The organism is Rothia nasimurium (assembly GCF_035916755.1).
Classification (GTDB): domain Bacteria; phylum Actinomycetota; class Actinomycetes; order Actinomycetales; family Micrococcaceae; genus Rothia.
Genome location: NZ_JAYWIX010000002.1, coordinates 200312 through 392076 on the forward strand (window position 1 = coordinate 200312; position 191765 = coordinate 392076).

A 191765-nucleotide genomic window follows, 5' to 3' on the forward strand; every position below is an offset into this window, starting at 1 on the left:
CCAGCAGGCCCGGCTACCTGACGAAAGAGGGGGTCGAAGGCTCCGCGCTGTAGGGGAGCAAAGGTCTGGCCCAGGTGTACCCGATGGGTTGGTTCCAGAACAAAACGCGCGCGCAACATGCTCACCATCGTCTCACACCCGCTCTACCTGACCCACAGAACCACTTTGCTGTCTATACTCGTACAAGACGCCGCACCCGTGGCGCCCACCCCAACCTCAGACGAAGAAGGCGCATGAGCTCCTCCCTACTGCCAGCAGAAGCCCACCCCATCAGGGCGCGTATCAGCGCTGCAGCCCTGGCCCTAGCTGTCTTTGCCCTCTACAGCGTCTACTCCTGGCTGCAGTGGCGGCACTACGTGGTGCCCTCCTGGGATCTGGGTATCTTCTCGCAGCTGGCTAAGGCCTACGCCTCGGGCCAGGCCCCGATTGTGCCGATTAAGGGGGAAGGCTTCAACCTGCTGGGGGATCACTTCCACCCCGTCACCGTGCTGCTGACTCCCTTCTACTGGCTCTGGCCTACGCCCGCCACCCTGCTCTATGTGCAAAACGGGCTGGTTGCCCTGTCTGTCTACCTGCTAGTGCGTTTTGCCCAGCGGATTCTGGCCCCCTGGGCAGCCCTGGCCCTGGGAGCTGCCTACGCCCTGAGCTTCGGCATCCAGCAGGCTGTAGCCGTTCAATTCCACGAGGTTGCCTTCGCCCTGCCCCTGCTCGTCATGAGCCTGGGCTACCTGGCCATGACCCGCCTGACGGACGCCCCCGCCCCCCTGCTGCGCCGCGCCATCTACTGGGCGGCCCCCCTGGTCTTCGTCAAAGAGGACGTCGGCATCACGGTTTTCGTGATCGGGCTCGTCGCCCTGGCCCGCACCGGCTGGCTCTCAACCGCCAGCAGCATAGCCTTCCCGTCGGCGTCCGCCCCGGTACGCCCCCGCCGCGAACGCTACCGCACCCTGCTGCGCTCCTGGGTCAACACCCCCGCAGTCGCCGAAGCCAGCCTGCTCATGCTCTGGGGCATAGTCTGGCCCCTGCTGGCCATCGGCCTTATCCTGCCCCACTTCAACACCGCAGGAGTCTTCGACTACTCCGACAAACTCGACATCGCAGCAGCTATCGGCGACCCCCTCGGCGCCTTCGCCCAGCTCTTCTACCCCTGGCAAAAAACCGCCACCCTCGGCCTGCTCCTGCTCACCGGCGTCCTGGCCTGGACCACCAGCCCCCTCGCCCTCATCGCCGCCCCCACCCTCATCTGGCGCTTCCTCTCCCCCCAAGAGGGCTACTGGGAACCTACCTGGCACTACAACCTGCTGCTCATGCCCATCGTCTTCACCGCCCTGCTCGCCCGTGCCACCGCCCGCACACACGTCCCCGCCTACCGGCTCGGGGCAACACCCGCCGGGCGCACCGTCCGCACCATCTTCGCAACCCTGCGCCACCGCGCCCCGGTAGCCCTGCCCGCGCTCGCCCTCATTGTCAGCCTAGGATTCCTGCCCAACCAGCCCCTGGCCCAGCTGACTGACCCAGACTTTGCCACCACTGAGCTTTCCACCGCTGACCAGATGAAGGCCGAAGCCGTCGCCGCTATCCCAGAAGGTGCCACCGTAGCTGCCGACCTCTCCGTCCTCACCTACCTGGTGCCCAACCACACCGCCTACTGGATCGGCCACTCCGGGGAACCCGGCCCCGACTACGTGCTCGTCGACAAACTCGGCAGCGCCTGGGGCGGCAACCCGCCCACCAGCGCCGTCGCCTACGCCACCGACCGCTACGGTACCGCTACCTACGTTCACTACCGCACCATCGGCACCATCGACATCGCCGTCCGCACCCGCTAGCTGTACCCTCTATCACCACCCGGGCCCAAAACGCCCAAACTAGGGTAGAGTTGAAAACGTAAGACTCGGGAACCCCCGACCATTTCTCTTCAGCGCCCACGCCCGCTACTGGCACACAACCACAGGGCCACGCGCGTTCAACGAACATACTTAGGCTAAGCAGACCGTTGAACCTTCGACTAGAGAACCTGATGTGTAATCAGCTCGCCCAAGCGCGCACCCCTGATAGCCAGCGCCCACGAACCGAAGACCTCTGATCTTTGAGGCCCCTCGCGAGCATTCCACGGGGACACCCCGTACAGCACCTCCACCTCAGTGAGAGTGCTGAAACCCCACTCGATGAGGACAACATTGACTGAAAATACTGCCGTTAACGCAGAAACCGCAACCGACGCCATCTTCCAGGAACCGGTTGTAGACACCCCCACCCAGCAGGTAGAAAAGGACGAGGACGGCGGCACCCGCTTCACCGACCTGGGCCTGGACGCCCGCGTCCTGGCAGCCCTCGAAAAGGTCGGCTACGAAAAGCCCTCACCCATCCAGGCTGAAACCATCCCCCTGCTGCTTGAAGGCCGCGACGTCGTCGGCCTAGCCCAGACCGGCACCGGTAAAACCGCAGCTTTCGCCCTACCTGCCCTCTCAACCCTGGCAGAACTGGCCGATATCAACGGCGTTTCCAAAGACACCCAGGTGCTCGTCCTAGCCCCCACCCGCGAACTGGCCCTGCAGGTTGCCGAAGCCTTCTCGTCCTACGCAACCGAAATGCCCGACTTCACCGTGCTGCCCGTCTACGGCGGCTCACCCTACGGCCCCCAGCTGGCAGGCCTCAAGCGTGGCGCCCAGGTCGTTGTCGGTACCCCTGGCCGCGTCATCGACCACCTGAAAAAGGGCTCCCTGGATCTCTCCAATCTGCAGTACCTGGTACTGGACGAAGCTGACGAAATGCTCCGCATGGGCTTCGCCGAAGACGTAGAACAGATCCTGGCAGACACCCCCGACTCCAAGCAGGTTGCCCTCTTCTCAGCAACCATGCCCAAGACCATCCGCAAGATTGCTGAGCAGTACCTCAACGATCCCGCAGAAGTTCGCGTCAAGTCAAAGACCACCACCAGCGCCAACATCCGCCAGCGCTACATGCAGGTCATGCACTCCCACAAGCTCGAAGCCATGACCCGCGTGCTTGAAGTCGAAGACTATGACGGCATCATCGCCTTCGTCCGCACCAAGAAGGAAACCGAAGAAGTCGCCGACAAGCTCAAGGCCCGCGGCTACCAGGCTGCCGCCATCAACGGCGATATTCCCCAGAACCAGCGCGAACGCACCGTTGAAGCCCTGCGCGATGGCCGCATCGACATCCTGGTCGCCACCGACGTTGCCGCCCGCGGCCTCGACGTCGAGCGTATCTCCCTGGTCGTCAACTTCGACATCCCCCACGACACCGAATCCTACGTGCACCGCATCGGCCGTACCGGCCGCGCAGGCCGTGCCGGCGAAGCCATCCTCTTCATGACCCCGCGTGAAAAGTACATGCTGCGTCAGATCGAAAAGGCAACCCGCCAGCAGGTCGAACAGATGCACATGCCCACCGTTGAAGACGTCAACACCAACCGCAAGCAGAAGTTCGCCCAGCAGATCACCGACACCATCGAAACCGAAGATCTCAGCTTCTTCCGCGAACTCATCGACGCCTACGCCAACGAACACGACGTTGAAGGCGAAGAAATCGCAGCAGCCCTGGCCGTCATCGCCCAGCAGGGCCGCCCCTTCCTGGCCGAAGAAATGCCCGAACCCAAGAGCAAGAAGCGCGACCGTGACCGCGACTTCGACCGCGACGACAAGCCCCGCGGCGGCCGCCGCCACTCCGAAGAAGGCATGGTCGACTTCAAGCTCAACGTAGGTCGCTCCTCCCATGTCTCACCCGCAGCTATCGTCGGTGCCCTCACCAACGAAGGCGGCCTCAAGGGTAAGCAGGTCGGCGCAATCGACATCCGCCAGCACTTCACCATCGTCTCCCTGCCCGAAGCAGAACTGCCCGGTGACTTCTTCGACCGCCTGCGCGACACCCAGGTAGCCGGCGAATTCATCAACATCAAGCGCGACCGCGGCCCCAAGGGCGGTGGAGGCGGACGCAAGTTCGACCGCGACGACCGCGGCTTCGGTAAGAAGGACTTCGGCGGCAAGAAAAAGTTCGACGGCAAGAAATTTGACCGTGACGACCGCGGATTCGGCGGCAAGAAAAAGTTCGACCGCGACGACCGTTTCGGCAAGAAGGACTTCGGCGGCAAGAAGAAGGGCCGCAAGAAGTTCTAAGGGTTGTGCCCTAGAACACCCAAAAAAACAGGTTCTAGATTTGCGTCTTCCAAAGGTTGTACCGTAAGCTAGTATCTGTTGCCCCGATAGCTCAGTGGTAGAGCGCCATCTTGGTAAGATGGAGGTCCCGGGATCGATTCCCGGTCGGGGCTCTGTATGAGCCCAAAAGTTCATACGTGGCGGTGTAGCTCAGCTGGTTAGAGCGCACGACTCATAATCGTGAGGTCGACGGATCGAGCCCGTCCACCGCTACGCCCCGATAGCTCAGTGGTAGAGCGCCATCTTGGTAAGATGGAGGTCCCGGGATCGATTCCCGGTCGGGGCTCAGATAACCTGTCAAGCATTAGCTTGGCAGGTTTTTTGTTTGTAGAGTGGTTTCTATGGCTATTAACCAAGAGATCGTAGGCCGCACCTACCCGGCCACAGAGCCCTATGCGGTCGGGCGAGAAAAAATCCGTGAATTCGCTACAGCCGTGAAGGCCACCAGCCCCCTACACTTTGACGTGCAGGCCGCCCAGAGCGCAGGCTACAGCGACCTGATCGCCCCGCCCACCTTCGCCATTATTCTGGCCCAGAAGGCAGACGCCGCCCTGATTAGCGACCCCGAAGCCGGTATCGACTTCTCCCGCGTGGTCCACGCTGACCAGCGCTTCACCCACCACCGCCCAATCGTGGCAGGGGACGAGCTGCTCACCGAGGTGCATGTCGATAGCGTGCGCGTCATGGGAGCCGGCGCTATGCTGACCACCCGCGAAGAAATCACCACTGTAGAGGGCGAAAAGGTCGCCACCTGCATCTCATCACTGCTGGTTCGGGCGGAGGACTAACCCATGGATATCTCTTTTGACTCCCTTGAAAAGGGTACCGAGATCGGTGCCCGTCAGATTCCCGTCACCCGCGCTGACCTGGTGGCCTACGCGGGCGCGTCCGGCGACTTCAATCCCATCCACTGGAACGAGCGCTTCGCAACCGCTGTGGGCCTGCCCGGCGTCATTGCCCACGGCATGTTCACCATGGGCGCTGCCGTGCAGCTGGTGACCGACTGGGTAGGCGACGCCGGTGCCGTTGTGGACTACCAGACCCGCTTCTCCAAGCCGGTTCCGGTACCCGATGCTGATGACGCGGCCTCCCCGGCTACCGGCGGAAACGTCATCTCGGTTGCCGGTAAGGTCGGTGCCCTGGACGCGGACGCCCGCACCGCCCGTATCGACCTAACTGTCACCGCCCCCGACACCGAGGGTAAAGAGCAGAAGGTGCTGATGAAGGCCCAGGCACTCGTGAAGCTTGCCTAGTGTAGCCCCCACCTTGCGCACTAAAGGCGCCCGTTCAGAGATTGAGCGGGCGCCTTGTTGTGCACGACCACTAGAATAGACAGCAGGACACAAACACACTGACGCGCCCTCTTAGCTTTACTACGAGAGAATCGACCTTACCCACCATGGCACATAACCCCCGCACCCAGCTTTCCGACCGGCAGATTAAGACCTGGTACAGGGCTGTGCTGGGGCTTTTCTTTGCTAGCGGTTTAGTGGTTTCTGCCCTGCTGACCCGCCTGCCCGATGTGGCTAACGGGCTGGGGCTGAGCTCCGGGCCCATGGGCTTGCTGCTGCTGGGGATGACCATCGGTTCCTTCTGCGCCGTGAGCTTCTCAGGTGCCCTCGTCGCCCGCCACGGCGCTATCCGCTGTATCGCGGCAGCCTACACCACCACCGTCACCGGCATGCTCCTAATCGGCCTGGGCGTGCACCTCGCCAGCGTGCCCGTGACCCTGCTCGGCCTCATGCTCCAGGGCCTGGGCAGCGCCGTCTCCAACGTCGCCTCCAACGTGCAGGGCGTAGCCAACGAGCGGGCACTGGGGCGCTACGTTACCCCCATCATGCATGGCTTCTTCTCCATCGGCACCGTAGCAGGTGCCGCTATCGGCACACTCGACACCCGCTTGGGCGTTCCCTTCGTCGTTCACATGGCCTATTTCGCGTTAGCGGTTGCTGCCCTCGTCCTCATCTCCCTCAAGTTCTGCCACAGCGAAAACTACGGCCAGGACGACACCCAGGCCATCGCCGCCGTCGGCTCCTACCGGGTGCGCGACGCCTGGCGCGATAAACACACCATCCTCATTGGCCTCTTCGTCCTCGGCATGGCACTGGCCGAAGGCTCAGCCAACGACTGGGTCGCGCTCGCCCTCACCCACGACTACGGCACCAGCAACACCATCGGGTCGCTGGGCTACTTCACCTTTGTGGTAGCCATGATGGTGGGGCGTTTTGGCGGCACCGCCCTGCTCAACCGCTTTGGCCGGGTGCCGGTGCTCCGCACCACCTGCTCGCTCGCCATTATCGGCCTGGCCCTCTTCATCTTCGCCCCTACCGTGCCCCTGGGCTTTGTCGGCCTGCTGGTCTGGGGTCTGGGCGCCTCCCTCGGCTTCCCGACCGGCATGTCAGCTGCCTCGGACGACCCGCTCAAGGCAGCCGTCCGCGTCTCCGTTGTCTCAACCATCGGCTATGCGGCCTTCCTGGGCGGCCCGCCCCTGCTGGGTCTGCTGGGGGAGCACTTTGGCATCCGCAACGGCCTGCTAGCCGTACTGGTTTTTGTGGTTGTGTCCCTACTGCTCACCAGCCAGCTGGAACCCAAGAAGCCGGGCAACACCGTCCACAGCGAAAAGCTCTAGGGGCGTTAGCTGCCAGGACGCCCGCGCCCAGCTCCCAGTGCCCGGTGAGCACGCTCGCAGGCGGCGCCCGGGCTAAGCCGGTAGAATGAGCACCGTGACTGACAAGCTTTTAAGTGAACTGACCACTGCCGCTGTGGGTGGCCCCGCCCGTCTCTTCGTTGAGGCAACCAGCGAGCAGGAGATTATTGATGCCGTAACCGCCGCCGACCGCGCAGGCGAAGACCTGCTGGTGGTGGGCGGGGGTTCTAACCTGCTGGTAGCCGATGAGGGCTTCGACGGGGCAGTGGTGCACATCGCTTCAACGGGTATTGAAATCGTGAGCGACTACGCCTGCGGCGGTACCACCCTGCGCGTGCAGGCAGGCCACACCTGGGACGACCTGGTGGCCTACGCTGTCGAGCATGAACTCTCCGGTATTGAGGCCCTCTCGGGTATTCCCGGCACCGTGGGCGCCACCCCCGTGCAGAACGTGGGAGCCTACGGCTCTGAGGTCGCCCACACCATCGCCTCGGTTCGCACCTGGGATCGCGAAACCGGCGGCTACAAGACCTTCGCTAACGCCGACCTCAAGTTCGCCTACCGCGACTCGATCCTTAAGCAATCCACCGTCAATGGCTCCCCCCGCTATGTGGTGCTGACCGTTGATTTCCAGCTGCCGCATGGCTCCCAGTCTGCCCCCGTCCGCTACGCGGAGCTGGCCCGCCAGCTGGGTGTTGAGGCGGGGGAGCGCGCCGACTCCCGCCTGGTGCGCGAAACCGTGCTGCGCCTGCGTGCAGGCAAGGGCATGGTGCTGGACGCCGCCGACCGCGACACCTACTCCACCGGCTCCTTCTTCACCAACCCGATTGTGGGTGAGGACGTCGCTGCCCAGCTGCCCGAGGACGCCCCCCGCTACCCGGCAACCACCCCCGCCGGTGAGCCTCTGGACGGCATGGTCAAGCTCTCTGCCGCCTGGCTGATTCAGCATGCCGGGTTCGATAAGGGCTTCGGCCTTGAGGGTGAAGCAGCGGAGCTCACCGGTGGTCGGGCTTCGCTTTCTACCAAGCACACCCTGGCTATCACCAACCGCGGTGGCGCCTCGACCGCCGATGTCGTTGCTATTGCCCGCGCTGTGCGAGCCGGCGTTGAGGAAAGCTTCGGGGTGCACCTGGTGCCTGAGCCTGTTGTCGTTGGGTTTACTCTCTAACGCAGGGGCGTCATGAGCCTAGAGAAAGAAATCGACAGCGGGCAGGGCGGACGCCTACACCGGCGTATGGAGCGTTTCCGCGCCTTTATGGGGCGCCACGCCGCCCTGCTGTTGCTCTACCGTCTGCTCATCATCGGGCTAGGTTTTTTGTGCATCGTCGCCGGTATTATCATGCTGGTGACGCCCGGCCCCGGCTGGCTTTTTATCTTCATGGGCATGAGCCTGTGGGGCACCGAATTCCACTGGGCCCACCGCCTGAACGTGTGGGCGAAAGCTAAGGTGCTGAATATCTGGCGGCAGTTAGAGGCTAAGCGGCATCGGGCCCACCGCCGTCGCACTGCCGCCCGCTGGGCCAGCCGCAGCAACCGTAGCCACTACTGCCCAACGGGTTGCCACTACAAGAGAAGGTAGAAGTTCTAGCTCTCGAACCCCAGCATGTGATCCAGAGTCTCGTGAATCTGCCGATCTTCAAAGCCCAGCTTGCGCATAGCGGTTATGTATTTCTCGGTCAGGGTCTGCGCCTTGTGCGCGGTTGAGTCGAGGGCCGTAATAAAGGACCCTGCCCGGCCGTGTGTTTCAATGGCACCAGCAGCCTCTAGCTCCTTGTAGGCCTTCGCCACCGTGTTTACTGCAAGACCTGTTTCGGCAGCCAGAGCCCGCATAGGCGGTAGCCGGTCACCGGCAGCCAGAGCGCCGGAAGCCCGTGCCGCAATAATAGCCCGCCGCAGCTGGGAGTAGGGCGGGACGTCCGAGCCCTTATCAACCCTAAAATTTAAAGCACGGATGCCCCCGCACAGCTCCTCGTGGGAGTCGTGAATCGGGGGCATCTCGTTCTTGGTCATAGCACCAGTCTAAAGGGTGCCGGTCGCAATCTTCAGCATGCGGCGCACGGGTTCCGCGGCGCCCCACAGCAGCTGGTCACCCACGGTGAAAGCAGAGATGTACTGGGGGCCCATGTTGAGCTTGCGGATGCGGCCCACCGGGATATCCAGGGTGCCGGACGCCGCAACGGGAGTCAGCCCCTCGACGGTGGCGTCCTTGGTGTTGGGGATAACCTTTGACCACTCGTTGTCCTCATCGATAATCTTCTCGATTTCCTCAACGGTCAGGTCTTCCTTGAGCTTCAGGGTCAGAGCCTGGGAGTGGGAGCGCATGGTTGCGATACGCACACACAGGCCGTCAAGAACCACGCGGTCATCACCCTCAAGGCCCAGAATCTTATTGGACTCAGCCTCGGCCTTCCACTCTTCGCGGGACTGGCCGTTGCCCAGGTCAGAGTCAATCCAGGGAATCAGCGAACCGGCCAGGGGAACGCCGAACTGGGTGGTGTCGAGGTCGCCGGAGCGCTGGAGTTCCAGCACCTTGCGGTCGATCTCAAGGATGGCGGACGCGGGGTCGTCCAGCTCGGTTGCTACATAGCCGTTGATATCGCCGAACTGCTTGAGCACCTCGCGCATGTGGCGGGCTCCGCCACCGGAGGCTGCCTGGTAGGTCATGGAGGTGCCCCATTCAACCAGGCCCTGCTTCCACAGGCCGCCCAGGCCCATGAGCAGGCAGGAGACGGTGCAGTTACCGCCGATGAAGTCCTTAACCCCTGACTCCAGGCCGCGGTCGATGACGTCGCGGTTGATGGGGTCAAGCACGATAACGGCATCATCGTTCATGCGCAGGGTTGAGGCGGCGTCAATCCAGATACCGCTCCAGCCGCGCTCGCGCAGCTGGGTATGGACTGCCTTGGTGTAGTCGCCACCCTGGGCGGTCACGATGACGGGCAGCTTGGCGAGCTCGTCGATATCGTGGGCGTCCTTGAGAGTGGACTCTTCGAGGGTACCGCCGAAGGTGGGGGCTGCTGAACCGGCCTGGGAGGTGGAGAAGAAGACCGGGTTGATACCCTCGAAGTCACCTTCTTCGAGCATGCGCTTCATGAGCACGGACCCGACCATGCCACGGTAACCAACAAAGCCTACGGAATCACCAGATGTAAAAGTCATGGTTTCAGTCTAGCTTTTACGGGCTCCCGGCGCAGGGTCTGGAACCGCATGGTGAGAGGGAGCTTCTCACCGGTGGCGGTCAGCGCATAGCCTTTTTCAGAGCGGACGGGTGCGCCATCAGCAACTAGCGCCCAGTCGGCACCCAGCTCAGGGGCGTAGGTATCACCGGGAATCTCAGCCTCAAAAAGGGTGCGCTCCACCCGGGCCACCTGCCCACTAGCTACTCCGGGCAGGTCGGTGCGGTGTAGGGCCTCGGTGTAGAGGGAGCCGCCGCCAATGATCCAGTAGGTGGGGGCGTCCGGAGCTAAACTCTGCACCGCCCCCAAAGCCGCATTGAGGGAAGGCGCCCAGACGGCGCCGTCCTTTTCTTCAACCTGCGAGACAGAACGTGTAATCACAAGATTGAGCCGCCCCGGCAGGGGGCGGAAGCGGGGAGGAAAGGACTCCCAGGTCACCCGGCCCATAATGACCGGGGCGCCCAGCGTCAAGGCCTTGAAATGGGCTAGGTCCTCGGGCGCATACCAGGGCATATCGCCGTTACGGCCAATCACTCCGTTGCCCGCCTGCGCCCAGATAGCCGCTAGCTCGGGCAGGGTACCCGAGTCGCTTACCCGCTCACCATTCATGCTCAACTCCTTGGTCCTAGACTGCAATCGGAGCCTTAATGAGGGGGTGGTGGCGGTAATCTACCAGCTCAAAGTCTTCAAACTCGTAGTCAAAAATTGAGGGCTTCTTATTCTTAATGCGCAGGCGCGGGTAGGGGTAGGGCTCGCGCGACAGCTGCTCGGTGACCTGCTCGTAGTGGTTGGAGTAGATGTGGCAGTCACCGCCGGTCCAGACAAACTCACCGGGCACCATACCCACCTCCTCAGCAATCAGCTGGGTCAGCAGGGCATAGGAAGCAATGTTGAAGGGCACGCCCAGGAACATGTCGGCAGACCGCTGGTAGAGCTGGCAGGAGAGCTCCTTCTGGCCGTCCTCCCGGGTCTTCACATAGAACTGGAAGAGGGCATGGCAGGGCGGCAGCGCCATATCGTCCACCTCAGCCGGGTTCCAGGCAGAGACAATATGGCGGCGGGAATCGGGGTTGTTCTTGAGCGAGTCAAGCACCTTGGCAATCTGGTCGATGGTCTGCCCGTCACCGGCCGGCCAGGAGCGCCACTGCACCCCGTAGACCGGGCCCAGTTCGCCGTCCTCGTCCGCCCACTCATCCCAGATAGTTACGCCGCGCTCCTGCAGCCAGCGCACGTTGGACTCCCCGCGCAAGAACCAGAGAAGCTCAATAACCACCGACTTGAAGTGCACCTTCTTGGTGGTAATCAGCGGAAAGCTCTCAGATAGGTCAAAGCGCATCTGACGGCCAAAGACGCTTCTGGTGCCGGTGCCGGTGCGGTCGGCTTTCTCGTCACCGGTCGCCATAATCTCGCGCAGCAGGTCTTCGTAGGGGGTAGGAATAACAGTCATATCTTCTTTAATCGTCAAAAGGCTTAATTTGTTCCAGCGACACCACGGTCTTGGGGTGGGCCACAGACACCTGCAAGACCCACATCTCCCCGGGCTTGAGATAGGGGTCATGCACGGGCAGGTGGGGGCGTAGCTGCTTATTCAGGTGCTCACCCAGAACCTCAAGGACGGTAGGCAGCACCGGGCGGTGGGTGCAGAGCATGACCGACTTATCCCGCTTCTCAAAGAGGGACTCGACCACCTTACGGGCGTGCTTTGGTGCCCGGGCATGGTGGGCTTCGGTCAGGGCCCGCTTCTCCTTGATGGAAATACCAGAGGCCTTCGAATAGGGGTAGACCGTCTGCATGCAGCGCACCCAGGGGGAGGAAAGGACGCGTTCGGGCTGCCAGGCCTCCAGCAGGCGTCCTACCGCCAGGGCCTGGCGCTTGCCGGTAGCCGCAAGTGAGCGCTCGCCTTCGGCCCCGGCCCAGCTGGCGCGCGGTTTGGCCTTGGCATGGCGGACGATAATCACCGGGCGGGTGCGCAGGTTCTGGGTGTGCTCTAGGGCCAGGAGGGCGTCGAGGGGCTCTTTGTCGGTCGCATTGGTGAGCATGGTGCGGGCCTGTTTGGGGGTGACCCAGCGTAGCTCGTCCACTTCGCCCTCGTCGGCAACGGCTTTTTGACCGGCGGGTGCTTCGGCAGCCCAGTAGTAGACCTCCTTGGGCTTGCTCTTGACCTCGTAGGCGGTCACCGCCAGAGGGGCACCGAGGGTTACGTGCAGCCCCACCTCTTCACGGATTTCCCGGACGGCGGTTTCCGGCAGGGTTTCGCCGGGGTCCTGCTTGCCCTTGGGCCAGGACCAATCATCGTAGCGGGGGCGATGAATAATCAGGACCTGCACCTGGTCGTGGTGCCAGCGCCAGATGATGGCGCCTGCTGCGTTGATAGCTGCCCGGTTGTGGGGGCCCCGGCTGAGCGAGAGCGCTCCGTCGTGGGTGTGGGCTGCGTAGAAGGTCTCGGTGTGCGGCATGTGGGAAGCTCCGTGGGGGTGGGGCGGGCATTCAGAATGTCCTTGAGTTAACCGAATGTTAACCCAAGGACATTCTAAGCCCCTTAGCTGTGAGCGGTGGATAAGGCGCGGACGCCTGTGCCCGACTTAGGCTCGCTTGTTGCGCTTTTGGTCGCGGCTGGCCAGGTAGTATGCCTGCACGTCGCGCAGGGGTGAGCCGTCGACTGCCAGGTGGTGGCGCTCCCAGGTGCCGTCAGACCCCAGGTGCCAGTTGCTGGTTTTTTCTGAGAGGTAGTTGTCGAACATCTCCAGCAGGTACTTGATATGGGCTTCTGCCTTCACATGTACCAGAGCCTCAACGCGGCGGTCGAGGTTGCGGTGCATCATGTCTGCTGAACCGATGTAGACCTTGGGGTTGCCGGCGTTTTCGAAGGTGAAGACGCGGGAATGTTCGAGGAAGCGGCCCAGGATTGAGCGCACCTTGATGTTCTCCGATAGGCCGGGCACGCCGGGGCGCAGGGCACAGATACCGCGAACGACCACGTTGACCTCAACTCCTGCCTGGGAGGCCCGGTAGAGGGAGTCGATGATGGCCTCATCGACCATGGAGTTGCACTTAATCTGAATCTTGGCGGCGTGGCCAGCGCGCTTGTGCTCGATTTCCTTGTTGATGTTGTCAATCAGGCCTGAGCGCAGGGAGCGGGGGGCAACCAGTAGCTGCTTGTAGGTGGTCTTGGGGGCGTAGCCGGAGAGCTGGTTGAAGAGACGGGAGACGTCCTCACCGATTTGCGGGTCGCAGGTAATCAGGCCCAGATCCTCGTAGAAGCGGGCGGTGGAGGGGTGGTAGTTACCGGTGCCGATGTGGCAGTAGCGGCGCAGCCCGTCCGCCTCTTTACGCACGACTAGGGAGAGCTTGCAGTGGGTTTTCAGGCCCACAATGCCGTAGACCACGTGCACGCCGGCACGTTCGAGCTTACGGGCCCAGTTGATGTTGGCGGCCTCGTCGAAACGGGCCTTAATCTCAACCAGGGCCAGCACCTGCTTACCGGCTTCTGCTGCCTCGATGAGGGCATCCACGATGGGGGAGTCGCCCGAGGTGCGGTAGAGGGTCTGCTTAATAGCCAGGACGGCGGGGTCGGCAGCTGCCTGCTCCAGGAAGGCCTGCACGCTGGTGGCGAAGGAGTCGTAGGGATGGTGCAGGAGTACGTCGTGGTCGCGGGTGGCGGTGAAGACGTCGGCCGCCTTGGAGGTCTCGTTGGCGTTGAGCCAGCGGGAGGTGTGGGCGATGTGCTTGGGGTAGTGCAGGGCCGGACGGTTGGTCTTGGCGATATCGGACAGACCGCGCAGGTCTAGGGGTGCGGGGAGCTTGTAGACCTCGTGCTCGTCGATGCGCAGCTCTGAAACGAGCAGGTCAAGGATGGTGGGGTTGATGGTGTCTTCAACTTCCAGGCGTACCGGGGGGCCGAAACGGCGGCGCAGTAGCTCGGTTTCGAGGGCCTTGAGCAGGTTCTCGGCGTCGTCCTCTTCAACTTCTAGGTCTTCGTTGCGGGTGACACGGAAGGCGTGGTGTTCAACGACCTCCATGCCGGGGAAGAGCATATCGAGGTGCTCGGCAATGATGACCTCAAGGGGGATGAAGCGGACCTCGCCGGAGGACGATTTAACCGAGCGGGCCCCGTCCACGGCAACCATGCGTTCGATGGTCTCAGGCATCTTCAGGCGGGCAAAGAGCTCCTTGCCTGTCTGGGGGTTGCGGACGATGACGGCCAGGTTCAGCGACAGGCCCGAAATGTAGGGGAAGGGGTGGGCAGGGTCCACCGCTAGCGGGGTAAGCACGGGGAAGAGCTCGGCGCGGAAGAAGCGGGAGAGGCGCTCTTGCTCGGTCTCTGAAAGGTCAGCCCAGCCCACGATACGGATGTTCTCTTTTTCAAGCTCGGGGTAGACCTGCTCGTGGAAGACTTTCGCCTGGCGCTCCTGCAGGGCGTGGGCTGCCTCAGAAATTTCTTCCATCTGCTCTTCGGGTGAGAGACCCGCGGCGGAGGGCACGGCGATGCCGGTAGCGATACGGCGCTTGAGGCCAGCTACACGCACCATGAAGAACTCGTCCAGGTTGCTGGTGACGATGGAGAGGAAGTTGAGGCGCTCTAACAGGTAGAGGTTGGGGTCTTCGGCTAGTTCGAGCACGCGGGTGTTGAACTCGAGCCAGCTGATTTCTCGGTCAAGGAAGCGGTCGCTACCGAAGTCGCCTTCGAGGTTGGGCTGCTTAATTTTTTCACCCACGTCGATGCGGTCTACGCGGGTTTCGGCGCGTTCGAGCTTGCTGATATCGCCGTTGATATGGGGGTGGGCCGGGGCTTCTACCGGTGTGGTGGTCATGGGGTGCCTTTCAGTGCGGTGGGCGGGGTAAAGCTTAGGGGTGGGCGGGTGCGTACTGTCGGTCGACGGTGAGGGGGGTAAAGCCGAGGGAGCGGTAGAGAGCTACAGCGGCGGTGTTATCAGCATCAACATAGAGGACGATGCGGTCAAGGGGAGCACCGGACTCGTCGGTAGCCTCGGCCAGGTAGGCCATACCGGCTAGGGTGAGGGCCTTGCCCAGCCCTCGGCCCTGCCAGGTGGGGGCGATGCCTACCGCATAGACTTCCCCTTCGGGTTGCTCGCCCTGGCCGGTGGGAATCTTGGTCCAGTGGAAGCCCGCTAGGTGGCCGTCCTTTTCTAGCGCGAGGAAGAAGCCCTCGGGGCGGAACCAGTCAGCATCGGTGCGGGCTGCCAAATCTTCTAGGGTGAGCCGGCCCTGCTCGGGGTGGTGGGCAAAGGCCTGCGCATTGACCTGCACCCAGGCCTCAGCCTGCTCTGGGGCGTAGGTAGTCAGGGAAAGGTCGGCGGGGAGAGGACGAGCCTGGGCAGCGGCGCGGACGCCCGCCCGCCCCTCGTCGGTCAGGGCCAGACCCAGCTTGTAGAGTTCACGGGTAGGGCGCCAGCCCAGCTTATTGGCCAGGTGGGTTGCAGCCTGCAGGGCAGGGCTAGACGTATCAGAACCACCGTGGACCCAGGCCCTAAGAGGCGCATCGCCGGCAGCCTCAACAGCGGTGTTAAGCAGGGCTGAACCTATACCCCGATTGCGGGCATCAGGGGCAACCGCAGCCTCTAAAACCCAGGTACTACCCTCGCGCACCAGCGCGGCATAACCTACCGCCTGGCCACCCTGCTGGGCCTCAAAAAGCCGCACACCGGCGTCTGCCCCCGCGGCTGCCTTGCGCAGCTCAACAAAGGTCTGTTCAGAAAAGGGGGCCGCGCCGTCCTGCCGCCGGGCCATCTCAGCTAACCGCTCAAAATCAGCTAGCACCGCACCCGAAACTTTGGGTGAAACAATTTCATAGACCACACGCGCCTCCTGCATAAACTTTAGTTCCTCCAAGCCTACCGAGAATCTGACCGCGCAGAGCTGAAGCTGTAGCCCACGTTGCGGACGGTCGTAATCAACTGCTCATGGTCGGGGCCCAGCTTTGAGCGCAGGCGGCGAATATGCACATCAACCGTGCGCGTACCACCGTAGTAGTCATAACCCCACACCTCAGAGAGAAGCTGGGCACGCGTAAAAACCCGGCCCGGGTGCTGCACCAAAAACTTCAGCAACTCAAACTCTTTATAGGTCAGGTTCAGAGGTGACCCCTGCAAACGGGCCGAATACGAGGCCTCATCGACCGTAACGCCCCCGACCCGAATAATCGTGCTCTCAGGCTCAGACCCCTCAGCAGTATGCGAGGTCAAAAGACGCAGACGAGCCTCGATCTCGGCCGGGCCCACCGACTCCAGCACAATATCGTCCACCATCCAGCGGGGGGCCACCGCAGCCATACCGCCCTCGGTGAGCACCATCAACAGCGGTGTAGCAAAACCAGACCCCTTCAAGAGCTGGGCACAGTTACGGGCCGCAACCAACTGCTCACGGGCATCCACCAAGACTACATCGGGCCCAGCAGCCTGAACCATGGACGGCGCAGCACCCAGAGGAAGAATAGATATCTGATGAGCCAATAAACCCAGCGACTGAGTGACGTCGGCGCCGTCAGTCGCAGAATCACTCAATACGACAATATGCAGCACGCTCATACACTCCCTTGAACAGGTCAACTCACGCACCAGTATAAAACGCAGGCTACAGACGTTGATAAACAGGTTCGTAATACGGGAAGATAAGAAGGACGCCGGCACCCACACCCGGTACACCACACAGTAAGATGAAACGCCCCCCGTGACTACTAAAGAGCCTACCCATACCCGCGCCATTCGCACCTTCGTACCCGAACTCACCAAACTACGGCGAGCCCGCCAAAAAACCGTCTACGAGGGGCCCATCGGCCGCATTGGGGCAACCCGCCGCTCCCGCTACACCCTGGTCGCTATATCAGCCCTCGTCATGCTGGCTGTCCTGGTCGTTGCGGCAGCGGTATCTCCTGACCTCGCAGCACTCACCGGGCTGGGCGCCGTCCTTCTCATCGCAGGCGGCTGGCCCGCCGCAACAGGTATTGCTGAGCTTCGCGGGCGCCGCCGCATCACCTCCCACTCCGTCATCGTTCTGCTCTCCGGCGTTGCCTCCCTGCTCTATTCCTGGCTCAACCCTGGCGACTCACCCCTGGCCTTCCTGCCCGCTATCGCTGCGGTGGGTGTGGTTGCTAGTTTTATGGCAGAACTAGCCCGCGGTGAAGGCGCTGTTGGGCGACTTGAATCGGTCATCAGCTGTGTCTCGGGTGTGCTGGCTTCGGTTTCGGTTGCAGGCTGGGTGGGTCTAGCCATCTTGGTCAGGGACGTTGAAACCGCCTACCCCGTCCTCACTATCGGCCTGGGCGTGGGGCTGCTCCTGGGGCTCATCGGTATTCGCGTCGTCTCAGCCGGCCCCAAAGAAGGCCCCCGCCGCGGCGCCGTCACCCTGGGCGTAACACCCGTAGCATTTATCGGCGTCATCGCCTACGTGTGTGCGACTTTCCTCACGCGCGTGGTAGGGTAGCGGTATGAGTATTCTTGCACTTGAAATTTTCTTCCTCGTCCTTTTGGGCCTGGCAGGTCTGGCTATCTTCACCTGCATCGGTTTCGTACTCACCGGCCTCTTCCGCGGTCAGAAGTAAGCAACCCACAGGCTTATCAACACCGGCCCCGCGCACTGTTGCGTGAGGGCCGGTTTTCTTTATGCCCTAAGACCCATCAACAAGAGGTGAAAAGAAAGCGGGCCGCAGGGGCGCCCCTCTGACGACTAACCTTCTTGCTGATTCGCTGACGCGAATGAGCAATTCATGCCAGCCCCAGCCAGTCGTCTGCCGGGGCGCCCCTGCCGCCCGCACATCTCCCGCACTACACTGGTGTGTATGGCTATTGAAATTCCCACCAACCTTACCCCCGAACTCGTGCCCTTCTCCTGGCTGCTGGGCACCTGGGAGGGCACTGGCTCCCTCTGGTACGAGGGCTCAGAATCAACTCCCTTCGGGCAGATTATTACCTTTAGCCAGGACGGTCTGCCCTTTATCGAATACCGCGCCGAGAGCTTCCTGCTCGATGACCAGGGCCAGAAGCTGCGCACCATTACCGTTGAGGCCGGCTTTTGGCAGATTGACCGCCCCCAGGTAGACGGCGACGTCGGCCCCGGCCTGGTGCCTGCCGATGTGGTCCCCGTGCACCAGGACGCTGAGTCCGTTGAGTCCCTGCGCAACGAGGACGGCGGCTTCAACCTGCTCGCCACCATCGCCCACCCCGGCGGCCTGACCGAAAACTATGTGGGCATGATTAAGGGCCCGGTTGTACGTATGCAGACCGGCAACATGCTCAAGGACGACATCACCAAGGACTACGCCGGTTCTGTACGCCTCTGGGGCCTGGTTAACGGCAACCTCATGTGGGACTGGGAAACCGCGAACCCCGAAACCCGCAAGCTTGAGAAGCACGCTTCGGCTGAGCTGCGTAAGACCTCGTCCATGACCGGCGAAGACTTGGGCGCCACCATGTTCGGCGGCGAAAACCTTGCAGGTGACCAGTAGTGACTGCCTACCGTAGCCCCCTGCTGTCTCGCCCGGGTGCTTTTGCGGCGTCGGGGGCGGACGCCGGGGTCGCTGCCCACTACGGCGACCCGGTTGCTGAGCAGCGATCCCTGGCCCGCCGTACCCGGCTCACCCTGGTTGACCACTCCAACCTGGGCGTGGTGACGGTTGCGGGCGAGGACCGCCTGAGTTGGCTGACCACCCTCTCAAGCCAGGTCCTAGCCGGGCTGGGGGAGGGCGGTTCCACCGAGCTTCTTCTACTGACCCCGCAGGGCCGTATCGAGTTTTCCGCCTTTGCTGTTGAGAAGGACGGCACGGTCTGGCTGATCACCGAACGGGATCAGGCTGCGCCCCTGACCGACTATCTGAACCGCATGAAGTTCATGTTGCGCGTTGAGATTACCGACCGCACCGAAACCCACGCGGTGCTGGGTTCCACCCTTGACCCGCGCGAGGTCGAGGGGGCGGACGCCGTGCTGGCAGGCGGTATCGTCTGGGCTGACCCCTGGGGCGCCGGTATTGCCCCCGGGGGCTACACCTACGCGTCCGCCGGGGAAGACGAACACCCGGCGTCCACCTACCGCCGCTACCTGACCATCGTGCCCGCCCACCGCCTGCTCGATGCGGTAGAGGGGGCTCAGCTGGCCGGGGTTTGGGCTGCTGAGGCCCTGCGCGTTGAGGCCTGGCGGCCGCGCGTGGGCGTGGACTCTGATGAGAAGACTATCCCCCACGAGCTCGATCTGCTCCGCACCGCCGTGCACCTGGAGAAGGGCTGCTACAAGGGCCAGGAGACCGTGGCCCGTGTGCACAACCTGGGGCACCCGCCCCGCCGCCTGACTTTCCTTGATTTGGACGGCTCCGAGCACACCCTGCCCGCTGCCGGTTCTGCCGTGATGAACGGCGAGAAGAAGGTGGGCACCGTGACCTCGGTGGCCCTGCACCATGAGGCTGGGCCTATCGCCCTGGCCGTCCTGAAGCGCTCGGTTGACCCCACCATCACCCTGCGCGTGGTGGACGGGGGAGATACGGACGCCGACGGTAACCCCGCAACCAGCCAGTATGCTGCCGCCCAGACCGTCATTGTCGTTCCGGACGCCGGCCAGGTGGCAGGACGCCGCAGTATGGGAGACTTCTTCCGTGGCTAAGGTTGTAAATTGCCGCCGCTTCTCTGCCTCAATCTCTAAAATAATCCCCGGCAAAATATATGGGAAAGATAACTAGTAGAGATTTTCTGTAGTTTCGGAGTCTCCACCTCACGCGCCTCTTATGGATAACCTTCTGAATTTTCCTATCAAAGCATTGGGCTTTGTGGAGAAAGAAAATATGTCAAAAAAACAATTGCTATATCTTCTGCGATCTTAATTATTGGAATATCCACGTCGTTATATTTAGCGAATGAAGAGGGGGGGGGGTGGTCTGGCCATTGCTGTGCGAGGTGTGGTGGGTGCTGTTTTTGTTTCTGTTTTGATAGCCTATGTTAGAAGCAAGGGTGAAAATAAATAGATGAAAAAATTAAACCCTTAATACTATGTAATCTTCCACCTATAAATGACTGCCTGTTTGAAGTGTGGAGACTGATTTTCTTGATTTGCTTATCATTCCTGTGCTCCAAAGTGAAAATTGAAGTAAGGACTTTTAAATCGATGCATGGACGTTTCATCCTGTGGGGGTTATTATCTGGTGCAATATTACTTTCAATAATATCTATAATATATATTGGTGAAGATATGAGAATTTCATTTATTTCTGCTGGTATTTCCCTTTTTCTTTTTGTGATTTATTTAGGGGTTTTTGGAGTGTTAAAAAATAAACGGTAGAACTTCATCTGTGTAAAAATAGAATATTTTAGGTCAATTCTATATAGGGCTATGTACTCGAATGGGTAAAATCGAGCATTGCGAAAAGCTGCCCGATAGCTGGCTCTCTCTGACTTAGATTGTTGGCACTCACAGAGGCTTATTCAAAAGGTCGGCGCAGCAGGCTCGCAGCGAGTGCGAGCCTGCAAGACCTTTTGAGTAAGCCTCACAAAGTGATTCATGCCCAGCTTCGCACACTCGGTCGATACCGTTGCCCTTGATTGCTTACGAGCTTGCATTCGTTACGTTCCATAGAGTCAGTCGGTTGGGGCTGCACCCCTGCTAGGCTCAGTGTTGCGTCAAACCTTTTGAATAAGCTCATTGTCTGGTCTGTGGGTTTATCCCCCGACGAAACAGCCTTAAAATTGCTAAAACCCAAAAGCCGCCTACCCTTGAGTTAGGGTAAGCGGCTTTTCTACTCGATAGCTCTAAGGTTCTAGCGGCCGAAGAGAACCTTTGCTTCTTCGTAGCGGTGCAGGGGCACGGTCTTGAGGCCGTTGAGGGCTTCAGCAAAGTCAACACGCTTGATTTCGGTGCCCTGCAGGGCAACCATCTTGCCCCACTCCTTATCGTGAATCATGTCGACAACCTGGATGCCCAGGCGGGTGGAAAGCACGCGGTCAAAGCCGGTGGGGGCACCACCGCGCTGGATATGACCCAGGGTAGTGTTACGGGTTTCAATGCCGGTGATGCGCTCAATCTCCTGGGCAACCCAGTCGCCGATACCGCCCAGGCGGGGGCGGCCGTCCTTCTCCTGACCCTTACCAGCCATCACATCGTCGAAGCCCTCGGGAATGAAGCCCTCAGCAACAACAATCAGGGGGGAGCGGCCGCGGTCGTGAACTTCCTTGACCCAGCCAGAAACCTCTTCCATCGAGACCTTGACCTCGGGAATCAGAATAGCGTGAGCGCCACCGGACATACCGGAGTGCAGGGCAATCCAACCAACGTGACGGCCCATAACCTCAGCGACCATGGCACGGTGGTGGGACTCGCCGGTGGTGCGCAGACGGTCCAGGGCGTCGGTTGCGATAGAAACTGCGGTATCGAAACCGAAGGTGTAATCGGTTGCCTGCAGATCGTTATCAATGGTCTTGGGAACGCCAACCACAGGCAGGCCCGCGTCAGCCAGGCGCTTAGCGCCCGCCAGGGTGCCCTCGCCACCGATAGCGACAATAGCGTCGATACCGTTGCGCTCCATCATGATCTCGATGTTCTCGGGGCCACCCTTGGGGCCATCGAAGGGGTTGGTGCGGGAGGTGCCCAGAATGGTGCCACCGGTACGAGCCAGACCGCGAACCTTAGTACGGGGCAGATCCATGAAGTCGCCTTCAACAACGCCGCGCCAACCGTCGCGGAAGCCAACGAACTCATCGCCGTAGGTCTTGACGCCATTGAGCACAGCGCCACGGATAACAGCGTTCAGGCCGGGGCAGTCGCCGCCGGAGGTGAGCAGACCGATCTTCATGGAGAAACTCCTTGTGTTATTCCTGGTGGGGAATGATGGTGGTGACCCTGTTGGGTTTTTGCCCGTTTAGGCAGCCCAAAGTGTGGGTCTTTGTTGGTTTCTATTGTAGTAAAGAGGGGTTGCCTTGGGTAGCTGTGGGGTAGGTTGCGCTGTATGTTTTCAACCTCGCTATTAGAGTCAGTGATGACTTTATGTCGGGTGAGGTAGTAGGTTCGGGCGCTCAGAGTAGTACAGATAGCGCGGAATATGAACCTTCGCAAGCGACCCTCTCGCAGCTTCGCTTCGCTCAGATGCGATTCACGCCAGCCGCCGAGCCAGCTTGCTTGCGGTTCATATGCCGCGCTTACTTGGTGCCTCCATGGGGTGCGTAGGACGCCCCTGGCGCCGACTGGCTGGGGCTGGCATGAATTGCTTGTGAGCGCCAGCGAACCAGCAAGAAGGTTAGTCGGCAAAGGGGCGTCCTACGTACCTGAATCAGGTAAATTACTGCGCGGTTACCAGCAGCTTCTGCATGCGGGCCAGGCCTTCGGCGAGGTCTTCATCGCCCAGAGCGTAAGACAGGCGCAGGTAGCCGGAGGGGCCAAAAGCCTCACCGGGAACAACCGCTACTTCAGCCTCTTCCAGGATGATCTCGGCAAGCTCAGCGGAGGTCTGCGGGGTCTTACCCGCGATGGTCTTGCCCAGCAGGCCGGTGACGTCGGCGTAGGCGTAGAAGGCGCCCTTGGGGGTGGGGCAGTGGACGCCCTCGATCGCGTTCAGCCCCTCAACGATGGTCTTGCGGCGGCGGTCGAAGGCCTTATGCATCTCGTTGACGGCGTCGAGGGAGCCCGAGACAGCTTCAAGTGCTGCCAGCTGGGCGATGTTGTTGACGTTAGAAGTCATGTGCGACTGCAGGTTGGTTGCCGCCTTGGTGATGTCGGCGGGGGCAATCATCCAGCCCACGCGCCAGCCGGTCATAGCGTAGGTCTTGGCAACACCGTTGAGAATGACGGTGTTCTCAGTCAGGGCGGGCACGGCCTTGACGATGGAGGTGAAGGGCACACCATCGTAGGTGAGGTGCTCGTAGATTTCATCGGTGAGCACGATGATGCCCTTCTCCAATGCCCACTCGCCAATAGCCTTGGTCTCTTCGGGGGTGTAGACCGCACCGGTGGGGTTAGAGGGGGATACGAAGATCAGGGCCTTGGTGGCGGGGGTGTAGGCTGCCTCCAGCATGTCGGGGGTGACCTTGTATTCCTTGTCGGCTCCCGCGAAGACCTCGATGGGGTTGCCACCAGCCAGGCGGATGGCCTCGGGGTAGGTGGTCCAGTAGGGAGCGGGCAGCAGCACGTCGTCGCCCTCGTCAATAACGGTGGCAAAGGCCTGGTAGACAGCCTGCTTGCCGCCGTTGGTCACGATAACCTGGGAGGCATCAATATCGATGCCGGAGTCACGCTTGGTCTTCTCAACGATTGCCTGCTTGAGGGCGGGCAGGCCTGCGGCCTGGGTGTAGCGGAAGTTGGCGGGGTCCTCAAGAGCCTTACGAGCGGCGTCCACAATGTAGTCGGGGGTGGGGAAGTCGGGCTCGCCCGCACCAAAGCCGATCACCGGGCGTCCTTGCGCCTTGAGGGCCTTAGCTTTAGCGTCAACGACGAGGGTGGCCGAGGGGGCGATAGCGCCAATGCGGCGTGATACGCGGGCAGTCATGGGGAGGTTCTCGCTTCCGTCCTGCGGGCAGGACCGTTGGGTTATGGCAAAAGGGGTGCGGACGCCAGCGCGGCAGCTGGCACCCACCCCTTAAATCATAGGGTGGGCGGGAGCCTGAAGAGGGGCTGGCACGCACCAAATTGCCAAAGCAAAAAATATGTTCTACAGTAGATAACGTTGTTCGCAACCGAACAGCTTTAGGTTTGTGCCCGTAAGGGTTTTGAACCTCCTTGAAGGGGTAACCTTCAAAGGGCGGTGGCTCAATTGGTAGAGCAGCGGTCTCCAAAACCGCAGGTTGCAGGTTCGAGTCCTGTCCGCCCTGCTTCAAGCCTCACAGGTTTATTTGTCAATCGAACAGTTCATGTTCATGATGAGTCTAGAAAGGGGCGGGCCTACCATGGCTAAATCAATCGCCGCCAGGACCGCCGATTCTGAAGAACCAGGCGCAGAGAAGAAGCTGGGCTTCTTCGGCCGTATTTTCCAGTTCCTGCGCGAAGTCATCGCAGAACTCAAGAAAGTCACCACCCCCACCGGTAAAGAGCTGGTGCAGTACGTGATTATTGTTCTTTTCTTCGTTGCTTTTATGATGCTCTTAATCTCGGGCCTAGATTACGTTTTCGGTCAGGGAGCCTTCTGGATTTTTGGCAACGGTATCAACTAGAAGCATGAAGCTAGGCCGACGGCGGCCTAACCCGTAGAATCTTTTGTGAATGTAAGGGCGCGTGTGCCCTCAAGTAAACCCCAATGACGAAAGCAGGAAAGCGTGTCCGAGCAGGAAGTTGCACCTGAAACCGAAGAGGTCGTAGGACCTGCAGAGCAGGCAACCGACGAGGGCCACGAGGCTGTTGAAGTAGCAGCCGCTGAGGTCGTCGAAGAAGTCACCGAAGCTGAAGAAGCTGGCGAGCCCGCCGTTGACCCGCTCGAAGAGTTCAAGGCTAAGCTGCGCCGCCAGGAAGGTGAATGGTTCGTCATTCACACCTATGCCGGCTACGAGAACAAGGTTAAGGCCAACCTCGAATCCCGTGCCCAGACCATGAACGCCGAAGATGACATCTTCGAGGTTCAGGTCCCCATGGAAGAGGTCATGGAAGTCAAGAACACCACCAAGAAGCTGGTTCGCCGCGTGCGCGTACCCGGCTACGCTCTGGTGCGTATGAACCTGACCGATGAGAGCTGGGGCGTTGTGCGCCACACCCCCGGCGTGACCGGCTTCGTTGGGCAGGACGCCTACAACCCGGTTCCTCTGCGCCTCGATGAGGTTGTCGACATGCTGGCTCCCGTCTTTGAAGCCGAGCAGGCAGAAGCAGGCGCCGCCCCCAAGGCTGCCCCCGCTGTTGAAACCGGCTTTGAAATCGGCGAAGCTGTCACCGTTAAGGAAGGCCCCTTCGAGGGCATGCCCGCAACCATCTCAGAGATCAACGCCGCAGCCTCATCCATGGTTGTGCTGATTTCCGTCTTCGAACGCGAGACCCCCGTGACCCTGAACTTCTCACAGGTCACCAAGATGTAAAACCAGCGTGCCTGGTCGAGGGCCGCCCCGCTTGATGTGGGGCGGCCCTTTTGTTTTGTTCAACAGTGGGGAGGGCTACTAGAGTTTTCCGCATTTATTCTGATTTACCCGCAACTAGTTGCGGGTAAATCAGAATAAATGCGGGGTCTAGGGGGTGTTTGCTCACGAGGGTCTAGTGCGAGGACGCGCGTGAACGTGACCCAACCCCGTGCCCGCCAACCTGTGAGCAAGCACCCAGGGGCAGGCGTCCGCCCCGCAATAGCTTTAAAGCCCAGACCGTACTAAAATAGAAAACTGTATGTGCGCACCCACGCCGGTGTGCCCCTACAGGGTGCCGCCGCCGCCATGGCCGCACCACCGCCCGGTGCATACTCCTGTGCGCCGGTCCACCAGCTAAGAAAAGGACCAAACACAAATGGCTCCCAAGAAGAAGGTCGCAGGCCTCATCAAGCTGCAGATCCAGGCAGGCGCCGCTAACCCCGCGCCCCCCGTTGGCCCCGCACTCGGTGCACACGGCGTCAACATCATGGAATTCTGCAAGGCTTACAACGCAGCCACCGAATCCCAGCGCGGCAACATTATCCCCGTAGAAATCACCGTCTACGAGGACCGCTCCTTCACCTTCATCACCAAGACCCCTCCCGCAGCACAGCTCATCAAGAAGGCAGCTGGCGTTGCTAAGGGCTCCGGCGTTCCCCACACCCAGAAGGTCGGCTCACTGACCATGGATCAGGTCAAGGAAATCGCCCAGACCAAGATGGAAGACCTGAACGCTAACGACATCGACGCCGCAGCGAAGATCATCGCCGGTACCGCCCGCTCCATGGGCATCACCGTCGAAGGCTAAAACCCTTCCACCCCGCCCACCGCGGGGAACCGAGGTTCGCGCCTCACCCAAAGACAATTGTTAGAGTCTCCCACCCGGGAGGCATGTGGCAGAGCCGAGCGCGGCTCACCAAAGACCACACCTGCAAAGGAGAAAAGCAGATGGCAAAGCGCAGCAAGGCGTACCAGGCAGCTGTAGCCAAGATTGAAGCGGACAAGCTCTACGCACCCGCCGAGGCTATTGCAGTAGCAAAGGACATCGCGGCAGACAAGCCCAACTCAACCGTTGAGGTCGCACTGCGACTCGGCGTTGACCCCCGTAAGGCAGACCAGATGGTACGCGGTACCGTCAACCTGCCCCACGGCACCGGTAAGACCGCCCGCGTTGTAGTTATCGCAGCCGGTGAAAAGGCTGAAGCAGCAGAAGCAGCTGGCGCTGACTTCGTTGGCTCAGACGACCTGATCGCAAAGATCGCTGGCGGCTGGACCGACTTCGACGCAGCGGTTGCAACCCCCGACATGATGGGCAAGGTTGGCCGTCTGGGTAAGGTTCTGGGTCCCCGTAACCTCATGCCCAACCCCAAGACCGGCACCGTCACCATGGACGTTGCTAAGGCAGTTGCAGACATCAAGGGCGGTAAGATCGACTTCCGCGTTGACCGCAACTCAAACCTGCACTTCATCATCGGTAAGGCTTCCTTCACCGCTGAGCAGCTGACCGAGAACTTCGAAGCAGCTCTCGAAGAGGTTAACCGCCTCAAGCCCTCATCAGCTAAGGGCCGCTACATCTCAAAGGCAACCATCGCCACCACCTTCGGCCCCGGCGTCCCCGTTGACCCCTCAACCGTAGCCTAAGTTTCTTAGACCCTCACGGTTATTTAAGGCAGGCTCCCCGCGCATAGGTGCGGGGAGCCTGCCTTTTTTGTTGCGTTGGGGAGGCGGGGCGCGGACGCCCGGGTCTAGCTTTCGCCGGCACAGCCAGCTATTCTTATGGTCAAGAGCACACCCCTTTCAATGATGTCTGGAGGCCCAACTCTCGTGTACCGCGTTGCCTACTTCCCTTACCCGCGTCCGTCCGACCTGCCCGCCTACCGCGACCAAAAGTCGCTCTACCCCGGCCTGCTGGCCCTGCAAGAACCGGTGAGCCAAACCGTCTTTCTCTACCGCCTAGAAAACCAGTGCGAGGGGGACTTCCCCACCGACTACACCATCTACAACTACGCCGGTGGCCCCTTCGAGAGCGAAATGCGCATCAATGTATTCGCCCTGTACTCTGCAGACGAACGCGGCGACGGCGAACCCATGTATCGGTTTGAAGCGCACTCCCGCTTCGAAGACCGCGCTGGCAAACTCATTTCGCAGGGGCTTCTGACCCGCACCGGAGAAATCCGCTGGGACGAACAAGACCCCGGCCACTGGCTACACCCGCATGTGAAAACCCTGATTAAGTACCTGGCGCAGGCCCCGGCCAAAGCCCCTGAGACCATCGAAGAAGGGCAGGTTATTACCTGGGATCTTCCACAGCTTCTGAGCGAGGAGCTGACCATCAACGAACATAACTTTGAGCGCCACCTGCCCCACTGGTTTACGCTCCAAGACACTAACGAATACGGTTGGTTTGCCTACGCCCCCGCTACAGGCGAGACGTATCCGCCTGAAAAACCTCCCTACTCACTGGTGCATATCATGCGGCCTCGCCAGGTTGTTGACCGCTATGAGGAAGACGGTACGCCCCACATACTCGGCTACGTCGCCCACGTTGAGGGTGGGGTACACGGCGTCCTGAAATGGGGAAAGAACCTTGAGCCAACTCTGTGGCCCCGGTCAGATGAAGTAGGTTTAGCACCGGGACTCACTGGCACAACACTCCCGGCCTCCTGCCGTGTTCTCATAGAGGCAGGCCAATTGCGCTACCCCGACTCCCGAATTGATTGACCTGCCCTAACGAGCGTGCGCCTTATCGTCGAGCGTGCCGCAGATAGATGCACGCTCAGCGATAAGACGCACGCTCGGTCGAATCAGGGTTGTGCTGTGGTGGGAAGGCTACTAGGGCTTGCCGCGCAACCGTCGGGCATAATAGAGGTCATGACCAGCCCCGCCCTTACCATCACCGGCCTGACCAAGCGGTTTGGTGCGTCCGCCGTGCTTAGCGGAATTGACCTGACTGTGCCCGGCGGCAGCCTGCTCTCCCTGGTGGGGGAGTCGGGGTCGGGCAAGTCCACCCTGCTGCGCATTATTGCCGGGCTGGAACAGGCGGACGCCGGTTGTGTGCTTTTCGGCCACCGGCCGGTGGGCGTTGGGGGAGGCTCCCGCATCAAGGGCTCGACCAAAGCCCGGCAGGCAGGGGCCGTGCCGGTGGGGTTCGTCTTTCAAAAGCCCGTGCTCTACCCCCACCTGAGCCTGGAAGAGAACATCCTCTTCGCCCAGCGCCTGCGCGCCCAGGAGCAGTTGGACCGCGACCACTATCTTTCCCTCGTCGACACCCTGGGCCTGGGGGAGCACCTGCGCAAGAGGCCGGCGCAACTATCGGGTGGCCAGGCCCAGCGGGCCGGTATCGCCCGGGCCCTGGTGCGTAAACCCACGCTGGCTCTCTTCGACGAGCCGCTCTCCAGCGTCGATGAGCACCTGAGCGAAGCTATCCGTGCTGACCTGCTGACCCTGCACCGCCAGCTGGAGTTCACGGGCATCTACGTGACCCACACCCCCGACGAAGCCCTCGCGATGGGCCAGCAGCTCGCGGTGCTAGCTGGTGGACGCCTGGCCCAGGTCGCCGCTCCGGGGCAGGTGCTGGCCGCCCCGGCGTCCGCGCAGGTTGCCCGCCTGCTGCACCCGCTCTACAACGAGCTAGAGGTGGAACGGGGTGGGCAAGCAGTGCCGGCTGGTATCTCCGCCCACGGTTTTGAGAGGGCGGACGCCGCTAGCCCGGGGGTTCTGCCGGTGCGGGTGCTGGGGGTGCTCGCCCACACCGCTGGCAATCGCTATAGCCTTGAAACCACCCAGGCGGTAGAGGTGCCGCACCCGGACGGTGCCGTGACCTTGCCCGTCGGTAGCCTGCTCACCGCTGTGCTGCCAGCAGTTTCCCATGATGAAGGGCAGAGATTATTCCTGGCTCTTCGCGAAGGTGCTTTGCACTGTTTCTCAGGGCAGAGCTAGTTTGTACCATGTGCTGACCAAAAAACCTGCCTCATCTGGTCCGCATACGGTACAAAGGTGGATAGAAGCGGGGGTTTAAGTGATTAAGCACCCTTAAACCCGGTTTTAACTTGCCAGGGCCCTGCAAACAGTGGTTAGATGAAGTAACCAAAGACCGCCGGTCTGTGCCTTTTACAGGTACGATAAGGGCTAACCAGCCCACCTGCGTAGGTGCCGATAACAGAATACAAACCAGTTTTAGCTGGGCTTGTATTATGCCTCGATGCCTGCGCGTCGGGGCATTTTTTGTTGGCCTGGCGGGATAAGAACTGGAAGGAAAACCATGGCAACACAGGATAAGATTGCTGCCGTCGCTGAGATCAAGGAACTCCTTGAATCCTCAAACGGCGTAATTCTCACCGAGTACCGTGGTCTCACCGTTGCACAGATGAAGGAACTTCGTCGTGCACTGGGTGCTGAGACCGAGTACGCCGTGGTAAAGAACACTCTGACCGCTATCGCGGCTAAGGAAGTTGGCATCGACGCATTCGATGGTCAGCTCCACGGCCCCAGCGCAATCGCATTCATCAAGGGCGACTTCATTGATGCTGCGAAGGGTCTGCGTGACTTTGCCAAGGCTAACCCCCAGCTGATCGTTAAGAGCGGTTACTTCGAGGGCGAAGCTCTCGACGAAGCTGGCATCAACAAGTTTGCAAGCCTCGAATCACGCGAGGTACTTCTTGCAAAGGTCGCAGGCGGCGCAAAGGGCGCAATCGCAAAGGTTGCTCGCACCGTTGACGCTCTGCGTATCAAGCTCGAAGAGCAGGAAGGCGCAGCATCCGAGGCCGAGTAATCGCCCCGTCGCTGCCCACCGCACAGACTTCGGCCCACTTACCCGGGCCACCCCACAATTTTCAAGCTCGCAGGCTGAAATACTGAGGCTTGCAACTGAATCAAAGAAGGAGCCAATCTCATGGCTAAGCTTTCAATCGAAGAACTCATTGAAGCATTCAAGGAACTGTCACTCGTTGAGGTTTCCGAATTCGTTAAGGCATTCGAAGAAGAATTCGACGTAACCGCAGCTGCTCCCGTTGCTGTTGCTGGTGCTGCCGGTGGCGACGCTGGTGCTGCTGAAGAGCAGTCAGAATTCGACGTTATCCTCGAATCAGCTGGCGACAAGAAGATCGGCGTCATTAAGGAAGTTCGCGCCCTCACCTCACTGGGTCTGAAGGAAGCTAAGGACCTCGTTGACGGCGCTCCCAAGCCCGTTCTCGAAGGCGTTTCCAAGGAAGACGCAGAGAAGGCTAAGGAAGCTCTCGAAGGCGCTGGCGCAACCGTCACCCTCAAGTAAGTTTCTTACTTTTCTTATCTTTGGCGCAGGGGCGGCACCCGTTACGGGTTGCCGCCCCTGCGGCTTTTTGTTTAAGGACGGACGCCGCCCCACCTCTTCCCCTGCTTGCTGGTTTTAGTTAGGCTGGGGCCATGGGTAAGACTCTGATTCGTGCTTTCTGGTGCCTTTTGCTGGCCGGGGCCCTGACCTGGCTGGCTATCCTGATGTGGCCGGGGCGCCCAGTTACCGCCTGGCTGACCACGCGCTTGGTCATAGCCCAGGCCGTTGCCTTCCCCGCCCTGCTTGCGGTAGCCGGGGTGGGCGTCCTTATTGTGGCCCTGCTGGTGACGCTACGCCGCGCAACCAGCGGAGCTACCCGCATCCTTGCCGGGCTAACTGCGGTAGCCTGCGCCGCTTCTAGTCTGCTGGCTGTCGCCGACCCCTATGGATCTGTGCGATATCGAGCAAGTGGGGTACCCGCCATCGGGTGCGTTGATATGCAGACCTACCGGGTTACTACCTACAACGCCCTGGATACCCTGACCGACCAGTCTCTGGCTCGGCTGCTGGCCGATGAGCCGGATTTCCTGGTGCTCCCTGAAGTCTCACCCGATACACCGGCTCTTGCTGGCGGCGTTTCGGGCTACCAGGTGTTCGCCTCAACCAGCGGCAAGGCCCATATCGCTCCGACCCTGACCCTGGTCAGCGACCGGCTGGGCACCTACACGGCGCAGGAAGTGCCCATGACCTTCGGCGCCCTCATTCTGGCTCCTGAAAATGACGATACCGGCCACCCCTCGCTGCTGGCGGTGCACACGGCCCCGCCCGTTCCCACCTACATGCAACAGTGGCGCGACGACCTCGCTACGATTAACCGGTTGGCTCGCGACGAGAACCGCCCCGACCTGATTGCCGGCGACTTCAACGCAACCCTGCTCCACGGCGGCCTGGCCAGCTACGCGGGGGCAGGCTCACACCTGGGTGCGGATGCCGCCTTGGCCACCCACCGAATCGAGGGCACCTGGCCAGTAGGCGGAGTACTAGGAATGAGAGCCCCCATTGACCACATTGTGGTGATGCAGGGCCCACCTGCTGGTGGTGAAGAAGTGACCTACCAGCAGGTGGGTGAATCTGACCATCTGGCAGTGAGCGCCCTCGTGGATCTCTGTAGGTAGAGGCGTGGGCTAGCTCATATCATAATCTGGAAGATTTGCCGGTCTGCCCCGCAACCCGCTGACCTCAAACCTGGGGAGAGGGCAGGGGGTAAGCTGGATATGACAAACGATTGACAGACCCCTCCATCGCACCTACCCAAGGAGCCCCGCGTGACTAAGCCCGGACGTCCGGACGCCGCCGAACTACTCGCCGCTGCCGAGCAAGCCTATGCCACCTACCACGAGCAGGTGCGCACCGACCCCGACTACCCGGCCCTGCACCTGGCACCGCCGGTGGGCCGTCTCAACGACCCCAACGGGCTGATCTACCATGAGGGCACCTACCACGCCTTCTACCAGTATTCTCCGGTGCACCCCACCCGCGCCGTCTTCTGGCGCTACGCAACCAGCGACGACCTCACCCACTGGCAGGACCGCGGTACCGCCATCGCCCCCACCGACTGGTTCGATAAGAACGGCTGCTACTCGGGCTCGGGCTTCGTGGGCGAGGACGGCACCTTTGAGTTCTTCTACACCGGCAACGTCAAGGACGCCGACGGCAATAGGGAAACCTACCAGGTACTCTTTACCTCACCCGACCAGGGCAAGACCTTCACCAAGCAAGAGGTCTTGATCAACGGCCCTGAAGAGGGCTACACCGCCCACTATCGTGACCCCCACGTGATTGAACGCGGGGGCACCTTCTACGCCGTCATCGGCGCCCAGCGCGAGGACGAAACCGGGGCTGTGGTGCTCTACTCCTCACCTGACCGCCGCACCTGGACCTTCGATGGGGAGCTCACCTTCTCAGACCCCTCCCTGACCAACCTGGGCTACATGTACGAGTGCCCCGGCCTGATTCAGCTGCGCGACGAAGAAACCGGCGAGCTTAGGGACGTGCTGATTTTCAGCCCCCAGGGCATGGAGGCCGACGGGGAGAAGTACAACAACATCTTCCAGACCGGCTACGTGGTCGGCACCCTCACCGGCACCCAGTTTGAGGTGACTACCCCCTTCACCGAGCTGGATGCTGGCACCGAGTTCTACGCCCCCCAGTGCTTCCACGGAGTGGGGCAGGACGGCTCCCACGCTGTGCTCCAGGGCTGGTTCGGCAATGCCGACCAGGATGACCACCCCTCCTGGGAGAACCACTGGGTTCACATGCAGACCTACCCCCGCCGCCTGACCCTGCGTGCGGGTCGCATCTACCAGAACCCCGTAGAACAGCTTGATAGCGCCCTGGCGCCCGCCCCTGTTGTGCCCGCGGTGCACGGCGAGATTGCGGAACTGGCGGACGCCCGTGTCTGGCGCCTGCGCGGTGAGGTAGCGGTAGGCAGTCCCGTGCAGATTATTGTGGAGGACGCCGCGGGGCAGGCCCTGGCGCTGACCCTGAGCGAGGACGGTGCCCACCTGGACCGTACCGGTAGCCGCTACACCGTGGGCGGGGCAGAACGCCACCGCACCCTAGAGCCGCGCGCTACCCGCACCTTCGACCTACTGGTCGATGCCTCCGGAACCGAACTCTTCCTCGACGGGGGAGCTGCCGTCTTTTCATCCCGAACCTACTTCACCGGCACCGAGCGCACCGTCCGCCTGGTAGCAGACGAGGCGGCCGTGCTGAGCCTTGAAGCTGCCCGGCTTGTAGAAGACTAGGGGAGAGGAGCCGGTGCCTTAGTGCAGGGGGGCGAAAAATTTTCCGTGACCTGGCACCGGCCGGGCTCAGCAAGACCTGTCTCACAGGTTACCGGCGGTGGTAGGCTGGTGGAGACGCCGCACACAGCGGCCCCACCACTCCCAACCACTATGAGGTGACAACCATGGCAGGCTTCTTCAAAAAGCTCTTCGGCGGTAGCGACGACACCGCAGCGCAGACCCTCGCTCCCGCAGCTACCCCTGCTGCAGCACCGTCCGCCGCTGGTGCGTCCGCTCTGACCGCCCACATGAACGGTACCGTTGTTGAGCTTGCCGACGTGAGCGACCAGATGTTCGCCTCCGGCGCCCTGGGCCCCGGTGCCGCCATTGAGCCGACCGCAGGCGTGGTTGTAGCTCCCGCAGACGGCGAAGTAACCGTCGCCTTCCCCACCGGCCACGCCTTCGGTATTCGTACCGCAGACGGTCTGGAAATCCTGATTCACGTGGGCTTCGATACCGTGGAGCTGGACGGCAAGTTCTTCGAACCCAAGGTCAAGAAGGGTGATACCGTCACCCGCGGCCAGGTACTGGTGGAGTTCGACCTGGAGCAGGTCAAGGCAGCAGGCTACCCTGTGACTACCCCGCTGGTTATCACCAACGCCAAGAGCTCCGTTGCTGATCTGACGGTCGCTAACGCGGGTAGTGACGTAGCAGCCGGTGCTGACTTCATTACCGCTTCCCGCAAGGGCTAAGAAACTTTAGCTTAAATGACAGGCACCTACTCCCAGGGCGGGAGTAGGTGCCTGTCTATTTTTGTCCGCGGAGAAGCCAGATGGGGACGCTTCCCAGCAACCTTGGTTTTGTGCCTACTTTGCGTGCGTTTGGGTGGGAAAATATGGCCCGGAAACCCGCTTATATGTTGGCTTCTGGCAAGTTTGCCAGACTGCGGTGAATCGCTGTTGCGGGGGCTAATTTTGGTGTTAGTATGTCAAACGATTGGCATGTTTGTTTTCGGGCAAACATACACACTCGCGCCGAGGCTGAACCAAGCACATAGGGGAGCCAGGCCCATACACCAAGGAGAAGACATGGATCATAAATCCGTGGCTGAGCGAGTCCTCACCGCCGTTGGCGGCACGGACAACATCGCAGCAGGCGCCCACTGCGCCACCCGTCTGCGACTGGTGCTCAAAGACATGAACGTCATCAACCAGGACGCCCTGGATAACGACGAAGACCTCAAGGGTACCTTCAACAACTCCGGCCAGTTCCAGATTATCGTGGGCCCCGGCGATGTTGACGAGGTTTACAAGCACATGGCCGCAGCAGGCATGAAGCAGGTCTCAAAGGACGAGCTCAAGAACGTCGCAGCGAGCCAGGGCAACCTCTTCACCCGCTTCATCAAGGTCGTCTCAGAGATCTTCCTGCCGATCATCCCCGTGCTGGTCGGATCCGGTCTGCTCATGGCGCTCAACAACGTGCTGACCGCAACCGGTATCTTCGACCCCGAAAAGTCACTGATTGAGCTTTACCCCGCCTGGACCGGCTTCGCTGAAATCGTCAACCTGCTCTCAGCAGCGGCCTTCGCCTTCCTGCCCGTACTGGTCGGCTTCACCGCCACTAAGGTTTTTGGTGGTAATCCCTACCTGGGTCTGACCATGGGTGCCGCCATGGTCTTCCCCTCCCTGGTCAACGGCTACAACGTAGCTGCCGCCCTGCAAGATGGCACCATGACCTACTGGGATGTCTTCGGTATTCAGGTACAGCAGGCTGGCTACCAGGGCACCGTGCTACCTATCATCCTGGTCGCCTTTGTGCTGGCTAACATTGAGAAGTTCTTCCACAAGATTCTCAAGGGCGTGATCGACTTTATGTTCACCCCCACCCTGACCCTGTTGATTACCGGTTTTGCCACCTTCATGCTGGTTGGCCCGCCCATGTTCAAGCTCGGCACCATGTTTGGTGACGGTATCAACTGGCTCTATACCACAGCTGGCCCTGTGGGTGGTTTCCTCTTCGGTCTGGTCTACTCACCGATCGTCATTACCGGCCTGCACCAGTCCTTCCCGCCCATCGAACTGCAGCTCTTCACCCAGGGCGGCTCCTTTATCTTTGCTATCGCCTCTATGGCAAACGTGGCTCAGGGTGGCGCTGCTCTTGGCGTCTACCTGACCACCAAGGACAAGAAGATGAAGGGCCTGGCCGGTGCCACCGCTCCCTCGGCCTTCCTGGGTATTACCGAACCCGCCATCTTCGGTGTGAACCTGCGCCTGCGCTGGCCCTTCTACATTGCCATGGGCGCCTCAGCTATCGCATCAGCTCTGATTGCCCTTTTCGGTGTTAAGGCTAAGGTCCCCGGTGCAGCTGGCTTCCTGGGCTTCCCCTCTATCAGCACCGAAGCAGGTAGCGGTTGGGCTGGCTTCGCCATCGCCATCATTACCTCAGCAGTTCTCTCAACCGTAGCCTCCTTCATCTACGGTAAGAAGGCCTTTGCCGGTCAGGTTGCCGAAGAAGAAGTTGAAGCCGCTACCGCTGCGTCTGTAGCTACCCCCGCCGCGTCCGCTGCAACCGCCACCGAAGGCTACGAACTGACCGCCCACCTCAACGGCACCGCCGTCGAACTCTCAGCGGTATCAGACCCCACCTTCGCCTCCGGCGCCCTGGGCCCCGGTGCAGCCGTAGAACCCACCGAAGGTAAGCTCTACGCACCCGCCGACGGCAAGGTCACCGTAGCCTTCCCCACCGGCCACGCCGTCGGCATGCGTACCGACAAGGGCGTAGAAGTCCTCATGCACATCGGCTTCGACACCGTTGAGCTGGACGGCAAGCACTTCACCCCCAAGGTCGAAAAGGGCCAGGACGTCAAGCGCGGCGACGTGCTCGTCGAATTCGACATGGCCGCCATCAAAGCCGCGGGCTACCCGCTGACCACCCCGCTGGTCATCACCAACGCCAAGAAGACCGTTGACTCAACCGCTCTTGCCGTTGCTGCAGGCTCAACCGTGGCTGCAGGCCGCGACGAGCTGGTCAGCGTAGCCGCTAAGACCGCAACCGTCTAAAACCTTCCCAGGGAAGAAAACCCGCCCCGTGCCCGTCCTGATAGTAAGGACGCGCGCGGGGCGGGTTGCTTTGTGCGAGGAGCAAGAAGGGCACGAGCCAAGACGCAGATTCCTCCGCTCACCTCAGCTACAGAGTAATCTTGAAAGGTAACACCGTACCCAGGAGGATTCCATGCCCGAGCAAACCTACGACTTTACCGTGCGTGAAGCGACCGAAGCTGACTATCCCGGCGTAATTGAGGCGCTGACCAACGCCTTTGAGCACGACCCGGTCATGAATAAGGCCATGGGCGGGGACGGCCGCACCGAGACCGTCCGCGGGCTTTTTGAGTTCCAGCTGCGCACCACCTACGCCCCCAAGGGCACAATCGACATTGCCGTCACGGAAGACGGCAAGGTGCTAGGCGCTGCTCTGTGGCTCTCGCCGGAGGCCCAGAAAGGTAATCTGCTGGCCGATATTAAGGCCCTGCCCGATTATTACCGGGTGCTGGGGAAGAGGCTGGCCCGTGCCACCGTCACCGAGCTGCGCCTGCTGGCAGCCCGCCCCAAATTCGACCACTGGTACCTCTACACCATCGGTGTGCACGAGGAAGCCCGCGGCCACGGTATTGGCTCCCACCTGCTGGATTACCGCCGCGGGCGCCTGGGGGAGGTACCCGCCTACCTGGAGGCCTCTACCTACCGGTCAGCCTCCCTCTATGCCCGTCACGGGTTTGTTGAGCTTTTCCGCTTTAAGGGCGGCAAGCCCGCCCTGGGCATGCTGCACCCGGCTCCGGTGACTCAGGTGTCCCTACATCAGGCTTGATGCAGGGACGGGAGATTCTTGGGTTTCCCAACCTAGGGAACGGGTGCTTGACCCCTCATGAAGGCTTACCGGGAGCACATCGCTTCCGGTGAGCTCTTTTTCTTCCCCGTTCATGGCGTGCATGAGCTGGGCGATAGCCCGCTGGGCCATCGCGTCGATGGGCTGTACCACGGTGGTGAGTTCAGGCAAAAGGGCCCGACTGGTTTCGGTGCCGTCAAAGCCGATGACTTGTAGGTCCTCAGGTACCTGCCGCCCGGTCGTCCGGGCGTAGCCCAGCACCATGGCTGCGTACACGTCGTTGGAGGCAAAAACCGCATCAACCTGCGGGTGCTCGGTGAGGTAAGTGATGATGCGCTCGCGTTTGGTGGCCTGTGGGGTGGTGAAGCCCAGTTCGAAAATGTGGGGGGCATAACCTGCCTCGGTGACAGCGAGCTGGTAGCCGCGCTGGCGGGCGTTATCGGGGGAGATGGTTGAGGTGATGTGCAGGATATTGCTGGCCCCGCCGTCCAGGAGCAGGCGGGTGGCCCGGTAAGCTCCGTCGAAGTTATCGCAACTGATGTTGGGGCCGCGGCCGGTGTGCTGCCGGTCGATGGTAATCAGGGGAGCCCCTAGGTGGGGAAAGTTAGCGACGACCTGGGAGTGGGCGCCGGTGATGACGCCATCGACCTGGTTGGCTATGAGCATATCGAGGTAGCGCTGCTCTGATTCGGGGTGGTCGTTGCTGTTGCAGAGAATGGTCTTGTAGCCGATGTCGGCCAGGTGGGATTCGATGCGGTAGGCCATCTCCCCGTAGAAGGGGTTGGCAACCGAGGGGAAGACCAGGCCGATAAGTTGGCTTTTTTGCCCCTGAAGGGAGCGGGCGATGGCGTTGGGCCGGTAGCCGAGCTGTTGCATGGCGTCGAAGACTTTGACGCGGGTGGCTTCGGAGAGGTAACCCCGGTTGTTGAGCACACGGGAGACGGTGGTGGGGGAGACGCCTGCGAGCGCAGCAACATCGCCGAGTTTTGGTTTGGGCACGCGGGGCTCCGGTCTGTTGAGGAGGGCTCAGATTGCTCTCAATTATAGGTCTTGTCTAACAGGCATGATGAACTTTTGAGCTGTGTGACGGAGCGGTTTGTGGGTTGTGGTACTGGTGGTGTAGGCAGGCGGGAGGGGGCGTTAGCTGGGGAGGGGTAGATACTTTAGGGTCTGCCCTTTGCCTGCTCCCTGAGGCTGAACGAGCGCGAGGGCGTCTGCGGTGGCGAAGGACGTGAGCATGTGGGACTGGGTCTTGGGCAGGGGGGTCAGCGATTTTCCCTCGGCTGTGGGGGTAAGGCGTGCGGGGATGAGTCTTAGGTCTTCTTTGCGGTAGCCGGGTACCGGGTGGGTCAGGAGGCCGGTGGGTAGTTCGGTGAGGGGCTCGCCGGTGATGCCTGTGAGCCAGGGGAGTAGGTAGGAGTAGAGGGCGGTGTAGGCCGCCAGGGGGTTGCCGGGCAGGCCCAGGACGAGCGGCGCGGCCGGGTTGATGCGGGCCGGTAGGTAGGCGGCTAGGGCCGGGTGGCCGGGGCGGATGGCGACGGATTCGAAGAGGTAGCTGGCCTGGAGGTCGGCTAGGGCACTGCGTACCCAGTCAGCGGTGGAGGTTGAGGAGCCACCGGTAATCAGGAGCATGTTGGCGCGGGTTGCGGTGAGCCAGTCGGTGAGCTTGGCTTTGCTATCGGGTAGTCGGCAGGTGCTGGTGACTGCCGCCCCGAGATCTTCGATGATGCGGGGGAAGGCCAGGGAATATGCATCGCGCACCTGGCCGGGGCCGGGGAGACCCGCGGTAATAATTTCGTTGCCGGTGTAGGCGATAGCTACGGTGGGGCGGGCGGTTACGGACAGGATGTCGAGACCGAGGGTGGCGAGGGCACCGAGGTGCCGGGCGGTAATGGGCGTTCCTGCGGGGAGTACGCGGCTACCGGCAGCCAGTTCTTCCCCAGAGCGTCGTATATCGGCACCTGCCACCGGGTATCCCCGGTCAAAAATACGGGGATCGGGCATGAGGGCGCTGCCGTCGAGAAGGGCATGTTCTTGACGGATGACGGCCTCGGTGCCCGCAGGTATGAGCCCGCCGGTCAGAATGGGGGTGGCCTGGCCGGGGGCGAGGGGGAGGGTTTTGCGGTGGACGTTCTCGCCGTCGGCAGCTGGCGGGTGGGTCAGTACCTGCCAGGGCGGGGCACCGGCGGTGGCATAGCCGTCCATAGCTGAGGAGTCGTAGTGGGGAACGGGTAGCAGGGCGCGGGCGTCCTTGCCCAGGGTCCTACCGATAGCCTGTGCCAGGGACACCTCTTCTTCGGGGAGGGGCAGGGCTGCCCCTGCCTGGTGCAGGAGCTGCCTGGCCTGGTGCCAGCTGGTGTGGTGCACGGTGGTCTCCTTAGGGCTGGGGCGGTGCCTGGGTATAGCCTGCGGCGCGGGCAGCCTCCCAGGTATCGATATCGGCGGTCAGGTCGGCAGGTAGTTCTAATTCTGCAGGTTCAAGGGGGCTGAGAAAACGGCGGACGGAGGCGTTGGTGGTATCCCCTGCAAAGGCAGGAGCCAGGGCCGCGGCTCGGTAGATGCCCAGCAGGGGTTGGGTGATGCCCTCAGAGACAGCCCAGTAGCCGGTGGTCTCTTCCGGCGCGGACGCTGCCGCCTGCACAAGTAGGGGCACAGCGGCCTGGGCGCGGGGTAAGTCGCAGGAAAGAACCAGTACCCAGCGGTGAGTGAGCGCCGAAACGTCAGGTTGGGCTGCTGCCAGGGCTGCAAGCCCGGCAGAAATACCGGCTGCTGGCCCGCTAAAGACCGGTTCTTCCCGGGTCTGTAGGACGCCTGCGGGCAGGGTGAGCTCTGCCGGGCCGACGACCACGCGGTGCTCTGCCTCCGTGCAGGCGGCGAGAACTCCGTCGAGCAGGGTGTGCTCACCGTTGGAGAGCAGGGCCTTGGGCACCCCGCCCAGGCGGGAGGAGCGTCCGCCTGCCAGAATCAGGGCCGAGTAGCTGGGGGTCTTCACCGGGTATTCCTCCTAGCCACCAGCAAAGGGTGGAAGGACATCTAGGCGTTCAGCCTGCGTCAGGAGCATCGGGTCATCGAGTTGCTCGTCGGTGGCGGCAACCCCGTCGACGAGGAAGGTGCAGCGCGGCAGAATATCGGCCAGGGTCTGGCCCGAGGGAGTGCTGCCGGTGAATTCTTCTGCCAGGTAGGTACGAACCTGGGCAAGAGTAGGGGCAGGTAGCTGGGCTGGGTCGAGGGTGAGGCTGGGGCGGCCCGCTGCCGCCCGGGCTGCGGCGAAAAAGTTAATCTGCATGGAAAGTCCTTGAATCTTAGCCGCCGATGGCGCTCATTGATCGAGTAGGTTGGGTGAAATCGGGGGTATCGAAGCCGACGGTGTCCTTGCCGTGGGCCTTGGGCTTGGCCCACATGGCTCCGCGCCAAATCTGGGCCAGTTCAGCATCGCTGGCCCCGCCGCGCAGGGCACCCATAAGGTCGGTCTCGGTCAGGGAGAAGAGGCAGGATCGCACCTTGCCGTCGGCGGTAATGCGGGTCCGGGTGCAGGCTGAGCAGAAGGGCTCGGTGACCGAGGCGATAATGCCCACCTGCCCCAGGGGCTCTGCTGTGCCGGCGTGACCCAGTGGATAGACGTCCCAGAGGGCTGCGGGGGAGGCCCCGCGCGGACGCCCGTGGGGCAACAGATCGTAGTGGTCGGCCAGGCGCTGACGAATCTGCTCGGCGGTGATGGTGCCTTCGCGCGTCCAGTTGTGGTCGGCGTCCAGGGGCATCTGCTCGATAAAACGGAGCTGATAGCCCCCTTCCAGCGCCCAGGCAAGGAGCTCGTGGCCCTGGGTGTCGTTGACCCCGGCCATAAGGACGGCATTAATTTTGAGGGGGGTGAGCCCGGCTGCTGCGGCCGCCTCAATCCCGGTGAGCACGGAGGCCAGCTTGTCTCTGCGGGTGAGCTGAGCAAAGGTTTCGGGGCAGATGGTATCGAGGGAGACATTGACCCGGTTGAGCCCGGCCTGAACCAGGGCATCTACCTTTTTATCGAGTCCGATGCCGTTGGTCGTCAGGGAGATGGGCAGGTGGGGGTGTTCGGCGCGGACGGCAGCAATAATATCGGTGAGGTCAGCTCGTACTAGGGGCTCGCCACCGGTAAAACGTACTTCTTCGATTCCTAGATCTCGCACACCTACCCTTACCAGGCGGGTGACCTCATTGAGGGTTAGAAGCTGTGTTCCGGGAAGCCAGTTGAGGCCTTCAGTGGGCATGCAGTAGACACAGCGCAGGTTGCACTTGTCCATCAGAGAGATGCGCAGATCGGTGGCGGTGCGTCCCCAGCGGTCGGCAAGGGGGCCTGATGAGGGCACGCCCGGGTGTGCAGCTGCGCTGGCACCGCCGGTCACAACCGGGATAGAAGAACCCAGGGGCACCGGGGGGTTGAGGGCTGAGGACTGGGGCATACCCGCACTTTCACAAATCTTAATCGGCATTTCAGATGTAATATTTAGCCTAGCTAAACCGGGTGAAGAACACCACCTGGCTCTACACTAATCTATAGAAACAAACCAGCCCAGGCTACTGTTACCCGCGCCAGGAGGACTCGTGCGCCGCCCCATCCTAGCTATCCTGCCCCTCGTACTTGCCCTTGCGGCCTGCGCCCCCGGCTCACCGGCGTCCGCCCCCGAGAGCAGTCAGGGCAGCACCGGTGCGGACGCCCCCGTGCAGGTCTTTGCGGCGGCCTCCCTGGGAGCCGTGGGCGATGAACTCATCGCAGCCTACCGCCAAGAAAACCCGCAGGCCGACATCACCGCCACCTACGCGGGGTCATCCCAGCTAATAACCCAGATGACCGAAGGGGCCACCCCCGACCTGCTGATTACCGCCGATAGCACCACCATGACCCAGGCTATCGACACGGTTGAAGAACTGGCTGACTCCACCCCCGAAACCATCGCTACCAACGCCCTGGTGCTGGCCACCGCCCCCGGCAATCCCGCTGCCATCGATAGCGTGGATGACCTGGCTGCAAGCAGCGTCATGACCGCAATCTGCGCCCAGGAAGTACCCTGCGGACGCCTGGCCCACCAGGAACTTACCCGCCAGGGTGTAGAGCTAACCACCTCCACCGAAGAAGCTAACGTCTCGGCAGTTTCCACCAAGGTAGCCACCGGCCAGGTGGATGCCGGCTTCATCTACTCCACCGACGCCACCGCTATATCAGCCACCGACGATATCACCGTCATCACCCTGCCCCAGGTCGAACGCAACGCCTACCCCCTAGCCCTCACCGGCAGCGGTCAAGGTAAGGAAAGCGCCCAAAACTTTGCGAACTGGCTGGTCACTTCTGAGGTAGCAGCCCAGATTCTTGCCGACTACGGCTTCGAACCTGCCTAAACTAGAACCATGAGCACACCCGGCCCCGCACCCACCCCGCCGCCACGAGGGCGGGCCAGCTCCTTCGCATCCGTCCCCGTGCACGCTGTGCTGCCCACCCTGCTCACCCTGGCACTCATTGCGGGTCCCCTGCTGTCCCTTCTGGTTCGTACGCCCTGGGGGAGTCTGCCCCAGCTGCTGGCAGAACCAGCTGCCCTGGCTGCCGTTCGCCTCTCGGTGCTCACCGCTCTAGCTGCTACCGCTGTATCAGCCCTGCTAGGCACCCCTACAGCCCTAGTGCTGGCCACGGTACTCGAGCAGTCTCGCGCTCGCCGCCTGAGCTGGGCACTCTACGGGTTGATCTACACCCCCATCATTTTCTCCCCGGTAGTCTCTGGTCTGGCTCTGCTTTTCTTCTGGGGCAGGCGAGGGCTGCTCGGCTCCTGGCTTGAAACGGCAGGCCTCTCGGTGGCCTACACCCCGCTGGCTGTGGTTCTGGCCCAAACCTTTGTGGCCCTGCCCTTCTTTGTAGCCACCCTAGTCACCACCCTGCGAGCGCTGCCTCCTGAATTCGCCGAGGTTGCCCGGCTTGAGGGGGCGAGCCCCACCGAGGTTACTACCCGTGTGCTCTTGCCCCTGGCTGCTCCCGGCCTGCTGACGGCAGCCGTCCTGACCTTTGCTCGTGCTCTGGGGGAGTACGGTGCCACCGTCACCTTTGCCGGGAATATTGAGGGTGTGACCCGCACTCTTCCGTTGGCTATTGACCTGGCTTTAAGCTCTAACCGCATGGACGCTGCCCTGGGGGCGGCGCTCATGCTGATCGCTCTCTACCTGGGTCTGCTGGCCGCCGGAGCCTTTGCCCTCTGGTTGGGCCGACTGAAAGGAAACCGCCGAGCATGACACAAGCCCAAGAGACCCTTGACCGGCTGCTCCCCGAGGGGGAGAGTATCGCGCCGGGCGCCTATGCTGCCTGTGTACGTGAACTGGTCGCTGCTACCGTCACCCCCACCAGTCAGCGGTTACCCCTCCAGCAGGCCGCCGGGTGCCAACTCGCCGAACCCCTCTACGCCTTGATTCCGCAGCCCTCCTTCGCCAACTCCCAGATGGACGGCTATGCGCTGACCAGTGCAGCGGCGCAAGATGACTGCCGTGTCTTTCAGGTAGGGCCCGATATTCCCGCCGGGTCGCCTGTGACCGGGCTGCCGGTGGCTGATGATATGGTCTACCCCGTTATGACCGGTGCGCCTGTGCCCGCAGGCTACACCACCGTGGTACCGGTTGAGCACAGCCGCCCGCTGGTAGGGCAGCCGGACGCCGCCGGGTTTGTGGGTGAGGGCGGGCAGGTTGAGCTGCCGCCGCTTGCCCCCGGAACCTTTGTGCGTACCGAGGGGGAGGACGTTGCAGCCGGTCAGCTTCTGGCAGAAGGCGGCAGTCGCCTGACCCCCGCCCTGCTCGGTGCTCTAGCCGCCCAGGGGATAGGCGACGTTGAGGTCTACCGCCCCCTGCACCTGCTGATTGTAACCGGGGGCGATGAGGTGGCTTCTGCTGGTGCAGCCCCTGCCCCGGGGCAGATTTTTGACGCCAACGGGCCGGTACTTACTGCCCTTGCAGAGCAGGACGGCTGCACTGCCGACCACCTACCCATCGGCGACTCCGTGGAAAACTTTATTGCGGCCCTGGCTGGTGCGCTTGCAGAGCGGACGCCCGATGTGATCGTCACCAGCGGCGGTATCAGTCACGGTAAGTACGAGGTGGTTCGTCTGGGTCTGGCGGCCCTGGCTGCCGACCCTGTTGCTCGGGGCACTGCTGCTGGAGGCACGGTTCGGGTGCTTGCGCACTGGTTTGGTCACGCCACCCAGCAGCCCGGCGGCCCCCAGGGCCTGGCCCTGCTGGGTCTTCCTACTGGCAGGGTACTCCCGGTGGTCTGCCTGCCGGGTAACCCGGTCAGCACTCTCATCAGCTACCACTTGCTGCTGCGGCCAGCCCTGGCTCATCTGATGGGCGAAGAACGGGAGGACGCCCGTGGCCAGCTAGTGCTCGAAGCCCCCCTTGCTGCCCCGGAAGGTAAAACCCAGTACCGGCGGGCTCAGCTGACCCGGCAGGTCCAGCCGGGCGGGAGCATCCTGACCCTGCTGGCTCCGAGCGCTGCCACCGGTTCCCACCTGCTACTACAGGCAGCCCGCGCCGATGCCCTGGTGGAACTGGAACCCGGGCGTGCCTATCGCGGCGGCGAGCTGGTGCGGTATATTCCCCTGTAGCTGTACCAAAAGTTACCCCGCCTGCAAATCACGTATAGTAAATACTGATTAATTTTGTGTTGAGAGGCTAGCCAAGAATCATGACCGCCCCCACCCCAGCAGACCAGCTCACCCACGTGCGCGCCGACGGCAGCGCCCACATGGTCGATGTCACCGAGAAAAACGAAACCACCCGCACCGCCGTGGCTGAGGGCTATATCGTCACCCGGGCAGACGTCATTGAAAAAATCTTTGACGCCGACCTACCCAAGGGCGACGCCCTGCCCGTGGCCCGCGTCGCTGGTATTATGGCAGCCAAGAAAACCCCCGAGATTATCCCCCTCTGCCACCCCCTGCCCCTGGGCAAAATCACCATCGACTTTGAGCGGCACCCCGACCGTATCCGCATCGAGGCTCTGGTTAAAACCCGTGGCGTCACCGGGGTGGAAATGGAAGCCCTCACCGCTGTCTCCGGGGCGGCGCTGACGGTCTACGACATGATTAAGGCCGTTGATAAGCAGGCCGTACTGACCGGGATCAGGGTACTGGAAAAAACCGGCGGTAAATCCGGTGACTGGAAGGTAGAGCAGTGAGCAGCAGCTACACCCTGCCCAAGAACCGTACCGGCCTCGTCATCGTAGCCTCCACCCGGGCCGCCCGCGGTATCTACGAAGATAAATCCGGCCCCCTAGCGGTCACCTGGCTGCGCGACCAGGGCTTTGAAACCCCCGACGCCGTCGTGGTGGCGGACGCCGACATACCCGCCTATATCGACCGGCTAGTAGCATCAGGGCAGCTACCCACCTTCATCCTGACCAGCGGCGGAACCGGCCTCAACTCAGACGATACAACCGTCGAGGCGGTGCGCCCCCACCTGACCAAAGAAGTTCCTGGCATCATGCACGCCTTCTGGAATCAGGGTCTCAAAAACACCCCCGCCGCTGTGCTCTCCCGCGGAATCGCAGGCGTCATCGGCACCAGCTTCATCATGACCCTGCCCGGCTCCACCGGGGGAGTCAAAGACGGTTGTGCCGTGCTCGAACCCCTCGTGACCCACATCTGCCGCCAGCTAGAGGACTACCATGACCACTAACCACCCAGACCCCACAGGAGCCAACCCCTACGCCGGGCGTCCGCTCGAACCGGTTGACTCCACAGTCGTTCACGCCTCCATTACCGAAGACCCCCTCGAACCGCTCCTAGCAGGAGCTAAAGAAGCGACCATGACCCGAGCTATGGGCGCCCTGGTCGTCTTCGACGGCATCGTGCGCGACCACGACCACGGGGAGCCCGTAGCGGCCCTGGCCTATACCGCCCACCCGCAGGCAACCGACTACCTGGAGCGCGTCCTGCACTCGGTGGCAGAAGAAATCCCCGGCGTGCGCCTGTGGGCAGCCCACCGCGTTGGCCCCATCCCCATCGGCGAATCCGCCCTCACTGTCCTTGCGGCAGCAGCCCACCGCGGCACAGCCTTCACCGCCTGCTCCCTGGCAGCTGACCGCATCAAAGCAGAAGTGCCCATCTGGAAAGAACAAGAACTCACCGACGGCAGTGTGCAGTGGGTGGGAATCGATACGCCTACCGGCTAGAAGCATAGAAGATGCAGATGCTGCTGGGGTAGGTCTTGCGTTCCGAGCCCGCTGGCTCGGGGCTGGCGTGAATTGGGGCGAGCGCCCCAGCGCGAGCCCCAAGAGGGTCTGCGGGCGAGAATGCGAGACCTGCCCAGCGGGAAGAGCCCGCTTCACTCTAGAGAAAGACCTACCATGACCTCTGAACTAACGTCGCTGGCCTACCAGCTCTACGGGCGGCAGATGATTCTGCCGGAGATGGGGCAGGCTGGTCAGGAAAAGCTGAACACGGCAACGGTCGCGGTGATTGGGGCAGGCGGCCTGGGTTCCCCGGCCCTGCTCTACCTGGCCGGGGCAGGTGTCGGTCGTATTCTCATCATCGACGATGATGCGGTAGAAACCTCTAACCTGCACCGTCAGGTCATCCACTCCTATGCCCGGGTGGGGGCATCCAAGGCTGACTCAGCCGCCCAAACCCTGCGCGAACTCAACCCCCTGATTAGGGTCGAAGCTGTCAAGGAGCGTCTGACCGACGCTAATGCGGCAGAGCTACTAGCCGGGGTGGACGTGCTGGTTGATGGTTCCGATAATTTCCCCACCCGCTACACCGCCTCCCGCGCTGCTGCCGCCCTGGGTATTCCCCATGTGTGGGGTGCCATTCTCGGGTTTGACGCCCAGATGAGCGTCTTCTGGGCGGGTCATGGGCCGGTCTACGAGGACCTGTACCCGCTCGAACCAGCCCCCGGTTCGGTACCTAACTGCGCTACCGCAGGGGTGATCGGTGCCCTGGCTGGGGTCGTTGGAACCGCGATGGCCCTGGAAGTTATTAAGCTGCTGACCGGTATTGGGCAGCCGCTGATGGGCGAGGTGGGCTACTATACCGGTCTGACCGGCCGCTGGGAGTACATCCCCCTGATTGCTTCTACCTCCCGCGCCGCTTCTGGTTCGGGTGCCGACTCGAGTGCCCGCACGGCGGGTTCCGGTGCGGACGCCGGTGGGCAGGTAGCGGGGAAGGGGCAGGCCCCTGCACCCCTGCGTCCGCCTGCTGCCGACTGGGAACCCGCTACCGCCGAACCTGACCAGTACGGTATGGAAGTTACCTGGGCTGATATTGCTGGCTCACCCTACTTTGAGGGGGTTCCCCTCATTGATGTGCGAGAGCCCCACGAGCACGCAGCGCTGGCTGTTCCGGGTAGCTTCAACCTACCCCTGTCGCTGATTGAAGCCGCTTCCACCGATCCGGCTCTAGGGTCGGCCATTGACACGATCCTGCCCAGCCACCAGGGGCGCTATGCTCTCTACTGTGCGGCGGGGGTGCGCTCGCTCAAGGCTCTGAAGCTGCTCACCGATGCTGGTTTCAGTGATCTCTACAGCGTGGAAGGTGGCATTGACTCCTGGCTGACAAGCCAGGGGTAGGGCATCTGAGCGGGTGGTGTAAAGCTCTGACACCACTGAATATGTGCATACCTGATGCTTAATTAGCGAAGATTTTTATTCGGTATTTATTGTACGAATTATTGGGTAGACTGGTGCCCATGACACAGCAGGCATCACACACACCTGGGCCCGACGGGCCTCTCACTGACAAGCTCATCAAATTCGGCAAATTCTTCACCAAGTGGGACGAAACCGACGACGGCCGCGCAGCCTTCCTCAAGGGTGGTCGCGCAGGCGATGTTTTCTACCGCAACCGCTGGAGCCATGACAAGGTCGTCCGCTCCACCCACGGCGTTAACTGCACCGGCTCATGCTCCTGGCAGGTCTTCGTCAAAGACGGTGTGATCACTTGGGAGGCTCAGGCCACCGACTATCCCACCGTCGGCCCCGACCGCCCCGAATACGAACCCCGCGGCTGCCCCCGCGGCGCAGCCTTCTCCTGGTATACCTACTCACCCACCCGCGTGAAGTACCCCTACATCCGCGGTGTGCTGCTTGAAATGTACCGCGAAGCCCGCGCCCGCCTGGGCGACCCCGTCGAAGCTTGGGCCTCGATCGTCTCTGACCCCGAAAAGCGTTCCCGCTACCTGAGCGCCCGCGGTAAGGGCGGTCTGGTGCGCGGCTCCTGGGCAGAAGCCCTCGAAATGGTGGTCGCAGCCCAGATTCATACCATCAAAACCTACGGGCCCGACCGCAACATCGGTTTCTCACCCATTCCTGCCAAGTCCATGGTCTCCCACGCTTCGGGTGCTCGCTACATCGAGCTCATCGGCGGCGTGATGACCTCCTTCTACGACTGGTACGCTGACCTGCCGGTAGCCTCACCCCAGGTCTTCGGCGACCAGACCGACGTGCGTGAATCCGGTGACTGGTGGGACGCCACCTACCTGATGATGTGGGGCTCCAACATCCCGGTCACCCGCACCCCCGACGCCCACTGGATGGCCGAGGTACGCTACCGCGGCACCAAGGTTGTCTCCGTCTCGCCCGACTACGCCGATAACACCAAGTTCGCCGACGAATGGCTGCCCGCCCAGGCCGGCACCGACGCCGCCCTTGCTATGGCTATGGGGCACGTAATCCTCAAGGAGAACTTCGTCGACCGCCGCGTTGAGTTCTTCGAGAACTACGTGAGCACCTACACCGACTTCCCCTTCCTGGTCACCCTAGAGACCCGCGAGGACGGGGTGACGGTTCCGGCTAAGTTCCTCACCGCCGCCAACCTTGCCGAGCACGCCCAGGTGCCCGATGCGTCCTTCAAGACCGCCCTGCTCAACCGCGAAACCGGCGAGGTCGTGGTGCCCAACGGCTCCCTGGGTCACCGCTACAACGCTGAGGACGAAGGCAAATGGAACCTGGACCTACAGGGCGTCAAGCCTGCCCTGTCCATCCTTGATCTGCCGACCGGTGCCGAGCGCGCCGTCGAGATCCAGATGCCCGCCTTCGACGAGCCCTCGGGCCGCGGCAAGATTATTACCCGCGGCGTACCCACCATCACCGTTGAGGGTAAGACTGTCACCACCGTCTTTGACCTCATGCTGGCCCAGTACGGTATCGGCCGCCCCGGCCTGCCCGGTCACTGGGCTACCAGCTTCGACGACGCGGACACCCAGTACACCCCGGCCTGGCAGGAAGCCATTACCTCTGTACCCGCCGAGGCCGTGATTCGCACCGCCCGCGAGTTCGCCCAGAACTCCATCGATTCGGGTGGCCGCACCATGATTATCATGGGTGCCGGTATCTGCCAGTGGTACCACGGCGACACCACCTACCGCGCGATTCTAGCCCTGCTCATGATGTGCGGCGCCGAAGGCCGCAACGGCGGCGGCTGGGCCCACTACGTCGGTCAGGAAAAGGCCCGCCCCATCACGGGCTGGTCCCACATGGCCAACGCCCTGGACTGGATTCGCCCGCCGCGTACCCAGGCCGGTACCGCCTTCTGGTACATGCACACCGACCAGTTCCGCTCCGACGGCCGTACCACCGACTCTCTGCAATCGCCCCTGGCCAAGGGGGATTTGCGCGGGGTGCACACCGCCGACGTGCTGGCCCGCTCCGTGCGCATGGGCTGGATGCCCTTCTACCCCCAGTTCCCCGAAAACTCCCTGGATTTGGCGGACGCCGGTGCCGCAGCGGTTGCCGCTGGCACCGCCGAGTCCCCGGCAGACTACGTTGCCCAGCGCCTGAACTCGGGCGACCTGGACTTCTCGGTAGAGGACGTAGATAACCCGGTCAACTGGCCCCGCACCCTGGTGCTGTGGCGCAACAACCTGCTGGGCTCGTCCGCCAAGGGCGAGGAATACTTCCTCAAGCACCTGCTGGGCACCCACAACTCGGTCATGGGTAAGGACGCCGAAGACTTCAAGCCCGCCGAGGTCAAGTGGGCCCAGAATGCGCCCGAAGGCAAGCTGGACCTGCTGGTGACCACCGACTATCGCATGACGTCCTCAACCCTGCTGTCGGACATCGTCTTCCCCGCCGCCACCTGGTACGAGAAGCACGATATCTCTTCCACCGATATGCACCCCTACATTCACGCCTTCTCCCCGGCCATTAACCCGCCCTGGGAGACCAAGACCGACCACCAGGTCTTCAAGGAACTGGCCTACCTCTTCTCCAAGTGGGCAGCCAAGCACCTGGGCAAGCGCAGCGACCTGGTATCCGTGCCCCTGCAGCACGATACCCCCGGTCAGCTGGCCCAGCCCGGCGGCCACGCCCCGGACTGGAAGAACCAGGGCATCGCCGGTATCCCGGGCAAGAATATGCCCATCTTCACCGTGGTGGAGCGCGACTACCCGGCTATCTACGACATGTACACCTCGGTTGGCCCCCTGCTCTCCAAGCTGGGCACCACCACCAAGTTTGTGACCGTGGACGTCAACGAGCAGCTGGCCCAGCTGGCTGAGGAACACGGCGTCATGGGTAGCGGTAAGGGCGCTGGTCTGCCGGCCCTTGATACCGACATTAAGCTGGCCGACACCATCCTGGCTCTTTCGGGTACCTCCAACGGTCCCGTTGCTCTCAAGGGCTTCAAGGCCCTGGAGAAGCGCGTGGGCAAGACAATGCACCACCTTGCCGAGGGCAACGAAGAAAAGCGTATTAAGTTCCGCGATACCCAGGACCGGCCCTGCCCCGTCTTTACCTCACCCGAATGGTCAGGCTCAGAGACCGGCGGACGCCGCTACGCCCCCTTCACCCTCAACATCGAACAGCTCAAGCCCTTCCACACCCTCACCGGTCGTATGCACTTCTTCCTCGACCACGACTGGATGAGCGAGATGGGCGAGCAGCTGCCGGTCTACCGTCCGCCGCTCGATATGCACAACCTCTTCGGTGAACCCGAAATCGGTGAAACCGGGGACCTGTCGGTTGCCGTGCGCTACGTGACGGTACACAACAAGTGGGCTATCCACTCCTCCTACCACGACAACCTCTACATGCAGACCCTCTCCCGCGGTGGTACCCACGCCTGGATGAGTCCTCAGGATGCCGCCAAAATCGGGGTCAAGGACCACGACTGGATTGAGTGCGAGAACGCCAACGGCGTCTTCGTGGGCCGCGCGGTGGTCTCCCACCGTATGCCCGAAGGTGTGGTCTACGTGCACCACGCTCAGGAGCGCCTGGTCAACATCCCCAAGTCAGAGGTGTCGGGCAAGCGAGGCGGCATTCATAACTCCGTCACCCGCATCATGGTCAAACCCACCCACCTGATCGGTGGCTACGCCCACCAGGCCTACGCCTTCAACTACCTGGGACCCACCGGTAACCAGCGAGATATCGTTTCAAGAATTCGCCGCCGCAAGCAGGAGGTAACCTACTAATGCGCGTCATGGCACAAGTTTCAATGATCATGGCCCTCGACAAGTGCCTGGGCTGCCACACCTGCTCCGTCACCTGTAAGCAGGCCTGGACCAACCGAGCCGGAACCGAATACGTCTGGTTCAACAACGTCGAAACCCGCCCCGGCCAGGGCTACCCCCGCCGTTACGAGGACCAGGAAAAGTGGAAGGGCGGCTGGGTGCTGAACAAGCGCGGACGCCTAGAGCTCAAGAGCGGTAACCGCTTCAAGAAGCTCTTTACCCTCTTTGCCTCCCCGGTTCAGCCCGAGCTCTCGGACTACTACGAACCATGGACCTACGACTACGAGAACCTCACCAGCGCGCCCCTGGGCGATGACTTTCCCACCGCGCGTCCCAAATCCCTGATTACCGGTGAAGATACCTCCATCGAGTGGGGCCCCAACTGGGACGATAACCTGGGCGGCGCCCACGAATCCGGCCACCTCGACCCCCTGGTTGAAAAAGTGCGCCAGCAGTCAGAAGAGAAGATTAAGTTCGAGTTCGAACGCACCTTCATGTTCTACCTGCCCCGCATCTGCGAGCACTGCCTCAACCCCTCCTGCATGGCGTCCTGCCCCTCCGGCGCTATCTACAAGCGCGAAGAGGACGGCATCGTGCTGGTCGACCAGAACCAGTGCCGCGGCTGGCGCCAGTGCATTACCGGCTGCCCCTACAAGAAGATCTACTTCAACCACAAGAGCGGCAAAGCCGAAAAATGTACCTTCTGCTACCCCCGCATCGAACATGGTATTCCCACCGTCTGCGCCGAAACCTGCGTGGGCCGTATGCGCTACATCGGCATCTTCCTCTACGACGCCGACCGCGTCACCGAAGCCGCCTCTGTGCCCGATGAAAAGCAGCTCTACCAGGCCCAGCTCGACATCATGCTCGATCCTTTCGACCCCGAGGTGATTCGCGAGGCAACCAAGCAGGGTATTCCTGACTCCTGGATTACCGCAGCCCAGAAGTCCCCGGTCTACAAGCTGGCCAAGGAATGGAAGATCGCTCTTCCCCTGCACCCCGAATACCGCACCATGCCCATGGTCTGGTACGTCCCGCCGCTCTCACCCATCATCGACCTGCTCAAGGAACAAGGCCACGACGCAGAGTCCCAGGCCAACCTCTTCGGAGCCATCGACTCCCTGCGCATCCCCGTTGAATACCTGGCAGAACTCTTTACCGCCGGCGACACCACCATCGTGGTCAACGTCCTCAAAAAGCTGGCCGCTATGCGCGCCTACATGCGAGACATCACCCTCGGTGGTGTCGGCAACGAAGACATCGCCCGCGAAGTCGGTATGACCGGTGCTGAAATGTACGAGATGTACCGCCTCATGGCCATCTCCAAGTACGAAGAACGCTACGTCATTCCACCCGCCCACCTCGAAGACGCCCACAATCTCGAAGAAATCGGCTGCTCCCTCGACACCGACGGCGGCCCCGGCATGCTCTACGACGGTGCCTTCACCGACCCCGGTGACCGCCCCGTCCCCGTCTCAGCAGGATCCTACGCCAACGCCGCCCGCGCCGACGGCAAGGTCGACATCTTCATGTGGGACGGTAAAACCCGCCCCGACTCCCTCTTCCCCGACACCTCCGGAAGCAAGAAGGTCTAGCCGTGGCAGGATTCTTCTCCAAACTCCTCAAACGCAACGAGAACGAGGTAGAACCGGCCACCCCGCCCTCGGGCGACCCTTTCGATATGGACTGGGGAAGCGGCCAACCCGCCGACGCCGTGGTCTACCAGCTCACCAGCGTCCTCATGCGCTACCCCAGCGAAGAAACCCGCGCCCTGCTGCCCGAACTCACCGCGCTTGCCCAAGAAACCGGTAATGACTACTTAATGCGCGGTGTAGCCCGCATCAAGACCTGGTACGAGGCAACCGAGCTTGACACCATGCAGGCTGAATATGTGCAGGAATACGACCTGTCGCGTCGCCACGCTTTCCACCTGTCCTACTGGACCGAGGGCGACACCCGCCGCCGCGGCGAGGCCCTGGCCCGTTTCAAGCAGATGTACCGCGACTCCGGCATGGTCACCACCCTGCACGGGGAACTGCCGGACTACCTGCCCATGGTTCTCGAGTTCACCGCCCTGGTGGACGCCCGGGCCGGGCGGGCAGCGCTTCAGGCCTACCGGCCCTCCCTGGAACTTCTTCGCCTGGCCCTGCGCGATGACAACCTGCCCTACTATGAGCTGATTGAGGCGGTCTGCCAGACCCTGCCCGGAGTTTCCCCAGAAACTCAGGCGGACGTGCAAAAACTGGTCACCGCAGGCCCGCCCGCAGAAGCCGTCGGCCTGGCCTTGGCCCCCGGCGACCCCCGCCTGCTACCCCTTTTGCTGCCCCACGAACAGACACCCGGCGCCACCATCGGTGCCGACCACAAGAACGGAGCCCACCTGTGACCACCACAGTCAACGCCCTCGACTTCTTCCTCTGGGGCATCTTCCCCTACATCACCCTCGCCATCGTCATCGGCGGTACCATCTGGCGCTACAAAACCGACCAGTTCGGCTGGACCACCCGCTCCTCCCAGATGTACGAATCCCGCCTGCTACGCATCGCCTCGCCCATGTTCCACTACGGCATCCTAGTCGTGCTCGTAGGCCACATCGTTGGCCTCGTCATCCCCAAATCCTGGACCGACGCCGTTGGCATCTCGGAGCACTTCTACCACATCAACGCCCTGGTACTGGGCTCCATCGCAGCGGTCGCCACCCTCATCGGCCTCTTCGCCATGATCTACCGTCGCCGCACCTCCGCCACCGTCTTCCGCGCCACCACCTGGAACGACAAGATGATGTACGTGGCCCTCACCAGCGCCATCGTCCTCGGCTCAGTAGCAACCCTCTTCAACGCTATGGAAATTGAAGGGCACCACAACTACCGCGAAACCGTCTCGGTCTGGTTCCGTTCCCTCTTCTACTTCCAGCCCAACGTCGAGGCCATGGCGAGCGCCACCACCTCCTTCCATATCCACGTCATCGTGGCCATGATCCTCTTCTGTCTCTGGCCCTTCACCCGCCTGGTGCACGCCTTCACCGCGCCCCTGCACTACATCTTCCGGCCCTACATCGTCTACCGCTCACGGGGCAAGCGTAACCACGCCCGCGGCTGGTCGCCGGTAGGCACCGCAGACTCCGTGAATAAGGACGCCCGCACGGTCGAGCGCCAGCACCACCACCACTAAGGAAAACACCATGTCTACTACGGCTGTTGCTGCGAAAGATCCGCAGCTTGCTGGCCAGTTCAAGTACGTCATTATGGCGGCCCTGGCCTCCATGATTGGCTTCTGGGGCTGGACCATGATTGGCCCCCTGGCCAAGTACTACACCGAAACCTACGGTCTGACCGAGGGGCAGCGCTCCCTGCTCATTGCCACCCCGGTGATCGTTGGGTCCCTGGCCCGTATTCCGGTGGGTGCTCTGACCGACCGCTTCGGTGGGCGCATTATGTTCACCATCATGCTGACTCTGACCGGATTCATGGTGCTCGTTACCGGCCTGGTGGGGCAGATGGGTAACTTCTCCCTGCTGCTGGTGGCAGCCTTCTTCCTGGGTATTGGCGGTTCTATCTTCGCGGTGGGCATCCCCTTCGCTGCGGCCTGGTTTGAACCCCACCGCAAGGGCCTAGCCACCGGTATTTTCGGCATGGGTATGGTCGGTACCGCCTGCGCTGCCTTCTTTAACCCCCGTATGCTGGCTGCCTTCGGCTACTTTCCCACCCACGTCATTATGAGCTGCGTCGCCCTGACCTACGCCGTCATCGTCTGGCTCTTTATCCGTGACTCACCCGTTATGAAGGCCCGCACCCCCGAGCCAGTTCTACCCAAGATTCTGGCTGTGTCTAAGAAGCTGGTCACCTGGCAGCTCTGCTTCATCTACGCTGTGGTCTTCGGTGCCTTCGTAGCTTTCTCGAACTTCCTCTCTACCTACATGCAGAACATCTACGGCTACGAGGCCGTTGCCGGCGGTACTTTTGCGGCAATGTTCGCGGCCTGCGCCGTGCTGGCCCGCCCCTTCGGCGGGGTCGCAGCCGATAAGTTCGGCGGCAAGCTCACCACCCTCATCGTTTTCGTTGCTATGACCGTGCTGGCCATCTGCATCGCCTTTGAGCCTGAGAGCACCACCGTGAACACCCTGATTCACGTGGTCATGGCTCTCTTTGTGGGCTTCGGTACCGGCACCATCTACGGCTGGCTGGGCAAGGTCGTTCGCCCGCAGGACACCGGCACCGTATCGGGCCTGGTCTCGGCAGCCGGTGGCCTGGGCGGCTACTTCCCGCCCCTAATCATGGGCGCTGCCTACACCGCCTTCGGCAACTATTTCTGGGGCGTGCTGGCTCTGGCTTCTACCTGCGTGATTTCTATTCTGGTTTCCCTCTGGATGGCCTCAGACAAGAAGCCTGCCCGCGCCGCCTAAGCTCGGCTTGGCACTCCCCGTTCAGGGAGATTTCCGGACGCCCGCGCCCCGCTTTCCTGCCCTTGGGCAGGGGCGGGGCGCGGTTGCGTCCGCCCCGTAAAATCGACTTTTCCACCCCAAAAGTCTCTCGTGTGGTGCTTTGGGTGTAAGGTATGGCACAATAAGGGTTGTTACAACTAAAACGCCGTTACAACTGGTGCGGGAGAGACCGTACATGCTCGAGGTTGAGGGACCACGGGCACCGGCGCCGAAGGAGCAAACCCTCCCCGGGAAACTCTCAGGCACATGTACCGCTCAGTTAGGCAACTCTGGAGAGGGGCGTTAAACCCCCACCGAAGGGGCAAAATTCGCGCCCGCTACCAAGCGTGATGGGTAGCTGCGAACCAAAACTCTCAGGTTTTAACAGAGCGGGGAGGGCACCACCACAGGGCACCCCTGTGGGCAGGTTTACCCTCTACCCCTGGAGAGTTTCATGTCATTCATCGACCGCCACCTTGGCCCCCGTTCAAACGACCAAGAAACCATGCTCTCGGTGCTGGGCTACGACAGCCTCGGCGCCCTCATCAACGAGGTCATCCCTTCCAATATTCGCCTAGAGGGCGACCTCAACCTGCCCGCCCCCCTGTCCGAGCTTGAGGCCCAGAACAAGATTGCCTCCTACGCCGCCCAGAACCAGGTCAAGCACCAGATGATCGGTGCAGGCTACTACGACGCCATCACCCCGGCTGTGATTCGCCGCAATATTCTTGAAAACCCGGGCTGGTACACCTCCTACACCCCCTATCAGCCCGAAATCTCCCAGGGTCGTCTCGAAGCACTACTAAACTTCCAGAACACCGTGATGGAACTGACCGGCCTGCCCATCGCTAACGCCTCCCTGCTCGATGAGGCAACCGCCGTTGCTGAGGCCGCCGTCATGATGCACCGGGCCAACCGCAAGGTCAAGAACGGCTTCTTCGCTATTGACTCCCGTGCCCTGCCCCAGACCCTCTCGGTTGTCCGCGGCCGCGCTGAAGCCCTGGGCATTCCTTTTGTGATTACCGACTTTGCCGATGGCCTGCCCGAGGGCGACCTTTACGGCGTCATTATCTCCAACCCCGGCCACGACGGCGAAGTGCGCGACATTGAGCCGGTCATCAAGGCCGCCAAGGACCGCGGCGCCCTGGTCACCGTCATCGCCGACCTGCTAGCCCAGACCCTGCTGACCGCCCCCGGCCACCAGGGCGCTGACATCGCTGTTGGCTCCTCCCAGCGCTTTGGCCTGCCCTTCTGGTACGGCGGCCCGCATGCAGCTTTCATGGCTGTCTCTAAGGGCATGGAACGTAACCTGCCCGGCCGTCTGGTGGGTGTTTCCCAGGACGCCTTCGGCAAGCCCGCCTACCGCCTGGCCCTGCAGACCCGCGAGCAGCACATCCGCCGCGAAAAGGCTACCTCAAACATTTGTACCGCCCAGGCCCTGCTGGCTATCGCCGCCGGTGCCTACGCCGTCTACCACGGCCCTGAAGGCCTTCGTGCTATCGCGGGTCGCCTGCACGATAATGCCGCCCGCATCGCCGCCGCTGGTACCGCAGCCGGCCTGAAGCTGGTCCACGAGACCTTCTTCGACACCGTTGCCTTTGAGGCCGAAGGACGCGCCGACGAGCTGGTTGCCAAGGCCCTGGACGCCGGTATCAACGTCCGTAAAATCTCAGCAGACCGTATCTCCATCTCCGTGGGCGAGTCCCACACCGATGAGGTGCTGGAAGCCCTGGCAGCTGCCCTGGGCGGTGAACTGGGGGAGACCGACGCCTACGAGCTGCCCGAGACCCTCCTGCGCACCGACGATTACATGACCCACCCGGTCTTCCACCTCTACCGCTCTGAGACCTCCATGATGCGCTACCTGCGCTCCCTCTCAGACAAGGACCTGGCCCTGGACCGCACCATGATTCCCCTGGGCTCCTGCACCATGAAGCTGAACGCAGCAGCCGAGATGGAACCCATCTCCTGGCCCGAGTTCGCCTCCATCCACCCCAACGTGCCTGCCGACCAGGCTGCCGGCTGGAAGGCCCTGATTGATGAGCTCTCAGCCTGGCTGGTGGAAATTACCGGCTACGACGCTATCTCCCTGCAACCCAACTCCGGTGCGTCCGGCGAGTACGCTGGCCTGCGTGCTATCCGCGCCTACCACGAGGCTAACGGCGATACCCAGCGCACCGTCGTCCTGATTCCCATGAGCGCCCACGGCACCAACGCCGCCTCCGCCGCCCTGGCAGGTTTGTCCGTCGCCGGTGTAGCAACCGCCCCCGACGGCTCCATCGACGTTGAAGACCTCAAGGCCAAGATTGAAAAGTACGGTGACACCATCGCCGGCATCATGATTACCTACCCCTCCACCCACGGTGTCTTTGAGGAGCAGGTTGTTGAGGTCTGCCAGCTGGTGCATGACGCCGGTGGCCAGGTTTACGTAGACGGCGCCAACCTCAACGCCCAGATGGGTCTGGCCCAGCCCGGCAAGTTTGGTGGCGACGTCTCCCACCTGAACCTGCACAAAACCTTCGCCATCCCCCACGGCGGTGGTGGCCCCGGCGTCGGCCCCGTTGCTGTCGGCGCCCACCTCGAGAAGTACCTGCCCGGTAACGGCTTCGAGGCGGACGCCGAAGGCAAGCTGGCAGATGCACCCCTGCCCATCTCCCAGGCTATGTTTGGTTCTGCCGGTGTGCTCCCCATCTCCTGGATGTACATCGCTATGACCGGTGCTGAGGGCCTGCGCGCTTCCTCGGAGACCGCCATCCTCTCGGCCAACTACATCGCCAAGAAACTGGGCTCCCTCTATCCCGTGCTCTACGCGGGTGAAACCGGCCTGGTGGCCCACGAGTGCATCCTGGATCTGCGCGAGCTGACCGCGGCGTCCGGAATCACCGCCGAGGACGTCTGCAAGCGCCTCATGGACTACGGCTTCCACGCCCCCACCCTGGCCTTCCCCGTGCCCGGCACCCTCATGGTTGAGCCCACCGAGTCAGAGTCCCTGGCAGAGCTGGACCGCTTCATCGAGGCAATGACCAACATCCACGCTGAAATTCAGGAAGTCATCGACGGCAAGGTCAGCGCCGAGGAATCCGTGCTCCGCAACGCCCCGCACACCGCCGAGGTCGTCACCGCCGACGAGTGGACTCGCCCCTACCCCCGCTCCCAGGCAGCCTACCCCGTCCACGAGCTGCGCCTGAACAAGTACTTCACCCCCGTGGGCCGTATCGACGGAGCAGGCGGCGACCGCAACTTTGTCTGCGAATGTCCGCCCATGGAAGCCTTCGACCTCGAAGTCCACAGCGCCTAAGGCGAGAAAGGTCTAACCCCTATGTCACCCCAGAAAACTGCCCTCTACCAGGTCCACGCAGACCTGGGCGCCGCCTTCACCGACTTCGGCGGCTGGGACATGCCCCTCAAGTACACTAACGACGTTGAAGAGCACAAGGCTGTGCGCTCAGCTGCCGGTCTCTTCGACCTCTCCCACATGGGCGAATTCCGCGTCACCGGCCCCGACGCCGGTGCCTTCCTGGACTACGCCCTGCTCTCCAACATGTCGATTCTCAAGGTGGGCAAGGCCAAGTACTCCCTGCTTCTGGCTGAGGACGGCGGCGTCATCGACGACCTGATTACCTACCGCCTGGGCGAAGAAGAGTTCCTGGTCATTCCCAACGCCGCTAACGTGGCAGCCGACTACGAGGCCATGAGCGCCCGTACCTCAGGCTTCGACGTGCAGCTGGTGAACGAGACCGACCAGACCTCCCTGGTTGCGGTTCAGGGCCCTACCTCAGAGGCCATCCTGCTCGACATGGACCCCTCCGACGCCGAGACCATCACCTCCATGGGCTACTACGCAGCTGCCCCCATCCGCTTCGGCGATATTGAGGCCCTGCTGGCTCGCACCGGCTACACCGGTGAGGACGGCTTCGAAATCTATGTCGCTAACGAGGACGCCGCCAAGCTCTGGGCTCTGGCCGCCGAGCGCGGCGAGAAGCACGGGGCTATTCCCGCAGGCCTCGCAGCCCGTGACTCCCTGCGCCTTGAAGCCGGTATGCCCCTCTACGGCCACGAACTGGGGCGCGACATTACCCCCTTCGAGTCGGGCATGGGCAAGCTGGTTGAGATCGCCCTGACCAAGAAGTCCGCCAACTTCGTGGGTAAGGACGCCCTGGTCCAGCTCTCTGAGCAGACCCCGGCTCGTTCCCTGGTCGGCCTCAAGGCCCAGGGCAAGCGCCCCGGCCGGGCGGGCTCCAAGCTGGTAGACGAGAATGGCACCGAGATCGGTGAGATTACTTCGGGTATTCCTTCACCCACCCTGGGCTACCCCGTTGCTATGGCTCTACTGGCCACCGAGCACGCTACCGCAGGTGCGACCGTCAACGTCGATATCCGTGGTAAGGTTGCTCCCTTCGACATCGTCGAGCTGCCTTTCTACAAGCGCGAGAAATAAGCCGCTTAGCGCGCCCCTTTTTAGAACCCTGTGCTACCGTTACCCCGCCACGATCGGTCGGAAGCCGGTTGGTAGCACAGGGTTCTTTCTGACCTAGGACCCCTTGACACCCCGAAGGAATATCACCTATGGACCTCAACGACGCCCCCGACTACCTTTCTGATCCGCCCCATTCAGAAGCGCAGACCAAAGCAGAAGCCCTGGACTATGACATCTCTGTCTTCGAGATGTTCTCCATCGGTATTGGCCCCTCCAGCTCCCATACCGTGGGCCCGATGCGAGCCACCAATCGGTTCATCGCCGAACTGATTGACGTAGGCACACTCAAGGACGTCACCCGGGTCCATATCGACCTCTACGGCTCTCTAGCAGCCACCGGCGCCGGGCACGGTACCATGAGCGCAGCCATTAAGGGGCTGGCAGGCTTCGTGCCCGAAACCATCGATATCGCCGCGGCCGAGGCCCTCATGGACCGCAACCAGGTAGACGGCACCCTGCCCCTGGCAGGCTACCCCTCAGCTGCCTTTGAGTCCGGCGCCCCCGGCCCCGAGGCAACCAAAGTGAGCGGGCCCGTCCTTTCCTACAAGGAAGCCGATATCACCCTGCGTCCGCTCACGGTGCTGCCCCGCCACACCAACGGTATTAAGGTCACCGCCTACGCGGGGGAGAGCGTGCTGCTGGAGCGCACCTACTTCTCTATCGGTGGCGGTTTCATCGTTGAAGAACACGAAGAATCTTCAGGCTCCACCGGGCTCTCCAGGGCTCCCTACCCCTTTGGGTCGGGCGAAGAGCTGCTGGACATGGCCAACAGCGCGGGGCTTTCCATCGCCCAGCTCAAGATGGAAAACGAAAAGACCGAACGCAGCGAGAGCGAAGTGCGCGCCGGAATCCTGCATATTCGGCAGGTCATGAAGGAATGTATTGGCTCCTCCCTGGAACGCATGGGCTACCTGCCCGGCCCCCTCAAGGTACGCTGCCGCGCTGGCCAGTGGCACCGCGACCTGCTGGCAGAAGACCCCAAGAAGTCCCCCGAGTTTGCTATCGACTGGGTTAACCTGATCGCCCTAGCCGTTAACGAAGAAAACGCCTTTGGCGGGCGTATCGTCACCGCCCCGACCAATGGGGCATCCGGCATTATCCCGGCCGTGCTGCACTACGCCCTCAACTACGTGCCCTCAGTGCGCCACCGCGGCCAAAAGGTCATTGATGACGCCGTGGTTGACTTCTTCCTAGCTGCCGCCTCCATCGGAGCCCTCTACAAGAAGCGGGCCTCCATCTCTGGTGCTGAGGTGGGCTGCCAGGGTGAGGTGGGCACCGCCTCGTCCATGGCGGCAGCCGGTCTTGCCCAGGTTATGGGCGGTACCAACGAGCAGGTAGAAAACGCCGCCGAAATCGCCATGGAGCACAACCTTGGCCTAACCTGCGACCCCGTCGGTGGGCTGGTACAAATTCCCTGCATTGAGCGCAACGCTATGGCAGCTTCCAACGCCGTTACCGCCGCCAAGATGGCCCTGCGCGGGGACGGCCAACACCGCGTTTCTCTGGATCAGGTCATCGAAACCATGCGCCAGACCGGCGAAGATATGTCGCACCGCTACAAGGAAACCTCTATGGGTGGTCTGGCCGTCAACGTGGTGGAGTGCTAGCCGGAGTTTGCAAAAGTCGCAGGGATTGGGTATAGACAGCGCAAATGTTTTGCTGTAGCATGATTATTTGCGCTTCCCTAATCTTCTGTGCCTTCATATAGCGGTGGGCAGGTTGTAACAGGTTTTAAGTACGCCCCAGTACCCCGAACATCAATCTAGCCACTATCCCAGCACGGCACAGGTGCTATGACAGGCTAGTTTGCCTTTTCAACGGGTCCTTGAGTGTACCGCCCCTGGTGGGGGAGCGGGTACGAACAGACATGTCTGTGGAAGGATCCAATCTTGGTCGCCTCGAGCACCTCTCATACTGAAGCCGCTAACGGCGTAGGTTCGCAGCGCCGAATCTCATTCGCAAAAATTGCTGAGCCCCTGCAGGTTCCCAACCTGCTCGCGCTCCAGCTCGACAGCTTTGATCAGCTCGTCGGTAACGAACGCTGGGCAGCTAAAGCAGCTGTAGCAGCAGAAACCGGCGATACCTCCGTCAGCCAGACCTCAGGTCTTGCCGACATCTTCGAAGAAATCTCCCCGATCGAAGATTTCCAGGGCACCATGTCCCTGTCCTTCTCCGATCCCGAATTCGCCGACCCCAAGTACACCATGGAAGAGTGCAAGGATCGCGACGCGACCTACGCAGCTCCCCTGTACGTCAAGGCCGAATTCATGAACAACAACACGGGCGAAATCAAGCAGCAGACCGTGTTCATGGGTGACTTCCCCCTGATGACCGAATCCGGCACCTTCGTCATCAACGGCTCCGAGCGCGTCGTTGTTTCCCAGCTGGTTCGTTCACCCGGCGCCTACTTCGAAAAGACCGCCGACCGCACCTCCGATAAGGACATCTACACCGCGAAGATCATCCCTTCCCGCGGTGCCTGGTTCGAACTCGAAATCGACAAGCGCGACCAGGTCGGCGTCCGTCTGGACCGCCGCCGCAAGCAGTCTGTCACCACCCTGCTCAAGGCCCTGGGCTGGAGCGAAGCCAAGATTCTGGCTGAATTCGGTGAATTCGACTCCATCCGCGCCACCCTCGAGAAGGACACCGTCCAGACTCGTGAAGAGGCCCTGCTTGACATCTACCGCAAGCTACGCCCGGGCGAACCCCCCACGGTTGACGCTGCCCAGAACCTGCTGGACAACATGTACTTCACCCCCCGCCGCTACGACCTGGCAAAGGTCGGCCGCTATAAGGTGAACCGTAAGCTGGGTATCGACACCCCCGTCAACGACCCCTCAGCTTCTGTACTGTCCCAGGACGACATCGCAGCGATGATCCGTTACCTGGTTACCCTGCACGCAGGTGGCACCAGCATCAAGGGCGTCCGTGACGGCCAGGAAGTTGACATCCGCGTTGACGTTGACGACATCGACCACTTCGGCAACCGCCGCATCCGCGCCGTGGGCGAACTGATCGAAAACCAGATTCGCACCGGTCTGTCCCGTATGGAGCGCGTTGTCCGCGAGCGTATGACCACCCAGGACGTCGAGGCTATCACCCCTCAGACCCTGATCAACATCCGCCCGGTCGTTGCCTCCATCAAGGAATTCTTCGGCACCTCCCAGCTCTCCCAGTTCATGGACCAGAACAACCCGCTGGCTGGTCTGACCCACAAGCGTCGTCTCAACGCGCTGGGCCCCGGCGGTCTCTCCCGTGACCGCGCAGGCATGGAAGTGCGAGACGTGCACCCCTCCCACTACGGCCGTATGTGCCCCATCGAAACCCCTGAAGGCCCCAACATCGGTCTGATCGGCTCGCTGGCAACCTACGCCCGCATCAACCCCTTCGGTTTCATCGAGACCCCCTACCGTATCGTCAAGAACGGCAAGGTCACCGACGAGGTCAAGTACCTCACCGCCGATGACGAAAAAGGCAACACCATCGCTCAGGCCAACGCGCCCCTGAACGCAGACATGACCTTCGCTGAAGAGCAGGTTCTCTGCCGTGCAGGCGACGGCTCAGGCGAAGCAGTGCTGGTAGACGCCGGTGAAATTGAGTTCATGGACGTCTCCCCCCGCCAGATGGTGTCTGTGGCAACCGCCCTGATTCCCTACCTGGAACACGACGACGCTAACCGAGCACTGATGGGTGCTAACATGCAGCGTCAGGCTGTGCCCCTGCTCGAATCAGAGGCACCCGTCGTTGGTACCGGTATGGAACGCTACGCGGCTCTTGACTCCGGTGACTCCGTTGTCGCTAAGAAGGCCGGTGTGGTCTCCGAGGTCTCCGCTGACCTGGTTGTCGTCCGCAACGACGATGGCACCGCTACCTCCTACCCCATCCTCAAGTTCCAGCGCTCCAACCCCGGTAACTGCTACAACCACCGCGTTGTTGTTAAGGTGGGCGACCGCGTTGAAGAGCGCAGCCTGATTGCTGACGGCCCCTCAACCGACAAGGGCGAACTGGCACTCGGTAAGAACCTGCTCGTGGCCTACATGTCATGGGAAGGCTTCAACTTCGAGGACGGCATCATCCTGTCCCAGCGCATGATCTCCGACGACGTGCTCACCTCAATCCACATTGAAGAGCACGAAATCGACGCCCGCGACACCAAGCTGGGCGCCGAAGAGATCACCCGCGACATCCCCAACGTCTCCGAAGAGGTGCTCTCAGCCCTCGACGAGCGCGGCATCATCCACATCGGTGCCGAGGTTGAGGCCGGCGACATCCTGGTCGGTAAGGTCACCCCCAAGGGCGAAACCGAACTGACCCCCGAAGAGCGCCTGCTGCGCGCCATCTTCGGTGAGAAGTCCCGCGAAGTCCGTGACACCTCACTCAAGGTTCCCCACGGCGAGTCCGGTACCGTTATCGGCGTCCGCATCTTCGACCGCGAAAACGACGACGAAGACCTGCCCAGCGGCGTCAACCAGCTGGTCCGCGTCTACGTTGCCCAGAAGCGCAAGATCACCGTCGGCGATAAGCTGGCAGGCCGCCACGGTAACAAGGGTGTTATTACCAAGATCCTCCCCATCGAGGACATGCCCTTCATGGAAGACGGCACACCCGTCGACATCATCCTCAACCCGCTGGGCGTTCCCGGTCGTATGAACATCGGTCAGGTACTCGAAGTTCACACCGGCTGGCTGGCCAAGCAGGGCTGGAAGATCGAGGGCAACCCCGCCTGGCTCGACAAGCTCCACAACTTCCCCAAGGAAACCGGCCCCACCAACGTCGCAACCCCCGTGTTCGACGGTGCCGGTGAAGAGGAACTGTTCGAGCTGCTGGACCACGCTAACCCCAACCGCGACGGCGACCGCCTGATCAACCGCTCAGGTAAGGCCCGCCTGCTCGATGGCCGCTCCGGCGAGCCCTTCCCCGAGCCGGTATCCGTTGGCTACCAGTACATCCTGAAGCTGCACCACCTTGTCGACGACAAGATCCACGCACGCTCCACCGGCCCCTACTCCATGATCACCCAGCAGCCCCTGGGCGGTAAGGCCCAGTTCGGTGGCCAGCGCTTCGGTGAAATGGAAGTGTGGGCACTGGAAGCATACGGTGCCGCCTACACCCTGCAGGAAATCCTAACCGTCAAGTCTGACGACGTTCACGGCCGCGTGAAGGTCTACGAAGCCATCGTTAAGGGCGAGAACATCCCCGAACCCGGTGTGCCCGAGTCCTTCAAGGTCTTGATCAAGGAAATGCAGTCCCTCTGCCTGAACGTTGAGGTCCTCTCAACCGACGGTAAGACCATCGAAATGCGCGATGTAGAAGACGAAGGCTTCCGAGCAGCAGATGACCTGGGCATTGACCTGTCCCACGCAGAGCCCAGCTCTGTCGAAGAGGTCTAAACCCTCCCATCTGTTCGAACAAGACTTCAAAACACTAGGAAAGAGATAAGGACCAAATGTCCAACGAATCTTCACTTGGTTTGATGCGTATTGGCCTGGCGACCTCCCAGAACATCCTGGACTGGTCGTACGGCGAGGTTAAGAAGCCCGAAACCATCAACTACCGAACCCTGAAGCCCGAGAAGGAAGGCCTCTTCGACGAGCGCATCTTCGGCCCTACCCGCGACTGGGAATGCTACTGCGGTAAGTACAAGCGCGTACGCTTCAAGGGCATCATCTGTGAGCGCTGTGGCGTAGAGGTAACCCGTGCCAAGGTGCGCCGCGAGCGCATGGGCCACATCGAGCTGGCAGCTCCCGTGACCCACATCTGGTACTTCAAGGGCGTGCCCTCACGTCTGGGCTACCTGCTTGACCTGGCTCCCAAGGACCTGGAAAAGATCATCTACTTCGCCGCCTACATGATTACCCATGTGGACGAAGAAGCCCGCCACGAGGACCTGCCCAACCTGCAGGCCGCCCACGACCGCGACAAGAAGGTCCTGCAAGACCAGCTCGCAGCCGACATCAACCTGATCGCCCGCGAAACCGAAGAGGAACTCGCCAAGATCGAGGCTGACGGTGGCAAGGCTGCCGAAAAGCGCAAGCTGCGTGACGCAGCCGAGCGCCAGATGGCGTCCGTCCGCAAGAACGCAGAACGCGAAATCGAGCAGCTCGACCGCATCTGGGACCGCTTCAAGAACCTCAAGGTCGCTGACCTTGAAGGCGACGAAGCCCTCTACCGCGGCATGGTCGACAAGTACGGCATGTACTTCGAAGGCTCCATGGGTGCAGAAGCTATCAAGAAGCGTCTTGAGAACTTCGACATGGAAGCTGAAGCAGAGGCCCTCAAGGACATCATCCAGACCGGCAAGGGCCAGAAGAAGACCCGCGCCCTCAAGCGTCTGAAGGTTGTCAACGCCTTCCTGACCACCGACAACTCACCGCTCGGTATGGTACTGGACTACGTTCCCGTCATCCCGCCGGAACTGCGCCCCATGGTGCAGCTCGACGGTGGCCGCTTCGCGACCTCCGACCTGAACGACCTCTACCGTCGCGTCATCAACCGCAACAACCGCCTCAAGCGTCTGCTGGAACTCGGTGCCCCCGAGATCATCGTGAACAACGAAAAGCGCATGCTGCAGGAAGCTGTTGACTCCCTCTTCGACAACGGCCGTCGCGGCCGCCCCGTCACCGGCCCCGGTAACCGCCCCCTGAAGTCACTCTCTGACATGCTCAAGGGTAAGCAGGGCCGCTTCCGCCAGAACCTGCTCGGTAAGCGCGTTGACTACTCGGGTCGTTCCGTTATCGTCGGTGGCCCCACCCTGCAGATGCACCAGTGTGGTCTGCCCAAGCAGATGGCTCTGGAGCTCTTCAAGCCCTTCGTCATGAAGCGACTGGTTGACCTCAACCACGCCCAGAACATCAAGTCTGCAAAGCGCATGGTCGAGCGTTTCCGCCCCCAGGTGTGGGACGTTCTCGAAGAGATCATCACCGAGCACCCCGTGCTGCTGAACCGCGCACCCACCCTGCACCGCCTGGGTATTCAGGCCTTCGAACCCCAGCTGGTCGAAGGTAAGGCTATCCAGCTGCACCCCCTGGTCTGTTCAGCATTCAACGCTGACTTCGACGGCGACCAGATGGCAGTCCACCTGCCCCTGTCACCCGAGGCTCAGGCCGAGGCCCGCATCCTCATGCTGTCCTCCAACAACATCCTGAAGCCCTCAGACGGCCGCCCCGTTGCGGTCCCTGACCAGGACATGATCATCGGTCTCTTCCACCTGACCACCGCCCGTGACGGTGAGAAGAACGAAGGCCGCCTGTTCTCGTCCTACGCAGAAGCCATTATGGCTATGGACCGCCACGAGATTGAGCTCTACACCAAGGTCAAGATCGTGCTGGACGACTTCGTACCCTACGAGGGCTGGGAAGCCCCCGAAGGCTACGAGCCCGGTCAGCCCGTCCTGGTAGAAACCACCGTCGGTCAGGTTATCTTCAACGAGACCCTGCCCGCCGACTACCCCTGGTACACCGGCGTTGCCGACAAGAAGTCCCTGGGTGCCCTCATCAATGACCTTGCTGAGAAGTACCCCATGCACGTGGTAGCCAAGACCCTTGACGCGCTCAAGAACACCGGCTTCTACTACGCTTCACGCTCAGGTGTGACCGTTGCGGTTTCCGATATCGCAGCGCCCCCCACCAAGCCCGCCATTATGGAAGGCTACGAGGAGCAGGCAGCCAACATCGAATCCCAGTTCGCCATGGGTCTGATCGACGACGTCGAACGCCGTACCGAACTGATCGATATTTGGACCAAGGCAACCGACGAGGTCGCCGAGGCCATGAAGGAAAACCTGGCTGAGAAGAATACCACCATTAACCGCATGGTCACCTCGGGTGCACGCGGTAACTGGATGCAGGTTCGTCAGATTGCAGGTATCCGTGGTCTGGTGTCTAACACCAAGGGTGAGATTATGCCCCGCCCGATTAAGTCTTCCTACCGTGAAGGCCTGTCGGTTCTGGAGTACTTCATCGCAACCCACGGTGCTCGTAAGGGTCTGGCAGATACCGCGCTGCGTACCGCAAACTCCGGTTACCTGACCCGTCGTCTGGTCGACGTTTCTCAGGACGTCATCGTGCGCGAGCACGACTGTGGCACCCGCCGCGGCCTGACCCTGCCCCTGATCGAGAAGGACGCCGCTGGCAACGTCTCCCTGCACGAGAACGTCGAGTCTTCAATCCACGGCCGCGCCCTGGCTGTTGATGTTGTGGCTGAAGACGGCACCGTACTGGCTGCTGCTGGCGCTGACGTCTCAGATATCGTCATTGACGACCTGTTCAAGGCCGGTATCGAAGAGGTTCGCGTCCGCTCCGTCCTGACCTGTGAGTCAGCAGTTGGTGTTTGTGCCCTCTGCTACGGCCGTTCCATGGCCTCTGGCAACCTGGTCGACATCGGTGAGGCCGTCGGTATTATCGCGGCTCAGTCCATTGGTGAGCCCGGTACCCAGCTGACCATGCGTACCTTCCACACCGGTGGTGTCGCATCGGCTGACGATATTACCCAGGGTCTGCCCCGTATTCAGGAGCTCTTCGAGGCCCGCACCCCCAAGGGTGTTGCCCCGATTTCTGAGGTCACCGGTCGCGTCACCATCGAGGACACCGACAAGTCCCTCAAGGTTGTTGTCACCCCCGATAACGGCGATGACCCGGTTGCTTACCCCGTGCTGCGTCGTGCCCGCCTGGAAGTTGCCGAAGGTGACCACATCACCGTCGGTACCCAGCTGGTTGCCGGTGCTGTTGACCCCAAGGAGATCCTGCGTATTCGTGGTCCCCGTGAGGCTCAGAAGCACCTGGTGGACGAGGTCCAGGGCGTCTACCGCTCCCAGGGTGTAGGCATCCACGACAAGCACGTTGAGGTTATCGTCCGCCAGATGCTGCGCCGTATCACCGTCATCGACTCCGGTGAGACCAACCTGCTCCCCGGTGAGCTGGTTGAGAACATCGCCTTCCAGAACGCCAACCGTGCGGCTCTGGCTGAGGGGAAGCGCCCTGCCTCAGGTCGCCCCGAGATGATGGGTATTACCAAGGCGTCACTGGCTACCGAGTCCTGGCTGTCTGCTGCGTCCTTCCAGGAAACCACTCGCGTCCTTACCCAGGCTGCGATGGAAGGTAAGGAAGACCCGCTGGTCGGCCTCAAGGAAAACGTCATCATCGGTAAGCTCATCCCCGCCGGTACTGGCCTTGCCATGTACAACGACATCGAGGTTGAGCCCACCGACGAGGCTCGCGAGGCTCTGTTTGCTCAGACCGCAACTCCCTACAATGATTTCAGCTACGCCGAGACCAACGAGGGTGCTATCAGCCCCGAGTTCCAGGCTATTCCGCTGGATGACTACGAGTTCGGTAAGTAAACCGGCTGCCATTTCCCTGGCATAGGTAAGGCCCTTCCCCGCGTATCTGCGGGGGAGGGCCTTCCTCGTATGTGGGTTCCGGGCCTGTGCCGTGTTGCCTAGGTGAGCTGGTTGCCCTGGGCTTTGAGAAGCTGTTCGAAGTGGGTTAGGAGTTCTGCTCGGTTGGGGCTGAGGCCGGTGATGAGCTCGAAGGCGTCGGCTGCCTGGCCGACCGCCATGAGCCCGCCGGGGAGTACTCGGCAGCCTATAGAACGAGCCTTCTGTATGAGCGGGGTGTTTTGGGGCAGGTAGATGACGTCAAAGACCCAGAGGCCCGAGTGGAGGTAGTCCAGGGGTAGGGGAGTGCCGGGGTGGTGGTGCATACCGATGGGCGTGGCGTTGACTAGGCCGGTTGAGGTGGCAAGGGCTTTGGCAAGCTCGGCTTCGGCGACGGCGCGGACGGTTGCGCCCGGGTAGAGTGTGGCCAGCTGCTGGGCTTTAGCGGAGGACCTTTCAATATCGACATCAAATAGATTGAGCGTTCTAGTTCCTAAACTGAGCAGGGCATCTGCGGTGGCAGAGCCCGCCCCGCCGATACCCAGCTGGGTGACGGTTGCCAAATCCTCAGGAGCCGGGGCCAGCCCCTGGGTTAGGGCAGAAGCAAAGCCACTCACGTCGGTATTGTGCCCGATGAGCTTACCTTCCCGCGCTACCACCGTATTGACAGCCCCTAGCCGGGCTGCGGCGTCCGACACCTCATCCAGGTGCTCCAGAACGGCCTGCTTATAGGGGAAGGTGATATTGAAAGCGTTAAAACCAAAATCAAAGCCCCATCGCAGCAGATCTCCCACGGGCAGCACACCGGCTGCTCGCGCCCCAGGCCCCAGAGCATCAAGATCAACGGGGCGGTAGAGATAGCGTACACCTGCCCGGTCTGCTGCGAACTCGTGCAGGGGCGGAGTAAGAGAGGCCGTGATACCGCTACCTAGCAGGCCGACCAGGTAAGACTCGTTGGGGGTGCTCACTCGTGCTGTCCTTTGTGTGGGGTTAAAGTTCTTCCGTTGTACCACGAATGAAGGGACAAAACACAGCTAGCTAGAAGAGCCTCCGGTCGATAGGCTTATGTGAGCACACACGGGCGGGTATAAACCCGCCTATCTTTTCGCACATCTTGAGGGTTGAATGAAACTATCACGACATGTAGGGGTCAAGCTCGGCGTCTTTGGGGCTGCCCTATCGTTAGCGGCTGGAGCCTATCTGATCCCGTCCCAGGCCGACGTTGAGCTGACACCGGCGGGCGTCAACGCCCAGAATCTGGCCCAGCTGGTGAACTCCACCCAGCCCACCGCTGCTAACCCCTACCTGGTAGGGGCGGGCGTTGCCGATATCACCGGTGAGGTCGCCGAGGTAGCCTTCGTGGGCTACGGTACCGATGCCCAGAAGGGCTCGGGTATTCATACCCGCCAGTACGCCCGCGCCTTCGTGGTCATTGACCCTGCTAGCGGCTCCCGCAACCTGATTGTGGTACTCGATGCTCTGAGCGCCTGGAATAGCATTCGCGCTGAACTGGTGAACCGTATTCAGGCCGAACTCGGCCCCGAGTTCACCGAAGCGAACATTATGATTACAGCCTCCCACAGCCACGCTACCCCCGGCGGCGTGAGCAAGGACGTGCTCTACAACCTGGCAACCCTGGGCTTCAACGAACCCACCTTCAACAACCAGGTCAATGGGTCTATGCAGGCTATCCGCGAGGCCCTGGCCGACCTGGCCCCCGGCAACGTGACGGTCTCCAGCAGCCAGCTCACCGGTGTGGGCGTCAACCGCTCGGCGGTAGCCCTGGAGCAAGACCCGGCCAACCTCACCGACGAACTCATCAACGGGGTAGACCCCACCAGCACCACCTTCCGTTTTGAGCACGACGGGGTGACCCGCGCCGTCCTGAACTGGTTCGCTATTCACCCCACTTCTCTGACCAACCAGAACACCCTGGTCTCCTCAGACAACAAGGGTTATGCCCAGTACCTGCTCGAAACCGTAGACCACGGGGTCAACCTGAACGCGGGCGCTGAAGATGACGCTTTCATCGCGGCCTTTGCTAACAGCAACACCGGTGACGTCTCGCCCAACACCATGCTGCAGCCGGGTATGGGCCCCACCAACGACATGTTCACCAACCTTGAGATTCAGGGAACCAAGCAGGCGGACGCCGTCCGCACCCAGCTAGCAAGCGCAGGTACTCCAGTGGGGCAGGGCCTGGACTCCCGCATCACCTACGTGGACTTCTCCAAGGTGCAGGTGGACGCCCGGTGGACGGGCACCGGCTACGCGGGCTCTACCTGTAATGCCTCGCTGGGTGCCCCCTTTGCCGCCGGTAGCGTGGAGGATGGCCCCGGTGCAGCCGGCTTCAATGAGGGAGTTAACGCCAATAAGGTCTGGAGCGACTTCAACTGGCTGGCCTACAGCTCGTCCGCTGATCTAACCGCCTGCCAGTACCCCAAGGCCAACCTGCTAGCCGTCCACGAGAAAGTGCAGCAGAAGCTACCCGTGCAGGTGATGCGCTTTGGCAACTACTACCTACTGGGTATGCCCGGTGAACACAACGGGGCCGTGGGCGTACAGTACCGCCAGGATATGGCAGCCCTGCTGGGCGTTGACGAGTCGCAGATTATCGTGCAGGGCTACACCAACGCCTACAGCCACTATGTGACGACTCCGCAGGAATACGTTTCGCAGCAGTACGAGGGTGGGGCCACCGTATTCGGTATCAATACCATGGGGGCCTTCCGCCAGACCCTCAATACCGTTGCGACCTCTCTGCGAGACGGCACCGAGCTGCCCCTGGGTGATAAGCCGACTGTACGCACCCCCATGAAGAGCGCTGTGGGCAAGGTCTGGTACGACCTGCCCGGCGCTGGCCACTACTACGGTAAGGTGCTCACCCAGCCCGCCAACACGGCCCGGGGTGCAACCGTCAGCGCCCTCTTTGTGGGAGCCCACCCCAACAATGACCAGCAGCTGAACTCCAGCTACCTTGAAGTTCAGCGTCTAGAGGGTAACCAGTGGGTGACCGTCGCCGGTGATAACGACCCGGCCACCCGCTTCCGCTGGAAGCGGCACCTGGCAGCCCAGTCCCGCGTAACCATCGAATGGCAGATCCCTGCCGATGCGGTTCCCGGTACCTACCGAATCCTTTACCACGGGGATTCCAAGAACGGGGTCGGCACCATCACCCCCTTCACCGGAGCAACCCAGAACTTCACCGTCAGCTAAGCGCGTAGGTTCTTTCAGGATGCGGACGCAGCCCCCTCCCCGGGTAGGGGAGGGGCCTGCGTCCTTGCTCTTTAAAAGCCTTAAGTGCCTGACATCACTCCGATTAAAGGGCTTAAAGCTGCCCCCAGAGCATACAGGGGGTAGATTAAGCCTTTCTAACCAGCTAGAGTAGTGCCTGGAGTACTTAGCAGTAGTATCTACTGCCCGCACAGACACGTTCTGAGCAGTACATAAGAACCAATGGCAGAATGGACACCGTCCTTTGGCCTTGTTCGCCCGGGCCCCGGCCCGAACAGCGATCTTGAGGCCTAAATGCCATTTTTTGTTGTGTCTGGGCTCCTGCTAAGTCATAAAGATTTTCTTTTGCGCTTATCCCAAGTGACAGAAGGCAAGTAAACCGGTAGCCCCTAACGGGGCCGCCGATACCAAACGGAGAACAAGTGCCTACAATTCAGCAGTTGGTCCGTAAGGGCCGTGCACCCAAGGTCGTAAAGACCAAGGCGCCCGCACTTAAGGGCAACCCCATGAAGCGTGGCGTATGCACCCGTGTATACACCACCACCCCGAAGAAGCCGAACTCAGCACTGCGTAAGGTCGCACGTGTTAAGCTCAACGGCGGCGTCGAGGTTACCGCATACATCCCCGGTGAGGGCCACAACCTTCAGGAACACTCCATCGTGCTCGTTCGCGGTGGTCGTGTGAAGGACCTCCCCGGTGTTCGTTACAAGATTGTACGTGGCGCACTGGATACCCAGGGCGTTAAGGGCCGCGGTCAGGCTCGTTCACGCTACGGCGCAAAGAAGGAGAAGAAGTAATGCCTCGTAAGGGTCCCGCTCCTAAGCGTCCCCTCGTAAACGATCCTGTTTACGGCTCACCGCTGGTTACCCAGCTCATCAACAAGGTTCTGCTGGACGGCAAGAAGTCAACCGCTGAGCGCATCGTCTACGGTGCACTCGAAGGCGTTGCTCAGAAGACCGGTGCAGACCCCGTAGTAACCCTCAAGAAGGCAATGGACAACGTCAAGCCTTCACTCGAGGTCCGCTCACGCCGCGTCGGCGGCGCGACCTACCAGGTCCCCGTCGAGGTTCGTGCAGGCCGCGCAACCGCTCTGGCTCTGCGCTGGCTCGTTGGCTTCTCAAAGCTCCGCCGCGAGAAGACCATGACCGAGCGTCTCATGAACGAGATCCTGGATGCGTCCAACGGTCTCGGTGCCGCTGTGAAGCGTCGCGAAGACACTCACAAGATGGCCGAGTCCAACAAGGCCTTCGCACACTACCGCTGGTAATTTCTTCGTAGCCTGCCGTTATTACACAAGTACATAGCGGCAGGCTTTCGGAGTTTCTCACAAGGGAGAACAAAGTGGCACTAGACGTGCTTACCGACCTGAATAAGGTCCGCAACATCGGTATTATGGCGCACATCGACGCCGGTAAGACCACCACCACCGAACGCATCCTCTTCTACACCGGTATCAACCACAAGATCGGTGAGACCCACGACGGTGCTTCAACCATGGACTGGATGGCTCAGGAACAGGAACGCGGTATCACCATTACCTCCGCGGCAACCACCTGCTTCTGGAAGAACAACCAGATCAACATCATCGACACCCCCGGCCACGTTGACTTCACCGTTGAAGTTGAGCGTTCACTGCGCGTCCTCGACGGCGCTGTTGCAGTGTTCGACGGCAAGGAAGGCGTTGAGCCCCAGTCTGAAACCGTTTGGCGCCAGGCTGACAAGTACGAAGTTCCCCGTATCTGCTTCGTCAACAAGATGGACAAGCTGGGTGCAGACTTCTACTTCACCGTAGACACCATCGTCAAGCGTCTCGGCGCTAAGCCCCTCGTTATGCAGCTGCCCATCGGCGCTGAAAACGACTTCATCGGCGTCGTTGACCTGCTCACCATGCAGGCCTACGTCTGGCCCGGCGATGCCAAGGGTGACGTTACCATGGGTGCTTCCTACGAAATCCAGGAAATCCCCGCTGACCTGCAGGAAAAGGCAGAGCAGTACCGTGCCGAGCTCGTTGAAAACGTTGCTGAAGCTTCCGAAGAACTCATGGAAAAGTACCTCGAAGAGGGCGAACTGACCATCGAGGAAATTAAGGCAGGCGTCCGCGCCCTGACCGTTGCTAACGAAGCCTACCCCGTCTTCTGTGGCTCAGCATTCAAGAACCGTGGCGTACAGCCCATGCTCGACGCAGTTCTCGACTACCTGCCCTCACCGCTGGACGTCCCCGCGATGATCGGCCACCTGCCCTCAGACGAAGAGGTCGAAGTAACCCGCAACCCCTCAGCTGACGAGCCCTTCGCAGCTCTGGCCTTCAAGGTTGCAGCTCACCCCTTCTACGGCCAGCTGACCTACATCCGCGTTTACTCCGGTAAGGCAGAACAGGGCCAGCAGGTTCTGAACGCCACCAAGGGTAAGAAGGAACGTATCGGCAAGCTCTTCCAGATGCACTCCAACAAGGAGAACCCTGTTGAAGAGATCCAGGCAGGTCACATCTACGCAGCAATCGGTCTGAAGGACACCACCACCGGTGACACCCTCTGCGACGTTGCTAACCCCGTAGTTCTGGAATCCATGACCTTCCCCGCTCCCGTGATCTTCGTGGCTATCGAGCCCAAGACCAAGGGTGACCAGGAGAAGATGTCAACCGCTATCCAGAAGCTGTCTGCTGAAGACCCCACCTTCACCGTTTCACTCAACGAAGAAACCGGCCAGACCGAAATCGGCGGCATGGGCGAGCTCCACCTCGACATCATCGTTGACCGTATGAAGCGCGAATTCAAGGTTGAGGCTAACGTTGGTAAGCCCCAGGTTGCTTACCGCGAAACCATCACCAAGAAGGTCGAGAAGGTCGACTACACCCACAAGAAGCAGACCGGTGGTTCCGGTCAGTTCGCGAAGGTTCAGGTCTCCTTCGAACCCATCGCCCTCGATGCTGAAGAGCTCTACGAGTTCGACAACGTCGTTACCGGTGGTCGTGTTCCCCGCGAATACATCCCCTCCGTTGACGCCGGTATCCAGGACGCAATGCAGCTCGGTATCCTCGCTGGCTACCCCGTTGTTGGTGTCAAGGCAACCCTGATCGACGGTGCTTACCACGATGTTGACTCGTCAGAAATGGCGTTCAAGATTGCTGGCTCAATGGTATTCAAGGAAGGTGCCCGCCGCGCCGCTCCCGTCCTGCTGGAGCCCCTGATGGCTGTTGAAGTACGTACCCCCGAGGACTACATGGGCGACGTTATCGGCGACCTGAACTCACGTCGTGGTCAGATCCAGTCCATGGAAGATGCAGCAGGCGTCAAGATCGTTCACGCTCTTGTTCCGCTGTCAGAAATGTTCGGTTACATCGGTGACCTCCGTTCAAAGACCCAGGGTCGTGCAGTCTTCTCCATGGAGTTCGACAGCTACGCCGAGGTTCCCAAGAACGTTGCTGATGAAATCATTCAGAAGAGCCGCGGCGAGTAATACTTGCCCGGGTGTGGCTCACCCCCGTGTGAGCCGCACCGCTTTTCAAAAAAACCTAGTAAATGAACCCGCATTCGGGTTTCGCCCCACCGGCCTTATCCGCTATTGTGGTAGCTAGACCGCCTTTTACGGCGGAGTGCGCCGGTGTGAAACCCGAGTGCAGGTTCTCAAATCTTCTCTATAGGAGGAATACTCTTGGCTAAGGCTAAGTTCGAGCGCTCCAAGCCTCACGTAAACGTCGGTACCATCGGTCACGTTGACCACGGTAAGACCACCCTGACCGCTGCAATCTCCAAGGTTCTGGCTGACAAGTTCCCCGACCTGAACGAGCAGCGCGACTTCGGTATGATCGACTCCGCTCCTGAAGAGCGCCAGCGCGGTATTACCATCAACATTGCTCACATCGAGTACCAGACCGAGAAGCGTCACTACGCACACGTTGACGCCCCCGGTCACGCTGACTACGTCAAGAACATGATCACCGGTGCTGCTCAGATGGACGGCGCAATCCTCGTTGTTGCTGCCACCGACGGCCCCATGGCTCAGACCCGCGAGCACGTTCTGCTGGCTCGCCAGGTTGGCGTTCCCACCCTGCTCGTTGCTCTGAACAAGTCAGACATGGTTGAGGACGAGGAACTGCTCGACCTCGTTGAAATGGAAGTTCGCGAACTGCTCTCCTCACAGGAGTTCGACGGTGACAACGCTCCCGTTGTTCGCGTTTCCGCTCTGAAGGCTCTCGAAGGCGATCCTGAGTGGGTTGCTAAGGTTGAAGAGCTCATGGACGAGGTTGACAACTACATTCCCGACCCCGTTCGTGAGAAGGACAAGCCCTTCCTCATGCCCATCGAAGACGTCTTCACCATCACCGGTCGCGGTACCGTTGTTACTGGTCGCGCCGAGCGCGGTACCCTGAAGATCAACTCCGAAGTTGAGATCGTTGGTATCCGCCCCATCCAGAAGACCACCGTTACCGGTATCGAGATGTTCCACAAGCAGCTCGACGAAGCATGGGCAGGCGAGAACTGTGGTCTGCTGCTTCGCGGTCTGAAGCGCGACGACGTAGAGCGTGGTCAGGTTGTTGTTGAGCCCGGCTCAATCACCCCCCACACCCAGTTCGAGGCTAACGTCTACATCCTCTCCAAGGATGAAGGCGGCCGCCACAACCCCTTCTACTCGAACTACCGCCCCCAGTTCTACTTCCGCACCACCGACGTTACCGGTGTTATCACCCTTCCCGAGGGCACCGAAATGGTTATGCCCGGCGACAACACTGAGATGACCGTTGAGCTCATCCAGGAAATCGCAATGGAAGAGGGCCTCGGCTTCGCAATCCGCGAAGGTGGCCGCACCGTTGGTTCAGGTCGCGTTACCAAGATCATCAAGTAAGTTTCTTACTTCCCGATCTGAACTCCTGCTAGCGCCCAGCTAGTGGAGGGCGATAGAGGGCTGGCCCCCGCAGAGCAATCTGCGGGGGCCAGCCCCTTTTTGTTTCTTGATGAGCCCCCTGATGAGCAGCGTGTCTATTGATGCTTAGCCCAGGGGATAAGCGGGGTCTCACGATTACCCTGGCTTTGAGGCTGGACGTGGTTCTGAGGCTGGCTCTGGACTTGAGGCTGTATTGCAGCTTCTGCTGCCCGAGCAAGGAGCCGTCCCAGGATAGTAATTACTAGAATATTTGCCGTAATCCAAATGAAAACAGCGACGTTGCTGAGGCTAGTGCCCCCCCACAGCAGGGGGGGGGGGGGCAGTAAGGACGCCAGCCGCAGCTTGGGAACCCAACGAAAGGTACCCAGCCCCGCTGTATAGAAGAGTGTGGAAAGAGCAGACAGTAAAAAGGCCTGTTGCGGCGCTGTGGCTAGAGAGGTGGTCAGCAGCCCGGCAGCACTGATAATTAGAAGACTGCCTAGGTATAGACCGATATTGAGCAGGATATTCTCAGTAGAGCGTCGGTGAGGTAGGGGGTCGGAAATCTGGGTGTGTGCTCATAGTTTTATCCTAGTGAGGGCGCGCACTATTGCTCGGTATATGACAGGCTTCTTCCCTCTTCTATGCAGTGCGCGGACGCCTGTGATTGAGTAGAAGAGGAAAGGAAATGCGGGCTGAATGTGGGACTGGGCACTTCATACAGAAAAACCTTGCGGGGAAGTCTGGACTCTGGCAAGATAGATAACGTTGTTCAAGCGCTTACCACATGAAAGTAGCTCTGATTCCTTCTCGAATCGGGTGAAGGTAAGCCCAAATATGACCCAATCGATCAGTTCGAGGGAAAAGTGCGCTCCTTTTTGCCCTGGCAAAAAAGCGACACGCCCGAGTTCGGGGGTCGGTGCCTCGGTAGGGTGAGGAACCCGGCAGATGTCGGATTCAGCCTACGCAGAGGTGGCGCGAAAGAGACGAAGAATCATCTCTTTACCTCAAGCGCCAGATAAAGGAGCAACCGCTCCGTTACAGGGAAGTAGACAAGAAAGAGAGTCCGACAGATGGCGGGACAGAAAATCCGCATCCGTCTGAAGTCATACGACCACGAGGTCATTGATTCTTCAGCTCGGAAAATCGTTGAGACAGTTACGCGTGCAGGCGCGACGGTAGTAGGCCCCGTGCCGCTGCCCACCGAAAAGAACGTTTACTGTGTTATCCGTTCGCCTCACAAGTACAAGGACAGCCGCGAGCACTTCGAAATGCGCACGCACAAGCGTCTGATCGACGTCGTTGATCCGACCCCCAAGGCTGTTGATGCCCTCATGCGTCTTGACCTTCCGGCAGACGTAAACATCGAAATCAAGCTGTAGAGGATCGCATCTAAATGACTAACAAGTTCGAGCGCCAGGTTAAGGGCCTGCTGGGCACCAAGCTTGGCATGACCCAGGTCTGGGACGAAAACGGCAAGTTCGTGCCCGTTACTGTCGTCAAGGCCGATTCCAACGTTATTACCCAGCTGCGCAACACTGAGACCGATGGCTACGAAGCTATCCAGATCGGTTTCGGTGCAATCGAAGCTCGCAAGGTAACCAAGCCCCTCGCTGGTCACTTCGAGAAGGCAGGCGTAACTCCTCGCCGTCACCTCGTTGAACTGCGTACCTCAGACGCCGCTGAATACTCACTCGGTCAGGAACTGACCGTTGAGCTCTTCGAAGCAGGCCAGAAGGTCGACGTAGTTGGCAAGACCAAGGGTAAGGGCTTCGCCGGTGTTATGAAGCGTCACGGCTTCGCAGGTGTAGGTGCATCACACGGTGCTCACAAGAACCACCGTAAGCCCGGCTCAATCGGTGGCGCATCATACCCCGCACGCGTTTTCAAGGGTATGCGCATGGCAGGCCGTATGGGCGCTGCACGCCACACCACCATGAACCTCACTATTCAGGGTGTAGACGCCGAAAACAACGTTCTTCTGATCAAGGGTGCTATCCCCGGTCCTAAGGGCGGCGTTGTTCTGGTTCGCACCGCTGTGAAGGGAGCCTAACAAACCATGGCTGTCAAGACCGTAAAGGTAGACCTGCCCGCTGACATCTTCGACGCTCAGGCCTCTATTCCCCTGCTTCACCAGGTAGTAGTAGCCCAGCTCGCAGCAGCACGCCAGGGTACCCACAAGACCAAGAACCGCGGCGAAGTTTCCGGCGCAGGTCGCAAGCCTTTCAAGCAGAAGGGCACCGGCCGCGCACGTCAGGGCTCAATCCGTGCGCCCCACATGACCGGTGGTGGCATCGTACACGGCCCGACCCCGCGTAGCTACGCACAGCGTACCCCCAAGAAGATGATTGCAGCTGCACTGCGCGGCGCTCTCTCAGATCGCGCTCGTCACGACCGCGTTCACGTTGTCGAAACCCTGGTAGAAGGCACCAAGCCCTCCACCAAGGCAGCTAAGGCAGCAATCGCAGAGATCACCAGCCGCAAGAACGCACTGGTTGTCATCGACCGCAAGGACAACCTGGTAGCACTGTCAGCACGCAACCTTGAGAACGTTCACGTTATCTACGCAGATCAGCTGAACACCTACGATGTTCTGATCTCAGACGACGTCATCTTCACCAAGGATGCCTACGACGTATTCGTCGCAGTTGCTTCCAAGGCTAAGAAAGAGGCTGCTAAGTAATGTCTGTTACCACCTCAACTTTCAAGGATCCCCGCGACGTGATTATCGCTCCCGTCGTGTCGGAAAAGAGCTACGGTCAGCTCGACGAAGGTAAGTACACCTTCCTCGTAGACCCCCGCTCCAACAAGCTGGAAATCAAGCAGGCCATCGAGACCATCTTCGATGTCAAGGTTGCTTCCATCAACACCGCTAACCGTCAGGGCAAGCGCAAGCGCACCCGTTTCGGTTGGGGTGCTCGTAAGAACACCAAGCGTGCGATTGTAACCCTCAAGGAAGGTTCAATCGACCTCTTCGGCGGTCCGGCTGCATAAGCACCGGAGACCACTTTAGCGAAGGAAAGAAATATCTAAATGGGTATTCGTAAGCACAAGCCGACGACCCCGGGTCGCCGTGGCTCGAGCGTCTCAGATTTCGCAGAAATCACCCGCTCAACCCCGGAAAAGTCCCTGGTTCGTCCGCTCCCCAAGAAGGGCGGCCGTAACAACACCGGTCGCATCACTACCCGTCACAAGGGTGGTGGCCACAAGCGCCAGTACCGTCTGATCGACTTCCGTCGTCACGACAAGGACGGCGTCGACGCACGCGTTGCACACATCGAGTACGATCCCAACCGTACCGCCCGCATCGCTCTGCTCCACTACGTTGATGGCACCAAGCGTTACATCATCGCTCCCAACAAGCTTGCTCAGGGCGACATCGTAGAGTCAGGCCCCTCTGCCGACATCAAGCCCGGCAACAACCTGCCCCTGCGCAACATCCCCGTTGGTACCGTGATCCATGCTGTTGAGCTCCGCCCCGGTGGCGGCGCCAAGATGGGCCGCTCCGCTGGCGCATCTATCCAGCTGGTCGCTAAGGAAGGCAAGTACGCCCAGCTGCGTCTGCCCTCCGGCGAAATCCGCAACGTGGACGTCCGCTGCCGCGCAACCGTCGGTTCCGTCGGTAACGCTGAGCAGTCCAACATCAACTGGGGTAAGGCCGGCCGTAACCGCTGGAAGGGCATCCGCCCGACCGTCCGCGGTGTCGTCATGAACCCCGTTGACCACCCCCACGGTGGTGGTGAAGGTAAGACCTCAGGTGGCCGTCACCCTGTTAACCCCAACGGTAAGCCCGAGGGTCGTACCCGTCGCCCCAACAAGGAAAGCGACAAGCTCATTGTTCGTCGCCGTCGTACTGGCAAGAAGCGCTAAGGAGCCTGAAACATGCCTCGTAGTTTGAAGAAGGGCCCTTTCGTTGATCAGCACCTTTTCGTAAAGGTTGCAGCTCAGAACGAGAAGGGCACCAAGAACGTTATCAAGACTTGGTCCCGCCGCTCGATGATTATCCCCGACATGCTCGGTCACACCATCGCAGTACACGACGGACGCAAGCACGTACCCGTGTTCATCACTGAGTCCATGGTTGGTCACAAGCTCGGCGAGTTTGCGCCCACCCGTACTTTCCGTGGCCACGTTAAGGACGACCGCAAGGGTAAGCGTCGCTAAGCTACGGTTCACCCCGTACCTTAGAAACGTTTTCCTTTCGGCAATAGACGAAAGAGAGATAGGCAATGGAAGCCAAGGCAACTGCGTCTTACGTACGCGTTACGCCTATGAAGGCACGCCGCGTCATCAACCTTATCCGTGGTAAGCAGGCGGAAGAGGCTCTGGCGATTCTGAAGTTCGCTCCTCAGGGCGCTTCAGAACCGGTATACAAGATCGTTGCATCAGCTGTTGCAAACGCTCGCCAGAAGGCTGCCCAGCAGGGCGTCCCCTTCAAGGAAGAAGAGCTGTTTATCAGCGAAGCATACGCGAACGAAGGTCCCACCATGAAGCGATTCCAGCCTCGTGCCCAGGGCCGTGCGTTCCGCATCAACAAGCGCACCAGCCACATCACCGTGGTAGTCGCTACCCCGGAGAAGGAGGAGGGCCGCTAAATGGGTCAGAAAATTAACCCCAACGGTTTCCGACTTGGCATCACCACCAACCACGTCTCAAAGTGGTTCGCTGACTCCAACAAGGAAGGCGAACGCTACGCAGACTTCGTTCGTGAAGATGTAAAGATCCGTGAACTCCTGTCCAAGGGCATGGAGCGCGCAGGCATCGCCAAGGTCGAAATCGAGCGTACCCGTGACCGCGTCCGTGTGGACATCCACACCGCACGTCCCGGTATCGTTATCGGCCGCCGCGGCACCGAAGCTGACCGCATCCGCGGTGAGCTCGAGAAGCTGACCGGCAAGCAGATTCAGCTGAACATCCTCGAGGTTGCTAACCCCGATCTGTCAGCTCAGCTGGTTGCCCAGGGCATCGCAGAACAGCTCGCTTCACGCGTTGCTTTCCGCCGCGCCATGAAGAAGGCAATCCAGTCCGCACAGCGTGCAGGCGCAAAGGGTATCCGTATCCAGTGCTCCGGCCGTCTGGGTGGCGCTGAAATGTCACGTTCCGAGTTCTACCGCGAAGGCCGTGTGCCCCTGCACACCCTGCGCGCGAACATCGACTACGGTTTCTTCGAAGCAAAGACCACCTTCGGCCGCATCGGCGTAAAGGTTTGGATCTACAAGGGTGACCTCACCGACAACGAGCTTGCTGCACAGCAGGCCGCTGGTAACCGTCGTGGCAACGGCCGCGGTGGCGACCGTCGTCGCGCAGGTGGCCGTGGTCCCCGCCGTGAACGTCGTTCCGACAACGCTTCAGCACCCGCTGAGGCTAAGACTGCAGAAAACGGTGAGGCATAAATGCTAATTCCCCGTCGAGTAAAGTACCGCAAGCAGCATCACCCCAAGCGTTCAGGTATGGCTAAGGGTGGCACCGAGGTAGCGTTCGGCGAGTGGGGCATCCAGGCCCTGACTCCCGCATACGTCACCAACCGCCAGATTGAAGCTGCACGTATTGCAATGACCCGTCACATCAAGCGTGGCGGTAAGGTTTGGATCAACATTTATCCCGACCGTCCGCTGACCAAGAAGCCTGCTGAAACCCGTATGGGTTCCGGTAAGGGTTCACCCGAATGGTGGGTCGCAAACGTCAAGCCCGGTCGAGTCATGTTTGAACTCTCCGGCGTATCCGAAGAAGTGGCTCGTGAAGCTATGCGCCTCGCAATCCACAAGCTCCCGATGAAGGCACGCGTTGTGCGTCGCGAAGGTGGTGAATAGAAATGGCAGTTGGATCAAAGGATCTGAGCATCGACAAGCTGGCAGAGCTCTCCAATGAGAATCTGGTAGAGAAGCTGCGTGAGTCGAAGGAGGAGCTGTTCAACCTCCGTTTCCAGGCAGCCACCGGTCAGCTTGAAAATCCCGGTCGTATCCGCTCGGTCAAGCGCGACATTGCACGTATTTACACCGTGCTGCGTGAACGCGAGCTCGGTATTCGTCCCGCAACCGAAGGTTAAATCACATGAGTGAAGTAAAGACTGAAGAGCGCGGCTACCGCAAGACTCGCCGCGGCTACGTAGTGTCCGACAAGATGGACAAGACTGTAGTCGTTGAGGTCGAGGACCGCGTAAAGCACGCCCTGTACGGCAAGGTTATGCGCCGTAGCTCCAAGATCAAGGCACACGACGAGCAGAACACTGCTGGTGTCGGCGACCTCGTTCTCCTGGCAGAGACCCGTCCGCTCTCCGCTTCCAAGCGTTGGCGTATCGTCGAGATCATCGAAAAGGCTAAGTAAACCTTAGCTCTGATGGTTTCGCTCTGCTGAGCTAAGAAGAATCCCTCCCCGCAATTAGCGGGGAGGGATTCTTTGTTTTAAGGCCGAAGGTGGGGGAGAGTGGGGGGCACCTGATTGATAGCTTCCAATAGATTAAAGAAGTGTGACGTATTTGGGGCCCATTTGTTTGAAGTAAGGGCATTAAGAACGTAGGGTTAGGTATTGTTTACTTTTTACAAAGGACAGTCTGCATGCACACCTCACCTCGCCTCACTCAGCACGTGCCCCTGGTGCTCGGGCGCCGTGCCGCCCTCCTGCTGCCTTTCACTGTGGGTCTGACGTTGACAGCCTGCGGTGGGGGAGAGACAACCGAATCCGCTACTCCTAGCGGTGAGACCCGCGTCGTCACCGATGTGGAAGACAAAGAGGTGACGGTACCCGTTAGCCCCCAACGGGTGATTACACTGTCTGAGCCCACCCTGGATGCTGCCCTTGCCCTAGGTGTTACCCCAGTGGGAACTGTTGCAGGCCGCGGGCAGTCCAGGGTTCCCAACTACCTGGCTGAGAAGGTCGGCGATGTGCCCCTGCTGGGCACTGTCTCCCAGCTTGACTATGAGGCGATTGGTGCAACAGAACCTGACCTGATTCTGGTTGACGGCACCAGTGTCAATAATCGCCCCGACGTGCTGGAAATCCTCAACCAGATTGCACCCGTTGTCTTTACGGGTTACGCCGGAGGTCCCTGGGAACTGAACTTCGACAATGTTGCCGAAGCGCTCAATCGGGCAGAGGAAGGCGCCAAGGTTAAGTCTGACTATGAGGCGCTGATAACAGAAACCGCTGCAGCCCTAGCCGAGAACTACTCCGATAAAACTTTCTCTATCGTGCGCTGGCAGGGCAGCGGTCCCTCACTGATTCTCAAGGAGCTACCTGCCGGGCAGGTGCTGGAAGACCTGGGGCTTGCCCGTCCTGCCAGCCAGGACCGGTTAGGGCGCGGCCACTCCGAACCCGTTTCCCTGGAAAACCTGGCAACCATCGACGCCGATTACATGTTCCTCGGAACCCTGGGAGGCGCCAGCCAGGAGAACCCCAACTCGGACTCCACAGCAGACCTCGCCGGTGCCGCCGAAGCCCTCAAACGGGCCGAACAGACCTCCGGCTTCACTGACCTGCAAGCCTATAAAGACGACCACATCATCCTGGTTGACGGCTCCCAATGGACCTCAACAGGTGGCCCCCTGCTCCTGCAGGGCATCGTCACCGACGTGAAAAAAGCTCTTCTCGACTCAGCCCAGTAAGGACGCCACCACCATGACACACACCGGCACCCAAACCTCTACCTCCAAGACCTCGCCTGCCCGCTACGCAGCTGTGGTAGCTCTTGCCGCCGCCTTGCTGGCAGCACCTGCCCTGCCCGCCTACGACCTGCCCGCCCTGCACGCCGCTGAGGCAAGCGCAGAAACAGCCTCTGCCAAGAAAACCGTGGAGGTTTCCTCCTTCCTTAACGAAGATGGGACTGTCACCATCACCGGTAGCGGTTGGACCTCCTCCGCCGAGGGACGCGGCGCTGTGGTTGCCTTCAAATGGGACGGGGGAGCGGTCATCAACAAGGAGCTACCCGCTGACCCGCTCACCGGTGAACCCCGCACCGATGAACGTTTTCGGAACGTTAACTTCTACACCATTGCCAACCCTGATGGCACTTTTGAGATCACAGCTGAGCTGCCCTCTGAAGCCAATAGCAATGCCAGTGATGCAGACTGGGCAGCCGGTAGTGAGCACAAGCTCACCGCCCTTGCCGGTTCCCTAGCTGAGGGAGACTCGGCGGGTAACTCGACCGCGAGCTTCACCGTCCCCAACGGCACTGCCGATGATATAGAAACCTGGCCCCTGCTGGAGGCTGAGGGCGCAACCGTGCGGATTCAGCCCTTTGAGACGGGGGAGGACGCCAAACTTCGCCTCATCGGTGAAGGCTGGACCCACAGCAAACAGGGTGGCTCCACTGTCTCCATCAAGCTCGAATACCTGGACGGCGACACCGTACGCCAGTACGAACGCACCGACTCCGCTATTAGCGACTACCTGACCTCCAAGGGCCGGGCAGCAGATTCCACTAGCTGGGTGCTCCTTATGCCCGAGGCAGACCGTGTCCAGGAGAATCAGGGACTCTACACCATCGGCGAGGACGGTAGCTTCGACATCACTGTGGATGCCCCCGAGGGACTTAAAAATGCTGCTACCGGCGACTACCTGGCTGTCTTTGCCCAGTCCGGCCGCAACGCGGATGGGGATACCTCCCGCAGCGCTCGCTCAACCCCCGTACCCATCAACGGCGTGGCAGGCAGCCTTCCCGAAAAAGAGGATGATGGTACCGTCTGCACCACCGATGTCAGTACCCCCACCATGCGCATCGCCAATCCCACTGTTGCAAGGGGCGAAAAACTGCACCTGATCGGCAGCGGCTGGTGCAATACCGATAACACTCGTGCTACCACCATCGCCGTCAAAATTGATGAGGGCAAAATTTCGCATCTGGCAGCCAACGCCGTGCACTCCAATCGCACCATCTGGGCGATTATCAAACCTGACCCCGCTACCGGCGAGGTTGACTACTACCTGGACCTACCAGATGGTACCGACGGCACCAGTGCACCTGCCCTGGGGGAGGGCGCCCACTCATTGCGCCTACTCTCCGGCTCTCTCAACGCCGGGGACCGCTCCGTTACCTACGGCGGTGTAGGTGTTCTTGACTTCACCATTGGTCAGTATTCACCCAATGCGTTGCCTGATACCGTCAGCGACTCTGACCTTTCCGACTCAGCTCGTAACGGGGTAGAGGTAACTCGTGTAGGGCAGGAGGTTACTGTACGCGTCCCGGGCGGTCAGCCCGGCCAGTGGGTTATCGCCACCCCCTACCTGAGTGGCTCTGTACGCTCCGCCTACGGTTCAGGCTGGAAACAGCTAGATAGTAACCGCTCTCTCAGCTACACTCTGCCGGATACCATGGCAGGCGGTAGCTACAAACTCGTTGTCCAGAACGGCGAACAGGGCGCTGTGAGCGACCTATTGGGCTGGGCGCCCCTCACTGTTGAAACTGTGAGTTCGCTTCAGAACATAGCTGCTGGCGTTACACAGAACGCTTTGCCAGCTCCTTATAGGCAAGATGCACAGACAAATCCTTCTACCAGCCAAACTGTGCAGGTCCCCTACACCGCGCCCGCTACTGTCACTAACACAGTTCGTCGTATAGCCGGGCAAGCACCTGTGACCGCCCTTTCCCAGGCGACAGCTGCTCAGATAGATTCAGGTCATAAGACAACCCCTAGTGCAGAAGAGCCTACTGCCTCAGCCAACACAACCTCTAATGCCGCTTCAAATGAACCCTCCCCAACAGGGGACACAGCAAGTTCTAACCCCCTGACTACCGCTAGAGAAGCGGAAGAAAGTGCAAGCAGCTGGGTATCGCAGACCCTCACCCCCAATAACCTGCTTCTGGTAGGAGCCGCAGGAATTGTCCTAGCCCTTGCTCTCACCTCCAAAAAATCTGCCGCCAAACCCAAAAAACACTCAGCCTAAAACCAGGAGAATACAGTGCACACCCTCACCCTCCGCGCCTGGATACTTAGCTTCACAGGTATCTTTACCCTACTTCTGTTTACTCTCGCACCAGCCCTGGCACTGCCACCAGGAGGCGCCGCCACCTCCAACACCCCGGGCACACACTCCAGCGTCTCACCAACGAGTCTTAAAGCCGGTGATACCCTCAGCTTCACCCTTACAGGATTCCCCGCCAATGAGCAGGTTTACATCAAAATCGATGACGGGAACGCCTGCCCCTCTGACGCTGCCCAGGGTGCCTGCGTTGTCCACCAGCAGAAAAGTGATGCTAACGGCAACGTCAACGGATCCTTTGTACTACCTACCGACCTTGCCGAGGGGGAGCACACTCTACGCTTTCTGGCAACAGAAATCAAAAGAGACTCATCCGGCAACCAAATTGGTACATCAGGCTACTCTAACCAGAGCCCCGTCTTCACCATCACCGGCGTAAATGCCGACTCCCAGGGGGCTAGCTACACCAACGTAGATTCAGCAATCATCAACCAAATCGAGCAGGACGTGGCCAATAACTCTGCCGGTGATTCCGCCGATGAGCCCGGAGCGACCGTCGTTGTCGAAAATGAGAGAGAAGTCTACCTGGATGCTTCAGGCAATGAGATCAGCAAAGAAGAATACGATGCTCTAGTAGCAGCCGCCCACACCAACCAGACTTCCACCGGGGCCAAGAACGGTACCGAGAACGCGGCAGAAAGCACCGCCTCAGCCAGCGCCAGCCAGCAGACCAAGAACAGTGCCTCTGCTACTGCCACAGCCAGCACACAAGCTTCAGCTACTGCGTCCGCCAGCCAGGAAGACGGCGTTACCACCGAAGCAGCCTCCGGCGACAGGCAAAGCAACGTTCCCTGGGTCGGAATCGTAGCCTTTGCCGCTGCCCTGGTAGCTGCCGGAATTATCGTCTGGCGCCGCCGCTCCGCCTAGCCCCACCACTCTATCCGGCGGGCAGCCTATTATAGGCACCCGCCGGATACCCACGCCCACATCCCCTACACACCCACCAGCGACCCCGGAGTAGACCGTGCCCAACCCGCCCGTCAGAGACAGCGCCCGCACCCGGCGCCGCCTACTCTGGCTTGTCCTCTTCGCGCTCCTGGCAGTTACTGCCCTGGTGCTCTCCATTCGCTTCGGCTCCAACCCCATCCCCGGACACCAGGTCTGGGCGGCACTCGCCGGTGGGGCAGATTCCGGCGTGAACACCATCATCTGGGACCAGCGCCTACCCCGCACCACCCTGGGCGCCCTCTGTGGTGCGTCCCTTGCCGTAGCCGGCTCCCTGATGCAGTCTCTTACCCGCAACCCTCTGGCAGAACCCGGGCTACTCGGCATCAATGCCGGAGCCTCCGTTGCCGTGGTCTTCTCGGTCATCCTTTTTGGGGTTATCGGTATAGCGGGCTACATGGCAGCGGCCTCCATCGGTGCAGCGATCACTTGTATTGCCGTCTACCTACTCGGACGCGGAAAAAGCGGTTCCATGGTCAAACTCGCGCTCGCAGGTGTTGCTATCTCCGCTGCTCTCTCATCGGTCAACCAGGCACTGATTCTCGCTAACGCTGATGCCTACAACGAGTTCCGCTTCTGGGCAGCAGGCTCCCTCGAAGCCCGAACCTTTGACACCGTACTCGCCGTCTTCCCCATCATGCTTCTGGGTCTGGCGCTCGCCGCCTGGGTCTGCCCCGCTATCAACGCCCTGGGCGCCGGTGAAGAAGCTGCCATAGCCCTGGGTATTAACCTTAAACGTACCCAGTTGCTCACCCTGCTCGCTGTCACCCTACTCGCCGGTACTACTACCGCAGCTATAGGACCCATCTCCTTCGTCGGCCTCGCCGTTCCTTTCATCGTGCGGGCCCTACTCGGTAATGACGTTCGCTGGGTTACCACCGGCTCCTTCATCCTAGGGCCTGCCTGGCTCCTGGGAGCAGACGTCTTCGCTCGCACCATCATCGCCCCCGAAGAAACCCACGTTGGTATCATCGCAACCCTGGTCGGTGCGCCCCTCTTTGTTGCCCTCATGGCCCGCAGGAAGGTAGTAGCTCTCTCATGACAACCTACCGTAGCCTCCCGCCCCTCAGCATTACCCGTGACCTCGCTGGTCGCCGCTGCCTCACCCTTTGGGCAGGAATCCGTGCCCAAGTTCCCCTGCGACTCACCGCCTACAATCTCACCATCATCGCCCTCATCGTCACGCTTGGAATCTGGGCTATGACTCGGGGCGACTACCCCCTTACACCCACCCAGGTCGTGCAGGCTATCTTTGGCGAAGGCACCAAACTCGGCATCTACTTCGTTACCGAAGTGCGTGCCCCGCGCATCATAGCCGCCCTGCTCGTCGGCGCAGCCCTTGGGCTTTCCGGCTCCATCTTCCAAACCATCTCCGGAAATGCCCTCGGATCTCCAGATATCATCGGCTTCACCTACGGGGCAGCCACCGGAGCCCTCATCAGCATTATTGCCTTCAACGCAGGCCCCACCGGCATAGCTGTCGGCGCGGTTACCGGTGGACTTGCTATCTCCCTTCTGGTCTATCTCCTCACCCGCCACACCGGTCTCCAAGGCTTCCGCCTCGTCCTCATCGGCATTGGGGTGGGCTCCACTCTCTCCGCCGTCAACTCCCTACTGGTCGTCCGTGCCTCCCTCACCCAGGCACAAACCGCTGCCAGCTGGCTGGCAGGCTCCCTCAACACCATGAACTGGGCTAAAACCGGCAGCCTCGCCCTTGCGCTCCTCATTCTCTTACCCCTCCTGCTTGCCATAGCACGCCCCCTCACCTCTCTCCGCTTCGGTGACGCCGTCTCCGCAGGTCTGGGCGTTCGAGTCAGTTCTCTGCGTATCGGCTCCCTCTTTATCGGTGTCCTCCTTGTCTCCCTCGCCACCGCCACCACAGGCCCTCTCGCCTTCGTTGCGCTCGCCGCCCCCCACATTGCCAAAACCATCACCCGAGCCAGCGGCACAGCCCTTGGCTCTTCCGCCCTCACAGGTGCCCTCCTGGTACTCAGCTCAGACCTCATCGGCCAGTATGCCCTACCCACCACCCTGCAGGTCGGCGTCGTCACCGGTGCCCTCGGCGGCATTTACCTCATCTACCTCATCGCCACAGAACGGAAAAACTAGCCATGAAATCTACGACGAGACTCACCGCCCACGGTATTACCGTCGGCTATGGTGACCGTAAGGTGCTAGACACCATAGACTTCTCCCTGCTCGAAGGCGAACTTACCGTTATCCTCGGCCCTAACGCCTGTGGAAAATCCACCCTGCTCAAGGCGCTTGCCCGCGTCAATCCTGTACGCACCGGAGAAATCAGGCTCGATGGCAGGCCTCTACCCGGCATGAAGTCCAAGGACATCGCCAAAATCCTTGCCATGCTCCCACAAACTCCCGATGCACCCTCCGGCGTCACCGTCGCGGACGTTGTCGCCCGCGGCCGCTACCCCCACCAGTCCCTACTGCGTTCTTGGAGCCCCGAGGACGATGCCGCCTGCACCGAGGCAATGACCGCCGCCAACGTCCTAGAACTTGCCGACCGCCCCATCGAGGCCCTCTCCGGCGGCCAGCGCCAGCGCGTCTGGATCGCCATGACCCTTGCCCAGCAGACCCCGCTGATTCTGCTGGATGAACCCACCACCTACCTGGATATTACCCACCAGCTAGAGGTACTCAACCTCACCCGAAAGCTCCACCGTGCCGGGCACACCGTTGCCGTGGTGCTGCACGACCTCAACCTCGCCTTCCGCTACGCCACCCATGTGGTGCTCATGAAAGATGGTGAGATTCTTGCCCAGGGGCGCCCGGCGGACATCGTGACCGAGGAGATTATCCGGCAGGTCTTTGACGTGGATTCCAAGATTATTGCCGACCCCTGCTCCGGCACACCCCTGGTGATTCCCCGCGTTGAAGAGGACGCGCTCTAATGGCTACCGAACACCTGCAAGCCCAGCTACTGCGCACCCCACCCAAGATCTCGCGCCCCACGCCCGCCCCGCGCACCTGCTCCTATGGGCTAAGTCAGCTACGGGCGCGCTACCGGGGACAGGAACTAGAAGGGGCTATCAAAGCCTGGGCAGAAAAAGGAACGCCCGTTCTTGAAACGGTGGACGGCGATGGAAACCTCCTGTCTGCCAACCAGCGCACCGTCACCTTCCTCTGGCACGACGCTGGTGCCGAAGAGGTGCTTATCTTCGTCAACCGCCTCACCGACGAAAAGAACCTCGCCAGCTCCCTGCTAGAGAACATCGACGGAACCGACTACTGGGCCATCAGCTACCGCATGGCAACAACCTGGCGTGCTTCCTACTGCTTTATACCCGCCTACCCTGGACGCCCCCGCCCTTGGATGGACGCTGATAACCAGGTGCAGCTGCGCGCCGCCCTGGACGCAGGCTTTGGTGACCCCGCCAACCCCGCCACCTGTCTCAACCGGGCGGGCACCGTCATGGGGCTGGTTGCTTTACCCGACGCCCCACCCCAGCCCTACAGCCTGGACGCTACCACCTGCCAAAGCCAGGAGCCAGCGCGCTGGCTTACCCACGGTGAACGCACCTACACCGTGCATGCCCTGGGGCAGAGCAAAAGCCCCCTGCCCACCGTCATTTTCTTTGACGGCGAGGTCTGGGAGGCTATGGGGCTACCCGCCTCCCTGACAGCGGCCCACCGGGACGGCATACTTCCCGACCTTCAAGCAGTTTTCCTGTACTCCGGTGGGCGTCTAACCCGCTGGGCGGAGCTGGACGGCAGCGCCCCGGTTGCCGACTACCTGGCAGATGACCTGCTCCCAGCACTGCGCACCCGGGGGGAACTGGCAGAAACCACCGGGGTTACCCTGGTGGGGCAGTCGCTGGGCGGGCTCTCTGCCCTGCTTGCCAGTGTCCACCGCCCGGAGGTCTTTACCTCCGTCATCTCGTCCTCCGCCTCGCTCTGGCAACCGGTCCTTGCCAATGCCCTCACCGCGCTGGCTAAGACAGGCGACCAGCAACGACTTGCCCACCTGCACTGGCAGATTGAGGTGGGCGAACAGGAATGGGTGCTTCTCCCCCCGCACGAAGAACTGCGAGCGCAACTGGCAGACTTCCCCCTCAAACTGACCTACAGCATCTACAACGGCGGCCATGATTACGCCTGCTGGCGCGGCTCCATCATTGACGCCCTAGCCCGTCTTCGTACCCGCTAGAAAGGAGAAACCGTGCTCACCTACAGTTCCCAACGCACACCTCTTGAATCAACCCCGCTCATTCCTGAAGCCTTTGCTGCTCGCTACCGTGAACTCGGCTACTGGGTGGAGGAAACTATCCCGGACTTCTTACTTTCTGCCTGCCGTAGTCATGCAGACAGGCAGGGACTAGTAGCACTTGCACACTCTCTGCCGGGGAAGGACGGTAAACCCGGGCAAGTGCGCTGGACCTATGGTGAACTAGCCCGCTATGCTACCGCCGCTGCTCGCAGGCTCAGTGAGGCCGGTGTGGGTCCTGGCGACCGGGTGTTGCTCCAGCTCCCCAATACCGCTGAGTACCTGGTCTACCTGCTGGGTATTTTTTGGGCGGGTGCCCTGCCGGTCTTCTGCCTACCGCAGCACCGGCAGAAGGAACTGGCGCATTTTGCACGGCGGACCGACGCGGCAGCCCACGTTTTCTCGACGGCTACCGGTGGCGCTGATTTTGCTGCTCTCTATGAAACCTATGCCGGTGAGCTGGTGGGGGAGGGGCTGGCACCTCCGGTGGCGGTGGACGCTGCCGAACCCCTGGAACCGGTAGAGCAGCCCCTGGGGGCTCCCGCTGCCGTCGTACGCACCGGGGAGTCTGACCGACCCAGCGAACAGGTTGCCTTCCTGCAGCTCTCCGGTGGCACCACCGGGGTGTCCAAGCTGATTCCCCGCACCCACGCCGCCTACCTCTACTCGGTGCGGGAGTCCGCCCGTATCTGCGGGCTGACCGAAGATACCCGCATGCTGGTGGTGCTCCCCGCCGCCCACAACTTCACCATGAGCTCGCCGGGTATTTTGGGTGCCTTCCATGCGGGTGCCTCCCTGGTCTTTGCCGCTGATCCTAGCCCGCAGACCGCCTTTAGCCTCATTGAAGCGGAGCAGGTCACCTTTGCCGCCCTGGTGCCCCCGCTTGCCCAGGCATGGATAGCCTCCGCCGAGCGTCGAGCCCCCAACCTTGCCAGCCTTACCACCGTGCAGGTGGGCGGCGCTAAACTCCTGCCCGCCGTCGCTGCCCGTATCAAACCGGTCCTGGGCGCCCACCTCCAACAGGTTTTCGGTATGGCAGAGGGGCTGGTGAACTACACCCGCGCCGGTGACCCCCAAAAAATCGTGCTGACCACCCAGGGAACCCCCATCAGCCCCGACGATGAGATCCGCGTGGTGGACGACTACGACCGCGATGTACCTGAGGGTCAGAGCGGGCACTTACTCACCCGCGGCCCCTACACGATTCGGGGCTACTACCGGGAGGACCGCGCCAACCGGGACGGATTCACCGAGGACGGCTTCTACCGCACCGGAGACATTGTGAAGGTACACCCCGGCGGGCACATCGAAGTGACCGGCAGAGCAAAGGACCAAATTAACCGCAACGGCGAAAAAATAGCCGTGGATGAGATTGAAGACCTGGCGCTAACCCACCCCGGTATTCACGACGCTGTTGCCCTGGGTATTCCTGATGAGACGGTGGGGGAGCGCGTCGCCCTGGTGGTTGTTCCAGCCCCCGGCACTAGCTTTACCAACCCCCGCAGAGAACTGCACGACTTCTTCACCGCCGCCGGTCTTGCCGCCTACAAGATACCTGAGCGGGTGGAGGTTTACTCGAGCCTGCCGGTCACCAACATCGGCAAAATATCGCGCCGGGAACTGCGCGAGCAGCTACTCACCCACCTAAAAAAACAGCCCTAACCCAAGGAGAAACCCATGATTGCAGAAGCAACCCTGCGCCCCATTCTTGCCCGCTACATCAGCGAGGCGGACTCCCTGCAGGAGGCATTTGCCAACCCCGAGACTGACCTCTTTACCCTGGGGCTGGACTCCATGGCTGCCTTTGCCCTGCTCGATGATCTCGCCGCCGAAGGCTACAGCGTCGAGTTCACCGACCTCATCGCCAACCCCACCGTCAGCTTCCTCACCGGCTCAGCCCGCTAACGGAAAGGCTCCACCGTGCCCCTGCCCCTCACTTCTAGTGCCCGCGGTATCTTCTTCGCCCAGCAGCTTGACCCCGCCAACTCCTGCTACAACACGGCAGAGATTCTAGAGGCCGGGGCGGACGTTGACCCTGTGCTCATGCGTAAGGCACTGGAACAGGTCTACGCTGAGAACGAGGGGCTGCGGGTGCGTAGCTATGCAGATGGTGCACAGCCCGTGTGGGAGGTACTGGACCCGGAGGATTTTAGGAACCTGAACCCTGCCTTCCCGGAGGCTGTGCTGACGGGGCAGGGAAACCAGGAGCCTGCAGGGCAGGGACTACCTACCATCGTGCGTGCCTGGGCTGAGGAACTCACCGCCCTGCCCCTGGACCTGTCTACCGGGCAGACCGTACGCTCAGCCTATGTGCGCTGGGGCGGGCGGCTCTGGTTCTACCACGGGGTGCACCACCTGGTGGCAGACGGCTTTGCCGCCTTCAATGCCCTGGGCAGGGTAGCTGCGCTCTACCGCCAGCTGGCGGCGGGGCAGGAGGTAAGCACCCAGCCCCGTGCCACCCTGGCAGAGCTGGTGGAGGCGGACGCCCAGAACACCGAGCTAGCCCAGGGGCAGGAAGCCAGCTGGCAGGAGCAGACCCTGCCGCCCCAGGTGCTGGCAACCCTCATCGCTGAGGAAGCAGATAGTACCTCCCCGCTGGTGCTTTCCCAGCCGGATACCTCCCTGGCGGGCAGAACAGCCCAGCCCTCCCCGCGCGCCCACCGCCGTTCCCTGCCGATTAGCCCCGACCTTCAAACCCGCCTACTGGCCGCCGCCCAAGCCTACGGCGTGCACTGGCCCCACCTTTTTACCGCCGCCACCGGCTCCTACCTCGCGCGAATGAGCGGCAAACCCTACGCCCAGTGCGGTCTGCCCCAGATGAACCGGCTCCTGCCCGGTAGCCAGCGCCCCTACGGCGCGGTTGCCGCCCGCACCGCTTGCACCGCCGTCAACGTCCTACCGGTAGCTGTGCCGGGCACCGGGCTCATTGCCGATGCACTCAGTGCGGTCTCTAGCCAGTTCACCCGCAACCAGAACCTCGCCCTCACCCGCCACGAAACCCTAGAGCGCCACGCCGAGCAGGCCGGCGGCAGACTCTTTGGCGCCCACATCAATGTGGTGCCCTTCGACGCGGTGCTCCCCCTGGGGGAGAGCACCGCTACCATTCACAACATCTCCGCCGGGCCCGTGGCAGACATGACCTTTTGCGCTCGCGGAATCCCAGGGCGCGGCAACCCCATCAGCCTGGAAGTGGACGGCAACCCCGCCCTCTACACCGGGCAGGAGGTCGCTGACCACTGCCTGCGCCTGCTCACCTGGCTCGAAAAATGGGCGCAGGAGGCAGCTTGTGGGCAGGACGCTACCCTGGACGCCCTGGGTACCGCTACTGACGCAGAGCTAGCAGCCCTGGAAAGGCTCAACCGCACCGAACACCCGGTAGAGTACGCCACCCTGCTGAGTCGCTTTAGGGAGCAGGTAGAAAAAACCCCGGACGCTCTTGCCCTGCTGGCGCCGGCTGAATCAAACGGCGCTATAGACAGGGAGCAGGAAGCGGCACCGGACTTCTCTGTGCACCTGACCTACCGCCAGCTCGATGAACGCGCCCGCCAGCTGGCAGGCACTCTACTGACAGAGGGGCTGGAACCCGGTGCCAGGGTGGGTCTGCGGGCTGAACGGGGTAGCGCCCAGTTTGAGCTACTCTACGCCCTGCTCTATGCCGGGGCGGTCTATGTGCCGCTCTCCCCGGAGCTCCCCGATACCCGAATCGGATCAATGGTGCAGGATGCAAACATCAGCCTGATTCTCAACGGCCCCGGCATTGAATCGCTTGCCGAAGAAACCGGTGCCCGTCAGCTGGCCTGGGAGGAGCTAAGCACCCGCCCCGCCAGCCTGCAAGAAGCGGGTGCCTACCCCGGTGCCAGCACTGCGCTGGATGATACCGCCTACGTTCTCTTCACCTCCGGCTCTACCGGTAGACCCAAGGGTGTTGCCGTCAGCCACCGTGCCCTGGATAACCGCCTACGCTGGCAGCAGTCGCAGATACCGGTGGGTGAGGGTGACCGGGTACTCCACAAGACCGCTATCTCCTTTGATGTGCATGTCTGGGAACTTTATTGGCCCCTGCAGGAGGGCGCGGCGGTGGTGGTTGCCGCCCCCGGAGGGCACCGAGACCCCGCCTACCTAGCCCGGGTCCTTGTCGAGCAAGCCATTACCTGCCTGCATTTTGTACCCACCATGCTCTCTGCCTTCCTCACCAGCCCTGCCGCCCGCCGTCAGCTCAGCGGGCAGAACCTGGCACTGCGCTACCTGGTCTGTAGTGGCGAAGCCCTGCACAGTGAGCAGGTGTCAGGCTGCCACCGCCTCACCGGCGTCTACCCGCTTAACCTCTATGGCCCCACCGAGGCAGCCATCGACGTCACCTACTGGGACACCGCCCACCAGCCCGACCGTAGCCCGGTCCCCATCGGCTACCCAGTCTGGAACACCACCCTGCATATCCTAGACCGTGCCGGGCACCCCCTACCCGCCGGAACACCCGGTGAACTTTATTTAGGCGGGGTACAACTTGCCCAGGGCTATGAGAACAATCCCGAGGCTAATGCCCGTGCCTTCCACACCATTCGGTGCCAGCGGCTCTACCGCACCGGCGACATCGCCAGCCTGAACCCGGACGGCACCCTCGCCTACCGGGGGCGTACCGACCACCAGGTCAAGATCCGCGGCCAACGTCTAGAACTGGGTGATATCGATACCGTCCTCGCCGCCCTTCCTGGGGTAAGTTCGGCTGTTACTCTAGCCCTACCGGCTCCCGGCGGAGAGCTACGTCTTGCTGGATTCCTCGAAACAGCCCAGCCCGAAGAGGACGCCGTGAAGCTTGCCCGTGAAGCCTGCGCTTCCTCGCTACCAGATTACATGGTGCCCACCCTCTGGGCGGTCTACCCCGCCTTTCCCCTGGGCACCAGTGGCAAGGCAGATAGGAAAGTACTCGCCAGCCACCCCTTTACTGCTGAACCAGGTGAGCAGGACGCCCCCACCAGCCTACGCGTCCAGGAACTCTGCCAGGTTTTTGCCGAAGCCCTCAACCTCGCAGAGTACGGGGCAGACCTCAACTTCTTTGACGCCGGTGGCAACTCCCTTGCAGCCCTCCGCCTGGTTGCCCTGCTCGATACCAGGCTGGGTCTAGAGTGCAGCCTGGCTAAAGTCTTTACCGCCCCCGCCCCCAGTCTGCTTGCCCATCAGCTCACAGACGACACCCGGAGTGAGACAGCGCCCCTGCTCACCCTGCGTGAGCACCGGGCACCGGACGCCCCCGCCTACCTCTTCCTCCCACCCGCCGGCGGCCTGGGCTGGTGCTATGCCCCCTACCTCGCCCACCTGCCAGAGACCAGCGGTGTCTATACCCTCCAAGCAGAACAGTTCGACAGCCCAGATACCCCCTGGCCCGGTACCCTCAATGAACTGGCACGCACCTACGCCGATCATTGTGAGCACCTACCCACCCGCACCCTTGTTCTCCTGGGCTGGTCCGTGGGTGGTACCGCTGCACCCCTGCTCACCGCAGAACTCACCAGCCGGGGCTTCACCGTCCTCCAAACCGTACTGCTCGACGCCTACCCACCCGTCCAATGGCAGGGGTTACCGGAACCCAGCGAGGCAGAGACCTACCGCGCCCTGGTGCGCATGGCGGGGATAGAACCCGAAACAGACCCGGATCTACCCGGTGCCCTTACTCTCCTGCGCGGTAGCGGTTCGGCGCTCGCCGCCCTGGATGAGCGGCACCTTGCCACCCTCATTGCCTCCATGCGGGCTTCTGCCACCATGATGAGGAACGCCGAGATCAGCCCTGTTTCAAGTCCTCTGCTCTCTGTGAGCGTGCCCCACCCGGAGCAACCGACGCTGGACGTCGCTGCCTGGGAGCCCCTTGCGTCAGCAGGATTTACAAGCGTCGAGATAGCCGGGGCTCACCCGGATCTGGTGCGGGCTGAAAGGCTCGGAGAGTTTATACGAAACATCGTCAGTAAATAAGATAAGAAAAAGTTTCGTAATAGGCGGTGTTTTCTTGATATTAAGGGTTACTTAACTGGATAATCAGTGATGGCACACAAAAAGGTTAAAGGCCTCCCACGCTGAGGTCTGGAGCCGTGACACACCTAATTCTCTAAGGAAGTAGTTCCATGACTATCCCCGCCTCCCCGAAGACCAAGCGTTTCGCCGCTGTAGCAGGCACCGCCGCCATCCTCGCCAGTGGCTTCACCGCAGTCCCCGCGGCTTTCGCCGCCGAAACCGCAGACTCCACCGGTGACGCCTGCATGTACCGCCCCGTCTCTGTCACCGCCACCCAGACCCAGGGCCTACCCGGCCAGTACATGGGTGGCTACTCCGCCAAGAACAACGTCCTGTGGGCAACCAGCTCCAGCGGTCGTCCGCCCATCATGACCTCCACCCTTGCCAAGATCGACCCCGCCACCATGCAGGTGCTCAACACCGTTGGTCTTAACACCGCAGACTACTCACCCCGCGGCTGGGACCAGGAAACCCCCGCAGGTAAGCAGGTCGCAGGTGCCTACGGCGTGGGCGTGGATGACGTCAACAACCTGGTCTGGGTGACCAACACCCGCACCAACTCTGTTACCGCCTTCGATCAGACCACCATGAAGAAGGTCTTCTCCACCCTGGATCAGCCCGAGGGTGAGCGCGTGGAAATCCCCCACCCCCGCGAGGTGCGCATTGCTAACGGCAAGGTGTTCGTTGGTGTGCAGGGTGGCCTGGTGGTCTTTGACGCTGCCACCCAGGACTACATCACCACCGTTGCCTTCTCTGAGGCAGACGGCCGTAAGACCTCTGTCATGAACTTCGCGCTGGATGAGGCTAATGGCCTGGGTTACTTCCCCACCTTTGGCACCAACCAGCTCACCGTGGTTGACCTCAACACACTGCAGATCAAAACCGACATCACCGTAACTCTTCAGGGTAATGATGACACCGTGGGCCTGGTACCCTCAGACGTCACCTTCGATAACTCCCTCAACGAGCTCTACGTTTCTAGCCAGGGTACCGACGGCAAGAACGCTGGTGTAGGTATCTACGACAAGACCACCGGCGCCTTCAAGAAGTTCATTGACTTCGGCACCCAGGGCCTGGCAATCACCTCGGATGAAGACCAGGATCTGGTCTACGCCACCGACTACAAGACTGGCGCCTACTACGTCATCGATGGGCGCACCCACAACATCGCAGCAACCGTCAACCGTACCCAGGGCGACGGCATGGGCGGTAATGACGTGATTGTCACCCCGCACGGCGTCTTTGGTCTGGGACGTTCCTCTGTGTATGAGAACGTAGAGGTTCCCTTCACCCTTGACTACAAGACCGGCCAGTACAAGACCAGTTCCACCGAGATTAAGGGTCTGGTTAACAAAGCAGAACAGGGTCAGCCCGCCAACTGGGTCGAGGCGGATCCCACCCCCATCAACGCCAACGTCATCACCAAGTTCACTGCTGTGGCGGGTGAGGCAGTAGCCGTGGCTCCGACCGTAGGTGATGAGGTCATCAACTCCTTCGAGGGGGAGGCGAAGGACGGCGCCAAGCTGGTTATCACCAATGTCACCGAGGGTGGCACCATGACGCTCACCGGCACCGGCTTCAAGCACCCCGACGGCACCGGTTCTGTACTGGGCGTCCTGCTCGACGACCGCGGCACCTCCTACAAGGACCAGGAGGGTGGCGTATCTGCCACCATTGAGGCAGACGCAGACGGTAACTTCTCTGTTACCCTGCCCGTACCCACCGCTGAGAACGCAAACCAGGCATGGGTAGAGGGCTCAGCTCACCGCGTCCGCGTGCTCTCCGGTTCCCTCAAGGACGGCGATACCGCCCGCACCCTGCCCATCGAGGTGACTGTTGCGGCTGCACCGGCAGGCTCCTGCGAAGCTCCCACTTCCGTCTCTGTAGACCCCACTCTGGTTGCTTTCCAGGGCTACGGCACCTTTGTTGACTCGGCAACCGGTCTGGATATTGTGGAGCCCACCCCTGCTCCCACCGAGCCTGTAGTTCCTGCTCCCACCGAGCCTATAGTTCCCGCTCCCACCGCTGAGCCGACTTCCTCTGCCGCCCCCACTGCTGCACCTAGCTCAGCTCCCTCAGCTGACGCCAGCGAGAGTGCTGCTCCCAGCGCCTCAGCAGATGACAAGGGCTCTAAGGACGCCGCCCCCAGCGCTTCTGCCTCATCTAGCGATGCTGCAGTAGCTAACAACGGTGGAAGCACCGGCTCCAGCAACGCAACCTCCGGCAAGAAGAGCCTTGCCCACACCGGCGCTAGTGTAGCTGCCCTCCTTGGTGTTGGCGCTGCTGCCCTTGCCATCGGTGGCGTGATGGTAGCCCGCCGCCGCCAGGCATAGGCAGGTTCTATCGCCGCACCACCACCACCGGAACTGATGCCGGGATAGGGGAGCGGGGGGTATACAAACAAATGGGTGGTTTTAGACCCCGATTATTGTTTGTGGGGCCACCTTCGGGGGTTTTGGGGGCGGGGTTTTAACCAACCTTTGGCTTTGTTACCCCCCCGCTTTTCTGCTTGCTGGCACCGGGGTGTCTGTGCCCCGAAACACCTGCTATTCCGCAGAAGAGAGTGACTAAGCACTCTGTTTTTGATCAAATCCCTATGGTAGAGTTATAGGTCTGTGCGAGATATCTTCCCGCACAACCACGGATTTTTTCGTGCCACAACATAATGCCGCTATACCGCGGGGTTCGCCCGCTCCATGCGGGTCTAGATGTTCGGGGCATGACCAAATCCCAGGCGTGTCCGCCAACTCTCCTCGAAATCATCGGTGGTAGAGACCGGCGCGTCAACATCCCGTAGAAATGTTCCGCAAGGCTGGCTCACAAAATACCGTGTGTCGGAACCGGCGAGACGACAGGAGAAATATGATTCAGCAGGAGTCACGACTCAAGGTTGCTGACAACACCGGTGCGAAGGAAATCCTGACCATCCGTGTTCTCGGTGGCTCAAAGCGTCGTTACGCAGGCATTGGCGACATCATCGTCGCAACCGTCAAGGATGCAATCCCCGGCGGTACCGTAAAGAAGGGCGACGTTGTTAAGGCAGTAGTCGTCCGCACCAAGAAGGAAGTTCGTCGTCCCGACGGCTCCTACATCAAGTTCGACGAGAACTCAGCAGTAATTCTCAAGAACACCGATGGTGACCCCCGTGGCACCCGTATCTTCGGACCTGTTGGCCGCGAACTGCGCGACAAGAAGTTCATGAAGATCATTTCACTTGCTCCGGAGGTGCTCTAACTCATGGCTAAAATCAAGTCTGGCGACCTGGTACAGGTTATTTCAGGTGCAGATAAGGGTAAGCAGGGCAAGGTTCTGAAGGTATTCCCCAAGACCGAGCGCGTGCTGGTTGAAGGCGTTAAGATCGTCACCAAGCACAACAAGGCTAACCCCATGACCGGCGAAGCTGGCGGCATCGAAAAGGTTGAGGCACCGATTCACGTTTCAAACGTTGCAATCGTTGATCCCGAGACCAAGAAGCCGACCCGCGTTGGTTACCGCCTCGAGACCGTAGAGCGCAATGGCAAGGAACGCACCGTTCGCGTTCGCGTTGCCAAGAGCTCGGGTAAGGACATCTAATGACCGAAGCAAAGATTACCCCTCGTTTCAAGACTAAGTTCAACGAAGTAGTCACCCCCGCCCTGCAGGAAGAGTTCAAGTACGAGAACGTCATGCAGGCACCGAAGATCGTTAAGGTCGTCGTTAACATGGGTGTTGGTGAAGCTGCTAAGGACGCGAAGCTCATGGATGGTGCTATCCGCGACCTCACCGCTATCACCGGTCAGAAGCCGCTCGTTACCCGCGCAAAGAAGTCCATCGCACAGTTCAAGCTGCGTGAAGGTCAGCCTATCGGCGCACACGTCACCCTCCGTGGCGATCGCATGTGGGAATTCCTCGACCGCCTCGTCACCCTGGCACTTCCCCGTATCCGCGATTTCCGCGGCCTCTCGGACCGCCAGTTCGACGGTAACGGTAACTACACCTTCGGTCTGACCGAACAGTCCATGTTCCACGAAATCGATCAGGACTCAATCGATCGCGTACGTGGTATGGACATTACCGTAGTAACCACCGCAAAGACCGACGATGAAGGCCGTGCGCTTCTGAAGGCACTCGGCTTCCCGTTCAAGACCCAGTAACGACTACGTTATAGGTCCGCACCGAGATCACGGTGAGGAAACCATAACGAGGAAGGGCTCAGCCCACCATGACTATGACAGATCCTGTCGCAGATATGCTGACCCGTTTGCGCAACGCAAACTCAGCACATCACGACACCGTGTCAATGCCTTACTCCAAGCTCAAGGCTCGCATCGCCGAGATCCTCAAGGCTGAAGGCTACATCGCTGACTTCAAGGAAGAGGAAGCAAAGGTCGGTAAGACCCTCACCCTCGAACTGAAGTTCGGCCCCTCACGTGAGCGCTCCATTGTAGGCGTTCGCCGCATTTCCAAGCCGGGTCTGCGTGTATACGCAAAGTCCACCAACCTGCCCCAGGTACACGGTGGCCTCGGCATCGCAATCCTGTCAACCTCTTCAGGTCTGCTCACTGACAAGCAGGCTGCGAAGAAGGGTGTTGGCGGCGAAGTCGTCGCTTACATCTGGTAGTCGGTAGAAGAGAAAGGAAGAAGAATGTCACGTATTGGACGTCTCCCCATCTCGGTTCCTGCCGGCGTTGAGGTAAAGATTGACGGCAACGTAGTTGCTGTTAAGGGTTCAAAGGGCGAGCTGACCCACGAGGTTGCTGCTCCCATCACCGTTGCACTCGAAGACGGTGTTGTCACCGTTTCCCGCCCGAACGATGAGCGTGCATCACGTTCACTGCACGGCCTGACCCGCACCCTGATTCAGAACATGATCATCGGTGTTACCGAGGGCTACTCCAAGAAGCTCGAAATCGTTGGTACCGGTTACCGCGTAACCGCTAAGGGTTCCGACCTCGAGTTCGCACTTGGCTACTCACACCCCATCACCATCGAAGCACCCGAGGGTATCACCTTCGCTGTTGAGGGCGCTAACAAGCTGACCGTTTCCGGTATCAACAAGCAGCAGGTAGGCCAGGTAGCCGCTAACATCCGCGGTCTGCGCAAGCCCGATCCCTACAAGGGTAAGGGTGTTCGCTACGAAGGCGAGCAGATCCGTCGCAAGGTCGGAAAGGCTGGTAAGTAACAATGGCTGTAAAGACTAAGTCAGCACAGCGCGCACGCCGTCACGCACGCGTCCGCAAGTACGTTTCAGGCACCGCAGCACGCCCCCGCCTGTCCGTCACCCGCTCAGCTCGTCACATGTTTGTTCAGGTCATCGATGACACCAAGGGTCTGACCCTGGCATCAGCTTCCACCATGGAAGCAGACCTGCGCGCAGCAGAGCTGGACAAGACCGCTAAGGCAAAGCGCGTTGGCGAACTCGTTGCCGAGCGTGCCAAGGCAGCAGGCATCGAAGCAGTTGTCTTCGACCGCGGTGGTAACAAGTACCACGGCCGTGTCGCAGCAGTTGCAGAAGGCGCACGCGAAGGAGGTCTGGCACTCTAATGAGCGAGCAGACTGTAAACGAAAAGGAAACTCAGGTGACTGAAGCAACCGCAGAAGCTACCGCTGAAACCTCCGAGAAGCGCGAAGCCCGCCGTAACGAGCGCGGCGAACGCCGCGACAACCGCGGTGAGCGCCGCAACAACCGCGGTGAGCGCCGCAACAACCGCGGCCGCGAAGAAGAGAAGGACAAGTTCATCGAGCGCGTTGTCACCATCAACCGCGTCTCCAAGGTCGTCAAGGGTGGTCGTCGCTTCAGCTTCACCGCACTCGTCGTCGTTGGTGACGGTAACGGTATGGTTGGCGTTGGCTACGGCAAGGCGAAGGAAGTTCCCGCAGCTATCTCCAAGGGTGTTGAAGAAGCAAAGAAGAACTTCTTCCGCGTACCCCGCGTTGACGGCCGCACCATTCCTCACCGCGTTCAGGGCGAAGCAGCCGCAGGCGTAGTTATGCTCCGCCCCGCTACCGCTGGTACCGGTGTTATCGCTGGTGGTCCCGTCCGTGCCGTACTTGAGGCAGCAGGCATCCACGATGTTCTGTCCAAGTCACTCGGTTCATCGAACCAGATTAACATTGTCCACGCGACCATCGAAGCACTGCGTCAGCTCGAAGAGCCCGTAGCAGTTGCTGCACGCCGTGGTCTTCCCCAGGACGAGGTTATCCCCGGCTTCCTGCGTGTCGCTCAGTCTGAAAAGGCAGGTGCGTAATGACCGGTAAGCGTATTCAGCCCAGCGATGCAAAGCTGGAAATCACCCAGATCAAGTCCTACGTCGGTGAAAAGCAGAATATGCGCGACACCCTCCGTTCCCTGGGCCTCAAGCGCCCCGGCAACAAGGTTGTTCGCGTTGCTGACCCCGTCACCTGCGGCATGATCAACACCGTAGCTCACCTGGTTCAGGTTGAGGAGGTCAAGTAAAGATGGCAAACAACGACGCTATCAAGATTCACGATCTGCGCCCGGCTCCGGGTGCCCACAAGGCTAAGACCCGCGTAGGCCGCGGTGAAGGCTCAAAGGGTAAGACCGCAGGTCGCGGTACCAAGGGTACCAAGGCACGTTACCAGGTTCGCGCCGGCTTTGAAGGTGGTCAGCTTCCGCTGCACATGCGCCTTCCCAAGCTGCGCGGCTTCAAGAACCCCTTCCGCACCGAGTACCAGGTTGTTAACCTGGACCGCATCGCGGAACTGTTCCCCGAGGGCGGCGACATCACTGTTGACGCTCTGGTAGCAGCTGGCGCAGTTCGCAAGAACGAACTGGTCAAGGTTCTCGGTACCGGCGAAATCTCAGCAGCCTACAACGTAACCGTTGACAAGGTTTCTGAGTCAGCTAAGGCCAAGATTGAGGCTGCTGGCGGTTCTGTAACCGTCAAGTAGTTCCATGACGCACCGGGCAACCGGTTGCGCCATACTCTTGCGGGTGCCCCGCTCACTTCGGTGAGCGGGGCACCTTTCTTTAAGCTCAGAGGGGCTGCGCTACACACAAAAGACTTTTAAGCGATAGACTGGACAAGATTGTGTACTCGCCCCGTCCACCTGCCAGTTGCAGGTTGCCCGGGGCAACCTAATTTTTTTGTCTCACAGGAGGACATGTGCTGACCGCTTTCGGACGGGCTTTCAAGACGCCCGACCTGCGTAACAAGCTGCTGTTCACCCTGGGTATTATCGTGATCTACCGCGTGGGCGTCTTTATTCCCGCTCCCGGTGTCTCCTACGGAAACGTGCAGCAGTGCCTGTCGACCGCCACCGCAACCGGTGGCGTCTACGACATGATTAACCTCTTTAGCGGTGGCGCGCTGCTCCAGCTGTCGATTTTTGCCCTGGGCGTTATGCCTTACATTACCGCGAGCATTATTGTTCAGCTGCTTCGCGTCGTCATTCCCCGCTTCCAGCAGCTGCACGAGGAAGGTGCCCAGGGGCAGACCAAGCTGACCCAGTACACCCGCTACCTCACCATTCTGCTGGCCCTACTGAACGCCACCACCATTGTGTCGCTGGCTCGCTCGGGTATGCTCCTACAGGGCTGCACCCTGCCGATTATCCCCGATGACGGCATCTGGAACATCCTGCTGATTATCACCGCTTTGACCGCCGGTACCGGTGTGGTCATGTGGCTGGGTGAACAGATCACCGAAAAGGGTGTGGGCAACGGTATGTCCCTGCTGATTTTCACCTCGATCGCAGCGTCTTTCCCTTCCGCTTTTGGTTCCATTCTGCAGACCCAGGGCTGGGGCATCTTCTCCGCAGTTGTCGCGGTCGGCCTGCTAGTTATCGTTGCGGTTGTCTTCGTTGAGCAGTCTCAGCGTCGCATCCCCGTGCAGTACGCCAAGCGAATGATTGGCCGCCGGACTATCGGCGGTACCACCACCTACATTCCTCTCAAGGTCAACATGGCCGGCGTTATCCCCATCATCTTCGCATCCTCCATGCTGATGGTTCCCGGCCTCATCGCCCAGTTCAACACCCCCTCAGACGGCTCAGCCCCGCCCGAGTGGGTCAACTGGATCAATACCTACCTGGTCATGGGTGACCATCCGCTCTATATGACCCTCTACTCCCTGCTGATTCTGGGTTTTGCCTACTTCTATGTCTCCATCACCTTCAACACCGAAGAAGTTGCGGGCAACATGAAGAAGTACGGTGGTTTTATCCCCGGCATCCGTGCAGGACGCCCCACCCAGGAATACCTGAGCTACGTGCTCAACCGTATTACCCTTCCCGGCGCCATTTACGTAGCAGTACTAGCGCTTCTACCGCTGGTAGCCTTCGTCCTCTTCGGTGCCAACCAGAATTTCCCGCTCGGCGGTGCCTCACTGCTGATCGTTATCGGCGTTGGCCTTGACACTGTCAAGCAAATCGACGCCCAGCTCCAACAACGCAACTACGAAGGACTGCTCCGATGAACCGTCTGCTGATCATTGGCCCTCCCGGTGCTGGTAAAGGCACCCAGGCCGTCAAAATCGCTGAAAAGCTGAACATCCCCGCTATCTCTACCGGCGACATCTTCCGCAAGAACATCAAGGAAGAAACCAAGCTGGGCAAGGAAGCCAAGAGCTACATCGACTCAGGCAACCTGGTCCCCGACTCCGTGACCAACCGTATGGTCCGCGCCCGCCTAGCTGAAGACGATACCGCTAACGGCTTCCTGCTCGATGGCTACCCCCGCAATACCGCCCAGGTTGGTGAGCTCGACACCATCCTCGCAGACATGGGCCAGGAAATCGGTCAGGTGCTGCTACTCGTCGCCGACAACGACGAACTGGTTGAACGCCTGCTGGGGCGCGCCGCTAAGGAAGGCCGCTCAGATGACAACGAAGAGGTCATCCGCCACCGCCTCAAGGTCTACGAAGAAGAAACCGCACCCCTCGTAGCTATCTACACCGAGCGCGGCCTTGTGACCGAAATTGACGGTCTCGGCGAGATCGACGAAGTCACCGCCCGAATCATGGACGCACTCAAGTAAACGTCCGCTCCACTTGTGCCCCCGGTCATTGCGGGGGCACAAGCTTTTAAAGCAGACTGGTGTAGTTTGACTCCACTACGCCACACAAACCTAGCCAGGAAAGAGCACTATGCGCCGCATCGAATACAAAACAGACCGCCAGCTTGGTGAAATGGCCCGAGCAGGTGTAATCACCTCCCGTGCCCTGGACGCAGCGGTAGCAGCTGCCGCCCCCGGCGTCACTACTGCCGAACTCGATACGGTCTTCCGCGGCGTCCTCGCTGAACACGGCGCAGGGTCCAACTTCCTGGGCTACTACGACTACCCGGCAACCATCTGTACCTCGGTCAACGACGAGGTCGTTCACGGAATCCCCGGCCCCCGCGTCCTGCACGACGGGGACATCATCTCCATTGACGGCGGTGCTACCGTCCAGGACGCCCGTGGCACCACCTGGCACGGCGACTCAGCCCGCACCGCCCTCATCGGCGAGGTCTCAGACGCCCGCCGTGAACTCTCAGAGATCACCCGAGCAGCCCTCTGGCACGGCATCGCAGCCCTCGCCACCGCCAAAAAAATTGGCGAAGTCGGCTTCGCCATCGAAAACTTCGTTCGGGAAGAAACCGGCGAAAAATACGGAATCATCGAAGACTTCGTAGGCCACGGCATCGGTACCTCCATGCACATGGCCCCCGACGTCCTCAACTACGCCGCCCGCGACCTCGGCCCCCGCGTCAAAAAAGGCATGGCCTTCGCCATCGAACCCATGCTCGTGACTGGCTCTATTGAAACCGTCACCCTCGAGGACGACTGGACCATCAAAACCGTCGATGGGGGAGACGCCTGCCAGTGGGAACACTCCGTCTGTGTACACTCCGAAGGTATCTGGGTGCTCACCGCAGAGGACGGCGGCGCCTCCGAGCTCTCCAAACTCGGCGTCACCGTCAAGCCCATCCCCGCCTAAACCACGCAACCTAGTCCCCAGCGTCCGCCCCGCATCGCACCGAAAGCAACAGCAATGACCGAAACCACCAGCGTTCCCCTGGAAATCTCCAGCGCCCGCCCCGAACCCGGCCAAATCATCCTCAAAGCCCCCCGCCGTGGCAAGCCCCCGCGCCACATCGCAGACTTCGACATGGCCGGCCGCCGCGCCTTCCTCGAAGAACTCGGCTACAAGCCCTTCCGAGCCGCCCAGCTCTCCAAGCACTACTTCGAACGCCTCGTCAACGACCCGGCCCAGATGACCGACCTACCCGCAACAGAACGCGAAAAAATGGTCGCCGACGCCATGCCCCAGCTGCTCACCACCGTCCGCACCCTCGAAGCCGACGGCGGCGACACCCTCAAAGTCGTCCACCGCCTCTTCGACGGAGCCCTCGTCGAATCCGTCATCATGCGCTACGACAACCGCGTCACCATGTGCATCTCCTCCCAAGCAGGCTGCGGCATGAACTGCCCCTTCTGCGCCACCGGCCAGCAGGGCCTCACCCGCAACCTCTCCACCGCCGAAATCGTCGAACAAGTCATCGCAGGTGCCCGCTATCTCAAAGACATGAAAGGCCTCGAACAGGCCGAAGGCGGCTCCGAAAACACCCGCCCCTTGCGCGTCTCCAACATCGTCTTCATGGGCATGGGCGAAGCCCTCGCCAACTACAAAGCTACCATGGGCGCCGTACACCGCCTTATCGACCCCGCCCCCGAAGGACTCGGCATCTCAGCCCGCGGCATCACCATGTCCACCGTCGGCCTCGTCCCCGGCATCCGCAAATTCGAACTAGAAAAACTCCCCATCACCCTAGCCCTCTCCCTCCACGCCCCCGACGACGAACTCCGCGACGAACTCATTCCCATCAACCAGCGCTGGAAAGTCGACGAAACCCTCGACGCCGCCTACGACTACTACCGCACCACCGGCCGCCGCATCTCCATCGAATACGCCCTCATCCGCGACATCAACGACCAGGGCTGGCGCGCCGACCTCCTCGGCAAAAAACTCGCCTCTCGTGGCCGCGGCTGGGTCCATGTCAACCCCATCCCGCTCAACCCCACCCCCGGCTCCAAATGGACAGCCTCCCGCAAAGGCGTCGAACAAAACTTCGTCGAACGCCTACGCGCCCACGGCATCCCCACCACCGTACGCGACACCCGCGGAAGTGACATTGACGGTGCCTGCGGCCAGCTTGCTGCTAAGGAAGACTAAATGCTGACGCACAGCAGATGCGCTTTTGCCTGCTGACCCTCTCGCTGGTTCGCTAACGCTCACGAGCGATTCACGCCAGCCCCAGCCAGCAGGCTGACAGCGCATCCGCTGAGCTCAGTTGTGGGGAGTCTGGTCAGTCTGCTACCGGAGCGTCCTGCCCCTGCGCTTAAGCCCCGGGTCTTAATGTGAAGCTCGCTATGTTTTGCGAAAACCATTAACATTCCGGGGCTTTTGCCGTATATTAGTTTGTTGGTTGTCTGTGCCATGCGTTTAGCGCGCAAGCGGGGCGGTACCCGAACCCGGGAGAACGCGCCGAATACAGAAAAACACTACCAAGAGCCCCCAAGACACCTTGGGAGCACGAAAGTAAAGCGGAGGATATGGCCAAGAAAGACGGCGTCATCGAGATTGAAGGTACCGTGGTCGAAGCACTGCCCAACGCATCATTCCGCGTTGAGCTTGACAACGGACACAAAGTACTTGCACACATCTCAGGCAAGATGCGTCAGCACTACATTCGAATCCTGCCTGAGGACCGAGTAGTAGTCGAGCTCAGCCCCTACGACCTCTCACGCGGTCGTATCGTCTACCGCTACAAGTAAACACGAGCACCAAACGTCGCTAACCAGCGGCGTTTACGCCGTGTAAAAGGGGTAAACAGTTCTCCCACCGGCTAGCCGGACACAGAACCTCTTACCCCGCCCGTCCAAAAGCATTAGCTGAAACATCAACGCAAAGGAATGCGATGAAGGTCAAGCCGAGCGTTAAGCCGATCTGCGACAAGTGCAAAGTGATCCGCCGTCACGGTGTGGTCATGGTGATCTGCGAAAACCCGCGCCACAAGCAGCGCCAGGGCTAATCACAAGCCAACGCTGACAAGACCACCACACCAGGTGGCACAACAGAAAATGGCACCGCTCCTGCTTACAAAAGCAGGATACCTCCGGGCACAGAGGCCGGGGACCGGGACAACCGGGCAGTGATGTCACAGACCTCTGCGAAAACAAGGAGAACGCCCCATGGCACGTCTCGCTGGAGTCGATATTCCCCGCGAAAAGCGCGTGGAAATTGCTCTTACTTACATCTACGGCGTGGGCAAGACCCGTGCAAAAGAAGCGCTTGCTGCAACCGGTGTTGACCCTAACACCCGCGTCAAGGACCTTGACGATACCCAGCTCGTAGCACTTCGTGACTTCATCGAAGGCAACTACAAGGTTGAAGGTGACCTTCGCCGCGAGGTTGCTGCCGACATCCGCCGCAAGGTAGAAATCGGTAGCTACCAGGGTCTGCGTCACCGCCGTGGCCTTCCCGTACACGGCCAGCGCACCAAGACCAACGCACGTACCCGCAAGGGCCCGAAGCGTACCGTCGCAGGTAAGAAGAAGTAAACAGTGTTGCCTCAGTCTTGCACATCGCGTAAGACCAACACTTCAACCAAAACTTTGTAGGAGAATCAAAAATGCCTCCCAAGACTCGCGCAGCGGCTAAGCGTACCGGCCGCCGCAAGGTTTCCAAGAACATTGTTGCCGGTCAGGCACACATCAAGTCAACCTTCAACAACACCATCGTTTCAATCACTGATCCCTCTGGTGCTGTTATTTCCTGGTCATCCGCCGGCGAAATGGGCTTCAAGGGTTCACGTAAGTCAACCCCCTACGCAGCTCAGATGGCCGCTGAGACCGCTGCAAAGCGCGCTCAGGAACACGGTGTCCGCAAGGTAGATGTTTTCGTCAAGGGCCCCGGCCCCGGCCGCGAAACCGCTATCCGCTCACTCCAGGCTACCGGCCTCGAAGTTGGCTCCATCCAGGACGTCACCCCCGTTGCCCACAACGGCTGCCGTCCTCCGAAGCGCCGCCACGTCTAAGCCTCACAGGCTAGACGCGTCCCGAATATCGGGCGACCCGCAACCCACCGGCTGCAGGTCAATGAACAGACTGCTTCGTCTGCTTCCTCACTCGTTTTTCCCAACCTGTGAGCTCATATAGCGGATGCTCACCGAAAGGAAACATAGTGCTCATTGCACAGCGCCCCATCCTGCGTGAAGAACACGTATCGGAAAACCGTTCACGCTTCACCATCGAGCCCCTCGAACCCGGCTTCGGCTACACCCTGGGTAACTCCCTCCGCCGCACCCTTCTCTCATCCATCCCCGGTGCCGCTGTAACCAGCATCCGCATCGACGGCGTGCTGCACGAATTCAGCACTGTAGAAGGTGTGACCGAGGACGTCACCGAGATCATCTTGAACATCAAGAAGCTCTCCATCTCATCAGAGAACGACGAACCCGTCATCGCCTACCTGCGCAAGCAGGGCGAAGGTGAACTCACCGCAGGCGACATCGAGGTGCCCGCAGGCGTCGAGATCCACAACCCGGACCTCCACATCGCAACCCTCAACAACCGCGCAAACTTCAACGCAGAACTGACCATCGAACGCGGCCGCGGCTACGTCTCGGCAGCACAGAACAAGTCAGGTGACGCAGAAATCGGTCGCATCCCGGTCGACTCCATCTACTCACCCGTCCTCAAGGTCACCTTCCGCGTCAGCGCAACCCGTGTTGAGCAGCGCACCGACTTCGACTCCCTCACCCTGGACGTCGAAACCAAGGAAGCAATTGCTCCCCGCGACGCAGTCGCATCAGCAGGCAATACTCTCGTTGAGCTCTTCGGCCTCGCCCGCGAACTCAACACCGCCGCTGAAGGCATCGAAGTTGGCCCGTCACCCGCTGACGAGTCAATGGCCGCAGACCTGGCTCTGCCCATCGAAGACCTGGACATGACCGTCCGCTCCTACAACTGCCTCAAGCGCGAAGGCATCCACACCGTGGGTGAACTCGTGACCCGCAGCGAAGCAGACCTCATGGACATCCGCAACTTCGGTGCCAAGTCCATCGACGAAGTCAAGGCAAAGCTCACCGAGCTCGGCCTGTCCCTCAAGGACTCACCCGCCGGAATGGACCTCTCAGCCCGCCTGCAGGACGACGACAGCTACGGCAGCGACTACTAAGACACCGGCAGTCAACGTTTCCACGCGTTACACCAGTCAAACATCTTTGGTTCCCCTGCCTGAGGCAGTAAGGAACGGCTTACCAGGAGAATAAATTATGCCTACTCCCACTAAGGGTCCCCGCCTCGGCGGATCACCGACCCACGAGCGCATCATGCTGAACAACCTGTCTCAGCAGCTCTTCGAGCACAAGCGCATCACCACCACCGTTACCAAGGCAAAGCGTCTGCGCCCCGTCGCCGAGCGTCTGATCACCTTCGCAAAGAAGGGCGACCTCAACGCACGCCGCCGCGTCCTGCGCTCCATCGGTAACAAGACCGTAGTCCACGAGCTCTTCACCGTCATTGCCCCCGCAATGGCAGAGCGCCCTGGTGGCTACACCCGCATCACCAAGATCGGTAACCGCAAGGGCGACAACGCCCCCATGGCAGTTATCGAACTGGTCATGGAGCCCGTTGCAACCGCAGCAGCTGTTTCAGAAGCTACCAAGGTAGCAGAGACCGCAGCACCCGCAGCAGAAGAGACCAAGGCAGCAGCACCCGCAGCAGCTGAGTCCTCAGACCTGCCCGCAGGCGCACACGCAGCAACCGAGAACGGCGAAGCTCCCGAGGGCTTCGAAATCAAGGGCAACTCTGACTCCATGAAGTACCACGTACCCGGCTCACGCTGGTACGCAAACACCCAGGCTGAAATCTGGTTCGACACCAAGGAATCAGCTGAAGCAGCAGGTTACGCACCTGCCGGTGGTGCAGCAGCACAGACCATCTCCGAAGACTAATTCTTAGTTACCGGTAGATAAAAGGCGGCTCTTCCCCTCATACGGGGGAGGGCCGCCTTTACTAGTAGCGGGTAAAGTGGAATAAGCCTGTACCCTGCCTTCTAAGGAGAGACATGACAGAAACCCCCGAGCAGTTATACCAGCCCCGTGTACGCGTGCGCCTTGATTTTGCCTACGACGGTGGCCCTTTCGCAGGCTGGGCCAAGCAGCCGGGGCTTATCACCGTTCAGGGAGTCCTTGAAGAAGCCCTGGCTCTTATCTTCCGCCGTCCCGTCTACACGACGGTAGCTGGGCGGACCGACGCCGGGGTTCATGCCCTACACCAGGTGGTGCACTTTGACGTTGCCCAGGACGCCTGGGAGCGGCTACCCGGGCGCAGCCAGGACGCACCGGCGTCCGCCCTCCGCCGAAAATTGCGCGGGGCACTCAGCAGAGCTCTAGCAGATACAGAGTCAGCGCTGGGGATCCCGAGCCGTCTGCAGGGCTATATGCAGCGGGCGATTACGGTCAGTAGCTGCCAGGAGGTCCCCAACGATTTCGATGCCCGTTTCTCGGCCCTAGAACGCTCCTATCGCTACCTGCTTGAAGACGGGCAAGAAGAAAACGGCTGTAACCCGCTGAACCGGCAGATTGCATGGCAAATCAATCCCGTACTCGATATAGATCTGATGAACCGTGCCGCCCAGAACCTCTTGGGACTCAACGACTTCCTCTCCTTCTGTAAGCCCCGTGAAGGCTCCACCACGATCCGGGAGTTGCGTGAACTTCGGTTTACGCGGCGGGCGGACGGCCTCATCGAAGCAAGCATCAGAGCAGACGCCTTCTGCCACAATATGGTGCGCACCCTCATCGCCTCGCTGGTGATGGTGGGGGAGGGGAAAAAGGACGAAGCCTGGCTGATTTCCCGTATCGAAGCGCCTGTGCGAGACTCCCAGGTGCGTTTAGCTGCCCCGCGCGGCCTGGCCCTAGCCTCCATCACCTACCCCGAGGCGTCCGGCTACGCAGCCCAAAGCGAGAAAGCCCGAAATCTGCGCACCCTCTAAATCACAAGCCTGTGATTTAAACGTGAGGTCGGTCAAAACCCCGTCTTTAAAGGGCTAAGCCCTGGATTAAGAGACTTAAACTCTGTATAGTTTCATATGTTGTGCGTAAACCGCCCTCATTTCGTACCCTGTTCTTCGGTCTAGTTGCAGGACAATAACGGGGAACAAGAGGTCTGAGGAAATCGGTATCGCAGATGCGTTTGGCCCTCACCCAAACCCTGCGAAAACGCACCTATGTAAACCAGCGCGATACCCAACTAGCGCTACAAGAAACGAGAAAAGGCGAAATTTTGCGCACTTACACTCCGAAGTCAGGCGACAACAACCGCCAGTGGCACATCATCGATGCCTCTGATGTTGTTCTCGGCCGTCTCGCAAGCCAGACCGCAATCCTGCTGCGCGGCAAGCACAAGCCCACCTTCGCACCCCACGTTGACATGGGTGACTCCGTCATCATCATCAACGCTGAAAAGGTTGCACTGACCGGTGCCAAGCTTGAGCAGAAGCGTGCCTACCGCCACTCCGGTTACCCCGGTGGTCTGAAGTCTGTCAACTACGCCGAACTGCTGGAAACCAACCCCGTTCGCGCCGTAGAAAAGGCTGTTAAGGGCATGCTCCCCAAGAACAAGCTGGCTGCCCAGCAGCTTAAGAACCTTAAGGTCTACGCAGGTTCCGAGCACCCCCATGCAGCTCAGCAGCCCAAGACCTACGAATTCACCCAGGTTGCCCAGTAATTCGGGCCTACGAAAGAACTATTAAAGGAGACATCGTGGCTCAGAACGAAGAGTACACCACCGAAGAAGAGCTCACCAGCTACACTTCCGAGTCCTCAGCACCCGTTGCTGAGAAAGCTGCCCGCCCCGCACTGACCGTTGGTGGTCAGGCTGTTGGCCGTCGCAAGGAAGCCGTTGCCCGCGTCCGCCTGGTACCCGGTACCGGCAAGTGGACCGTTAACGGTCGCGAGCTCGACAACTACTTCCCCAACAAGCTGCACCAGCAGGAAGTAAACGACCCCTTCAAGCTGCTTGAACTCGAAGGCGCCTACGACGTCTTCGCACGTATCTCAGGTGGCGGCCCCTCCGGCCAGGCTGGCGCTCTGCGTCTTGGCGTTGCTCGTGCCCTGAACGAGATTGACGCTGAGAACAACCGCCCCGCCCTCAAGAAGGCAGGCTTCCTGACCCGCGACGCTCGCGTTATCGAGCGTAAGAAGGCTGGTCTTAAGAAGGCACGCAAGGCTTCACAGTTCTCAAAGCGCTAAGCTACGATTACTGGGCCTGCAGCTCAGGCTTATTGTCAAACGCCCCATTTCTCTGCGAAGAGAAATGGGGCGTTTGCCCTATTTTCGCTTAGGGTCAAAAGACGTGTAACAGTGGGGTGTCTCACGTCTTGTATCTAGAATAGATGTGGAACATACGCACGAGAGAAAGGGTGCCCATGGCATCTTCGAACACCACTCGCACCTCACGCTCCACTCAGGCCGCAGGCAAGGACGCCGCTACCGAGCTAGAAACTCCCAGCACCGAAGCTGTGGAACAGGACGCCCCTCAGCAGGTTACCGACCCCAAGAAGGAGGCCGTGAAAGCGGCCCTTGCCAAGGAGACCCGCCGCGTATCGGTCGTAGAGGACTACAGCGCAGAGCTCGATGAAATTTCATCTCTGACCAAGAAACTCAGCGGTGACGGGGAGAAGTCAGACGCCTGGAAGGCCGGCTACCCCTATGATAAGAAGCTTTCCCGCAAGGAATACGAAAAAGAAAAGCGGGCCCTGCAGATTGAGCTGCTCAAACTACAGCTCTGGGTTAAGGAAACCGGCCAGAAGGTTCTAATTATTTTTGAGGGCCGCGACGCAGCGGGTAAGGGTGGCGCCATTAAGCGCTTTATGGAACACCTCAACCCCCGCGGTGCCCGCGTTGTAGCCCTTGAAAAGCCCACCGATATTGAACAAACCCAGTGGTACTTCCAGCGATACATTCAGCACCTACCCTCCGGCGGTGAAATCGTGCTCATGGACCGCTCCTGGTACAACCGAGCAGGCGTCGAGCGCGTTATGGGCTACTGCACCTCGCAGCAGTACTACGAATTCATGCGTGAAGTGCCCGAGCTAGAGCGCATGCTGGTTAACTCCGGCGTCAAACTCATTAAGTTCTGGTTCTCCGTTACCCGGGCAGAACAGCTGGCCCGCTTCAACTCCCGCCGCACCGACCCTGTGCGCCAGTGGAAGCTGTCTCCCACCGATCTGGCCTCCCTCGATAAGTGGGATGACTACACCGCGGCTAAAGAAGCCATGTTCTTCTACACCGACACAGGAGATGCCCCCTGGACCGTTGTGAAGTCCAACGACAAGAAACGCGCCCGCCTTGAAGCTATGCGGCACGTGCTCAACCAGTTCGACTACCCCGATAAGGACCACGCCCTGGTTGGTTCAACCGACCCGCTGATTGTGGGCAAGGGCTCGGACGTTCTCGAGGACGATGTGCCCGAAAACCCAGAGGGTTTCCCCGTGCTACGCGAAGAAAAATAGTAGGTAGCGCGTAGAATAATCAGTAATGTCTAGATTATTCGGAACCGACGGTGTTCGCGGCCTCGCTAACGAAGTGATTACTCCTGCTCTTGCTATGGAGCTTGCGCAGGCCGCCTCCATCGTCCTTGGGTTCAATACGGTTAAAGAAGGTGTCCGCCCCAAGGCTGTTATCGCCCATGACTCCCGTATTTCCGGGGAGTTCATCGGTGCTGCCATGACTGCAGGTTTCGCAGCCTCCGGTGTTGATGTGCTCGATGCGGGCATGGTACCCACTCCTGCAGCAGCTTACCTGGTGGCTAGCACTGAGGCTGACTTTGGTGTCATGATTTCTGCTTCCCACAACGCTGCTGAGGATAACGGCATCAAGTTCCTGGCGCGCGGCGGTAAGAAGCTGGATGACGCGATTGAGGATGCCATTGAGGCCCTCTATCGTTCAAAGGACTTCCGTTACCCCACCCACGGTGAGGTGGGGCGCGTCCGTCCGCTCACTGACGCTGAAGATCGCTATGTCACCCACCTGGTTTCAACCATGCCCGAGCACCGCCGTCTCAACGGCCTCAAGGTAGTGTTGGACTGCGCCAATGGTGCTTCTTCCGGTGTTTCACCCGATGCTTTCCGTACCCTGGGCGCTAAGGTTTTTGTGATTGGTGCTGAACCTGATGGCGTGAACATCAATGCCGGAGTAGGCTCCACCCACCCCGAAAAGCTTCAGGAGGCAGTGGTTCGCCACAGCGCCGACCTGGGTATCGCCCACGATGGTGACGCCGACCGCTGCATGGCCGTTGACGAGCAGGGCAACTTGGTAGATGGCGATCAGATTATGTCGATTCTGGCGCTGTCGATGAAGGAAGCTGGCACCCTTAAGGACGACACCCTGGTCGCCACCGTCATGTCTTCACTGGGCCTGGAAATCTTCCTCAAAGAACACGGCATCAAGCTAGAGCGTACCGCTGTGGGCGACCGCTACGTGCTGGAGTCCATGAACAAGCACGGCTTCAATCTGGGCGGTGAGCAGTCGGGCCACGTGATTATGTCGGACCATGCCACCACCGGTGACGGCGTGCTGACCGGTCTGCATCTGGCTGCTGAAATGGCCCGTACCGGCCTGCCCCTCTCGGAATTGGCTAACCGTATGCAGGCGACTCCTCAGAAGCTGATTAACGTCAAGGGTGTTGACCGCGCTGGTGTGGCTACTTGCCTTCCTGTGCAAGAGGCTATTAAGGACGCCGAGGCCCAGCTGGGCGACACCGGGCGGGTTCTGCTTCGTCCCTCGGGTACCGAACCCCTGGTGCGCGTCATGGTTGAAGCTGAGACCCAGGAGGTCGCTGATGCAATCGCCCAGGCCCTAGCTGATGTGGTGGCTCGGGAACTAGCGATTTAGTCTAGCTTTTGAGGCGTGCAAGGGCACTTCTCCGCTGTGGGGGAGTGCCCTTTTGCGTCGTCAGAGACCACCTGCCTTAACCTGTCTAACAGGTGTGAGAAACTGGGCAAATTTTCCTGTAGGTGCCAGCCTGTGAGACAGGTAGACTAAAACCACTCAGCTCTCAAACCTGCCGGCGCTGGTGGGAAAAGAGAGCTTTTTGTATAAACTTAACCGCTGTGGAAACACATACACACCTCTAAGAAGGACTCTATGGCAGAGACACCATCACCCAGCCTGCGCGTGCGCGTGCAGAAGTTTGGCACCTTCCTGTCGAGCATGATTATGCCGAATATCGGTGCTCTCATCGCGTGGGGTATTATCACCGCGCTTTTCATTCCTAAGGGCCTCGTGCCCATGTACATCCCTAGCCTGGCAGGTTTCAGTGAATACGTAGCCACCATGGTTGGCCCCATGGTGACCTACCTACTTCCGATTCTGATTGCCTACACCGGCGGTAAGCTCATCTACGACCACCGCGGTGGTGTAGTCGGCGCAACCGCGACCATGGGCGTCATCATGGGTACCAGCGCCGAAATCTTTATCGGTGAAGCCGGTGGCTCACCCATGTTCCTGGGAGCTATGATTATGGGCCCCCTGGCTGCCTGGTGCATGAAGAAGCTTGACGGCCTCTGGGACGGCAAAATCAAGCCCGGCTTCGAGATGCTGGTCAATAACTTCTCTGCCGGTATCTTTGCTGTTATCGCAGCAATGGGCTCTATGTTCCTGCTGACTCCCGTCATGCGAGCCTTCTCTGCGGGTGCTGAAGCAGCCGTCGATTGGCTGGTTTCCACGGGCCTGCTGCCGCTGACCGCTCTGTTGATTGAACCGGCTAAGGTCCTCTTCCTCAACAACGCCATTAACCACGGCATTATCACCCCGCTGGGTACCGCCCAGGCGCTGGAACAGGGCAAGTCCATTCTCTACCTGCTCGAAGCTAACCCCGGCCCCGGTCTGGGTATCCTGCTGGCCTACTGCTTCTTCGGCCGTGGCTCAGCTAAGGCAACCGCACCCGGTGCAGCCCTGATCCACTTCTTCGGCGGTATCCACGAAATCTACTTCCCCTACGTACTCATGAAGCCCCAGCTAATTCTCGCCACCATCGCCGGTGGCATGGCCGGTACCTTCACCTTCATGACCCTCAACGTGGGCCTGACCTCAGCGTCCGCCCCCGGCTCCATCATCGCTATCACCGCTGTTGCGGCCCCCGGCGACCTGTTCAAGATTTACCTGGGCGTACTCGTCGCTACCGTCGTTTCCTTCCTGGTGGCAGCTCCCATCCTCAAGTTCTCTAAGAATAGCGAAGATGACCTCGAAGCAGCAGCAGCCAAGATGCAACAGATGAAGGGCAAAAAGTCTTCTGTCGCCGGTGCTTTCGCTACCGCCGATAAGAACCGCGAAATCCGCTCCATTGTCTTTGCCTGCGACGCCGGTATGGGTTCTTCTGCTATGGGTGCTTCGGTGCTGCGCAACAAGATTAAGGACGCCGGTTTCGGCGACCGCGTCACCGTGGTGAACTCTGCAATCAACAACCTTAAGGACGAATACGACCTGCTGGTCTCCCACCAGGACCTCGCCGACCGGGCAGCTGCCCCCACCCCCAGCGCCGTCCATATCGCGGTAGATAACTTCATGAACTCACCGCGCTACGACGAAATCGTTGAGATGATCCGCCAGCAGCAAACCGGTGATCAGGCAACTGCTGAAGCTCCGGCGTCCGCCGCTGCTGCCCCCGCTGCAACTGCTACTGCTGTAGCAACCGAAGAGCAGGTGCTAACCGCATCAACCATTGTGCTTGATGCCAGCGCCACCAGCCGCGAAGACGCCATCAACCAGGCAGGTGCCCTGCTGGTTGCCACTGGTAAGGTCGACGAGAGCTACGTAGCGGCTATGCACGAACGCGAAGCATCAGTCTCCACCTACATGGGCAACGGCCTGGCTATTCCCCACGGCACCAACGAAGCTAAGGACGCCATCCACAGCTCCGCTATGTCCTTCGTTCGTCTGAGCGAACCGGTTGAATGGAACGGCAAGCCCGTTAACTTCGTCATCGGTATCGCTGGTGCTGGCGGAACCCATCTGGAACTGCTGCAGAAGATTGCTAAGACTTTCTCCAACAAGGCAGCTGTAGCCCAGCTGGAAGAAGCCCGCACAGCCCAGGAAATCCTGGATATCTTTGGAAAGGTTCAGTAACCGTGAAAAAAGCAGTCCACTTTGGCGCTGGCAATATTGGCCGCGGCTTTGTAGGCGTCATCCTGAACGAAGCTGGCTACGAGCTAGTTTTCTCAGACGTCGCTGCCCCGCTTATTGACGCCCTCAATGAGCAAGAGAGCTACACCGTCCACGAGGTTGGTCACGACCCCAAGGACATCACCATCACCGGCTTCCGCGGCATCAACTCGGCAGAGAATCCTCAGGCGATCGCCGAGGAAATCGCGACCGCCGACGTAGTAACCACCGCTGTTGGCCCTACCATCCTCAAGTTCGTTGCTGTGAATATCGCCGAAGGTCTCAAACTCCGTGCTGAGCGGGGGGCAGACTCTAAGGTCGCTGTGATGGCCTGCGAAAACGCTATCAATGCAACCGATGTGCTGGCAGAAGAAGTCCGTAAGCACTTCCCGGCGGCAGATGATGTTGCTATCTTCGCTAACACCGCGGTTGACCGTATTGTGCCCAACCAGGCACCAGGCCAGGGCCTCGACGTTACTGTAGAGAACTATTACGAGTGGGCTGTTGAAACCGGCCCCTTCGGCGGCGATGTACCCCAGATTCCCGGGGCAACCTGGGTTGAAGACCTGGCCCCCTACATCACTCGCAAGCTCTTCACCGTCAATACCGGCCACGCCACCACCGCCTACTTCGGCCAGCAGGCAGGAATCTCCAAACTCTCAGAAGCACTCGAGAACCCCGAAATCCGCGCCAAGGTCGAAGCGACCCTAGCAGAAACCAAAGACCTCATCATACGCAAGTTCGGCTTCAAACCCGAAGTCCAACAAGCCTACGTCGAGAAAATCCTCGAACGCTTCGCCAACCCCGACCTACCCGACACCACCGAACGAGTAGGTCGCTCACCCCTACGCAAGATCTCCCGCCACGAGCGCTTCATCGGCCCCGCCGCTGAACTCGCTGAGCTAGGCCGCCCCACCAAAGCCCTGCTAGCAACGATCGGCGCCCTGCTCGAGTTCGATGTAGCAGAAGACCCCGAATCGGTAGAACTGCAGGCCCTGCTCACCGCAGCCCGCTCCGGTGCTAAGAATCCCGAAGAGGTCACCGAAACCCTCACCGGCCTCACCAGAGAGCACCCGCTCTACCCAGGTGTCCTAGCCCAGGTGAAGGAGCGCACCGCCTAAGTGCCCCGAGCATAGAGAAAGGCCCCGGTAGCTCACTACCGGGGCCTTTGCCGTATCTAAGATAAAGAGAATTTACTTGACGGTCAGAGCGTCGCGGATTTCCTTGAGCAGAGCAACCTGGGGATCCTCTTCCTCAACCTCTTCTTCAAGGTCGAGCTTGGCAGCACGACGCTCGTTGAACTTGTTGACGGGCATAACAATGCAGAAGTAGAGGGCTGCTGCAACAATGAGGAAGTTGATAACTGCGGTCAGGAAAGCGCCAAACTGAATGGGGCCAACAATGAGCCAGTTGTCGAAGTTAACTTCCTGGCCACCGGTCGCAAGGGCGATGGCAGGCATCATAACCTTCTCAACCAGGGCAGTAACAACGGCGGTAAAGGCAGAGCCAATAATCAGACCGACTGCGAGGTCGATGACGTTACCGCGGGTGATGAAATCTTTAAAACCACTAAGCATGAGTTCAAGAATAGCGGTTTCTGCCAGCGGTGAACACCAATCTGAGCTGAAATTTTCGCTGTAAACCAAGTGGGTTTACTCACAGGCTAGTTTGACGTGCTAGCCAGTGCTTAAAATTTGTAGGTTTCTGCTTGTCAGCCTCATGGTTGAAACCCGTTGCGGTAGCTGGGAGCGGGCCCGGTTCCCCAGAAATCTTCTAGGGTCTCAAACCCGGATTCCTTCAGCGCGGTGGCTTCGTCAACACCGATATAGCGCAAATGCCAGGACTCATACCAGTAGCCGGTGGTTTCGTGGTGCCACCAGGGGTAGCGCACCACAAAGCCATAGCGGTGGGCGTTCTCGGCTGCCCACAGGGCAGCTGCCGTGTCCTTGAAGCAGGGCTGGAGATCGCAGGCACCACCGGTTCCGATATCGAGGGCAAGCCCCGTTTGATGCTCTGAATAACCGGGGCGGGCAGAAGCCACATCTGCCTGATCTGTACCGTACTGGGCAGCCCAGCTGGCGTAGGTTCCCTGCTGGGTCTCATACGACCGGTAGCCGCTGAGGGCGACCATAGGGGCACCAGCTGCTGAGGCATGAGCAAACATGCGATGCGCTGCTTCTGCTGCCTCTGCGCGAAGCAGGACGGAGCCAAGCGGCTGTAAATCATCGGGTGCGTAGGTAAGAGGGGAGAGGGGATTGTGTTTATTGACGAGAACCGTCATCGATGATGCCGACTCAATATCGGCAGGACGGCGCGTGGCGGCCTGGCTAGGGGCAGCTGATTCAGCGCTCGCGCTAGAAGAAGGTGGTGCGCTCGAAGAAGCTACCTGCTGAGGGGTAGAAGCCGCCACTGAGCTGGTAGGCAACGGGGCGGCGTCCGGTTCAGCGGAGATGCCCTGACCGCAGGCAGCCAGCGACAGGGCCATGAGGCTGCCCGCTAAAGCCAATGAAAAGTGTGAAAGATACGAGCGCATACCTAGTTCTTCCGTAACAGAACCTTACGAATCTTGTGATCATGGGACTTCTTCAAGATCAGTCGGGCTCGCCCACGGGTGGGGCGCACATTCTCTCGTAGGTTAGGTTCGTTGATAGAGCGCCAAATACTCAAAGCTAGCTCAACTGCGGCGTCCTCTGATAAATCGGCATACCGTTTGAAGTAGGAGTTAGGGTTGGTAAAAGCTGACCGTTGCAGCTTCAAAAACCGCTGCACATACCAGTGTTCGATGTCCCGGGTGGAAGCATCAACGTAGATAGAGAAATCAAAGAAGTCAGCCAGGCTTAGCGCCGAGCTTTTCTCGCTGTCGAGCTTGGCCGGGGCTAATACATTCAGGCCCTCCACAATCAGAACGTCGGGGCTGGTAACCTCAATACGCTCACCCTCTACGATGTCGTAGTAGAGGTGGGAATACTTAGGGGCGGTGACAAGAGGAGCCCCTGATTTGACTTCGGACACAAACCGCAGGAGGGCTCGGCGGTCGTAGGATTCCGGAAAACCCTTGCGCCCCATAAGGCCCCGTCGTTCTAGCTCGGCATTAGGGTAGAGGAATCCATCGGTTGTCACCAGCTGGACGTTCGGGGTTGAGGGCCAGCGCCGGAGAAGCTCCTGTAGGACGCGGGCGGTAGTGGATTTGCCGACAGCTACTGACCCTGCCACGCCGATAATAAAAGGGACTTTTTGGCCTTGAAGACCTAAAAAGTCGTTCGTCATGTGATTAGCGCTCGCGGCTGCATTGACATAGAGATTAAGCAGTCGAGAAATGGGCAGATAAACCTGAGCCACCTCATCAAGGTCAATGGTCTCGCCCAGACCGCGAAGCTGCTGAAGCTCGTCCTCAGTCAGTGGAACCGAAATCTCGTTAGCGAGACGCGACCAGGTGTCCCGGTCTAGCTCGGTAAAAGGAGAGTATTTAGAAGAAAGCGCAGACATGCTCATTTACATCAGTCTAGAGGCCAGGAGAAAGAGCACCTAATATGACAAGAGGTCTATAGAGAGGCAACAGGTTGCGACACTGTGGCGGAGGCATCAGTAGGCAGAGAAAAACTTAGGGGTAAGATGAAACCATGTGTGGAATCGTAGGATACGTAAGTCTCGGCACTGCCGCAGACGGTAAGAAATTTGACCATACCGCATACGATGTGGTTCTCGAAGGTCTGCGCCGCCAGGAATACCGCGGCTATGACTCAGCCGGCGTTGCCCTGATTGGTGATAACGGCATTGAATTCCGTAAGAAGTCAGGCAAGCTTGTTAACCTCGAAGCTGAAGTAGAAGCCAACCCGCTGCCTGCTACCACTATCGGTATTGGTCACACCCGCTGGGCTACCCACGGTGGCCCCACCGATAACAATGCTCACCCGCACGTTGTCGACAACGGCCGTCTGGCAGTCGTGCACAACGGCATCATCGAAAACTTCGCAGAGCTGCGTGCAGAACTGATTGAAGAAGGCTGCGAGTTCAAGTCACAGACCGACACCGAAATTGCAGCTAACCTGATTGCCTCCATTTACAACAAGCTGGAGAGCAAGGACCTCACCGAGGCCGTCCGCCTGGCATCAAACCGCCTTGAAGGCGCCTTCACCATCCTGGTCACCCACGTTGACCACCCCGATCGCGTCGTCGCAACCCGTCGCAACTCACCCCTGGTTATTGGCCTGGGCGAAAACGAAAACTTCCTGGGCTCAGACGTTTCTGGCTTCATCGACTACACCAAGAAGGCAGTCGAAATGGGCCAGGATCAGATCGTTACCATCACCGGTAGCGACTACTCCATCATCGACTTCGAAGGCTTCCCCGCCAACGGCAAGGAATTCACCATCGAGTGGGACGCCGCTGCTGTTGAAAAGGGCGGCTTCGACTCCTTCATGGAGAAGGAAATCCACGAACAGCCCGCAGCTGTGCGCGATACCCTGCTGGGCCGTCTGGACGAAAAGGGTAACCTGACCCTTGACGAACTTAAGATTGACGATGCGACCCTGCGTTCCGTCAATAAGATTATCGTTGTCGCCTGTGGTACCGCTGCCTACGCTGGCCAGGTAGCCCGCTACGCCATCGAGCACTGGTGCCGAATCCCCACCGAGGTTGAGCTGGCCCACGAGTTCCGCTACCGAGATCCCATCGTAGATGAGAAGACCCTGGTTGTGGCTCTCTCCCAGTCCGGCGAAACCATGGACACCCTCATGGCAGTGCGCCACGCCCAGGAACAGGGCGCCAAGGTTATTTCAATCTGTAACACCAACGGCTCAACCCTGCCCCGTGAATCCGACGCAGCTCTCTACACCCACGCGGGCCCCGAGATTGCAGTTGCATCCACAAAGGCCTTCCTCTCGCAGATCGCTGCTGCCTACCTGCTCGGCCTCTACCTGGCCCAGCTGCGCGGCAACATGTACAAGGATGAAATTCGTACCATCCTTGAAGAACTGCAGAAGATGCCCGAAAAGATTCAGGCTGTCATCGACAATGAGCAGCAGGTCAAGGACCTCGGCACCTCTATGAAGGACGCCAAGTCTGTGCTCTTCCTGGGCCGCCACGTTGGATTCCCCGTAGCGATGGAAGGCGCCCTGAAGCTCAAGGAAATCGCCTACCTGCACGCCGAAGGCTTCGCAGCGGGCGAGCTCAAGCACGGTCCCATCGCCCTTGTCGAAGAAGGCCAGCCCATCTTCGTCATCGTTCCCTCACCCAACGGTCGCGACTCCCTGCACTCCAAGGTTGTTTCTAACATCCAGGAAGTCCGCGCTCGCGGTGCAGTGACCATCGTTATTGCAGAAGAGGGCGATACCGCTGTTGAGGAACATGCAGATCACATCATCCGCATCCCGGCCTCACCCAGCCTGCTTCAGCCCCTGCTGTCTACCGTGCCCCTGCAGATTTTTGCATGCTCTGTAGCTCACGCTAAGGGCTACGACGTTGACCAGCCCCGTAACCTGGCTAAGTCAGTAACCGTCGAGTAAATCTCTCTGCATAACAGAGATAGGAACCCCGTACCCGGTAGGGTACGGGGTTCGCTCTTTAAACTGATAAGCAGGGCCGTAGAATGGGCAGAAGAAAGACAGAGCTAGCAGGAGCGATAAGGAGACGCCATGATTATTGGTACCGGTACTGACGTGGTCAATATAGCTCGGTTCGCTGAGCTCTTAGAACGTACCCCGGCCCTGCGGGAGCGGCTCTTTGCCCCGGGGGAGCGGGGGCTACCCGTCCGCTCCCTCGCCGCCCGCTTTGCGGCTAAGGAAGCCGCTGCCAAGGCCCTGCGGGCCCCTGCGGGTTTGAACTGGCAGGATTGCTGGGTGGAGAAAGACACGGACGGCGCCCCTTACCTGGTCGCAGAAGGGACGGTTGTGCGGCGAGCAGCTGAACTAGGGATTAACCGCTGGCACCTTACGATGAGCCATGATGAACCTATAGCTACCGCAACTGTTGTGGCAGAACACCTGAGCGACAGTGACCTGTTGACCCTGCTGCGTCTAGATCCCTCTGCTCGGGGGCTGCTGTTAGCTCGCCCGCTAGAAGAGAGGGACTAAAGTGGCCAGAGCAAAAGAACTGACATACTGGGAGGTTGAAAAATATGTTACTTCCCCTACTTTTTCCTCCCATAAGTACACCCGCGGAGTATTAGGCCTGCTGACTGGGAGCGATATTTACCCGGGTGCTGCCCTCATGTCTGCCCGGGCTGCCGTCAATACCGGGGTTGGCATGGTGCGGTTTGCTGGAACATCGTCACTAAACTTCCAGGTGCAGCTGACCGTACCTGAGGCTGTATGTAGTGTTGGGGAAGTCGAGAGGCTGCGCGTTGATGCCTGGGCTCTCGGCTCAGGCATCGCCGGAGAATCACGAGAAGCTGAGGCCCTGGCCGTCCTTGCGGGAGGGCAACCGGCTGTTATTGACGCAGGGGCGATTTCCCTAGCTACCCGGCTGGTAGCTGATGGAGTCAAATTGCAGGCCCATCACATTCTTACTCCTCATGCTGGAGAGCTTGCCGATGCCCTGACCTGGCTTCTGGCCCTGGCCCCGTCCGCGCTCCATGCCCTTGATCCCGATTTGACAGAGCCACCCACCCGGGAGCAGATTGAAGCTGACCCCTACCGCTTTGCCCGCCTACTGGCTCAGGCAACGGGGGCAACTGTTCTGCTTAAGGGCGGTGTGACTATCTTGGCCGCACCCACCGGTGACCTCTTTCAGATAACCAGTGAGAACCACTGGCTGGCGACCGCCGGTAGCGGGGATACCCTCACCGGTATTCTGGGGGCTCTTCTTGCCCGGTATCAGGCAGAAGAATCCAAGCCCGGGGCCCTCTCAACTGACTACGCAAGGCTAGCGGGGGCCGCCGTCCGGGTCCAGCAGTTAGCAGCAGGCCTGGTGCACGGAGCAGAGAGGTCTGGCCCCACGCCACCTACCCAGGTGGCCCAGAAGATCCCAAAGGCCGTTGCCATATTCCTTGAGCAGTAGAGCCTATACCAAAGGCCGGTTACCGTAACGGTAACCGGCCTTCTTACATACGAGTTCTAGTAAGCGCCGTCCTTGGCAAAAACTGCGCGGACGGTGCGGAAGAGAATGACGATATCGCTCATAACCGACCAGTTCTCAACATAGTAGAGGTCTAGGCGAATAGACTCTTCCCAGGAAAGATTCGAGCGGCCAGAGACCTGCCAGAGGCCGGTAATACCGGGCTTAACCAGCAGGCGGCGGTAGGCGTCTTCTTCGTACTGCTCAACCTCAGAAGGCAGCGGGGGACGGGGGCCTACCAGCGACATATCGCCCACAAAGACATTCCACAGCTGGGGAAGCTCATCGATGGAGTACTTACGAATAAACTTGCCAATCTTGGTGATACGGGGGTCATCTGCCATCTTAAAGAGCACCCCGTTACCCTCGTTCCGGTCCATAAGCTCCTTTTTGAGCTCTTCAGCGTTAGTTACCATAGAGCGGAACTTAATCATATGGAAGGCAGTTCCACGGTAGCCAACGCGTTCCTGTAGGAAGAAAATCGGGCCGCCGTCTTTTTTGACGAGCAGGGCAACCGGAACCAGCAGGGGGGCCAGGAAAATTAGGCCAAGGCCTGAGGCTACAACATCGATAGCTCGCTTAATCAGGGCCTGCATTCCTTCGATGCGGGGGGTGTGAACGTGAATCAGGGGCACACCGTTGAGGGGCTGGGTATGGATGCGGGGGCCAGCGATATCGGTCATGGCAGGTGCCATGATGAGGGCAACGTGGGCAGCCGCCAGCGCCCAGCCCAGACGACGCAACTCTGTGGGGTTGAGGCCGTGGCCGGTGGAGACAGCTACCGCGTGAATATTGTTCTCACGAACTACCTTGAGGACCTCGGCTGCGTCGGGTGAGTAGCCCAGGGTTGGGATAGCCCCCTCGGCGAGCTGGGTGCCTGGACGTGAACGGGGCAGGTATGCTGCTACCGGGGCGAGACCTGATGTGCGGGCCCCTTGGAGGGTCTTGTAGAGATGCTCGCCCGAGGCTGAGTCACCGATAATCATGACGCGGGAAAGTGCGCGCCCCTTATACCGCCAGCGAACGAGCCAACGGCGTACGCCCCAACGGGCGCAGAGAAGCAGAACAATGCCGATGGGGTAGGCCAGCATAACGTAGGTGCGGGCAAAATCAATTTTGGTCAGGTAGGAGAAGATTGCGATAACCGCGAAGAAGTAGGTCGTCGCTTTGGTTACCAGGCGGTACTCATCGACGCCATGGCCCAGGTAACGGATGTTGCGGCTATTGGCGATTGACAAGACAAAGAACCAAATCATGCCAAAAACAATGCCGGTTCCCACATACCCAAGCGGAAGGGGCGTGGGGGATACAACTTCGGTGTTTTGGAAGCCGAAGCTGATGATATGAGACACCGTGATAGTTAGCGCAATTGCTAGAGCATCCGCTATATAAAGCGCAGCTTTAATCTTGGGATGCCAGGTGCGGCGGTTGCGGGTTTCTGCCCACCGCTCCTCGATGTACTGTTCGTTCACTAGTGTGTATTCCCCTAAAGATGGTGCCTGCGCCGAGTGCGAGAGTGGTGTGGGCAGACCTGTACGATTAGGCTTCTAATACTACAGTGTCAGCTGGCTTAAGAGCAGGTAGATATCCTGAAATATGCTTCACACTTTCAGCTGAAAGTAACTTGTTAGTACTGGTCAGAGTGGTCTTAGCGGGTAAGTCCAGCTTCATGCAGGATAAAATCAATCACCGGTTCGTAGAGGTGCGGGGTGACGTTATCGTCCATGGGCACAGCAACGAGAATCTGCCCCTGTTCGGCGGAGACGAAAAGCCCGGGGTCATTGCAGTCGGCGATACCGATGGTAGGAATCCCGATGGACGCTGCGTACCCGGCGAGCCCGTGGTCGGCGATAACAAGATCGGGAGTAATTCCCCGTTCTTGGAGCTGGGCGAGTGCTAGCTGCATAGGCCCGGGAAAATGGGTGTGCTGCAGGTTTCCGTACTGCTCGAACATGATGACGTCAAATATTTGCCGGATATCGCCGTCCAGAAAGCGGTTGCCCTCATCGATGGTTAGGACGATCGCGCCGTGAGCTTTGGCCGCTGCTGCAAGGCGGGCGTAGATAGGGAAGAGGCCGGCGGGGTGGCCGGTAGCAAAGAGTAGGCTTTTGCCTGCCCGTACTGCGTCACCGAAGATGCGGGCGTACTCGGTGAGGCCGTCGATACAGAGGTCAGCGCTGATGGTGTCTTGGCCTTCCCTGTGGTTGGGGTCGGCGCTGGTTCCAACCCTGCGCGCCATCAGCTCGAAGATGTCGTCAACAGTCCAGTCTCTGGTCCACTTCACACCGAACTCTAGGTGCTCATTACCTTCAACAAAGCCCTGCATATGAGCAAGGTTGTTTTCACGGGCCGTTGCTACGTTTCCGGTAATGCGTGATGTGTTGAGATAGTCAGCAAATTCCAGGCGTGTCATTGAGAAGGTCATGCGGTTCTCCTAAGAGCGGGTGAGAGTCTGATAGAGGTCGAGTAAGTTTTGGGCTGTGGCCTGCCAGGTAAAGCTGCGAGCGCGTTTGGCCCCGGCTGCTCCCAAGCTCCTGCGTAGCTGGGGGTTGGCGGTGAGCCGCGCGATGGCGTCCGCCCAGGCAGCTGGCGTCCGCTGGGCTACCAACAGACCGGTGATGCCGTCAGCTACTGCCTCCCTGAGCCCGTCCACCTTGCTAGCAAGCACCGGAGTGCCGCAGGCAGAGGCCTCCAGGGCAACCAGGCCAAAGGTTTCTGAGGATGAGGGACAGGCAACGATATCGGCTTTTCGGAAAGCCTGGGCGAGGTCGAGGGCGGGCATCGAGGGAAGTAGGCGGACGCGGTCAGACAGCCCCAGCTCCTCTGCCCGAGCCACTAGATTCTGTTCGTAGCTGGTACCTGAGGTGCCAATGATGTCGAGGGTAACGTCTAGCTCTCGCGCAAGTAAGTCGAGGGCTTCGACCAGCAGATGAGGGCCCTTAAGGTGCTGGGGGCGGCCAGCAAAGACCAGGTGGGCGGCGCCGTCCTGCCCCTCATGAAGAGGGCGGACGCCGTCACTCGGGGAGAAAACAGAAAGGTCAACGCCGGGGGGCACTGTCACCAACTGGGATTCTTCTGCCCCGTAGAAGTCGTGCATCTGGGCGGCCTCATACTCCGTATTGACCACTAGAGCGGCGGCCTTACGGACCAGTGCCTGCTCACCGCGTAGGCGAACCTCGGGCTCCGGGCGCTCGCCCTCGCCCAACCTAGCATTCTTGGCAGCTGCGGTGGTGTGCATGGTATGGACGAGAGGTACCTGCGGGTAAGCGGCAAGGGCTGCCAGACCCGAGAGCCAGTAGTGGCTGTGAACCAGCTGGGGCGGGCGCGACGCTATAGCTCGAACAGCCATAGCAAAGCCCGGAACCAGCTCAGGTAGGTCTTCCTTGCGGGCACCTTCGGCTTCTGGCAAATAGAGAGAGGTAACGGTAGCCCGTTCGTGATACCTTACCTGCCCAGCCTGCTGGCGATCGGTCGCCAGTGTAAAAACTTCCACTGTCAGCTGCGGGTTGACTTCAAGAAGAGCCGCCAAAGACCGCTCAATATAGACGTTCATGCCGCCAGCATCCCCTGACCCAGGTTGGGCCAGGGGAGAGGTATGCAGCGAAAAGATATGCAGGTGCAGCGGAAAAGAAAAACTCACACCTCTACTCTACCCCTGCCACAGCTGCCCGTACCCTGTAGGTGTCAGCGCAGCTGCGCTAGCGGCAAACTCAACTAAGCTAGAGAAGAAAAGACCCTACGCCCAAGGAGGACACCGTGCCTATCGACAGCCTCTACCGCGCCCACGGCTTCGTGCCCCTTGACGCCCCCACAAACGCAGAACGCCTGGCCGTCATCGACCTGGACGCCGTCGAACACAATGTTAGGCGTATTAAGAGCATCATCGGCCAGCGGGCCCTTATCGCCGTGGTCAAAGCGGACGCCTACGGGCACGGGGCGCTCGACGTAGCGCGCTCAGCGGTAGCAGCGGGAGCTGACTATCTGGGGGTCGTCCACATCACGGAAGCGCATGCCCTGCGCGCCGGTGGCATTGTTGCCCCTATCATTGCCTGGCTCCACACGCCTCGCACCAACTTTGCCCAGGCACTGGCAGACCACCTTGAACTGGGTGTCTCAAGCATCTGGGAACTAGAAGCCATCGCGGCTGCCCACCGTGCCAGCGGGCAGCAGGAGCCGGTCAAGGTTCATCTCAAAGTAGATACCGGCCTCGGCCGCAACGGGGCGGCCATGGGCGAACTACCTGCGTTTGCCGCCGCCGCCCGCCAGCTTGAAGAAATCGGGGCCCTGCAGGTGGTCGGGGTCTTTTCCCACCTGGCAGTAGCCGACGAACCAGAGCGCCCCGAAACCGCCGGCCAATCTCACACCTTTGACCGAGCGCTAGACATACTGCAGGATGCTGGCCTGCGCCCCTCCCTGCGCCATCTAGCCAACACCCCGGCAACCCTCAGCGCGGCGTCCGTCGGGGCAGAGGACGGCCTGCTACGGGACGCCGTTCGAGTCGGTCTTGGGATTTACGGCCTCTCTCCGCTCGCAGGCGCCACCCCCGAAGAGCTGGGGCTGCGCCCTGTCATGCACCTGCAAACCTTCATCAATGCTGTCAAAGAAGTGCCAGCAGGCCAGGGAGTTTCCTACGGCCTCAACTATGTGACCGACAAACCCACGACCCTGGCCCTGGTGCCGGTTGGCTACGCGGACGGCGTTCCCCGAGTCGCAACCGGCGGGCCGGTGCGTATCTACCCGGTATCTGGCCCCGCCCGAACCTACCGTGAGGTAGGGAGAATTGCCATGGACCAGATGGTCATTGACCTGGGAGAACCCGGTCTAGCCGACCCCGTAGCCGGCTTCCTCGGAGCCCCCGCCGTCCTTTTCGGCTCCGGTGAGAACCCACCGGTCACCGACTGGGCAGAAGCAGCCGGAACCATTAACTACGAAATCGTCACCCGCATATCCCCGCGCGTCACCCGCATCAGTGTCGGCGGATCCTGGCGCCAGCGCGACACCGAAAGCGAGCAGTAAACCGTGACCGACCGCGTCCTTGACCTCGAAATCACTGGTCCCGAGCATACCCGAGCCATCGCCCTGGCCCTAGCGCCCCTGCTCACCGCGGGCGACGTCCTGATTCTCACCGGCGAACTAGGAGCCGGCAAAACCACTTTCACCCGCTCCCTCGGCGAGGGGCTAGGTGTGAGAGAAGGCGTTATTTCCCCCACCTTTGTGCTCTCTCGTGTGCACCCCAACCTACCCGACGGCCCCCGCCCCGGTGGGCCAGACCTCGTCCACGTTGATGCCTACCGACTCGCCAGCTCAGAAGAACTCGACGACCTCGATCTGGAATACTCCCTTGACCGGTCCGTCACCGTCATCGAATGGGGCAGAGACAAAGCCGAACACCTCTCAGAATCTATTCTCGATCTGGAATTTACCCGCGTGACCGGGGCAGACTTAGCAGAAACCGACCCCTACGCCCTCTACGCGCCGGGAAGCTGGGAAGAAGAGGACGAGGACGACGGCGCCCCCGAGCCGCGCCGCCTCCGTCTCATTGGAAACGGGCCCCGCTGGGAGAATGCTTGGGATGAGATGGTAGAGAAGCTGAGCGGTAGAGGGGGAAGGAACATAGGGGCCTTTGGAAGCACCCTTAAACGCCAGCCCCGAGCCAGCTAGCGAACCAGGCGAGAGGGCCGGCAATGAGCGCGAGCCCGGGATGCCGAGTATCAAGCCTTTGAGCCTAAACACGCTAGACTGGTGGGGTGCTTATCCTTGCTCTTGACTCATCCGCTATTGCTTCTGTCGCCCTGGGACGCCTAGACGGGCGGACCCTGACCCTGCTTGCTTCACGGTCAACCGAAGACACCCGCTCCCACGCCGAAGTGATGGCTCCCTTCGTCACCGAGGTGCTGGCTGAAGCCGGAGTAACAGGCCAAGACATTGATGCTGTGATAACCGGTACCGGTCCCGGCCCCTTTACCGGCCTACGCGCTGGTATCGTAACTGCCCGCTCCCTGGCCTTTGCCTGGAACAAGCCCCTCTACGGAATCATGAGTCTTACCGCCCTCGCCGAACGCGCTGAAGGTACCGCACGGGCGTCCGGTCATTCCCGTTTTCTCGTCGTCTCAGATGCTCGCCGCAAGGAAATATACTCGGCTGTCTATGAACTAACCGAGAGCGGCTACCAGCTGGAGAGCGGCCCCACCGTCGGCCCGGCCAGCGAGGCGCCCACCCTGCCCGCCTACGGTTTTGGCACTTCCCTCTACCCCGAGTCCCTGGATGCCCAGCCCTATTTTGAGCACACCCAGCCGGACGCCGCCGCCCTGCTGGCAGCTGCTGCCCGCCTGGGCTTGCCCAACCTCAGCACCGATACGAGCGCTCTCTACCTGCGTGAATCCGATGCCAAGGTGCCCGCCGCCCGTAAGAAGGCCAGCGCCTAATGCTGCTCACCGACCTCCCCACACATCTTGCCGACGGGGTTCAAGCCAGGGAAATGACCCTGCACGATGTCCCAGCCGTCCATACCCTAGAACTTGACCTCTTCCCGGCCGACGCATGGCCCCTGGACATGTTCCTGGCTGAAATTGCCCACGAGACTAGGGGCTATGTCGTCCTGGAAATCCCTACAGAAACCGGGCCGCAGGTTATCGGCTATGCCGGGCTCATGAGTGTAGCCGACACCGCCGACGTGCAAACCATCGCTATTGCCCCCGCCTACGAGGGGCGCGGCTACGGGCGAGCCCTACTCGATTTTCTCGCCCGCGAAGCCACCGCCCGCGGCGCTGAACAGATACTACTGGAGGTACGCGCCGATAACCCCCGGGCCCAGGACCTCTACCTGAAAAACGGTTACCAGCAGATCCATGTGCGCCGCCGCTACTACAACGACGGAGTTGACGCCCTGATCATGCGCCGCGACCTCACCCAACAGACCGCCTAGCAAGGAGAAACCAGCCATGACTGCTAAAACCGAACCCCTGGTGCTGGGTATTGAGTCCTCCTGCGACGAAACCGGCATTGGCATTGTGCGGGGCTCAACCCTGCTGACCAACACCGTCTCGTCCTCTATGAATGAGCACGTGCGCTTTGGGGGGGTCATCCCTGAAATTGCCTCCCGTGCCCATCTGGACGCCATGGTCCCGGCCCTGCAGGCCGCCCTCGACGAAGCCCAGGTCAGCCTGGATGAACTGGACGCTATTGCCGTGACCGCCGGCCCTGGCCTGGCCGGTGCCCTCATGGTGGGGGTTTCTGCCGCTAAGGCCCTAGCTACCGCGACCGGCAAGCCCCTCTACGGCATCAACCATCTAGTTGCCCATGTGGGCGTGGGTTTGCTTGATGACTGCGGGATTGAGGGGCACACCGCTGATTTTCTGGACGGCCTGCCGAGTGAGGGAATTGGTGCCCTGCTGGTCTCCGGTGGGCACACCGAAATCCTGGCTGTACGCGATATTACCGGGGACGTTGAGTTGCTGGGCGCTACCCTGGACGATGCCGCCGGCGAAGCCTACGACAAGGTGGCCCGCCTGCTGGGCCTGCCCTACCCGGGTGGGCCGGTGATTGACCGGGTTGCTAAGGACGGCAACGGGGCGGCTTTTGCCTTCCCCCGCGGCCTATCGACGCGCAAGTTTATGGGCACCGCTGAGGATCCCGGCCCCCACCGCTACGACTTTTCTTTCTCGGGCCTAAAGACCGCTGTCGCCCGCGTCGTCGAGGGCTTTGAGGCCCGGGGCGAAGAAGTACCGGTTGCTGATATCGCAGCTTCCTTCCAGGAGGCTGTGGTCGATGTGATTACCAAGAAAGCTATGCTGGCCTGCACCGAACGCGGTATCACCACCCTGCTGCTGGGTGGGGGCGTGGCCGCTAACTCGCGCCTGCGGGAGCTGGCCGCCCAGCGCTGTGCCGAGTACGGTATCAAACTGGTGATTCCCCAGCTGAGCTTGTGCACCGATAACGGAGCTATGGTAGCGGCCCTGGGCGCCCGCCTGGTATCTGAGGGGCGGGCACCGTCGGGTATCGACTTCACGGCAGACTCGTCCCTGCCTGTCACTAAGATTTCGCTCTAGCCGGAGCAGCGAACACGGGCGGCTGGGGCTGAAGGCCTACAGCCCCTCGGTAGCTTGCACGGCCAGGTCGTCCACCACAGCCTGCAGGTTTCCGCCGTTTTCGGTGGCGACGCGACGCTGACGCTGGTAGCCCGCCCCGGTCAGACAGATTCGCTCCACATCGGCCAGTTCAGTAGAACAGCTCAGGTCAGAGGCAATGCCCTCCAACTTATTCAGAAGCCCTAGGGTGTCTTCGGTGACCAGGCGTTCGGTGTTCTGGTTATCGAGAATGACGATGGCCTCGGTGCCGTAGCGGGCGGCCCGCCACTTGTTTTCCTGCACGTGCCAGGGCTTGAGGGGCTCAATTCGTTTGCCAGCATCGAGCTGGCGGGAGAACCACTCCACCAGGCACTGGGTAAAGGCGGTTAGAGCCGTGATATCGCGAATAGAGGCCAGCCCGTCGTAGGCTCGCATTTCTACCGTGCCGTATTTGGGTACGGGGCGCACATCCCACCGGTTCTCGCTCGGGTCGTCAATGACGCCGGTGACCACCAGGTCGTTAAGGTAGTCCTCGTAGTCTTCCCAGCGTTCGAAAGTGAAGGGCAGGCCAGAGGTGGGCAGTTGCTGGAAAATCTGGGCCCGCTGGGAGGCAAAGCCGGTATCTTCCCCTTCCCAGAAGGGGGAGGAGGCTGATAAGGCCAGCAGATGGGGGTAAAAGTTGGTGAGCCCGTTGAGCACCGGCAGGGCCTTATCGCGAGAAGTAACCCCGGTGTGCACGTGCACCCCGTAGATGATTTGGCGGCGGCCCCAGAACTGGGAACGGTCGAGCACCCGCAGGTAGCGGTCGTTATCAACGACTTTTTGGTCCAGGGCCCGGGAGAAGGGGTGGGTGCCTGCGGAGAAGAAGGCTAGGCCCAGCTGGTCGGTGATGTCTTTCAGGACGCTGGTGGCTTGAGTGAGCTGGTCGGCGGCCTCCGCCGGGGTTCGGCAGATGCCGGTGACAAGCTCAACGGTGTTGTTCAAAAATTCGCCGGTGATGTGGGCCCGGTCCGGGGCCGCTTCAAGAACCTGCGGGTACTGTTCTTGCAGTAGTGCTAGTACTTCGTCTGCGCGGGATGCCAGTTCGCGGGTTTCGGGGTCGACGAGGGCGACCTCCCATTCCACACCAATCGTGGACTGGTCTGAGGGGTGAAAAATCATGCGCTGGCTCCAGGGTCTCGCTGCGGTGCTGGTTCTATCTTAGGGGCAGGGGCTAGCGCAGAAGAATCCGGCTCACTCTATGACGTGCTGGTGAGACAGACGTAATAAACTAGGCTGGCTCAGCCCAGATGGCCAGGCGCTGGGAGGCTGCCCCCTCGCCCAACCGGGTCAGAAGCAGGGTGGCTTCGCGGCCTGATACCCCCTTCTTCTTTTTCACCCCGGCAAGCAGAGTGGCCCGGAGCTTTTCAGGAACCACATCGACTCCCCGCTTTTTGATGGTCAGGGCAGTGATGCCCTCTTCCTTAACCCAGCGGCGGAGCTTCTTCTCGTTGAGGGGCAGGGTGCCCAGGACGCGGTAGGTCCGGCCCAGTGGGCTAGGGGCGGGGGAGTCTGATGTCAGGTAGGCGATATTCTCATCAAGCAGGGTAGCCCCTATCGCTCGGGCGAAGTCTGCGACCAGGTGGGATCGCACTACCGCACCGTCGGGCTCAATCAGGTAAACGCCCAGCTCAGTGACTTCAACCGGCTCTTCATCGGCTGACGCTACCAGCGGTGAACTGATCTCATCGAGCACCTGCCGGGTGGTGGCGTCCGCCCCCAGCACTGTAGCTGACCGGGCAATCCCGGGGCGGGCTAGGGCGTTGAACCAGAGCACCACCTCAACCACGGACCCGCCGTGGCTGACCCACTCGGCCTCCACCCCGCTTGGAATAGCTTCGTGGGGCAGACCCGGGCCTAGCTTGACCCCCATAGGAATGCCGGTTGCCGCCAGCTTCTGCAAGAAGGAAAAGGGCGGGGAAAATGCCTCGGGGTCAAAGATGCGGGAGGTGGTAGAACCGCCTTCAATCTCTCGGCGGGCTGGGTCGAGCCAGAGGGCGGCGACGCGCTCGCCGTTCACGGTGGTGAGCTGTTCGAGCTCAACCTGTTCTACATCGCCCACGAGCACATGGGCGGACGGGTAGGGGGAGAGGTTGTGGGCGGTGAGAGCCGCCGTAGCGGGGTCGAGCTCAACGGACGTCACCGCTAACCCTGCGCGGGCAAAGGCGAGGGAGTCTGCCCCCAGCCCGCATCCTAAATCTGCCACGGATTTCAGCCCGGCCTCGATGAAGCGGGCGGCATGATGGTCGGCAACGGCCGCACGAGTGGCCTGTTCGTAGCCCGCCTCGGTGAAGAGCATGCGCGAGGCTTCTTCCCCGAACTTGGTAGCCCCCAGCGTGCGAAGACGGGCCTGGGTCAGTAGAGCTGAGGAGTCCTCGGCGCTGATGCCCTGGGCCCGGAGCTTGCTAACAGCGTGGAGAGAATCAGCCGGGTTGTAGGGGACCAGCTGGTCAAGAACTGCTAGCTGGTCGGCTGAGAAAGAGTGGGCACCGGCGCGGGGAAAAAAGGTCATGTATCTAGTTTAAGGGTGAGGCGGGGGAGGCCCGTTGAAAGCAGATTGGCTGGGGCGTGGCGCTTCGTCCTGCCCTCAACCTCTTAGCTCTTAGCGTTTCTCCCCGTAGGCAGCTTTGTGATGGGTTGGGTCGCAAGTGCCCAGACAGCTCCGCCCAGGGCGCTAGCGCCGATGACGGTAAAGGCCGCCGGGAGTGAAGAAATCAGCATGATGCCTGAGACAGCCAGGGGCCCTGCGACGATGGCGACCTGGGAGAACATGGACCAGATGGAGAGGAATTTGGCACGCCCGACGTTGGGGGAGAGGTCGGCGCCGATGGTCATGTTGATGCCGGCACCGAAGCCGTTGCCGATGGCCATGAGGGCTAGGCCTGTGATGAAGCCGGCGCTGGTGGGTAGTAGAGGCACGAGGATGAAGCCGGCACCGAAAATGCTGAGGCAGAGGGCGAGGACGGCGGAGCGTCCTACCCGGTCTTTGAGGTAGCCGCCGGGGACCATGAGCACCATTTCGAGGGCTGAGCCCAGGGCGGTCATGGCTTTGCCGCGGTCGTCCGCTTCAACTGTTTCAGCCAGTACTGACTGCCGGGCTAGGCCCCAGGCTACGGTAGCCGGTACGCGGGCGATGTGGGCGAAAAAGTAGAGCCACAGAGCTCCCGCCAGGGGTAGGGCAAGAGAGAGCGCCGAGAGGGTAAAGGCGGCAGCGGCGCTGAGGGTTGCCAGTGTCATGGCGCGTTTATCGCCAACCCGGTCGATAGCTGCACCCACCGGAACGGTGCAGAAGAGAGCAAGGACGCCCGTGGCAGCTACCAGCAAGGAGGCAAGTTCGGGGGAGGCTCCGAGCCTGATAGCGGCAAGTATCTGGATGGGCACAACGGCCCCGAAGCCGGCTGCGAAGAGGAAGGATGGGACGAGTACCGGCCAGAAGATGAGTTTGAGCATGGTCGCCTATCTGCCGGGGAAAGTTGCTTCAACCTATATTGTAGGGCGCAACAACTTAAGCTGAGGCGGTGCGCTGTCTGCGAAACCGGCACCTTATCTTGCCCGTCGGGGATGAGGGGAATAAAGTTTTAGTTAGCACTTGACCGCTGACAGTGCTAAAACGGCAGTCGGTAGCACCGCGACGATACCGGCTTGAGCACGCTTGGCGCATCAAGGTCACCCCAGAAGTTTTACGCTGAGACCTCACTTGAAGGAGCACCTCACCATGGCTATCAAGCCCCTCGAAGACCGCATTGTTGTTCAGATCGTTGAAGCAGAGCAGACCACCGCATCTGGCCTGGTCATTCCTGACACCGCTAAGGAAAAGCCCCAGGAGGCTAAGGTTATCGCTGTTGGCCCCGGCCGTATCGACGACAAGGGCAACCGTATCCCCGTTGACGTAGCTGAAGGCGATGTTGTTATCTTCTCCAAGTACGGTGGCACCGAGGTTAAGTACGGTGGCGCTGAGTACCTGATTCTGTCAGCCCGCGACGTACTGGCTGTCGTTTCCTAAGTTTTCGCTGTTTCTACCGAATACAACACGAAACACGAGAAAGAAGTAAGGATTCATGGCAAAACAGCTTGAATTCAATGATGATGCGCGTAAGCACCTGCAGGCAGGCGTCGATAAGCTTGCTAACGCTGTCAAGGTGACCCTGGGCCCCCGCGGCCGTAACGTGGTGCTTGATAAGCAGTGGGGCGCACCCATCATTACCAACGACGGTGTATCTATTGCCCGCGAGATTGAACTGGAAAACCCCTACGAAAACCTGGGTGCCCAGCTCGCTAAGGAAGTAGCTACCAAGACTAACGATGTTGCTGGCGACGGCACCACCACCGCAACCGTCCTGGCTCAGGCCCTGGTTTCTGAGGGCCTGCGTAACGTCACCTCTGGCGCTGCCCCCGGTGAGGTCAAGCGCGGCATTGAGACCGCAACCAAGCTGGTGTCAGAGCGCCTGCTGGCTAACGCCCGCGAGGTCAAGGGCGAAGAAGTTGCCCACGTGGCAGCTATCTCAGCTCAGTCACCCCAGATCGGTGAGTTGCTCTCTGAGGCCTTCAGCAAGGTAGGCCAGGACGGCGTTATCACCATCGAAGATGGCTCTACCACCGAGGTTGAGCTCGAAGTGACCGAGGGTATGCAGTTCGATAAGGGCTACCTCTCGCCCTCCTTCGTCACCGACCCTGAGCGTGCTGAGGCTGTTCTTGAGAACACCGCAATTCTGCTCTACCAGGGCAAGATTTCAACCGTGGCTGAGATTATGCCCGTGCTTGAGAAGATTGTTCAGGCTAAGAAGCCCCTGACCATCATCGCTGAGGATGTGGACGGCGAAGCCCTCTCCACCCTGGTCGTCAACAAGCTGCGCGGCAACCTCGATGTCGTTGCGCTGAAGGCACCCGGTTTTGGTGACCGCCGTAAGGCAATCTTCCAGGACCTGGCTATCCTGACCGGCGGCACCGTCATTACCGGTGAACTGGGCATCTCCCTGGATGCCGTCACCCTGGACCAGCTCGGTTCAGCCCGCCGCGTGACCGTCACCAAGAACAACACCACCATCGTCGACGGTGGCGGCACCTCTGAGGCCGTTGCCGAGCGCGTTGACCAGCTCCGTGCCGAAATTGAGCGCGTGGATTCCGAATGGGACCGCGAAAAGCTCAAGGAACGCCTGGCCAAGCTGGCTGGCGGCGTGGGCGTCATCAAGGTGGGTGCTGCTACCGAGGTTGAGGCCAAGGAACGCAAGCACCGCATCGAGGATGCCGTCTCATCCACCCGAGCAGCACTCGAAGAGGGCATCGTTGCAGGTGGCGGTACCGCCCTGGTTCACGCTCTAGCAGCCCTGGACGGTGTTGAGCTCGAGTCCCGCGATGCCCAGGTGGGCGTAGACATTGTCCGCCGCGCCCTGGTCCAGCCCCTGCGCTGGATCGCGGAGAACGCCGGTGAGGACGGCTACGTGGTCACCTCCCGTGTGGCAGATATGCCCATCGGTCACGGCTTCAACGCCGCAACCGGTGAATACGAGGACCTCATCGCCCGCGGCGTCATCGACCCCGTCAAGGTCACCCGCTCAGCCCTGGAAAACGCAGCCTCCATTGCTGCCCTGGTGCTGACCACCGAGACCCTGGTTGTCGAAAAGCCCGAGGAGAAGGACGAGGACGAGGCCAAGTAAAGCCCCGCCCCAAGGCTCCTGCCCTCTAAGCCCTTTTCCGGGCACAGCACATCCCGCTCTTGCAGTGACTAACACCGTAAGGGCGGGATTTGCTTTTTAAAGCAAATTTCCAGTCACCGGGAGTAACATTTTTAACTTGGTGTCTTCCTGCCCGTTACCCCTTCAGTAACCGATCTTCTGGCACCAGATAACCGTCAGCAAAGGAGGTAGACCGCAGTGCCCCGCCCAGCAAGCGAGACCAAACCAGCCACCGGCACCATCGCAACCGTCACTCGTTCAGCAGAACGCGCCTGGCGCCCCGAGATTCAGGGGCTGCGTGCGCTCGCCCTCCTACTGGTTGCCGCCTACCATTTCTGGTTTGGTCGTGTATCGGGCGGAGTCGATGTCTTTCTGCTGATTTCGGCGTTTTTGTTGACCGGCTCTTTTGCTCGCAAGATTGAGCAGGGCAAGCTGGTAGGGCCCGGCACCTGGTTCGGCGTAAAGACTCTGGTGGCCTATTGGGTTCATGTCTTTAAACGCCTACTGCCCCTGGCTTCTATCACCGTTGTTCTGACCCTGCTGGGCACCTACTTCTTTATTCCGGCAGAGCGTTGGCTGTCGATTGCCGATGAGGCCAAGGCCGTGATTCTGTACCAGCACAACAACTGGTCGATCGAGAACTCGGTGGACTACTACGCAGCCGACACTTCCCTGGCCTCCCCCTTCCGTCATTTCTGGTCGCTATCGGTCCAGGGACAGATGTATGTACTGTGGCCGGTACTGATGGTTGCCCTCACCCTGGTGCTGGGGCAGCGTATGAGGGGTTCTGCCCGTTGGGCTTTGACCGGTGCTTTTGCTGCCCTCTTTGCGGTGTCCCTGTCCCATTCGATTGGGGTCACTGCTGCTAACCAGCAGGCGGCCTATTTTGAAACGGAAGCCCGCCTGTGGGAATTCGCGCTGGGTTCCTTGGTGGCTCTCTGGTTGCCTGTTATGAAAGTACCGCCACTGGTACGAGCTGTCATGGGCTGGGTAGGCATTGCAGCTATTATCAGCTGTGGTTTCATTCTGGACGTCAACGGCACCTTCCCCGGTTATGTGGCACTGTGGCCCACCCTGGCGGCCTCGCTCGTCATTGTTGCCGGAGATACCGGCACCCGGTTTGGGCCGGAAAAGCTGCTCACCGCCAAACCTCTGCTGGCCCTGGGAGGTTTCTCCTACGCCCTGTACCTGGTGCACTGGCCCATCCTCGTGTTCTACCTAGCACAGACCCGCCAGGAAAAGGCAGGGTTCTGGGCAGGGCTTGGCCTGCTTCTTCTCTCGGGTGTTATCGCTTGGGCTCTGACCCAGCTGGTCGAAAAGCCCCTGCGGGACTGGGCCCTACCTAACCGGTCCATGACAGCGGGGCTAGTGACCGGCGCACTATGCATGGGCCTTGCCCTTGCTCCCTCCTACGCCTGGCAGTCCTCCATCTACCGGCAGGCCGAGCAGGCTGAAGCTAACCGCACCCTCAATAACGTGGGGGCCGCCGTCCTGCAACCCGACTATGAATACACAGGGGAAGAAGACGCCCCCGTCATCCCCATCCGTGCCGTGCTCGATGCGGACTGGGCTGACCTCGGAGCTGCCTGCACCGACGTGACCCCCGAGCTGGCCGTCCCCGATTCTCTTGCCGGGGACTGCACTTACGTCGCCTACTCACCGCAACCCAGCCGAACTATCGTAGCTTGGGGCAACTCCCATATGCAGATGTGGATGACGGCCATGCGTCCGCTCGCCGAATTCCAGGGCTGGACGGTCATCGCCCTGACCCGTCCCGGCTGCTTCCTCGGTGAAACCGACAACACCGCCTACGCTAGCGGGTTTGAGTGCGATGCCTGGGCAACAGACAGCGCCGCCTTCATCCAGGAACTTACCCCTGATACCGTCCTGCTGCACGGCACCAAGTCAGAGCCCAACCTACCCGACACCCCGCTGCTCGATGCTGAAAGCCGTATCGCGGAACTTACCGGTGCCGGCATCCAGGCGCTGGGTCTGCGCGACACTCCGCGCATGGAAACCATGCACAAGGACTGCATGGACGCCTTCGGTACGGCGGACGACTGCATCATGAGCTCCGGTCAGGACGTCACTGCCAACCCCCTCAGCTCCCTCGAAGAAACCTACCCGGGGTTTGCCGCCCTTAACCTCTCTGACTTGATTTGCCCCGAGAACTCCTGCCCGGCGTCCATCGGTAATATCTACACCTACTTCGACTACGACCACATCACCGCAACCTACATCGAAACCCTGGGCCCCTACTTCGACCCGCGCGTGCTCGAAGCCCTGGGCAAAGCCGACGCTAGCTCGCAGGCACGTACCCAACTAGTACCTGCCGGGAGCGCCCCCTACGAGGCTGTGGAATAGAAACGGCAGGGGAGGGTTTTCACTCAGTACGAACAGGGATGAAACCCCGTGATGTGAGCAAGCGGCAGTTAGCTGCCTGGGCCCTACACTCGCACATCGGGGCTAACCCGACTAAGATTAAAAACAGTGTCGCTAAGCGCCCACCTGAACACCCTCGAAAGGTAGCGAACCCTTCATGACTACTCCCACTGCACTGAGCGAAGACCCCTTCGGCTTCACCGGCCTCACCTACGATGACGTGCTGCTTCTACCCGGCAACACCGATGTCATCCCGTCAGATGCAGACACCACCACCCGCCTGACCAAGCGCATCTCTATCGCCTCACCGATTATCTCGGCAGCGATGGACACCGTGACCGAGTCAGCCCTGGCTATTGCCATGGCTCGCCTGGGCGGTATGGGCGTGATTCACCGTAACCTTTCCATCGCTGACCAGGCCGACCACGTCGACCGCGTTAAGCGCAGCGAATCGGGCATGATTACCAACCCCGTGACCGTTGGACCCGATGCCACCATCGCCGAGCTCGATGCCCTGTGCGGCCACTACAAGGTTTCCGGTCTACCCGTTGTCGACGAGAACAACGTGCTGGTCGGTATCATCACCAACCGCGATACCCGCTACCTGCCCGAATCCACCTTCGAGACCACCCGCGTGCGCGACATCATGACCAAGATGCCGTTGATCACCGGTCACGAGGGCATGAGCAAGGACGAAGCTTTCGCCCTGCTGGCAGAAAATAAGATTGAGAAGCTGCCCCTGATCGATAAGGACGGCAAGCTGACCGGTCTGATTACCGTCAAGGACTTCACCAAGAGCGAGCAGTACCCCCGCGCCACCAAGGACGAGGACGGCCGCCTGCGCGTTGGTGCGGCTATCGGCTTCTTCGGCGACGGCTACGAGCGCGCCATGACCCTGGTCGAGGCAGGCGTTGACGCCCTCTTCGTTGATACCGCTAACGGCCACTCCCAGGGCGTGCTCGATATGATTGCCCGCCTGAAGAAGGATTCAGCCGCAGCCCACGTCGATGTTGTGGGTGGCCAGGCTGCTACCCGCGCTGGCGCCCAGGCTATCATCGACGCCGGTGCCGACGCGGTCAAGGTTGGCGTTGGCCCCGGTTCCATCTGCACCACCCGCATTATTGCCGGTGTTGGCGTGCCCCAGATTACCGCTATCAATGAGTCAGCTAAGGCTGCTATTCCCGCGGGCGTGCCCCTGATTGCGGACGGCGGTATGCAGCACTCCGGTGAAATCGGCAAGGCCCTGGTAGCGGGTGCAGACTCAGTGATGCTGGGCTCCCTGCTGGCAGGCACCGCTGAATCACCCGGCGACCTCATCTTCGTTAACGGTAAGCAGTTCAAGGCCTACCGCGGCATGGGCTCCCTGGGCGCTATGCAGTCCCGCGGCGGCAAGAAGTCCTTCTCTAAGGACCGCTACTTCCAGGCCGATGTATCCTCCGAAGAGAAGCTGATTCCTGAGGGCATCGAGGGCCAGGTACCCTACCGCGGCCCCCTGTCCTCCGTACTGCACCAGCTGGAAGGTGGCCTGCGTCAGACCATGTTCTACGTCGGTGCCCACACCATTGAAGAACTCAAGAACAAGGGCCAGTTCGTGCGCATTACCTCAGCAGGTCTGAAGGAATCACACCCTCACGACATCACCATGACCGTCGAGGCCCCCAACTACCGTCGCTAAACTGTAGCGGCCGGCCCCGGTTCTCTCATCCCTGCGGTGAGGGGCCGGGGCTTCCGAACGTTACCACGCTCGTTTGCACCAACCGGCCTACCACCGGTGAAAGGAAGATCCATGACCGACATCCAGATTGGTATGTCCAAGCGCGCCCGCCGCACCTACTCACTCGATGAAATCGCCCTGGTACCCACCCGCCGTACCCGCGATGCCCATGATGTGAACCTCAGCTGGCAGATTGACGCGTTCAAGTTCGACACCCCCATCATCGGTGCCCCCATGGACTCCGTCATGTCACCGGCTACCGCCATTGCCCTGGGCAAGCTCGGTGGGCTCGGCGTCCTCAACCTTGAGGGCCTGTGGACCCGCTACGAGGACCCCCAGCCCCTGCTCGACGAAATCAACGCCCTGCCCGCTGACGATGCCCCCGCTGCCACCCACCGCATGCAGGAAATCTACGCTGAGCCCATCAAGGCTGAGCTGATTACCGCCCGCCTGGCAGAGATTCGTGACTCGGGCGTCATTGTCGCCGGCTCCCTGACCCCCCAGAACACCCAGGAGTTCTACCAGACCGTGGTCAAGGCCGGCGTTGACCTCTTCGTCATTCGTGGTGCTGCGGTCTCTGCCCAGCACGTTTCATCCCGCCGCGAGCCCCTTGATCTCAAGAAATTCATCTACGAACTCGATGTCCCCGTGATGGTCGGTGGCGTGACCGGCTACACCCCTGCTATGCACCTGATGCGTACCGGTGCTGCCGGTGTGCTGGTAGGTTTCGGCGGCGGTGCTGCCCTGACCACCCGCCGCGGCCTGGGTATCCAGGCTGCCATGGCCACCGCGATTTCCGACGTTGCTGCTGCGCGTTCTGACTACCTGGACGAGTCCGGTGGCCGCTACGTGCACGTGATTGCGGACGGCTCCCTGGGCCGCTCCGGCGACATGGTCAAGGCGCTGGCGATGGGCGCGGACGCCGTCATGATCGGTGCGCCCCTGGCCCGCGCAGCCGAGGCCCCCGGCGCCGGCTGGTACTGGGGCAACGAGGCCCACTCAGCTGACTTCCCCCGCGGTATTCGCACCTACCAGGGCACCGTAGGCTCCCTGGAAGAGGTGCTCTACGGTCCCTCAGCCCACACTGACGGTAGCGCTAACCTGGTGGGCGCCCTTAAGCGAGCACTGGCAACCTGCGGCTACACCGACCTCAAATCCTTCCAGCGCATCGACGTCAACGTCACCCCCTATGTCAAGTAGGTGACGCCCCGGCCCCGTGCACCTAGCTTGCTAGGGGCGCGGGGCTGACCTGCTTTCGTCCGCCCACCTCACGCTGAAAAGAGCAAATGTGCTAAAAACCGCCCTGACCCCCCGCTGGCTCCTTGGCCTGCTCCTGGTGCTGGCGCTGGCTAGCGGTTTTGTCATGCTCAGCAAATGGCAAATTAACGCTTCCACGCTGGGGCAGGTCACGGCAGACCCGGCTAAGGACGTAGTGCGCCCCTATAGCCAGGTGCTCCAGCCCCATGACCCGCTGAGCATGACCGAGGCCGATACAGTTGTGGAAGCTACCGGCAGCTATGTGCAGGGCTCCACCTACCTGGTAGAAAACAAGCTCAAAGACGGGGCTGAAGGCTACTGGCTGGTCAGCCTCTTTGTACCCGATGACAGCCAGCAGGTCAGTACCAACTTGGGGGAGGGGCCCCGCGGTATTGTGGTGGCCCGTGCCTGGACCCCCACTGCGGAGATTCCCGCCGAGCCCACCGGCACCGTGACTATCGCCGGTCGGGTTGTGGGTAACGACGCCCCGCTCACCAGCAAGGACATCAGCGAAGAGAACCGCGGGAAGGAGCGGGTGCTTGCCGCCGCCAACTCCTCCTACCTGACCAACGTCTGGAACGCCGCCCTCTTCAACGGCATCTTGACCCTCGACTCCGAAAGCAGTGGGGCCACCCCGCTCACCGATCAGGGCACCATCGCTGAGACCGCCACCCTGCTCGATAGCAGCGGCGCCCTTCAGCCTATCGGCGCTGAGCAGGTCACCGACGAAACCGTCGACTGGCTCAACATCTTCTACGCCCTCGAGTGGCTGGTCTTTGCTGGCTTTGCCCTCTACCTCTGGTACCGCCTGCTCAAGGACTCGGTCGAAAAGACCACCGACCCCACCCTCTACTTCGAGTACGAGGGCGAATACTGGGTCGATGAGGCCACCGGCCGCCCCTACTACTGGGACCCGGCAGATCAGGCCTACTACTACTTTGATGATATTCCGGACGCCCCCGCCCCGCCCTCCCGCTAAAGGGCAAGGCGGCCGCAGGCGTCCGCCCACCACCAACAGACCACCCATACCAGCTAAGGGAGAAACCAGCTGTGAGCGAGAACCCCACCCCGCGCCCCGTCCACCGCACCGACGGTAAGAAAGTTGCCCTCGCTGCGGGAACTACCGAAACGAATGCCGCCGGCGGCTTTACCGTGCGCAAGAAGTTCGGCGGAACTGAATCCCAGATTCGCGGGGCCCTGACCTTCTACAAGTGGTGCGCCTGGATTTCAGGTACCTTCCTGTTGCTGCTGGTTGCCGAAATGATTAGCCGCTACATCTTCGGCTACGACCTGGTTGCCGGTGGCGTTGATGCCCAAACTGGTGAAACCGTGGCTCTGGGCTGGCTCAATCTTGAGACCGGGAACCTGCACGGCGGTGTCAACATCTCCACCTGGATTCTGATTGTTCACGGTTGGTTCTACGTCGTCTACCTCTTCTCCTGCTTCCGCCTCTGGCTGCTCATGCGCTGGGCCTTACCCCAGATGATTGTCATGGCCCTGGGTGGTGTGGTGCCCTTCCTGTCCTTCATCGTGGAGCGCCGCATCTACGCAGAAACCCTGGCCCTGCTCGAAGCCAACCCACAGGCCACCAAACGTTACTAGGCCTAGCGCTTCCCTGCACTAGAATAGAACCCAAGGATTACCCTTCAACCCCAACCGAAAAGGTATATACCTGTGACTACCCACAACCCCATCGAGGAGCTCGAAGAGCGCCCCGTACTGGTCGTTGACTACGGCGCCCAGTACGCGCAGCTCATCGCGCGCCGCGTGCGTGAGGCCGGTGTCTACTCGGAGCTGGTTCCTCACACCATGCCCACCGAGAAGATGCTCGCCAAGAACCCGGCTGCAATTATTCTGTCCGGTGGCCCCTCATCCGTCTACGAGGACGGCGCCCCTAAGGGCGACATCGCCATGTTTGAAGCTGGCGTACCCGTCTTCGGTATCTGCTACGGCTTCCAGGTCATGGCCCAGACCCTGGGCGGTACCGTCGCTAAGACCGGTCTGCGCGAATACGGCGCAACCGACGCCGTGGTCTGTGCAGAGAACTCTTCCTTCTTGACCGGTACCCCCAAGACCCAGAACGTCTGGATGAGTCACGGTGATTCTGTCTCTGAAGCCCCCGCAGGCTTCGAGGTGCTGGCTCAGACCCCCGGCGCAGCCGTTGCAGCCTTCGTTGACGAGAAGCGCAAGTTCGGTGGCGTGCAGTGGCACCCCGAGGTTAAGCACTCCGACTACGGCCAGGTTGCCCTGGAGAACTTCCTCTTCAACGTAGCGGGTCTGAAGAAGACTTGGTCTACCGGCAACATCATCGAAGAGCAGGTTGCTAAGATTCGCGAGCAGGTTGGCGATGACCAGGTCATCTGCGCCCTGTCCGGTGGCGTTGACTCATCAGTTGCTGCAGCTCTGGTCCACAAGGCTGTGGGCGATCAGCTCACCTGCTTCTTTATCGACCACGGTCTGCTGCGCGAGGGCGAACGTGAACAGGTTGAGCAGGACTACGCCTCAACCATGGGCATCAAGGTTGTGACCATCGACGAGTCAGAGCGTTTCCTGGGCGCCCTGGCCGGTATTACCGAGCCCGAAGCTAAACGTAAGGCTATTGGCCGCGAGTTCATCCGCTCTTTCGAAGCTGCCCAGCGCAAGCTGATTGAAGAGGCCGGTGCTGAAGGTAGCGACATCAAGTTCCTGGTGCAGGGTACCCTTTATCCCGATGTTGTTGAATCTGGCGGTGGCGAGGGCGCTGCGAACATCAAGTCCCATCACAATGTGGGTGGCCTGCCTGATGACCTGCAGTTTGAGCTGGTTGAGCCCCTGCGTACCCTCTTCAAGGACGAGGTTCGCGCCATTGGCCGTGAGCTGGGTGTTCCTGAGAAGATTGTTGCCCGTCAGCCTTTCCCCGGCCCTGGCCTGGGTATTCGCGTGATTGGTGAGGTCAATAAGCACAACCTGGATATCCTGCGTGCTGCTGACCTGATTGTGCGCGAGGAACTGACTGCCGCCGGTATGGACGAGGAAATCTGGCAGTGCCCCGTGGTGCTGCTGGCGGACGTCCGCTCCGTTGGCGTGCAGGGTGATGGCCGTACCTACGGTCACCCGATTGTGCTGCGCCCGGTGTCGTCTGAGGACGCGATGACTGCTGACTGGTCACGTCTGCCTTATGACCTGCTGGCTAAGATTTCTAACCGGATTACCAATGAGGTTGCTGAGGTGAACCGAGTGGTTCTGGACGTGACGTCAAAGCCTCCGGGAACAATTGAGTGGGAATAAACCGATTTTTCGTCAAAGGGCGAAATAAAAAATCGGTTTATTCCGAGGCCATAGCGTAGCGGGCCTCGGAGAGGGGCACGAGCGGAGCGAGTACTGCTTCTCTCGTGCCCTTGTCTAAATAAAATTTGGTTTATTCCGCGAGCCTGCGAGCGGTTTAGTTGACTTAGTGCGGCTGCCGCTTACGGGCTTGGTTAACTGAACAGCCCCCGTCCTCTCCCCCTAGTAGGGGAGGGTGAGGGGGGGTGGTCTTGGTGATGCCGTCCTTGTCAGCGGTGTCGGGGTGAACCATAGGGCCGTCTGATGCGCGCAGGTTGAAGCCGAGCTCACCGCCGAAAACCTCAGCGTAGAATTCCATAGCTTCGCGAGCGATTCCCTTGGGCGGGAAACGGGATTAGGCGGCGATACGGTAGATTCGGGTCTCGTAGGGGCGCAGAGTCAGCTCAGCCCCGGTAGCCTGCTCGGCGGCGTCCGCATAGTTGGCCAGCACCACCTGGGCATCTGAACCCTCCAGCACCTGATAGGTGCGGGTTAGGACACCGTCGGTAAAGTTAGCGACGACCAGCAGCTTCTCGCCGTCCCCGTGACGCTCGTAGGCGTAGACCTGGCCGTCCTCAACATCCAGGGGCACAAAGTCCGCGTAGACCATGAGGTCCTTGAGCTCGCCCCGACGCAGGGTGTTGAGCTTACGGTAGTAGTGGAAGAGAGAATCTTCACGGGCCAGGGCATCTGCCGCATTAATCTGGGTGTAGTTGGGGTTCACCCCAATCCAGGGGGTCACACCCTCGGGGGAGAAACCGCCGTTAGCGGTCGCATCCCACTGGACGGGGGTGCGCGCGTTATCGCGGCCCTTAACCCGAATCAGGTGCATACACTCATCGTGGGTCAGGTTGCCGCGCTCGGTCACCATATCCTCGTAGAGGTTAATGGAGTCCAGGTCACGGTAGTCGCTGATGGAATCAAAGACCACGTTGGTCATGCCGATTTCTTCACCCTGGTAGATGTAGGGGGTGCCTTGCATAAAGTGAATAACGGTAGCCAGCATCTTGCCGGAGAGCTCCCGGTACTGGGGTGAATCATTGCCAAAGCGGGAGACCAGGCGCGGCTGGTCATGGTTGTTCCAGTAGAGGGAGCCCCAGGCCTTACCGGCCAGTTCGGTCTGCCACTCGTTCAGAATCTTCTTCAGCTCCACCAGGTCGTAGGGCTTGTGGGACCACTTGCCCATGCCGGTGGCGGGGTCCGAGTCCAGGCCCATGTGCTCGAAGTGGAAGATCATGTTGAGCTCATCGCTCTCAAAGCCGGCAAAGCGTAGGGCCTCGGAGGGCGGGGTCTGGGACATCTCACCGACGGTCATGACATCGTACTTGGAGAAGGTCTGGGCGTTGAGTTCGTGCATCCACTCGTGCAGCTTGGTGGCGTTGCGGATCACGAAGGGGATGGAGGAGCCGTGCTTCTCGGGGTCGATGTTGGGGTCATCGGGGAGGCCAGCAGGCTTGGAGATGATGTTGATGGCGTCCAGGCGGAAACCATCAATGCCCTTGTCCAGCCACCAGTTGACCATGTCGTAGATGTCGCGGCGGACCTGCGGGTTCTCCCAGTTCAAATCGGGCTGCTTCTTGGAGAAGATATGCAGGTACCACTGGTCGGTGGTTTCGTCGTACTCCCAGGCGGGGCCGCCGAATTCGGAGTACCAGTTGTTGGGGGGTAGGGGCTTGCCGTTCTCGTCTACACCGGAGGAATCGCGCCAGTAGTAGTAGTCGCGGTACTTGTTGTCGCGGGAGGAACGGGATTCCTGGAACCAGGCGTGCTCATCGGATGAGTGGTTGACGACCAGGTCCATGAGGATCTTGATGCCGTGGTCGTGGGCGGTGGCCAGCATGGTGTCGAAGTCGTCCATGCTACCGAACTCGTCCATGATGTTGTGGTAGTCGGAGATGTCGTAGCCCATGTCGTCATTGGGGGAGGAGAAGACGGGGGAGAGCCAGATGACGTTGATACCGAGTTGTGCCAGGTAGGGAATCTTTTCGGTGATGCCGGCGATGTCGCCGATGCCGTCACCGTTGGAGTCCTTGAAGGAGCGGGGCCAGATTTGGTAGACAACGGCTTCCTTCCACCACTGGGGGCCGGAGTTATTTGCCACGGGTAGGTGCCTTTCTGCTGGGAGGGGGCTAGTTGAAGCTCAGGACGACGGCCTCGTAGGGGCGCAGGGTGCCTTCTGCGGGGGCGTCCGGGTAGTTACTGGTCAGGAGGGTCCCGTCAGCGAAGGTGAAACCCTCGTAGGTGCGGTTTACCGGCTGGTCGGTGAAGTTGGCCACCACCAGCAGGGTCTTGCCCTCTGATTCGCCGGTTCCCTTGCGCAGGTAGGCGTAGACCTCGTTATCGTCGGCGTCCAGGAGCTGGTAGGTGCCGTTGATGATGATGGGGTGGGCCTTGCGCAGGGCCAGGAGCTGGCGGTAGTGGTGGTAGACGGAGTTGGGGTCTGCTACTGCCTGCTCGGCGTTGATTTCGGTGTAGCGGGGGTTGATGGAGAGCCAGGGGGTGCCGGTGGTGAAACCTGCGTGCTCGCTGGCGTCCCACTGCATAGGGGTGCGGGCGTTGTCTCGGCCGGAGGCGGAGATGTAGCGGAGCATATCCTCGTGGCTAACCATGCCGGAGCCCACGAGCTTGCGGTAGGAGTCGTGGATTTCGAGGTCGTTGTAGAGGTTCACATCGTCAAAGTAGACGTTGGTCATGCCCAGCTCTTCGCCCTGGTAGATGTAGGGGGTGCCCTGCATGAAGTGCAGGACGGTGCCCAGCATCTTGGCGGATACTACCCGGTATTCGGGGGAGTCATTGCCGAAGCGGGAGACGGTGCGGGGCTGGTCGTGGTTGTTCCAGTAGAGGGCGTTCCAGGCCTTGCCGGAGAGGTCATCCTGCCACTTAGAGAGGATGCGCTTGAGGTCTACGAGCTGGAAGCGGGTGTCGTTCCACTTGCCCAGCTTGGAGTCGGGGTTGGCGTCCACGCCCATATGCTCAAACTGGAAGAGGGTCTGGAGCTCGCCTCGATCGAAGCCGGTGTAGAGCAGGCCGTCTGCGGTGGTGACGTGCGGGGTTTCGCCTACGGTAATGACGGGGTAGTGGGCCAGCACCTCGCGGTGCATCTCCTGAAGGAACTCGTGGATGCGGGGGCCATTGGCGGCCATGCCCAGGGAGTCGGTCTTGGCACCGGCGGCTACGGCGGGGTCATCGGCGTAGGCCTGGTCCTTGGAAATCAGGTTAATGACGTCCATGCGGAAGCCATCGACGCCCTTATCGAGCCAGAAACGCATAAGGTCATAGACCTCGTTGCGTACCACAGGGTTTTCCCAGTTGAGGTCGGGCTGCTTGGTGGAGAAAAGGTGCAGGTAGAACTGCTCGGTGGTAGGCTCCCATTCCCAGACGGAGGGGGAGAAAGCCGCAATCCAGTTGTTGGGCGGGATGGGGGTACCATCCTCCTCGTAGCCTGCCGGGTCCTTCCAGATGTAGTAGTCGCGGTACTTGTTGTCGCGGGAGGACTTGGCCTGACGGAACCACTCGTGCTCATCTGAGGTGTGGTTAACCACCAGGTCCATCACAATCTTGATACCCAGTTTCTTGGACTCTTCCAGCAGGGTATCGAAGTCAGCCATAGTACCGAACTCGTCCATGATGTCCCGGTAGTCAGAGATGTCATAGCCGTTATCGTCATTGGGGGACTTATAGACGGGGGACAGCCAGATAACCTCAACACCCAGATCCGCCAGGTAGGGCAGCTTCTGTGTAATACCGGGGATGTCTCCCACACCGTCCCCGTTGGAGTCCTTAAAGGACCGGGGGTAAATCTGGTAGACAACGGGTTCTTGCCACCACTGGATTTCGCGTGCCATGATGTGCTCCTTTGCGGTTTGGCTAGATATCGAGGGTCAGTAGCAGACCGGAATGGTCTGAAATTGCGGTTTCATCGGTGTCGGGGAAGACAACCTCGTGGGTGCGGACGTGTGTGGGCTGGTCGGTCAGCACAAGGTCGATACGCAGGGCTTGGGTGAGATTATCCCAGCCATGGATGGCCTTGTGAACGGTAAACTCACCGGTCACCTGCTCAGCTACCGTGTAGGTGTCGATCCAGCCGCGCTCTAGCATCAGGTTGTAGCCTTCACCTTGCACCTGGGCCGCATTGTTGAAGTCACCGGCCAGAATCACGGGGGCACCGTTAGCGAGCTGTTTCATCTGCCCCTCTAACTGGGTGAACTCATCAGCAAAGAGGGCTACCCCACCGAGCTTCCACCAACTCATATGGGCGCTCGCAACCCAGGCACCCCCGAACTCCTCACCCAGCTGTACCGCCACGGCAACCCGCCGGGCGACGTCCTGATCTGTATACGCTGGGGAGAGATCTACCAACTCGCAGCGCTCAAAGGGCTGCCGGGTCAAAAGGGCTACACCCTCGTCGTAGCGGTCAAAGCCTAAGTGGGAAACTGACCAGGCCCAGTGGTAGGGGGACCCTAGCTGCTCCAAAAACTGGTTGAGCAGCAGAGCATAGTTATCCTGGCGGACGGGGCGGTCAGCACCGCCGATAAAGCCCAACGGGGCATCCACCACGGGAGATTCCACAAACTGATTGACCTCCTGCAGAGCAACTACATCAACCTGCTCCCGCACAATAAACTGAGCCAACTCAAAAATCTTGGGAATCTGGTGCACCTCAAGCCAGCTGTGGGTGTTCAGAGTTAATAGTTTCATCGAGTACAAGCGTCACTTTCGCGGGTGAAGAAGGGAAACCTACGGGTACCCATCCTAGGTGCGCCAGTCCTGTCTGCCCCTAACAAACCCGGCCCCTGAGCCCCGGCACTTTTACCCGCTCCCGAAAAACGTGCCAGTTCACGGCATTAATGCCAAAGTACCCCAAATCATGCTTGCAGGCTCCCAAAGAATGGTTAGATAAGCCTAGTAATCACACGGGTGGCGCTCCGCACACACCAACGTATCACGCAAACGTCGAGCCCCACCTATACACGAAAGGTTCTTATCCGATGATGGAGAAGATTCAGAGGTTCGGCTCGGCCATGCTGGCTCCCGTCCTCCTCTTTGCATTCGCCGGTCTTGCAGTGGGTATCGCCATTATCTGCAAGAACGAGCAGCTTCTGGGTAACATCGCCGCAGAAGGTACCGGCTGGTACAACTTCTGGACCCTCTGGGAAGAAGGTTCCTGGACCGTCTTCCGCCAGATGGAACTGCTCTTTGTGCTGGGTCTTCCCATTGCACTGGCTAAGCAGGCTCAGGCACGTGCCGTGCTGGAAGCTGGCATGGTTTACATGACCTTCAATTACTTCGTTGCTGCAATCCTCAACATCTGGGGCGCAAACTTCGGTATCGACTACAACGTCGATTTGGCAACTGCCACCGAAGCAACCGGTCTGAAGGTTATTGCCGGTATCAAGACCCTTGACACTGGTATCTTTGGTGCAATCATCATCTCGGCAATTGTTGTGTGGCTGCACAACCGCTACTTCAACACCAAGTTGCCCGACTTCCTCGGTATTTTCCAGGGCACCCAGTTCATCTATATCCTGGGCTTCTTCCTGATGATGCCTATCGCCCTCTTCTTCGTCGTTGTTTGGCCCACCGTTCAGACCGCTATCGGTTCCATGCAGGGCTTCTTCATCTCATCCGGTGTCTTCGGTGTATGGCTCTACACCTTCCTAGAGCGCATCCTCATCCCCACCGGCCTGCACCACTTCATTTACACCCCCTTCGTCTTCGGCCCTGCCGTTGTACCGAACGGCATCGTTTCCTACTGGGCTGAAAACCTGAGCGAATTCTCTCAGAGCACCACCCCCATGAAGGAACTCTTCCCCGGCGGCGGTTTCGCTCTGCACGGTAACTCAAAGGTCTTCGGTTCCGTTGGTATTGCAGCTGCTTTCTACTTCACCGCTGCTAAAGAAAAGCGCAAGGAAACCCTGGCACTGCTGATTCCTGTGACTCTAACCGCGATGCTGATTGGCATTACCGAGCCCCTCGAATTCACCTTCCTCTTCCTGGCACCCCCGCTGTTCGCAGTTCACGCAGTTCTTGCAGCAACTATGGCAGCAACCATGTACGGTTTTGGTGTAGTGGGCAACATGGGTGGCGGTCTTCTCGATACCTTCCTGTTCCAGAACTGGATTCCCATGTGGCACAACCACTCGGGTATGGTTCTCACCCAGATTGCTATCGGTCTCTGCTTTAGCCTCATCTACTTCCTTGTCTTCCGTTTTCTCATCCTCAAGTTCGATTTCAAGACCCCCGGTCGTGAAATTGATGGCGGCGAAACCAAGCTCTACACCAAGGCTGACTACAAGGAAGCTAAGAAGAACGGCACCCTCGGTGCTGAAGGTGCCGCTGCCGCAGGTGCAGCTGCTGGTACTGCAACCGCAGTAGCATCAGACCCCTACACCCAGCGCGCAACCGACTTCCTGGCTCTGCTCGGCGGCCCCGCCAACATCACCGATGTGAACAACTGCGCCACCCGCCTGCGTGTCTCAGTAGATGACCCCTCACTGGTCGCTACCGAAGCTGACTTCAAGTCATCTGGCGCACTCGGCCTGGTCAACAAGGGCAAGGCCCTGCAGGTCATCGTCGGCATGGATGTCCCCCAGGTCCGCGACAAGTTCGAAGAAATGGTCAACGCTGGTAAGTAGTCACCTACTACCAATGACCTAACACAGGGCTCCTGATGTTTTAGCGCCTATACTGTATAGAATTGCAGTGAACCGCAAAACTTCAGGAGCCCTTTGTGGACTTACAGGAACTCGTCAACGCGCACCAGAACCGCCTCAGCGACACCGAACGCGAGATACTCGCCTTCATGCTCAACAACGAGCAGTTCGTTGCCGACTCAACTATCAGCGCCCTGGCTCACAAGACCTTCACCTCTACGTCCAGCATTATCCGCCTGACAAAGAAGCTAGGCTTCTCTGGCTTTGCCGAACTGAAGTTTTTCGTGAAAAATTCACTTCTAGATGCAGCATCGCCTAACGCAGATTTTCTAGAGAGCGGTCGCACCGATATCCTCAAAACCTACGAGGGTCTCACCAATGTCGACTTCGAGCCCATCCTCAAGAAAATTGATTCGGCCCGCACCATCTACTGCTACGGAACCGGTTTTGCCCAGCGTACCGCTATTCAAGAATTTTCAAAGTCTATGCTGGCCTGTGGCAAATTCACCCACGTTATTCCGGCCTCCAGCGAATTCCGCGGGAGCATTGGGGTGATGAAGCCCGATGACCTCGTCATCATTGCCTCGCTCTCGGGTGAAACCGAAAGCGCCCTACCCACCGTACGGGCCCTTGCGGCCCGCAAGATTCCCATGATTGCCATTACAGCACTGGGCGTCAACACCATCTCTGCTGCCGCAGATTTTTCACTGCACTACGAGTCCACTCCCACCGTTACCCTCAGCGCCAAGGAGCCCTACCACTCCTTTGTCGCCCTGACCGTCCTGCTGGACTACACGGTGCGCCAATATATCCAGTACGTCGATACCCAAGAAAAGAATTCATGAATGCCCTGCTCTATGCCCTGCGCGACACCCAGCGCCTCCGCACCTTCCTCTTCTGGTACTGGTTAATCAGCCCCTTCATTTTCTTCTTCTACCAGTTCGCGGTGTCGCGGGGAGAAAACGTCGAATTCCGCGAAATGCTTAACGAACCGGCTATCGCCCTTGCTTTTATCGTGAGCTGTATGTCGCTGATTATGGTGGGCCTGCTGCGGGCAGCAGAAACCGAAAACGAAAACACCGAGCGCACCTTTGGCATGTTTGCAGTAGCCCAGCAGCTGCTCACCGGCAACGTTCCTGGCTTCCTGCTGAGCTACTTCTACACCCGCTCTCTCTGGGACGCCCCACGTGAGCCCTTCGCCCCCCGCCTCCGTTGGGTTATCCTTGCTGGTATAGCCCTGCTCGGTTTGCTGTCTTTACTCACCCTCTTGGCCTACGTCAACCTGGCCACCGGCTAAAAGCAACCTCACCGCCCTGTTCCTTCGGAACGGGGCCTTCTTATAGGGCCCGTGAATCTGTGGTATGGGCCTGAAAGCTCTATGATGGTAGGGAAGTTAACACGTGCAGAAAGCTAGAGTAGATTCAGTGAACGAGCAGGTAAACCCTGAAACCGCTAACGAGCGTCCTACCGGTGCCGCAGCACCCTGGTCCCAGGGACATGCACAAACCCCGCTGGAAACCCCGGACTCTACTGCTGATGAACAGGTAACAGCTCAGGTGCAGGCAGGCCTTGAAGCCTGGGCCGAGCAGATGGAAACCTACACCGGCCCCGATGCCATGCTGGACTTCAACCAGGTCGACTACGTGCACATCGACCTCACCGACGCTAACTCCTCGGGTGTTGCCCAGATGCTTATGGGCAGAAAGACCCGCCTCTCTACCATCTTGCGTGATAAGGCCAAGCTTGAGGCCGGCATGGTAGCGGCCCGAGCTTTACGCACCAAAATTTTTGAGCTGGCAACCGGGCACGGACTAGATGCAGGCTACTTCGTTGCGGGCACCGCCTCTTGGCTTTCAAGAGATGTCCGCGAGGACGGTATGGTAGGGGAGAAGCGATTTATCGCCCCTATCCTGATGGCTCCTCTTGCTATCACCCCCCACCCCACCAGCGATGACTTTGAGATCCAGCTGACCGGCCCGGCCCAGCTCAACCCCGCCATGGTGCGGCAGATCAAAAAAGAGTACGGCATCGACCTGGGCACCATGGACGTCGCCCAGCTCGCTAACTCCATGCGCAAGCTAGACCCTGAACCGGTCATTGAGCGCATGCGCGCCACCACCGGGGCTGTCCCCGGCATGACGATTCGCTCAACCTACTTCATCTCGACCTTCGCAGACCTTAAGGAAAGCACCGGGGAGCTTCCGGCAACCGCCCACACCCCGCTCGTCCGCGATATTGCCCAGCTCAAGCTCAACCCGCTGGAGCAGCCCTTCGTTGCTCCCGTCCACAACACCCGTGAACCCCTTGATAGCCGCGACCCTGACACCGACATGCTGGTGGTGGACGCGGACGCCAGCGGGCAGGATATCGTCGACCTGGCCCACCTGGGGAACTCCCTGGCTGTGACTACCGCTCCAGGTACCGACCAGCTCGGCACTGCTGCCAATATCGCTGCGGCCCTGATTCACCAGGGGAAATCTGTGCTCGTGGTGGGGGAGAAGCGCTCCACCCTCAACGATTTCAACCGCCTGCTGGAACGCACCCACCTCACCGACCTCACCTTTGATCTGCTGACCGAACGGGACTCAGAGGCCTACCGGCAGGAGTTCATCTCAGCGATTGTGCGCGATGAGAAAGCTCCCGCCCCCAACGTCACCGATATCCACCGGGAACTGGTCGAAACCCGTACCAAACTGCGCGGGCACACCGAATCGCTGCGGTTCACCGAATCCCGCTGGGGCTGCTCTGTCTACGATGCCCTACAAACCCTGGCAGCGCTTACCGCCCAGGATCCGGCACCCTCTACCCAGGTACGTCTAGCCCGCACCACCATGGACGAGCTGACCCGCCGTACAGAGACCGTCCACAAGCTCCAGCGTCTAGCTGATCTTGGCGGATTCCGCCCCTCAACCCGGGCCTCAGCCTGGCATCAGGCGAAGCTCACCAGCTCAGAAGACACCGAAGCCGCCCACGCCCTGGTCAAGAGCCTGCGTACTTCCCTGAGCGAAGTATCAGCGGGCATGGCCCTCATGGCCGACGAAACCGGCCTGAAGCCCGCCACCAGCATGGACGGCTGGGGAACCCAGCTTGACCTGCTCGAACGTATCGCTGATACTCTCACCCGCTTCAGGCCCGATATCTTCGACCGCCCTGTCACCGACCTGATCGCCGCCACCGCGAGCGGAACCTGGCGACGAGAGCACGGCATCGACATGTCGAGCATCCAGCGCTCCCGTCTGCGCCGTGCCGCCAAAGAATACATCGTGCCCGGCGTCAACATCTCAGACCTGCACGAGAATCTCTTCATCGTTCAGGGCCAGCGTGAAGAATGGATTGGCCTGGCTAAGGATGAACGCGTCCCCACCATCCCCGAGAACCTCGCCCACCTGCGGGCCCGCCACACCGCCCTGCTCGAAGAATTCACGGGGCTAGCTATCGTGCTGGAAGATTCCCCGGCCGGCACCCGCTTCTCAGCTACCCCCCTCAACCAGCTCGAAGAGAGGCTCGCCGCCCTCATCGACGACGAATGGCTCCTGCACACCCTACCCGAGCGCGTCCGCCTCACCCAGGAACTGAGCGACCAGGGCCTGGGAGAGCTCCTCGATGACTTCTACGAACGCCAGCTCGAAAGCGACGCTGTAGCTGCTGAACTAGAACTTGCCTGGTGGCAGACTGCCCTTGAAATGATGCTGGCCTCTCAAGAACTTGAGATTCTCAGCGCAGACACCCTGCGCGACCTCGAAATCCGCTTCCGCCGGGCAGACTACTCGCACCTGGCGTCCGCCCCTGCCCGCCTGCATGCCCGCGTAGCTGATACCTGGCGCGCCCGCATCCAGGAGTACGACCACGAAGCGGCCTTCCTGCGCAGCCAGCTCAAGAGCCACGAGTTTAACCTCCAGCAGGTGCTGACCCATGCCCCCACCATGGCCACCACCCTGCTACCCCTATGGATCACCAGCCCCTTCGCCCTCTCAGGCAAGGTTCCCACCGGCATGCGCTTTGATGCAGCGATCCTGCTCGATGCCGAATCCACCCCGCTGGCAGCTAATCTACCTGCCCTCATCAGAGCAGAGCAGGTCATCGCCCTGGGCGATCCCCACAGCGGCTTCCCCTCACCCTTCATGGTCTCTGCGGTAGCCCAGAACGCGCCGGTCATCAAGAACCAAAAACTGGTCAGCACCTTCGAAGCCCTAGCCAAGGTCCTGCCCGCACGTTCCCTGGCCACCGTTAACCGAGCCGTAGACCCCGCCCTCTTTGCCTACCTCAACGAACACTTCTACGATGGGGCTCTCACCAGCTACCCCTGGGGTGAAGAAATTACCGACGGCACCCCGGCTCTCACCGTGGAATATGTGGACGTCACCGGGCGGGTCTCCGACAACGCCGCCCTCGACTCACCCAGCCTGGAGGTGCAGCGGGTAGCCGAGATGGTCATCGAGCATGCCTACCGCAGCCCCCAGCAGACCCTGGCTGTAGTTACCACCACAGCCCGTCACGCCCAGCGTATCGCCGAGGCCGTTCGCCAGCTACTGGTGCGCTACCCCCAATTCGCCCCCTACTTTGCAGCGGGGGACGAATCCTTCCGCGTTGTTGATGTCTCCCGCGCCGTCGACATGGAACGGGACGTCATTATCTTCGCCCTTGGCGCCGGCAAAACAGCCCAGGGGGCGGCCCACCACTTCGGGCACCTTTCCGAGCGTAGCGGCCGCGAGAGCTTCGTGCTTGCCACCACCCGCGCCCGCCACCTCACCCGCCTGGTCACCTGCGTGACCCCCGAAGACCTAGACCCCCAACGCCTAGAATACGGGGCCTTTGATATCTACCGCCTGCTGTTGGCCTACCGCCGTGAGCAGGAAGCCCGTGCCGCTCAGGAACTGACCAAGCCCATCACCGACAAACTGCCGGTCAACGAGTTCCTCACTAACGACCACCTAGAAGCCATCGACATGGGCGACTGGCTGCTCAACGACCTGGTGCGCCGCCTGGGCCAGCACAAGGTAACCCTGCACGAATCGGTCGTTCCCCTGATCTCGTTGATCGCAACGAGCGAGGAAGAATCCCTACTGGCCGGAGCAGTGGCTAGCCCCCGGGCCCGCACCATGGTGCAGGACGTGGACCGTACCACCCCGGTGAGGGTGCCCCTGGCTGTTGTCTCTGACGGTTCAGACGCCTACGCTGCCATGAGCGTGCGCGAACGCTCCCGCCTGATTCCTGAGCTCCTGGCCCGTACCGGCTGGAACCACATGACCTGCTGGACTATCGAGGTCTTCTCAGACCCCGAAACCCTGGTCGGCCGAATCGGAAGCTACCTGGGGCTGGGACGCAATGAGTAAGCTACCGGGGGCTGAGCCAGCAGGGCCAAGATCCGAAAGCCCCGACGCTGGCTACAGCCCCGTACCCAAAAAACGGCGCGGCCACCGCCGGGCAACCGGCGGGTCAGCCTTCACCGGCACCGAACCCAAACTGGCGGGGCTCACCGACCCAGGCGCGTCCGCCCCGGCTACCGAGGGGGAGGACGCCCGGGCAACCTGGCTCAAAGAACAACGCCCACCCCACTACGGGCAATAAAAAGAAGGGGCTGGCTGCCACATACCGTGGCAGCCAGCCCCTTGAACATCTCTGGGCTTATTTGCCCTTATCGTTGGCGTAGAAACCAGAGCCCTTAAAGACCACTCCGACCTGGCCGAACTTCTTGCGCAGAGTGTCCTGGGTGCATTCGGGGCATACCTTGAGCGCGTCGTCCGAGAAAGACTGGTGCTGCTCAAACACGTGGTCGCAGTTCTTGCACTGGTAAATGTAAACAGGCACGGATAACTCCATCAAATAGGCGATAAATCTGGGGGTTATTCTACTCTGTTCTGGCGGATCGACCTCAATTACCCAGGCGGTGCAGGGTCTTCTCCGTTGCCACAAACCGAAGTGTGGCATCCCAGCTATCAGCCGGAACCGCATCAAGAATTTCCCGCTCAAACACTACTCCCACGGTAGAGGGGGCTTGCGCCAGAGGGCCAAGCTGCTCAAAAAGACTGTCATAGTAGCCACCGCCCTGCCCCAGCCGCTGCCCTGCAAGATCGTAGGCAAGGGCAGGTACCAGGCGAAGGTCTGCCTGGATAAAAGCCTCAGCCCCGTGGCGCTCGCCCACCGGCTCCATGATACCCAGCGCATTGACTGTGTGTTCTACCTGCGGGTGCCACTCAACCCAGGCCAGTTGACGCTGGGGGCGGACAACCGGCACCAGCACCCGATATCCCTCAGCTACTGCCCGGGTTAGAGCTGGCAGAAGGGGAGGTTCAGTGGGAAGGGGAAGAAAGGCTGCAAGAGTGCTGCCTGCAGGGTGGGCTTGCCAGAGGGGAGCTAGGGTGCGTTCAAAACCCTGAGCCGTTGCCTGTTGCGACGGATTCTGGGCTCGGCGTCGGCGCAGGTAGCTGCGGGCAAAGGCCTTAGCCTGGGCGGTGCTTGCTGACCTACTAGAGCTCACAGGTGCCCTCCTGAAAAAGTATTAGCTGAATCTAGTCACAATTTACCCCTCTTTAGGGCAGCGCATGCAGACAAACTCTAAAATTTGGGTATTCTGAAAGGTATGACTGAAAATAAATCACTCTCCGTGACTAAGGCTGTGATTCCTGCCGCCGGTCTCGGCACTCGCTTTCTTCCCGCCACCAAGGCCACTCCTAAGGAGATGCTACCCGTGGTGGATCGCCCCGCGATTCAGTACGTTGTCGAAGAAGCCATTCGCGCTGGCCTAAACGACGTTCTGATGATTACCGGCCGCAACAAGCGTGCCCTAGAGGATCACTTTGACCGCGTACCCGGTCTGGAACAGCAGCTCGCTGAACAGGGTAAAGATGCCCTGCTCAAGAGCGTTGAAGACTCCAACGACCTGGGCGAGATTCACTACGTCCGTCAGGGCGACCCCAAGGGTCTGGGTCACGCTGTACTGCGCGGCAAGGTTCACGTTGGCAATGAGCCCTTCGCGGTTCTGCTGGGTGATGACCTGATTGACGAAAAAGAAGATCTGCTCTCTGCCATGGTTGCTGTCCAGCAGAAGACCGGTGGCTCTGTCGTGGCCCTGATGGAGGTTCCCGAAGAGCAGATTTCTGCTTACGGCTGTGCTGCAGTGCAGGCCGTTGAGGGTGAGGACGGCTTCGTTAAGGTCACCGGCCTGGTCGAAAAGCCCGCTGTTGAGGACGCCCCCTCAAACCTGGCCGTTATCGGCCGCTATGTTCTTTCCCCCAAGGTCTTTGAGGTGCTGGAAAATACCGCACCGGGCCGCGGCGATGAAATCCAGCTGACTGACGCTCTGCAGACTCTGGCTCAGGGCACCGGCGAGGGTGAAGGCGTCTACGGCGTTGTCTTCAAGGGCCGCCGTTTCGACACCGGCGACAAGCTCTCCTACCTTAAGGCCAACGTCATTCTCGCTGCTGAGCGCGATGATTTGGGCCCTGAGCTGCGTACCTGGATTAAGGAATTCGCAGCCGAGCTGTAAGCCCTGATGCTACTGCTGGGTGGACGCGGGGCGAAGGGAGGCCCTGAACCGTTCGGTAGTGAGTAGCCTGGAAGCAGAAGAACTGGGTACCTTCTATATAGAAGGTACCCAGTTCTTGTCTCATAGCCCTGCTCTGTTTGGGGGAGCTGGGGTAGAATGAACTAGATATTTGTGTCACAGAGATAAAGAACGGGGCAGCGATGGACTTCCTGAGCGGTTCAGGCCTTATTTTGCTGGTATGTGTGCTGGTTGGCCTGGGGCTCGTTGTGCGCCGCCGTAAGTCAGATTCTGTGACCAGCATCGGGGCTGAGAAGTTCGTCGCCGATATCGTTGAGAGCCACGCCAGCGAGGCTGAGGCTCACCGTGCGCCGTCCGCTCCTCCGGCTCAGACCTCGACCGAAACCGTCCCGGCTTTTCGGCTGAAGCCCACCCGTCTGGCTGTATTCGGTCTAGCCCTTGCCCTTGCGCTGGCTAGCCTGGTTACGGGGATTCTGTCTCTTACCGGTGGAGCAGCCCCAATCCTTCCCCTCCCCTTCTTGCTAGCTAGCCTGGCCTGCCTGGCTACCTTGCGGGTGCTGGCCTTGCGTGACCGCGACCGTAGGCGGGCCCGCACCGTACTGGCTGTTGAACAGCACCAGGCCCAGCGGCGTCCTTCTGCCCCCTCAAGCACCTCTCACGCACCCAGTAGCCAGCAGGCTCGCCCAGCAGCCACCGTCTCTACTGTCGAGCTGAAGCCTGCCCCCGAGCGTCCTGCTCGTGCCCGCCAGCAGATGCCGGTCAGCCACGCAGCTAAGGCCCTCCGCCGGGCAAAAACCCAGCATTCCCCGGTGGTAGCTGTACCCGCCCCCATCGCTGACGGCGAGGCCGCTACCCAGCAAAAGCCCGCCCGCCTCCGCATGGACGAGGCCCTGCCCGATACCCGCTGGCAGGTCACCGAGGCGCCCCTTCCTACCTACCTTGAGGCAGAGACCGTGCGCAGGGAAGCTCCTGCTCCGCTTGAGACGGAAGCAGCCCCGAAGGCCCAGACCCAGACCCTGGCCGAGGCAGCAAGCCTTAACCTTGACGATGTTCTGAAGCGCCGCCGTGCCTAGGCGAAGATGAAGTTTTTCAAAGAATAGATACCCAGCCGTAGCCTTACCCTGCGAGGCCGCGAAGCTGGGTATTCTGTTTGAGGGGCAGGATCACACCGCCCCACGATATTCTGAGGAAGGCTAACCGAATGGCTACACACCACCTGGAAATTGAGCAGAAATTTGAGCTTACCGATGTGAACAGTGAGGTTCCCTCGGTGGAGTGGAGCTTTAAGCGGTGGAGTGTCAGTGAACCTGTGACCGAGCAGCTTGATGCCACCTACTACGACACTCCTTCTGGCAACCTGGGGCGGCATAAGGTAGCTCTGCGCCGTCGCCTGGGTGGCTATGACCAGGGTTGGCATATCAAGTTCGACGCTGCCGGCCAGCGCCATGAGGTGACCTTTGACCTGCTGGCTAACCGGTCCGCTATGCCTGCTGCGGTGAGGAAGTTTGTGCAGGTTCCGGCTCTTGGCGAAGAGCCGGAGCCTCGGGTTTCTCTGAAAACCCAGCGGACCCGTACCGTGATCCTCGATAGGGCCGGGGAGCAGCTAGCTGAGATTTGTGATGACCGGGTACAGGCTCTTGACTACGCCACGGGCCAGGAGCGGGCCTGGCACGAGTGGGAGGTAGAGCTGCTGGGGCAGACCGCCCAAAATCGTAAGCTTACGGAAGCGCTCTTTGCGGACGTTGCTCGCCAGCTGCAGGCCGTCGGGGCTGTGCCCTCGCAGTCGCCGGCTAAGATTGCCCGGGCCCTGGGGCAGGACGCCGAGTTCGAGGCCCGGCGAATGGGCGGCAAAGCTAAGGGGCAGGGTAAGAAAACGGCGAAAAAGAAAAAGAAGACTCTGGTAGCTGATTTTCCCCCGGCGCCGAGCTCTGCTGAGTTACTTACTCGGGTGCTTGCCTCTCACGCCCAACGGCTTGCCCAGGCCGATTTACTGGTGGCAGCGGGAGCACCCGATGCCACCCATCAGGGGCGCATCGTTGCCCGTCAGTTACGGAGTGTTCTGAAGTATATGGCTCTGCCCTATGCGCGCAGCGGGTTTGCTCCTGCGCTTGAAGATATGATGCAGGGGCTGAAAACCTATGCCCGCCAGTTAGAAACGCACCGTAACGGTGAGCTTGTGCACCCTATGGCCCAGCAGGTCTTGCAGGCCCACCCGGTGCTGGGGGAGAGTTCTGGAGCTAGCTTTGGGGCGGTGATGGAGCACCAGCAGGCGGACGCAGCCGTTCAGGCCCGCCGCTACCTGGCGTCCTCGGGCAGGCTGGAACTTCAGCTGGCCCTCGAATCCTTACTGGCCGATGTGACCCTGGCTGTGGAGCTTCCGCTCAATAGCGAGAACTACGTGAACAAGGTGGCTAAGCGTCTGCGGAAGAACCTGGTCAAGCAGGGGGAACGGGCCACGGCTACCTGGCCAGAGCAGGTTGCTGATTTTGCGGCGGGCGCTGCCTTTGATGAGGGCCTGCACGATGTGCGTAAGGCAGCTAAGGCGGTGCGCTACTGCCTCTTTGCCGCTGCTGATGCCGGGCTTCCTCTGACTGAACCCCAGGCCGAGCTGGTGGCGCGGGCTAAGGCTGTTCAGGCAGAGCTGGGTGAGCTCACAGACGAGCTGACCATGGGCGACTGGCTGCTGAGCCTGCGTGCGCAGGCTAACGAGCTGGGGCTTGACCCCTTTGTGGTTGGCTACCTGCTGGGCCGCTCGGAGCTGCTGGCTATGGGGCTTCGCATGACTGCCTTTGATGCCCTGCCTCGGGCGCTCAAGAAAGTAAAAGGTATCAAGCTCACCTAAACCTGCCAGTGAGGCATGAGGGTTCATAGCTGACCCTCTTTAAAAAGCTGGAGGCACCTCACGTAGGTGCCTCCAGCTGCATCACACACAGGAAGAAAAGTCTTCTTTGTACCGCCTAGCCAGCCCTCCCACAGGGCCTTGCGGCTATTTGGTAATAAAAATATAACCTAATTGTGGGTGCTTTGGCTAGTCTTTGGTGAAAATTTTTTTTGGTTAACCTATTTTTTGAGATAGGTGAACCTAAAAAGTGCATGTTTTTCCTTGTCAAAGCGAGGGGTTTGGGGTATCCATAGTGGAAGAGGGGTGGACGCCGCCGCGCCAGACTCTGAGAACAGGCTAGACTGGTGGGGTGAGGGAATGGCTTGAAAGTTTGCACTGGGTCGCCGCCATCGGCTTTATGTGGGTGGTGGGTATTGTGCGTACCTCCCTCGTCTTTTCTCTGGGCTGGTTAGCTCGGGCTGGGGGTTCCCGCTTTGAGAAGATACAGCACCTGATGGATCACTCCCTCTACCGCCGGGCCCAGTATTTTGTGAATCGCTGGGGTGTGCTAGCTGTTCCCGCTTGTTTCTTGACGGTGGGCTTTCAAACTGCGGTTATTTTGACCACCGGCTTTACCCGTATGCCCCTGTCCCGCTGGATTCCAGCTATGCTGGTGGGCACTCTTATGTGGGGTACTATCTACGCAACGGTTGGCATGTCGGTTGTCTGGCTCTGGCTTGAGAACCCGCAGGTAGCCGCCCTGGTGCTGGCCCTGCTGGCGGCCGTCATTATCACCGCAAAAATCCGGGACAGGAAACGTTCCATGCCGCGACTACCGAAAGACACCAAGCTATGACCCTGAGCGAGCTAATTCTTGCCCACCCCGACCTGCTGGTTGACGACCAGACCGCCCGCTATGAGCAGGTGGGGCAGGTGCCCGGTCTCTGCGTGGGGTTCGTTCCCGGGGTTATGCCCGGTAAGTGGTTTACCCGGTGGCGGGAGCGCTATTCGGCGTTGGCTCCCCTGACCGACGTCGCCCTAACTGAGGGGCAGGGCCTTGCTTCGCTCGATGCTTTTGCGGATATGGCGCTGGTGCGCGCTGAGGACGAGCCCGAAGCCCGCGATAAGAAGCGCTACCACGCGATCGAGCTCTACCGGGAAACCCCGGTGGTGGTACTCCCTAAGGACCACCTGCTAACGGTGCTCGAGACCGTTCCGGTTGCTGAGCTGGCCGAAGAATTTTTGCTCCAGAGTCCCGATGAGGTACCCGAGTGGCGCGATCTTTCCACCGACTACCGGGCCGAGAACCCGCGTCCGCTGCCCCAGATGCGCCACCGGGCTGACGCGATTGAGCTGGTGGCTGCTGGGCTGGGCCTGTTGGTGGTACCGATGTCTGTAGCCCGTTTTTACCACCGCAAAGACCTGACCTACCGCCCGGTTGAGGGACTGGGCGAGTACCCGGTTCTGCTGGTGTGGAAGCGGGAGATGCGCGAGGACGCCCGCGAGCAGGTAATCCAGGACTTCGTGGGGATTACCCGCGGCCGCACCGCTGCCTCTCAGCGCGGTAGCGATAGCCGCGAGGTAGCCCTTGAGAAGCAGCGGCGTGAGAAGGAAGAAGCTAAGCGGAAGAGGGCGGCTGCCAATAAGCGCCGTGAGGCTGAAGACCGCAAAAAGCGCAACGCCAAGAAGAACGGCAACTTGCGTCAGTACCAGGCTCAAAAGGGCGGCAAGGGGAGTGCTAAGGGCTCGGGCCGAGGCTCCCGGGGCAAAAAGCGTTAGGCTACAACCTGCACCGAGGGTCTACCGAGAGCTAGCCCTTTGGGTCGGTCTTTTCTTCTGCTTTCTGGGTAGAAGAGGAAATCACGGCGCGTTCCTCGCGTGTCTCGCTGCGAATCACCGACTGGTTAGCCAGTGGAATGCGAATGCCACGCTGGTCCATAGCCTTCTTAAGCTCTTCCCGGAGTTTACGCCCCACCGCGAACTGCTCAGAGGGGGCAGTCTTGACCGTCAGGCGTAGTACCACCGATTCACCGGTCACAGACTGCACGCCCAGGTACTGGGGCTTGCCCGATATATTCTCTTTGATGCCGGGCAGTTTGATGGCTTTTTGAATTGAGGTCATGAGGAAGCTGGCCATCTCGTCGATATCGGCATCGTAGGGAATGGGCAGATCGATAATGGTACGGGCCCAGCCCTGGGAAGAGTTGCCCACACGTAGAATCTCGCCGTTGCGCACGTGCCAGAGGGTTCCTGCCGTATCACGCACCTGGGTGGTGCGCAGACCCACTGCCTCTACCTCGCCCTCAGCCTCACCCAGATTGACCCAGTCACCGATGCCCAACTGGTCTTCAGCCACGATGAAGATACCCGAGAGGAAGTCTTTAACGAGAGACTGGGCCCCGAACGAAAGGGCAACACCCACCACACCGGCTGAGGCGATGACGGGGGCAATATTGAAGCCCAGCTCAGCGATAATCATGACGATCATGACCGTCCAAATCACAATCGACGAGACCGACCGGAGCACCGAGCCAACGGTCTGTGCCCGCTGGGACTGGCGGGCGCTCGCCAGAGATGTATCGGCTTTCCACCGGCTAGTTTTACTTCCCTTTTTCTCTTCTGCTGCAACCACCCGGTTGCGGGTGCCTCGGGCGATAGAGTCGGTGACGTGGCGAATGACCACGCGCACCAGGCCGTGTAAGACGAACCCGATGATAATAATGATGAGTATGCGCAGGGGTGCTCCCAGCCAAAAATCTAGGCTGGCCAGCCTGGCCATTACGGTTCCGGCGGCCTCGGCACTTTCTTCAAGGGGCGTTGTTTCTGCTGCTAAAATCCCGGTCGCTGTCATACCTATGAGCCTATCGTCTTTGTCTGAAGAAAACCGGTATGCCAGCTGCTCATGAACGCTTGGACGGCACACCTGAGCCAAGGGTGCAATAGACTGGTTTTTCAGAGACGAACAAAGGAAGAAGAGATGCCCCTGGTGATGGATACCCGCCCGGCCGCTTACGCCGTGGTGATTGAGGACGGCAAGATTCTGCTCTCTCGCTGGGTACCGCATATTCCCGGTTACCGCCCCGGCTGGACTCTACCCGGTGGCGGCATGGATCCCGGCGAACAGCCCCATGAGACTGCTGTGCGCGAAGTCTTTGAAGAAACCGGTTACCGGGTGGAACTTGACCGCCTGCTGGGGGTACATGCGGCCTACTTTGAGCCCGAAGCCGGGGCAACCCGTCCTTTCTGCGCCCTGCGTACCCTCTATACTGCCCACGTCACCGGTGGAGAACTTACTGCCGAGGTCGGCGGATCAACCGACCTGGCAGAGTGGGTGCCTTTGGCCGAGCTTGACCAGCACTTCTACTATTCCCTGGTGGACGAGGCCGCCCGCCTCTTAGGGTACGCGGACGCCCGTGAGCTGGCAGCCAGCTACCGGGAGGGTTTACATGACTAGGGAAACGACTAAGGAACAAGGACGCCCGTGCACGCAGAGCTACCGCGCCCAGCTGGTTGCTCTCGCTGCGGCCACCGGCCTTCTACTGAGCGGCTGTGGCAGCTCACCGACCGGCAGCGGTGCAACTACCTCGACCAGCCCCGCCACGACCGCTACCCTGCGTATCGGTACCGGGCTAACGGCTGAGACCCGCCACGCAGCCTATATCTACCAGGCTGCCCTGCAAGAAGCGGGCTATACCGTTGAGGTAGTTGAGACCGCCGACAGTCGCCCCGCCTACTTCGCCAGCATGGGTATAGATACCGCTGTCACCGCTACAGCCAGCCCTACTGCAACCGGCCCGGCAGATGGGCTTGTGCATATCACCCCTGATTTGTCTGGCGACCTGCTCCTCTACCTCACCGATAACGGAGCGGTTAGCCCCACCATTATCGAAGAGGAGCGGGCTAGCGCCGCGGCAGAAACCAGCCCCACGCCAACCCCCACTGCGAGCGTAGAAGCTAGTGCGGGCGCGTCCGCTGATTCCAGCCCTACCGCTACACCAAGTCTTACTGCCACGCCCAGCCCCAGCGCTACCTCGCTTAACGTGCGTGGGCTTAGCAGCAACGACATCGTCAGCTACGTTGACCGTGCCCTGCCCGATACCGCTGAGGTGCTCTCACCCTCGAGTGCCACCAACCGGTATGGCTACGTGGTCACCCGGGCTACTGCCCAGCGTTACGGTCTTGAGACCATGAGCGACCTGGGGCAGGTCTGCTCTGAGCTGAGCCTGGTTGCCCCCGAAAGCTACGCCACCAACCCTAGCGGCGCCAGCTTGCTGAGCACCCACTACAGCTGCACCCCGGGAGCCAGCAAGACCGCTGATAGCCGGTCAGATCAGGCCCAGGAGCTCATCACCGGCGCAACCAGCATGAGCTACATGTACTCAGCCAGCGCAGAGATCCCGGCCAATAACCTCGTGCTGCTTGAGGATCCCGAGCGCACTCAGCTCGCGCAAAACATCGTGCCCGTCACCCGCGCCGGGGAGCTGCCCCAGCAGGTCAAGGACATCATCAACGATGTCTCCGCTAACCTCGACACCGATTCCCTGGTACGCCTCAATACGCTCACGAGCGGTGATAACCCCGTCTCAGAAACCGACGCCGCCCATTTCTGGTTGACCAACATGAAGGGGTAATCTAAATCTCATGGCATTCAAGCAATCAAAAAAACTTCAAAACGTTCTCTACGATATTCGCGGGCCCATTCTGGAAGAAGCCCAGCGTATGGAAGCGCGCGGTCACCGTATTCTCAAGCTCAATATCGGTAACCCGGCGCCCTTCGGTTTTGAAGCGCCTGAAACCATCATGATGGATATCATCGAGCACCTGCCCTACACCCAGGGCTACTCTGATTCCCGTGGCCTTTACTCTGCCCGTACCGCCATTGTGCAGTACTACCAGAACGAGGGCATCATGAACATCACCACCGACGACGTCTACCTGGGTAACGGCGTCTCGGAGCTGATTCCTATGACCCTGCAGGCCCTGTTGGATAACGGGGACGAGATTCTGGTCCCCAGCCCCGACTACCCCCTGTGGACGGCTGCCACCCAGCTTGCAGGCGGCAAGCCGGTGCACTACCTCTGTAACGAAGAGGACGGCTGGCTGCCCGATATCGAGGACATCAAATCAAAAATCACCCCCAACACCCGCGGCATTGTGGTCATAAACCCCAATAACCCCACCGGTGCTGTCTATACTCCCCAGGTACTCCAGCAGATTGTTGACCTGGCGCGAGAACACGAGCTGGTAATTTTTGCTGATGAGATTTACGAGAAGATTCTCTACGACGGTGCCCAGATGACCCACGTGGCAGCTCTTGCAGGCGACGACGTGCTCACCCTGACCTTCTCGGGTCTTTCCAAGGCCTACCGGGTCTGCGGCTACCGTGCTGGCTGGGTGGCTATTTCGGGGCCCAAGCTTGCGGCTGCCCCCTTTATCGAGGGTATTAACCTGCTGGCTAATATGCGCCTGTGCGCTAACGTGCCTGCCCAGCATGCCGTACAGACCGCCTTGGGCGGCTACCAGTCCATCAACGACCTGATTCTGCCCGGCGGACGCCTGAAAGAGCAGCGGGACCTGTCTTACAAGATGCTCAGCGAAATGGACGGCGTGACCGTGCAGCAGGCTGAGGGTGCCCTCTATCTCTTCCCCAAGCTCGATATCGATAAGTTCAATATCACCAGCGACGAGCAGTTCATGCTTGATTTGCTACGGGAGCAGAAGATTCTGCTGAGCCATGGCACTGCCTTCAACTGGTCAGCGCCCGACCACTTCCGCCTGGTCTTCCTGCCCGATACCCGCACCCTGGCCGATGCCCTGGAGCGCCTGGGTAACTTCCTGGCTGACTACAAGCAGAACTAGGACGTCTGGTTCTGGCGGGCGGCGTCCAGGGTTGCCTGGGCGCCGTCGAGCCATGCTTCACAGCGCTGAGCAAGGGCCTCGCCTCGCTCCCACAGGGCAATAGATTCTTCAAGCGTGCTCGCACCGGACTCCATGCGGGCTACAACCTGCAGGAGCTCTTCACGGGCCTGCTCGTAGGTCAGCTGCTCAACCGGAGTCGCGTTGAGTTCTGTCTTGAATTCGATGGCGTTGCTCATAGGTTTCCTTTCCTCAACCTGGCATCTGACCAGGTTCTAGTGGTTTTTCGCGTGCACGGCGGTAACGGTTGCGTCCACAGCGCCGGCTGCCGCGCGCACACTAATGTTTTGACCCTCGCACAGGGTGCGGGCATCGCGTACCAGCTGGCCGGAGGCGTCCTGCATCACCGCATAGCCGCGCTCCAGAGTCTGCTGGGGCGACAGGGCCGTAACCCGCGCCCGTAGCTGGCTAATAAGATCACGGTCTCTGGCTAGACGATGGACGGCCGCGCTCGAAGCCCTCGCCCGTAGTCGCTCAATATCCTCTGACCTAGCCAGCAGGGCTGAGCCCGGGTTGGCAAGAACCGGACGAGACCGTACCTGGGCTAGACCGTAACGCTCAGCGGACACCAGCTGCTCCACAGCCCGTACCAGCTGGTAGCGGGCCGATGCGAAGAGCTCCCGCTCCTCGCGGACGTCCGGAACAATACGCTTACCGGCATCGGTAGGGGTCGAGGCCCGCAAGTCTGCTGCGTGGTCCATCAGAGGGGAATCAGCCTCGTGGCCAATAGCCGATACGACCGGGGTATGTGCTGCTGCAACGGCCCGAACCATTGCCTCCTCAGAGAAAGGCAGCAGGTCTTCAAAGGAGCCGCCACCGCGGGCAATCACAATCACGTCGATGTCGTCCCGGTTATCTAGCTCAGCCAGTGCAGCCGTCACCTGGGCAACCGCGTTCACGCCCTGCACCGCAACCTCCCGCACCTCAACATCAACGGCGGGCCAGCGCAGGGAGGCGTTACGGATGACGTCCTTCATGGCGTCCGAATCACGGCCGGTAATCAAACCCACCCGGCGGGGGAGCAGCGGTAGCGGCTTCTTACGTTCGGGACTAAAAAGGCCCTCAGTCTGTAGCTTGGCACGCAACTGCTCAATAAGCTCCAGCATAGAGCCCACACCCACCGGCTTGATGTTAGAGCCCTGCATCGATAGGCGACCGGTCTTCACCCAGAAATCAGGCTTGAGCTGCAAAACCACCCGAGAGCCCCGCTCCAGCTGGCCCTGCACCTTAGCCATCTCTGAGCCCCAGACCGTGACCGATACCGAGATTTCCTGCTCAATATCGCGCAGCGTCACGTAAGAAACCCTGCCGCGGTGGTTGAGCTCAATAATCTGCCCCTCCACCCAGGTCGGTACGCAACGGGCAATATACTCGTGCATCTTATTCGACAGCACATGCAGGGGCCAGGGATTATCGACGCTAGTCTGGCCAGCGCGTTCCGCTAGTTGCCGGGGTATGCCCTGGGCCTGCTGCTCTTGCTGGGCCTGTAGCTGCGCCAGCGTCAGATGGCCGGGTGCCGAATCACCAAAACTGTTCATACACCTACTTCTACCACCGCTGGCTGACACTTTAAGCATTGAGCCAAGAAAAACTGTCTTTTTCTGCTGCGGGTTTTTGAAAGGTTACGCAGGCTCACGCTCGCTGCCGACCCTCTCACCCGGTTCGCTAGCGCTCACTAGGTGATTCACGCCAGCCCCGAGCCAGCAGCTTCGCTGCGAGCCTGCTCCACCTATAAGAACGGCCCAAGCAAATACCCAGTAAGACCGGCTACCATGCAAGCATGACGGGTACCCGCAAGAGCACAGAAGACTATGGCGACGGCAACTGGACGAACCCCTACGTTCAGGCCGAAAATCAGCGCGCCCAAGAAGCAGCCCAGGCTGCCTACCAGCCTGAAGTACAGGTGCAGGGAGTAGCGTCCGCTCCGGTGGCGCCCTACGCGCCTCGACGTCAGCGCCGCCGTCCGGCCTTTAGCCTGGCCAGGCGTTTTCTCTGCGTCCTGCTAGCCCTCCTTACGCTGGCTACCGGGCTGACCGCAGCCACAGCCTACTGGGCGCAAACCACCCTGGTAGATACCGAAAACTTTGCGGCGATGACCGAGTCCATCGCCTATGACCAGGACTTCCAAAATAGCCTGGCAAGCGCCGTCACTGACGACATCATGGCCTCACCCGCTATTGAAACCTACCTGGGCGATGGTAACTCCACCGCCTGGTACGGGGGAGTACAGAACTGGCTCTATGATCAGACCTATACCCTGGTCGACGGGGCTACCAACTCGCTGGTGACCTCCGATGCTTACCCCCAGCTGTGGGCCCAGGTGATTTCAGATACCCACGCCTATAACTTCTCGGGTGAAAGTCGCCCGACGGTGCTTGACCTTTCTGCCCTCTATGACCAAGCCGGGGCGTCTGTGCAGTCGGCGACCGGCTTTGGTGTTGATACCTCAAGCCTGCCCGGCCGTACCATCACCCTGGATACGGGGCAGAACATCTGGCCTATCAATTCCACTATCAATACCCTGATATGGTTGGCCTCTCTCTGGCAGCCCCTGCTGGTGGTCAGCGGCGTATCCGCCCTGCTCGGGTTCCTGCTCTGGCCCCGCAACCGCTTTGCCTACTTAGCTTTCATCGCCTTTGGCGCAGCAGCCCTACTCTGGGTCGCTGGCCTCCTGGGCGGCGGTGCCTCACTTACCGCCGGAATACAGCTACCGGCTAGCAACGCGGCCGTCCTATTCCTGCAAAAACTATCTGAAACTATCACCGCATCTTTCGCCAGCTACCACAAGGGCCTGGTCTTCAACCTGCTGATTGCGGGGGCGGTAATGACACTTCTTGCTCTTCTCTCAGCGATCATGGGGCTGACTGCGAGAGAAGCCACTGCGCGCACCCGCTAGAACCACGTAGGATAGAGACTATGTCTACCCAAGAGAAGACCATTAAACTGGGTCTGCCCACCGTACCCCGCGTGCGCAGGACCCGCGAAGAAGTTGAGGCAGCCGCCCCCACCGGCGACAAGAAGGTGCTCCTAGCAGCGCCCCGCGGCTACTGCGCTGGTGTTGACCGCGCCGTCATCGCCGTTGAAAAGGCCTTAGACCACTACGGGGCCCCCGTCTACGTACGCAAGCAGATTGTTCACAACCGCCACGTGGTTGAAACCCTCGAAGCTCAGGGCGCAATTTTTGTGGACGAGGTGGAGGAAGTCCCTGAGGGTGCCGTCACCGTCTTCTCCGCCCACGGCGTGTCACCGGCTGTTGTGGCCTCAGCGGAAGAGCGTCAGCTCAACACTATCGACGCCACCTGCCCCCTGGTTTCCAAGGTGCACCGCGAGGCTGTGCGCTTTGCCAAGCAGGACTACGACATCCTGCTCATTGGCCACACCGGCCACGAAGAGGTTGAGGGTACCGCTGGCGAAGCCCCTGACCACATTCAGATTGTGAACTCACCTGACGAGGTTGATCAGGTGACCGTACGCGACCCCGAGAAGGTCGTGTGGATTTCGCAGACCACCCTGTCTGTGGACGAAACCCTTGAAACCGTTGCCCGCCTGCGCGAGCGCTTCCCCACCCTGCAGGACCCGCCCTCCGACGACATCTGCTATGCGACCTCTAACCGCCAGGGCGCCATCAAGGAAATCGCTCCGAAGGCTGATCTGGTGATTGTGGTGGGTTCGACCAACTCGTCGAACTCCGTGCGCCTGAAGGAAGTCGCTCTGGAATACGGTGCTAAGCAAGCCTACCTGGTGGACTACGCCAATGAGGTTGATGAGGCCTGGTTCGAGGGCGTGACCACCGTGGGTTTGACCTCCGGTGCTTCGGTGCCCGAGGTGCTGGTGCAGGACGTGCTACGTCTGCTGGCAGACTACGGTTACGTTGACGTTGAGAAGTTTGAGACCGCCAAGGAAGATATTCTCTTCTCGTTGCCTAAGGAGCTGCGCGCTGCCCTGAAGAATGATTCGGGTGAGCCCGCGATGCGACTGGGAGGACGAGGAGCGAAGCCGAGCCGGTAAAATCGCGAAGCGACCGGCTCGGCTTCGCGCCGAAGTCCTCTTCCGTTAAAAATTTGCCCACGATTGGGCACATTTAGGAAGTGAGGAGTGCAGCTGAGCCGGTAAAATCGCGAAGCGACCTCCATGTACCTTGCGCGAAGAGTTTCCCTATAAGAAAAGGCCCCGCACGGGGCCTTTTCTTGTGGGGCTAGTTAGCTGGGAATTAGGCCGTAGACGACGGCGGAGAAGGCAGCGATGCCTGAGATCACCACGAAGATGTTGGAGAGTTTGCCGCGGTAGGGGGCCAGTGCCGGTACCTTGTGGATGGCCCACATGGGCACGATGAAGAGTACTAGGGCCATCACGGGGCCTACCAATGATTCGATGAGGGAGAGGACGCTGGGGTTCAGCACGGCTGCGATCCAGACGGTAACCACGATGAAGACGTTGACAGCTACGTTGAGGGCCTTATCGCTGATGCGTTTTTTCTCGGGATCGAAGTTCTTTCGGATAATACCCGCTGCTCCTTCGTGCCCGCCGAGCCAGTGGCCGAAGTAGGAGGAGACAATGGCAGCGATGGCTACGATGGGGCCGAGCCAGTTGATGAAGGGGGCATCGAATTCGTTGGCCAGGTAGGAGAGGATGGGGAGGTTTGAGGCACGGGCTTCAGCGAGGCCGTCCGGACCGATAGCCAGCACGCAGGACCAGACGAAGCCCATGGTGAAGACGGTCAGAATGATTGAGGTCACGCGTAGCACGCGGGATGCCTTGACCGAAGCGAAGCCGTGGTACTGCTTGCGCATGGCAACCGAGAACTGGGAGATAGCCGCTGCGTGGTAGAAGGAGAAGACGAGCACCGGCAGCATGAGCCAGAGGGTCATCGAGAAGTTGTCGGGTGCCGGTACTTGGCTAAAGCCGTTCAGCGACCAGTGGGGAATCAGGTAGAGGGTGAGTGCGGCGAGTACCAGAATGAGGGGGTAGACCAGGAACTGGGTCACCATGAGCATGAATTTTTGACCGATAATCATGACGGCGCTCATGGCGCCGACGAGCAGGGCGGCAAGGAGCCAGCGGGGCAGCGGTTCTAGTCCGAACTGGTTGGTGAGGAAGGAGTCAACGGTGTTAGTGATACTGACGCCGTAAATGAGCAGGATGGGGTAGATAGAGAGGAAGTAGAGCAGGGTAAAGATTTTGCCGAAGCCTCGGCCAAAGAATTCTTCGGCTACCTCTGTGATATCTGCTGTTTGTTTAGAGCTGGCGGAGACCATGCGGGACAGCCCGCGGTGAGCCAGGAAGGTCATGGGCCAAATCAGGACGGTTGCAGCCAGCAGGGGCCAGACACCGCCAGCGCCCGCGTTGATGGGGAGGAAGAGGATGCCCGCGCCAACCGCTGTGCCGAAGAGGCTGACGGTCCAGGCTGTGTCTGTGCGGTTCCACCCCGGCGCCCGGGATGCGGCGTCGCCCATTTCGATGGCTGCGGTAGAGACATCGGTGTATTCGTTGTTGCCCTTGTGAGACATACAAAAACTCCTAGATTCACATCGTTGTGAGATACGTGTGCTTATTATTCTAGCCTTTTTGTACGGGGCATGCAGAATGAGCCTATGCCCTACCTTTTCCTCGCGCTCGCCATTGGCTCGGAGCTCATTGCCACCACCCTACTGAAATACACCGAGGGGTTCACCAAACTGTGGTTTACCCTGGGCTGCCTGGTGGGCTACGGTTTCGCTTTTTTCATGCTGTCGCTGGCGGTGCGGGACATCCCGGTCGGGGTTGCCTACGCCCTCTGATCGGGGCTGGGCACCGCTGCCATCGTCGCCATCGGTGCGGTCTTTCTCGGGGAGCCTATCACCCTGGTCAAGGTGGTGGGCATTTCCCTGATTGTTGCCGGGGTGCTGGTGCTCAACCTGGGCGGGGCTAGCCACTAGTTCTGGTAGCAGATTTCCTCCCAGACGGGCCGATAGCCCAGCTCCTCATTGACCTTGATCATGGCCGGGTTGACGGCTGAGTTCATGGTAATAATTTGCCGGATATGGGGTGCGGACGCCGGCAGGCGGGTATGGCTGAGTACCTTGAGGGCACGGGAGAGGCCAAGGCCGCGGTGCTCTGGCATGACCACGGTAGATTCCTGCCAGGCTGAGGCATTGCGTGTATCGGTGGGATAGGTCAAGGCCGTTAGCGCTGCAATCTTTCCTTGGTGTAGGGCTGCCGCATACATCAGTTTTTCTCCTGATGCGTGGGTTTTCTCCTCTATCTCGCGCAGACGCTCAGGGGTGAAGTTTGAAGCCTCCCAGCGGACTTCTCCAGTGGGCTCATCCACTTCTAGCTGGTGGTAAGCAGCTGGTGATGTCCCGAGACGAAAACTGCGCTTTTGTCATGCTGACCAGCATAAAATACTGTGCTATAGGTAACAAGAGGTGGGTGAGGGGAATCTGCCTGAATTACCCCGCCGGTAGCGGGCGTCCGCACCGCGTGCAGGGCTTCACTAACGCTCCCGCGCTTGCTTGACTCACCCCTGTAAACTAGAAACCGTGGCTTTAACTATTGGAATTGTGGGTCTGCCCAACGTCGGCAAGTCGACCCTCTTTAACGCACTGACCAAAAACAACATCCTGGCAGCGAACTACCCCTTCGCGACCATCGAACCCAACGTGGGCGTCGTCAACCTGCCCGATGAGCGCCTGGCCCGCCTGGCCGAAATCTACGGTTCCGAGCGCATCCTGCCCGCAACCGTCTCCTTCGTTGACATCGCCGGTATCGTTCGCGGCGCCTCCGAGGGTGAAGGTTTGGGTAACCAGTTCCTCGCGAACATCCGCGAGGCTCACGCCATCGCCCAGGTCGTCCGCGCCTTTGACGACCCCGACGTCATCCATGTCGACGGCAAGGTAGACCCCGCCAGCGACATGGAAACCATCAACACCGAGCTGGTGCTGGCTGACCTACAGACCCTGGAAAACGCTATTCCCCGTCTGGAAAAGGCTGTCAAAATCAAGAAGGGCGACCCTGCCCAGCTTGAGGAATACAAGAAGGCGCAGGCCGTACTGGAACAGGGCGACACCCTGATCTCTAAGTACGAAGAAACCAAGATTGATATGGCTCTGCTCAAGGAGCTGAACCTGCTCACCTCCAAGCCCTTCATCTACGTCTTTAACTCGGACGAGGGCGTCCTCGCCTCTGAGGAAAAGCAGGCTGAACTGCGCGCCATGGTCGCCCCCGCTGAGGCCGTCTTCCTAGACGCCAAGCTTGAGGCTGACATGGTTGAGCTCTCTGAAGAAGAAGCCCGCGAAATGCTGGAGATGAGCGGCCAGGACGAGTCCGGCCTCGACAAGCTGGCCCGCGTTGGCTTCTCTACCCTGGGCCTGCAGACCTACCTGACCGCTGGCCCCAAGGAAACCCGCGCCTGGACTATCACCAAGGGCGACACTGCCCCCCAGGCTGCCGGCGTCATTCACACCGACTTTGAGCGCGGCTTCATCAAGGCAGAGGTTGTTTCCTTCTCTGACCTGGACGATGCCGGCTCCATGGCTGAGGCCAAGGCCCGCGGCAAGGTCCGTATGGAAGGTAAGGACTACATCATGCAGGACGGCGACGTGGTGGAGTTCCGCTTCAACGTCTAACCTCCAAGCCAGATCTTCCCTTGGAAAAGTGCAAGTGCCCCGCGAACAGTGCGGGGCACTTGCACTTTTTCGATAGCATCTTATGCGCGTGTGCGGTGTGTCGTCTACCGCTCATAAGTATGCTTTTGGCACAATAGGGGATACCAAGCTACCTGATGAAAGAAGGTTTATCATGAAAGCACGTCTAGCGTTCATCGCCGGTGCAGGTATCGGTTATGTGCTGGGTGCTCGCGCAGGCCGCGGCCAGTACGAAAAGATCAAGACCCAGGCTGCCAACGTCTGGAACGACCCCAAGGTGCAGAGCGGCATCAAGACCGCCGAAGAAACCGTCAAGGAACAGGCGCCCGTCGTCGCAGAAAAGGCCAAGGAAGCCGCTGTAGCGGGTGCTGAAAAGGCTAAAGAAGCTGCCACCGCAGGCACCGAGAAAGCCAAGGAAAAGGCTGAAGAGGTCAAGGGCGCCCGCGCCGAGGCTAAGGCCGAGAAGCAGGCAGAAAAGGCAGAAGCTAAGGCCGAAAAGGAAGCCGAGAAGGCCAATAAGAAGGCCCAGAAGCTGGTCGACGAGGCCCCTGCCGATATCGTCTCGGACCCCGCCACCGATATGAACGACGAAGGCCCGGCAACTACCAAGTAAGGCCCCCTACGTTTAGCCCCAGAACCTTCCGCTCTTCGACGCCCCGAAGAGCGGGAGGTTTTGTGCTTTTATCTGGGATAATGGGGAGCAACCTAGACACCACCTAACTTTTGGAGACCCCATGTCTGATGCCCCCGCACCCGCCTGCCCCGCCTGCTCTGAAGAGTACTCCTATCAGCAGGGGGACCTTTGGGTCTGCCCCATGTGCGGCCACGAATGGGCCGAAGCTGATGCCGCTGAGGCAGAAGAGAGCGGCTCCAAGGTGCTCGATGCTGTCGGCAATGAGCTGGTGGACGGCGATTCCGTCACTATCACCAAGGGCCTCAAGGTTAAGGGCGGTGCCGATATCAAGGCTGGCACCAAGGTACGCGGTATCCGCCTACTCGAAAGCCCCGTCAACGGCCATGATATTGAAGCTAAGGTTCCCGGCGCAGGCCAGATGTACCTCAAGTCCTCCGTCGTCAAGAAGAGCAACTAAACCCTGAAAGTAGTGGCCCACCCGTGAAATGGCTGGTGTGGGCGGTTGCCATAGCCGCCTACGTGTTCTCAATTATCAACCGCAGCTCCTTTTCGGCGCTGGGGGCCACTGCCCAAACCCACTTTGGGGTTGAGGCTACAGCTATTTCCCTTTTCATCATGCTGCAGCTGGTGGTCTACGCCAGCTGGCAGGTACCGGTGGGTGCCCTGCTTGACCGTAAGGGGGCGCCGGTGCTGATTGCCGGTGGCCTGACCCTCATGACAGCTGGCCAGTTTCTCCTGGCTCAGAGCGAGACTGTGCCCCTGGCCCTGCTAGCGCGTGTGCTGGTGGGCAGCGGGGACGCCTGTATCTTCGTCAGCCTGATTCGCCTGATTTCAGACTGGTTTACTCCTAAACAAATCCCGGTGGTCAACCAAATTAGCGCCAATATGGGCCAGATGGGTCAGCTAGTTGCCGTCACACCCCTGGTCACCCTGGTGGGTGCCCTGGGCTGGCAGGGCGGTTTTACTGTTCTCGCCGCTATCGGTTCTTGCCTTCTGCTTCTGGCCCTCTTCACGCTCAGGCCGGCTCCCGGCAGGGCTACCGTAGCCCAGGGGCTGGGCCGCCGTGCTCGGCGCGGACGGGGGAGCGCGTCCGCCCGGCGTCCGCTCCCTGACCAGGAAGAAGCCAACCGGGCCCGCACCGACCACCCCTACCCCGTTACTGACTCCCTGCCCGTTCTTCCCCCGGCCTCGGGCCCAGGTTTTGCGGCTTCTATTCGGCAGGTACTTGCCTACCCGGGCGTGCGCCTAGCCTTTTGGGTGCACTACGTGACGGCCTCCATGATTTTCTCCATCATGCTGCTGTGGGGTATGCCTTTCCTGACCGGGGGCCTGGGCTATAGCCGGTCCCTGGCCTCGGGCATCGTCAGTACAGTGGTGGCCTCCATCGTCATTGCCGGGTTCTTCACCGGCTCGATTCTCTCCCGCTTTTCTCCTTACCGGGTGCACATCGCGGTGGGTAGCAGCCTGCTCAACCTCAGCCTGTGGTCCTTGATTTTCTTCTGGCCCGGAAATGCCCCCACCGCCCTGGTATATGCGGCGGCTATCACCCTGGGTGTCAACGGCCCGGTGTCCATGGCAGCTTTTGAGGTGGTGCGTTCGCACGTGCCCCAACACCAGCGCGGTCTAGCCACGGGCATCGCCAATATGGGAGGATTCGTAGGAGCCCTCACCATCGTGTTCCTGATCGGCCTGATTCTTGACAGCCTCGGCGCCGGCACCCCCGAAACCTACACTCTTGAGGCCTTCCGCTGGGCTATGGCCAGCCACATTCCGGTGATTCTGCTGGGCATTCTCATGATTACCCTGCTCTACCCCAAGGCCAAGAGGGCGCTGGCAGGCCGGGCGCAGGCGTCCTAGTTTCTCAGGGGCGGACGCCCGCCGCCCCTCCCAGCCGACAGGCAGCAAACGCACGGGGAGGGGCGCGGTATCTTGCCCACATTTTCCGGTTTTCACTGGGCAGGTGCTACCGCGGTCTTTAGAATTAAAAGCCGCACACCACGCCTTACCCTGTGAAGGAAACATGACCAGAAAATCAGTCGTCCTGTTCACTAGCCTTGCCCTGCTGGCCCTCACCGCCTGCCAGCAGGAAGAAGTGATTACCCGCGTTGACCCGCAGACCGCTTCGGCAAGCGCAAGTTCAGTATCGCCCAGCCCTACCCCCACCGTTGAAGCGACCACCGCAACGCCTACTCCAGAATCGACTCCCGAACCCACCACCGCAGAGCCGACCCCTGAACCTACTCCCGAAGATCCCTTCCCTGGCACCGTCTTTGCCGAGAACGGCGTGACCTTCTTCGTGCCCCAGGACTACGTGCAGGACGCCACCCCCTCCCAGGCAGAAATCTTCACCTACCAGTTCACCCACTACCGTAGCGCCGAGGACGCCGCGGGCCGCTTTATGGTGGGCACCCCCTATAGCGATGAGCAGGGGCGTAGCGCCGAGGAAATGGAGAAGGAAACCGTAGCCCGGCTCACCCCGGCCTGGTCAATCAACGAGACCGTTGAGACCATCAACTACACCCGCGAAGACGGTGTGCGTGTGATTCGCTCCGAGGTACGTTTTGCTTCGAGTAATGCCCCCGGCTACATCTTCACCCTGGATAACGGGCACGAGCTGATGCACGCCGCTATCTTGGTAGACGACGCCAACCCTGACTTCCTGAAGAAGATTGAGGATTCTATCGGCTTCGCCTGGTAGCAGGCACCTTAGTCAGAAGCCTATACACGCAGCGGGCGGAACCGGTGCCGGTTCCGCCCGCTGTGGCGTTTAAAAAGTTTCGCTATAGGTTTGCCCCGCTTTTAGTTTTCTTCTGTGGTCTCTTCTGGGGCGTGCAGCTTGCCCACGCCCTCTGACAGGGCAATGAACTCGTCGATGTCTTCCTGGGTTGCATAGGGTACGGGGTGTACGAGCAGCTCGTTGATGCTGGAGCGGAAGATGTAGCTGAGGCTGACCGGGTCTGAACCCTTGCCGCCGATAATAGCCTTGGTGGTTAGGCCGTAGCTGAGCATGGTGAGCTGGTTAGCCTGTACCTTGACGTCAGTTCCGGCCTTGAGCTGGCCCGCCTGATCAAGGTGTACCAGCATGTCGTAGAAGAGGGTGCGGATGCGCTCTAGGCTGGTTACCGAGACTTTCTTGATTTCAGGGGTGGAGCGTAGCTCGGCCACCATGCCCAGGGTGATACGGGAAACCGCACGGGAACGCGGGGTCAGCGGGATGAAGTGCTCAAGAATCTTGACGGTGTTGAGCACGTCCTGCCCCTGTACCGATACTGCCCGCATACTGGCCTCGGTCTCTACACCGATAAGTTCCAGGGCGTAGGTAACCAGTTCGACGCGGCTGTCGAAGGAGTGGCGCAGCGAACCGGTGGAAATGCCGGCTTCGGCTGCCACATTGCGAATGGTGATAGCGCTGACGCCGCGTTCGTTGAGGAGCTTCCAGACCGCCTGGGAAATAACTTTCTTGCGTTCGTCGTGGTCAATGAGCTTAGGCACTGAAGAACTCCTGACTGTAGTAGTCGAGGTCCTGCTCTTCGGGGTAGGTGAAGATTTCCAGCAGGGTCTCGAAGTGGGTGAGCATGGGGGCCATGAGCTCTTCGTCGCTGGCTTCACCGTCGGTGAGCAGGTAGAGGCAGTTGATACCCCACAGCAGGGCTACGAGTTTTTCTACCTCTAGGTCAATATCGATATCGTCGCGCACAAACCCCTGGGCCCGCAGCTGGCTGAGCAGGAAGCCGTAGGCGTAGAGGAAGTCCTTTTCGCGGGACTGCAGAATCTTGGCGATACCGGGAATCGTTGAGGCATCGGCCAGCATGCCCGCAACCACGGTGATAAAGAGCTTGCCGTCTTCAGAGACGGGGGAGAGCTCGGTGAAGATTTCTTCGAGGCTGTAAATCAGCTCGTAGTTGAAGGTGCGGCTGGTCAGGGCCCGAATGAAGCGCTTGCCCACATAGTCGAGAGAGAACTGCATCATCTCTTCGTGAGAGGGGAAGACATGGCGCAGGGAGCCTGTAGAGATGCCAGCTTCGGCGGCTACGGTTCGCACAGATACGCCGCGGACGCCTTCACGGGCTAGCACCGCCCAGACCGCCTGGGCGATTTCTTGTTTGCGTTCTTCGTGGTTGATGAGTTTAGGCACAGTTTAACTTTAGATGATGGTGTGGTTACTGGTACTGCACCCTGTCTTTTTTCGTAGGATAACGAGTTTATGACGAGGTGCAACAGGTGCGCTAGGGCGCTAGGCAGGCAGGCAGCCAGGTGCTCCCCGGTGAAGGTATCTGTGGCAGCAAGCTGAGCGGCAGTCCCCTCAAACACGATTGTACCGCCGCCGTGGCCAGCTTCTGGACCCACATCTATGATGTGGTCAGAATGGGCGTTCACGGCCTCGTGGTGCTCGATGCAGAGCACGGTGGTGCCGGAATCGACCAGCTGGTCGAGCAGGGTGAGGAACTGCTGAATATCGGCCAGGTGCAGGCCGGTGGCGGGCTCGTCAAAGACATAGGTGACGTCGGTGAGCGGGGAACCTAAGTGGCGCACCATCTTGGCGCGCCGGTCAGACCCTCAATCGCATCAACATCGGGCCGATCCTGCCGCTCACCCCGGCTAAGACCTACAGTTACCCGCACAGCGCAACACCTTGCACCACCCCGGTTGCCTGCGCCACAATACAACTATGGCTACTACACATCTTGAAGGCAATGACGTACAGACCGTAGGCGACCTGCCCGCCGTAGGTTCCACAGCACCCGCATTCACCCTGGTGGGCACCGACCTCGACGCAGTCACCTCAGACTCATTCGAGGGTAAGAACCTGGTCCTCAACATCTTCCCCTCCATCGACACCGGCGTCTGCGCCGCGTCCGTCCGCAAATTCAACGAAGAAGCATCCAAGCTCGAGAACACCACCGTCGTGTGCATCTCCAAGGACCTGCCCTTCGCCCTGGGCCGCTTCTGCGGCGCTGAAGGCATCGAAAACGTTGTCTCAGCCTCAGCCTTCCGCGATTCCTTCGGCGAAGACTACGGCATCACTATGGCGGACGGCCCCCTGGCCGGCCTGCTGGCCCGCTCCGTTGTCGTCGTCAACGCCACCGGTGAAATTGTCTACGCCCAGCTCGTGGACGAAATCACCACCGAGCCCGACTACGAGGCAGCGCTCGCAGCTCTCTAGAATAGAGACACTGAGCAACATTTAGCGCAGCAAACATACTCTCGCCGACTGACCCTCTCGCTCCTCGCCTAGAGGCTCGTCGCGATTCACGCCAGACCCATCCAGTCGGCTCCGAGTATGTTTGCTGCGCTTTTTGGTTGAAGTATCTCCTTAGAAAATCCAGTTAGCAAGCACCACGCAGGTTGCTGTACCCACGATGAGGGAGAGCGCCAGGTTCTTCCGCCACAGGTGGGTAGCAACCGTCACCACAGCACCCGCTAGGTAGGGCAGGGCTGTCTCGCGGGAAGAGTAGTCGATTTCTGCCATCACGTAGAAGCCCAGGCAGATAATGGCGCCCATGGGCAGCCAGACAGCTAGGTTAGAAACCAGTGCTGAATCTTTGAGCACGGACTTCACACCGAAAGGAATCAGGCGCAGGGCAAAGGTGATGCCGGCAGCCAGGAAAATAGCTGAAAGAATGTAGCCGGTGCTAGGCATGCGGGGCCTCCTGGGCAGATACACCCTTGCGCTGGGTGGCCAGATGGCGAATGACGAGCAGGACCACCAGGGTCAGCAGGGATACCAGCAGCATAGAATGCGGGGCGAGGACGATGGCCGTCAGCGAGGCGATAATCGCAAAGGACGCTGTGATTCGGTCCTTGACCGCCCGGTAGGCGTCGATAGAGAGCACCAGGAACATGCCCGTCATCACGAAGTCAACGCCTTCTAAATGGGAGAGAAAAGTGGCTCCTAGAATAACGCCCAGGGTGGAGCCGCCCCACCAGGACACCCAGAGCACCACAGAAACCGTCATGATGCGGGAGCTACGAAAATTCTGCGAGCCCGGGGCAGTATTCAGGGCGTAGGCCTCGTCGCAGAGCATATACACAGCCAGGGCCTTAGCCAGGTTTCCCCTGACGTTCTGCAGGGGGTAGGAGATGCCATAAACCAGGTGCCGGGCGTTCATCAGCAGGGTCGTAGAAGCAATCAGACTCAGCGGCGCAGCGGCGGCAATCATGCCCACCAGCAGGAACTCCACCGACCCGGCAAAGACGATAGCTGAGAGAGCAGGCGCCACCCACCAGGGCAAGCCCACCGAAGCTACCAGCACGCCCAAGCCCATGCCCATGACCACAAAGCCGACGCAGAGCACACCCGCTACACGCAGACCCTCCTTAAAACCGCTTTCGCCGGGCAGCTGGCTGATGTGCTCACCGGTCACCGGTGCGGACGCCGCCGCCCTGCTGGCGGGGCCCGGCAGATTGGTGGGGGTAGAAGGCGCTGACAGCTGACCTGTATCTGGGCTGGTGTGGTGCATAGCAATAAGTTTAGATAAAACTAGAGAGACTCCAATTTTCTGTTCAGTATGTAGCTCCTTGCCCTCACCAGAAATAAAACCTGTGCTGACGCCGTTACCCGAGTACCGGCGTCCGCGCCCCACACCGAGAGAAAGAAAAACCATGACCGAGAAAACCACCCGCACCGAAGACCCCAACTACCGCGCCGTGACCGTTGAGCGGGTAGCCTCCCGCCACTACCGCGCCACCAACGCCAAGGGCGACACCCTCGACTTCGGCCAGGGCGAAGGCCTGCTCACCCCCGTCGAACTGCTCCTAGCCGCTATCGCTGGCTGCTCCGCCATCGACGTCGACGTGGTCACCGGCCGCAAGTCAGAACCCGAAACCTTCACCGTGCACTCCTCCGGCCTGCGCAAGGTCGACGAGAACAAGGCCGTGAGCCTCGACGACATCGAAGTCAGCTTCAACGTGCGCTTCCCCGCCACCGAAGAAGGCGAAAAAGCCCGCTCCATGGTTGACCGCCTGATCAAACTCTCCGCCGAAAAAGACTGCACCGTCTCCCGCACCGTCGAACATGGCGCGTCCGTCACCTTCATCAACGAAGATAAGCAGAGCTAAATCACGTTGCCCACCCGGGGGTGCAGGGCGCTTGCGGTGGTAATCTAAAGTTTGTCTTATGCCCCCTAAGTAAAACTGTTGGGGGCTCATTACCACCGAAAGTAGCAGCACACTATGTCTACTGAAGCGCAGTCTGCACCCACCGGGCAGACCAAAGAAGAGCTCAAGCGCGGCCTCGCCAGCCGCCACCTCTCCATGATCGCCATCGGCGGCGCCATCGGCACCGGCCTGTTCGTCGCGTCCGGCTCCACCATCGCCGAAGCTGGCCCCGGCGGCGCCCTGCTGGCCTATGCCCTCATCGGCATCATGGTGCTGCTCCTCATGCAGTCCCTGGGCGAAATGGCAGCCAACCTGCCCGTTGCAGGCTCCTTCCAGACCTTCGCCTCCCGCTACGTCTCAGACTCCTTCGGCTTCGCCATGGGCTGGAACTACTGGTTCAACTGGGCCATTACCGTGGCTGCTGAACTGGTGGCTGCCGGCGTCATTATGTCCTACTGGCTCCCGGACGTTCCCGGCTGGGTCTGGGCAGGCGTCTTCCTGGCCATCATCCTGGGTATCAACGTGCTCTCGGCCCGCTCCTACGGCGAATCAGAGTTCTGGCTGGCTACCATCAAGGTGGTCACCGTTATCGTCTTCCTGATCGCTGGCGTCGCCATGATTTTCGGCATCCTGGGCAACCACGAGGCCGGCTTCGGCAACTGGACCGAGGGCGAAGCTCCCTTCAAGGGCGGCTTCCTCTCTATTCTGGCTATCTTCATGGTCGCCGGTTTTTCCTTCCAGGGTACCGAGATGATCGGTGTTGCCGCTGGTGAGTCTGAGAACCCCCGCCGCGACGTGCCCCGCGCCCTCAAGAGCGTTTTCTGGCGCATTATGCTCTTCTACATTGGTGCTATCGCTATTATCGGTACTCTGATTCCCTACACCAGCCCCAACCTGCTGCGGGCGGACGCTACCGACATCGCCTACTCACCCTTCACTATGGTCTTTGAGAACCTGGGTGTTGCTTTTGCCGCTTCGGTGATGAACGCCGTCATTCTGACCGCGATTCTCTCGGCCGGTAACTCAGGCCTCTACGTTTCATCCCGTATGCTCTACGCCCTGGCGCTGGAGGGCCGTGCTCCCAAGATTTTTGCCCGCGTGAACTCCCGCGGTATCCCCATGCCCGCCCTGCTCATGACCGCTGCTATTGGCCTCTTTGGTTTCGTCTCTGCCGTGGTGGGCGAGGGTTCTGCCTACACCTGGCTGATTAACATCTCTGGCCTGTCGGGCTTTATCACCTGGGTGGGCGTGGCGATTTGCCACTACCGCTTCCGCCGCGCCTACGTTGCCCAGGGCAACGATGTGAACGACCTGCCCTACAAGGCCCCCCTCTTCCCCATTGGCCCCATCGTTGCGCTGCTCATGTGCCTGCTGGTGATCGCCGGACAGAACTACAACGCTATCTTCGCTGGCCACTGGTTCGAGGTTGTCTCGGCCTACATTGGTCTGCCCATCATTATTGGTGTCTGGCTGGTACATAAGATTGTGACCGGTTCAAAGACTATCCCGCTCAAGGACGTGGACGTCTCAGGTATCGAGGTCTCAGGCAAGTAAGTCTCTGTGTGAGAAAGGGGGAGGGCACCGGGGTTTCCGGGGCCCTCCCTTTTTCGTGTATCTAGGTGCGTTTGGCTCCAGTATGTACCAGCCCCTGCCCACTTTGAGACCGATTTCTGGACACTGCGTGGTACAAAGTCGGTTGGTCAGCGCACGGACGCCTGTGAACGGGGGAGCGCACCGGGCTAGAATGGTGTGGTTTGGTTTTGTTCTCTGTGTACGTGTTCTGGGTTGAAAGGTGTGGCCGCGTGGCTAAGCTCTATTTCCGTTTTGGTGCCATGAATTCGGGTAAGTCGACTGCGCTGCTGCAGGCTGCTCATAACTATGAGGAGCGGGGCCAACGGGTGCTCCTCGCCAAGCCCCGTATCGACAGCAAAGGCGATAACCAGGTGGTCTCCCGCCTCGGTATCACCCGCCAGGCAGACTTCCTCATCGGCCCCCATGAAAGCGTCCTCGACCTCTTCCACACCGCCGCCGAACAGGCCGAACACGCAGACGCAGACACCCGCCTCCACTGGCACCTACCCGTCTCCTGCCTCCTCGTAGACGAAGCCCAATTCCTCTCCGCCGAACAGGTAGACGACCTCATGCGCATCGCCGTCCTCGAGAACATCCCCGTCATGTGCTACGGCATCCGCACTGACTTCAAAACCAGAGCCTTCCCCGGGGCCGCTCGCCTTCTAGAGATCGCCCACACCCTGGAAGAACTCAAAACCATCTGCCGCTGCGGCCGCAAGGCCCTCTTCAACGGCCGCACTGTAGACGGCCGATTCGTCTTCGCCGGCGACCAGGTAGCCATCGACGGCCTAGACGTGGGCTACGAGTCCCTCTGCCCCACCTGCTACCTCGAAGAATCAGCAGGGAAACTCCTCCAATAAGACCATCCCACCGGCCCTGACCTGGCATCGTCCCAAGTCAGGGCCAAAAATTTTTTTGAGAAATTCCGCCCAAGGTCTAGCTAAGCACCCTTCCTTGGGGTTAGCATAAATCACAGATGCGCATCTACAGTACCCCTCTAATAAGATCCGAGGTAACCCCAGTGGACTAGGGCAAAGCCCTGCCCGGCACCGAAGCCAACCCCTGGGAACCTTCCCAAGAGACAAGGACTGCTATGACCAGGAAACTAACACTGGGTGGCCGCATCGCCGCGGCCGCAGCCGTCGCCATGACCGCCCTCTCCACCACGCTCGCCGCACCGGTCCAGGCCAACCCCTACCAGCCCTACGATTCAGCCGTGGGCATCTTCAACTGCTCAGCCTCCGTCATTCAGCTCCCCCGGGGCCAGGGACACGGATAAGGCCCTGATTATGACCAACGGCCACTGCATCCTGCCCGTTTTTGACCGCTACCTCAAACGGGGTGAGGTAATCACCAACTACTCCCTCTGGCGGCTGAATAAGCCCTTCTTCAAGGAAATCACCTTCCACG

The 191765-nt window shown here is 60.4% G+C and carries 176 protein-coding genes, 4 tRNA genes, 1 pseudogene and 2 riboswitches (1 of these 183 cut by a window edge); of the genes and pseudogenes, 140 read left to right on the top strand and 41 right to left on the bottom strand.

Annotated features, from left to right (window positions below):
* Positions 1-119, bottom strand: partial view of a 3-methyladenine DNA glycosylase gene (locus VSX42_RS02705; RefSeq protein WP_326502852.1) — the 5' portion only. It extends 880 nt beyond the left edge of the window; the window shows 119 of its 999 coding nt (coding positions 1-119); the start codon lies at positions 117-119; its stop codon lies beyond the left edge, outside the window.
* A 114-nt stretch (positions 120-233) separates the two neighbouring features.
* Here VSX42_RS02705 and VSX42_RS02710 point away from each other — a divergent pair, with 114 nt between their 5' ends.
* The 10 genes from VSX42_RS02710 to VSX42_RS02755 all read left to right on the top strand — a co-directional run bounded on the left by VSX42_RS02710 (position 234) and on the right by VSX42_RS02755 (position 8404).
* Positions 234-1829 (top strand): DUF2079 domain-containing protein, encoded by a 1596-nt coding sequence (locus tag VSX42_RS02710; protein WP_326502853.1) that lies wholly within the window; start codon positions 234-236, stop codon positions 1827-1829.
* A 339-nt stretch (positions 1830-2168) separates the two neighbouring features.
* Positions 2169-4139, top strand: coding sequence for a DEAD/DEAH box helicase (locus VSX42_RS02715; RefSeq protein ID WP_418950758.1), 1971 nt, complete (start codon positions 2169-2171; stop codon positions 4137-4139).
* An 80-nt stretch (positions 4140-4219) separates the two neighbouring features.
* A tRNA-Thr gene (locus VSX42_RS02720) sits at positions 4220-4291 on the top strand.
* 26 nt (positions 4292-4317) lie between these two features.
* Positions 4318-4391, top strand: a tRNA-Met gene (locus VSX42_RS02725).
* Position 4392: 1 nt separating this feature from the next.
* Positions 4393-4464, top strand: a tRNA-Thr gene (locus tag VSX42_RS02730).
* 55 nt (positions 4465-4519) lie between these two features.
* Positions 4520-4966, top strand: a complete 447-nt coding sequence (locus VSX42_RS02735; RefSeq protein WP_326502854.1) for a MaoC family dehydratase N-terminal domain-containing protein — start codon at positions 4520-4522, stop codon at positions 4964-4966.
* Positions 4967-4969: 3 nt separating this feature from the next.
* A complete protein-coding gene (locus tag VSX42_RS02740; protein WP_326502855.1) occupies positions 4970-5431 on the top strand; it encodes a MaoC family dehydratase in 462 nt (153 codons plus the stop codon).
* A gap of 146 nt (positions 5432-5577) precedes the next feature.
* A complete protein-coding gene (locus VSX42_RS02745; RefSeq protein ID WP_326502856.1) occupies positions 5578-6807 on the top strand; it encodes an MFS transporter in 1230 nt (409 codons plus the stop codon).
* Positions 6808-6901: 94 nt separating this feature from the next.
* Entirely contained in the window at positions 6902-7993 is a 1092-nt protein-coding gene (locus VSX42_RS02750; RefSeq protein WP_326502857.1) for a UDP-N-acetylmuramate dehydrogenase, read from the top strand.
* 12 nt (positions 7994-8005) lie between these two features.
* Positions 8006-8404, top strand: a complete 399-nt coding sequence (locus VSX42_RS02755) for a PGPGW domain-containing protein (RefSeq protein ID WP_326502858.1) — start codon at positions 8006-8008, stop codon at positions 8402-8404.
* 5 nt (positions 8405-8409) lie between these two features.
* Here the strand turns inward: VSX42_RS02755 and VSX42_RS02760 are convergent, their stop codons facing one another.
* The 8 genes from VSX42_RS02760 to VSX42_RS02795 all read right to left on the bottom strand — a co-directional run bounded on the left by VSX42_RS02760 (position 8410) and on the right by VSX42_RS02795 (position 16540).
* On the bottom strand, positions 8410-8835 hold the full coding sequence (locus tag VSX42_RS02760; RefSeq protein ID WP_326502859.1) for a GntR family transcriptional regulator: 426 nt from the start codon (positions 8833-8835) through the stop codon (positions 8410-8412).
* A 9-nt stretch (positions 8836-8844) separates the two neighbouring features.
* Positions 8845-9984, bottom strand: a complete 1140-nt coding sequence (gene asd, locus VSX42_RS02765; protein ID WP_326502860.1) for an aspartate-semialdehyde dehydrogenase — start codon at positions 9982-9984, stop codon at positions 8845-8847.
* On the bottom strand, positions 9981-10610 hold the full coding sequence (locus tag VSX42_RS02770) for a dihydrofolate reductase (protein ID WP_326502861.1): 630 nt from the start codon (positions 10608-10610) through the stop codon (positions 9981-9983). The genes asd and VSX42_RS02770 overlap by 4 nt, the downstream gene beginning before the upstream one ends.
* A gap of 16 nt (positions 10611-10626) precedes the next feature.
* Positions 10627-11448 carry a thymidylate synthase gene (locus VSX42_RS02775; RefSeq protein ID WP_237184908.1) on the bottom strand — a complete coding sequence of 274 codons (822 nt, stop codon included), beginning with the start codon at positions 11446-11448 and terminating at the stop codon, positions 10627-10629.
* 7 nt (positions 11449-11455) lie between these two features.
* The gene (locus tag VSX42_RS02780; RefSeq protein WP_326502862.1) at positions 11456-12457 is read right to left on the bottom strand and encodes an NUDIX hydrolase; all 1002 of its coding nucleotides are present in this window, start codon (positions 12455-12457) and stop codon (positions 11456-11458) included.
* A gap of 126 nt (positions 12458-12583) precedes the next feature.
* Positions 12584-14812 carry an RNA degradosome polyphosphate kinase gene (locus VSX42_RS02785; RefSeq protein WP_326502863.1) on the bottom strand — a complete coding sequence of 743 codons (2229 nt, stop codon included), beginning with the start codon at positions 14810-14812 and terminating at the stop codon, positions 12584-12586.
* 34 nt (positions 14813-14846) lie between these two features.
* Positions 14847-15833, bottom strand: coding sequence for a mycothiol synthase (gene mshD / locus VSX42_RS02790; RefSeq protein ID WP_326502864.1), 987 nt, complete (start codon positions 15831-15833; stop codon positions 14847-14849).
* A gap of 20 nt (positions 15834-15853) precedes the next feature.
* Positions 15854-16540: a response regulator transcription factor gene (locus tag VSX42_RS02795; RefSeq protein WP_326503005.1), complete on the bottom strand. Its 687-nt coding sequence runs from the start codon at positions 16538-16540 to the stop codon at positions 15854-15856.
* Between the two features lie 148 nt (positions 16541-16688).
* On the opposite strand from VSX42_RS02795, the gene VSX42_RS02800 reads away from it, so the two are divergent.
* The 3 genes from VSX42_RS02800 to VSX42_RS02810 all read left to right on the top strand — a co-directional run bounded on the left by VSX42_RS02800 (position 16689) and on the right by VSX42_RS02810 (position 19607).
* Positions 16689-17441, top strand: coding sequence for a hypothetical protein (locus VSX42_RS02800; protein ID WP_326502865.1), 753 nt, complete (start codon positions 16689-16691; stop codon positions 17439-17441).
* Between the two features lie 355 nt (positions 17442-17796).
* Positions 17797-18462 carry an FABP family protein gene (locus VSX42_RS02805; RefSeq protein WP_326502866.1) on the top strand — a complete coding sequence of 222 codons (666 nt, stop codon included), beginning with the start codon at positions 17797-17799 and terminating at the stop codon, positions 18460-18462.
* Complete coding sequence (locus tag VSX42_RS02810; RefSeq protein ID WP_326502867.1) at positions 18462-19607, top strand: folate-binding protein; 1146 nt, start codon at positions 18462-18464, stop codon at positions 19605-19607. Before VSX42_RS02805 ends, VSX42_RS02810 begins: the two co-directional genes overlap by 1 nt.
* A gap of 1147 nt (positions 19608-20754) precedes the next feature.
* On the opposite strand, the gene VSX42_RS02815 is transcribed toward VSX42_RS02810, so the two are convergent.
* Together VSX42_RS02815 and VSX42_RS02820 are read right to left on the bottom strand one after the other, a co-directional pair.
* Positions 20755-21786, bottom strand: a complete 1032-nt coding sequence (locus tag VSX42_RS02815) for a 6-phosphofructokinase (protein ID WP_326502868.1) — start codon at positions 21784-21786, stop codon at positions 20755-20757.
* 483 nt (positions 21787-22269) lie between these two features.
* Entirely contained in the window at positions 22270-23472 is a 1203-nt protein-coding gene (locus tag VSX42_RS02820) for a pyridoxal phosphate-dependent aminotransferase (protein ID WP_326502869.1), read from the bottom strand.
* Between the two features lie 249 nt (positions 23473-23721).
* On the opposite strand from VSX42_RS02820, the gene VSX42_RS02825 reads away from it, so the two are divergent.
* From VSX42_RS02825 to VSX42_RS02890, 14 genes are all read left to right on the top strand, one after another.
* Positions 23722-23794 (top strand) — tRNA-Trp (locus VSX42_RS02825).
* A 75-nt stretch (positions 23795-23869) separates the two neighbouring features.
* Entirely contained in the window at positions 23870-24133 is a 264-nt protein-coding gene (secE, locus tag VSX42_RS02830; protein WP_237184879.1) for a preprotein translocase subunit SecE, read from the top strand.
* Between the two features lie 102 nt (positions 24134-24235).
* Positions 24236-24982 (top strand): transcription termination/antitermination protein NusG, encoded by a 747-nt coding sequence (gene nusG, locus VSX42_RS02835; RefSeq protein WP_326502870.1) that lies wholly within the window; start codon positions 24236-24238, stop codon positions 24980-24982.
* A gap of 415 nt (positions 24983-25397) precedes the next feature.
* A complete protein-coding gene (rplK, locus tag VSX42_RS02840) occupies positions 25398-25829 on the top strand; it encodes a 50S ribosomal protein L11 (RefSeq protein ID WP_283490448.1) in 432 nt (143 codons plus the stop codon).
* Positions 25830-25969: 140 nt separating this feature from the next.
* Positions 25970-26662 (top strand): 50S ribosomal protein L1, encoded by a 693-nt coding sequence (gene rplA, locus VSX42_RS02845; RefSeq protein WP_237206183.1) that lies wholly within the window; start codon positions 25970-25972, stop codon positions 26660-26662.
* Between the two features lie 183 nt (positions 26663-26845).
* Complete coding sequence (locus VSX42_RS02850) at positions 26846-27742, top strand: hypothetical protein (protein ID WP_326502871.1); 897 nt, start codon at positions 26846-26848, stop codon at positions 27740-27742.
* A 150-nt stretch (positions 27743-27892) separates the two neighbouring features.
* Positions 27893-28960, top strand: a complete 1068-nt coding sequence (locus VSX42_RS02855) for an ABC transporter ATP-binding protein (RefSeq protein ID WP_326502872.1) — start codon at positions 27893-27895, stop codon at positions 28958-28960.
* A 322-nt stretch (positions 28961-29282) separates the two neighbouring features.
* Positions 29283-29792, top strand: coding sequence for a 50S ribosomal protein L10 (gene rplJ / locus VSX42_RS02860; protein ID WP_326502873.1), 510 nt, complete (start codon positions 29283-29285; stop codon positions 29790-29792).
* Positions 29793-29912: 120 nt separating this feature from the next.
* Positions 29913-30290 carry a 50S ribosomal protein L7/L12 gene (rplL, locus tag VSX42_RS02865; protein ID WP_185174250.1) on the top strand — a complete coding sequence of 126 codons (378 nt, stop codon included), beginning with the start codon at positions 29913-29915 and terminating at the stop codon, positions 30288-30290.
* Positions 30291-30421: 131 nt separating this feature from the next.
* Positions 30422-31444 carry an endonuclease/exonuclease/phosphatase family protein gene (locus tag VSX42_RS02870; protein WP_326502874.1) on the top strand — a complete coding sequence of 341 codons (1023 nt, stop codon included), beginning with the start codon at positions 30422-30424 and terminating at the stop codon, positions 31442-31444.
* 150 nt (positions 31445-31594) lie between these two features.
* Positions 31595-33076: a sucrose-6-phosphate hydrolase gene (locus VSX42_RS02875; RefSeq protein WP_326502875.1), complete on the top strand. Its 1482-nt coding sequence runs from the start codon at positions 31595-31597 to the stop codon at positions 33074-33076.
* A 164-nt stretch (positions 33077-33240) separates the two neighbouring features.
* The gene (locus tag VSX42_RS02880; RefSeq protein WP_326502876.1) at positions 33241-33807 is read left to right on the top strand and encodes a PTS glucose transporter subunit IIA; all 567 of its coding nucleotides are present in this window, start codon (positions 33241-33243) and stop codon (positions 33805-33807) included.
* A 336-nt stretch (positions 33808-34143) separates the two neighbouring features.
* Positions 34144-36114, top strand: a complete 1971-nt coding sequence (locus VSX42_RS02885; RefSeq protein ID WP_326502877.1) for a sucrose-specific PTS transporter subunit IIBC — start codon at positions 34144-34146, stop codon at positions 36112-36114.
* Positions 36115-36286: 172 nt separating this feature from the next.
* A complete protein-coding gene (locus tag VSX42_RS02890) occupies positions 36287-36919 on the top strand; it encodes a GNAT family N-acetyltransferase (protein ID WP_326502878.1) in 633 nt (210 codons plus the stop codon).
* On the opposite strand, the gene VSX42_RS02895 is transcribed toward VSX42_RS02890, so the two are convergent.
* From VSX42_RS02895 to moaA, 5 genes are all read right to left on the bottom strand, one after another.
* A complete protein-coding gene (locus VSX42_RS02895; RefSeq protein ID WP_326502879.1) occupies positions 36905-37936 on the bottom strand; it encodes a LacI family DNA-binding transcriptional regulator in 1032 nt (343 codons plus the stop codon). The genes VSX42_RS02890 and VSX42_RS02895 overlap by 15 nt on opposite strands.
* Before the next feature lie 141 nt (positions 37937-38077).
* The gene (locus VSX42_RS02900) at positions 38078-39304 is read right to left on the bottom strand and encodes a molybdopterin molybdotransferase MoeA (protein WP_326502880.1); all 1227 of its coding nucleotides are present in this window, start codon (positions 39302-39304) and stop codon (positions 38078-38080) included.
* Positions 39305-39314: 10 nt separating this feature from the next.
* The gene (gene mobA / locus VSX42_RS02905; RefSeq protein WP_326502881.1) at positions 39315-39929 is read right to left on the bottom strand and encodes a molybdenum cofactor guanylyltransferase; all 615 of its coding nucleotides are present in this window, start codon (positions 39927-39929) and stop codon (positions 39315-39317) included.
* Positions 39930-39941: 12 nt separating this feature from the next.
* A complete protein-coding gene (locus VSX42_RS02910) occupies positions 39942-40223 on the bottom strand; it encodes a MoaD/ThiS family protein (RefSeq protein ID WP_326502882.1) in 282 nt (93 codons plus the stop codon).
* Positions 40224-40239: 16 nt separating this feature from the next.
* Positions 40240-41373 carry a GTP 3',8-cyclase MoaA gene (gene moaA, locus VSX42_RS02915; RefSeq protein ID WP_326502883.1) on the bottom strand — a complete coding sequence of 378 codons (1134 nt, stop codon included), beginning with the start codon at positions 41371-41373 and terminating at the stop codon, positions 40240-40242.
* Positions 41374-41515: 142 nt separating this feature from the next.
* Here moaA and modA point away from each other — a divergent pair, with 142 nt between their 5' ends.
* The 17 genes from modA (at position 41516) to VSX42_RS03000 (ending at position 69622) form a co-directional block, all read left to right on the top strand.
* The gene (modA, locus tag VSX42_RS02920; protein WP_326502884.1) at positions 41516-42307 is read left to right on the top strand and encodes a molybdate ABC transporter substrate-binding protein; all 792 of its coding nucleotides are present in this window, start codon (positions 41516-41518) and stop codon (positions 42305-42307) included.
* 9 nt (positions 42308-42316) lie between these two features.
* Positions 42317-43186, top strand: a complete 870-nt coding sequence (locus tag VSX42_RS02925) for an ABC transporter permease (protein ID WP_326502885.1) — start codon at positions 42317-42319, stop codon at positions 43184-43186.
* Positions 43183-44544: a molybdopterin molybdotransferase MoeA gene (locus tag VSX42_RS02930; protein WP_326502886.1), complete on the top strand. Its 1362-nt coding sequence runs from the start codon at positions 43183-43185 to the stop codon at positions 44542-44544. Before VSX42_RS02925 ends, VSX42_RS02930 begins: the two co-directional genes overlap by 4 nt.
* An 80-nt stretch (positions 44545-44624) precedes the next feature.
* The gene (moaC, locus tag VSX42_RS02935) at positions 44625-45116 is read left to right on the top strand and encodes a cyclic pyranopterin monophosphate synthase MoaC (RefSeq protein WP_237206198.1); all 492 of its coding nucleotides are present in this window, start codon (positions 44625-44627) and stop codon (positions 45114-45116) included.
* Positions 45113-45616, top strand: coding sequence for a MogA/MoaB family molybdenum cofactor biosynthesis protein (locus VSX42_RS02940; protein ID WP_326502887.1), 504 nt, complete (start codon positions 45113-45115; stop codon positions 45614-45616). Before moaC ends, VSX42_RS02940 begins: the two co-directional genes overlap by 4 nt.
* Positions 45606-46112, top strand: a complete 507-nt coding sequence (locus VSX42_RS02945) for a molybdenum cofactor biosynthesis protein MoaE (RefSeq protein ID WP_326502888.1) — start codon at positions 45606-45608, stop codon at positions 46110-46112. The genes VSX42_RS02940 and VSX42_RS02945 overlap by 11 nt, the downstream gene beginning before the upstream one ends.
* Positions 46113-46286: 174 nt before the next feature.
* Complete coding sequence (locus VSX42_RS02950; RefSeq protein ID WP_326502889.1) at positions 46287-47507, top strand: ThiF family adenylyltransferase; 1221 nt, start codon at positions 46287-46289, stop codon at positions 47505-47507.
* Between the two features lie 119 nt (positions 47508-47626).
* Entirely contained in the window at positions 47627-51349 is a 3723-nt protein-coding gene (locus VSX42_RS02955; RefSeq protein ID WP_326502890.1) for a nitrate reductase subunit alpha, read from the top strand.
* On the top strand, positions 51349-52983 hold the full coding sequence (gene narH / locus VSX42_RS02960) for a nitrate reductase subunit beta (protein ID WP_326502891.1): 1635 nt from the start codon (positions 51349-51351) through the stop codon (positions 52981-52983). The genes VSX42_RS02955 and narH overlap by 1 nt, the downstream gene beginning before the upstream one ends.
* Before the next feature lie 2 nt (positions 52984-52985).
* Positions 52986-53774: a nitrate reductase molybdenum cofactor assembly chaperone gene (gene narJ, locus VSX42_RS02965; protein ID WP_326502892.1), complete on the top strand. Its 789-nt coding sequence runs from the start codon at positions 52986-52988 to the stop codon at positions 53772-53774.
* Positions 53771-54559 carry a respiratory nitrate reductase subunit gamma gene (gene narI / locus VSX42_RS02970; RefSeq protein WP_326502893.1) on the top strand — a complete coding sequence of 263 codons (789 nt, stop codon included), beginning with the start codon at positions 53771-53773 and terminating at the stop codon, positions 54557-54559. Before narJ ends, narI begins: the two co-directional genes overlap by 4 nt.
* Before the next feature lie 10 nt (positions 54560-54569).
* A complete protein-coding gene (locus VSX42_RS02975) occupies positions 54570-55790 on the top strand; it encodes an MFS transporter (protein ID WP_326502894.1) in 1221 nt (406 codons plus the stop codon).
* A 189-nt stretch (positions 55791-55979) separates the two neighbouring features.
* A riboswitch (glycine riboswitch) is annotated at positions 55980-56093 on the top strand.
* A riboswitch (glycine riboswitch) is annotated at positions 56094-56206 on the top strand.
* A gap of 56 nt (positions 56207-56262) precedes the next feature.
* Positions 56263-59106 carry an aminomethyl-transferring glycine dehydrogenase gene (gene gcvP / locus VSX42_RS02980; protein WP_326502895.1) on the top strand — a complete coding sequence of 948 codons (2844 nt, stop codon included), beginning with the start codon at positions 56263-56265 and terminating at the stop codon, positions 59104-59106.
* A gap of 21 nt (positions 59107-59127) precedes the next feature.
* Complete coding sequence (gene gcvT / locus VSX42_RS02985; protein ID WP_326502896.1) at positions 59128-60246, top strand: glycine cleavage system aminomethyltransferase GcvT; 1119 nt, start codon at positions 59128-59130, stop codon at positions 60244-60246.
* Between the two features lie 128 nt (positions 60247-60374).
* Positions 60375-61892: an L-serine ammonia-lyase gene (locus VSX42_RS02990; protein ID WP_326502897.1), complete on the top strand. Its 1518-nt coding sequence runs from the start codon at positions 60375-60377 to the stop codon at positions 61890-61892.
* Between the two features lie 282 nt (positions 61893-62174).
* Positions 62175-65675 carry a DNA-directed RNA polymerase subunit beta gene (gene rpoB, locus VSX42_RS02995; protein ID WP_326502898.1) on the top strand — a complete coding sequence of 1167 codons (3501 nt, stop codon included), beginning with the start codon at positions 62175-62177 and terminating at the stop codon, positions 65673-65675.
* A 56-nt stretch (positions 65676-65731) separates the two neighbouring features.
* Positions 65732-69622: a DNA-directed RNA polymerase subunit beta' gene (locus VSX42_RS03000; protein ID WP_326502899.1), complete on the top strand. Its 3891-nt coding sequence runs from the start codon at positions 65732-65734 to the stop codon at positions 69620-69622.
* A gap of 98 nt (positions 69623-69720) precedes the next feature.
* Here VSX42_RS03000 and VSX42_RS03005 read toward each other — a convergent pair whose 3' ends face one another.
* Positions 69721-70626 (bottom strand): shikimate dehydrogenase, encoded by a 906-nt coding sequence (locus tag VSX42_RS03005; protein ID WP_326502900.1) that lies wholly within the window; start codon positions 70624-70626, stop codon positions 69721-69723.
* A 157-nt stretch (positions 70627-70783) separates the two neighbouring features.
* On the opposite strand from VSX42_RS03005, the gene VSX42_RS03010 reads away from it, so the two are divergent.
* The 53 genes from VSX42_RS03010 (at position 70784) to VSX42_RS03270 (ending at position 122170) form a co-directional block, all read left to right on the top strand.
* Positions 70784-72874 carry a neutral/alkaline non-lysosomal ceramidase N-terminal domain-containing protein gene (locus VSX42_RS03010; protein ID WP_326502901.1) on the top strand — a complete coding sequence of 697 codons (2091 nt, stop codon included), beginning with the start codon at positions 70784-70786 and terminating at the stop codon, positions 72872-72874.
* Between the two features lie 440 nt (positions 72875-73314).
* Positions 73315-73689, top strand: coding sequence for a 30S ribosomal protein S12 (gene rpsL / locus VSX42_RS03015; RefSeq protein WP_083090707.1), 375 nt, complete (start codon positions 73315-73317; stop codon positions 73687-73689).
* On the top strand, positions 73689-74159 hold the full coding sequence (rpsG, locus tag VSX42_RS03020) for a 30S ribosomal protein S7 (protein WP_135012878.1): 471 nt from the start codon (positions 73689-73691) through the stop codon (positions 74157-74159). Before rpsL ends, rpsG begins: the two co-directional genes overlap by 1 nt.
* 74 nt (positions 74160-74233) lie before the next feature.
* Complete coding sequence (gene fusA / locus VSX42_RS03025; RefSeq protein ID WP_326502902.1) at positions 74234-76348, top strand: elongation factor G; 2115 nt, start codon at positions 74234-74236, stop codon at positions 76346-76348.
* A gap of 195 nt (positions 76349-76543) precedes the next feature.
* Entirely contained in the window at positions 76544-77734 is a 1191-nt protein-coding gene (gene tuf, locus VSX42_RS03030) for an elongation factor Tu (RefSeq protein WP_135012881.1), read from the top strand.
* A gap of 1091 nt (positions 77735-78825) precedes the next feature.
* Positions 78826-79134, top strand: coding sequence for a 30S ribosomal protein S10 (gene rpsJ / locus VSX42_RS03035; protein WP_068169589.1), 309 nt, complete (start codon positions 78826-78828; stop codon positions 79132-79134).
* A 14-nt stretch (positions 79135-79148) separates the two neighbouring features.
* Positions 79149-79805: a 50S ribosomal protein L3 gene (gene rplC / locus VSX42_RS03040; RefSeq protein WP_326502903.1), complete on the top strand. Its 657-nt coding sequence runs from the start codon at positions 79149-79151 to the stop codon at positions 79803-79805.
* 6 nt (positions 79806-79811) lie between these two features.
* Positions 79812-80435: a 50S ribosomal protein L4 gene (rplD, locus tag VSX42_RS03045; protein WP_326502904.1), complete on the top strand. Its 624-nt coding sequence runs from the start codon at positions 79812-79814 to the stop codon at positions 80433-80435.
* A complete protein-coding gene (gene rplW, locus VSX42_RS03050) occupies positions 80435-80746 on the top strand; it encodes a 50S ribosomal protein L23 (protein ID WP_135012887.1) in 312 nt (103 codons plus the stop codon). The genes rplD and rplW overlap by 1 nt, the downstream gene beginning before the upstream one ends.
* Positions 80747-80785: 39 nt before the next feature.
* On the top strand, positions 80786-81622 hold the full coding sequence (gene rplB / locus VSX42_RS03055; RefSeq protein WP_135012888.1) for a 50S ribosomal protein L2: 837 nt from the start codon (positions 80786-80788) through the stop codon (positions 81620-81622).
* A 12-nt stretch (positions 81623-81634) separates the two neighbouring features.
* Positions 81635-81916, top strand: a complete 282-nt coding sequence (rpsS, locus tag VSX42_RS03060) for a 30S ribosomal protein S19 (protein ID WP_083090719.1) — start codon at positions 81635-81637, stop codon at positions 81914-81916.
* Positions 81917-81981: 65 nt separating this feature from the next.
* The gene (gene rplV / locus VSX42_RS03065; protein WP_083090720.1) at positions 81982-82347 is read left to right on the top strand and encodes a 50S ribosomal protein L22; all 366 of its coding nucleotides are present in this window, start codon (positions 81982-81984) and stop codon (positions 82345-82347) included.
* Positions 82348-83145 carry a 30S ribosomal protein S3 gene (gene rpsC, locus VSX42_RS03070; RefSeq protein WP_185174281.1) on the top strand — a complete coding sequence of 266 codons (798 nt, stop codon included), beginning with the start codon at positions 82348-82350 and terminating at the stop codon, positions 83143-83145.
* A complete protein-coding gene (gene rplP / locus VSX42_RS03075) occupies positions 83146-83562 on the top strand; it encodes a 50S ribosomal protein L16 (RefSeq protein WP_135012890.1) in 417 nt (138 codons plus the stop codon).
* 2 nt (positions 83563-83564) lie between these two features.
* Positions 83565-83798 carry a 50S ribosomal protein L29 gene (gene rpmC, locus VSX42_RS03080; protein WP_083090723.1) on the top strand — a complete coding sequence of 78 codons (234 nt, stop codon included), beginning with the start codon at positions 83565-83567 and terminating at the stop codon, positions 83796-83798.
* Positions 83799-83803: 5 nt separating this feature from the next.
* Positions 83804-84076, top strand: a complete 273-nt coding sequence (gene rpsQ / locus VSX42_RS03085; protein WP_326502905.1) for a 30S ribosomal protein S17 — start codon at positions 83804-83806, stop codon at positions 84074-84076.
* Between the two features lie 230 nt (positions 84077-84306).
* Positions 84307-85353 carry an iron-siderophore ABC transporter substrate-binding protein gene (locus VSX42_RS03090; RefSeq protein ID WP_326502906.1) on the top strand — a complete coding sequence of 349 codons (1047 nt, stop codon included), beginning with the start codon at positions 84307-84309 and terminating at the stop codon, positions 85351-85353.
* A 13-nt stretch (positions 85354-85366) separates the two neighbouring features.
* The gene (locus VSX42_RS03095; protein ID WP_326502907.1) at positions 85367-87631 is read left to right on the top strand and encodes a hypothetical protein; all 2265 of its coding nucleotides are present in this window, start codon (positions 85367-85369) and stop codon (positions 87629-87631) included.
* Between the two features lie 15 nt (positions 87632-87646).
* On the top strand, positions 87647-88594 hold the full coding sequence (locus tag VSX42_RS03100) for a plasmid partitioning protein (protein ID WP_326502908.1): 948 nt from the start codon (positions 87647-87649) through the stop codon (positions 88592-88594).
* Positions 88595-88691: 97 nt separating this feature from the next.
* Positions 88692-89714 carry an iron ABC transporter permease gene (locus tag VSX42_RS03105; RefSeq protein WP_326502909.1) on the top strand — a complete coding sequence of 341 codons (1023 nt, stop codon included), beginning with the start codon at positions 88692-88694 and terminating at the stop codon, positions 89712-89714.
* A complete protein-coding gene (locus VSX42_RS03110; RefSeq protein WP_326502910.1) occupies positions 89711-90781 on the top strand; it encodes a FecCD family ABC transporter permease in 1071 nt (356 codons plus the stop codon). Before VSX42_RS03105 ends, VSX42_RS03110 begins: the two co-directional genes overlap by 4 nt.
* Before the next feature lie 2 nt (positions 90782-90783).
* A complete protein-coding gene (locus tag VSX42_RS03115) occupies positions 90784-91581 on the top strand; it encodes an ABC transporter ATP-binding protein (protein ID WP_326502911.1) in 798 nt (265 codons plus the stop codon).
* On the top strand, positions 91581-92837 hold the full coding sequence (locus VSX42_RS03120; RefSeq protein WP_326502912.1) for an enterochelin esterase domain-containing protein: 1257 nt from the start codon (positions 91581-91583) through the stop codon (positions 92835-92837). Before VSX42_RS03115 ends, VSX42_RS03120 begins: the two co-directional genes overlap by 1 nt.
* Positions 92838-92849: 12 nt before the next feature.
* Entirely contained in the window at positions 92850-94556 is a 1707-nt protein-coding gene (locus VSX42_RS03125; protein ID WP_326502913.1) for a (2,3-dihydroxybenzoyl)adenylate synthase, read from the top strand.
* 15 nt (positions 94557-94571) lie between these two features.
* Entirely contained in the window at positions 94572-94799 is a 228-nt protein-coding gene (locus VSX42_RS03130; RefSeq protein WP_326502914.1) for a phosphopantetheine-binding protein, read from the top strand.
* Between the two features lie 15 nt (positions 94800-94814).
* Entirely contained in the window at positions 94815-98858 is a 4044-nt protein-coding gene (locus VSX42_RS03135; RefSeq protein ID WP_326502915.1) for an amino acid adenylation domain-containing protein, read from the top strand.
* 149 nt (positions 98859-99007) lie between these two features.
* Positions 99008-101230, top strand: a complete 2223-nt coding sequence (locus tag VSX42_RS03140) for a hypothetical protein (protein WP_326502916.1) — start codon at positions 99008-99010, stop codon at positions 101228-101230.
* Positions 101231-101759: 529 nt separating this feature from the next.
* Positions 101760-102131, top strand: coding sequence for a 50S ribosomal protein L14 (gene rplN / locus VSX42_RS03145; protein ID WP_135013742.1), 372 nt, complete (start codon positions 101760-101762; stop codon positions 102129-102131).
* A gap of 3 nt (positions 102132-102134) precedes the next feature.
* Complete coding sequence (gene rplX / locus VSX42_RS03150; protein WP_185174282.1) at positions 102135-102470, top strand: 50S ribosomal protein L24; 336 nt, start codon at positions 102135-102137, stop codon at positions 102468-102470.
* The gene (gene rplE / locus VSX42_RS03155; protein WP_135013744.1) at positions 102470-103030 is read left to right on the top strand and encodes a 50S ribosomal protein L5; all 561 of its coding nucleotides are present in this window, start codon (positions 102470-102472) and stop codon (positions 103028-103030) included. The genes rplX and rplE overlap by 1 nt, the downstream gene beginning before the upstream one ends.
* A gap of 68 nt (positions 103031-103098) precedes the next feature.
* Positions 103099-103497 (top strand): 30S ribosomal protein S8, encoded by a 399-nt coding sequence (rpsH, locus tag VSX42_RS03160; RefSeq protein ID WP_135013745.1) that lies wholly within the window; start codon positions 103099-103101, stop codon positions 103495-103497.
* A 24-nt stretch (positions 103498-103521) separates the two neighbouring features.
* Positions 103522-104058 (top strand): 50S ribosomal protein L6, encoded by a 537-nt coding sequence (gene rplF, locus VSX42_RS03165; protein WP_326502917.1) that lies wholly within the window; start codon positions 103522-103524, stop codon positions 104056-104058.
* A 2-nt stretch (positions 104059-104060) separates the two neighbouring features.
* Positions 104061-104420 carry a 50S ribosomal protein L18 gene (gene rplR, locus VSX42_RS03170; RefSeq protein ID WP_135013747.1) on the top strand — a complete coding sequence of 120 codons (360 nt, stop codon included), beginning with the start codon at positions 104061-104063 and terminating at the stop codon, positions 104418-104420.
* Entirely contained in the window at positions 104420-105124 is a 705-nt protein-coding gene (gene rpsE / locus VSX42_RS03175) for a 30S ribosomal protein S5 (RefSeq protein WP_326502918.1), read from the top strand. The genes rplR and rpsE overlap by 1 nt, the downstream gene beginning before the upstream one ends.
* Entirely contained in the window at positions 105124-105333 is a 210-nt protein-coding gene (rpmD, locus tag VSX42_RS03180) for a 50S ribosomal protein L30 (RefSeq protein ID WP_326502919.1), read from the top strand. Before rpsE ends, rpmD begins: the two co-directional genes overlap by 1 nt.
* Positions 105334-105335: 2 nt before the next feature.
* Positions 105336-105788, top strand: a complete 453-nt coding sequence (gene rplO, locus VSX42_RS03185; RefSeq protein ID WP_135013750.1) for a 50S ribosomal protein L15 — start codon at positions 105336-105338, stop codon at positions 105786-105788.
* 215 nt (positions 105789-106003) lie between these two features.
* A complete protein-coding gene (gene secY / locus VSX42_RS03190) occupies positions 106004-107314 on the top strand; it encodes a preprotein translocase subunit SecY (protein ID WP_326502920.1) in 1311 nt (436 codons plus the stop codon).
* Positions 107311-107874 carry an adenylate kinase gene (locus tag VSX42_RS03195; RefSeq protein WP_326502921.1) on the top strand — a complete coding sequence of 188 codons (564 nt, stop codon included), beginning with the start codon at positions 107311-107313 and terminating at the stop codon, positions 107872-107874. Before secY ends, VSX42_RS03195 begins: the two co-directional genes overlap by 4 nt.
* Before the next feature lie 109 nt (positions 107875-107983).
* Positions 107984-108817, top strand: a complete 834-nt coding sequence (gene map, locus VSX42_RS03200; RefSeq protein WP_326502922.1) for a type I methionyl aminopeptidase — start codon at positions 107984-107986, stop codon at positions 108815-108817.
* 54 nt (positions 108818-108871) lie between these two features.
* A complete protein-coding gene (rlmN, locus tag VSX42_RS03205; RefSeq protein WP_326502923.1) occupies positions 108872-110053 on the top strand; it encodes a 23S rRNA (adenine(2503)-C(2))-methyltransferase RlmN in 1182 nt (393 codons plus the stop codon).
* Between the two features lie 380 nt (positions 110054-110433).
* Positions 110434-110655 carry a translation initiation factor IF-1 gene (infA, locus tag VSX42_RS03210; RefSeq protein ID WP_083090737.1) on the top strand — a complete coding sequence of 74 codons (222 nt, stop codon included), beginning with the start codon at positions 110434-110436 and terminating at the stop codon, positions 110653-110655.
* 143 nt (positions 110656-110798) lie between these two features.
* Positions 110799-110912 (top strand): 50S ribosomal protein L36, encoded by a 114-nt coding sequence (gene rpmJ / locus VSX42_RS03215; protein WP_004005257.1) that lies wholly within the window; start codon positions 110799-110801, stop codon positions 110910-110912.
* A 160-nt stretch (positions 110913-111072) separates the two neighbouring features.
* Positions 111073-111441, top strand: coding sequence for a 30S ribosomal protein S13 (gene rpsM / locus VSX42_RS03220; RefSeq protein WP_083090738.1), 369 nt, complete (start codon positions 111073-111075; stop codon positions 111439-111441).
* Positions 111442-111512: 71 nt separating this feature from the next.
* On the top strand, positions 111513-111917 hold the full coding sequence (rpsK, locus tag VSX42_RS03225; protein WP_083090739.1) for a 30S ribosomal protein S11: 405 nt from the start codon (positions 111513-111515) through the stop codon (positions 111915-111917).
* A gap of 146 nt (positions 111918-112063) precedes the next feature.
* Positions 112064-113059 carry a DNA-directed RNA polymerase subunit alpha gene (locus VSX42_RS03230; protein WP_135013066.1) on the top strand — a complete coding sequence of 332 codons (996 nt, stop codon included), beginning with the start codon at positions 112064-112066 and terminating at the stop codon, positions 113057-113059.
* 97 nt (positions 113060-113156) lie between these two features.
* Positions 113157-113837 (top strand): 50S ribosomal protein L17, encoded by a 681-nt coding sequence (rplQ, locus tag VSX42_RS03235; protein WP_326502924.1) that lies wholly within the window; start codon positions 113157-113159, stop codon positions 113835-113837.
* Positions 113838-113950: 113 nt separating this feature from the next.
* The gene (truA, locus tag VSX42_RS03240; protein WP_326502925.1) at positions 113951-114880 is read left to right on the top strand and encodes a tRNA pseudouridine(38-40) synthase TruA; all 930 of its coding nucleotides are present in this window, start codon (positions 113951-113953) and stop codon (positions 114878-114880) included.
* 290 nt (positions 114881-115170) lie between these two features.
* Entirely contained in the window at positions 115171-115614 is a 444-nt protein-coding gene (rplM, locus tag VSX42_RS03245; protein ID WP_135013063.1) for a 50S ribosomal protein L13, read from the top strand.
* 35 nt (positions 115615-115649) lie between these two features.
* Entirely contained in the window at positions 115650-116138 is a 489-nt protein-coding gene (gene rpsI, locus VSX42_RS03250) for a 30S ribosomal protein S9 (protein ID WP_135013062.1), read from the top strand.
* 176 nt (positions 116139-116314) lie between these two features.
* The gene (gene ppk2 / locus VSX42_RS03255; RefSeq protein ID WP_326502926.1) at positions 116315-117400 is read left to right on the top strand and encodes a polyphosphate kinase 2; all 1086 of its coding nucleotides are present in this window, start codon (positions 116315-116317) and stop codon (positions 117398-117400) included.
* A 25-nt stretch (positions 117401-117425) separates the two neighbouring features.
* Positions 117426-118781 (top strand): phosphoglucosamine mutase, encoded by a 1356-nt coding sequence (glmM, locus tag VSX42_RS03260; protein WP_326502927.1) that lies wholly within the window; start codon positions 117426-117428, stop codon positions 118779-118781.
* Between the two features lie 252 nt (positions 118782-119033).
* The gene (locus VSX42_RS03265; protein ID WP_326502928.1) at positions 119034-121013 is read left to right on the top strand and encodes a PTS mannitol transporter subunit IICBA; all 1980 of its coding nucleotides are present in this window, start codon (positions 119034-119036) and stop codon (positions 121011-121013) included.
* A 2-nt stretch (positions 121014-121015) separates the two neighbouring features.
* Positions 121016-122170: a mannitol-1-phosphate 5-dehydrogenase gene (locus tag VSX42_RS03270; RefSeq protein WP_326502929.1), complete on the top strand. Its 1155-nt coding sequence runs from the start codon at positions 121016-121018 to the stop codon at positions 122168-122170.
* Positions 122171-122242: 72 nt separating this feature from the next.
* On the opposite strand, the gene mscL is transcribed toward VSX42_RS03270, so the two are convergent.
* The 3 genes from mscL to coaA form a co-directional block, all read right to left on the bottom strand.
* A complete protein-coding gene (gene mscL / locus VSX42_RS03275) occupies positions 122243-122695 on the bottom strand; it encodes a large conductance mechanosensitive channel protein MscL (protein WP_326502930.1) in 453 nt (150 codons plus the stop codon).
* Positions 122696-122766: 71 nt separating this feature from the next.
* Entirely contained in the window at positions 122767-123582 is an 816-nt protein-coding gene (locus VSX42_RS03280; RefSeq protein ID WP_326502931.1) for a M15 family metallopeptidase, read from the bottom strand.
* Positions 123583-123584: 2 nt separating this feature from the next.
* Positions 123585-124541, bottom strand: a complete 957-nt coding sequence (coaA, locus tag VSX42_RS03285; RefSeq protein ID WP_326502932.1) for a type I pantothenate kinase — start codon at positions 124539-124541, stop codon at positions 123585-123587.
* 128 nt (positions 124542-124669) lie between these two features.
* Between coaA and glmS the strand changes: the two genes are divergently transcribed.
* From glmS to VSX42_RS03300, 3 genes are all read left to right on the top strand, one after another.
* Positions 124670-126553, top strand: a complete 1884-nt coding sequence (gene glmS, locus VSX42_RS03290) for a glutamine--fructose-6-phosphate transaminase (isomerizing) (protein ID WP_326502933.1) — start codon at positions 124670-124672, stop codon at positions 126551-126553.
* A 129-nt stretch (positions 126554-126682) separates the two neighbouring features.
* Positions 126683-127120, top strand: a complete 438-nt coding sequence (locus VSX42_RS03295; RefSeq protein WP_326502934.1) for a holo-ACP synthase — start codon at positions 126683-126685, stop codon at positions 127118-127120.
* A 1-nt stretch (position 127121) separates the two neighbouring features.
* On the top strand, positions 127122-128045 hold the full coding sequence (locus tag VSX42_RS03300; protein ID WP_326502935.1) for an ADP/ATP-dependent (S)-NAD(P)H-hydrate dehydratase: 924 nt from the start codon (positions 127122-127124) through the stop codon (positions 128043-128045).
* Between the two features lie 56 nt (positions 128046-128101).
* On the opposite strand, the gene VSX42_RS03305 is transcribed toward VSX42_RS03300, so the two are convergent.
* The 3 genes from VSX42_RS03305 to VSX42_RS03315 all read right to left on the bottom strand — a co-directional run bounded on the left by VSX42_RS03305 (position 128102) and on the right by VSX42_RS03315 (position 131742).
* Positions 128102-129574 (bottom strand): sugar transferase, encoded by a 1473-nt coding sequence (locus tag VSX42_RS03305; protein ID WP_326502936.1) that lies wholly within the window; start codon positions 129572-129574, stop codon positions 128102-128104.
* Positions 129575-129750: 176 nt separating this feature from the next.
* A complete protein-coding gene (locus tag VSX42_RS03310; protein ID WP_326502937.1) occupies positions 129751-130527 on the bottom strand; it encodes a phosphatase in 777 nt (258 codons plus the stop codon).
* Between the two features lie 9 nt (positions 130528-130536).
* Entirely contained in the window at positions 130537-131742 is a 1206-nt protein-coding gene (locus VSX42_RS03315) for a glycosyltransferase (protein ID WP_326502938.1), read from the bottom strand.
* Positions 131743-131864: 122 nt separating this feature from the next.
* On the opposite strand from VSX42_RS03315, the gene alr reads away from it, so the two are divergent.
* From alr to tsaD, 5 genes are all read left to right on the top strand, one after another.
* Positions 131865-133118 carry an alanine racemase gene (alr, locus tag VSX42_RS03320; RefSeq protein WP_326503006.1) on the top strand — a complete coding sequence of 418 codons (1254 nt, stop codon included), beginning with the start codon at positions 131865-131867 and terminating at the stop codon, positions 133116-133118.
* Positions 133119-133121: 3 nt separating this feature from the next.
* Positions 133122-133763, top strand: a complete 642-nt coding sequence (tsaE, locus tag VSX42_RS03325; protein ID WP_326502939.1) for a tRNA (adenosine(37)-N6)-threonylcarbamoyltransferase complex ATPase subunit type 1 TsaE — start codon at positions 133122-133124, stop codon at positions 133761-133763.
* Positions 133764-133849: 86 nt separating this feature from the next.
* Positions 133850-134527, top strand: a complete 678-nt coding sequence (tsaB, locus tag VSX42_RS03330) for a tRNA (adenosine(37)-N6)-threonylcarbamoyltransferase complex dimerization subunit type 1 TsaB (protein WP_326502940.1) — start codon at positions 133850-133852, stop codon at positions 134525-134527.
* Positions 134527-135027 (top strand): ribosomal protein S18-alanine N-acetyltransferase, encoded by a 501-nt coding sequence (rimI, locus tag VSX42_RS03335; protein WP_326502941.1) that lies wholly within the window; start codon positions 134527-134529, stop codon positions 135025-135027. The genes tsaB and rimI overlap by 1 nt, the downstream gene beginning before the upstream one ends.
* Positions 135028-135043: 16 nt before the next feature.
* The gene (gene tsaD, locus VSX42_RS03340) at positions 135044-136150 is read left to right on the top strand and encodes a tRNA (adenosine(37)-N6)-threonylcarbamoyltransferase complex transferase subunit TsaD (protein ID WP_326502942.1); all 1107 of its coding nucleotides are present in this window, start codon (positions 135044-135046) and stop codon (positions 136148-136150) included.
* Positions 136151-136186: 36 nt separating this feature from the next.
* On the opposite strand, the gene VSX42_RS03345 is transcribed toward tsaD, so the two are convergent.
* From VSX42_RS03345 to VSX42_RS03355, 3 genes are all read right to left on the bottom strand, one after another.
* Positions 136187-137329, bottom strand: a complete 1143-nt coding sequence (locus VSX42_RS03345) for a glutamate--cysteine ligase (protein WP_326502943.1) — start codon at positions 137327-137329, stop codon at positions 136187-136189.
* Between the two features lie 109 nt (positions 137330-137438).
* Positions 137439-138719, bottom strand: coding sequence for a class I SAM-dependent methyltransferase (locus VSX42_RS03350; protein ID WP_326502944.1), 1281 nt, complete (start codon positions 138717-138719; stop codon positions 137439-137441).
* 83 nt (positions 138720-138802) lie between these two features.
* The gene (locus tag VSX42_RS03355) at positions 138803-139657 is read right to left on the bottom strand and encodes an MFS transporter (protein ID WP_326502945.1); all 855 of its coding nucleotides are present in this window, start codon (positions 139655-139657) and stop codon (positions 138803-138805) included.
* Positions 139658-139922: 265 nt separating this feature from the next.
* Between VSX42_RS03355 and groES the strand changes: the two genes are divergently transcribed.
* The 8 genes from groES (at position 139923) to guaA (ending at position 150499) form a co-directional block, all read left to right on the top strand.
* Entirely contained in the window at positions 139923-140210 is a 288-nt protein-coding gene (gene groES, locus VSX42_RS03360) for a co-chaperone GroES (protein ID WP_135013045.1), read from the top strand.
* Between the two features lie 55 nt (positions 140211-140265).
* Positions 140266-141861 (top strand): chaperonin GroEL, encoded by a 1596-nt coding sequence (gene groL / locus VSX42_RS03365; protein WP_326502946.1) that lies wholly within the window; start codon positions 140266-140268, stop codon positions 141859-141861.
* 216 nt (positions 141862-142077) lie between these two features.
* A complete protein-coding gene (locus VSX42_RS03370) occupies positions 142078-144243 on the top strand; it encodes an acyltransferase family protein (protein WP_326502947.1) in 2166 nt (721 codons plus the stop codon).
* Positions 144244-144418: 175 nt separating this feature from the next.
* Positions 144419-145936, top strand: coding sequence for an IMP dehydrogenase (gene guaB / locus VSX42_RS03375; protein WP_326502948.1), 1518 nt, complete (start codon positions 144419-144421; stop codon positions 145934-145936).
* 111 nt (positions 145937-146047) lie between these two features.
* Complete coding sequence (locus VSX42_RS03380; RefSeq protein WP_326502949.1) at positions 146048-147175, top strand: GuaB3 family IMP dehydrogenase-related protein; 1128 nt, start codon at positions 146048-146050, stop codon at positions 147173-147175.
* Positions 147176-147263: 88 nt separating this feature from the next.
* Positions 147264-148211: an SURF1 family cytochrome oxidase biogenesis protein gene (locus tag VSX42_RS03385; RefSeq protein ID WP_326502950.1), complete on the top strand. Its 948-nt coding sequence runs from the start codon at positions 147264-147266 to the stop codon at positions 148209-148211.
* A gap of 71 nt (positions 148212-148282) precedes the next feature.
* Positions 148283-148834: a DUF3817 domain-containing protein gene (locus VSX42_RS03390; RefSeq protein WP_326502951.1), complete on the top strand. Its 552-nt coding sequence runs from the start codon at positions 148283-148285 to the stop codon at positions 148832-148834.
* A 72-nt stretch (positions 148835-148906) separates the two neighbouring features.
* Complete coding sequence (gene guaA, locus VSX42_RS03395; RefSeq protein WP_326502952.1) at positions 148907-150499, top strand: glutamine-hydrolyzing GMP synthase; 1593 nt, start codon at positions 148907-148909, stop codon at positions 150497-150499.
* A gap of 163 nt (positions 150500-150662) precedes the next feature.
* On the opposite strand, the gene VSX42_RS03400 is transcribed toward guaA, so the two are convergent.
* From VSX42_RS03400 to VSX42_RS03415, 4 genes are read right to left on the bottom strand one after another with little or no spacing between them, the layout of a single operon-like run.
* Positions 150663-150854, bottom strand: coding sequence for a hypothetical protein (locus VSX42_RS03400; protein ID WP_326502953.1), 192 nt, complete (start codon positions 150852-150854; stop codon positions 150663-150665).
* A gap of 36 nt (positions 150855-150890) precedes the next feature.
* On the bottom strand, positions 150891-152636 hold the full coding sequence (locus VSX42_RS03405; protein WP_326502954.1) for an alpha-glucosidase: 1746 nt from the start codon (positions 152634-152636) through the stop codon (positions 150891-150893).
* A gap of 28 nt (positions 152637-152664) precedes the next feature.
* Complete coding sequence (locus tag VSX42_RS03410) at positions 152665-154380, bottom strand: alpha-glucosidase (protein WP_326502955.1); 1716 nt, start codon at positions 154378-154380, stop codon at positions 152665-152667.
* Between the two features lie 22 nt (positions 154381-154402).
* Entirely contained in the window at positions 154403-155233 is an 831-nt protein-coding gene (locus VSX42_RS03415) for an endonuclease/exonuclease/phosphatase family protein (RefSeq protein ID WP_326502956.1), read from the bottom strand.
* A 290-nt stretch (positions 155234-155523) separates the two neighbouring features.
* On the opposite strand from VSX42_RS03415, the gene VSX42_RS03420 reads away from it, so the two are divergent.
* From VSX42_RS03420 to VSX42_RS03440, 5 genes are all read left to right on the top strand, one after another.
* Positions 155524-157170, top strand: a complete 1647-nt coding sequence (locus VSX42_RS03420) for an alpha-glucoside-specific PTS transporter subunit IIBC (RefSeq protein WP_326502957.1) — start codon at positions 155524-155526, stop codon at positions 157168-157170.
* Positions 157171-157265: 95 nt separating this feature from the next.
* Complete coding sequence (locus tag VSX42_RS03425; protein ID WP_326502958.1) at positions 157266-158033, top strand: MurR/RpiR family transcriptional regulator; 768 nt, start codon at positions 157266-157268, stop codon at positions 158031-158033.
* Positions 158030-158485 (top strand): cell shape determination protein CcmA, encoded by a 456-nt coding sequence (locus tag VSX42_RS03430; RefSeq protein WP_326502959.1) that lies wholly within the window; start codon positions 158030-158032, stop codon positions 158483-158485. The genes VSX42_RS03425 and VSX42_RS03430 overlap by 4 nt, the downstream gene beginning before the upstream one ends.
* 127 nt (positions 158486-158612) lie before the next feature.
* Complete coding sequence (locus VSX42_RS03435; protein WP_326502960.1) at positions 158613-162521, top strand: DNA helicase; 3909 nt, start codon at positions 158613-158615, stop codon at positions 162519-162521.
* Positions 162514-162756 (top strand): hypothetical protein, encoded by a 243-nt coding sequence (locus VSX42_RS03440; RefSeq protein ID WP_326502961.1) that lies wholly within the window; start codon positions 162514-162516, stop codon positions 162754-162756. The genes VSX42_RS03435 and VSX42_RS03440 overlap by 8 nt, the downstream gene beginning before the upstream one ends.
* 57 nt (positions 162757-162813) lie before the next feature.
* On the opposite strand, the gene VSX42_RS03445 is transcribed toward VSX42_RS03440, so the two are convergent.
* Both VSX42_RS03445 and VSX42_RS03450 read right to left on the bottom strand, forming a co-directional pair.
* Positions 162814-162996: an FmdB family zinc ribbon protein gene (locus VSX42_RS03445; protein ID WP_326502962.1), complete on the bottom strand. Its 183-nt coding sequence runs from the start codon at positions 162994-162996 to the stop codon at positions 162814-162816.
* A gap of 64 nt (positions 162997-163060) precedes the next feature.
* On the bottom strand, positions 163061-163666 hold the full coding sequence (locus tag VSX42_RS03450) for a 5-formyltetrahydrofolate cyclo-ligase (RefSeq protein WP_326502963.1): 606 nt from the start codon (positions 163664-163666) through the stop codon (positions 163061-163063).
* Positions 163667-163768: 102 nt separating this feature from the next.
* Between VSX42_RS03450 and galU the strand changes: the two genes are divergently transcribed.
* The 5 genes from galU (at position 163769) to VSX42_RS03475 (ending at position 169292) form a co-directional block, all read left to right on the top strand.
* Positions 163769-164674 (top strand): UTP--glucose-1-phosphate uridylyltransferase GalU, encoded by a 906-nt coding sequence (galU, locus tag VSX42_RS03455; protein WP_326502964.1) that lies wholly within the window; start codon positions 163769-163771, stop codon positions 164672-164674.
* Positions 164675-164874: 200 nt separating this feature from the next.
* Positions 164875-165765: a hypothetical protein gene (locus tag VSX42_RS03460; protein ID WP_326502965.1), complete on the top strand. Its 891-nt coding sequence runs from the start codon at positions 164875-164877 to the stop codon at positions 165763-165765.
* Positions 165766-165893: 128 nt separating this feature from the next.
* Complete coding sequence (locus VSX42_RS03465) at positions 165894-167534, top strand: CYTH and CHAD domain-containing protein (RefSeq protein ID WP_326502966.1); 1641 nt, start codon at positions 165894-165896, stop codon at positions 167532-167534.
* Between the two features lie 370 nt (positions 167535-167904).
* Positions 167905-168369 (top strand): hypothetical protein, encoded by a 465-nt coding sequence (locus tag VSX42_RS03470; protein ID WP_326502967.1) that lies wholly within the window; start codon positions 167905-167907, stop codon positions 168367-168369.
* Positions 168366-169292, top strand: a complete 927-nt coding sequence (locus VSX42_RS03475) for a LysR substrate-binding domain-containing protein (RefSeq protein ID WP_326502968.1) — start codon at positions 168366-168368, stop codon at positions 169290-169292. Before VSX42_RS03470 ends, VSX42_RS03475 begins: the two co-directional genes overlap by 4 nt.
* Positions 169293-169323: 31 nt before the next feature.
* Here the strand turns inward: VSX42_RS03475 and VSX42_RS03480 are convergent, their stop codons facing one another.
* Positions 169324-170364: a mechanosensitive ion channel family protein gene (locus VSX42_RS03480; protein ID WP_326502969.1), complete on the bottom strand. Its 1041-nt coding sequence runs from the start codon at positions 170362-170364 to the stop codon at positions 169324-169326.
* 126 nt (positions 170365-170490) lie between these two features.
* Between VSX42_RS03480 and VSX42_RS03485 the strand changes: the two genes are divergently transcribed.
* The 3 genes from VSX42_RS03485 to VSX42_RS03495 are packed head-to-tail and all read left to right on the top strand — an operon-like array spanning position 170491 to position 173372.
* Positions 170491-170967: an NUDIX domain-containing protein gene (locus VSX42_RS03485; protein ID WP_326502970.1), complete on the top strand. Its 477-nt coding sequence runs from the start codon at positions 170491-170493 to the stop codon at positions 170965-170967.
* Complete coding sequence (locus VSX42_RS03490) at positions 170960-172144, top strand: glycine betaine ABC transporter substrate-binding protein (protein WP_326502971.1); 1185 nt, start codon at positions 170960-170962, stop codon at positions 172142-172144. Before VSX42_RS03485 ends, VSX42_RS03490 begins: the two co-directional genes overlap by 8 nt.
* 10 nt (positions 172145-172154) lie before the next feature.
* Positions 172155-173372 carry a pyridoxal phosphate-dependent aminotransferase gene (locus VSX42_RS03495; RefSeq protein ID WP_326502972.1) on the top strand — a complete coding sequence of 406 codons (1218 nt, stop codon included), beginning with the start codon at positions 172155-172157 and terminating at the stop codon, positions 173370-173372.
* On the opposite strand, the gene VSX42_RS03500 is transcribed toward VSX42_RS03495, so the two are convergent.
* Complete coding sequence (locus VSX42_RS03500) at positions 173369-173608, bottom strand: exodeoxyribonuclease VII small subunit (RefSeq protein ID WP_326502973.1); 240 nt, start codon at positions 173606-173608, stop codon at positions 173369-173371. The two genes, VSX42_RS03495 and VSX42_RS03500, sit on opposite strands and share 4 nt — an antisense overlap.
* 36 nt (positions 173609-173644) lie before the next feature.
* Positions 173645-174967, bottom strand: coding sequence for an exodeoxyribonuclease VII large subunit (gene xseA, locus VSX42_RS03505; RefSeq protein ID WP_326502974.1), 1323 nt, complete (start codon positions 174965-174967; stop codon positions 173645-173647).
* A 242-nt stretch (positions 174968-175209) separates the two neighbouring features.
* On the opposite strand from xseA, the gene VSX42_RS03510 reads away from it, so the two are divergent.
* On the top strand, positions 175210-176325 hold the full coding sequence (locus tag VSX42_RS03510) for a hypothetical protein (protein WP_326502975.1): 1116 nt from the start codon (positions 175210-175212) through the stop codon (positions 176323-176325).
* 20 nt (positions 176326-176345) lie between these two features.
* Positions 176346-177437, top strand: coding sequence for a 4-hydroxy-3-methylbut-2-enyl diphosphate reductase (locus VSX42_RS03515; RefSeq protein WP_326502976.1), 1092 nt, complete (start codon positions 176346-176348; stop codon positions 177435-177437).
* A gap of 191 nt (positions 177438-177628) precedes the next feature.
* Here VSX42_RS03515 and VSX42_RS03520 read toward each other — a convergent pair whose 3' ends face one another.
* On the bottom strand, positions 177629-178936 hold the full coding sequence (locus tag VSX42_RS03520) for an HAAAP family serine/threonine permease (RefSeq protein ID WP_326502977.1): 1308 nt from the start codon (positions 178934-178936) through the stop codon (positions 177629-177631).
* Between the two features lie 84 nt (positions 178937-179020).
* Between VSX42_RS03520 and VSX42_RS10905 the strand changes: the two are divergent.
* Positions 179021-179344 (top strand): annotated as a pseudogene (locus tag VSX42_RS10905) (DMT family transporter).
* On the opposite strand, the gene VSX42_RS03530 reads toward VSX42_RS10905, so the two are convergent.
* Positions 179341-179736 (bottom strand): hypothetical protein, encoded by a 396-nt coding sequence (locus VSX42_RS03530; RefSeq protein WP_326502979.1) that lies wholly within the window; start codon positions 179734-179736, stop codon positions 179341-179343. The pseudogene VSX42_RS10905 and the gene VSX42_RS03530 sit on opposite strands and share 4 nt — an antisense overlap.
* A gap of 211 nt (positions 179737-179947) precedes the next feature.
* Between VSX42_RS03530 and ychF the strand changes: the two genes are divergently transcribed.
* From ychF to VSX42_RS03555, 5 genes are all read left to right on the top strand, one after another.
* The gene (gene ychF, locus VSX42_RS03535; RefSeq protein ID WP_326502980.1) at positions 179948-181033 is read left to right on the top strand and encodes a redox-regulated ATPase YchF; all 1086 of its coding nucleotides are present in this window, start codon (positions 179948-179950) and stop codon (positions 181031-181033) included.
* Positions 181034-181205: 172 nt separating this feature from the next.
* On the top strand, positions 181206-181664 hold the full coding sequence (locus VSX42_RS03540) for a hypothetical protein (protein WP_326502981.1): 459 nt from the start codon (positions 181206-181208) through the stop codon (positions 181662-181664).
* 121 nt (positions 181665-181785) lie between these two features.
* Positions 181786-182142, top strand: coding sequence for a zinc ribbon domain-containing protein YjdM (locus tag VSX42_RS03545; RefSeq protein ID WP_326502982.1), 357 nt, complete (start codon positions 181786-181788; stop codon positions 182140-182142).
* A gap of 23 nt (positions 182143-182165) precedes the next feature.
* Complete coding sequence (locus tag VSX42_RS03550) at positions 182166-183542, top strand: MFS transporter (RefSeq protein WP_326502983.1); 1377 nt, start codon at positions 182166-182168, stop codon at positions 183540-183542.
* A gap of 163 nt (positions 183543-183705) precedes the next feature.
* Complete coding sequence (locus tag VSX42_RS03555) at positions 183706-184383, top strand: hypothetical protein (RefSeq protein ID WP_326502984.1); 678 nt, start codon at positions 183706-183708, stop codon at positions 184381-184383.
* A gap of 101 nt (positions 184384-184484) precedes the next feature.
* On the opposite strand, the gene VSX42_RS03560 is transcribed toward VSX42_RS03555, so the two are convergent.
* Positions 184485-185177, bottom strand: a complete 693-nt coding sequence (locus VSX42_RS03560) for a TetR/AcrR family transcriptional regulator (RefSeq protein ID WP_326502985.1) — start codon at positions 185175-185177, stop codon at positions 184485-184487.
* Positions 185170-185820: a TetR/AcrR family transcriptional regulator gene (locus VSX42_RS03565; RefSeq protein ID WP_326502986.1), complete on the bottom strand. Its 651-nt coding sequence runs from the start codon at positions 185818-185820 to the stop codon at positions 185170-185172. The genes VSX42_RS03560 and VSX42_RS03565 overlap by 8 nt, the downstream gene beginning before the upstream one ends.
* 230 nt (positions 185821-186050) lie before the next feature.
* Between VSX42_RS03565 and VSX42_RS03570 the strand changes: the two genes are divergently transcribed.
* The gene (locus tag VSX42_RS03570; RefSeq protein ID WP_326502987.1) at positions 186051-186209 is read left to right on the top strand and encodes a hypothetical protein; all 159 of its coding nucleotides are present in this window, start codon (positions 186051-186053) and stop codon (positions 186207-186209) included.
* Between the two features lie 145 nt (positions 186210-186354).
* Complete coding sequence (gene tpx / locus VSX42_RS03575; RefSeq protein WP_326502988.1) at positions 186355-186849, top strand: thiol peroxidase; 495 nt, start codon at positions 186355-186357, stop codon at positions 186847-186849.
* A gap of 150 nt (positions 186850-186999) precedes the next feature.
* On the opposite strand, the gene VSX42_RS03580 is transcribed toward tpx, so the two are convergent.
* Both VSX42_RS03580 and VSX42_RS03585 read right to left on the bottom strand, forming a co-directional pair.
* Positions 187000-187326 (bottom strand): branched-chain amino acid transporter permease, encoded by a 327-nt coding sequence (locus VSX42_RS03580; protein ID WP_326502989.1) that lies wholly within the window; start codon positions 187324-187326, stop codon positions 187000-187002.
* Entirely contained in the window at positions 187319-188290 is a 972-nt protein-coding gene (locus VSX42_RS03585; protein ID WP_326502990.1) for an AzlC family ABC transporter permease, read from the bottom strand. The genes VSX42_RS03580 and VSX42_RS03585 overlap by 8 nt, the downstream gene beginning before the upstream one ends.
* On the opposite strand from VSX42_RS03585, the gene VSX42_RS03590 reads away from it, so the two are divergent.
* From VSX42_RS03590 to VSX42_RS03605, 4 genes are all read left to right on the top strand, one after another.
* Positions 188289-188744 (top strand): OsmC family protein, encoded by a 456-nt coding sequence (locus VSX42_RS03590; RefSeq protein WP_326502991.1) that lies wholly within the window; start codon positions 188289-188291, stop codon positions 188742-188744. The two genes, VSX42_RS03585 and VSX42_RS03590, sit on opposite strands and share 2 nt — an antisense overlap.
* Positions 188745-188858: 114 nt before the next feature.
* Positions 188859-190337, top strand: coding sequence for an amino acid permease (locus tag VSX42_RS03595; RefSeq protein ID WP_326502992.1), 1479 nt, complete (start codon positions 188859-188861; stop codon positions 190335-190337).
* 248 nt (positions 190338-190585) lie between these two features.
* Positions 190586-191215, top strand: a complete 630-nt coding sequence (locus tag VSX42_RS03600; protein ID WP_326502993.1) for a thymidine kinase — start codon at positions 190586-190588, stop codon at positions 191213-191215.
* A 233-nt stretch (positions 191216-191448) separates the two neighbouring features.
* The gene (locus VSX42_RS03605) at positions 191449-191634 is read left to right on the top strand and encodes a hypothetical protein (protein ID WP_326502994.1); all 186 of its coding nucleotides are present in this window, start codon (positions 191449-191451) and stop codon (positions 191632-191634) included.
* The last annotated feature ends 131 nt before the right edge of the window (positions 191635-191765 follow it).

Excerpts from the sequence above, each read along its gene's own strand:
- VSX42_RS03295 (WP_326502934.1), top strand. The coding sequence starts at position 126,683 with ATGATTATTGGTACCGGTACTGACGTGGTCAATATAGCTCGGTTCGCT.
- rplE (WP_135013744.1), top strand. The coding sequence starts at position 102,470 with ATGACCGAAGCAAAGATTACCCCTCGTTTCAAGACTAAGTTCAACGAA.
- VSX42_RS03495 (WP_326502972.1), top strand. The coding sequence starts at position 172,155 with ATGGCATTCAAGCAATCAAAAAAACTTCAAAACGTTCTCTACGATATT.
- gcvT (WP_326502896.1), top strand. The coding sequence starts at position 59,128 with ATGTCACCCCAGAAAACTGCCCTCTACCAGGTCCACGCAGACCTGGGC.
- VSX42_RS03195 (WP_326502921.1), top strand. The coding sequence starts at position 107,311 with ATGAACCGTCTGCTGATCATTGGCCCTCCCGGTGCTGGTAAAGGCACC.
- rpmJ (WP_004005257.1), top strand. The coding sequence starts at position 110,799 with ATGAAGGTCAAGCCGAGCGTTAAGCCGATCTGCGACAAGTGCAAAGTG.
- VSX42_RS03460 (WP_326502965.1), top strand. The coding sequence starts at position 164,875 with ATGGACTTCCTGAGCGGTTCAGGCCTTATTTTGCTGGTATGTGTGCTG.
- VSX42_RS03555 (WP_326502984.1), top strand. The coding sequence starts at position 183,706 with ATGACCAGAAAATCAGTCGTCCTGTTCACTAGCCTTGCCCTGCTGGCC.
- VSX42_RS03120 (WP_326502912.1), top strand. The coding sequence starts at position 91,581 with ATGGCTACCGAACACCTGCAAGCCCAGCTACTGCGCACCCCACCCAAG.
- rlmN (WP_326502923.1), top strand. The coding sequence starts at position 108,872 with ATGACCGAAACCACCAGCGTTCCCCTGGAAATCTCCAGCGCCCGCCCC.
- VSX42_RS03115 (WP_326502911.1), top strand. The coding sequence starts at position 90,784 with ATGAAATCTACGACGAGACTCACCGCCCACGGTATTACCGTCGGCTAT.
- VSX42_RS03130 (WP_326502914.1), top strand. The coding sequence starts at position 94,572 with ATGATTGCAGAAGCAACCCTGCGCCCCATTCTTGCCCGCTACATCAGC.
- rplN (WP_135013742.1), top strand. The coding sequence starts at position 101,760 with ATGATTCAGCAGGAGTCACGACTCAAGGTTGCTGACAACACCGGTGCG.
- VSX42_RS02745 (WP_326502856.1), top strand. The coding sequence starts at position 5,578 with ATGGCACATAACCCCCGCACCCAGCTTTCCGACCGGCAGATTAAGACC.
- VSX42_RS02715 (WP_418950758.1), top strand. The coding sequence starts at position 2,169 with ATGAGGACAACATTGACTGAAAATACTGCCGTTAACGCAGAAACCGCA.
- VSX42_RS03500 (WP_326502973.1), bottom strand. The coding sequence starts at position 173,608 with ATGAGCAACGCCATCGAATTCAAGACAGAACTCAACGCGACTCCGGTT.
- rplL (WP_185174250.1), top strand. The coding sequence starts at position 29,913 with ATGGCTAAGCTTTCAATCGAAGAACTCATTGAAGCATTCAAGGAACTG.
- VSX42_RS03110 (WP_326502910.1), top strand. The coding sequence starts at position 89,711 with ATGACAACCTACCGTAGCCTCCCGCCCCTCAGCATTACCCGTGACCTC.
- VSX42_RS02855 (WP_326502872.1), top strand. The coding sequence starts at position 27,893 with ATGACCAGCCCCGCCCTTACCATCACCGGCCTGACCAAGCGGTTTGGT.
- VSX42_RS03400 (WP_326502953.1), bottom strand. The coding sequence starts at position 150,854 with ATGGAATTCTACGCTGAGGTTTTCGGCGGTGAGCTCGGCTTCAACCTG.
- rplD (WP_326502904.1), top strand. The coding sequence starts at position 79,812 with ATGGCTGTCAAGACCGTAAAGGTAGACCTGCCCGCTGACATCTTCGAC.
- VSX42_RS02785 (WP_326502863.1), bottom strand. The coding sequence starts at position 14,812 with ATGACCACCACACCGGTAGAAGCCCCGGCCCACCCCCATATCAACGGC.
- VSX42_RS03440 (WP_326502961.1), top strand. The coding sequence starts at position 162,514 with ATGAGTAAGCTACCGGGGGCTGAGCCAGCAGGGCCAAGATCCGAAAGC.
- VSX42_RS03585 (WP_326502990.1), bottom strand. The coding sequence starts at position 188,290 with ATGGTTTTTCTTTCTCTCGGTGTGGGGCGCGGACGCCGGTACTCGGGT.
- VSX42_RS02780 (WP_326502862.1), bottom strand. The coding sequence starts at position 12,457 with ATGCCGCACACCGAGACCTTCTACGCAGCCCACACCCACGACGGAGCG.
- VSX42_RS02735 (WP_326502854.1), top strand. The coding sequence starts at position 4,520 with ATGGCTATTAACCAAGAGATCGTAGGCCGCACCTACCCGGCCACAGAG.
- tpx (WP_326502988.1), top strand. The coding sequence starts at position 186,355 with ATGGCTACTACACATCTTGAAGGCAATGACGTACAGACCGTAGGCGAC.
- gcvP (WP_326502895.1), top strand. The coding sequence starts at position 56,263 with ATGTCATTCATCGACCGCCACCTTGGCCCCCGTTCAAACGACCAAGAA.
- VSX42_RS03095 (WP_326502907.1), top strand. The coding sequence starts at position 85,367 with ATGACACACACCGGCACCCAAACCTCTACCTCCAAGACCTCGCCTGCC.
- rpmD (WP_326502919.1), top strand. The coding sequence starts at position 105,124 with ATGACCGGTAAGCGTATTCAGCCCAGCGATGCAAAGCTGGAAATCACC.
- rplV (WP_083090720.1), top strand. The coding sequence starts at position 81,982 with ATGGAAGCCAAGGCAACTGCGTCTTACGTACGCGTTACGCCTATGAAG.
- VSX42_RS03010 (WP_326502901.1), top strand. The coding sequence starts at position 70,784 with ATGAAACTATCACGACATGTAGGGGTCAAGCTCGGCGTCTTTGGGGCT.
- VSX42_RS03265 (WP_326502928.1), top strand. The coding sequence starts at position 119,034 with ATGGCAGAGACACCATCACCCAGCCTGCGCGTGCGCGTGCAGAAGTTT.
- guaB (WP_326502948.1), top strand. The coding sequence starts at position 144,419 with ATGACTACTCCCACTGCACTGAGCGAAGACCCCTTCGGCTTCACCGGC.
- rpsJ (WP_068169589.1), top strand. The coding sequence starts at position 78,826 with ATGGCGGGACAGAAAATCCGCATCCGTCTGAAGTCATACGACCACGAG.
- VSX42_RS03515 (WP_326502976.1), top strand. The coding sequence starts at position 176,346 with ATGTCTACCCAAGAGAAGACCATTAAACTGGGTCTGCCCACCGTACCC.
- glmS (WP_326502933.1), top strand. The coding sequence starts at position 124,670 with ATGTGTGGAATCGTAGGATACGTAAGTCTCGGCACTGCCGCAGACGGT.
- VSX42_RS03355 (WP_326502945.1), bottom strand. The coding sequence starts at position 139,657 with ATGCTCAAACTCATCTTCTGGCCGGTACTCGTCCCATCCTTCCTCTTC.
- rplQ (WP_326502924.1), top strand. The coding sequence starts at position 113,157 with ATGCCTACTCCCACTAAGGGTCCCCGCCTCGGCGGATCACCGACCCAC.
- rplA (WP_237206183.1), top strand. The coding sequence starts at position 25,970 with ATGGCAAAGCGCAGCAAGGCGTACCAGGCAGCTGTAGCCAAGATTGAA.
- VSX42_RS03140 (WP_326502916.1), top strand. The coding sequence starts at position 99,008 with ATGACTATCCCCGCCTCCCCGAAGACCAAGCGTTTCGCCGCTGTAGCA.
- VSX42_RS02820 (WP_326502869.1), bottom strand. The coding sequence starts at position 23,472 with ATGACTGCCCGCGTATCACGCCGCATTGGCGCTATCGCCCCCTCGGCC.
- rpsM (WP_083090738.1), top strand. The coding sequence starts at position 111,073 with ATGGCACGTCTCGCTGGAGTCGATATTCCCCGCGAAAAGCGCGTGGAA.
- infA (WP_083090737.1), top strand. The coding sequence starts at position 110,434 with ATGGCCAAGAAAGACGGCGTCATCGAGATTGAAGGTACCGTGGTCGAA.
- rpsQ (WP_326502905.1), top strand. The coding sequence starts at position 83,804 with ATGAGTGAAGTAAAGACTGAAGAGCGCGGCTACCGCAAGACTCGCCGC.
- rplC (WP_326502903.1), top strand. The coding sequence starts at position 79,149 with ATGACTAACAAGTTCGAGCGCCAGGTTAAGGGCCTGCTGGGCACCAAG.
- VSX42_RS02880 (WP_326502876.1), top strand. The coding sequence starts at position 33,241 with ATGGCAGGCTTCTTCAAAAAGCTCTTCGGCGGTAGCGACGACACCGCA.
- VSX42_RS02890 (WP_326502878.1), top strand. The coding sequence starts at position 36,287 with ATGCCCGAGCAAACCTACGACTTTACCGTGCGTGAAGCGACCGAAGCT.
- tsaD (WP_326502942.1), top strand. The coding sequence starts at position 135,044 with ATGACTGCTAAAACCGAACCCCTGGTGCTGGGTATTGAGTCCTCCTGC.
- glmM (WP_326502927.1), top strand. The coding sequence starts at position 117,426 with ATGTCTAGATTATTCGGAACCGACGGTGTTCGCGGCCTCGCTAACGAA.
- rimI (WP_326502941.1), top strand. The coding sequence starts at position 134,527 with ATGCTGCTCACCGACCTCCCCACACATCTTGCCGACGGGGTTCAAGCC.
- rplW (WP_135012887.1), top strand. The coding sequence starts at position 80,435 with ATGTCTGTTACCACCTCAACTTTCAAGGATCCCCGCGACGTGATTATC.
- VSX42_RS03465 (WP_326502966.1), top strand. The coding sequence starts at position 165,894 with ATGGCTACACACCACCTGGAAATTGAGCAGAAATTTGAGCTTACCGAT.
- rplO (WP_135013750.1), top strand. The coding sequence starts at position 105,336 with ATGGCAAACAACGACGCTATCAAGATTCACGATCTGCGCCCGGCTCCG.
- VSX42_RS03595 (WP_326502992.1), top strand. The coding sequence starts at position 188,859 with ATGTCTACTGAAGCGCAGTCTGCACCCACCGGGCAGACCAAAGAAGAG.
- VSX42_RS03280 (WP_326502931.1), bottom strand. The coding sequence starts at position 123,582 with ATGCGCTCGTATCTTTCACACTTTTCATTGGCTTTAGCGGGCAGCCTC.
- VSX42_RS03345 (WP_326502943.1), bottom strand. The coding sequence starts at position 137,329 with ATGATTTTTCACCCCTCAGACCAGTCCACGATTGGTGTGGAATGGGAG.
- VSX42_RS02805 (WP_326502866.1), top strand. The coding sequence starts at position 17,797 with ATGGCTATTGAAATTCCCACCAACCTTACCCCCGAACTCGTGCCCTTC.
- rpsH (WP_135013745.1), top strand. The coding sequence starts at position 103,099 with ATGACTATGACAGATCCTGTCGCAGATATGCTGACCCGTTTGCGCAAC.
- VSX42_RS02925 (WP_326502885.1), top strand. The coding sequence starts at position 42,317 with ATGAGCACACCCGGCCCCGCACCCACCCCGCCGCCACGAGGGCGGGCC.
- VSX42_RS02755 (WP_326502858.1), top strand. The coding sequence starts at position 8,006 with ATGAGCCTAGAGAAAGAAATCGACAGCGGGCAGGGCGGACGCCTACAC.
- VSX42_RS02975 (WP_326502894.1), top strand. The coding sequence starts at position 54,570 with ATGTCTACTACGGCTGTTGCTGCGAAAGATCCGCAGCTTGCTGGCCAG.
- secE (WP_237184879.1), top strand. The coding sequence starts at position 23,870 with ATGGCTAAATCAATCGCCGCCAGGACCGCCGATTCTGAAGAACCAGGC.
- VSX42_RS03580 (WP_326502989.1), bottom strand. The coding sequence starts at position 187,326 with ATGCCTAGCACCGGCTACATTCTTTCAGCTATTTTCCTGGCTGCCGGC.
- moaA (WP_326502883.1), bottom strand. The coding sequence starts at position 41,373 with ATGCCCCAGTCCTCAGCCCTCAACCCCCCGGTGCCCCTGGGTTCTTCT.
- rplB (WP_135012888.1), top strand. The coding sequence starts at position 80,786 with ATGGGTATTCGTAAGCACAAGCCGACGACCCCGGGTCGCCGTGGCTCG.
- VSX42_RS03590 (WP_326502991.1), top strand. The coding sequence starts at position 188,289 with ATGACCGAGAAAACCACCCGCACCGAAGACCCCAACTACCGCGCCGTG.
- ppk2 (WP_326502926.1), top strand. The coding sequence starts at position 116,315 with ATGGCATCTTCGAACACCACTCGCACCTCACGCTCCACTCAGGCCGCA.
- rplF (WP_326502917.1), top strand. The coding sequence starts at position 103,522 with ATGTCACGTATTGGACGTCTCCCCATCTCGGTTCCTGCCGGCGTTGAG.
- map (WP_326502922.1), top strand. The coding sequence starts at position 107,984 with ATGCGCCGCATCGAATACAAAACAGACCGCCAGCTTGGTGAAATGGCC.
- VSX42_RS03485 (WP_326502970.1), top strand. The coding sequence starts at position 170,491 with ATGCCCCTGGTGATGGATACCCGCCCGGCCGCTTACGCCGTGGTGATT.
- groES (WP_135013045.1), top strand. The coding sequence starts at position 139,923 with ATGGCTATCAAGCCCCTCGAAGACCGCATTGTTGTTCAGATCGTTGAA.
- VSX42_RS03420 (WP_326502957.1), top strand. The coding sequence starts at position 155,524 with ATGATGGAGAAGATTCAGAGGTTCGGCTCGGCCATGCTGGCTCCCGTC.
- VSX42_RS03310 (WP_326502937.1), bottom strand. The coding sequence starts at position 130,527 with ATGACCTTCTCAATGACACGCCTGGAATTTGCTGACTATCTCAACACA.
- VSX42_RS02815 (WP_326502868.1), bottom strand. The coding sequence starts at position 21,786 with ATGAAGATCGGTCTGCTCACCTCCGGCGGCGACTGCCCCGGCCTGAAC.
- VSX42_RS03520 (WP_326502977.1), bottom strand. The coding sequence starts at position 178,936 with ATGTCTCACAAGGGCAACAACGAATACACCGATGTCTCTACCGCAGCC.
- VSX42_RS02910 (WP_326502882.1), bottom strand. The coding sequence starts at position 40,223 with ATGCAGATTAACTTTTTCGCCGCAGCCCGGGCGGCAGCGGGCCGCCCC.
- VSX42_RS02740 (WP_326502855.1), top strand. The coding sequence starts at position 4,970 with ATGGATATCTCTTTTGACTCCCTTGAAAAGGGTACCGAGATCGGTGCC.
- rplP (WP_135012890.1), top strand. The coding sequence starts at position 83,146 with ATGCTAATTCCCCGTCGAGTAAAGTACCGCAAGCAGCATCACCCCAAG.
- VSX42_RS02760 (WP_326502859.1), bottom strand. The coding sequence starts at position 8,835 with ATGACCAAGAACGAGATGCCCCCGATTCACGACTCCCACGAGGAGCTG.
- VSX42_RS03480 (WP_326502969.1), bottom strand. The coding sequence starts at position 170,364 with ATGACAGCGACCGGGATTTTAGCAGCAGAAACAACGCCCCTTGAAGAA.
- VSX42_RS03415 (WP_326502956.1), bottom strand. The coding sequence starts at position 155,233 with ATGAAACTATTAACTCTGAACACCCACAGCTGGCTTGAGGTGCACCAG.
- VSX42_RS03510 (WP_326502975.1), top strand. The coding sequence starts at position 175,210 with ATGACGGGTACCCGCAAGAGCACAGAAGACTATGGCGACGGCAACTGG.
- VSX42_RS03380 (WP_326502949.1), top strand. The coding sequence starts at position 146,048 with ATGACCGACATCCAGATTGGTATGTCCAAGCGCGCCCGCCGCACCTAC.
- VSX42_RS03000 (WP_326502899.1), top strand. The coding sequence starts at position 65,732 with ATGTCCAACGAATCTTCACTTGGTTTGATGCGTATTGGCCTGGCGACC.
- xseA (WP_326502974.1), bottom strand. The coding sequence starts at position 174,967 with ATGAACAGTTTTGGTGATTCGGCACCCGGCCATCTGACGCTGGCGCAG.
- VSX42_RS02950 (WP_326502889.1), top strand. The coding sequence starts at position 46,287 with ATGACCTCTGAACTAACGTCGCTGGCCTACCAGCTCTACGGGCGGCAG.
- rplK (WP_283490448.1), top strand. The coding sequence starts at position 25,398 with ATGGCTCCCAAGAAGAAGGTCGCAGGCCTCATCAAGCTGCAGATCCAG.
- groL (WP_326502946.1), top strand. The coding sequence starts at position 140,266 with ATGGCAAAACAGCTTGAATTCAATGATGATGCGCGTAAGCACCTGCAG.
- galU (WP_326502964.1), top strand. The coding sequence starts at position 163,769 with ATGACTGAAAATAAATCACTCTCCGTGACTAAGGCTGTGATTCCTGCC.
- VSX42_RS02770 (WP_326502861.1), bottom strand. The coding sequence starts at position 10,610 with ATGAATGGTGAGCGGGTAAGCGACTCGGGTACCCTGCCCGAGCTAGCG.
- asd (WP_326502860.1), bottom strand. The coding sequence starts at position 9,984 with ATGACTTTTACATCTGGTGATTCCGTAGGCTTTGTTGGTTACCGTGGC.
- VSX42_RS02990 (WP_326502897.1), top strand. The coding sequence starts at position 60,375 with ATGGACCTCAACGACGCCCCCGACTACCTTTCTGATCCGCCCCATTCA.
- VSX42_RS03570 (WP_326502987.1), top strand. The coding sequence starts at position 186,051 with ATGGGCGTTCACGGCCTCGTGGTGCTCGATGCAGAGCACGGTGGTGCC.
- VSX42_RS03410 (WP_326502955.1), bottom strand. The coding sequence starts at position 154,380 with ATGGCACGCGAAATCCAGTGGTGGCAAGAACCCGTTGTCTACCAGATT.
- VSX42_RS03350 (WP_326502944.1), bottom strand. The coding sequence starts at position 138,719 with ATGACCTTTTTTCCCCGCGCCGGTGCCCACTCTTTCTCAGCCGACCAG.
- VSX42_RS03540 (WP_326502981.1), top strand. The coding sequence starts at position 181,206 with ATGAAAGCACGTCTAGCGTTCATCGCCGGTGCAGGTATCGGTTATGTG.
- VSX42_RS02945 (WP_326502888.1), top strand. The coding sequence starts at position 45,606 with ATGACCACTAACCACCCAGACCCCACAGGAGCCAACCCCTACGCCGGG.
- rpsG (WP_135012878.1), top strand. The coding sequence starts at position 73,689 with ATGCCTCGTAAGGGTCCCGCTCCTAAGCGTCCCCTCGTAAACGATCCT.
- VSX42_RS02775 (WP_237184908.1), bottom strand. The coding sequence starts at position 11,448 with ATGACTGTTATTCCTACCCCCTACGAAGACCTGCTGCGCGAGATTATG.
- VSX42_RS03475 (WP_326502968.1), top strand. The coding sequence starts at position 168,366 with ATGACCCTGAGCGAGCTAATTCTTGCCCACCCCGACCTGCTGGTTGAC.
- VSX42_RS02930 (WP_326502886.1), top strand. The coding sequence starts at position 43,183 with ATGACACAAGCCCAAGAGACCCTTGACCGGCTGCTCCCCGAGGGGGAG.
- mshD (WP_326502864.1), bottom strand. The coding sequence starts at position 15,833 with ATGCAGGAGGCGCGTGTGGTCTATGAAATTGTTTCACCCAAAGTTTCG.
- truA (WP_326502925.1), top strand. The coding sequence starts at position 113,951 with ATGACAGAAACCCCCGAGCAGTTATACCAGCCCCGTGTACGCGTGCGC.
- rplJ (WP_326502873.1), top strand. The coding sequence starts at position 29,283 with ATGGCAACACAGGATAAGATTGCTGCCGTCGCTGAGATCAAGGAACTC.
- rpsC (WP_185174281.1), top strand. The coding sequence starts at position 82,348 with ATGGGTCAGAAAATTAACCCCAACGGTTTCCGACTTGGCATCACCACC.
- VSX42_RS02710 (WP_326502853.1), top strand. The coding sequence starts at position 234 with ATGAGCTCCTCCCTACTGCCAGCAGAAGCCCACCCCATCAGGGCGCGT.
- narH (WP_326502891.1), top strand. The coding sequence starts at position 51,349 with ATGCGCGTCATGGCACAAGTTTCAATGATCATGGCCCTCGACAAGTGC.
- rpsE (WP_326502918.1), top strand. The coding sequence starts at position 104,420 with ATGAGCGAGCAGACTGTAAACGAAAAGGAAACTCAGGTGACTGAAGCA.
- VSX42_RS03090 (WP_326502906.1), top strand. The coding sequence starts at position 84,307 with ATGCACACCTCACCTCGCCTCACTCAGCACGTGCCCCTGGTGCTCGGG.
- VSX42_RS03430 (WP_326502959.1), top strand. The coding sequence starts at position 158,030 with ATGAATGCCCTGCTCTATGCCCTGCGCGACACCCAGCGCCTCCGCACC.
- rpsS (WP_083090719.1), top strand. The coding sequence starts at position 81,635 with ATGCCTCGTAGTTTGAAGAAGGGCCCTTTCGTTGATCAGCACCTTTTC.
- VSX42_RS02955 (WP_326502890.1), top strand. The coding sequence starts at position 47,627 with ATGACACAGCAGGCATCACACACACCTGGGCCCGACGGGCCTCTCACT.
- VSX42_RS03545 (WP_326502982.1), top strand. The coding sequence starts at position 181,786 with ATGTCTGATGCCCCCGCACCCGCCTGCCCCGCCTGCTCTGAAGAGTAC.
- moaC (WP_237206198.1), top strand. The coding sequence starts at position 44,625 with ATGACCGCCCCCACCCCAGCAGACCAGCTCACCCACGTGCGCGCCGAC.
- VSX42_RS02870 (WP_326502874.1), top strand. The coding sequence starts at position 30,422 with ATGGGTAAGACTCTGATTCGTGCTTTCTGGTGCCTTTTGCTGGCCGGG.
- rplR (WP_135013747.1), top strand. The coding sequence starts at position 104,061 with ATGGCTGTAAAGACTAAGTCAGCACAGCGCGCACGCCGTCACGCACGC.
- rplX (WP_185174282.1), top strand. The coding sequence starts at position 102,135 with ATGGCTAAAATCAAGTCTGGCGACCTGGTACAGGTTATTTCAGGTGCA.
- VSX42_RS03605 (WP_326502994.1), top strand. The coding sequence starts at position 191,449 with ATGACCAGGAAACTAACACTGGGTGGCCGCATCGCCGCGGCCGCAGCC.
- VSX42_RS02885 (WP_326502877.1), top strand. The coding sequence starts at position 34,144 with ATGGATCATAAATCCGTGGCTGAGCGAGTCCTCACCGCCGTTGGCGGC.
- rpmC (WP_083090723.1), top strand. The coding sequence starts at position 83,565 with ATGGCAGTTGGATCAAAGGATCTGAGCATCGACAAGCTGGCAGAGCTC.
- VSX42_RS03490 (WP_326502971.1), top strand. The coding sequence starts at position 170,960 with ATGACTAGGGAAACGACTAAGGAACAAGGACGCCCGTGCACGCAGAGC.
- rpsK (WP_083090739.1), top strand. The coding sequence starts at position 111,513 with ATGCCTCCCAAGACTCGCGCAGCGGCTAAGCGTACCGGCCGCCGCAAG.
- coaA (WP_326502932.1), bottom strand. The coding sequence starts at position 124,541 with ATGAGCATGTCTGCGCTTTCTTCTAAATACTCTCCTTTTACCGAGCTA.